207 protein-coding genes, 4 tRNA genes, 12 pseudogenes and 2 riboswitches (2 of these 225 running past the window's edge) are annotated in these 230,686 nt (G+C 59.4%); of the genes and pseudogenes, 98 read left to right on the top strand and 125 right to left on the bottom strand.

Translation table 11 applies throughout. The features are described from left to right. From GKZ67_RS19930 to GKZ67_RS19910, 5 genes are all read left to right on the top strand, one after another. A protein-coding gene (locus tag GKZ67_RS19930) for a PQQ-dependent sugar dehydrogenase (RefSeq protein WP_173246017.1) crosses the window boundary here: on the top strand, positions 1 to 742 show its 3' portion. Its footprint begins 545 nt before the window's first position; the window shows 742 of its 1,287 coding nt (coding positions 546-1,287); the start codon falls outside the window, past its left edge; it ends in the stop codon at positions 740 to 742. Then, positions 742 to 1,194: a c-type cytochrome gene (locus GKZ67_RS19925; RefSeq protein ID WP_173246014.1), complete on the top strand. Its 453-nt coding sequence runs from the start codon at positions 742 to 744 to the stop codon at positions 1,192 to 1,194. The genes GKZ67_RS19930 and GKZ67_RS19925 overlap by 1 nt, the downstream gene beginning before the upstream one ends. Before the next feature lie 83 nt (positions 1,195 to 1,277). Next, a complete protein-coding gene (locus tag GKZ67_RS19920) occupies positions 1,278 to 2,471 on the top strand; it encodes an AAA family ATPase (protein WP_173247047.1) in 1,194 nt (397 codons plus the stop codon). Beyond that, entirely contained in the window at positions 2,471 to 3,019 is a 549-nt protein-coding gene (locus GKZ67_RS19915) for a hypothetical protein (protein WP_173246011.1), read from the top strand. The genes GKZ67_RS19920 and GKZ67_RS19915 overlap by 1 nt, the downstream gene beginning before the upstream one ends. A 65-nt stretch (positions 3,020 to 3,084) precedes the next feature. Continuing rightward, positions 3,085 to 3,966: a pirin family protein gene (locus GKZ67_RS19910; RefSeq protein ID WP_173246006.1), complete on the top strand. Its 882-nt coding sequence runs from the start codon at positions 3,085 to 3,087 to the stop codon at positions 3,964 to 3,966. A gap of 491 nt (positions 3,967 to 4,457) precedes the next feature. Here GKZ67_RS19910 and GKZ67_RS19905 read toward each other — a convergent pair whose 3' ends face one another. From GKZ67_RS19905 to dxs, 6 genes and pseudogenes are all read right to left on the bottom strand, one after another. Continuing rightward, positions 4,458 to 5,021, bottom strand: coding sequence for a DUF4136 domain-containing protein (locus GKZ67_RS19905; protein WP_173246004.1), 564 nt, complete (start codon positions 5,019 to 5,021; stop codon positions 4,458 to 4,460). 129 nt (positions 5,022 to 5,150) lie between these two features. Then, positions 5,151 to 6,011 carry an aldo/keto reductase gene (locus GKZ67_RS19900; RefSeq protein ID WP_173246001.1) on the bottom strand — a complete coding sequence of 287 codons (861 nt, stop codon included), beginning with the start codon at positions 6,009 to 6,011 and terminating at the stop codon, positions 5,151 to 5,153. Positions 6,012 to 6,134: 123 nt separating this feature from the next. Continuing rightward, positions 6,135 to 7,289, bottom strand: coding sequence for a T9SS type A sorting domain-containing protein (locus GKZ67_RS19895; protein WP_173245998.1), 1,155 nt, complete (start codon positions 7,287 to 7,289; stop codon positions 6,135 to 6,137). Between the two features lie 112 nt (positions 7,290 to 7,401). Then, positions 7,402 to 7,791: a delta-60 repeat domain-containing protein gene (locus GKZ67_RS19890; RefSeq protein WP_173245995.1), complete on the bottom strand. Its 390-nt coding sequence runs from the start codon at positions 7,789 to 7,791 to the stop codon at positions 7,402 to 7,404. Positions 7,792 to 8,042: 251 nt separating this feature from the next. Next, positions 8,043 to 8,699 (bottom strand): annotated as a pseudogene (locus GKZ67_RS19885) (delta-60 repeat domain-containing protein); the annotation flags it as partial. A gap of 201 nt (positions 8,700 to 8,900) precedes the next feature. Next, positions 8,901 to 10,845: pseudogene (gene dxs / locus GKZ67_RS19880) on the bottom strand (1-deoxy-D-xylulose-5-phosphate synthase). Positions 10,846 to 11,129: 284 nt separating this feature from the next. On the opposite strand from dxs, the gene GKZ67_RS19875 reads away from it, so the two are divergent. From GKZ67_RS19875 to GKZ67_RS19850, 6 genes are all read left to right on the top strand, one after another. After that, positions 11,130 to 11,441 (top strand): carboxypeptidase regulatory-like domain-containing protein, encoded by a 312-nt coding sequence (locus GKZ67_RS19875; protein ID WP_173245989.1) that lies wholly within the window; start codon positions 11,130 to 11,132, stop codon positions 11,439 to 11,441. Next, a complete protein-coding gene (locus tag GKZ67_RS19870) occupies positions 11,423 to 13,237 on the top strand; it encodes a TonB-dependent receptor domain-containing protein (RefSeq protein WP_173245986.1) in 1,815 nt (604 codons plus the stop codon). Before GKZ67_RS19875 ends, GKZ67_RS19870 begins: the two co-directional genes overlap by 19 nt. Then, a complete protein-coding gene (locus GKZ67_RS19865) occupies positions 13,180 to 13,995 on the top strand; it encodes an outer membrane beta-barrel protein (RefSeq protein ID WP_173245983.1) in 816 nt (271 codons plus the stop codon). The genes GKZ67_RS19870 and GKZ67_RS19865 overlap by 58 nt, the downstream gene beginning before the upstream one ends. Continuing rightward, entirely contained in the window at positions 13,956 to 14,111 is a 156-nt protein-coding gene (locus tag GKZ67_RS19860) for a hypothetical protein (RefSeq protein ID WP_173245980.1), read from the top strand. The genes GKZ67_RS19865 and GKZ67_RS19860 overlap by 40 nt, the downstream gene beginning before the upstream one ends. A gap of 250 nt (positions 14,112 to 14,361) precedes the next feature. Then, positions 14,362 to 15,198, top strand: a complete 837-nt coding sequence (locus GKZ67_RS19855; protein WP_173245977.1) for a lysylphosphatidylglycerol synthase domain-containing protein — start codon at positions 14,362 to 14,364, stop codon at positions 15,196 to 15,198. Beyond that, positions 15,180 to 15,332: a hypothetical protein gene (locus GKZ67_RS19850; RefSeq protein WP_173245974.1), complete on the top strand. Its 153-nt coding sequence runs from the start codon at positions 15,180 to 15,182 to the stop codon at positions 15,330 to 15,332. The genes GKZ67_RS19855 and GKZ67_RS19850 overlap by 19 nt, the downstream gene beginning before the upstream one ends. Positions 15,333 to 15,373: 41 nt before the next feature. Here GKZ67_RS19850 and GKZ67_RS19845 read toward each other — a convergent pair whose 3' ends face one another. Beyond that, the gene (locus tag GKZ67_RS19845; protein WP_173245971.1) at positions 15,374 to 15,784 is read right to left on the bottom strand and encodes a hypothetical protein; all 411 of its coding nucleotides are present in this window, start codon (positions 15,782 to 15,784) and stop codon (positions 15,374 to 15,376) included. Positions 15,785 to 15,961: 177 nt separating this feature from the next. Here GKZ67_RS19845 and GKZ67_RS19840 point away from each other — a divergent pair, with 177 nt between their 5' ends. The 3 genes and pseudogenes from GKZ67_RS19840 (at position 15,962) to metX (ending at position 19,463) form a co-directional block, all read left to right on the top strand. Next, positions 15,962 to 16,261, top strand: coding sequence for a LysM peptidoglycan-binding domain-containing protein (locus tag GKZ67_RS19840; RefSeq protein WP_173245968.1), 300 nt, complete (start codon positions 15,962 to 15,964; stop codon positions 16,259 to 16,261). A gap of 221 nt (positions 16,262 to 16,482) precedes the next feature. After that, a riboswitch (SAM riboswitch) is annotated at positions 16,483 to 16,597 on the top strand. Positions 16,598 to 16,959: 362 nt separating this feature from the next. After that, positions 16,960 to 18,342: pseudogene (locus tag GKZ67_RS25370) on the top strand (O-acetylhomoserine aminocarboxypropyltransferase/cysteine synthase family protein). A gap of 251 nt (positions 18,343 to 18,593) precedes the next feature. Next, positions 18,594 to 19,463 (top strand): alpha/beta fold hydrolase, encoded by an 870-nt coding sequence (metX, locus tag GKZ67_RS19830; RefSeq protein ID WP_317172195.1) that lies wholly within the window; start codon positions 18,594 to 18,596, stop codon positions 19,461 to 19,463. A 72-nt stretch (positions 19,464 to 19,535) separates the two neighbouring features. Here metX and GKZ67_RS19825 read toward each other — a convergent pair whose 3' ends face one another. Next, positions 19,536 to 20,573 carry an alpha/beta hydrolase gene (locus GKZ67_RS19825; protein WP_173245965.1) on the bottom strand — a complete coding sequence of 346 codons (1,038 nt, stop codon included), beginning with the start codon at positions 20,571 to 20,573 and terminating at the stop codon, positions 19,536 to 19,538. A 65-nt stretch (positions 20,574 to 20,638) separates the two neighbouring features. Then, positions 20,639 to 20,764 carry a hypothetical protein gene (locus GKZ67_RS24160; RefSeq protein WP_262889617.1) on the bottom strand — a complete coding sequence of 42 codons (126 nt, stop codon included), beginning with the start codon at positions 20,762 to 20,764 and terminating at the stop codon, positions 20,639 to 20,641. Positions 20,765 to 20,913: 149 nt separating this feature from the next. On the opposite strand from GKZ67_RS24160, the gene GKZ67_RS19820 reads away from it, so the two are divergent. Further along, positions 20,914 to 21,816: an LD-carboxypeptidase gene (locus GKZ67_RS19820; RefSeq protein WP_173245962.1), complete on the top strand. Its 903-nt coding sequence runs from the start codon at positions 20,914 to 20,916 to the stop codon at positions 21,814 to 21,816. Positions 21,817 to 21,829: 13 nt separating this feature from the next. On the opposite strand, the gene GKZ67_RS19815 is transcribed toward GKZ67_RS19820, so the two are convergent. After that, complete coding sequence (locus GKZ67_RS19815; RefSeq protein WP_317172194.1) at positions 21,830 to 22,267, bottom strand: hypothetical protein; 438 nt, start codon at positions 22,265 to 22,267, stop codon at positions 21,830 to 21,832. 143 nt (positions 22,268 to 22,410) lie between these two features. On the opposite strand from GKZ67_RS19815, the gene GKZ67_RS19810 reads away from it, so the two are divergent. Continuing rightward, a tRNA-Thr gene (locus GKZ67_RS19810) sits at positions 22,411 to 22,483 on the top strand. Positions 22,484 to 23,646: 1,163 nt separating this feature from the next. Further along, positions 23,647 to 25,194, top strand: a complete 1,548-nt coding sequence (locus GKZ67_RS19805; protein ID WP_173245956.1) for a family 43 glycosylhydrolase — start codon at positions 23,647 to 23,649, stop codon at positions 25,192 to 25,194. Between the two features lie 24 nt (positions 25,195 to 25,218). Here the strand turns inward: GKZ67_RS19805 and uxuA are convergent, their stop codons facing one another. The 6 genes from uxuA to GKZ67_RS19780 form a co-directional block, all read right to left on the bottom strand. Continuing rightward, positions 25,219 to 26,385 carry a mannonate dehydratase gene (gene uxuA / locus GKZ67_RS19800; protein ID WP_173245953.1) on the bottom strand — a complete coding sequence of 389 codons (1,167 nt, stop codon included), beginning with the start codon at positions 26,383 to 26,385 and terminating at the stop codon, positions 25,219 to 25,221. An 81-nt stretch (positions 26,386 to 26,466) separates the two neighbouring features. Continuing rightward, positions 26,467 to 27,222 (bottom strand): SDR family oxidoreductase, encoded by a 756-nt coding sequence (locus GKZ67_RS19795; protein ID WP_254244959.1) that lies wholly within the window; start codon positions 27,220 to 27,222, stop codon positions 26,467 to 26,469. Positions 27,223 to 27,424: 202 nt separating this feature from the next. Then, on the bottom strand, positions 27,425 to 29,287 hold the full coding sequence (locus GKZ67_RS19790; protein ID WP_173245947.1) for a glycoside hydrolase family 2 protein: 1,863 nt from the start codon (positions 29,285 to 29,287) through the stop codon (positions 27,425 to 27,427). Between the two features lie 150 nt (positions 29,288 to 29,437). After that, complete coding sequence (locus tag GKZ67_RS23970; RefSeq protein ID WP_254244958.1) at positions 29,438 to 30,037, bottom strand: RagB/SusD family nutrient uptake outer membrane protein; 600 nt, start codon at positions 30,035 to 30,037, stop codon at positions 29,438 to 29,440. Beyond that, on the bottom strand, positions 30,028 to 31,026 hold the full coding sequence (locus GKZ67_RS23965; RefSeq protein ID WP_254244957.1) for a RagB/SusD family nutrient uptake outer membrane protein: 999 nt from the start codon (positions 31,024 to 31,026) through the stop codon (positions 30,028 to 30,030). Before GKZ67_RS23965 ends, GKZ67_RS23970 begins: the two co-directional genes overlap by 10 nt. Before the next feature lie 24 nt (positions 31,027 to 31,050). Beyond that, positions 31,051 to 34,092 (bottom strand): SusC/RagA family TonB-linked outer membrane protein, encoded by a 3,042-nt coding sequence (locus GKZ67_RS19780; protein WP_173245944.1) that lies wholly within the window; start codon positions 34,090 to 34,092, stop codon positions 31,051 to 31,053. Between the two features lie 393 nt (positions 34,093 to 34,485). Here GKZ67_RS19780 and GKZ67_RS19775 point away from each other — a divergent pair, with 393 nt between their 5' ends. The 7 genes from GKZ67_RS19775 to GKZ67_RS19745 all read left to right on the top strand — a co-directional run bounded on the left by GKZ67_RS19775 (position 34,486) and on the right by GKZ67_RS19745 (position 45,279). Next, entirely contained in the window at positions 34,486 to 37,185 is a 2,700-nt protein-coding gene (locus GKZ67_RS19775) for a glycoside hydrolase family 2 TIM barrel-domain containing protein (protein ID WP_173245941.1), read from the top strand. Positions 37,186 to 37,268: 83 nt separating this feature from the next. Next, complete coding sequence (locus tag GKZ67_RS19770) at positions 37,269 to 38,579, top strand: glycoside hydrolase family 2 TIM barrel-domain containing protein (protein ID WP_173245938.1); 1,311 nt, start codon at positions 37,269 to 37,271, stop codon at positions 38,577 to 38,579. 317 nt (positions 38,580 to 38,896) lie between these two features. Further along, the gene (locus GKZ67_RS19765; protein WP_173245935.1) at positions 38,897 to 39,913 is read left to right on the top strand and encodes a LacI family DNA-binding transcriptional regulator; all 1,017 of its coding nucleotides are present in this window, start codon (positions 38,897 to 38,899) and stop codon (positions 39,911 to 39,913) included. A 383-nt stretch (positions 39,914 to 40,296) separates the two neighbouring features. Continuing rightward, positions 40,297 to 41,133 (top strand): cation diffusion facilitator family transporter, encoded by an 837-nt coding sequence (locus GKZ67_RS19760; protein WP_217278640.1) that lies wholly within the window; start codon positions 40,297 to 40,299, stop codon positions 41,131 to 41,133. A 130-nt stretch (positions 41,134 to 41,263) separates the two neighbouring features. Continuing rightward, complete coding sequence (locus tag GKZ67_RS19755; protein WP_173245932.1) at positions 41,264 to 42,463, top strand: amine oxidase; 1,200 nt, start codon at positions 41,264 to 41,266, stop codon at positions 42,461 to 42,463. A gap of 110 nt (positions 42,464 to 42,573) precedes the next feature. Further along, positions 42,574 to 43,065 (top strand): methylated-DNA--[protein]-cysteine S-methyltransferase, encoded by a 492-nt coding sequence (locus GKZ67_RS24825; RefSeq protein ID WP_173245929.1) that lies wholly within the window; start codon positions 42,574 to 42,576, stop codon positions 43,063 to 43,065. 81 nt (positions 43,066 to 43,146) lie between these two features. After that, entirely contained in the window at positions 43,147 to 45,279 is a 2,133-nt protein-coding gene (locus tag GKZ67_RS19745; protein WP_173245926.1) for a prolyl oligopeptidase family serine peptidase, read from the top strand. A 74-nt stretch (positions 45,280 to 45,353) separates the two neighbouring features. Here GKZ67_RS19745 and GKZ67_RS23955 read toward each other — a convergent pair whose 3' ends face one another. Continuing rightward, on the bottom strand, positions 45,354 to 45,704 hold the full coding sequence (locus GKZ67_RS23955; protein WP_254245307.1) for a hypothetical protein: 351 nt from the start codon (positions 45,702 to 45,704) through the stop codon (positions 45,354 to 45,356). Between the two features lie 137 nt (positions 45,705 to 45,841). Then, positions 45,842 to 46,246: pseudogene (locus GKZ67_RS23950) on the bottom strand (alpha/beta hydrolase); the annotation flags it as partial. Between the two features lie 125 nt (positions 46,247 to 46,371). On the opposite strand from GKZ67_RS23950, the gene GKZ67_RS19735 reads away from it, so the two are divergent. Beyond that, positions 46,372 to 46,707: an ASCH/PUA domain-containing protein gene (locus GKZ67_RS19735; RefSeq protein WP_173245923.1), complete on the top strand. Its 336-nt coding sequence runs from the start codon at positions 46,372 to 46,374 to the stop codon at positions 46,705 to 46,707. A gap of 277 nt (positions 46,708 to 46,984) precedes the next feature. Then, positions 46,985 to 47,590, top strand: coding sequence for a tetratricopeptide repeat protein (locus tag GKZ67_RS19730; protein WP_173245920.1), 606 nt, complete (start codon positions 46,985 to 46,987; stop codon positions 47,588 to 47,590). Between the two features lie 91 nt (positions 47,591 to 47,681). Here the strand turns inward: GKZ67_RS19730 and metF are convergent, their stop codons facing one another. From metF to GKZ67_RS19710, 4 genes and pseudogenes are all read right to left on the bottom strand, one after another. Further along, a complete protein-coding gene (metF, locus tag GKZ67_RS19725; protein ID WP_173245917.1) occupies positions 47,682 to 48,659 on the bottom strand; it encodes a methylenetetrahydrofolate reductase [NAD(P)H] in 978 nt (325 codons plus the stop codon). A gap of 81 nt (positions 48,660 to 48,740) precedes the next feature. Then, positions 48,741 to 52,471: pseudogene (gene metH / locus GKZ67_RS19720) on the bottom strand (methionine synthase). Between the two features lie 136 nt (positions 52,472 to 52,607). Then, a riboswitch (SAM riboswitch) is annotated at positions 52,608 to 52,716 on the bottom strand. 88 nt (positions 52,717 to 52,804) lie between these two features. Continuing rightward, positions 52,805 to 54,196, bottom strand: coding sequence for an SGNH/GDSL hydrolase family protein (locus GKZ67_RS19715; protein ID WP_254244956.1), 1,392 nt, complete (start codon positions 54,194 to 54,196; stop codon positions 52,805 to 52,807). A gap of 109 nt (positions 54,197 to 54,305) precedes the next feature. Continuing rightward, entirely contained in the window at positions 54,306 to 55,535 is a 1,230-nt protein-coding gene (locus GKZ67_RS19710; protein ID WP_410505094.1) for an OmpP1/FadL family transporter, read from the bottom strand. A gap of 289 nt (positions 55,536 to 55,824) precedes the next feature. Between GKZ67_RS19710 and GKZ67_RS19705 the strand changes: the two genes are divergently transcribed. The 7 genes from GKZ67_RS19705 to GKZ67_RS19680 all read left to right on the top strand — a co-directional run bounded on the left by GKZ67_RS19705 (position 55,825) and on the right by GKZ67_RS19680 (position 62,438). Beyond that, positions 55,825 to 57,180 carry a hypothetical protein gene (locus GKZ67_RS19705; protein WP_173245911.1) on the top strand — a complete coding sequence of 452 codons (1,356 nt, stop codon included), beginning with the start codon at positions 55,825 to 55,827 and terminating at the stop codon, positions 57,178 to 57,180. Then, entirely contained in the window at positions 57,090 to 57,728 is a 639-nt protein-coding gene (locus GKZ67_RS19700) for a choice-of-anchor J domain-containing protein (protein WP_173247040.1), read from the top strand. Before GKZ67_RS19705 ends, GKZ67_RS19700 begins: the two co-directional genes overlap by 91 nt. Positions 57,729 to 57,784: 56 nt before the next feature. Further along, on the top strand, positions 57,785 to 58,384 hold the full coding sequence (locus tag GKZ67_RS19695) for an endonuclease/exonuclease/phosphatase family protein (protein WP_173245908.1): 600 nt from the start codon (positions 57,785 to 57,787) through the stop codon (positions 58,382 to 58,384). Positions 58,385 to 58,413: 29 nt separating this feature from the next. Further along, positions 58,414 to 58,920, top strand: coding sequence for a T9SS type A sorting domain-containing protein (locus GKZ67_RS19690; RefSeq protein ID WP_173245905.1), 507 nt, complete (start codon positions 58,414 to 58,416; stop codon positions 58,918 to 58,920). A 224-nt stretch (positions 58,921 to 59,144) separates the two neighbouring features. Next, positions 59,145 to 59,954 (top strand): hypothetical protein, encoded by an 810-nt coding sequence (locus GKZ67_RS23945; protein ID WP_254244954.1) that lies wholly within the window; start codon positions 59,145 to 59,147, stop codon positions 59,952 to 59,954. Beyond that, positions 59,845 to 60,840, top strand: a complete 996-nt coding sequence (locus tag GKZ67_RS23940; RefSeq protein ID WP_254245287.1) for an LpqB family beta-propeller domain-containing protein — start codon at positions 59,845 to 59,847, stop codon at positions 60,838 to 60,840. Before GKZ67_RS23945 ends, GKZ67_RS23940 begins: the two co-directional genes overlap by 110 nt. Before the next feature lie 146 nt (positions 60,841 to 60,986). After that, entirely contained in the window at positions 60,987 to 62,438 is a 1,452-nt protein-coding gene (locus tag GKZ67_RS19680; RefSeq protein ID WP_254244953.1) for a S41 family peptidase, read from the top strand. A 248-nt stretch (positions 62,439 to 62,686) separates the two neighbouring features. Here GKZ67_RS19680 and GKZ67_RS19675 read toward each other — a convergent pair whose 3' ends face one another. Beyond that, the gene (locus GKZ67_RS19675) at positions 62,687 to 63,109 is read right to left on the bottom strand and encodes a hypothetical protein (RefSeq protein ID WP_173245902.1); all 423 of its coding nucleotides are present in this window, start codon (positions 63,107 to 63,109) and stop codon (positions 62,687 to 62,689) included. Positions 63,110 to 63,397: 288 nt separating this feature from the next. Between GKZ67_RS19675 and GKZ67_RS19670 the strand changes: the two are divergent. The 6 genes and pseudogenes from GKZ67_RS19670 to GKZ67_RS19645 all read left to right on the top strand — a co-directional run bounded on the left by GKZ67_RS19670 (position 63,398) and on the right by GKZ67_RS19645 (position 72,120). Continuing rightward, positions 63,398 to 65,049: pseudogene (locus GKZ67_RS19670) on the top strand (TldD/PmbA family protein). 203 nt (positions 65,050 to 65,252) lie between these two features. Continuing rightward, positions 65,253 to 66,905, top strand: coding sequence for a TldD/PmbA family protein (locus GKZ67_RS19665; protein ID WP_173245899.1), 1,653 nt, complete (start codon positions 65,253 to 65,255; stop codon positions 66,903 to 66,905). A gap of 17 nt (positions 66,906 to 66,922) precedes the next feature. Further along, positions 66,923 to 67,375 (top strand): four helix bundle protein, encoded by a 453-nt coding sequence (locus GKZ67_RS19660; protein ID WP_254244952.1) that lies wholly within the window; start codon positions 66,923 to 66,925, stop codon positions 67,373 to 67,375. Positions 67,376 to 67,423: 48 nt separating this feature from the next. After that, positions 67,424 to 68,756, top strand: a pseudogene (locus GKZ67_RS19655) (TldD/PmbA family protein). Positions 68,757 to 68,972: 216 nt separating this feature from the next. Continuing rightward, positions 68,973 to 70,622 (top strand): TldD/PmbA family protein, encoded by a 1,650-nt coding sequence (locus GKZ67_RS19650; protein ID WP_173245896.1) that lies wholly within the window; start codon positions 68,973 to 68,975, stop codon positions 70,620 to 70,622. A 176-nt stretch (positions 70,623 to 70,798) separates the two neighbouring features. Then, positions 70,799 to 72,120 (top strand): annotated as a pseudogene (locus tag GKZ67_RS19645) (TldD/PmbA family protein). 165 nt (positions 72,121 to 72,285) lie between these two features. Here GKZ67_RS19645 and GKZ67_RS19640 read toward each other — a convergent pair. After that, positions 72,286 to 72,924, bottom strand: coding sequence for a porin family protein (locus tag GKZ67_RS19640; RefSeq protein ID WP_173245893.1), 639 nt, complete (start codon positions 72,922 to 72,924; stop codon positions 72,286 to 72,288). A 187-nt stretch (positions 72,925 to 73,111) separates the two neighbouring features. On the opposite strand from GKZ67_RS19640, the gene GKZ67_RS19635 reads away from it, so the two are divergent. The 9 genes from GKZ67_RS19635 to GKZ67_RS19595 all read left to right on the top strand — a co-directional run bounded on the left by GKZ67_RS19635 (position 73,112) and on the right by GKZ67_RS19595 (position 84,179). Beyond that, positions 73,112 to 73,732 carry a DUF4159 domain-containing protein gene (locus GKZ67_RS19635; protein WP_173245889.1) on the top strand — a complete coding sequence of 207 codons (621 nt, stop codon included), beginning with the start codon at positions 73,112 to 73,114 and terminating at the stop codon, positions 73,730 to 73,732. Between the two features lie 143 nt (positions 73,733 to 73,875). Further along, positions 73,876 to 74,853 carry an AAA family ATPase gene (locus tag GKZ67_RS19630; RefSeq protein WP_173245886.1) on the top strand — a complete coding sequence of 326 codons (978 nt, stop codon included), beginning with the start codon at positions 73,876 to 73,878 and terminating at the stop codon, positions 74,851 to 74,853. Between the two features lie 76 nt (positions 74,854 to 74,929). Continuing rightward, on the top strand, positions 74,930 to 75,805 hold the full coding sequence (locus tag GKZ67_RS19625; protein WP_173245883.1) for a DUF58 domain-containing protein: 876 nt from the start codon (positions 74,930 to 74,932) through the stop codon (positions 75,803 to 75,805). 122 nt (positions 75,806 to 75,927) lie between these two features. Further along, the gene (locus GKZ67_RS19620; protein ID WP_173245880.1) at positions 75,928 to 76,626 is read left to right on the top strand and encodes a BatA domain-containing protein; all 699 of its coding nucleotides are present in this window, start codon (positions 75,928 to 75,930) and stop codon (positions 76,624 to 76,626) included. 907 nt (positions 76,627 to 77,533) lie between these two features. Further along, a complete protein-coding gene (locus GKZ67_RS19615) occupies positions 77,534 to 79,813 on the top strand; it encodes a hypothetical protein (RefSeq protein WP_173245877.1) in 2,280 nt (759 codons plus the stop codon). Positions 79,814 to 79,874: 61 nt separating this feature from the next. Continuing rightward, positions 79,875 to 81,671: a hypothetical protein gene (locus GKZ67_RS19610; protein WP_173245874.1), complete on the top strand. Its 1,797-nt coding sequence runs from the start codon at positions 79,875 to 79,877 to the stop codon at positions 81,669 to 81,671. A 140-nt stretch (positions 81,672 to 81,811) separates the two neighbouring features. After that, positions 81,812 to 82,390, top strand: a complete 579-nt coding sequence (locus GKZ67_RS19605; RefSeq protein WP_173245872.1) for an RNA polymerase sigma factor — start codon at positions 81,812 to 81,814, stop codon at positions 82,388 to 82,390. Beyond that, positions 82,387 to 82,563 (top strand): hypothetical protein, encoded by a 177-nt coding sequence (locus GKZ67_RS19600; RefSeq protein ID WP_173245869.1) that lies wholly within the window; start codon positions 82,387 to 82,389, stop codon positions 82,561 to 82,563. The genes GKZ67_RS19605 and GKZ67_RS19600 overlap by 4 nt, the downstream gene beginning before the upstream one ends. A gap of 749 nt (positions 82,564 to 83,312) precedes the next feature. Beyond that, positions 83,313 to 84,179, top strand: a complete 867-nt coding sequence (locus GKZ67_RS19595) for a hypothetical protein (RefSeq protein ID WP_173245866.1) — start codon at positions 83,313 to 83,315, stop codon at positions 84,177 to 84,179. Between the two features lie 99 nt (positions 84,180 to 84,278). On the opposite strand, the gene tnpA is transcribed toward GKZ67_RS19595, so the two are convergent. Beyond that, entirely contained in the window at positions 84,279 to 84,707 is a 429-nt protein-coding gene (gene tnpA, locus GKZ67_RS19590; RefSeq protein ID WP_173241239.1) for an IS200/IS605 family transposase, read from the bottom strand. Positions 84,708 to 84,843: 136 nt separating this feature from the next. On the opposite strand from tnpA, the gene GKZ67_RS19585 reads away from it, so the two are divergent. The 4 genes from GKZ67_RS19585 (at position 84,844) to GKZ67_RS19570 (ending at position 88,653) form a co-directional block, all read left to right on the top strand. After that, positions 84,844 to 85,800: a hypothetical protein gene (locus tag GKZ67_RS19585; protein WP_173245863.1), complete on the top strand. Its 957-nt coding sequence runs from the start codon at positions 84,844 to 84,846 to the stop codon at positions 85,798 to 85,800. Between the two features lie 76 nt (positions 85,801 to 85,876). Next, complete coding sequence (locus GKZ67_RS19580; protein WP_173245860.1) at positions 85,877 to 87,319, top strand: T9SS type A sorting domain-containing protein; 1,443 nt, start codon at positions 85,877 to 85,879, stop codon at positions 87,317 to 87,319. A 117-nt stretch (positions 87,320 to 87,436) separates the two neighbouring features. After that, on the top strand, positions 87,437 to 87,850 hold the full coding sequence (locus GKZ67_RS25365; protein ID WP_410505033.1) for a DUF4394 domain-containing protein: 414 nt from the start codon (positions 87,437 to 87,439) through the stop codon (positions 87,848 to 87,850). Positions 87,851 to 87,879: 29 nt separating this feature from the next. Next, a complete protein-coding gene (locus GKZ67_RS19570; protein ID WP_317172193.1) occupies positions 87,880 to 88,653 on the top strand; it encodes a DUF4394 domain-containing protein in 774 nt (257 codons plus the stop codon). 104 nt (positions 88,654 to 88,757) lie between these two features. Here GKZ67_RS19570 and proS read toward each other — a convergent pair whose 3' ends face one another. After that, positions 88,758 to 90,233 carry a proline--tRNA ligase gene (gene proS, locus GKZ67_RS19565; RefSeq protein WP_173245851.1) on the bottom strand — a complete coding sequence of 492 codons (1,476 nt, stop codon included), beginning with the start codon at positions 90,231 to 90,233 and terminating at the stop codon, positions 88,758 to 88,760. 261 nt (positions 90,234 to 90,494) lie between these two features. Here proS and GKZ67_RS22765 point away from each other — a divergent pair, with 261 nt between their 5' ends. From GKZ67_RS22765 to GKZ67_RS19540, 5 genes are all read left to right on the top strand, one after another. Further along, the gene (locus GKZ67_RS22765; RefSeq protein WP_217278639.1) at positions 90,495 to 91,307 is read left to right on the top strand and encodes a hypothetical protein; all 813 of its coding nucleotides are present in this window, start codon (positions 90,495 to 90,497) and stop codon (positions 91,305 to 91,307) included. Between the two features lie 44 nt (positions 91,308 to 91,351). After that, positions 91,352 to 91,750 (top strand): hypothetical protein, encoded by a 399-nt coding sequence (locus GKZ67_RS19555; protein WP_173245848.1) that lies wholly within the window; start codon positions 91,352 to 91,354, stop codon positions 91,748 to 91,750. A 98-nt stretch (positions 91,751 to 91,848) separates the two neighbouring features. Continuing rightward, the gene (locus tag GKZ67_RS19550; protein WP_173245845.1) at positions 91,849 to 92,037 is read left to right on the top strand and encodes a hypothetical protein; all 189 of its coding nucleotides are present in this window, start codon (positions 91,849 to 91,851) and stop codon (positions 92,035 to 92,037) included. Positions 92,038 to 92,305: 268 nt separating this feature from the next. After that, on the top strand, positions 92,306 to 92,680 hold the full coding sequence (locus GKZ67_RS19545; RefSeq protein ID WP_173245842.1) for a hypothetical protein: 375 nt from the start codon (positions 92,306 to 92,308) through the stop codon (positions 92,678 to 92,680). Next, positions 92,677 to 93,627: an OmpP1/FadL family transporter gene (locus tag GKZ67_RS19540; protein ID WP_173245839.1), complete on the top strand. Its 951-nt coding sequence runs from the start codon at positions 92,677 to 92,679 to the stop codon at positions 93,625 to 93,627. Before GKZ67_RS19545 ends, GKZ67_RS19540 begins: the two co-directional genes overlap by 4 nt. Here the strand turns inward: GKZ67_RS19540 and GKZ67_RS19535 are convergent. Together GKZ67_RS19535 and GKZ67_RS19530 are read right to left on the bottom strand one after the other, a co-directional pair. Beyond that, a complete protein-coding gene (locus GKZ67_RS19535; protein WP_173245836.1) occupies positions 93,534 to 93,896 on the bottom strand; it encodes a hypothetical protein in 363 nt (120 codons plus the stop codon). The genes GKZ67_RS19540 and GKZ67_RS19535 overlap by 94 nt on opposite strands. Continuing rightward, entirely contained in the window at positions 93,818 to 94,522 is a 705-nt protein-coding gene (locus GKZ67_RS19530; RefSeq protein ID WP_173245833.1) for a hypothetical protein, read from the bottom strand. The genes GKZ67_RS19535 and GKZ67_RS19530 overlap by 79 nt, the downstream gene beginning before the upstream one ends. Positions 94,523 to 94,790: 268 nt before the next feature. Between GKZ67_RS19530 and GKZ67_RS19525 the strand changes: the two genes are divergently transcribed. Next, positions 94,791 to 95,210 (top strand): hypothetical protein, encoded by a 420-nt coding sequence (locus GKZ67_RS19525; protein ID WP_173245830.1) that lies wholly within the window; start codon positions 94,791 to 94,793, stop codon positions 95,208 to 95,210. 113 nt (positions 95,211 to 95,323) lie between these two features. On the opposite strand, the gene GKZ67_RS19520 is transcribed toward GKZ67_RS19525, so the two are convergent. The 3 genes from GKZ67_RS19520 to GKZ67_RS19510 all read right to left on the bottom strand — a co-directional run bounded on the left by GKZ67_RS19520 (position 95,324) and on the right by GKZ67_RS19510 (position 97,396). Continuing rightward, entirely contained in the window at positions 95,324 to 96,412 is a 1,089-nt protein-coding gene (locus tag GKZ67_RS19520; protein WP_410505032.1) for an alkene reductase, read from the bottom strand. Between the two features lie 83 nt (positions 96,413 to 96,495). Beyond that, the gene (locus tag GKZ67_RS19515; protein ID WP_173245827.1) at positions 96,496 to 96,774 is read right to left on the bottom strand and encodes a hypothetical protein; all 279 of its coding nucleotides are present in this window, start codon (positions 96,772 to 96,774) and stop codon (positions 96,496 to 96,498) included. A gap of 13 nt (positions 96,775 to 96,787) precedes the next feature. Beyond that, entirely contained in the window at positions 96,788 to 97,396 is a 609-nt protein-coding gene (locus GKZ67_RS19510) for a N5-glutamine methyltransferase family protein (RefSeq protein WP_173245824.1), read from the bottom strand. 177 nt (positions 97,397 to 97,573) lie between these two features. Between GKZ67_RS19510 and ribD the strand changes: the two are divergent. Further along, positions 97,574 to 98,634, top strand: a pseudogene (gene ribD / locus GKZ67_RS19505) (bifunctional diaminohydroxyphosphoribosylaminopyrimidine deaminase/5-amino-6-(5-phosphoribosylamino)uracil reductase RibD). A gap of 154 nt (positions 98,635 to 98,788) precedes the next feature. Here the strand turns inward: ribD and GKZ67_RS19500 are convergent. After that, entirely contained in the window at positions 98,789 to 99,619 is an 831-nt protein-coding gene (locus GKZ67_RS19500; protein ID WP_173245821.1) for a TerB family tellurite resistance protein, read from the bottom strand. 262 nt (positions 99,620 to 99,881) lie between these two features. Here GKZ67_RS19500 and GKZ67_RS19495 point away from each other — a divergent pair. From GKZ67_RS19495 to GKZ67_RS19485, 3 genes are all read left to right on the top strand, one after another. Next, positions 99,882 to 99,956: transfer RNA gene (locus GKZ67_RS19495), tRNA-Val, on the top strand. Positions 99,957 to 100,307: 351 nt separating this feature from the next. Next, positions 100,308 to 101,261, top strand: coding sequence for a hypothetical protein (locus tag GKZ67_RS19490; RefSeq protein WP_173245818.1), 954 nt, complete (start codon positions 100,308 to 100,310; stop codon positions 101,259 to 101,261). A 116-nt stretch (positions 101,262 to 101,377) separates the two neighbouring features. Then, complete coding sequence (locus tag GKZ67_RS19485) at positions 101,378 to 101,962, top strand: hypothetical protein (RefSeq protein ID WP_173245815.1); 585 nt, start codon at positions 101,378 to 101,380, stop codon at positions 101,960 to 101,962. Positions 101,963 to 102,270: 308 nt separating this feature from the next. Here GKZ67_RS19485 and GKZ67_RS19480 read toward each other — a convergent pair whose 3' ends face one another. After that, positions 102,271 to 102,813: a LexA family protein gene (locus GKZ67_RS19480; RefSeq protein ID WP_173245813.1), complete on the bottom strand. Its 543-nt coding sequence runs from the start codon at positions 102,811 to 102,813 to the stop codon at positions 102,271 to 102,273. Between the two features lie 289 nt (positions 102,814 to 103,102). Here GKZ67_RS19480 and GKZ67_RS19475 point away from each other — a divergent pair, with 289 nt between their 5' ends. Beyond that, on the top strand, positions 103,103 to 103,840 hold the full coding sequence (locus tag GKZ67_RS19475; protein ID WP_173245810.1) for a hypothetical protein: 738 nt from the start codon (positions 103,103 to 103,105) through the stop codon (positions 103,838 to 103,840). A 111-nt stretch (positions 103,841 to 103,951) separates the two neighbouring features. Here the strand turns inward: GKZ67_RS19475 and GKZ67_RS19470 are convergent, their stop codons facing one another. The 12 genes from GKZ67_RS19470 to GKZ67_RS19415 all read right to left on the bottom strand — a co-directional run bounded on the left by GKZ67_RS19470 (position 103,952) and on the right by GKZ67_RS19415 (position 114,577). Then, positions 103,952 to 104,398, bottom strand: coding sequence for a hypothetical protein (locus GKZ67_RS19470; RefSeq protein ID WP_173245807.1), 447 nt, complete (start codon positions 104,396 to 104,398; stop codon positions 103,952 to 103,954). 363 nt (positions 104,399 to 104,761) lie between these two features. Then, positions 104,762 to 105,172, bottom strand: coding sequence for a hypothetical protein (locus GKZ67_RS19465; protein WP_173245804.1), 411 nt, complete (start codon positions 105,170 to 105,172; stop codon positions 104,762 to 104,764). A 141-nt stretch (positions 105,173 to 105,313) separates the two neighbouring features. Next, positions 105,314 to 105,661 carry a hypothetical protein gene (locus GKZ67_RS19460; protein WP_173245801.1) on the bottom strand — a complete coding sequence of 116 codons (348 nt, stop codon included), beginning with the start codon at positions 105,659 to 105,661 and terminating at the stop codon, positions 105,314 to 105,316. Between the two features lie 2,153 nt (positions 105,662 to 107,814). After that, the gene (locus GKZ67_RS19455) at positions 107,815 to 108,354 is read right to left on the bottom strand and encodes a hypothetical protein (RefSeq protein ID WP_173245798.1); all 540 of its coding nucleotides are present in this window, start codon (positions 108,352 to 108,354) and stop codon (positions 107,815 to 107,817) included. A gap of 157 nt (positions 108,355 to 108,511) precedes the next feature. Next, positions 108,512 to 108,727 carry a hypothetical protein gene (locus GKZ67_RS19450; RefSeq protein ID WP_173245795.1) on the bottom strand — a complete coding sequence of 72 codons (216 nt, stop codon included), beginning with the start codon at positions 108,725 to 108,727 and terminating at the stop codon, positions 108,512 to 108,514. Between the two features lie 17 nt (positions 108,728 to 108,744). Next, a complete protein-coding gene (locus GKZ67_RS19445) occupies positions 108,745 to 109,422 on the bottom strand; it encodes a DUF3987 domain-containing protein (RefSeq protein WP_173245792.1) in 678 nt (225 codons plus the stop codon). After that, positions 109,371 to 109,712 (bottom strand): DUF3987 domain-containing protein, encoded by a 342-nt coding sequence (locus GKZ67_RS25360; protein WP_410505093.1) that lies wholly within the window; start codon positions 109,710 to 109,712, stop codon positions 109,371 to 109,373. Before GKZ67_RS25360 ends, GKZ67_RS19445 begins: the two co-directional genes overlap by 52 nt. Before the next feature lie 470 nt (positions 109,713 to 110,182). Beyond that, the gene (locus GKZ67_RS23935) at positions 110,183 to 110,824 is read right to left on the bottom strand and encodes a BT4734/BF3469 family protein (protein WP_254244951.1); all 642 of its coding nucleotides are present in this window, start codon (positions 110,822 to 110,824) and stop codon (positions 110,183 to 110,185) included. A gap of 564 nt (positions 110,825 to 111,388) precedes the next feature. Continuing rightward, a complete protein-coding gene (locus GKZ67_RS25355) occupies positions 111,389 to 111,562 on the bottom strand; it encodes a helix-turn-helix domain-containing protein (protein WP_410505092.1) in 174 nt (57 codons plus the stop codon). Positions 111,563 to 111,922: 360 nt separating this feature from the next. Beyond that, positions 111,923 to 112,633: a hypothetical protein gene (locus GKZ67_RS19425; protein ID WP_173245780.1), complete on the bottom strand. Its 711-nt coding sequence runs from the start codon at positions 112,631 to 112,633 to the stop codon at positions 111,923 to 111,925. Positions 112,634 to 112,794: 161 nt separating this feature from the next. Further along, positions 112,795 to 114,165, bottom strand: a complete 1,371-nt coding sequence (locus GKZ67_RS19420; RefSeq protein ID WP_173245777.1) for a site-specific integrase — start codon at positions 114,163 to 114,165, stop codon at positions 112,795 to 112,797. 253 nt (positions 114,166 to 114,418) lie between these two features. Further along, complete coding sequence (locus GKZ67_RS19415; protein ID WP_173245774.1) at positions 114,419 to 114,577, bottom strand: hypothetical protein; 159 nt, start codon at positions 114,575 to 114,577, stop codon at positions 114,419 to 114,421. A 498-nt stretch (positions 114,578 to 115,075) separates the two neighbouring features. Here GKZ67_RS19415 and GKZ67_RS19410 point away from each other — a divergent pair, with 498 nt between their 5' ends. Further along, positions 115,076 to 115,840, top strand: a complete 765-nt coding sequence (locus GKZ67_RS19410; RefSeq protein WP_173245771.1) for a hypothetical protein — start codon at positions 115,076 to 115,078, stop codon at positions 115,838 to 115,840. Positions 115,841 to 115,921: 81 nt separating this feature from the next. On the opposite strand, the gene coaE is transcribed toward GKZ67_RS19410, so the two are convergent. The 9 genes and pseudogenes from coaE to GKZ67_RS19370 all read right to left on the bottom strand — a co-directional run bounded on the left by coaE (position 115,922) and on the right by GKZ67_RS19370 (position 122,122). Continuing rightward, positions 115,922 to 116,518, bottom strand: a complete 597-nt coding sequence (gene coaE, locus GKZ67_RS19405; RefSeq protein ID WP_173245768.1) for a dephospho-CoA kinase — start codon at positions 116,516 to 116,518, stop codon at positions 115,922 to 115,924. A 72-nt stretch (positions 116,519 to 116,590) separates the two neighbouring features. Further along, positions 116,591 to 117,007 (bottom strand): hypothetical protein, encoded by a 417-nt coding sequence (locus GKZ67_RS19400; protein WP_173245765.1) that lies wholly within the window; start codon positions 117,005 to 117,007, stop codon positions 116,591 to 116,593. Between the two features lie 45 nt (positions 117,008 to 117,052). After that, positions 117,053 to 117,175 (bottom strand): hypothetical protein, encoded by a 123-nt coding sequence (locus tag GKZ67_RS24815; protein WP_317172190.1) that lies wholly within the window; start codon positions 117,173 to 117,175, stop codon positions 117,053 to 117,055. Positions 117,176 to 117,177: 2 nt separating this feature from the next. Beyond that, entirely contained in the window at positions 117,178 to 117,381 is a 204-nt protein-coding gene (locus GKZ67_RS24810) for a preprotein translocase subunit YajC (RefSeq protein ID WP_317172189.1), read from the bottom strand. Between the two features lie 156 nt (positions 117,382 to 117,537). After that, positions 117,538 to 118,044, bottom strand: a complete 507-nt coding sequence (locus GKZ67_RS19390; RefSeq protein WP_217278638.1) for a DUF1573 domain-containing protein — start codon at positions 118,042 to 118,044, stop codon at positions 117,538 to 117,540. 81 nt (positions 118,045 to 118,125) lie between these two features. Further along, positions 118,126 to 119,127, bottom strand: a complete 1,002-nt coding sequence (locus GKZ67_RS19385) for an isocitrate/isopropylmalate dehydrogenase family protein (protein WP_173245762.1) — start codon at positions 119,125 to 119,127, stop codon at positions 118,126 to 118,128. Between the two features lie 94 nt (positions 119,128 to 119,221). Then, positions 119,222 to 119,530 carry a YtxH domain-containing protein gene (locus GKZ67_RS19380; protein WP_151087014.1) on the bottom strand — a complete coding sequence of 103 codons (309 nt, stop codon included), beginning with the start codon at positions 119,528 to 119,530 and terminating at the stop codon, positions 119,222 to 119,224. A gap of 175 nt (positions 119,531 to 119,705) precedes the next feature. Continuing rightward, positions 119,706 to 120,875 carry a transcription antitermination factor NusB gene (gene nusB / locus GKZ67_RS19375; protein ID WP_254244950.1) on the bottom strand — a complete coding sequence of 390 codons (1,170 nt, stop codon included), beginning with the start codon at positions 120,873 to 120,875 and terminating at the stop codon, positions 119,706 to 119,708. 154 nt (positions 120,876 to 121,029) lie between these two features. Then, positions 121,030 to 122,122 (bottom strand): annotated as a pseudogene (locus GKZ67_RS19370) (Glu/Leu/Phe/Val dehydrogenase dimerization domain-containing protein). Positions 122,123 to 122,279: 157 nt separating this feature from the next. Here GKZ67_RS19370 and GKZ67_RS19365 point away from each other — a divergent pair. Continuing rightward, the gene (locus tag GKZ67_RS19365; protein ID WP_173245756.1) at positions 122,280 to 124,076 is read left to right on the top strand and encodes an ABC transporter ATP-binding protein; all 1,797 of its coding nucleotides are present in this window, start codon (positions 122,280 to 122,282) and stop codon (positions 124,074 to 124,076) included. Between the two features lie 92 nt (positions 124,077 to 124,168). Here GKZ67_RS19365 and GKZ67_RS19360 read toward each other — a convergent pair whose 3' ends face one another. Beyond that, positions 124,169 to 124,603 (bottom strand): hypothetical protein, encoded by a 435-nt coding sequence (locus tag GKZ67_RS19360; protein WP_173245753.1) that lies wholly within the window; start codon positions 124,601 to 124,603, stop codon positions 124,169 to 124,171. Positions 124,604 to 124,778: 175 nt separating this feature from the next. Between GKZ67_RS19360 and GKZ67_RS19355 the strand changes: the two genes are divergently transcribed. The 3 genes from GKZ67_RS19355 to GKZ67_RS19345 all read left to right on the top strand — a co-directional run bounded on the left by GKZ67_RS19355 (position 124,779) and on the right by GKZ67_RS19345 (position 125,636). Next, positions 124,779 to 124,853, top strand: a tRNA-Pro gene (locus GKZ67_RS19355). Between the two features lie 119 nt (positions 124,854 to 124,972). After that, a tRNA-Pro gene (locus GKZ67_RS19350) sits at positions 124,973 to 125,046 on the top strand. A gap of 116 nt (positions 125,047 to 125,162) precedes the next feature. Continuing rightward, entirely contained in the window at positions 125,163 to 125,636 is a 474-nt protein-coding gene (locus tag GKZ67_RS19345; protein ID WP_173245750.1) for a hypothetical protein, read from the top strand. 309 nt (positions 125,637 to 125,945) lie between these two features. Here the strand turns inward: GKZ67_RS19345 and GKZ67_RS19340 are convergent, their stop codons facing one another. The 25 genes and pseudogenes from GKZ67_RS19340 to GKZ67_RS19225 form a co-directional block, all read right to left on the bottom strand. Then, entirely contained in the window at positions 125,946 to 126,335 is a 390-nt protein-coding gene (locus GKZ67_RS19340; RefSeq protein ID WP_317172188.1) for a hypothetical protein, read from the bottom strand. Positions 126,336 to 126,469: 134 nt separating this feature from the next. Further along, positions 126,470 to 126,742 carry an oxidoreductase gene (locus GKZ67_RS25350; RefSeq protein WP_410505031.1) on the bottom strand — a complete coding sequence of 91 codons (273 nt, stop codon included), beginning with the start codon at positions 126,740 to 126,742 and terminating at the stop codon, positions 126,470 to 126,472. Beyond that, positions 126,682 to 127,569: an alcohol dehydrogenase catalytic domain-containing protein gene (locus GKZ67_RS19335; RefSeq protein WP_410505030.1), complete on the bottom strand. Its 888-nt coding sequence runs from the start codon at positions 127,567 to 127,569 to the stop codon at positions 126,682 to 126,684. The genes GKZ67_RS25350 and GKZ67_RS19335 overlap by 61 nt, the downstream gene beginning before the upstream one ends. Before the next feature lie 266 nt (positions 127,570 to 127,835). Continuing rightward, positions 127,836 to 128,354 (bottom strand): hypothetical protein, encoded by a 519-nt coding sequence (locus tag GKZ67_RS19330; protein ID WP_173245747.1) that lies wholly within the window; start codon positions 128,352 to 128,354, stop codon positions 127,836 to 127,838. Positions 128,355 to 128,420: 66 nt separating this feature from the next. Next, positions 128,421 to 130,217: an ABC transporter ATP-binding protein gene (locus GKZ67_RS19325; RefSeq protein WP_173245744.1), complete on the bottom strand. Its 1,797-nt coding sequence runs from the start codon at positions 130,215 to 130,217 to the stop codon at positions 128,421 to 128,423. Positions 130,218 to 130,387: 170 nt separating this feature from the next. Further along, on the bottom strand, positions 130,388 to 131,164 hold the full coding sequence (gene truA / locus GKZ67_RS19320) for a tRNA pseudouridine(38-40) synthase TruA (protein ID WP_173245741.1): 777 nt from the start codon (positions 131,162 to 131,164) through the stop codon (positions 130,388 to 130,390). A gap of 88 nt (positions 131,165 to 131,252) precedes the next feature. Then, positions 131,253 to 131,414: a PID-CTERM protein-sorting domain-containing protein gene (locus GKZ67_RS19315; protein ID WP_173245738.1), complete on the bottom strand. Its 162-nt coding sequence runs from the start codon at positions 131,412 to 131,414 to the stop codon at positions 131,253 to 131,255. A gap of 84 nt (positions 131,415 to 131,498) precedes the next feature. Beyond that, positions 131,499 to 132,578, bottom strand: a complete 1,080-nt coding sequence (locus tag GKZ67_RS19310) for a T9SS type A sorting domain-containing protein (protein WP_173245735.1) — start codon at positions 132,576 to 132,578, stop codon at positions 131,499 to 131,501. Positions 132,579 to 132,580: 2 nt separating this feature from the next. Next, on the bottom strand, positions 132,581 to 134,350 hold the full coding sequence (locus GKZ67_RS19305; protein ID WP_173245732.1) for a LamG domain-containing protein: 1,770 nt from the start codon (positions 134,348 to 134,350) through the stop codon (positions 132,581 to 132,583). Then, the gene (locus tag GKZ67_RS19300; RefSeq protein WP_410505029.1) at positions 134,316 to 134,696 is read right to left on the bottom strand and encodes a hypothetical protein; all 381 of its coding nucleotides are present in this window, start codon (positions 134,694 to 134,696) and stop codon (positions 134,316 to 134,318) included. Before GKZ67_RS19300 ends, GKZ67_RS19305 begins: the two co-directional genes overlap by 35 nt. Before the next feature lie 115 nt (positions 134,697 to 134,811). Continuing rightward, the gene (locus GKZ67_RS19295; RefSeq protein WP_173245729.1) at positions 134,812 to 135,165 is read right to left on the bottom strand and encodes a hypothetical protein; all 354 of its coding nucleotides are present in this window, start codon (positions 135,163 to 135,165) and stop codon (positions 134,812 to 134,814) included. Positions 135,166 to 135,467: 302 nt separating this feature from the next. Continuing rightward, on the bottom strand, positions 135,468 to 135,656 hold the full coding sequence (locus GKZ67_RS19290) for a PID-CTERM protein-sorting domain-containing protein (protein ID WP_173245726.1): 189 nt from the start codon (positions 135,654 to 135,656) through the stop codon (positions 135,468 to 135,470). 57 nt (positions 135,657 to 135,713) lie between these two features. Further along, complete coding sequence (locus tag GKZ67_RS19285; RefSeq protein ID WP_173245724.1) at positions 135,714 to 137,078, bottom strand: T9SS type A sorting domain-containing protein; 1,365 nt, start codon at positions 137,076 to 137,078, stop codon at positions 135,714 to 135,716. Then, on the bottom strand, positions 137,075 to 139,531 hold the full coding sequence (locus tag GKZ67_RS19280; RefSeq protein ID WP_173245721.1) for a LamG-like jellyroll fold domain-containing protein: 2,457 nt from the start codon (positions 139,529 to 139,531) through the stop codon (positions 137,075 to 137,077). Before GKZ67_RS19280 ends, GKZ67_RS19285 begins: the two co-directional genes overlap by 4 nt. A gap of 614 nt (positions 139,532 to 140,145) precedes the next feature. Then, positions 140,146 to 141,834, bottom strand: a complete 1,689-nt coding sequence (locus GKZ67_RS19275) for a T9SS type A sorting domain-containing protein (protein WP_173245717.1) — start codon at positions 141,832 to 141,834, stop codon at positions 140,146 to 140,148. Then, positions 141,825 to 142,295: a hypothetical protein gene (locus GKZ67_RS19270; protein WP_173245714.1), complete on the bottom strand. Its 471-nt coding sequence runs from the start codon at positions 142,293 to 142,295 to the stop codon at positions 141,825 to 141,827. Before GKZ67_RS19270 ends, GKZ67_RS19275 begins: the two co-directional genes overlap by 10 nt. Beyond that, positions 142,283 to 143,212, bottom strand: a complete 930-nt coding sequence (locus GKZ67_RS19265; protein WP_173245711.1) for an SBBP repeat-containing protein — start codon at positions 143,210 to 143,212, stop codon at positions 142,283 to 142,285. The genes GKZ67_RS19270 and GKZ67_RS19265 overlap by 13 nt, the downstream gene beginning before the upstream one ends. A 551-nt stretch (positions 143,213 to 143,763) precedes the next feature. Then, the gene (gene atpG / locus GKZ67_RS19260) at positions 143,764 to 144,666 is read right to left on the bottom strand and encodes an ATP synthase F1 subunit gamma (protein WP_173245708.1); all 903 of its coding nucleotides are present in this window, start codon (positions 144,664 to 144,666) and stop codon (positions 143,764 to 143,766) included. A 115-nt stretch (positions 144,667 to 144,781) separates the two neighbouring features. After that, positions 144,782 to 146,361, bottom strand: a pseudogene (gene atpA / locus GKZ67_RS19255) (F0F1 ATP synthase subunit alpha). Positions 146,362 to 146,369: 8 nt separating this feature from the next. Beyond that, positions 146,370 to 146,933: an ATP synthase F1 subunit delta gene (gene atpH, locus GKZ67_RS19250; RefSeq protein WP_173245705.1), complete on the bottom strand. Its 564-nt coding sequence runs from the start codon at positions 146,931 to 146,933 to the stop codon at positions 146,370 to 146,372. A gap of 90 nt (positions 146,934 to 147,023) precedes the next feature. Continuing rightward, complete coding sequence (locus GKZ67_RS19245) at positions 147,024 to 147,572, bottom strand: F0F1 ATP synthase subunit B (protein ID WP_173245702.1); 549 nt, start codon at positions 147,570 to 147,572, stop codon at positions 147,024 to 147,026. 137 nt (positions 147,573 to 147,709) lie between these two features. Then, positions 147,710 to 147,970 (bottom strand): ATP synthase F0 subunit C, encoded by a 261-nt coding sequence (gene atpE, locus GKZ67_RS19240; protein WP_151086975.1) that lies wholly within the window; start codon positions 147,968 to 147,970, stop codon positions 147,710 to 147,712. Positions 147,971 to 148,050: 80 nt separating this feature from the next. Continuing rightward, positions 148,051 to 149,112, bottom strand: a complete 1,062-nt coding sequence (atpB, locus tag GKZ67_RS19235) for a F0F1 ATP synthase subunit A (RefSeq protein ID WP_254244949.1) — start codon at positions 149,110 to 149,112, stop codon at positions 148,051 to 148,053. Between the two features lie 63 nt (positions 149,113 to 149,175). Further along, a complete protein-coding gene (locus tag GKZ67_RS19230; protein WP_173245695.1) occupies positions 149,176 to 149,589 on the bottom strand; it encodes a hypothetical protein in 414 nt (137 codons plus the stop codon). Positions 149,590 to 149,667: 78 nt separating this feature from the next. Continuing rightward, a complete protein-coding gene (locus GKZ67_RS19225) occupies positions 149,668 to 149,820 on the bottom strand; it encodes an AtpZ/AtpI family protein (RefSeq protein ID WP_173245692.1) in 153 nt (50 codons plus the stop codon). Positions 149,821 to 150,058: 238 nt separating this feature from the next. On the opposite strand from GKZ67_RS19225, the gene GKZ67_RS19220 reads away from it, so the two are divergent. The 3 genes from GKZ67_RS19220 to uvrC all read left to right on the top strand — a co-directional run bounded on the left by GKZ67_RS19220 (position 150,059) and on the right by uvrC (position 157,521). Then, positions 150,059 to 153,037, top strand: coding sequence for a hypothetical protein (locus tag GKZ67_RS19220; protein WP_173245689.1), 2,979 nt, complete (start codon positions 150,059 to 150,061; stop codon positions 153,035 to 153,037). A gap of 169 nt (positions 153,038 to 153,206) precedes the next feature. Further along, complete coding sequence (locus tag GKZ67_RS19215; protein ID WP_254244948.1) at positions 153,207 to 155,564, top strand: transglycosylase domain-containing protein; 2,358 nt, start codon at positions 153,207 to 153,209, stop codon at positions 155,562 to 155,564. Between the two features lie 133 nt (positions 155,565 to 155,697). Then, a complete protein-coding gene (gene uvrC, locus GKZ67_RS19210; RefSeq protein WP_173245686.1) occupies positions 155,698 to 157,521 on the top strand; it encodes an excinuclease ABC subunit UvrC in 1,824 nt (607 codons plus the stop codon). Between the two features lie 84 nt (positions 157,522 to 157,605). Here uvrC and gldN read toward each other — a convergent pair whose 3' ends face one another. The 11 genes from gldN to lipB form a co-directional block, all read right to left on the bottom strand. Continuing rightward, on the bottom strand, positions 157,606 to 158,487 hold the full coding sequence (gene gldN, locus GKZ67_RS19205) for a gliding motility protein GldN (protein WP_173245684.1): 882 nt from the start codon (positions 158,485 to 158,487) through the stop codon (positions 157,606 to 157,608). 178 nt (positions 158,488 to 158,665) lie between these two features. After that, complete coding sequence (locus GKZ67_RS23930) at positions 158,666 to 159,112, bottom strand: GldM family protein (protein ID WP_254244947.1); 447 nt, start codon at positions 159,110 to 159,112, stop codon at positions 158,666 to 158,668. A 10-nt stretch (positions 159,113 to 159,122) separates the two neighbouring features. Beyond that, entirely contained in the window at positions 159,123 to 160,265 is a 1,143-nt protein-coding gene (gldM, locus tag GKZ67_RS19200) for a gliding motility protein GldM (protein WP_254244946.1), read from the bottom strand. Positions 160,266 to 160,322: 57 nt separating this feature from the next. Further along, complete coding sequence (gene gldL / locus GKZ67_RS19195; RefSeq protein ID WP_173245681.1) at positions 160,323 to 161,135, bottom strand: gliding motility protein GldL; 813 nt, start codon at positions 161,133 to 161,135, stop codon at positions 160,323 to 160,325. Positions 161,136 to 161,204: 69 nt separating this feature from the next. Beyond that, positions 161,205 to 162,221 carry an SUMF1/EgtB/PvdO family nonheme iron enzyme gene (locus GKZ67_RS19190; RefSeq protein WP_173245678.1) on the bottom strand — a complete coding sequence of 339 codons (1,017 nt, stop codon included), beginning with the start codon at positions 162,219 to 162,221 and terminating at the stop codon, positions 161,205 to 161,207. Positions 162,222 to 162,456: 235 nt separating this feature from the next. Then, complete coding sequence (locus tag GKZ67_RS19185; protein WP_254244945.1) at positions 162,457 to 163,455, bottom strand: PorP/SprF family type IX secretion system membrane protein; 999 nt, start codon at positions 163,453 to 163,455, stop codon at positions 162,457 to 162,459. Positions 163,456 to 163,638: 183 nt separating this feature from the next. Beyond that, on the bottom strand, positions 163,639 to 164,463 hold the full coding sequence (locus tag GKZ67_RS19180; RefSeq protein ID WP_151086950.1) for a uroporphyrinogen-III synthase: 825 nt from the start codon (positions 164,461 to 164,463) through the stop codon (positions 163,639 to 163,641). A gap of 65 nt (positions 164,464 to 164,528) precedes the next feature. Continuing rightward, entirely contained in the window at positions 164,529 to 165,683 is a 1,155-nt protein-coding gene (locus GKZ67_RS19175) for a DUF4271 domain-containing protein (RefSeq protein ID WP_173245671.1), read from the bottom strand. 63 nt (positions 165,684 to 165,746) lie between these two features. Further along, positions 165,747 to 166,817 carry an MraY family glycosyltransferase gene (locus GKZ67_RS19170; protein WP_254244944.1) on the bottom strand — a complete coding sequence of 357 codons (1,071 nt, stop codon included), beginning with the start codon at positions 166,815 to 166,817 and terminating at the stop codon, positions 165,747 to 165,749. Between the two features lie 43 nt (positions 166,818 to 166,860). After that, positions 166,861 to 167,283, bottom strand: a complete 423-nt coding sequence (locus tag GKZ67_RS19165) for a hypothetical protein (RefSeq protein WP_173245668.1) — start codon at positions 167,281 to 167,283, stop codon at positions 166,861 to 166,863. Positions 167,284 to 167,319: 36 nt separating this feature from the next. Further along, positions 167,320 to 168,123, bottom strand: coding sequence for a lipoyl(octanoyl) transferase LipB (lipB, locus tag GKZ67_RS19160; protein ID WP_410505091.1), 804 nt, complete (start codon positions 168,121 to 168,123; stop codon positions 167,320 to 167,322). Between the two features lie 143 nt (positions 168,124 to 168,266). On the opposite strand from lipB, the gene GKZ67_RS19155 reads away from it, so the two are divergent. Continuing rightward, positions 168,267 to 168,626 (top strand): YraN family protein, encoded by a 360-nt coding sequence (locus GKZ67_RS19155; protein ID WP_173245663.1) that lies wholly within the window; start codon positions 168,267 to 168,269, stop codon positions 168,624 to 168,626. Between the two features lie 16 nt (positions 168,627 to 168,642). On the opposite strand, the gene GKZ67_RS19150 is transcribed toward GKZ67_RS19155, so the two are convergent. From GKZ67_RS19150 to GKZ67_RS19140, 3 genes are all read right to left on the bottom strand, one after another. Then, positions 168,643 to 169,569 (bottom strand): toxin-antitoxin system YwqK family antitoxin, encoded by a 927-nt coding sequence (locus tag GKZ67_RS19150; protein ID WP_173245658.1) that lies wholly within the window; start codon positions 169,567 to 169,569, stop codon positions 168,643 to 168,645. A 20-nt stretch (positions 169,570 to 169,589) separates the two neighbouring features. Beyond that, positions 169,590 to 169,763 (bottom strand): hypothetical protein, encoded by a 174-nt coding sequence (locus GKZ67_RS19145; protein ID WP_173245656.1) that lies wholly within the window; start codon positions 169,761 to 169,763, stop codon positions 169,590 to 169,592. A 153-nt stretch (positions 169,764 to 169,916) separates the two neighbouring features. Beyond that, entirely contained in the window at positions 169,917 to 170,717 is an 801-nt protein-coding gene (locus tag GKZ67_RS19140; RefSeq protein WP_173245652.1) for a cyanophycinase, read from the bottom strand. 177 nt (positions 170,718 to 170,894) lie between these two features. Between GKZ67_RS19140 and mgtE the strand changes: the two are divergent. The 6 genes and pseudogenes from mgtE (at position 170,895) to GKZ67_RS19110 (ending at position 175,418) form a co-directional block, all read left to right on the top strand. Next, positions 170,895 to 172,276: pseudogene (gene mgtE / locus GKZ67_RS19135) on the top strand (magnesium transporter). A gap of 257 nt (positions 172,277 to 172,533) precedes the next feature. Beyond that, entirely contained in the window at positions 172,534 to 173,232 is a 699-nt protein-coding gene (locus tag GKZ67_RS19130) for a hypothetical protein (protein WP_173245649.1), read from the top strand. 42 nt (positions 173,233 to 173,274) lie between these two features. Further along, entirely contained in the window at positions 173,275 to 173,937 is a 663-nt protein-coding gene (locus tag GKZ67_RS19125; RefSeq protein WP_173245646.1) for a hypothetical protein, read from the top strand. Beyond that, complete coding sequence (locus GKZ67_RS19120) at positions 173,916 to 174,230, top strand: hypothetical protein (RefSeq protein ID WP_173245643.1); 315 nt, start codon at positions 173,916 to 173,918, stop codon at positions 174,228 to 174,230. The genes GKZ67_RS19125 and GKZ67_RS19120 overlap by 22 nt, the downstream gene beginning before the upstream one ends. Next, positions 174,125 to 174,727: a sensor histidine kinase gene (locus tag GKZ67_RS19115; RefSeq protein WP_317172317.1), complete on the top strand. Its 603-nt coding sequence runs from the start codon at positions 174,125 to 174,127 to the stop codon at positions 174,725 to 174,727. The genes GKZ67_RS19120 and GKZ67_RS19115 overlap by 106 nt, the downstream gene beginning before the upstream one ends. Positions 174,728 to 174,749: 22 nt before the next feature. Further along, on the top strand, positions 174,750 to 175,418 hold the full coding sequence (locus tag GKZ67_RS19110) for a response regulator transcription factor (RefSeq protein WP_173245637.1): 669 nt from the start codon (positions 174,750 to 174,752) through the stop codon (positions 175,416 to 175,418). 284 nt (positions 175,419 to 175,702) lie between these two features. Here the strand turns inward: GKZ67_RS19110 and arfB are convergent, their stop codons facing one another. Then, positions 175,703 to 176,107, bottom strand: coding sequence for an alternative ribosome rescue aminoacyl-tRNA hydrolase ArfB (arfB, locus tag GKZ67_RS19105; RefSeq protein WP_173245634.1), 405 nt, complete (start codon positions 176,105 to 176,107; stop codon positions 175,703 to 175,705). Between the two features lie 41 nt (positions 176,108 to 176,148). Then, a complete protein-coding gene (locus GKZ67_RS19100) occupies positions 176,149 to 177,108 on the bottom strand; it encodes a 3-oxoacyl-ACP synthase III family protein (RefSeq protein WP_173245631.1) in 960 nt (319 codons plus the stop codon). 206 nt (positions 177,109 to 177,314) lie between these two features. On the opposite strand from GKZ67_RS19100, the gene GKZ67_RS19095 reads away from it, so the two are divergent. Further along, the gene (locus GKZ67_RS19095; RefSeq protein WP_217278637.1) at positions 177,315 to 177,800 is read left to right on the top strand and encodes a hypothetical protein; all 486 of its coding nucleotides are present in this window, start codon (positions 177,315 to 177,317) and stop codon (positions 177,798 to 177,800) included. A 52-nt stretch (positions 177,801 to 177,852) separates the two neighbouring features. On the opposite strand, the gene msrA is transcribed toward GKZ67_RS19095, so the two are convergent. Further along, positions 177,853 to 178,536: a peptide-methionine (S)-S-oxide reductase MsrA gene (msrA, locus tag GKZ67_RS19090; protein WP_173245629.1), complete on the bottom strand. Its 684-nt coding sequence runs from the start codon at positions 178,534 to 178,536 to the stop codon at positions 177,853 to 177,855. A 221-nt stretch (positions 178,537 to 178,757) separates the two neighbouring features. On the opposite strand from msrA, the gene GKZ67_RS19085 reads away from it, so the two are divergent. Continuing rightward, positions 178,758 to 181,262, top strand: coding sequence for a TonB-dependent receptor plug domain-containing protein (locus GKZ67_RS19085; protein WP_173245626.1), 2,505 nt, complete (start codon positions 178,758 to 178,760; stop codon positions 181,260 to 181,262). Between the two features lie 64 nt (positions 181,263 to 181,326). Here GKZ67_RS19085 and mutS read toward each other — a convergent pair whose 3' ends face one another. Beyond that, a complete protein-coding gene (gene mutS, locus GKZ67_RS19080) occupies positions 181,327 to 183,990 on the bottom strand; it encodes a DNA mismatch repair protein MutS (RefSeq protein ID WP_173247022.1) in 2,664 nt (887 codons plus the stop codon). 209 nt (positions 183,991 to 184,199) lie between these two features. Between mutS and GKZ67_RS19075 the strand changes: the two genes are divergently transcribed. From GKZ67_RS19075 to GKZ67_RS19065, 3 genes are all read left to right on the top strand, one after another. Continuing rightward, positions 184,200 to 184,751 (top strand): RNA methyltransferase, encoded by a 552-nt coding sequence (locus tag GKZ67_RS19075; protein ID WP_173245623.1) that lies wholly within the window; start codon positions 184,200 to 184,202, stop codon positions 184,749 to 184,751. Between the two features lie 124 nt (positions 184,752 to 184,875). Next, positions 184,876 to 187,707 carry a M36 family metallopeptidase gene (locus tag GKZ67_RS19070; protein ID WP_173245620.1) on the top strand — a complete coding sequence of 944 codons (2,832 nt, stop codon included), beginning with the start codon at positions 184,876 to 184,878 and terminating at the stop codon, positions 187,705 to 187,707. Positions 187,708 to 187,778: 71 nt separating this feature from the next. Beyond that, positions 187,779 to 188,207 (top strand): hypothetical protein, encoded by a 429-nt coding sequence (locus GKZ67_RS19065; RefSeq protein ID WP_173245617.1) that lies wholly within the window; start codon positions 187,779 to 187,781, stop codon positions 188,205 to 188,207. 10 nt (positions 188,208 to 188,217) lie between these two features. On the opposite strand, the gene GKZ67_RS19060 is transcribed toward GKZ67_RS19065, so the two are convergent. Both GKZ67_RS19060 and GKZ67_RS19055 read right to left on the bottom strand, forming a co-directional pair. Further along, positions 188,218 to 188,922, bottom strand: coding sequence for a TerC family protein (locus GKZ67_RS19060; RefSeq protein WP_173247019.1), 705 nt, complete (start codon positions 188,920 to 188,922; stop codon positions 188,218 to 188,220). Positions 188,923 to 189,143: 221 nt separating this feature from the next. After that, on the bottom strand, positions 189,144 to 189,635 hold the full coding sequence (locus GKZ67_RS19055) for a YajQ family cyclic di-GMP-binding protein (RefSeq protein ID WP_173245614.1): 492 nt from the start codon (positions 189,633 to 189,635) through the stop codon (positions 189,144 to 189,146). Between the two features lie 198 nt (positions 189,636 to 189,833). On the opposite strand from GKZ67_RS19055, the gene GKZ67_RS19050 reads away from it, so the two are divergent. After that, positions 189,834 to 190,292: a PaaI family thioesterase gene (locus tag GKZ67_RS19050; RefSeq protein ID WP_173245611.1), complete on the top strand. Its 459-nt coding sequence runs from the start codon at positions 189,834 to 189,836 to the stop codon at positions 190,290 to 190,292. An 81-nt stretch (positions 190,293 to 190,373) separates the two neighbouring features. On the opposite strand, the gene GKZ67_RS19045 is transcribed toward GKZ67_RS19050, so the two are convergent. The 3 genes from GKZ67_RS19045 to GKZ67_RS19035 form a co-directional block, all read right to left on the bottom strand. After that, a complete protein-coding gene (locus tag GKZ67_RS19045) occupies positions 190,374 to 191,453 on the bottom strand; it encodes an NYN domain-containing protein (protein ID WP_173245607.1) in 1,080 nt (359 codons plus the stop codon). A 230-nt stretch (positions 191,454 to 191,683) separates the two neighbouring features. Further along, positions 191,684 to 192,424 (bottom strand): metal-dependent hydrolase, encoded by a 741-nt coding sequence (locus tag GKZ67_RS19040; protein WP_173245604.1) that lies wholly within the window; start codon positions 192,422 to 192,424, stop codon positions 191,684 to 191,686. A 4-nt stretch (positions 192,425 to 192,428) separates the two neighbouring features. After that, positions 192,429 to 192,743: a hypothetical protein gene (locus tag GKZ67_RS19035; protein ID WP_173245601.1), complete on the bottom strand. Its 315-nt coding sequence runs from the start codon at positions 192,741 to 192,743 to the stop codon at positions 192,429 to 192,431. A 232-nt stretch (positions 192,744 to 192,975) separates the two neighbouring features. Between GKZ67_RS19035 and mfd the strand changes: the two genes are divergently transcribed. Further along, positions 192,976 to 196,452 (top strand): transcription-repair coupling factor, encoded by a 3,477-nt coding sequence (gene mfd, locus GKZ67_RS19030; RefSeq protein ID WP_173245598.1) that lies wholly within the window; start codon positions 192,976 to 192,978, stop codon positions 196,450 to 196,452. A gap of 31 nt (positions 196,453 to 196,483) precedes the next feature. Beyond that, positions 196,484 to 197,014 carry a hypothetical protein gene (locus tag GKZ67_RS19025; protein WP_173245595.1) on the top strand — a complete coding sequence of 177 codons (531 nt, stop codon included), beginning with the start codon at positions 196,484 to 196,486 and terminating at the stop codon, positions 197,012 to 197,014. A 90-nt stretch (positions 197,015 to 197,104) separates the two neighbouring features. Here GKZ67_RS19025 and GKZ67_RS19020 read toward each other — a convergent pair whose 3' ends face one another. From GKZ67_RS19020 to GKZ67_RS19005, 4 genes are all read right to left on the bottom strand, one after another. Beyond that, on the bottom strand, positions 197,105 to 197,560 hold the full coding sequence (locus GKZ67_RS19020) for a hypothetical protein (protein WP_173245592.1): 456 nt from the start codon (positions 197,558 to 197,560) through the stop codon (positions 197,105 to 197,107). After that, entirely contained in the window at positions 197,557 to 199,140 is a 1,584-nt protein-coding gene (locus GKZ67_RS19015) for a hypothetical protein (RefSeq protein ID WP_173245589.1), read from the bottom strand. The genes GKZ67_RS19020 and GKZ67_RS19015 overlap by 4 nt, the downstream gene beginning before the upstream one ends. Further along, a complete protein-coding gene (locus tag GKZ67_RS19010) occupies positions 199,050 to 199,601 on the bottom strand; it encodes a hypothetical protein (protein WP_173245585.1) in 552 nt (183 codons plus the stop codon). The genes GKZ67_RS19015 and GKZ67_RS19010 overlap by 91 nt, the downstream gene beginning before the upstream one ends. Positions 199,602 to 199,816: 215 nt before the next feature. Further along, a complete protein-coding gene (locus GKZ67_RS19005) occupies positions 199,817 to 200,536 on the bottom strand; it encodes a DsbA family oxidoreductase (protein WP_173245582.1) in 720 nt (239 codons plus the stop codon). A 186-nt stretch (positions 200,537 to 200,722) separates the two neighbouring features. Here GKZ67_RS19005 and GKZ67_RS19000 point away from each other — a divergent pair, with 186 nt between their 5' ends. Beyond that, positions 200,723 to 201,715, top strand: coding sequence for an aldo/keto reductase (locus GKZ67_RS19000; RefSeq protein WP_173245579.1), 993 nt, complete (start codon positions 200,723 to 200,725; stop codon positions 201,713 to 201,715). A 191-nt stretch (positions 201,716 to 201,906) separates the two neighbouring features. After that, positions 201,907 to 202,392, top strand: coding sequence for a YdeI/OmpD-associated family protein (locus tag GKZ67_RS18995; protein WP_173245576.1), 486 nt, complete (start codon positions 201,907 to 201,909; stop codon positions 202,390 to 202,392). Here the strand turns inward: GKZ67_RS18995 and GKZ67_RS18990 are convergent. Together GKZ67_RS18990 and GKZ67_RS18985 are read right to left on the bottom strand one after the other, a co-directional pair. Continuing rightward, on the bottom strand, positions 202,389 to 203,417 hold the full coding sequence (locus GKZ67_RS18990; protein WP_173245573.1) for a T9SS type A sorting domain-containing protein: 1,029 nt from the start codon (positions 203,415 to 203,417) through the stop codon (positions 202,389 to 202,391). The genes GKZ67_RS18995 and GKZ67_RS18990 overlap by 4 nt on opposite strands. A 115-nt stretch (positions 203,418 to 203,532) precedes the next feature. Further along, positions 203,533 to 203,961, bottom strand: coding sequence for a hypothetical protein (locus GKZ67_RS18985; protein ID WP_173245570.1), 429 nt, complete (start codon positions 203,959 to 203,961; stop codon positions 203,533 to 203,535). Between the two features lie 592 nt (positions 203,962 to 204,553). Here GKZ67_RS18985 and GKZ67_RS18980 point away from each other — a divergent pair. The 3 genes from GKZ67_RS18980 to GKZ67_RS18970 all read left to right on the top strand — a co-directional run bounded on the left by GKZ67_RS18980 (position 204,554) and on the right by GKZ67_RS18970 (position 208,708). Then, entirely contained in the window at positions 204,554 to 206,164 is a 1,611-nt protein-coding gene (locus GKZ67_RS18980) for an acyl-CoA synthetase (RefSeq protein WP_217278636.1), read from the top strand. A gap of 190 nt (positions 206,165 to 206,354) precedes the next feature. After that, positions 206,355 to 208,157 (top strand): hypothetical protein, encoded by a 1,803-nt coding sequence (locus tag GKZ67_RS18975; RefSeq protein WP_173245567.1) that lies wholly within the window; start codon positions 206,355 to 206,357, stop codon positions 208,155 to 208,157. 26 nt (positions 208,158 to 208,183) lie between these two features. Further along, positions 208,184 to 208,708 carry a mechanosensitive ion channel family protein gene (locus GKZ67_RS18970; RefSeq protein WP_254244941.1) on the top strand — a complete coding sequence of 175 codons (525 nt, stop codon included), beginning with the start codon at positions 208,184 to 208,186 and terminating at the stop codon, positions 208,706 to 208,708. Between the two features lie 88 nt (positions 208,709 to 208,796). Here the strand turns inward: GKZ67_RS18970 and GKZ67_RS18965 are convergent, their stop codons facing one another. Then, a complete protein-coding gene (locus GKZ67_RS18965) occupies positions 208,797 to 209,399 on the bottom strand; it encodes a DUF4136 domain-containing protein (RefSeq protein ID WP_173245561.1) in 603 nt (200 codons plus the stop codon). A gap of 167 nt (positions 209,400 to 209,566) precedes the next feature. Between GKZ67_RS18965 and GKZ67_RS18960 the strand changes: the two genes are divergently transcribed. Both GKZ67_RS18960 and GKZ67_RS18955 read left to right on the top strand, forming a co-directional pair. After that, on the top strand, positions 209,567 to 210,898 hold the full coding sequence (locus GKZ67_RS18960) for an NAD(P)/FAD-dependent oxidoreductase (RefSeq protein ID WP_173245558.1): 1,332 nt from the start codon (positions 209,567 to 209,569) through the stop codon (positions 210,896 to 210,898). A gap of 51 nt (positions 210,899 to 210,949) precedes the next feature. Next, positions 210,950 to 211,435 (top strand): DUF2721 domain-containing protein, encoded by a 486-nt coding sequence (locus GKZ67_RS18955; protein ID WP_173245555.1) that lies wholly within the window; start codon positions 210,950 to 210,952, stop codon positions 211,433 to 211,435. A gap of 7 nt (positions 211,436 to 211,442) precedes the next feature. Here GKZ67_RS18955 and GKZ67_RS23920 read toward each other — a convergent pair whose 3' ends face one another. Genes GKZ67_RS23920 through GKZ67_RS23910 form a run of 3 tightly spaced genes read right to left on the bottom strand, consistent with a single transcriptional unit; the run spans position 211,443 to position 214,353 of the window. Continuing rightward, entirely contained in the window at positions 211,443 to 212,783 is a 1,341-nt protein-coding gene (locus GKZ67_RS23920; protein ID WP_254244940.1) for a hypothetical protein, read from the bottom strand. A 14-nt stretch (positions 212,784 to 212,797) separates the two neighbouring features. Then, positions 212,798 to 213,241, bottom strand: a complete 444-nt coding sequence (locus GKZ67_RS23915; protein ID WP_254244939.1) for a WD40 repeat domain-containing protein — start codon at positions 213,239 to 213,241, stop codon at positions 212,798 to 212,800. Beyond that, positions 213,187 to 214,353 carry a hypothetical protein gene (locus GKZ67_RS23910; protein ID WP_254244938.1) on the bottom strand — a complete coding sequence of 389 codons (1,167 nt, stop codon included), beginning with the start codon at positions 214,351 to 214,353 and terminating at the stop codon, positions 213,187 to 213,189. The genes GKZ67_RS23915 and GKZ67_RS23910 overlap by 55 nt, the downstream gene beginning before the upstream one ends. A gap of 108 nt (positions 214,354 to 214,461) precedes the next feature. Here GKZ67_RS23910 and GKZ67_RS18945 point away from each other — a divergent pair, with 108 nt between their 5' ends. Next, positions 214,462 to 215,001, top strand: coding sequence for a YceI family protein (locus GKZ67_RS18945; RefSeq protein WP_173245552.1), 540 nt, complete (start codon positions 214,462 to 214,464; stop codon positions 214,999 to 215,001). Positions 215,002 to 215,097: 96 nt separating this feature from the next. On the opposite strand, the gene GKZ67_RS18940 is transcribed toward GKZ67_RS18945, so the two are convergent. The 12 genes from GKZ67_RS18940 to GKZ67_RS18885 all read right to left on the bottom strand — a co-directional run bounded on the left by GKZ67_RS18940 (position 215,098) and on the right by GKZ67_RS18885 (position 224,961). Further along, the gene (locus GKZ67_RS18940; RefSeq protein WP_173245549.1) at positions 215,098 to 215,379 is read right to left on the bottom strand and encodes a hypothetical protein; all 282 of its coding nucleotides are present in this window, start codon (positions 215,377 to 215,379) and stop codon (positions 215,098 to 215,100) included. Next, positions 215,334 to 215,525: a hypothetical protein gene (locus tag GKZ67_RS18935; RefSeq protein ID WP_173245546.1), complete on the bottom strand. Its 192-nt coding sequence runs from the start codon at positions 215,523 to 215,525 to the stop codon at positions 215,334 to 215,336. The genes GKZ67_RS18940 and GKZ67_RS18935 overlap by 46 nt, the downstream gene beginning before the upstream one ends. A gap of 69 nt (positions 215,526 to 215,594) precedes the next feature. After that, entirely contained in the window at positions 215,595 to 215,978 is a 384-nt protein-coding gene (locus tag GKZ67_RS18930; RefSeq protein WP_151086885.1) for a DMT family transporter, read from the bottom strand. Further along, positions 215,975 to 217,018 carry a sterol desaturase family protein gene (locus GKZ67_RS18925; RefSeq protein ID WP_173245543.1) on the bottom strand — a complete coding sequence of 348 codons (1,044 nt, stop codon included), beginning with the start codon at positions 217,016 to 217,018 and terminating at the stop codon, positions 215,975 to 215,977. The genes GKZ67_RS18930 and GKZ67_RS18925 overlap by 4 nt, the downstream gene beginning before the upstream one ends. A 235-nt stretch (positions 217,019 to 217,253) precedes the next feature. Next, positions 217,254 to 218,138 carry an N-acetylneuraminate synthase family protein gene (locus GKZ67_RS18920; protein ID WP_173245540.1) on the bottom strand — a complete coding sequence of 295 codons (885 nt, stop codon included), beginning with the start codon at positions 218,136 to 218,138 and terminating at the stop codon, positions 217,254 to 217,256. Between the two features lie 58 nt (positions 218,139 to 218,196). Next, on the bottom strand, positions 218,197 to 218,730 hold the full coding sequence (locus tag GKZ67_RS18915) for a KdsC family phosphatase (protein ID WP_173245537.1): 534 nt from the start codon (positions 218,728 to 218,730) through the stop codon (positions 218,197 to 218,199). Positions 218,731 to 218,766: 36 nt separating this feature from the next. Then, on the bottom strand, positions 218,767 to 219,573 hold the full coding sequence (locus tag GKZ67_RS18910; protein ID WP_173245534.1) for an SDR family oxidoreductase: 807 nt from the start codon (positions 219,571 to 219,573) through the stop codon (positions 218,767 to 218,769). 15 nt (positions 219,574 to 219,588) lie between these two features. Beyond that, entirely contained in the window at positions 219,589 to 220,890 is a 1,302-nt protein-coding gene (locus GKZ67_RS18905; RefSeq protein ID WP_173245531.1) for an aminotransferase class III-fold pyridoxal phosphate-dependent enzyme, read from the bottom strand. 126 nt (positions 220,891 to 221,016) lie between these two features. Further along, entirely contained in the window at positions 221,017 to 221,970 is a 954-nt protein-coding gene (locus tag GKZ67_RS18900; protein WP_173245527.1) for a transketolase family protein, read from the bottom strand. Between the two features lie 124 nt (positions 221,971 to 222,094). After that, positions 222,095 to 222,952, bottom strand: a complete 858-nt coding sequence (locus GKZ67_RS18895; RefSeq protein ID WP_173245524.1) for a transketolase — start codon at positions 222,950 to 222,952, stop codon at positions 222,095 to 222,097. A gap of 127 nt (positions 222,953 to 223,079) precedes the next feature. Further along, positions 223,080 to 223,874 carry a cytidylyltransferase domain-containing protein gene (locus GKZ67_RS18890; protein ID WP_173245521.1) on the bottom strand — a complete coding sequence of 265 codons (795 nt, stop codon included), beginning with the start codon at positions 223,872 to 223,874 and terminating at the stop codon, positions 223,080 to 223,082. Positions 223,875 to 223,887: 13 nt separating this feature from the next. Beyond that, complete coding sequence (locus GKZ67_RS18885) at positions 223,888 to 224,961, bottom strand: hypothetical protein (protein ID WP_254244937.1); 1,074 nt, start codon at positions 224,959 to 224,961, stop codon at positions 223,888 to 223,890. A 136-nt stretch (positions 224,962 to 225,097) separates the two neighbouring features. On the opposite strand from GKZ67_RS18885, the gene GKZ67_RS18880 reads away from it, so the two are divergent. The 4 genes from GKZ67_RS18880 to GKZ67_RS18865 all read left to right on the top strand — a co-directional run. Continuing rightward, positions 225,098 to 226,729, top strand: a complete 1,632-nt coding sequence (locus tag GKZ67_RS18880) for a glycoside hydrolase 43 family protein (RefSeq protein ID WP_173245518.1) — start codon at positions 225,098 to 225,100, stop codon at positions 226,727 to 226,729. Positions 226,730 to 226,819: 90 nt separating this feature from the next. After that, complete coding sequence (locus tag GKZ67_RS18875; RefSeq protein WP_173245514.1) at positions 226,820 to 228,499, top strand: sodium/sugar symporter; 1,680 nt, start codon at positions 226,820 to 226,822, stop codon at positions 228,497 to 228,499. A gap of 290 nt (positions 228,500 to 228,789) precedes the next feature. Beyond that, positions 228,790 to 230,649, top strand: a complete 1,860-nt coding sequence (locus GKZ67_RS18870) for a PAS domain-containing sensor histidine kinase (protein WP_173245511.1) — start codon at positions 228,790 to 228,792, stop codon at positions 230,647 to 230,649. 7 nt (positions 230,650 to 230,656) lie between these two features. Further along, a protein-coding gene (locus GKZ67_RS18865; RefSeq protein ID WP_173245508.1) for a hypothetical protein crosses the window boundary here: on the top strand, positions 230,657 to 230,686 show its start. The gene runs 144 nt beyond the window's last position; 30 of the gene's 174 nt are visible here — the first part of the coding sequence; it begins with the start codon at positions 230,657 to 230,659; the stop codon falls past the right edge of the window.

Genomic DNA, 230,686 nt, shown 5'->3' with positions numbered 1-230,686 from the left:
GCGGGGCTCGAAGGGCATCCCCAACTGCCCCATTCTGGACTCGGCCGGGGGCATCTGGCAGTTCAAAGCCGATAAGCTCAACCAGCGCTACCCCGATGGCATCCGCTACGCCACCGGCCTGCGCAACGTGGTGGGCCTCGACTGGAATCCGCAGGATAACCAGCTTTTCGTGATGCAGCACGGCCGCGACCAGCTTTCCGACAACTGGCCCCAGTTTTACACCGAAAAGCAATCGGCCCAGCTGCCCGCCGAGTGCCTGTACGCTCTCAAGAAAGGCGATAATGCCGGCTGGCCCTACCTCTACTACGACCAGCTGCAACACAAGAAGATGCAGGGCCCTGAGTACGGCGGCGATGGCAAGAAGGAAGCCACCGGCAACTATATCGACCCCGCCGCCGCCTACCCTGGCCACATGGCGCCCGACGGCCTGCTCTTCTACACCGGCACGATGTTCCCGGCCCGGTACCGCAACGGGGCCTTCATTGCCTTCCACGGCTCCTGGAACCGCGCGCCCGAGCCGCAGGCCGGCTACTACGTAGTGTTCCAGCCGTTTAAGGATGGCAAGCCCAGCGGCCAGTGGGAAGTATTTGCCGACAACTTCTCGGGCTCGGTGGAGAAAACTGCCAGTGGCCGCGCCGACCACCGCCCCTGCGGCCTCGCTCAGGGCCCCGACGGCTCACTCTACGTGAGCGACGACCAGAAAGGCACCATCTACCGCATCGTGTATAACGCTAAGAAATAATGACTTTCAAGCAAGCTTTCCTGGCGCTAGCCTTGGCCGGCGGCGTGCTCTCGCTGCAAGCCCAGCACCGCCCGGCCCCGAAGAAAACCAGCACCAAAGCCAATCCGGCAATGGCCGCGTCTCTCACACGCGGCGCGGTGGTGTACAAGAACGTGTGCATTACCTGCCACATGGCCGACGGCGGCGGGGTACCCAACATGAACCCGCCGCTCAGCAAAACCAGCTACGTGCTCGGCGACAAGGCCAAGCTGGCCCACATCGTGCTCGCCGGCCTGGCCGAGCCCATCGAAATCGACGGCAACGACTACAAGCAGCACATGCCCGCCCAGAACTACCTCACCGACCAGCAGATAGCCGACGTGCTCACCTACGTGCGCAATAACTTCGGCAACAAAGCCAGCGCCGTGCAGGTAGCTGAGGTGAAAGCCGTGCGCGCCACGCTGCCCAAATAAGTTATTTTTTGAATATTTACGCGGCGGTTCCGGCAACGGGGCCGCCGCGTTGTAGTTTTATCCCCCTTCTATTTTCTACCGCCATGAACGAGCAGCTGATTGTCAAGAACTTCGGACCAATTAAAGACGCCACGGTGGACTTTAAGCGGGTCACGGTTTTTATCGGTCCGACGGGTGGGGGAAAAAGCACGCTGGCGAAGCTGGCGGCGGTGTTTCGGGAACCTCGACTCTACACAAGTGGGCGTAATGGAGTTGAAAGCACCCTTCGTGGATATGGAATTGATTTTGTAGCAAACTCTACTTTAATAAACTGGCAGGTTAGGCACTTAGGTATCGGGTTTTTAGATGGTAAATGGGAGCTAGGATTTCAAGATGAGATAAGAGCAGAAATTTTAGAATTAGCGCGTAAAGCAACTGAATTTCAAAAACAAGCCCAAGCATTAGCTGAGGCACAGAAGAGCGGACTTTATGAAAGCGCTTATTATTCTCAGGAGAAGAATGCTATTCAAACAAAATTTCAAGAAGTCGATAATTTTTTTTCACAAAATGCTGCTTCAAGTAAGCCTCGTTACATCCCAACTGAACGTATCCTTTTGTCGATTTTAGAAGAAGGGTGGCCAATTTTAATTAAAGACAAAATTGGCCTACCTATCCCCCTGCTATTTTTCGCGCAGGGGTTTTTAGAAGCCAGATTAATGGTAGGTATACTAGCACTTACCATTTTGGACGAAGCGTTTGCCTATGAGCATTCAAATGGGAAGGATTCTATCCGATTACCTTCGGGCGAGTTAATATCCCTTACTAAAGCTGCCAGTGGCATCCAATCCGTTACGCCGCTATTAGTGTTGCTAGAGAACCTGAGCCGCAACACCGAGCAGGCGCAAAGCTTTATCATCGAAGAGCCGGAGTTGAACCTCTACCCCACCGCCCAGCAAGGGCTGCTGAACTGGCTGGTGGAGAAATGCACGAAGGGCGAAAACGACCTGACGATAACCACGCACAGCCCCTACATTTTATCCAGCTGCAACCTGCTGCTGGAGGCGTATAAAGTGGCCCAGCTGCGCCCCGACCTGGAAGACGAGATAGCCGCCATCGTACCTAAAGCCTGCTGGCTGAACCCCGACGAGTTTGCCGCTTACTACGTGGCCGATGGCACGGTGAAACCCATCACCGACGAGCGCACGCACCTTATTGGTGGCAATGAGCTGGATAGCGTATCGGGCGATATTTCGGATAGCTTCCGCAAGCTGTTGCGGCTGAAGAAACAGGTGGCGTAATGCGGGAGGCACTAGAAAAGCACTTCGACCATTGCCGCCAGAAAGGCTGTATTACGGTCCATCCCGAAGCCGTTTCTTACTTCGAAGACCCACCCGGCGAAGGCTTTGTGCGTCGGGTAGCGGAGGCGGCTTTTGACCCGGAGCGACATTTTACGGTGCACAATGCGGCCGGGCGACCCGTGCATCTGGTGGCCATCGACAAGTGCCTTATCATGCAAGGCACCAAGCGTTGCGACTGCGTTTTCTACGAAAGCCATGACGTCTATTTTGTGGAGTTCAAACTGCGTGCGGAAGACCGGGAAGCTGCTGATGACCGCCGCATTGAGGCCCGCCTGACAGAAGCCTGGGAGCAGTTGCTGACTACCGTTTTGCTATTCGAGGAGCAAGGATTTCTGACGCGCGACCACCGGGTAAGCGCGTATGCCTATGTGGGCTACGGACCTATCATTCCGGCTCCTACCACCACGATTCTAAACCTGGCTGAGGAATTTGATAACCTCATTCGGTATAGTGCTGATTTCGACGTGAAAGACAGTGCCTTGTTTTAAAGTCCATAACCTTTCGCCCCGCCCCGGCTTATAAAACCTGCACTTACCCCGCAGTTTTATCCGCTATGGCCGCTCCCTCCTTCCGCCGCGTTTTCCAGGTTATTGATGGCAACAAAAAAGCCGTTGGCGACGGCTTCGACGTGACCAGTCCCATGCCGGGGCCGCGCATCCGGCAGCTGAGCCCCTACCTGCTCATCGACCACATCGGGCCGATGCAGATTGCGCCCACCGATACGCCACTGGGCTCGCCGCCCCATCCGCATCGGGGGTTTGAGACGGTGACGGTCGTGTACGACGGCCACCTCGCCCACCGCGACACGGCTGGCCACGATGGCATCATCGGCCCCGGCGACGTGCAGTGGATGACCGCCGGCGTCGGCCTGCGCCACGCCGAAATGTACGACCGCGACTTTGCCCGGCGCGGCGGCACCCTCGAATTATTGCAGCTGTGGGTCAATATGCCCAAGGCCGATAAGCTGGTGCCGCCCAAGTACCAGGAGTTGCGCGCGGCCAGCATCCCAAGCGTGCCGGTGCCGGGCGGCCAGGGCAGCATCCGCGTCATTGCGGGCAGCTACGGCGGGGCGACGGGGCCAGCCAGTACGTTTTCGCCCCTCACGCTGCTCGATTTGCAGTTGGCGAAAGCCGATGACTTTGTGCTGACCCTGCCCGCCGCCTACAACGTGGGCCTCTACGTGGTGCGCGGCGCGGTACTCGTAAACGGCGACCGGCCCGCCCACACCCAGCAGCTCGTAGTGCTGGGCTGGAACTCGCCCGATGTGCAGCTCACGGCCACTGAAGACAGCCTTGTGCTGGTGCTGGCCGGCGCGCCCATCGAAGAGCCGCTGGCTACCTACGGGCCGTTCGTGATGAACACCAACGAGGAGCTGATGCAGGCCATTGCTGACTTTGAGAGCGGCAACATGGGCAAGTTTCCGGAGGACGAGTAAAGGCGTTTTCGCTCGGAATACGCGTAATCAATAATGAAAAAAGAACGTCATGCTGAGCTTGTCGAAGCATGACGTTCTTTTTAATAGCTGATACTTATCGCAACCCGCCCAACTAAGCCCGGCATAACCTGCTCACCAAGCTAGCGGTATGCTGAAACACTCCTTTCCTTTTCCGCATGACTACTGACCTGATGAGTAGGCTCTCGCTCGGCGCGGGCTCTTCAGCGCTGGCTGGAACCCGCTTTTGGCTACAGCAGACTGGCCGTCCGCACCAGCAAAAATGTTGGGCTGCTCAACCTGCCCAACATCAACCAGCAGGCCGCTCAGCTCGACCATTTTGCCCGGTGCGTACTCTCGAACAAGCCCACCCGCGTCGGTGAAAGGGGCCTGCGCGACGTGTAGCCGCTCGAAGCTATTTGCCGCGCCTCCGAAACCGGCCAGTCGTTTTCAACCAACGACGTCCTGCGGCTCATCGGCCGCACCGACACCCACTAGCGTGTCGGTACTGGAAACTTCCTGAACACCTCGGCCACGCCCTCGTCAATCTGTCGCGCCGACTTGCTGGTGTTGCGCGAGAGCACGCGGGTGGTAGTGCCCTGCCACACCTGCTCTTTGCGGGCGGCATCTACCAGCTCAATGGTGGCGGTGCCTTCCTGATACTGGCCCGTGACAACTTCCTGCGCCTGCCAGTGGTAGTTGCGCTGGCCAATGTACTGCGGAGCGCCATCGGTGCGGAAGTCGGTTTCCCGCGTCTGGTCTTTTTGCTGAGTTACAATGCCAATGTTCACCCACAGGTCGGGCTGGGCAGCCCGCCGAAAGCCCCTGCTTTCCAGCTCGTGCGCCACGGCCCGCTTCAAATCAAAAATACCCGAGCCCGAATGCTGAAAAGCGGAGTCGTTGCGGGCCGTTTCGTCCATAAAATTGTACGTCTTATAGCTCGCCAGATTGACGCCTGTCTTCTGGTCCGTCTGCGTCAGCTGCTCGGCCGAGCAGGCGCTCATCCCCAGTGCCAGCGTCATCAGGGGCATTTTAAGAAACTTTGGGAGCGTACGCATAGTAGCTTGCCTAAAAGAAATGACAGAAGCCGGGCAACATAGTTTTTATTGAATATTTGGCCAACGCCTCATCTATTCAACAAACCCTATGTTACCCGGCTTTCTCTAACGCGCCTGGGCGCATTGGCGTTACGCCGCCTTTATCTTATCGAGGGCCGCCATGTCTTCGGCCGACAGGTGAATATCAGCGGTTTTCATATTCTCTTCCAGGTGTTTCACCTTTGAGGTGCCGGGAATGAGCAGGATATTGGGCGAGTGGTGCAAGAGCCAGCTCAGAGCAATCTGCTGCTGAGTAGCGCCGTGCTTTTGGGCTACGTGGTCGAGGGCAGCCAGGGCCTCGGCGTTGCCGCCCGCCAGCGGAAACCACGGAATGAAGGCCATATGCTGCTCGCGGGTGTAGTCAAGCACGGCTTCCCACTTGCGGTTGTCGACGCTGTACATATTCTGCACCGACACGATTTCGACGAACTCCTGTGCCTTCTTAATCTGGTCCACATCGACCTCCGAGAGGCCAATGTGTTTAATCAAGCCGTCTTTTTGAGCCTTTTGCAGGAAGCGCAAGGTATCCTCAAACGGCACCTTGGGGTCGACGCGGTGCAGCTGGTACAAGTCAATCTGGTCGAGCTTTAGGCGCTTGAGGCTGCCGTGCAGCACTTCTTCAAGGTGTCTGGGGCTGGCATCGACGGGCCACTGGTTGGGGCCGGTGCGCAGCAAGCCACCCTTGGTGGCAATCACGAGGCCCTTTTGGTAGGGGTGCAACGCTTCGGCAATCAGCTCTTCCGAAACGTTGGGCCCGTAGCTGTCGGCGGTGTCGATAAAATCGACGCCCAGCTCCACGGCCCGCTTAAGGACGCGGATAGATTCGGCGTGGTCCTGGGGCGGCCCCCAGATGCCGTCGCCGGTGATACGCATGGCCCCGTAGCCGAGGCGCTTTACGGTGAGGTCGCCGCCGATGGTGAACGTGGCGGGGTAAGAAGTGGTAGTAGCCATTGGTGGAAAAGGAGTTAAGCATGAACGCCACCGGGCCGCGCTGGCCCGGTGGCGTTCACTAAGACAATCCGAATCCGGCGATTGTTTAGCCGCAGCCATTCAGTGGTTCGCCGCTCGCCTGGGCTACGGTTCTACCACTACCTTTTGCTGATACATACCCATCGGGCCGGGGATGCGCAGCACGTAGATACCCGCTGCCACGGTGCTGAGGTCCAGCGAGGCTTCGGCCTGCCGGGCGGGCAGCGCCCACTGGCGCAGCACCTGGCCGGTGAGACTGAGCAGCGTAGCCTGCGTGGGCTGGGTGAGGGCAGGCAGCACCACGGTCAGCTGCTGGCGGGCGGGGTTGGGGTATACCACCAGGGCTTGGGCGGCAGTAGCTGACAGCGTAGCCGTGACGGTACCCGGAATGAGGCGCACGATACCCCCACGCACCTGCCCCAGCACTGAGGTGAAGGAGCCGTAGGCGATAATCTTGCCATCGGCCGGCTGGTAGAGGTAGCCATTAAAGGCATTGTCGCCCGTGAAAATATTGGCCGGTGTGCTAATGGGCGCAAACGTACCGTCCAGGCCGCCGTTGCTGTTCAGGCGCACCAGCTTGGCATCCCCGTAGACACCCGTCGTGCCTCCGTAGACGTTCGTGTTGGCCAGGATGTAGCCATCGGGCTGCACCAGCACTATGCTATACCTGGTGGCCAGTTGATTGAAGGTATTATCCACGGCCCCGTCGGCGGTCAGGCGCAGGATGCTGTAGGGGGCAGCCTGGCCGTTAAAGCTGCTTACCCCGTTGATTAGCAACCGGCCATCGGGCTGGGCCAGCACTGTGAAATAATCTCCCGCGTTGGGGCCCGTGCCAGTGGCAAAGGTATTGTCGAGGCTCCCGTCGGTGTTGAGGCGCGCGAGCACCGTCCCCGCCCCGGTGGTGGCGAAGAGGCTGCCGGCTACCAGCTCATCGTAGGTGATAACCAGCTTGCCTGAGGCCTGCAGCGCCACGCTGCTGACCCGCCGCGGCAAGGTGCCCACTGGAGGCACAAACGAGTTGTCGACCGTACCATCGGCCTTGAAGCGGACCAGCCCATTGCGGGCAGCCCCGCCAAAGCTTGTAAATGCGCCATAGACCAGGATTTTGCCGTCGGGCTGTACTAGCAAGCCCTGCGGGTAAGGATACGCTGTAGGAGTGCTGCTGTTCTGGACGACAGGGTTAGCAAACGCGTTGTCAAACGTGCCCGAGGGTAGCACTCGCAGCAAGGCATACTGACTGCCCGTACCAATGAAACCCATGGTAAAGAAAGTACCGTCGGGCTGCGCCCCAGAATAGAGCTGGCCGTACTGCTGTAGGTACCATCCAGCGTGCCGTTGGCGTTCAGGCGGCGCACCGACGCGCTGGCGCTCGTCAGGGTCGTGCCATTGAAAGACGTGAAATTGCCCTGCACCAGCAGCTGGCCGCTGGCCAGCTGCGCGGCCTGGCTGATGCCCCCCGGGTTTCGAGCAGCGGCGGGGTAAAGGCAGCATCCTCGGCCCCGGCGGCCGTGAGGCGTACCAGGCCGGTGCGGGCACTGCCACTGTCGTACTGGGTCAGGTTGCCTACGGCGAGCACCTGGCCGCCGGTAGTGGTAGCCAGGGCAGTTACCGCATTGTTGGCACCCGCTCCGGTGGCAAAGCCGGTATCGACCGCGCCGGTGGGCAGCAGCCGCACCACCCGGCCCCGCGCTACGCCGTTATACTGCGTGAAGCTCCCGCCCACCAGCACGTTGCCGCCGGGCAGCAGCACCAGCGTGCGCACGGCTGTTGGCGCACCGGTACTCGTAGCCGAGCCGCTGCCCGTAGCAAAGGTGTTGTCGAATTGTCCATTCGTTTGCAAACGCACAACGCCGGGGTTGGCGGTGCCACTCGGGCCAGGCTGCCGCCTACCAGCAGCTTACCATCGGGCTGCTGCGCCAAGGCGTAGGTGACGAGGTAGGTACTGGATGCAAACGGCGAGCTGAACCCGCTATCGATGCTACCGTCGGCATTGAGACGCTGCAATCCGGCGCTTAGCGCCGAACTGATATTGCCGCCACTGCCGCCCAGCAGGATTTTGCCATCGGCCTGCACCAGGATGGTTCGCACGAAGTCGCCTACCGTGCTAGCTGGCGGGGTAAAAGAAGCATCGGGGGTACCATTGGCATTGAGGCGTTGCACGGTCGGCAGCGGGGTGACGCTAAAGCCGGCGGTGCTCCCTACCAGGATTTTACCATCAGGCTGCACGGCCACGGACCCTAGCTGGCGCAGCCCCGTCAATGGCAATCCCGCAAAGCTCGCATCGAGGGTGCCGTTGGCATTGAGGCGCGCCTGAGCCAGTATCGACGTGCCGTTGTAGGTTGTAAAGCCTCCCACGATAATAATCTTGCCATCGGGCTGCAAGGCCATACCCACAATAAAGCCGTTGGCCCCCGTGCCACCAGGGTTGAATGTGCCATCTACGCTGCCGTCAGCGTTCAGGCGCATTATCTTGCTGGCCAGGGTACCGTTGGCAAAGTCGAAACCGCCCGCTATCAGCACCTTGCCGTCGGGCTGCACCAGGGTTAGTTGCACGCTGGTCTGCAAGCCGCCCGTATAGGGCACCTTTAGCGTGGTAGCCTGAAAGGTTGGATCCAGCGTCTGGGCCCGGAGCGGGGTGAGCTTACCCAGCGCCAGCGCAACCAGTAGCATAAATAAAGAAGTAAAAAAATGCTTCATGTGTAAAAAAACAGAAAATGAGATGATTTTAGTGAACAGCCTACTCTCTAAACCTCAAAAATATATTGTCGCAATCTATTCTAATACCTTTCTACTGAGAGCTAGCTCGAGACAACCAAAAAAAGCCCCATAGCGGGCGCTACGGGGCTTTTTCAGCAGAATATTTTTCTACTTTCAGCGGCGCTGGGGCTCACGAACCGGAGCCACCACCTGGGCGCCCAGCTCGCGCACGGCCTGGGCAATACCACTGACATCGAACCCGCACTCTTTATAAAGCTGGTCCTGGGTGCCATGCTCTACCACGCGGTCGGGAATACCGAGGCGGCGGACGGGCAGGTGCTGGCCGTGGTCGGCCAGAAACTCCAGCACCGCCGAGCCGAAGCCGCCTTGCAGGCAGCCATCTTCCACCGTTACAATGGCGCGGTAGCGGCGAGCCACGGCCAGCAGCATTTCCTCATCGAGCGGCTTGCAGAAGCGCAAGTCGTAGTGGCCCACGCTAAGGCCTTCGGCGGCCAGCGCCTCGGTGGCCTTCACGGCATAGTTGCCGATGTGGCCGATGCTGAGGATGGCCACGCCGCCCGCCTCGCCTTCGCGCACTACGCGGCCCGTGCCGATTGCCACCCGCTGCAAGGGCGTGCGCCACTCGGGCATTACGCCCTCACCGCGCGGGTAGCGAATGCTGAACGGCCCGGCATTTTCGGGCAGCTGGGCCGTGTACATCAGGTTGCGCAGTTCCTGCTCATTCATGGGGGCCGACACCACGATGTTAGGGATGCAGCGCATGTAGGCCAGGTCGTAGCAGCCGTGGTGGGTCGGGCCATCGGCCCGGCAAAGCCGGCGCGGTCGAGGCAGAACACTACGTGCAGGTTTTGCAAAGCCACGTCGTGGACCACCTGGTCGTAGCCGCGCTGCATAAACGACGAGTAGATGTTGCAAAACGGCACCATGCCCTGCGTGGCCAGGCCAGCCGAGAACGTAACGGCGTGCTGCTCGGCAATACCCACATCGAAGGCGCGCTCGGGCATAGCCGCCATCATAATGTTCAGCGAAGAGCCGCTGGGCATGGCCGGCGTCACGCCCATTAGCTTATCGTTGGCCTGGGCCAGCTCGACGAGGGTATGACCGAACACGTCCTGGTACTTCGGCGGCTGCGGCTTATCAGGTATTTTACTATATATTTCGCCCGTAATTTTATCAAACAAGCCCGGCGCGTGCCACAGCGTCTGGTCTTTCTCGGCCAGCTCGTAGCCTTTGCCCTTCACCGTGACGCAGTGCAGCAGCTTGGGCCGGGAATACTCTTGAGGTCGTTGAGTACGGCTACCAGGTGCTGCACATCGTGCCCGTCGACGGGCCCGAAGTAGCGGAAGTTCAGCGCCTCAAACAGGTTGCTCTGCTTCATGAGGGTTGCCTTCATGGCAGCCTCCACCTTGCGGGCAATCTGCTGCGGGTTGGGGCCAAACTTGCTGAGCTTGCCCAGTACGTTCCAGAGCTCGTCGCGCACCTTGTTGTATGTGCGCGAGGTCGTGATGTCAGTGAGGTATTCCTTGAGCGCGCCCACGTTGGGGTCGATGCTCATGCAGTTGTCGTTGAGCACGACAATCATGTTATTGCGGATAGCGCCGGCCTGGTTGAGCGCCTCAAAGCTCATGCCGGCCGTCATGGCACCATCGCCAATCACGGCAATGTGCTGGCGGTCAAACTCCTTTTTATAATCCGAAGCCACGGCCATGCCCAGCGCCGCCCCAATGCTGGTGCTGCTATGGCCCACGCCGAAGGCGTCGTACGGGCTTTCCGACATCTTTGGAAAGCCCGACATGCCGCCGTAGCGACGGTTGGTAGGAAAGCGGTCGCGCCGGCCGGTCAGGATTTTGTGGCCGTAGGCCTGGTGGCCCACGTCCCACACCAGCTGGTCGTGGGGTGTGTTAAAAACATAGTGCAGGGCCACCGTCAGCTCGACCACGCCGAGCGAGGCGCCGAAGTGCCCGCCGTAGATGCTCACCGTGTCGATGATAAAGTCGCGCAGCTCGGTACTTACCTGCACTAACTGCTCGGGCGCGAGCTTTTTAAGGTCGTCGGGCGAGGATATCGCCGCCAGGAGCGGGCCGGGTTCAATTATCATCGGGGCAGGCAGAAGAGAGAGCGCAGTAGCTAACCGCTAAGCAGGCTAAAAGATTGGCCCGCCGACCCCAAAGGTACGACAAGGGTACGCGGGCGGTTCTTACTGACCGACCTTTGCGCCAGCGTTTGGTCGGATAATACTCGTTCTCGTCGGCGAATCAGCAAAAACCTGCTGCCGGGTGCAACCATTTCTGGTTAATTACGCACTTTGGCCGTTATGAATTTTATGAGCAAGACTACACTACCCACAGCTGGGCTCCTTACCGCTGTTTTATTAGCCAGCCCTTGCTGAGTTACAGCCAGGCCGGCGGCCGGCCGGCCACAACGGCTGCGCCGCGCAGCACAGCGGGCCGCCTCTCGGGCACCGTCACCGATGCTGCCACGGGCAAGCCGGTATCGTACGCCACCGTGAATGTAATCAACCCCACCACCAACAGCCCCGTGAACGGTGGCGTGGCGGGCGACGATGGCAAGTTTGTGCTGCCCGTGCCGGCCGGCACCTACCGCGTGGAGGTAAGCTTTATCGGCTACCAGACGCAGGTTCGCAACAACATAGTGGTTCCGGCCGGTGGGGGAACGTGGCCCTGGGCACGGTAGCGATGGCCGCCGCGGCCCAAAAGCTCGGCGAGGTAGTCGTAACCGGCAAAAAGCCGCTTATTGAGGAGCGGGTGGACCGTACCATCTACAACGCCGATGTGGACAAAACCACCGCCGGCGGCGATGCCACCGATGTGCTCAAGCGCGTGCCGCTGCTGAGCGTCGACCTGGATGGCAACGTGAGCCTGCGCGGCTCAAGCAATATTCGGGTACTGATTAATAACAAGCCCTCGACCATTGCGGCCAGCAGCGTGGCCGACGCGCTGAAGCAGATTCCGGCTGACCAGATTCAGACCGTGGAGGTTATCACCTCGCCCTCGGCCAAGTACGATGCCGAAGGCTCGGGCGGCATTATCAACATCGTTACGAAGAGTGACAACCTGCGGGGCGGCTCGCTGGGCATCAATACCAGCGCGGGCATGCGGGCCAGCAACCTGGGCCTGAACGGCAACTACCGCAACGGCAAGTTTGGCGTCTCGCTGGGCGGCTTTGGGCGCACCAGCTACAACCAGCCGGGCAGCTTCGAGAACACTCAGAATAGCATCAGCCTGACCAATGGCGACCGCACCACGGTGGAGCAGTCGGCTGATACCCGGCGCCGCGATGCCTTCGGGCGCTACACGCTGGGGCTGACCTACGACTTCGATAAGCACAACTCGCTGGCCGGCTCGCTGGCCTATGGCGTACGCAACTCCGACAACTACCAGGATGGGTTGTTGAGTCGCATTGGCACCAACGGCGGCTCGCTGACCGCCAACTCGCTGCGCGACGTGGTTTCGACCAATCAGTCGAACACCATTGATGCCAGCCTCAACTTTACCCACACCTACCAAACCGAGCAGCGCGAGCTGAGTATACTGACACTGTTTAGCCGCAACAACCAGACGAACAACTTCACCAACAGCGTATTTGACCCCAGCGACCTGTCGAAAGGCAAGTATCTCGGCCAGCTGGGCAACGACAACAACAGCTACAACCAGGAATCCACCGCCCAGCTCGACTACCAGACGCCCACCGTCAAAAATCAGCTGCTGGAGCTCGGAGCCAAGGATATAGTTCGGCGCGTGAGCAGCGACTACAGCTACTTCTACGACCCGTCGCTGCAGCCACCTGCCGGCAGTGCCTCGCTCAACAACTCGTTTCTCTACCGTCAGAACATAACGGCCGCCTACGCCACCTATACCATCGGGCTGCCCAAAGGCTTTACCCTGAAACCGGGCGCACGCTTCGAGTACACGACTATTTCGGCCGACTTTACCAATAATAAAGGCGTACTCACCAACACCGCTATTCCCAACTACGGGGTGCTGGTGCCGAGTGTGAACTTCTCGCGCAAGCTGCAAAATGGCAACGTGCTGAAGCTGTCGTATAACCGCCGTATTCAGCGGCCATCGCTGCAGTTCCTCAACCCCAACGTGCAGGCCAGCAACCCACTCAACGCCTCGGCCGGTAACCCCACGCTGCGGCCCGAATACACCAACAACTACGAGCTGGGCTACAGCACCACCGTAAAGCAGAAGGTAAACCTGAACCTGACGGCCTTCATGCGCAATACCACCGGCGCTATCCAAACCGTGCGGGTACCCCTGCCCGACTCGCTCAACCCCAACCACATCCAGGGCGCGCTGTTAAGCACCTTCCGCAACGCGGGCACCGAGAATGCTTACGGCGGCAGCTTCTTCGCGGGGCCAACTCGGGTAAGCTCTCGCTCAATGCCAGCACCGATGTATACTATGCCGTGCTGCGCAACAACGATGAAAGCAAGCTCTATAACTCCAGCAACCAGGGCTTTGTGATAAATGCCCGGGCCTTCGGCTCCTACGACCTGGGTAATAGCTATTCGCTGCAGCTCTTCGGCTTTTACCGGGGCCAGCAGGTGCAGCTGCAGGGCTACCAGAGCGGCTTCGGCATCTATAGCCTGAGCTTGCAGAAAAGCTTTGCCGAGAAGCGGGGCAGTATCGGCTTCGGGGCCGAGAACTTCTTTACCGGCCAGATTCGCATTAATACCAATGTTTCGACGCCTTATGTCGACAGCTACGAGTACAATGGCACGAACGTGCCCATCAACGGCCCGGTGCTGACCCAGAACAGCACCAACGTTATTCATAACCTGAACTTTAAAATCAACTTCAGCTACCGCATTGGCAAGCTGACGGCCGGCGACACCGGGCGCCGCGGCAAGGGTGTCAACAACGACGACCTGAAAGAAGGCGGCGATACGGGTGGTGGCCTGGGCGGCGACCTGGGCGGCGCTGGCGGTGGTGGTGCCGGTGGTGCCGGCGGCCAGGGAAGCGGCCGTCCCGGCGGCCAGGGGGCGGCCGCCCCGGTGCTTATCCGGGCGCAGGGCAGCGGCCCGGCGGCGGGGGTCGTCCGGCCAGCGCTACCGACTCCACGCGCCGCACTATTCCGGCCGACTCGCTCCAGCAGCTGCGCAACCAGGCGGCCTACCCGGCGGGCACTACCGGCCGCCCGGCTTCCGCCGCGCCCGGCGCTACAGCTCCGGCCAGCCCTGGCTTGCCCGCTACCCAGCAGCCCGCCGACAGCTCGGCCGTAAAGCCCCGCACGCCGGCCGCCGCGCCCGTCAACAGCACGCCGGCCAACGCGCCCTCACCGGGCACTACCTCGCCGGGCGGCATCACCCCGGCGGGTAGCCCGGGCGGACGCCCGTAGCTAGCCACCTGCGTTAACGCCCTGAGTTAAAAAGCCCTGCCGCAGTACTTGCGGCAGGGCTTTTTCAGGGCCGGCAGCCCGGCCGGGCAAGCGGCAGTATTTTTGCCCGACCTTTCCCTGCCTATGCTGCCAGCCTCTCCTACTCCGCCCCAGCCCATGCCCGCCAGGAAGCCGACTTAATGCGGCAGCTTCGGCCGTCGCGCATTGTGCTGCCGGCGCTGATTGGGCTGAGCGTAGTAGCCTTTCTGTTTTGGCGCTCCTACAAGCCCGGCGACCTTGCCCGCTGCTTCATGCCAAATGGCAATGGCTCTTCATCACGCTGCTGGTACTCTGGGCACGCGACCTGGGGTATATATATAGAATACGCAGTATTTCGGAGCGCGAGCTGAGCTGGCGGCAGGCCTTTTCGGTAATTGTAGTCTGGGAATTTGCCTCCTGCGTGCTGCCTTCGGCAGCGGGCGGCACGGCGGCCGCGCCGGTCATTCTCACCCGCGAAGGCATACCGCTGGGCAAAGCACTGGCCTACACCATCGTAACGGCTTTCCTCGATAACCTCTACTACGTCCTGATGGTGCCACTGGTGGTGTGGCTCGCCGCCGATGGCCTGTACCCGCACGGCCTGCAGTCGGCGTTTGTGCAAACATTGCGCGTACTATTCATTTTTAGCTATGTAGCCGTGTCGGCCTATGCGGCCCTGCTTCTCTACGCCTTGTTTGTGAATCCGCATTCGGTGCGGCGGTTGCTGGTGCGGCTTACCTCCCTGCGGTTCATCCGGCGGTTTCGGCGGCTGGCCTACCGCCAGGGGCAGGAAATGGTCAATGCCTCGGCCCAGCTGCGCGATGCGGGCGCGGCGTACTGGTGGCGGGCCTGCCTGAGCACAGCTTTTGTGTGGACGGCCCGCTACGCCGTTATCGGCTGCCTCATCGCCGCCTTTGCCCCTATGACTACCGGCACCTTTCTGTTCATCTTCGCCCGCAACATCACCTACAAAGTTATTCTGCTGCTGGCCATCACGCCGGGGGCGCGGGCATTGCCGAAGGCGCATTTCCGACGTTCTTCGGCCGCTTTATGGGCACGGCCGCCATGACCAGCTTCCTGGTGCTGCTCTACCGCATCGTTACGTACTACTTCTACCTGGCGCTGGGCGTGGCCTACCTGCCCCGCTGGCTCGCTGGCCGGGCCATAAAAAAGGCCCGCCCGATAACGGAGCGAGGCCAATAAGCGGGCATAAGCCCTTCGTAATCAACTATACGCAGCTTCTGCTATTTTGCTTTCAGCATCAGCTTGGCGCCGCTGGTGCCTACCAGCGTCAGCTTGCTGTCAGTCAGGGTTTCTACGTTAAACGTGTTGCTGGTAGTGCTGCCCTCAGGGGTGAGGGTAATGGTTTTGGCGGCCTGGTCGAATGTGTACTTGCCGCTTTGCGTGCCGGCATAGGTGCCATTCGAGGCAAAGCTTATCTCCATATCCTGGGCGGCGGCATCCTGCTTCACTTTGTCGCCGGCGGCATCGGTCTGCTTGTCAGTTACCCACACTTTGCTGCTTGAGCCGTAGAGCATGCTCACGCCCTCCACTTTGCCTTTATCGCTGCCACAAGACGAAACCATGACTAGCAAAGCCAGCACACTCAGCAGCGAAGCAAAATAAGACCGGAGAGAAACGAGTGAAAGATTCATGAGAAAGGGGAAAAAGGTGTGAAGAAAAGCGGCGTTGGTATGGCTGTGCTTACGCAGCCTTATTTTTTTGGTTATCTGTAGTAACCCTATCGGTCCGCCGCCGTAAAAAGCCTACCAAGACGCCCTGCCCGGTTGGGCATTCTTTCTCTTTCACACTCACTTAACTGCACTTGTCACATGGGCTTGCTCGATTTTTTAAATAACGAGGGTGACAAAAAGCCCGCTGACCCCGCGCAGCCGGCTGCTGGCACTGGCGCTGGCACCGACTTTTTCGGCAACAACGCGGCTGGTGCTACCCCTGCCGCCGCTGGCACTACCTACACGGTTGTGAGCGGCGACTCGCTCTCCAAGATTGCTAAAAACCACTATGGCGATGCCGCCAAGTGGCACCAGATATACGAGGCCAATCAGGCCATCATCGGCAGTAACCCCGACCACATTGAAGTGGGCCAGGAGTTAACCCTACCTAGTATCTAGGTACTTTTTGCAGAAAAAAGGTGAGAAAAGCCACTCCAGCATTGGGGTGGCCTTTTTGTTTATAATCGACCCGGTCTTCCTGACCCGGCAGCAGGCGTTCGGCCCGTTTTTGGGAATTAGTAAGCAGCTTTCAGTAAAAAAATTTGCGCAACTGGTCGTCGCACCTATCTTTGCGCCTACCAAACCGGTACTCCCCGCAGCAGGCGGGGCAGTTATTATAAGTTTTATACAGAAGCGGCGAGAGATTAGGCTCCCTGACCCGCTGGCAACCTTCACTAGCTGAAAGGTGCCAATTCCTACCCCGGCAGCTGCCACGCAGCCCGGGGGCTATAAATCGAGTACCATGCTACACGCATTCTCCTCCGCTGTCTTCCCCGCTTCCGGCACTTTTGTGCGCGGCCGGGGTCACTGTTCGCCTTCTGCTTTGGCCGGCTTTGGCAGCCCCGCCCGGCGAATGCGAATGTGCTGTTGTTGCCAAGGCTAAGCCTTTCGGCCCGGCACTTCCTTTTCTTCTTCGCGGGTACTAACTATTGCGGGCCGTGCGCGAGCAGCCCGGCAACGAGGCGCACTGCGCCACACACCGTTGGTTATGCGCCTCATAATCAGTTTATTGATTATGCAAGAAGTTTTCCGAAAGTAGTAGCCGGGCTTTCTCTACCTGATTTCCAGCTTACTCACTTTTTAATTTCTTCCCCAACATGGCTACGCAGAAACTGCATTTCGACACCCTTCAGCTACACGCCGGGCAGCAGCCCGACCCCACCACCGGCTCGCGGGCAGTGCCCCTGTACCAGACTACCAGCTACGTGTTCAAGAACGCCGAGCACGGCGCCAACCTGTTTGCCCTGAAGGAGTTTGGCAACATCTATACCCGCTTGATGAACCCTACTACCGACGTATTCGAGCAGCGCATTGCGGCGCTCGAAGGCGGCGTGGCGGCGCTGGCCGTGGGCTCGGGGCAGGCAGCGCAGTTTATTGCCCTCAACAATATTCTCCAGGCCGGCGACAACCTGGTTTCCAGCTCCTTCCTCTACGGGGCAGCTACAACCAGTTTAAGGTGGCTTTCAAGCGCCTGGGCATTGAAGCGCGCTTTGCCGACGGCGACGACGCCGACAGCCTGGAGGCGCTCATTGATGAGAAAACGCGCGTTATCTATGTCGAAACCATTGGCAACCCCAGCTTTAGCGTACCTGATTTTGAGCGCATTGCGGCCGTAGCCAAAAAACACGACCTGCCGCTGGTAGTTGATAATACCTTTGGGGCGGGCGGCTACCTGTTCCGGCCCTTGAGCACGGCGCCCACATCGTGGTAGAGTCGGCCACGAAGTGGATTGGCGGGCACGGTACCAGCATCGGGGCGTGATTGTGGACGGCGGCACCTACGACTTCGGCAACGGCAAGTACCCGCAGTTTACCGAGCCCAGCGAAGGCTACCACGGCCTGGTTTTCAACGATGTGTTCGGTAAAAACGGACCGTTTGGCAATATCGCCTTCATCATTCGCGCCCGCGTGGAAGGCTTGCGCGACTTCGGGCCGGCCATCAGTCCGTTCAACTCCTTTTTGCTGCTGCAAGGCGTCGAAACCCTGAGCCTGCGCGTGGAGCGCACCGTAGAAAATGCCCTGAAAGTGGCGCAGTGGCTGGAGCAGCACCCACAGGTGGCCAGCGTCAACTACCCTGGCTTGCCCAGCAGCCCGCACCATAAGAACGCGGCCAAATACCTGAAGCGGGGCTTCGGCGGCGTGCTGTCGTTTGCGCTGCACGGCAGCAAGGAAACCGCCTCTTCTCTTATCGACAACCTGAAGATTATCAGCCACCTGGCCAACGTTGGCGATGCCAAGACGCTCATCATTCAGCCTTCGGCTACCACCCACCAGCAGCTAAGCGAGCAGGAGCAGCTGGCCTCGGGCGTAACGCCGACGCTGCTGCGCCTATCGGTCGGCATCGAGCACTTCGAGGATATTCGGGCCGACCTGGAGCAGGCGATTGCCGCTGCTACCAAGGCTGCCCCGCAGGGCGAGGCCGACGAAGCCGCCGCTGTTCCGGAAGCGGTAGCCGAGCACGCCCAGCCGCTGGAGGTGTAGCCCGGAGTTGCTGGCCCGCAGTGGGCACGGAGGCTTTTGCAAAAGTCGCCGTGCCCACTGCGGGCTACGTTATTTTATTAATATATGAAAAATAATATATTGTTTCTGCCTGACCCTTTGTCCCTGGAAAGCGGCGCGACGCTGGCCGGCGCTCGGGTAGCCTACCGCACCTGGGGCCAGCTCAACGCAGCCCGCGACAACGTGGTGTGGGTGTGCCACGCCCTCACAGCCAACGCCGACGTGCTGGACTGGTGGGCCGGACTATTCGGGCGGGCTGCTTTTTTGACCCGGCCAACTGGTTTATCGTGTGTGCCAACGTGCTGGGCTCATGCTATGGTAGCACCGGACCCCTCAGCCCCGACCCCGCTACCGGTGCCCCGCGCTACGAGGAGTTTCCATTGCTCACCATCCGCGACCTGGCCGCCGCGCATGAGGCGCTGCGCCAATACCTGGGGCTGGCCCGGATTCATACGCTCATCGGCGGCTCGCTGGGCGGGCAGCAGGCGCTGGAATGGGCCGTTGCGCAGCCCGAGGTGATGCAGCACCTGGCCGTTATCGCTACCAATGCCCGGCATTCGGCCTGGGGCATTGCCTTCAACGAAGCGCAGCGGCTGGCCATCGAGGCCGACCCTACGTACCTGGCGCACGCTGAGCAGGGCGGTAGCGCGGGCCTGCGCGCGGCCCGCGCTACCGCCCTGCTCAGCTACCGCGGCTACGAGGCATACAGGGCCACCCAAACCGATGAGGCCGACGACCCTCGCCTGCGCGACTACCGCGCCAGCAGCTACCAGCGCTACCAGGGCGATAAACTCGTGGCCCGCTTCGATGCGTACAGCTACGTCGCACTTAGCCGGGCCATGGATACGCACCACCTGGGTCGCCAGCGCGGTGGCGTGGCCGCCGCGCTGGCCCGCGTCCGGGCGCGCACGCTGGTTTTAGGTATTACATCCGATGTGCTATTTCCGCTTAGTGAGCAGCGCGAACTGGCAGCCGGTATTGCCGGGGCCACCTATGGCGAGTTGGACTCCAGCTATGGGCACGATGGCTTTTTGCTGGAAGTCAACCAGATAGCCCAGCATCTGGAGCACTTCTATGCGGCGCAGCTCGCGGCGGCTGAGTAAGCTGCACCGGAAATCCAACGGGACTCGTGCGGAGAAAAGCACGAGGCTTTGTTTGCCGCAGCTACTCAAATACTACCCGCGTGGGAGTTTGCCCGGCAAACCGCAGCGAGTAGATACCGGGGCCAGGCTGCCGCGCAGCAGCTGCAGTTGCTGGGCCTGGGGCTTCAGCTGCTGCACTACGCGGCCGGTCAGGTCAATTAGCTGCGCCTCGCCGAGGTCGCGCCAGTTTTCGGGCAGGGCAAGCTGCACCGCATCGCGGGCGGGCGTGGGGTAGGCAAAGGCGATGGGCACCGCCGGACTGGCCGTACGCGCTGCCAAAGCCGTACCGGGCAGCCGCAGCAGCGGCCGCAAAAAGTCGCGCACGGTCCAGAAAACCGTGTCGGCGTAAGCGGCATTGGTTTCAAAAGGAACGTGGTCGGCCCCTTTTAGCGGTCGCAGGGTGTTGCGGATGCCCAATGCCGTAGCGCGGGGGTTGAGGCGACCGCTGCCATACACATACTTAGGTGGCAGCAGCGAGCCAATGCGGCCCTGCAAATACGGAACCGTCGCATCGCGGGTGCCGTGTACGCTGCACAGCGGCGCGTTACCGGGCTCTATAATATTCGGGCTTTCGGTAGCGCCGCTTAAGCTGAGCACGGCGGCCACGGCATTGCTGTAGCCGGGGTTGCCGCTGGTGCCGTCAACGCCACCCAGCGCCGTGAGGTCGAGGTAGCTGGGCACTTCGCTGGCTTTATCGAGATAGCCGGTTTCGAGGGCCGCAAAGGCCCCGGCCGACGAACCGCTCACGATAATGTAATTACTGAATATTCGATACATACGCGCCGTGGCGGCATCCTTGCGAAAAAACCGCACGGCGGCTTTCATATCTTGGGCTCCCCGCAGGGCGGCCTGCGCAATCTTGGGCGTATCGGCCGGCGCGGCAAAGCCCGTGAAGGCGAAACCAAGTCGGTATTCGATGCTCGCCGTCACGTACCCCAGCTTGGCCAGGCGGGTGCAAAAAGCTACCGGGTAGCTATCCGTTTTGCTGCCCGCAACAAAGCCGCCGCCGTGAGCAAAGATGATAAGCGGCCGGCGCTTTACGGTATCGCCGGCGGGCTCATAGATGTCCATCGTCAGCTGCTGGGTGGTGCCATCATACTTGGTAGCCGAGCCGTAGGCGACGTTGCTGGTGACGGTTACATTCGAAAAAACTGGCCGGTAGTAGCGCCCGCCGGTGGTGTCGATGGGTGCCAGCTGGGCCGAAGCCAGGCGCGGGCCTGCCCCAGCAGAAAAGTCAGTAAAAAGTAGAGTAGTCGTTTCATAGAGATAAATGTCGCCGCTGCGCGACCAGCCTGAGCGTGAGAAGGGTAAAAAGGTTCGTAGCTGCCAACGGACGTTTTGTACGCAAGGTTGGCCTGCTGGCTAGGGTTTGTGTGTGAACTTTGGTCCCTCAGCTTCCCAGGCGTGTTTCATGACTTTAATTGCTCCTCCTTTTTTGCAAGCCGGCCAGCGCGTGGCCATCGTGGCCACGGCCCGCAAAATCAGCACGGCCGAGGTCAGCTTTGCCCGCCAGCTACTCACCAGCTGGGGCCTGGAGGTAATATTGGGCGAGAGTATTGGGGCGGCCCACTACCAGTTTGCTGGTGAGGATGCGCTGCGCCGCCGCGACTTGCAGCGCCAGCTCGACGACCCCGGTATTCGGGCCATACTGTGCGCCAAAGGCGGCTACGGCACGGCCCGGCTGGTTGATGAGCTGGATTTCAGCCGCTTTGCCGAAAGCCCCAAATGGCTGGCCGGCTTTTCGGACATTACCGTGCTGCACAGCCATTTGCTGCGCCTGGGCTACCAGAGTATTCACAGCGTGATGCCGGGGCTGTTTGGCAAGGTCGGTGGTGAGGAGGCCGTGCAAAGCCTGCGCCGTGCGCTGTTTGGCGAGCCGCTTCGCTACGACGCTCCGGCGCATCCGCTCAACCGGCCCGGCACGGCTCAGGGCGAGCTGGTAGGCGGCAACCTCAGCCTGCTGCATACGCTCACGGGCACTTCTTCGCAGGCCAGCTTCGCGGGGCGCATCTTATTTCTCGAAGACCTGGATGAGTACCTCTACCACATCGACCGCATGCTGCTGCACCTGCACCGCAGCGGGCAGCTGACGGGCCTGGCCGGGCTGGTAGTCGGCCATTTTTCGCAGATGCGTGACAATGCTATTCCTTTCGGCCAGACGGCCTATGAGATTATCGACCACTACGCTCAGCGCTATAGTTTCCCGGTAGGTTACGGCTTCCCCACCGGCCACGAAGCTGATAACCAGGCCCTGATAATAGGCCGGGGCGCCACCCTCACGGTAGGCCCCACGGGCAGCCACCTGCTTCAATAGGCTTTTGCCTATATTACTTACGCGTCTTACGCAGGGCCTGGGCCACGGCGCCGGCCACCAGCCCACCAAATGTGTACCAGGCTACGGTCATGGCCTGGGTTTGGGACGTACGGTTGCTGGGGGCCTCGCCCAGGCCCAATGGGCCGGGCAGCAGCACACCTCCCACCCCGGCCGCTGCGCCCAACAGCAGCCCGCGCCGCAGGCTATGCTTACCGCCACCAACTACACTGTAATACAGGCCGTTGGTCAATACATCGCCGAGCATAGTGGCTGTGTAGAGCGTACCGCCGTCGGGCTGCGGCAGGTCGGCCAGGCCCAACACCTTGCGCAGGCCTCGCTCGCCGAGCACATCCATGCGCGGCGCATCCTGGGGGCGCAGGCGGCGGGCGGTTTCGTGCAGCAGCGTAAGCGCGGCGGCCCCGGCAAAGCCGGCCGCCAGAGAAGGCAGCATTTTCATAGAGGTTATGTAAGGGGTTCCCAGTGTCAGACGTACCACAGGCAGCGGGGTTGCGTAAAATTTCGGCAAGGGTTGCGCCGCGACCAGCCGGCACCCTATATTTGCAGCCCCAACGGCGCAGGCCGGCCCAGGGAAACGCCGATTTAGCTCAGCTGGTAGAGCAGCTCATTCGTAATGAGCAGGTCGTTGGTTCGAGTCCAATAATCGGCTCATACATCCGTACCCGGAGCACCCGGAAAACTGCTTCTCACGTCGTGAAGGCAGTTTTCCGGGTTTTTTGCGTCTGGGGAATCGGTACTCCTGGGGCGTAAAGGGGGCGTGAGCCGCGCCCCCCTTTACGCCCCCTATTTATGGTTACCCAATAGCTAAAGGCGAAGCGCTACAAAATGCGCAACTTGCACGTACCGTAAGGTTTGTACACAATAAGCTTAGCCAGGCAGCAATTTATTGCGGCGCTAGCGGGCGATTTTTGACGTATCAGAATAACGAAACCCAGGTTTCTTGAAAAGAGCTTCAGTATGCTGTGGCCTAATAAATTATAGTTGCCCAGGTATTCCGACTGAAAGTCGGGTTGAAACCCACAAACTCCGTTAGCCGAGCCAGCAGAAATAACCTGCTCATGAGCTATGCCGACTGAAAGTCGGAGATTGAAACTGGCTTAGAGCCTGTTGTAAACTCGTGGTGTGCCAAAAGCCCTACCACCTGGCGGCGGGGCCGCAGCAGTATGCTGGCCTGGACTTCAGGCTATGTCCGTTATTGCTGCCCTGCCAACTCAACTTCCCGACCTGCGCCCGCGCCTGTTCGTTGGCCGGAGATTACTCTCAACAGCTGGCCCAGCACAAGCGCACAAACCTGGTTTGTGGAGGCTGCTCCAAAAGGGAACAGGAAAAATATAACGCACTTTCCAACTTGGTGTACCGGGCGGGCTGCCGGCTGTTCTCGGGCCTGGCATTCGCGCTAGTAGCTGCTTGACGGGCTTGTAGATTGATGCTCGTTAAGCAAGCGTAACAGCGGACACGGAAAGCAGCATCTTTTTCTGCTATACTTTTAGTGAATCGGTGTTCACGAAATAATTCAATTTTTATCGAACTGAATGCTACTTTTGCAAGCAGCTTCTTTGCACGGTATCCATTTTTATCAATAAGTAGCGCCAGCTAAAATTTCACGGAAAAATGGGCCCTCAAACGCTTGTTGGCTAATCTTTAGGCGATTATTCAACTCGTAAAAGTATTATTTCAACGATAATACAGAAGGCTTGGGCGAGAAACAGCAACGGGCTCGCCTGGCGTTTGCGGCTTGGGTGTATGTTTGTAACCTGAAAAGGTGTTCCCACCCCATCCTGTTTTCTTTCTATTCTTTTTTGCACTCCTCCCGTGTCAATCGAACTAGAACTCGCCTCTGCCCTGGCGGCTCCCGGCTTCTCGCCCGCCAGCCGGCCCGCTCCCACCCGCCCCAGCTACGACCACGTGGTGCTGCCCGGCGATCACCCCGACCCAACCGTTTTTAAGGTGGGCGATACCTACTGGGCCAGCGCTACTACGGCCGAGTGGGGTGCCATCTTCCCCCTGTTTACTTCTAAAAACCTACTGGACTGGGAACTAGTTGGCCACGTTTTTCCCGATAAGCTTCCCGACTGGGCGGGCTCCAACTTCTGGGCCCCTGAGTTTTACCAGGAAAACGGCCGCTTTTACGTGTACTACACCGCCCGCAAGAAAGGCGGGATGCTTTGCGTGGCCGTGGCCAGCGCTGACCGCCCCGAAGGGCCTTACCACGACCACGGCCCGCTGGTGGGCCAGGAAGCCGGCTCCATCGATGGCTTTGCCATGCCCGACGAGCACGGCGACCTCTACCTCATCTGGAAGGAGGATGGCAACTCCTGCCAGCAGGATACGCCCATCTGGGCGCAGCGCCTCAACGACGAGCGCACCGCCCTTATCGGCGAAGCCACCGAGCTGTTTGGCAACGACGCCAAGTGGGAAGGCCCACTGGTAGAAGGCTCGGCGCTGGTGCGCCACAATGGCTGGTTCTACATGTTTTACGCCGGCAACAGCTGCTGCGGCAAGGGCTGCAACTACGCTACCGGCGTGGCCCGCTCGCGCCACCTGCTGGGGCCCTGGGAAAAATATTCACAAAACCCTATACTAGACAGCAACGCCACCTGGAAATGCCCCGGCCACGGCACGGTGGCCGAGCTGGATGGCCGCTGGTTTTTGCTGCACCACGCCTACTTCGCCCAAAGTCACGAGTTTGTGGGTCGGCAGGGCCTGCTTAGCGAGTTTACCTGGAATGCCGACGGCTGGCCCGAGTTTGTGCGCCGCAGCCCGCAGGCCCTGCCCATTACCGATATGGGCCGCCTGCATATTGCTGAAGAATTTGCCGGCGCAGAGCTGGGCCCCGAGTGGCAGTGGCCGCTGGGGGTGGCGCGCCCGCGCACTGCCGTGCACCAGGGCCAGCTACAGCTGGGGGCGAGCCCGGTACGACTGGGGGCGGTGGTGGCGCGGCGCACGCACGTAGCCTCTTATAAAGCTGCTACCACACTCAATTTTGCCGATTTGCCGGCTGATACCTTCGCGGGCCTGGCTGCGGTTGGCGACCCCTACAACGCTCTGGCCCTGATGGCCGGCAACGGGCAGCTGCAGATATGGCACCTCAAAAGCGGCAAGCAGCACTGCCTGGTGCAGGAATTTGTGGCGCCCTGCGCCACCATTACCCTGCGCCTCGAAGTGTGGGGTGGGCAGCGCTACCGCTTCGCTTACAGCACCGACGGGGCCACCTGGCAAGCCCTACCAACCGAAAATTTTACGGTTAATGGCACCTACCTGCCGCCCTGGGACCGGGGCGTGCGCGTAGCGCTGGTAGCCCAGGGCGCCGAGGATAGCACGGCAGTGTTCAACAACTTTATCATGCGTAGCCAGCGATAGGCTGGCTACGCATGAGCTTGCCTTTTAGAATGCGGCGCGCGTAATGCCGAGCTCTAGGCCCCGCAGCTCGGCCAGCCCACGCAGGCGGCCGATGGCCGAGTAGCCAGGGTTGGTTTGTTTGTGCAGGTCGTCGAGCATCTGGTGGCCGTGGTCGGGGCGCATGGGCAGGCGTACCTGGCGCTGCTGCATCACGGCAATCAGCTCGCGCATGACGGCGTACATGTCTACATCACCTTCCAGGTGGTTGGCCTCGTAGAAATTACCCTCCGCATCGCGCTGGGTGCTGCGCAGGTGAATAAAGTGAATGCGGCCGGCAAACTGGCGCACCATGGCGGGCAGGTCGTTGTCGGGCCGCACGCCAAACGAGCCGGTGCAGAAGCACAGCCCACTGCGGACCGAGGGCACCGCGTCGAGCAGGGCCTGCACGTCGGGGGCGGTGCTTACCACCCGCGGCAGCCCCAGAATGGGGTAAGGCGGGTCGTCGGGGTGAAGGGCGAGGTTCACGCCCACCTCCTCGGCCACCGGCACGATAGCCTGCAAAAACAGTAGCAGATGCTGGCGCAGCCGGGCCGCATCCATGCCCTGATAGGTATCGAGCGCCGCCTGAAACTGCGCGAGCGTAAAGCTTTCCTCGCTGCCCGGCAGGCCGGCAATCACGTTGCGCTCCAGCTGCTGGCGCTCGGGCGCGCTCATGGCTGCCAGGCGCGACTCGGCGCGGGCCAGCTCTTCGGCGGAATAGTCGTGCGCGGCGCCCGGCCGCCGAAGCAGCAGCGCATCGAAGGCGACGAAGGCGGCCTTTTCAAAGCGCAGCGCCCGCGAGCCGTCGGCCACCGGAAAAGCCAGGTCGGTGCGCGTCCAGTCGAGCACCGGCATAAAATTATAGGTAACCGTGTAGATGCCGCAAGCCGCCAGGTTACGAATAGACTGCTGGTAATTAGCAATATACTGCTCATAGTTGCCGGTGCGGGTCTTGATGTTTTCGTGCACCGGCACGCTTTCGACCACGCTCCACGTCAGCCCGGCCTGGCGAATAATTTCCTGGCGCTCACGGATATCGGCCACCGGCCATACTTCGCCATTCGAGATATAGTGCAAAGCAGATACTACGTCGGTTGCGCCGGCCTGCCGGATATCGGCCAGGCTTACCAGGTCGTTGGGGCCAAACCAGCGCCAGCTTTGAAGAAGAGGCATAAATGGTGTCGTTAGGGGTAGCCGAACGTCGGGCTTTCTTTGTTAGCGCGACGGTCTTTCTCATTCAAAATCAAGCAAAAACTACACGCCGCTGTAGGCATTGAATCCGCCATCGACCAGCACGGTTTCGCCGGTCACGAATTTTGAGGCGTCGCTGAGCAGATAAATTAGCGTGCCGGTCAGTTCCCCGGCTTCGCCAAAACGCTGGAAGGGCGTGTGCGTAATGAATTTACGGGCACGGTCGGTAAGCGAGCCATCAGCCTCCAGCATGAGGTGGCGGTTTTGCTCGGTGAGAAACACGCCGGGCGCAATGGCATTAATGCGCAGGCCGCCACCGTAGCGCAGGCCCAACTCCACTGCCATCCACTGGGTGTAAGCTTCCACCGCTGATTTGGCCAGCGTATAGCCCAGCACCCGCGTAAGGGGGCGCTGGGCCGTAAGCGACGAGATAGTGACGATAGCGCCCGTACCCTGCGCCGCCATTACGCGCCCAAAGACGGTGGTCGGCAACACGGTGCCAAACAGATTGAGGTCGACGGCCCGACGGGTATCGGCAATGCTTACGTCGAATAAATCCTGGGTCGGGCCTACGGTGGCGCCGGGCATATTACCACCAGCGGCATTCACAAGACCGTCGATACGGCCCCAGGTGACGAGTATCTGGTCGCGGGCTGCTTCGAGCTGGGCCGTATCGAGCACATCGGCCAGAATAACGAGCGCCTCGCCACCTACTGCCCGGATGGCGGCGGCCCGCGCTTCGGCCCGCGCCGCGTCGCGGCCCATCACTACCACCCTGGCCCCGGCCTCTGCTACGGCCAGCGAAAGCGCCGAACCCAAAACACCAGTAGCGCCGGTAATAACAACAACTTTATCATGTAAGGAAAATTGCCTGAGTGCTGACATAGAATCGCTGCCTACTATAATAAGCTTTTATATAAAACTTTTCTTACGGCGACCCCGCCCCTCTCCGGTGAGTCGGTAGCGGCAGGAACGCGGCCTAGCGGGAGTTAAAGCTCACCCGGCGGTCATGGCAGACCTTTTATTTGGTGTCGTATTTCAGGGCTTGCTGGCGGTAATACTCCTGCAAGACAAAAAACGCTTTCTTCTTCTTGCCATCGCTGGAAATCAATCCCTTTCGATTGAAGCCCTGTTGAAATACCGGGTGCTGCCGCCGGGTGGCCCGGAAGTCGGCCAGAATCCAGGGCGTCATGCCGCGCAGGCCGCTGATGCCACTCAGCATTTTAAGCTGATTTACATAGAGCGCTTCCTGGTATTCCTCACTCCAGCGGGTGTCGGCATCGCCGTGGTAGCCAGCCAGCGCATCGCCCCCAAACTCGCTGATGATGACGGGCTTGTTGTACTTGATAGCGAACTTAAACTGGGTAATCTCGCTGGGCTTGCCGCCCCAGTACCAGCCAGCGTACTCGTTGAAGCTGGTGAGGTCGAGCTCGGCGCCGAGGGGGTCGTCCACGGTCACGGCGTAGCCATCGCGGCGTAGCTCCAGGGCCGCCGATACCAGGCGGGTATCGTCGAGGCTGCGCGCTTTGTGGACCAGGCTGGTCATAAATTTGAGGCGCGGCGCGCTGGGCGGCGTTTCATTGCCCACCGACCATACCACAATGCTAGCACGGTTTTTTCCCATCGAGATGAGGTCGGTGAGCTGGGCTTCGGCATTCTGGTAGGTAGCCGGGTTTTCCCAGGCAATGGTCCAGTACACCGGCACTTCGGCCCACACCAGCAGGCCCATCTCGTCGGCCAGGCGCAGCATGATTTCGTTGTGGGGGTAGTGGGCCAGGCGCACGTAGTTGCAGCCCAGCTCCTTGGCCCAGGTCAGGAGCATACGCAGGTCGCCCTCGCCCCGGGCCCGGCCCGGAATGAGCGGGTTTTCGTCATGCATCGAAATACCGCGCAGGAATATAGGCTTGCCATTAAGCAGAATATCCTGGCCCCGCGTCTGGATGGTGCGGAAGCCGATGCGGTCCTGCACCACGTCGGGGCCGCTGCTCAGGCTCACAGCATAGAGCTTTGGGCGCTGGGGCGACCACAGCTGGAGCTTTTTGACCGGCACGCGAAACGTGGCGCGGCCGTCGGCGTCAGTTTTGAGAGTTTGCCGGAGGCCCGCTTCGGCAATGGTGAGCGTAACTGCCTGGCCGGCCCGGCCGTCGCCGCCGAGCTGCACGTAGCCGGCCAGCGTGGTGGGGTCGTTTTTCGCCAGCTGCACCTGGTAGTCGGCAATGAACGTGGCCGGCGTCTCGGCAATGAACACCTCGCGGGTGATGCCGCCGTAGTTCCACCAGTCGGTGTTGATGGTCGGCACGGCGTCGGCGTGGCGGGTATTATCGGCCTTGACAATGACAAAATTCTCGCCGGTCGGGCTCAGCTTATCAGTGATATCGTATTGAATGGGCGTGAAGCCGCCCCGGTGCATACCCAGCTTTTTGCCATTCAGGTAGATATGCGCCTCGTAGTTGATGGCTCCAAAATATAGAAAATATCTTTTATTTGCCTTAGGAGCCAGCGTAAAGCTTTTCTTGTACCAGATAGTACCTTCGTAGTACAGTAGCTTGGAGTCCTGCGAGTTCCAGTCGCCGGGTACCTGGAGCGTGGCCGCCTGGTCGAAATCATACTCAATCAGCTCGGGCTGCTGCTTCGAGCTGGGCTTCTGGTTGTCGTAGTAGCCGCCCTTACCCGAGGGCGACTGGTCGAACGCCTCGCGGCGGTAGTCATAAAACCCTGTCTCGTACGGGTCAATGATGTAGTTCCAGCGCCCGTCGAGGCTGAGCACGCTCCGGCCGGGCGCATTCTGGAGCAGCGTAGTTTGGGCCAGCACACGGCGGCCCGTCAAGGTGCTGGCAAGCAGCAGTACTGCTGTCAGCGTTCTTAGCAGGAAGGAGTAAGTCATGGAAAAAAAGCGGGGCTGGCCCCAGAGCAGTACGGTAAAAGGCGGACATCGACGGGCTATCGAAATGGCCCATCAGCGCCCGCCCTTCAACTGCTTGTTCAACAAATCAATAAAATCGGCGGCCTGCTGCCAGGCAGCCAACAGCTTATGCTAGTAGCCAGGATTCTGGGTCAGGCCACCCGATACGTTCTTGTCAATCTCCGACTGCGGAATGGGCAGCAGCAGATTTTTGGTAGTCAGACCGGTTACGTACAGGGGGTTGCCGTTTAGCCGCAGGGTGCGCTCCACGAGCGTGCCAGTACGCACCAGTGTAATGCGGCGTTGCTCTTCCCCAATCAGCTCGCGAACGCGCTCGTCGAGAATAAAGTTGAGGTCGATATCACTGGCTTGCACTTGGTTGGCTTTGGCACGGGTACGCAGCACGTTGATGCTGGTGGCCGCCCCGCCCGGGTTACCCTGCTTGTACTGGGCCTCGGCCAGTAGCAGGTAGGTTTCGCCCAGGCGCATCATGGGCAGGTCTTTCACCGTGGCCAGACCAAAGGCATCGGAGGGGTCATACATGTTCCACTTCGTGATATAGGGCGTGATGCGCACACTGGTATCGGAGCCGATAATGCCGGTCACGCGCTTTCCGTAGAGGGTCGGCTGGGACGGGTCGTTGTAGTAAAACTTGCGCTTGAGATTGTACTTCGAGTTACGCATGTCATTGGCCGCGTAGAGGCGGTAGTCGACCCACTGGCTCAAGCGCATCCGGCCAATGCCTCGCCCCCGAGCGAGTCGGCGATAGCCATCCCCTTTATGGCATAGTAGCCCGGCACCCACATGCGCCGCTGCTGGCCGCCGTTGCCAGTCTGTCCGCCGGGGATAAGCAGCTGCTGCTCAATGCCCCAAATTATTTCCGTATTGCCCTGGCTGCGGCGCTGGTTACCCACTATAAACATATCGGAGTAGTAGTCGCCGGGCGAGCTGGACCGTACGCCATAGCGGGCCATGATAAGCTTATACTGGTTGCTGCTAAGAATGGCTTGGCACTGCTGCTCGGCCAGAGCCGGCTTGCCGGCCCGCAGGTATACTTCGGCTAGCAGTTGCTGGGCTGCACCCCGTGTAATGCGCCCCGAGCCGGCATTGTTGGCTAGAAACAGACTAGGAATGGCCGTAGTCAGGTCATTGATGATGAACGTATTCAGGTCATCAACCGAGTTGCGGGTGAAGTCGGTGCGGGGCGTAGTTACTGGCTGGTCGATAAGCGGCACCGGGCCCCAGAGTGTAGTCAGGAAGTTGTAGGCATAAGCCCGGTAGAAGCGGGCTTCGGCGCTGATACGGTTTTTGTACCCCTGGCGCAGTGTAGCCGGCGCCGCCGCGGCCGCCTGTATCAGGATGTTAGCGTTGTTGATGATTCGGTAGGCCGAGCTCCAGTAAAAAGCAGCGCCCTGGTCCTGCGACTGGAGCTTCTCGTAGTTGAAATACGGCACCTCCACGCCCTGGGGCATGGCCGGACTAACTGCATCAGTACCGACCTGCAACACGCCCAGCGTACCCTGAGGCTCGGTAGTGGTGTATTGCTCACGCATTACCTCCATCAACCCTGCCATGCCCGCCTCAAAGCCCAGCGAGTCGACCAGCGAGGTCTGGGGGGTGTAAAGCGATTGCGGGTTTTCGTCGAGAAAGGTCTTCTTACAGGAGCTAACTACCTGAGCCAGGCCCAGCAAAGCCACCGCACTAATAATAAATCGTTTCATGGGAATTCTAGCGAAGAATAAGAATTAACGCAGCGTCAGGTTAACACCAAACACGTAAGTTGCCACGTTGGGGAAGTTAGGATTGGGAAAGGCCCCCTCCGTATTGCCGGCACCGTAACCCTGGGCGTAGTTCTGCTCGGGGTCCCAGCCTATCCACTTGGTCCAGGTGTAGAGGTTACGCCCGCTTACGTACACCGACAGGCCGCCGAGCCCGGCCCAGTCCAGGGCCGCCGCCGGCAACGCATAGCTTAGGGTAACATCTTTGAGACGGGTGTAGCTGGCGTTGGATGGGTAGCCGTAGCCGCGCTGGTTGAGGTATACCAGCGACGGCCGGTCCTGGCTCATATTATCGGCCGTCCAGTAGCCGATAACGGCCGGCTGGTTGATGCGGCCCGCATAGTCGGCGCGGTTGAGCAGGTCGTTATTTTTAAGTACGCCCTGCGCAGTTTGCAGGAACACCCGCAGACTCAAGCCTTTGTAAGTAAACGTATTAGTGAGACCCGCCGTGTAGTCGGGTAGCGTCGAGCCCAAGTACTGTCGGTCACTAGCGTCGATTTTACCGTCGCCGTTCACGTCCTTAAACTTCAGGTCGCCGGGCTTAGCGCCGGGGTCCTGGGTCGAGGGGTCTTCGCCCACCTGCCACACACCGGTTTTCACGTAGTCGTAGATGGCCCCCAGCGGCTTACCAATAAAGCGCTTGTTACCAATGTCGTCGGCCCCGTTGCCGAGCAGCTCTATTACCCGGTTGCGGTTGGCAGAGATATTGAAGTTCGTGCCCCAAGTAAAGTCATTATGCTGCACATTCACGGTGCTCAGCGTTACTTCTATCCCCTTGTTATTCACCGAGCCAATGTTGTCGAGAATACTGTTGTAGCCCGATACGGTAGGAATCTGCCGCGCCAGCAGCAGGTCCTTGGTCGTGGCATCGTACAGCTCAACCGTGCCGGTAATTCGGTTCTTAAACAAGCCAAAGTCGAGGGCAACGTTGCTGCTGGTCGTGCTCTCCCACTTCAGATTGGGGTTGCCCAGGATATTGGCCCGCAGGCCGGTAGCCGTTACGCCGCCGTACACATACTGCACCTGGCTCTCGCCGGTCAGCGTCTGGTAAGGATTAATACCCTCGTTGCCGGTAACGCCATATGAGAAGCGTAGCTTGAGCTGGTTAAGGATGCTATTATCCTTCAAAAATGCCTCATTGGTAATATTCCAGCCCACAGCCACTGAAGGAAAGGTGGCGTACTTGCTGGCGTTGGCGCCGAATACCGACGAGCCATCGCGCCGGGCCGTGGCGGTGAAAAGGTAGCGGCTATCGTAGTTATAGTTAAGGCGCCCCATCTGCGAGACCAGTTCGCGCCGCTCGTCGTAGGAACCGATAGTAGGCGGTATGCTGCCCGAACCGATGTTGTTGAACGCCGTGACGTCGTTGATAAAGCCGCTGGCCCGCTCGTTAGTGGTGATATACGTATTTTCCTGCGCGCTGTAGAGGGCCGTCAGGTCGAAGTGGTGCTTGCCAAAGTTCTTGTTATACGTCAGGATATTCTCAACGGTGTAGTTGGTACGCAGGTCGTTGAGGATGGTAGCCGTGCCGCGCAGGTCGTTGGCGGCCCGCCCGGTATAGGTGGCTGTATAGAAGGGCCGGTACGAGTAGCTGGCGTTGAGGCGGTAGGTAAGCCCATCGATAAACGTAGGCTTCACCTCGGCGTAGCCGGTGCCGGTGAGCTGGTTTACCCGGTTGAGGCGGGTAGTGGTGAGGCCTAGCAGCGGGTTAACGTAGAGGAGCTCCGGAAACATCGGGTAGATGTTGTAGGTGCCGTCGGGGTTGAAGGGTACCCCATACGGGCTCATGGCCTGCGCCAGCGACAAGCTGGCCTGCCCACCGTCGTTGTTGGAGTTGGCATAAAACGCCGAGGTACCAATGCGCAGCCAGGGCGTCAGGTTGGCATCGAGGTTCGAGCGCAGGCTGATGCGCCGAAACTGAAAGCCTTGGATAGTGCCCCGCTGATTGAAGTAGTCGCCCGACAGATAGTACTTCACGTCGGGCGTACCGCCCGACACCGACAGGTTATGATCTTGTATAAAGCCTTGCTGCCCAATAAGCTTCATCCAGTCGGTAGTGCTGCCGGCGTTGTAGTTGGCCAGTTCGCCCGAGTTGGGTACGGGGGTTGGGTTTATTTTAGCCTGCGTGGTGTAGGCCTTATACTTGGCCACGTACTCATCGCCGCTCATAGGCCTGAGATTGTTGTTGATATACTCGGGACCCGCGTAGCCGTTGTAGCGAATCTGGGGCTTGCCGTTTTTACCGTGCTTGGTGGTAATAAGAATAACCCCGTTGGAGCCGCGCGTGCCGTAGATAGCAGTAGCGCTGGCATCTTTCAGAATCTCTATATTGGCAATGTCGCTGGGGCTGATGTCATTGAAATTACCCGGAAAAGGCACGCCGTCCAGAATAACATACGGGTCGGTGTTGGCCGTAATGGAGCGGACTCCCCGAATCTGAATGCTGGACTGAGCCCCCGGCACGCTGGAGCCAGTCGTGACCGTGACGCCTGCCACGGCACCCTGAATGGCCTGCGCCACGTTGGAAACGGGTAGCCGCTCCAGCCGGTCCTGCGGCACCGAGGCCACCGAGCCGGTTACGTCGGCCCGCTTCTGGGTGCCATAGCCCACTACTACTACCTCGTTGAGGTCCTGAGAATTAGGCGCCAGGTTTACGGTGAAGGTGGAGCGCCCACCCATTACAATTTCCTGGCGTACGTAACCAATAGACGAAATAACCAGCGTAGGCGTAGGCGTACCGTCGGGTATGCTCAGCGTAAAACGCCCTTCGGCATCGGTGCTCGTGCCAAGCGAGGTGCCTTTCAATACCACCGTAGCACCAGGCATTCCCATGCCTTTCTCATCGAGTACGGTACCCGAGACAGTTGTGGGAGCTACCACCCGCCATAGCTCGGCGCGGGCCGGCAGCGACCGGGCCAGCGCCGGCCCCGTCAGGCCCAAACTCAGCAGCGGTAGCCATAATGGCTGAAATACCCTGCGCGTCGGTGAAGAAAGTAAAAAGAGCGGCATAAACTGGGTGGGAACTTGGTGATAAATAAGAGCAGACTCTACTTATAAACGGTTTATTTTCAAAGAATTATATCAACTACCATCAGGAAGCAAGAAGAATTCAACCGCTTATTAGTGGTGCTAAGTACCGAGAGCTTCACCAAGATTTAATACTGGCCCACAGGGTTTATTTACGTAAACGTTTGCGGGATTCCGTAGCGGGACTAACCCGGCCCGGGACTGATGGAGGCCTTTTGCAGACAGCTAAACCCGCTACGGAATCCCGTAAACGTTTGCGTGAATAAATACCGCGCTTGCACCCCAGTAGGGGGTTGGGCTGCCTAAACTTGCGCCTCGCCAGTAGAGGGAGCGAGCAGCTGTCTCGCCATTCTCCGGGCCCGACTCCTCAACCTAATGCTCAAAACACTTTCTTTTTTCCTGGTAGTACTGGCGCTGGCCCGCCCCGCGCTGGCCCAGCGGGTGGTTCAGTCTATTAACTCCAATTGGCAGTTTTGCAAGGGCAATGGCCAGGATTTTGCCCAGTTGCCCCCGCCGCCCGCGGCCTGGGAGCGCGTATCGATACCCCATACCTGGAACATCACCGATGTTCTCGACGACCAGCCGGGTTATTACCGGGGCGTGGGCTGGTACCGCAAAACTGTTTTTGTGCCGGCGACCTGGCAGGGGCAGCGCATCTACCTGCACTTTGAGGGCGCCAATCAGCAAACCGAGGTGTACGTGAACGGGCAGCTGGCCGGCCGGCATGCGGGCGGCTACACGGCGTTTCGCTTTGAGATAACTAGCCTCGTAAAATTTGGTAACAAAGCCCCAGCAGCCAACGAGGTGCTGGTGAAGGTTGACAACAGCTATAACCCGGCCATTCCACCGCTCACCGCCGACTTTACTTTCTACGGCGGCCTCTACCGCGACGTATACCTGCTGGCCGCCGCGCCCGTTCATTTTGCTCTCGACAACTACGCCTCCAGCGGCTTGTTCGTCACTACCCCGGCCGTGTCGGCAACGGCGGCCCAGGTGGAAGTGCGCGGTGTAGTTGCCAACGAAACGGCCACGGCCCGGCCCCTGACGCTGCGCACGCGCCTGCTCGACCGTCAGGGACGCGTAGTGGCGGAGCAGCGTGCCTCGCTGCGCCTGCGAGCCGGGCAGCGGCAGGAGTTTAAGCTGGCTTTCAATCCCGTGACGCAGCCGCACCTGTGGTCGCCCGACGACCCGTATCTGTACCGCGTGGTTTCGTCGGTTGAAGAAAAAGGCAAGCCGCTCGATGAGGTAAGCAGCCCACTGGGGCTGCGCTGGTATCGGTTCGATGCGGCCGAAGGCTTCTTTCTGAACGGCAAGCCACTCAAGCTCATCGGCACCAACCGGCACCAGGACTATCCCGGCCAGGGCAATGCGCTGCCCGATGCGCTGCACGAGCGCGATATTCTACTGCTCAAGCAGATGGGCGGCAATTTTTTGCGCATCTCACACTATCCGCAAGACCCGGCCCTGCTGGCGGCCTGCGACCGGCTGGGCATTCTGGCCTCTATGGAAATCCCGATTGTGAATGAGATAACCGACTCGCCGGAATTCTTCCAGACCTGCCGCACTATGCAGACCGAGATGATTCGGCAGAATTTTAACCATCCGAGTATCATCATCTGGGCTTACATGAACGAGATACTGCTACGGATGCCGGAAAACACCCGCAAGGACGACAGCCAGCGGCAGGCGTACTTCGGACGGGTTACGACCCTGGCCAAGCAGCTCGACAGCCTGACCCGGCGCGAAGACCCAGCCCGCTACACCATGATTGTGAATAACGGCGTGTTTGAGCTGTATCATCGCGCCGGCCTGACAACCATTTCGCAGCTGGTGGGCTGGAATATTTACGCCGGCTGGTATGGCAACAATACCAAGCTAGAAGACCTGCCCAAGCTGCTTGACCGCCACCATAGGGAGTTGCCTACAGTGCCGCTGCTCGTGACCGAATACGGGGCCGATGCTGACCCGCGCCTGCACGCGGCCCAGCCCGTGCGCTTCGATAAAACCCAGGAATACGCCAACCTTTACCACCAGTACTACTTGAAGGAATTTCTGGCCCGGCCCTACGTGGTGGGCAGCACTGCCTGGAACTTGGCCGACTTCAACTCCGAAGGCCGGCAGGAAGCCAATCCCCATATCAACACCAAAAGCCTGCTCACGGCTGACCGCCAGCCCAAAGACACGTACCTGTTTTACCAGGCGCACCTGCTGAAAACTCCCTTTACCAAAATTGGCTCGCGGGCTTGGACACTGCGTAGCGGCATCGCTGCTGGCCCCGACTCGCTCTTCTGCCCGCAGGCGGTGGAGGTATATACCAATCAGCCCCGCGTGCGCCTGACCCTGAATGGACACGACTTGGGCACCCGGACGGCCGACTTTGGGGTGGCCCGGTTCCGCGTGCCGTTTGTGGACGGGATAAACCTGCTCACGGCCCAGGCACCCGGCCAGGAGGTAGGCGATGAGGTCAGCATCACCTTTCAACTGCTGCCCACCAACCTGGCGTCGGCGCAGCTGCCTTTCCGCGAGCTGAACGTGAGCCTGGGCGACCAGCGGTTTTTTACCGATGCGCTCCTGGGGCAGGTCTGGGTGCCCGAGCAGGCCTATACCCCCGGCGGCTGGGGCTATGTGGGCGGGCGAGCCCTGGTGCAGCCCGGCAGCCTGCCCTACGGCTCGGGACGCAATATACTGGGAACTGAATATGATGCCCTCTACGAAACGCAGCGGGTAGGCCTGTCCGAGTTTCGGCTGGATGTACCCGATGGGCAGTATGAGGTAGTGCTGCATTTTGCCGAACTGGAAACCGTACCCACGGCCGAGCAGCTGATTTATAACCTGGAGAAACCTACTACCGGGCCAGCCGGGCCGGTGAGCCAGACGGGACGGGCATTCGATGTGCTACTTAATGGCCTGCCCGTGCTTACCGACCTAGGCACGACTACGTATCTGGCTCCGCTGCAAGCCACGAGCTTTAAGTTTCCGATAGAGGTCGTGGGCGGGCAGGGTATTCGCGTAGCTTTCAGGGCCCGGGCTGGGGAAGCCATTCTCAATGCTATTCAGGTGAAGCGCAGCTACTAAACAAGCCGCTGACCAGGCAGCCGCGCACCGCTCAAAGCCTACTTATCGTTAACTACCACGCCATTTTATTTACCCCCTAACCTATGCCTCTACCTACACCTCCCGCTGGCTTCGGCCGGATACCGGGCTTACTTGCTCTCGCCGGACTTTACCTGGCTATTACCACCGTTCGGGCCTTGCCGCCGGGGGCCGTAAAGGTCGAAATCAGCCAGACTAATGGTCGCTACCAGCTGCTGCGCGCGGGCAAGCCTTACTTTGTGCGCGGAGCGGGCGGCAGCCAATACCCCGAGCGCATTGCCGCCTACGGCGGCAACTCCATCCGGACCTGGGGCACCGCCGATGCTCCTAAGGTATTGCAGGCCGCTCATGCCAATGGCCTGACCGTGATGATGGGCCTGGACGTGGCCCGCGAGCGCCACGGCTTCAACTACGACGACCCCCAGGCCGTGGCGGCGCAGCTCCAGAAGATTAAGGCCGAAGTGCTCAAGTATAAAGATGACCCGGCCGTGCTGCTGTGGGGCATTGGCAACGAGCTGAACCTGGAATATACCAACCCCAAGGTGTGGGACGCCGTGAACGACATCGCCCGTATGATTCATGAAGTCGACCCCAACCACCCGACTTCGACCGTTCTGGCCGGCCTGAATGCCCGCGAGGTAACCCGCATTAAAGCCCAGTGCCCGGCGGTTGATATTTTGTCTATCAACACGTATGCGGGCCTGGCCGCTATTCCAAAACAGGTGCGCGCTACTGGCTGGACCGGCCCCTACCTCGTAACCGAGTGGGGCCCCACCGGCCACTGGGAAAGCCAGCAGATGCCCTGGAAAGCGGCCGTGGAAGAAACCAGCAGCCAGAAAGCAGCCGTGTACAAAAGCCGTTACGAGGCTTCTGTAGAGCAGGACAAAACCCAGTGCCTGGGTACTTATGTGTTTTTGTGGGGCCAGAAACAGGAGCGCACGCCCACCTGGTACGGCATCTTTACCGAAGACGGGCAGGAGACGGAGGTGGTCGACGTGATGCAGTATCTATGGAGCGGCCACTGGCCCACCAACCGTGCCCCGCACCTAGCCTCCCTGCGCCTCAACGGCCGCCAGGCCGCCGATACGGTATACCTGAAAGCCAGCCAGCGCTATCCCGCCACGGCCGTCGTGACCGACCCCGATAACGATAAGCTGACGTATCGCTGGGAGCTGCTGCCCGAAAGCACCGACCTCAAAAACGGCGGTGACCGCGAAAGTCGCCCCGCTCCTATCACCGGCTTACTGTCGGCCGAAAGCGCCGGCCAGGCGCAGCTGCAAGCACCGGCAAAAATCGGCGCCTACCGCCTGTTTCTATACGCAGCTGATGGCCACGGCAACGTTGCAACCGGCAACGTCCCCTTTTATGTAAAATAGCAGTAAAACCACCCAAGCGTAAGCGGCCATATTTACCAGCTCGGCTCTTCGGAGGGACCAAGTACTGAGCTATTCCGCTCGGAAAAATTTCATAGCCGGCGAAAAGCCCCTTACATGCGCTCAGTATTCGGCGCATGTAAGGGGCTTTTTCCTTTTCTATTGAAGCTGTGCAGCAAGTCTGCATAATAATACTTACGTCGGCACGTGGCCTTCATGGAAGAATCATGCTTGCTGGCAGCTTATATTGCCAGGTACTTAGCAACAGCCAAAAAATAACGGCTCCTCTGCTATGACTTTCGCCACTCAGCAATATCTCTATGAAACCCGTGAACCTCAAGCAGCTGGCTGAGGAGCTCAACCTATCTATCGCCACGGTTTCGCGTGCGCTGCAAGACAGCCACGAAGTCTCGGCGGCTACCAAAAACCGGGTGCGAGCTCTTGCTACCGCCCGCCATTACGAACCCAATGCCTACGCCAGCAGCCTGCGTCGTAACCAGAGCAAAACGATTGGGGTAGTCATTCCAAAGGTAACAAACCACTTTTTTGCGTTGGCAATCAATGGCATAGAAGAGGCGGCTCGCCAGTGTGGCTACCACGTTCTCATCTACCTTACTCACGACGACTATGCCCGCGAAGTTTCTATCATCCAGCACCTCAAGGGTGGACGCGTTGATGGCATTTTGATGTCGGTAGCCAGCGGCACCGAGGATATTGCCCACCTCAAGAGCCTGAAGGAAACTACTATTCCCCTCGTGTTCTTCGACCGGGTGTGCGCTGATATTCATACGGCCAAGGTCACCACCAACGACTACGAGAGCAGCTACCAGGCCACTGAGCACTTGCTAGCTGCTGGCTGCCAGCACATTGCGCACTTACTGATTTCCAATAATTTATCTATCGGCCGCAACCGTTTACAGGGGTATCTGGATGCGTTGCAGGCGCACAGCTGCGAGCAAGACCCCAGCCTCATCCTGCACGGCACCATGGACAACCAGCACAACTTGGCTCTGATTGAGGAGCTGATGCAGCGCCGGCCCGATATCGACGGCATTTTTGCCTCAGTCGAGCGCCTGGCCGTAAGTGCCTACCACGTCTGCCGAAAGCTGGGCCGGGCCATTCCCCAAGACGTAAAAATTGTTGGCTTCTCCAACCTGGAGAGTGTTTCGCTCTTCGACCCACCCCTGACGACTATTACTCAGCCCGCGCACGACATTGGCCGTGAGGCGGCCAAAATCCTCTTGCGGGCCGTAGAGAAAAAGCGGGCCGTGCTGTCCAGTCAAAGTCTGGTGCTAAACTCCGAGCTAGTGCGCCGTCGGTCTACGGAATCAGTATAAGCAACGGCTTACCGTAACTCTCAGGTGGCTTGTTGCGGGTTATGGGTAGCTACGCCTACACTAGCTGACGAGCAGCTAGAGCGGCTTTAGGGTCAGGGCACACTTTCTCCTAGACTGGCTCCCCTCAGTTGAGGAGAGGGGCCGGCCCAAAGAGGGCTCGTGAGGCCACTGCCAGAACGACCCTGTAACCTGGGTAACTGCACTAACTTCTACCAGCCTGCTTATTTCTGGCCAAGTGCTTGAAAGGTCATTGGCTTCGGCACGCAAAGGGTAGTCTACCAGCTGGTTGCCCGCCCAACCGTTATACCGGCACCGGTAACAGTCTATAAGGCGGTTGGCCAGACCCAACCTCGCCCCACCCGGCGCGTACATAGGGGCTTCCTATGTCAGCATCTTCTTCTTCCAAGCTCTCCCTTTATGGCGGTATTGCCGCCAACGTAGCCATTGCCGTCAGCAAATTTGTAGCGGCCTACCTCACCGGCTCGTCGGCAATGCTGTCCGAAGGCATTCACTCACTGGTCGATACCGGCAACGGCGGCCTGCTATTGTATGGCCTGAGCCGCAGCCAGCGCCCGCCCGATGCACAGCACCCGTTTGGCCACGGCAAAGAGCTGTATTTCTGGGCGCTGATTGTGGCCGTACTCATTTTTTCCATTGGCGGCGGCATGTCTTTTTACGAGGGCATCCAGCATCTGCGGCATCCCGAGCCGCTCGAAAACCCACTGTGGAACTATATAGTACTGGGGTTATCTATTTTTTTTGAGGGCGCCGCGGCGTGGCTGGCCATTCGGGCGCTGCTGGAAAAGCGGCCGGCCGGCAGCAGCTTCTGGCACACCCTGCGCACGAGCCGCGACCCGGCCGTGTTTGCCTCGGTACTCGAAAACGTGGCGGCCGTAGCCGGCCTGCTCGTTGCCTTGCTGGGCGTATATCTGGGGCACTTGCTCCGTAACCCCGCGCTCGACGGGGCAGCTTCCCTGGTCATCGGCCTGCTGCTGATGGTGGTGGCCGGGCTGCTGGTGTCGCGCTCCAAAGCGCTGCTGGTGGGCGAGGGTATCACTGCAGAAGCCGCGCAGCAGGTGCTGGCGCTGACCCGCCAAACGCCCGGCGTAACGCTGGTGCGCGCGCCCCTGACGATGTACCTCGCCCCCGACGATGTGGTGCTGGCGCTCGACGTGGAGTTTGACGACCACCTCACGGCTACCCAGGTTGAGGGGCCGTAGTAGCCGTGCAGGATGCCCTCCGGACTGAGTTTCCGGAGTTTAAGCGCATTTTTATTGAAGCCAAGTCGCTGGCCGGGCGCGTGTAGCCCGGGTTTTTCCAGCCCCCTGGCTTCTACCTATCCTTTTGTATATGAAACCATTACGAACAGAGACACCCTTTAAATCTTTTTGGTGGGGCGGCTACGAGTGCACCGACCAGCTGAATGCCTTTGGCAACCGGGTCGACTTCCTGCCCCTCACCGGCCACCTACCCTTGCTCGATGAAGACTATGCCGACCTGGCGCAGTTCAATGTCAAGACCGTGCGCGAGGGTATTCGCTGGGCAATGATTGAGAAAACGCCCTACCAGTACGACTGGAGCACGGTAAAAGTCATGCTCGACGCGGGGCAGCGCCACGGCATTCAGCAGGTGTGGGACTTGTGCCATTTCGGCTACCCCGACGACCTGACGCCGCTGCACCCCATGTTTGCCCGGCGCTTTGCCGCGCTCTGCCGGGCATTCGTAGACTTTTACCGCTCGGAGCGGCCCGAGGGTACGCTCATCGTGACGCCGATTAACGAAGTAAGCTTTATGTCGTGGCTCGGCGGCGACGCCAGGGGCACCTCGCCCTACTGCGTGGGCCAGGGCTGGGAAGTAAAGTATGGCCTGATGCGTGCCTACATCGAAGGCAGCTGGGCCCTGCGCGAGGCCGACCCCGGCATTCGCTTTCTCAGCACGGAGCCCCTCATCAACATCGTGCCGCCGCCCAACCCCTGGCTGAGCCACCAGCGCGAAGCCAGGCGCATGCACCGCGACCAGTTTCAGGCTACCGACATCCTGGCGGGCCGCATGTGCCCCGAGCTGGGCGGCCACGAAAGCCTGCTCGACATCGTAGGCTTCAACTACTACTACGACAACCAGTGGCAGCTGCACCCGCACCGACACCTGGGCTGGAACGACCCCGTAATGGACCCCCGCTGGGTACCGCTGAGCGAGCTGCTGGCCCAGGCCTACAAGCGCTACAAGCGCCCTTTTGTGGTAACCGAAACCAGCCACCCGGGCATAGACCGGCCCCTGTGGTGGCAGATGATAGGCCGCGAGTGCGCCAAGACCCTGAGCAAGGGCCTGCCGCTGCTCGGGGCTTGTATTTACCCCATAATAGACCGGCCCGACTGGGATTTCCTGGACAACTGGCACCGCTCGGGCCTCTGGGATGCTGAGCTGCGCCCCGATGGCCCGCCCCGCCGCGTGCTGCACGAGCCCAGCGCCGAGGCACTGCGCGCCGCCCAGGCGATGGTGCAGCAGGCCCAGCCCACTAGGGTGAAAGCCGCCCAGCTCGTGCTGGAATAAAGGGCCAAAGCACTCTTTTTCAGGACTTACATAAGATTACCTGCTGGGCGGGCTATTTTGTGTAAGTCCTGTTTATTTCTACGCCTCCTCTTGCCTTACCTTGCGGCCTTATGGACGCGCTCGCCTATCTGCACTCTCCCATTGGCACGCTGGCCCTGGGTGCTTCCGACGCGGGGCTGCACGCCGTGCAGTTTCTTGACCAGGACGCTCACGCCCCAACGGCCGCCGCCAACCTGGCGGCATGCCTGCAAGAGCCCTGCCGCCAGCTGCAAGCGTATTTTGGCAGGGAGCTCCGCGAATTTGACCTGACTTGTGCCCCGCGCACCGGCACCGATTTTCAGCGGCAGGTGTGGGCTGCGCTGGGTAGCATTGCGCACGGCCGCACGGCCTCGTATCTTGACATAGCCAGGCTACTAAATAACCCCAAATCGGTGCGGGCCGTGGGTGCGGCCAATGGCCAGAACCCGCTGGCTATCGTGTGGCCCTGTCACCGCATTATTGGGGCCGATGGTTCGCTTACCGGCTACGCGGGTGGCCTGCCCCGCAAGCGCTGGCTGCTGGCCTTCGAGCAACCTCAGCGCCAAGGCGCACTCTTTGGTTGACAATTTGTTTTCGGGCTTTTTTTGTGACTGCCTTTACGAGTACAGCGCGGCAATTGCGTTTCCTCTTTCTCCCTTTTTTCTATGAAATACCTTTTCCCGATTTCCGCGCTTGCGCTGCTGGCCGCCGGGCCGGCCGCCGCGCAAACGGTAGCGACCATCAAGCCCCTGCCTTACCCGCAAACGCGCAAGGTGGATACCGTCACGACGTACTTCGGCACCAAGGTGGCCGACCCCTACCGCTGGCTCGAAAACGACCAGGCGGCCGATACCAAAGCCTGGGTGCAGGCCGAAAACCGGGTGACGCAGGATTATTTGGGTAAAATCCCTTACCGCGAGGCCATTCGTGAGCGGCTTACCAAGCTCTGGAACTACGAAAAATATACCGCTCCGCAAAAAGAGGGTAAGTACACCTACTTCTCCAAAAACACGGGTCTGCAAAGCCAGTATGTTATGTACCGCCAGTTGGGCGCGGGCGCGCCCGAAATGTTTCTCGACCCCAATACGTTTTCCAAAGACGGCACGACTTCGCTGGCGGGCATTACCTTTACCCACGATGGCAGCCTGGCAGCTTACCAGATTTCAGAGGGCGGCTCCGACTGGCGCAAGGTCATTGTGCTGAGGACCGACGATAAATCCATTGTGGGCGATACCCTGAAAGACGTGAAGTTTTCGGGACTGGCCTGGAAGGGCAACGCGGGCTTTTATTACAGCAGCTACGACAAGCCCAAGGCGGGCAGCCAACTTGCCGGCAAAACCCAGGTGCACAAGCTCTACTATCACCAGCTGGGCAAACCGCAGCGCACCGACAAACTGATTTTTGGCGGCGATAAAAGCCCGCACCGCTACATCGGGGCGCACCTGACCGAGGATGAGCGCTTCCTCGTCATCACCGGCGCGAATACAACCAATGGCAACGAGCTGTACGTGCAGGACCTTAGCAAGCCTGGCAGCGCCATTGTGAACGTAGTGCCCGACGAGCAGAGCATTTCGCACGTGGTGGAGAACGTGGGCAGCAAGCTCTATATCTACACCAATTATAAAGCGCCCAACTTCCGGCTCGTAACGGTAGAGGCCGCTGCGCCGAAGCAGGCTAATTGGCACGACCTCATTCCGGAAACCAAGAACGTGCTGGAAGTTTCGACCGTGGGCGGCAAAATTTTCGCCACTTACCTGAAGGATGCCACTTCGCTGGTTGAGCAGTATAGCATGAGAGGCCAGAAAGAGCACGCCATTCAGCTGCCCGGCCTGGGCTCGGCCAGCGGCTTCGGGGGCAAGAAAGCTGAAAAAGAAACGTACTACACCTTTACCTCTTACATCTACCCGCCCACGATTTTCAAGTACGACATTGCCAGCGGCAAATCCAGCGTGTACAAAAAGGCCGGCGTGCAGTTCGACCCCAGCAAGTTTGAGTCGAAGCAGGTGTTTTACACCTCCAAGGACGGCACGCGCCTCCCCATGCTCATCACGTACAAGAAAGGGCTGGTGCTGAACGGCAAGAATCCCACGCTGCTCTACGCTTACGGCGGCTTCAACATCAGCGTGACGCCCAGCTTCAGCACTTCCAACATTATTCTGCTCGAAAATGGCGGCGTGTACGCCGTGCCCAATCTGCGTGGCGGTGGCGAGTACGGCGAAACCTGGCACACGTCGGGCACCAAGCTCAAGAAGCAGAACGTATTCGACGATTATATAGCAGCTGCCGAATATCTTATCAAGAATAACTACACCTCGAAGGAGTACCTGGCTATTTCGGGCGCCTCCAACGGGGGCCTGCTCGTGGGCGCTACCATGAGCCAGCGGCCCGAGCTGTTTAAGGTGGCTTTCCCGGCCGTGGGGGTAATGGACATGCTGCGCTACAACCAGTTTACGGCCGGCGCGGGCTGGGCCTACGACTACGGCACGGCTCAGGACTCGCCCGAGATGTTCCAGTACCTCTACAAGTACTCGCCCTACCACGCCCTCAAGCCGGCCGTGTACCCGGCCACGCTCATCACCACCGCCGACCACGACGACCGCGTGGTGCCGGCGCACTCGTTTAAGTTTGCCTCGCGCCTGCAGGAAGACCAGCAGGGCCCGGCCCCGGTGCTCATTCGCATCGAAACCAAAGCCGGCCACGGCGCGGGCCGCTCCACGGCCCAGGTTATCGGCGAGCAGACCGACAAGTGGGCTTTCCTGTTCGAGAATATGGGCCTGAAGTACCCGATGGCCCAGTAGCGCAAGGCTGCGAAAGCGTCTCCTTCTTGAACGTCATGCTGTGCAGTGCGCAGCATGACGTTCTTTTTTGGGCCTTACTGAGCCAACCTTTCCAGCTCGGCATACAGCTGGTTTTTCTCAAACAAGAGCTGCGTCACCATCCCGATATGCTTCTTGCCGGGCAGCACGGTGTAGCGGGGCGCTTCGCCCAGCTGCGCCAGCCGCTGCCGGAACTTCTCGCCGCTGCTGCTAATACTTGGGTACGTGTCGCCGCCGATATATATACTAAATGCCGGGGCACCGGCCCGCATATGGTAGAGCGCCGAGGCCTGCCGCCACACCGCCGGGTCTTTGCTGAAGGGCACCAGGTACTGTGCATCATTAGGATACTGCATCTTGGTAAGGTAGTCGAGCATGTCGAGGCCGGCCGGGTCGTCGAGCAGCACCGCATGCGCGGCGCGGGCGGGCAGGCCATGCCGGGCCAGTAGCGTATCGGAGCCCGTGGCCAGCAGCGCGGCCAGCCCGCCCCGGCCGAGTGACCCATGAGGACGATGCGGGCCGGGTCGCCGCCGTACGCGCTGATGTGCGCCACCGTCCAGGCCAGGGCGCGGGCACAGTCATCGGCCTGCTGCGGCACCAGCACCTGCGGCGCCAGCCGGTAGCTGATAACCACGCCCACAAAGCCCCGACGGGCCAACCGCCGGCCAATAGCCTTGTACAGAATATCGTCTTTGCTGCCGCTGTTCCAGCTCCCGCCATGAATGAAAAGCACCACCGGCCGGGCCGCCGCGGCTTTTTCGGTAGGCTGGTAAATATCGAGGCGGTGGCGCCTGGCGTCGAAATCGGGCGCGGAGGCCGCTACGTAGGGCACATCGGCAATGCGGTGGCTGCTGCGAGCCACGGCCCACTCGTTGGCCAGCAGCAAGGCTGCGGTAGCCAGCAGCAGGCCCAGCGGGGGCAAGGCCAGCCGGCGAAAAGAAAGCTTCATAAAGGGCTGATAAGCCGGCACGGCCGGGAGGTAACCGGGCACTCTTAACACGCCGGTAATAGTAATTGTCAGGCGTTCTACGTAAATTACATAATTCGGCCCTTTTTTACCAGCCCTTCTCTCCTATGCGACCCTATACCTCCTCCCCTACGTCGACTGTTACCACTGCCCGCACCCGCACCCACGAGCTTCAGCTCTGGACGCCCTGCTTCACGGCCGTAGCAGCCGGAACCAAGCCTTTCGACGTGCGCGAAAACGACTGCGACTTTCAGGTCGGCGATGCCTTGTTAATCAGGGAATACGACCCCGATACCCACATTTACAGCGGCCAGACGCTCCTGCGCTGGGTTAGCTACGTAATGCCCGGCGGCGCTTTTGGCGTGGAAGAAGGCTGGTGCGTGCTGGGCCTGGGCAGCATAGCGCCGCTGCCGCCCGGCATCACCGACACCCGGTTGTGGTAGGGCAAAGGCGCAAGCTGCAAGCGCATTATTACCTCCCAGCCAGCGTTCCCAGCTTCCCTTTTCCTACTTGCTCCGCTTCGCCTTATTTTTGTCCGGCTCCGACGTAGCCGGATTTTTTTTACCAGACTTTCTAACTAGTTATCTGCGTGTTTTTTTGGCTAACTCCCGGTGCCCGGCGCGGCGCGGCTCTCCTAGTATTATCGGTGGCGCTTGGCCTGCCGGCCCATGCCCAGAAGGGTAGCAAAAACGCCCCGCTCCCCCAACGGGCCCGCAGCGCTTGCAGCCGCTGTTTGGGGGTATCACGCTGGCCCAGGCGCAGCAGCTGGTGGGACCCGCCGTGCTGGCCGATGTGGACCGTAGCTTTCCTTCGCGGCCCGAAGCCAGTAAGTTTTTCAGCCAGAAGGGCTATGAATATCTACAGGAAAACCAGCCCGATACAGCAGTAGTGCGCTTTAACCTGGCCTGGGTGCTCGACCCCAAAAACCCCGAGCCCTACCGGGGCCTGGCCGTGGTGCTAAGCCAGCGGCCCAATACCCCTACCGAAGCCATTCAGGCGCTGGTGCTGCAAGGCCTGGCCGTAGCACCCACCAATCCGCTGCTGCTTACTGATGCGGCGAACACCGCGCTGGGCCGCTACGAGCAAACCAAGAAAAAGAAAGAGCTGACCCAGGCCAGCGACTACGCCCAGCGGGCCCTACTGGCCGATTCTTCCAATGCCAACGCCTGGCAAACGCAGGCCCGCGTGCGCTACTACCAGGAAAACTACGCCGGGGCCTGGAAAGCCCTGCACAAAGGGCAGAATCTCAGCCTCTCCAGCCTCGATTTTCAGTTCCTAACCGAGCTCATGGCCAAGCAGCCCGACCCGGAAGGGAAGTTTAAATAATGGTTAATGCCGTAATGGTCAATGGTTAATGTTGTGCTGTAATCCCTAGGCCCAGCACAACACTAGCAATTGGCCATTACGGCATTAACCATTAAAAAAGTCCGGCCGCTACGCGGCGAATAGACTCCGCTTTGCCCATTGAGTAGTAGTGCAGGCAGGGCACGCCGTGGGCCATCAGCTCGCGGCTCTGGTTGAGGCACCACTCGATGCCGACCTCGCGGGCGGCGGCGTTGTCTTTGGCCTGGTGAATAGCCTCAGCCAACGCCTCCGGAATGCTGAGGAAGAACGCGCGCGGCAACCCAATAAGCTGGCTTTTAGTGGTTAACGGCTTAAGGCCCGGAATGATAGGTACCGTGATACCCGCCGTCCGGCAGCGCTTCTCAAACTTGAAGAATTCCTCGTTGTCGAAAAACATCTGGGTCACGATATAGTCGGCGCCCCGGTCTATTTTCTCCTTCAGAAAGCGGATGTCCGAGCCCATATTGGGTGCCTCAAAGTGCTTTTCGGGATAGCCGGCCGTGCCAATGCAGAAATCGGTGCACAAAATCGGTTCCGAGCCTTCGGGCTGGTACTGCTCGTCGTGGTCGTGGTAGCGGCCGTGGTTGAGGGCCGAAATCTGGCTGATGAGGTCGCAGGCGTAGGTGTGGCCGTCGGGGTGCGGCTGAAAGTGCCCCTCGCTTTTAATGGGGTCGCCGCGCAGCGCCAGCACGTTGTCGATGCCCAGAAAGTGCAGGTCAATCAGGGCATTCTCGGTTTCTTCCTTGGCAAAGCCGCCGCAGATGAGGTGCGGCACGGTATCCACATCGAAGCGATTTTTGATGGCCGCGCAAATGCCCACCGTGCCCGGCCGCTTGCGCACGGCCTTGCGCTGCAAAAGTCCGCCCGGCCGCTCGCGCAGCACAAACTCCTCGCGGTGATACGTGACGTCGATAAACGGCGGCTTAAACTCCATCAGCGGCTCAATATTGGCAAACAGGCTGTGGATATTCTCGCCCTTGCGCGGGGGCAGCACCTCAAACGAGAAGAGGGTTTTGCCATTGGCACGGCGCAGGTGTTCAGTTACTTTCATGGAAGTAGCGCGGACTCTGCGAGTCCGCGCGTAATAACGTTCGGGTGTTGACACGCGCGGACTCGCAGAGTCCACGCTACATTAGGCCGGGTCGTAGTTCAAATTCGGCATCAGCCAGCGCTCCAGCTCGGCTAGGGGCATACCCTTGCGCTCGGCTATATCGGCCACCTGGTCTTTCCCGATTTTGCCCAGGCCAAAATACCGGGCGGCCGGGTGGGCATAGTACAGGCCGCTCACGGCCGCCGTGGGGTACATGGCCAGGTTTTCGGTGAGCGTGATACCCGTCTGCTTCCCGGCATCGAGCAGCCGGAAAAGCGTAATTTTCTCGGTGTGGTCGGGGCAGCCGGGGTAGCCGGGGCGGGCCGGATGCCCCGGTATTCCTCCTTAATCAGCGCCTCGCCGCTCAGGTTTTCGTTGGGCGAATAGCCCCAGAACTCTTCCCGCACGCGCTGGTGCAGGCGCTCGGCAAAGGCTTCGGCCAGGCGGTCGGCCAGGGCCTTTATCATGATGCTGGAATAGTCGTCGTGGTCGGCCTCGTACTGCTCAATCAGCTTTTCAATGCCCAGGCCGGCCGTTACGGCAAAGCCGCCGAGGTAGTCGGCGCGGCCGGTTTCTTTCGGGGCCAAATAATCAGAAAATGCTATATTATGCACGCCCGGCGCCTTCTCGCTCTGCTGGCGCAGGGTGAAGAACTCGTCGCGCACCTGCTGGCGGCTATCGTCCTCATACACCTCAATGGTATCGTGGCCGACCGTATTGGCGGGCCAGAAGCCCAGCACGGCGCGGGCCGTCAGGCTCTTGTTGGCAATAACTTCGGCTAGCATCTTCTGGGCATCGTCGAAGAGACGGCGGGCGGCTTCGCCCAGGTTCTCATCGTCCAGAATGCGCGGGTAGCGGCCCTTCAGCTCCCAGGTATGGAAGAAGGGCGTCCAGTCGATGTACTGCGCCAGCTCGTCGAGCGGGTAGTTATCCAGCACCTGCGTACCCAGAAAGCTGGGCTTGGTAATGGGCGTGGTTTCCCAGTCGGCCCGGAAGCCGTTTTGGCGGGCGGCTTCGATGGGCAGATAGCTTTTCTCGCGCTGGCGGCTGGCGTGGTCTTCACGCAGGGCCTGGTACTCGTCGCGGATGGTTTGGGTGTACGCCGCTTTGCCCGAGCCGAGCAGGCTGGCCGCCACGCCCACCGAGCGCGAGGCATCATTCACGTAAACCGCTGAGCCCGAGTAAGCCGGCGCAATTTTTACGGCCGTGTGCAGGCGCGAGGTGGTGGCGCCGCCGATAAGCAGCGGCGTGGTCAGCCGGCGCTTTTCCATCTCGCGGGCCACGTACACCATCTCATCGAGCGAGGGCGTGATGAGGCCGCTGAGACCGATAATATCGGCCCCCTGCTTCTGGGCTTCGTCCAGAATGCGCTCCAGCGGCACCATCACGCCGAGGTCCACAATCTCGAAGTTGTTGCAGGCCAGCACCACGCCCACGATGTTCTTGCCGATGTCGTGCACGTCGCCTTTCACGGTAGCCAGCAGAATTTTACCGGCCGTCTGGCGGGCCGCGCCTTCCTTCTCCGCTTCCAGAAAAGGCTGCAGATACGCCACCGCTTTTTTCATTACGCGGGCCGATTTTACCACCTGCGGCAAAAACATCTTGCCGGCCCCAAACAGGTCACCGACCACGTTCATACCGGCCATCAGCGGGCCCTCAATCACGTCGAGGGGCCGGTCTACCTGCTGGCGCACTTCCTCGGTATCCTGGTCGATAAACTCGGTGATGCCGCGCACCAGGGCGTGCTGCAGGCGCTCGGCCACGGGCAAACTGCGCCAGACGTCGGCCACCACTTCGACCTTGCCTTTCTGCTTCACCGTTTCGGCAAAGTCCACGAGGCGCTCGGTGGCATCGGGCCGACGGTTGAGCAGCACGTCTTCGCACAGCTCGAGCAAATCTTTCGGAATCTCGTCGTACACCGCCAGCTGGCCGGCGTTCACGATGCCCATATCGAGCCCCGCCCGAATGGCGTGGTAAAGGAAGGCCGCGTGCATGGCCTCGCGCACCACGTCGTTGCCGCGGTACGAGAAGGAGATATTGCTTACGCCGCCGCTGGTGCGCACGCCGGGCAGGTTCGCCTTTATCCACTTCACCGCCGCAATAAAGTCGAGCGCGTAGTTGCGGTGCTCCTCAAGGCCCGTGCCCACGGTCAGGATGTTCGGGTCGAAGATGATATCCTCGGCCGGGAAGCCTACTTCCTGGGTCAGAATATCATACGAGCGCTGGCAGATTTCAATGCGCCGCTCGTAGCTGTCGGCCTGGCCGTTTTCGTCGAAGGCCATCACCACCACGGCCGCGCCGTACTGGCGCACCAGCCGGGCGTGGTGCCGGAAGCGCTCCTCACCCTCTTTCAAAGATATGGAATTTACTATACTCTTGCCCTGCACGCACTTCAGCCCGGCCTCAATCACGCTCCACTTCGAGGAGTCAATCATGATGGGCAAGCGGGCAATGTCGGGCTCCGAGGCGATGAGGTGCAGGAAGGTCGTCATCACGGCCTCCGAGTCGAGCATGCCCTCGTCCATGTTGATGTCGAGCACCTGCGCACCGTTTTCTACCTGGTCGCGGGCCACGGCCAGCGCCGCCTCGTAGTCGCCCGCCCGAATGAGCCGCGCAAACGTCCGCGAGCCCGTCACGTTGCAGCGCTCGCCGATGTTGACAAACAGGCTGTCGGGCCTGATATTGAACGGCTCCAGGCCCGCGAGACTTAGGGAATTAGCAGTTAAAAGTGAAGCGTTAATATGCAAAGCGCTTGCACTACCTTCTTCCGCGCTTTTTAACTCTTCACTTTTAACTTTTAGCTTTTTTACCTCCCGCGTCGGATACTTCCCCGCTAGCTTCTTGAGCTCCGCAATATGCTGGGGCGTGGTGCCGCAGCAGCCGCCCACTACGTTGAGCAAGCCTTCTTTAAGGTAATCCTCGACCAGCGCGGCAAACTCCTGGGCGCTCTCATCGTAGCCGCCGAAAGCGTTGGGCAGGCCCGCGTTGGGGTAGGCCGATACGGGCACGTCGGCCAGGCGCGCCAGCTCGCGCACGTAGGTGCGGAGCTGGTCGGCCCCGAGCGCGCAGTTGAGGCCCACACTCAGCAAAGGCAAGTGCTTGATGCTGTGCCAGAAGGCCTCGACCGTCTGCCCGCTCAGCGTGCGGCCCGAAGCATCCGTAATGGTACCCGAAATCATAACCGGCACTACCCGGCCACCTTCGTTAAAGAACTGCTGCACCGCGAAAAGCGCGGCTTTGGCGTTGAGCGTATCAAAGATGGTTTCGATGAGCAGCGCATCTACGCCACCGTCGACGAGGCCGCGCGTTTGCTCCAGGTAAGCGGTGGCCAGCTCGTCAAACGTCACGGCCCGGAAGCCGGGGCGGTTCACATCGGGCGAGAGCGAGGCGGTGCGGTTGGTGGGCCCGATGGCGCCGGCCACGAAGCGCGGCTGCCCGGGCGTGCGGCCCGTAAACTCGTCGGCTACCTCGCGGGCCAGGCGCGCCGACTCGTAGTTCAGCTCATATACTATGTGCTCCAGGCCGTAGTCGGCCTGGGCAATGGTAGTGCCCGAGAAGGTATTGGTTTCGACCATGTCGGCCCCGGCCGCAAAGTACTCGGCATGAATAGCCCGGATAATATCGGGCCGCGTGAGGCTCAGCAGGTCGTTATTGCCGCGCAGCGGGCGCGGGTGGTCGGCAAAGCGGGTACCCTGAAAGTCTTCCTCTTCGAGCGGGTAGCGCTGAATCATGGTGCCCATGGCACCATCGAGGATAAGCAGGCGCTGGCGCATAAGCGCAGGCAGCGGAGAAACAGCGGTAGAGTAGGGGGCAACAGCGGCAGCGGCGGACATATCCTTTCTAAAAGCAAAACAGGTGCAAGCAGCTCCTATCCAGAAAGAAAGCCGCGCCAGGCGGCGCAGGTTCCGGCTGATATCTTCTTCGACCTACTTGGCTGGTCGAACAGGAGTTGGCACCTACTCGGGGTAGGTTGCCAAGACGTCATCGGGCCTGGTCCCTCGGTCTTTCTGGATAGCAGCGACTACGAAGATAGTACAGCCTAGCTATAAAAAAAGTACCTCCCCGCTTGGGAAGGCACTTTCCGGTAATATAACGGTTTATACACTTTACGGAAATAGCACTCCGCGGTAGTTATTAGCATTCACCTGCGGGATGGTAGCTCCATACTGGGTGTTAATAACCTGAATAATTTGATTGGCCACTAGAGCGTAGCCGCGTGGCGTAGGATGCACACCGTCGAGCGAGAACAGGTTGCCCGCGATATAGCTAGCTGAGTTGCTCACAGCGTTGGTGACTACTCCGTTGTTAGCAATACCCCGGAAGTACGCATTTGCATCAAAGTAAGCTAGACCTTTTGCGTTGGCTGCGTTTTGCAGCGACGCGTTGAAGGCCGTCGTAGCCGTAGATACTGCCGTTTGCTCCGTAGCATCCAGCACAAGCGTGCTGGGGAAGGGATTGCCGGTGCTAGCGCCGAATGCTTTAGTCGTGTCAACACCCAACGTGAGGAGAAACACGCCCAGATTTGGAATAGTAGCGGGCAGCACAGGCCTTGCCTGGGCGTAGAAGTCGCGCCAGTATTTACCAGTGGGCTGGCCATAGAGGCCTATGTAGGGAGCAGCGGTGAGGGTGAGCAGCAGGTTACCGTTGCCACTGGCATCGCGGATGCTGGAAAGCGTTGTTGCAACGCGGGTGTTCGGCTGCAGCGGCGCGAGCGTGCCAGTCGTGTACACAAACGGGGCTAGACTTACCGGCACATTATTGGCCGCGAACTTAGCACGGGCTGACGCGCCAACCGTCGTGAAAAACGGAATTCCTGTCACATCCGGAATATTACTTACTACTCCCTTTGCATTATTTGCCGTTAGGGCGTTGATAACACGCTGAGCCTTCAGATTGAACGTATCGGGGCGAGTGATAGCATAAGTAGGAGACAATGCGCCCAGCGCTCCCCCGCTGGTCGCGTAGCCTAATACGTCATTGTTGCCCAGCCAACAGGTGAAGAATGTGGCAGTAGCCACTTCGGCTTTTACCCGTTGCAAATAAGTCTGGTAGGGATTTGCGTCGGGAGTAATGCGTTCAAAATACGGATTGCCAAGCTGGCTGCCATAGCCCGGCGTCTGAATATCTGACATACGGATGCCAGGCACACCGAGGTTGTTGATGGCATCGGTATACTTGGTGTATAGAACCTGCGGCGAGGCAGACCGCACGGCGAGGTTCGTGGTCACGTTAGTCGTGATGGGGGTGCCATCCGCCATAAAACCCGTAAGTTTCAAGTAGCCCGAGCCGTTGGACTGCGCCGTCGTGAACAGTGGCTGCGTAAAAGCGCCACCACCTGCCAGTGCAAACTGCCCAGCCAGGATACTGGGATACGAGTTATTCTGCCCATCGAGGTAGAGGCCGCCATCCTCGTATCCAGCCGTGAGCGAGTTGCCCACCGCAATGTAGCGGCTGAAATTAGCTGTACCCGCCGAAGCGGCCGGGGTAGTTGCGTCCAAGTTCGATTGGCAGCCGGCTAGACCAAGGCCCAGGCCTAGTAGCGCTAACGCCGGCCGGGCAGTTTTATGCAGAGAGAATAAAGTCGTCATGGGTAGGAAAATGACAGGATTAGAATTTCATGTACAGCCCTACGCCGGGCACGCTGATGGTCGTTTTGTAGGTGCCGGCCACGCGGTCGGTCGTACCATTGCTGATGAGGTCACCCTGCGTCTGGCTGCGCTTCATGAAGTCTTCGAACAGGAAGGAGGCATCGAGGCCAAAGCGCTGCCCGAAGGCGTACGTGAAGCTGGCAGTCAGGCCCAGGCGGTCGGCATCGGGCGTTTCGGGCGTTACGAAGCCATCACGCACGCAGCTCATGTCGTAGAAAGTGCCGGCCCGCAGTGTAAAGTTGTCCGTAACCTTGTACTGCGCTCCCACCCGGAAAGCCAGGGCGTCCTGATACTCGCGTTTGGAAGAAGAAGTAGCGGCTCCTCCCAGCACCCCGCCGGCGTACGTAAAGTCGAGCGACTGGTAGCGGCTCCAGCCCACGAGGTTGGCGTCGAAAGCCAGCGTCAGCTTATCGTTGGGGCGGATACCCAGGCCTACGCTATATACATCGGGCAGGGGCAGCGTCACGTCGAAGCTGGTTGCCGAGAAGTTGCTGCGGGCCGAGGCCGGCAGGTTGGTCAGCGTAATATCGCCGCTGCCGACGTGCGCATCAATTGCCGAGCGGTAGCTGATGCCCAGGCTTAGCTTTTCCGAAGGCTTGAATAGAATGCCGGCATTATAGCCCAGCTTGTGGTCGGCATTCCCGGTGAGCTGCGCGTGCGCCGGCGTCGTGCTGCCCTGCGCCTGCAGGGGTATATCGCGCTGTAGGTCCACGCTGCCCATGGCCAGCATTACCAGGCCCGCACCCACGCTCACCTGGGGCGTAATAGCATAGGCCGCCGTAGCCTGCACAAATACCGAGCGCAGGTTGATGTCGGTGAGCGCGTAGCGCCCTTCCCAGCCCGGCTGGTAGTGCACCTCGCTGCCAAAAGGCGTGTACACGCCGGCTCCAAGGCGCCATTTGCCTTCCTTCGGACCAAATCCTATAAAGCCGCTGAAGGGAAATACATTGGTATTCTGCAAATTACGCTGCCCCTGGTCGGCCGCATCGGGCCGGAAGGAGATACGCGGAATAGCCATATTGCCGCCCACCTGAAAGCCGGTAGGCGCAAACGCAAACGCGCCGGGGTTGTAAAACTGCGAAGCCTGGTCGAGGTACAAGCCAGTACCGGTGCCGCCCATGCCCACGTTCTTCTGGCCGGTGAGGCCTACCTGGAAGCCGCTGGCCTGGGCTCCCGATGAGGCTGCCAGCAGCGCCCCCCTGCGAGGAGTATAGATTTGACTTGCATAGAATGCAAAAAGTTAGGTGGGGAAGAATGAGGTGCTAAATGTAATGCAGTTTTTTAAATAAATAGTAGGCGCGCCTACTATTTATGCTTAATCCAGCACGAATCTACACGCTTTGCCTTAATTCACCCGAACCAGCTGAGCAAAAGCAATTCATTTAGAAACATTAAGACAACATGAATTTTTGACTGCAAATACTACTTTTGCCTGACGCTTTTTCATCATCTGCTCACCTTATTACTTCTGTTTCCACATGACGAAATGTTTCCGCTCTTTTGGCCTTGCCGGCAGCCTGCTGCTGGCCGTGCTTGGGGCCAAGGCCCAGGCTACGCTGAGCACCAGCCCCTACGTCGAGAATTTCGACAATTTATCGCGTGGCTTACCGGCGGGCTTCAGCGTGTATACCAATGCGTCGGCCACCAGCCTGGGCACGGCGCCCACTGCGGCCCAGCTTATCCTCACACCGGGCACCACCACGGCCTGGACGGCCACCGGCGCCGGCTTCAAGAACTTTGCCTCGGCTACGGGCCTGGGCAGCGCCGCCACCATTACGGCTCAGACGGCCGCGCCCAACCGCGCCCTGGGCGTGCGCCAGACGGGCTCTTTTGGTGATGGCAGCAGCACTGCCACCCCGCCTACGGGCGCCGGCCCGGCCTTTGTGTTTCAGGCTACCAACACAACCGGCAAAACTGACTTCTCGCTGACTTTTAAGCTGCAATCGCTGGATAGCACGTCAACCCGCACGGCTACCTGGCAGGTTGACTATGGCCTGGGCAGCGCCCCAACCTCCTTTACCAAGGTAGGCTCTAGTGCGATTACCGGCAATGCGACCTTCTCCAACAACACCGTAACCGTCAGCTTCGACACTGCGCTCGATGACCAGAGCGGGCCGGTAACTATTCGCATTATCGCCCCCAACTCTACCATAGGCTCGCTCAACCGCCCCAGCTCGGCTATCGACGACTTTTCGCTGAGCTGGAACACGCCCACGGCAACTACGCCCACTCTCAAGGCTACGCCCAACACACTGGCCTTCGGCAGCCAGAACATTATTACCTCGTCGGCGACCCAGACCTATCAGCTCACCGGCAGCAACCTGACGACGGCCACCACCCTGACGGCTACCGGGCCGTTTACGCTTTCCAAAAACAACACTACCTACAGCGCTTCGCTGAGCTATGCCCCCGCCGAGCTGGCTACTGCCCAAACGGTATACGTGAAGTTTTCGCCTACTGCCGTGGGTACCACCACGGGCAGCATTACCCACACCAGCACGGGTGCCGTTACGCGCACCGTTACGCTGACCGGTGTCGGGGCCGACCCCAACCAGACGCTGTTTGAGTTCAGTACCTGCGCCACTACGCTCACCGATGGCTGGAGCCAGTACAGCGTAACCGGAGCCCAAACCTGGAGCTGCACCAGCTACGGCCGCGACCCACAGGCCCCGGCCGGCGCCGCACCGGCACCCTACGGCGTGCAGATGAACGGCTACGCTTCGGGCAATGTTGAGAACGAAGACTGGTTTATCTCGCCGGCTTTCGACCTTACCAGCTACCCTACCCGCTGCTCTCATTCTGGAGCCGCACCGCCTTCAACGGCCCCAGCCTGAAGCTGCGCGTATCGACCAACTACAGCGGCACGGGCGCGCCCAGCGCCGCCACCTGGACCGACCTCAACGTGCCGTTCCCGGCCATGGGCTCCGATATCTGGACGCAGACCGCCAACATCAATCTGGCAGCCTTTAAAGGGGCCAAAGTGTATGTAGCGTTCGTGTATGCTTCGACTACGTCGGCCGCCGCCCGCTGGACGCTCGACGATATCTCCCTGACCAAATCGGCCACGCCGCCCGTCCCCACCGTGCTCACCGACGTGAACCGGCTGGCCTTCGGCTACCAGGCCGTGAGCACCAGCAGCACCCAGCCGATGAATGTATCGGCCAACGACCTTACCAGCGACGTAACCCTCACCTCATCGAACGCCAGCTTTACCCTATCCAAAGACGGCACCACCTTCGCCAGCACCCTCACCCTGACCAAAGCCGAGGTAAATGCTACCAGCAAGCCCGTTACGGTGCGCTTTCTGCCCACTACGGCCCAAACCACCTACAGCGCCACCCTTACAGTGACCACGGCCGGGCCGCCGCGCCAGCCACCGTAGCCCTGAGCGGCGATACGTATGACCTGAACAAGACCCTGGAGCTGGTAAACTGGAACGTGGAATGGTTTGGCTCAGTCGTAGCAGGCCACGGCCCCACCGATAAAACCTTGCAGCAAACCAACATTGCGAAGGTGCTGACCACGCTCAACGCCGACGTGTATGCGCTGGCCGAAGTAGTAGACACCGTGCGCCTGCAAAATGTGGTAACCCAGCTCTCGACGGCCACCGGCCATCCGTACAGCTTCCAGGTATCGCGCTACGGCTCGTACGGCGACAGCCCCTCCGACCCCGACTACGTGGACGACCAGAAGCTGGCTTTCGTGTACCGTACCGATGTAGTGAGCAACCCCACTTTTATGGGCCTGCTGCGCTGCACTGAGGTGCAGGCCTGCCCGGCCTACAATGCCTGGGCCGGCGGCCGCTTCCCGTACAAGATGACGGCCAACGTTACACTCGATGGCGTAACCAAGAAAGTAAATTTCATCGTGATTCATGCCAAGGCCAATGCCGCCAGCACCTCGCCCAACGACTACGCCCGCCGCAAGCTGGCCTCGGAGCTGCTGAAAGCAGAGCTCGATACCAACCACGCGAATGAGAATACCCTTATCGTGGGCGACTACAACGACGTGCTCAACGGCACCATTGCCACGGGGTAACGCCGGCCGTTTCGTCGTATAACAATTTCATGGTCGATGCCAGCTACCTGCCCATCACGCTGCCGCTGGCCCAGGCCGGCCTGCAGTCGACGGCCAGCTTCAAAACAGTGATTGACAACGTTATCGCCAACAAAAACATGGCCCCGTACTACCTCAATGGCACGGCAGCCGTGCGCACCGACGTAGCGGCCCAGATTGCCAGCTACAGCACCACTACCTCTGACCACTACCCGGTTTTCTCGCGCTACACCTTCACCGGCAACGCGCTGGCCACCCAGGCCGCGCGCGCAGTCTCACTGGGCCTGTACCCCAACCCCGTAACCAACGCTGTGCGCCTGGAGATACCCGAAACCGGTACCAGCCTGAGCCTGAGCGTGTATACCACCACAGGCAGCCTCGTACTGAAAGGCACCGGCTCGGTCGAGCAGCTCAGCCAGCAGCTCAGCCAGCGCGTGGGCAGCCTGGCCGCCGGCCTCTACGTGGTGCGCGTCATTGGCACGCAGCAAACCTATACCAGCCGCTTCCAGAAGCAATAGCAGCTGTATCCGCTGTATTTTCAGCTAGCTGCCTCTAAAAAGGGTCCCGACCGATTGGTTGGGACCCTTTTTTATGTTTTTACCCAAGCTTACAGGCACTTGCAAGCCAGCCATGCAACGGTTGCGAGCTGGTGCTCTACCTTGCAGCCTCCACGCTTACTACCGCCGCTATGCCATTGCCAAACATATTGAAAAACATATACCCTTCCCACTTTCGCCCGTCTTTGCTGGCGCTGTTGCCGGCCGTTGCGCTGGCGGCGCCCCCTACGGCGCTGCCGTCGTTTTCGGAGCCGGGTATCTCGCCCGACCGCCAGGAAATAGCCTTCGTGTCGGGCGGGGATATCTGGACGGTGCCGGTGGCCGGCGGTGAGGCGCGCCTGCTGGTGGCCCACCCGGCCACTGAGAGCCGCCCCCTCTACGCGCCCGACGGCAAGTCGCTGGCCTTCATCTCCACGCGCAGCGGCAACGGCGACATCTACCTGCTCACCTTTGCCTCTGGCGAGCTCAAGCGCCTGACCTTCGACGACGGGCTGGACCAGCTCGACGGATGGTCGGCCGATGGCAAGTACCTGTACTACTCCTCGACCAGCCGTGATATATCAGGAATGAACGATATTTACCGCGTGCCGGTAGGCGGCGGCACGCCAACGGCCGTATCGGCCGACCGCTACGCCAACGAGTTTTTTGGCGCGCCTGGTCCCGATGGCAAAACGCTGGCCTTTGCGGCGCGGGGGTGGCCTCGGGCCAGTGGTGGCGGCACGGCCACAGCCACCTCGACGAGTCGGAAATCTGGCTGCGGCAGGAAGGCAAAAGTGGCCCCACCTACACCGGCCTCACCCACGGGGGCTTTAAGGCGCTGTGGCCCATGTGGGGCCCGGCCGGCCAGAAGCTGTTTTTTACCTCCGACCAAGGGGGCCGGAAAACATCTGGACGGTAGGGCTGGACAAAGCCGCCCCGCAGCAGGTTACCAATTTCAAGGATGGCCGGGTGCTGTGGCCCAGCATTTCGGCCGATGGCAAGCTCGTGGTATTTGAGCGCGACTTCGCCATCTGGACCCTGAACACCGAGAATGGCCAGGCGCAGCCGGTGGCGATTCGGCAGCGGGGCGCGCCGGCCAGTCCCAGCGTGGAGCGCCAGCGCTTCACCGACCGCCTGCAGGAGCTGGCGCTTTCGCCCGATGGCAAGAAAGTGGCCTTTGTTGTGCATGGTGAGGTGTTTGCGGCCTCAGCCGCCGATGGCGGCGAGGCCACCCGCCTCACCACTACCGTGACGGCCGAAACCGACCTGGCCTGGACGCCCGACAGCCGCCGCCTGGTATATGCCTCGGCCCGCGACGGAGCCCGGCATTTGTACAGCTACACCTTCGCCACCGGCCAGGAAGCCCGCCTCACCAATGGCACCCAAAATGATGCCCAGCCCCGCTTTTCGCCCGATGGCAAGCTCCTGGCCTTCGAGCGGGACGCTAAGGAATTGCGGGTGCTGGACCTGGCCAGCAAGCAGGAGCGGGTGGTGGGCACCGGCCGCTTTGGCCGCCCGCCGCTGAACGCCGAGCGCTCGTTTGTGTGGTCGCCCGATGGCCGGTGGCTGGCTTTTGCGCCGGCCGGGGCGCGGGGCTTCACCAACGTAGAAGTGGTGCCCGCGGCGGGCGGCGCAGCCCGCTCAGTTAGCTTTTTAGCGAATACCAACAGCAACTCGCTCTCATGGAGCCCCGACGGCAAGTACCTGCTGTTTGATACCGGCCAGCGTACTGAGGATGCCCAGATAGCGCGCATCGACTTGCAGCTGCGCACGCCGCGCTTCCGCGAAGACCAGTTCCGCGACCTGTTTAAGGAGCCGGTACCCGGCCCCATTTCACCCGATAAAAACCAGAACCCGCCCCCAAGCCGGCCGGGCCCGCTACCCCGGCACCGCTGCCAGTAGCGGCGGCCGACTCTGCCAGGCCGAAAAGCCGCTCGGGCGCCAGGGCCGGCAAAGGCCGGAAAGGTGCGCTGGCTACCGCCAGCGCTACGCCGGCCAAGCCGCCCGTTACTATCAATTTCGACGATATTCGGCGCCGGCTGAGCCTCGTGCCGGTGGGGGTAGATGTGCGCTCGCAGCGCATCAGTCCCGACGGCAAGTGGCTGCTGCTCACGGCCACGGTTTCGAACCAGACCAATCTTTACGTTTACCCGCTCGATGAGCTGAGCAAGGAGCCCGCCACGGCCCGCCAGATTACCTCCACGGCCGGACCCAAGCGCGAGGCCCAGTTTTCGCCCGACAGCAAGGAGGTGTATTACCTCGACCAGGGCCGCATCCAGGTGGTGCCGGTGGAGGCTGGTAAGGGTACGCCCCGCGCCGTGGCCGTGGCGGCCGAGCTGGACGTGGACTTTGAGCAGGAGAAAAACGTGGTATTTGACGAAGCCTGGACGTACCTGCGCGACTTCTTCAACGATGCCACTTTCAACGGGGCCGACTGGCCGGCCCAGCACGCAAAATTTGCGCCCTACATCGCCGGGGCCCGCACCCCCGATGAGGTGCGCCGCCTGGTAAACCTGATGATTGGCGAGCTCAATGCCTCACACTCGGGCATGGGTCCGGCCGCGCCGCCCACCGGCACCGTAGCCCCGGCCACGGGCCGCCTGGGGGTGCGCTTCGATGCCACCGAATACGAGCAAAACGGCCGCCTGCGCCTCACTACCGTGCTGCCGCTGGGCGCGGCGGCGCTGGCTGGCCTCAAGCCCGGCGACGTGCTGCTGGCGGTGGATGGCCACCCCCTTACGGGTACTACCAACCTCGACGAGCTGCTGCAATACAAGGTGGGCCGCCGCACCACGCTGCGCGTTTCGGCGGCTGATGGCAAGGAGCGGGAGGTAGTAGTACGCCCACTCAGCCGCGAGACGGAGAAGGCGCTCGATTACCGGCAGTGGGTGGAGGAGCGCCGCGCCTACGTGGCCCAGGCCAGCGGCGGCCGGCTCGGCTACGTGCACATGTTCGATATGTCGGCGGCCTCGCTCTCGCAGCTCTACCTCGACCTTGATGCAGAAAACATGACCCGCGACGGCGTAGTGGTAGACGTGCGCAACAATAACGGCGGCTTCGTGAACGTGTACGCCATTGATGTGCTGGCCCGGCGCAGCTACCTCAGCATGGCCAACCGCGACATGGCCGCACCCGTGCCCGCCCGCAGCGCCCTTGGCCAGCGAAGCTTGGAGCTGCCTACGGTGCTCGTCACCAACCAGCACTCCCTGTCGGATGCCGAGGATTTCAGCGAAGGCTACCGGGCGTCGAAGCTGGGCAAAATCGTGGGCGAGCCCACCGGCGGCTGGATTATTTTCACCTCCGGCACCACCCTGCTCGATGGCTCCTCGCTGCGCCTGCCCACCAGCACCGTGCGCTCGACCCGCGACGGCAAAGTGATGGAAATGAACCCCCGCCCCGTCGACGTGCCCGTAACCCGTCCCATCGGCGAAAGCTACACCAGCCACGACTCCCAGCTCGATACGGCCGTGAAAGAGCTGCTGAGCCAGCTTGGCAAGTAGATTACATAGTTAATTTTTAATATTAATTAGATTAACAAGAGCGTTCTGCTGAGCTTGTCGAAGCATCTTTACGGCATCGTTAGATGAAGCGGTAGAGATGCTTCGACAAGCTCAGCAGGACGCTCTTTTTTAATCTATTAGTCCTAAACAGCTTCTATTAACTAAAAATCACTTCACAACATCAACCGCCGACGCCCCACTGCTGGCCGCTACCGGCGGCAGCTGCACATCGAACGCCACCTTTGCCGCTAGCGGCAGCTTGGGCAGCAGCACGTAATACACAACATTGGTAGCGGTGCTGCCCCGTCGGAGGCCAGCTTGACGGTGTAGACGTAGCCGGTACAGGTCTGGGTTACCTGCTGCGCCAGCAGGTGGCAGCCGGCGGGCGTCCGGGTTTTGCCGGCCAGCAGGGTATGGGTCGTAAAATCTATCGCGGGCAGCTTTTTGCAGGCAAAAAGCGCCTGATATTCAGCTTTGGAGTTAATAATGTACTCGTTGGTTTGCCCCACGTTGGGTACGGGCTCGATAATGTTGAGTTGGAGGCCCGCCACCTGGGCAGTCGTCACATCGGCCGAGGCATTGCAAGGCACCACATCGTCCTCTTTTTTGCAGCTGTTGCTCATCGTCAGCAGGCTAAGGCTGGTGAGCGCAAGGAGTTGACGTACTTTCATAAACGGGCAACCTCGGGTGGAAAAGGGAGAGCGGCCAAGAAATATAGCAGCCCGCGTGCGAAAGTCAATGGCAGGCAGAGCAACCCTTGGGACAGAAACACCGCACCGCCATTGCGCGGCAGGCTTTTGCAAGAGTGACCGGCCGCCGGCCGCGAAGAATTTTTAAGCCAATCGGCAGCAGGAGCGGGCCGGGGCTGCAACGTGCCAGCAGGCAGCCTGTCTTTTTCGTGAAAAAAATGCCATCTTGCCGGCCGGTTTTTGCCCGCTGCCTTTAATTTATTTTCCGCTTTGAAACGACGCGATTTTGTGGGCCTTACCGGCCTCGCCACCAGCGCCCTCCTACTGCCCAACTTTCCCGGCTTTGGCGGCACGCTGGTTGACCCCGCCCGCCTGCTGGAGCCCGGCCTCGACGTGGCCCAGAAAAAGCGCTTGGCCGACGCGGCCCTGAACGCCGCCAAGAGCGCCGGGGCCAGCTACGCCGACGTGCGCATCGGCCGCTACCTCAACCAGAGCATCTTTACCCGCGAGAAGCAGGTGCAGAATATTGCCAGTGGCGAGAGCTTCGGGGCCGGTGTGCGCGTAATTGCCAGCGGCAGCTGGGGCTTCGCCGCTACCAACAACGTGAGCGACGCTGGCCTGGCTCAGGCCGCCCGGCTGGCCGTAGCCATGGCCAAAGCCAACGCCAAAACCCAGAAAGAGCCGGTAAACCTGGCTCCGCAAAAGGGGTACGGGGAGGTAAGCTGGAAAACGCCCATCAAGCAGAATGCCTTTGAGGTGCCGGTAGCCCAGAAGGCCGACCTGCTGCTGGCCGCCAACGCGGCTGCCCTCACCAACGGCGCCAACTTCGTCAATTCCAGCCTGTTTCAGATAAACGAGCAAAAGTATTTTGCCAGTACCGACGGCTCATACATCGACCAGGACGTGCACCGCATCTGGCCCACGTTCTCGGTCACGGCCATCGACCGGGCCAGCGGCAAGTTCAAGACCCGCGACGCGCTGAGCTCGCCGATGGGCCTGGGCTACGAGTACCTCGCGCCCCAGGCCGCCGACAAGGTGGCCGGCCCCGCTGGCACCGGGCTGGTGGGCTACCGCAACAGCTACGATATCCTGGAAGATGCCGCCCTGGCCGCCCGCCAGGCCAAGGCCAAGCTTACGGCCACCTCGGTGCTGGCCGGCAAGTACGACCTCGTACTAGACCCCAACCACCTGGGCCTTACTATTCACGAGAGCATCGGCCACCCGCTGGAGCTCGACCGCGTGCTGGGCTACGAGGCCAACTACGCGGGCACCAGCTTCGCTACGCTCGACTGGAAAAAGAAGAATATCCCTACGGCTCCAAAAACGTGACCATCGTGGCCGACAAGCTGCAAGCCGGCTCGCTGGGTGCGGTAGGCTACGACGACGAGGGCGTAAAAACCAAGGAGTGGACGCTCATCGACCAGGGCAAGCTGGTGGATTATGAGAAAATCCGCGACCAGGCCCATATCGTGGGCCAAACCGCCTCCGACGGCTGCTGCTACGCCGACTCGTGGGGCACGGTGCAGTTCCAGCGCATGCCCAACGTGAGCCTGCGCCCCGGCGCGGCCAAGCTGAGCGTGGATGAGTTAATCAGCAAAGTAGATAAGGGCATCTATATTGCCGGTCGCGGTTCTTATTCCATTGACCAGCAGCGCTATAACTTTCAGTTTGGCGGCCAGGTGTTCTACGCCATTGAGAAAGGCAAGATTGCCGGCATGCTCGACGACGTGGCCTACCAGGCCAACACCCAGGAGTTCTGGAACTCGTGCGCCGCCGTGTGCGACCAGAGCGACTACCGCCTGTTCGGCTCTTTCTTCGACGGCAAGGGCCAGCCTTCGCAGGTGTCAGCCGTGAGCCACGGCTCGGCCTCGTCGCGGTTTAATGCGGTCAATGTTATCAATACGGGGCGCAAGATTGGCTAGGCTCTAAACGGCACTAATGAGGCGCCTCACCCCTAGCCCCTCTCCGAAAAGGAGAGGGGACTAGTTTCTAATTCTAGCTAGTGCTAAAAGCTAATGCTAGTTTCCCCTCTCCTTTTCGGAGAGGGGGCTAGGGGGTGAGGCGACCACCAGCACGACTCATCTTCAACACTTTCTATTTCTCAAACCTTTACCAGCCTTCTCCCTTGAACAGACGCGACTTTACCGCCCTCACCGGCCTCGCCGCCGGAGCCCTGTGGCTCCCCGGTTTTCCGAGCCTGGCCGGCAACCACGTAGACCCGGCGCAGCTGCTGGAGCCGGGCCTCGATGTGGCCGCCAAAAAGCGAATGGCCGATGTAGCCCTGAACGCCGCCAGGGCGGCCGGCGCTACCTACGCCGACATCCGCATTCAGCGCACGCTCAACCAGAGCATTTTCACCCGCGAAAAGCAGGTGCAGAATATCGCCAATATAGAGAGCCTGGGAGTGGGCATCCGGGTGATTGCAAACGGCACCTGGGGCTTTGCCTCGACCAATAACATGACCGACGCGGGCATCGCCAAAACGGCCCAGCAGGCCGTGGCCATCGCCAAGGCCAACTCGAAGGTGCAGAAGGAGCCGGTGAAGCTGGCTCCCCAAAAGGGCTACGGCGACGTGGCCTGGAAAACGCCGATTGAGAAAAACGCCTTCGAGGTACCCATCAAGGAAAAGGCCGATTTGCTGCTGGCCGCCAACGCGGCCGCTACCGACAACGGCGCCTCATTTGTAAACTCGGCCTTGTTTCAGGTAAATGAGCAGAAGTACTTTGCCAGCACCGACGGCTCGTACATCGACCAGGATATTCACCGCATCTGGCCCACGTTTGGGGTGACGGTGGTAGACCGAGCCAGCGGCAAGTTTCGCTCGCGCCAGAGCCTGAGCGTGCCGATGGGCATGGGCTACGAGTACCTCACGCCCAAAGCGGCCGACAAGATTGCCGGTCCCGCCGGCTCGGACGTAATCGGCTACAAAAACAGCTACGATATCCTGGAAGACGCCACCCGCGCCGCCAAGCAAACTAAGCAGAAGCTGACCTGCAAGAGCGTGGTGCCGGGCAAGTACGACCTCATTCTGGACCCGCACCACCTGGGCCTGACCATCCACGAATCGGTGGGCCACCCCACCGAACTCGACCGCGTGCTGGGCTACGAGGCCAACTTTGCGGGCACCTCGTTTGCCACCCTGGAGTGGCGCAAGAAAGGAATTCCCTACGGCTCGAAAAACGTGACCATCGTGGCCGATAAGCTTCAGCACAACTCGCTGGGCGCGGTGGGCTACGACGACGAGGGCGTGAAAACCAAGGAGTGGACGCTCATCGACCAGGGCAAGCTCATCGACTACCAGAAAATCCGCGACCAGGCGGCTATCGTGGGCCAGAACGCCTCGGATGGCTGCTGCTACTCGCAGTCGTGGCGCGATGTGCAGTTTCAGCGCATGGCCAACGTGAGCCTGCGCCCCAGCGCTACCAAGCGCAGCGTGGACGAGCTGGTGAGCAGCGTCGACAAGGGCATCTACATTGCCGGCAACGGCTCGTTCAGCATCGACCAGCAGCGCTACAATTCGCAGTTTGGCGGCCAGGTATTCTACGCCATCGAGAAAGGTAAAATCACCGAAATGCTCGAAGACGTGGCTTACCAGACCAACACGCTTGAATTCTGGGGCGCCTGCGCCGGCTCGTGCGACCAGAGCGACTACCGCTTCGCGGGCTTTTTCAACGACGGCAAGGGCCAGCCCTCGCAAAGCTCAGCCGTGAGCCACGGCTCGGCCACCTCGCGCTTTAATGGCGTGAACGTGATTAATACGGCGCGCAAAATCGGCTAAATTTTAAATGTAAAAATGTGGAAGATGTGAAAAATGTGGGTGTTGACTCAGCTATGCTGGAAGGCGAATGGCTAGCGGCCGAAACGAACCTGCCCGTTTATGGCAGCGACAACGCGGTAGTCCGTCTTTCTTTTCAGCTGGCGCTAACGGTACTGGCTTATGTAAGCGAACTGGAAGGCGCTCGCCACTACGTGGTAGCCCGACAATTAGTACGCTGTGGCACCTCGGTAGGCGCTAACGTGCGCGAAGCGCAGCACGCGGAGAGCCGAGCAGATTTTATCCATAAGTGTAAAATCGCCGCTAAGGAAGCCGAGGAAACGGACTATTGGCTGCAGCTCTGTACCCACGCGCCCAACTACCCCACGCCGCCCGTCTCACTCACCGATACTCTGCTGAGTGTGCGCCGCCTGCTAGCGCGTATCATCATTTCCAGCAAGGCGAAGGCCAGCAATGCCACCGCAGGCAGCTGACCAGAAGCATTTTCACATCTGCACATTTTCAAATCCCCATTAAATAGTATGGCAATCCTCTCCCAAACCGAAGCCCAGGACATTCTCAAGAAGGTCATCGGCTTCAGCACCGCTGATGAGTGCGACGCGACGCTCAACGGCAGCCTCGAAGGCAACGTGCGCTCGGCGCGCAACTCCATCAGCACGGCCGGCGCCGTCGATAACGTGTCGCTGGCCGTAACCTCGTACTTCGGCAAGCGCTCGGGCACCGCTACTTGCAACCAGTTTGACGAGGCTACCCTGCGCCGCTGCGTGCAGCGCGCCGAAGAAATAGCCCGCCTCGCGCCCGAAAGCCCCGAATACATGCCGCTGCTGGGGCCGCAGACGTATCTGTCGTCGCCGCTGTCGTTTGCGGCCAGCACGGCGGGCATTACCCCCGACTACCGCGCCAGCCAGATGGCGGCCAGCATGCAGTACTGCGACAGCAAAAAGCTGTCGTCGGCCGGCTTTTTGAACGACCAGGCCGGCTTCGTAGCCAAGCGCAACTCCAAGGGCCTCGAAGCCTACCAGCGCACCACCAACCTCGATTTCAGCATCACCGTGCGCACGCTTGACGGCATGGGCTCGGGCTACGCGGCTACCGACTTCACGGATATCAAGAATTTCGATGCGGCGCGCCTCACGGCGGTGGCGGCCAGCAAAGCTTCATCGTCGGTGGGCGCCAAGGCGATTGAACCGGGCAAGTACACCGTCATTCTGGAGCCCAACGCGCTGGTATCGGGCTCCGATGCCTCGCTGCTGGCCGCGCTCATGCGCTCGTTCGACGCCCGCGCCGCCGACGAAGGCCGCAGCTTCCTGAGCAAGAAGGGCGGCGGCAATCGCAAGGGCGAAAAGCTGTTTGATGAGCGCGTTACGATTTATTCGGACCCCACCAACGCCGAGGTGCCTGACCTGACTTTTTCGGGCGATGGCCGCCCGCAGCAGCGCACCACCTGGATTGAGAAGGGCGTCGTAAAAAACCTGTACAGCTCGCGCTACTGGGCGCAGAAATCGGGCATTCCGGACCTGCCCAGCCCGGCGGCTTCATCATGGAAGGCGGCACGCAAAGCACCGCCGACCTCATCAAGAGCACGGCCAAGGGCATTCTGGTTACGCGCCTGTGGTATATCCGCCCGTCGACCCGCAAACGCTCCTGTTTACGGGCCTGACGCGCGACGGTACGTTCTACATCGAGAACGGCGCTATCAAGTTTCCGGTCAAGAACTTCCGCTTCAACGAGAGCCCGATTATCATGCTCAACAACCTAGAGGCCATCGGCCGCCCGGTGCGGCTGGCCGGCAACCTGGTGCCGCCGCTCAAGATTCGCGACTTCACGTTTACCAGCTTGTCGGACGCGGTGTAGAAAATTTAAATAATATCATATTTTATATATTTAAAAACCTCTTCACCTCCCCGGTGCGGAGGTTTTTGCTTTCTGAGCGCACTAATTGAGCAACGCTTTGTGCCCGACTTCTATCTGTCAGCAGCGGTACCCGGCTTTTGAAGGCTTAACTCTGCCAAGTTTTGCCTAACTAGCAGTGGATTCCACTGCTTCTTTCATTTTCTCCTTTTCTCTGCCATGAACCGACGTGACTTTGTGGGCCTTACCGGCCTGGGCGCCACGGCCCTGCTGCTGCCCGGCCTGCCCGGCTTCGGCGCCCAGCGCGTAGACCCCAGCCGCCTGCTGGAGCCCGGCGCCGATACCATCCTGAAAAAGCGCCTGGCCGACGCCGCCCTGAACGCTGCCAAAAGCGCCGGCGCCAGCTACGCCGACGTGCGCATCGGCCGCTCGCTCAACCAGTACGTATTTGCCCGCGAAAAGCAGATTCAGAACATCGTGAGCACCGAGAGCTACGGCGTGGGCATTCGGGTGCTGGTGAACGGCTGCTGGGGCTTCGCCTCCACGAGTGTGGTAACCGAGGCCAGCCTGGCCGCCACTGCCCGCCTGGCCGCCGATATTGCCAAAGCTGACCGCCTCGTGATGAAGGAGCCCGTGCAGCTGGCCCCGCAGCAGGGCTACGGCGAGGTAAGCTGGAAAACGCCCATCCAGCAGAGCGCCTTCGAAGTGCCGGTGAAGCAGAAGGCCGACCTGCTGCTGGCCGCCAACGCGGCGGCGCTCGACGCGGGCGCCAACTACATCAACTCGGCGCTTTTTCAGGTGAATGAGCAGAAGTACTTTGCCAGCACCGATGGCTCTTACATCGACCAGGATGTGCACCGCCTCTGGCCCACCTTCAGCGCCACGGCGGTCGACACCAAAACGGGCAAGTTTCGCTCTCGCGAGGCCCTGAGTGCGCCCGTCGGGCTGGGCTACGAATACCTCACGCCCAGCGCCAGCGAGCAGGTACGCGGCCCACAGGGCACCGATACTGTCGGCTACAAGCTGCGCTACGACATCCTGGCCGATGCGGCGCTGGCCGGCAAGCAGGCCAAGGCCAAGCTGGGCATGAAGTCGGTGACGCCCGGCAAGTACGACCTTGTGCTCGACCCCGGCCACCTGGGCCTCACCATTCACGAATCGGTGGGCCACCCCACCGAGCTCGACCGTGTGCTGGGCTACGAGGCCAACTACGCCGGCACCAGCTTCGCCACCCTGGAGTGGAAAGCCAAAAACCTGCCCTACGGCTCCAAGGAAGTCAATATCGTAGCCGATAAAACCCAGCCCGGCTCGGTCGGCAATGTGGGCTACGACGATGAGGGCGTGAAAACCAAGCAGTGGGACATCATCAAGGCCGGCAAGCTGGTAGACTACCAGAAAATCCGCGACCAGGCGCACATTGTGGGTCAAAAGTCGTCGGATGGCTGCTGTTACGCGCAATCATGGCAGGATGTGCAGTTTCAGCGCATGGCCAATATCAGCCTCAAGCCCGGCACCGCCAAAATGAGCCCCGACGAACTGGTAAGCAAAGTAGATAAAGGCATCTACATCGCCGGCGCTGGCTCCTTCAGCATTGACCAGCAGCGATTTAACTTCCAGTTTGGCGGGCAGCTGTTCTTTGCCATCGAGAAAGGCAAAATTACGGAGCCGCTCGAAGACGTGGCCTATCAAGCGAACACCCAGGAGTTTTGGGGCGCCTGCGCCGGCTCGTGCGACCAAAGCGACTACCGCCTCTTTGGCACCTTCTTCGACGGCAAAGGCCAGCCGGCGCAGGTATCGTCGGTGAGCCACGGCTCGGCCACTACGCGCTTCAACGGCGTGAATGTGATTAACACGGCCCGCAAAGTGTAGGAAATGTGTGCAATATGATTGCTGTACTGGCTGTGAGAATGATTTGTTGAAGACGAAGGAAGGCGGCTGTCAGCGCGCCAGCTACGCCACTTTCACATCTTCTGCATTTCCCACGGCCGGCTTATGCTTTCAACACACATTCTCTCATGCTACACATTTCCACATTATAAAAATCAATGGCCATTCTCTCCAAAGACGAAGCCCAGGCTTTACTGCAGAAAGTTCTCACGTACAGCACCGCCGATGAATGCGCGGTATCGCTCAACGGGCGCACCACCGGCAATATCCGCTACGCCCGCAACAGTGTGAGCACGGCCGGCGCCCAGGACACTATTTCGCTGGCCGTGGAGTCGCGGTTTGGCAAGCGCGCGGGCATTGCCACGTGCAACGAGTTTGACGAGGCCACGCTGCGCCGCTGCGTGCAGCGCGCCGAAGAAATAGCGCGCCTCGCCCCGAAAGTCCGGAATACGTGCCGCTGCTCGGCCCCAAACGTATTTGAGCCCGCCTTCGGCCGCCACTACCTTGCTCACGCCCGCCACCCGCGCCCAGGCCGCGGCCGACAGCATGACGCTGTGCGCGGCCAAAAATCTGGCGTCGGCCGGCTTTCTGGATGGTGGGGTGCAGTTTAAGGCGCTGCGCAATTCGAAAGGGCTGGAGGCGTATCAGCAATCGACCAATACCGACTTTTCGGTGACGGTGCGCACGGCCGACGGCCGCGGCTCGGGCTATGCCATTGCCGACGTAACCGACCCGGCAAAGCTGAATACCAAGGCTTTGACGCAGCGCGCCGCCGATAAAGCTATCGGCTCGGTGAATGCCAAAGCTATTGAGCCCGGTAAGTACACGGTGATACTGGAGCCGGCTGCTCTTATGGCCGGCGACGACCTTTCACTGCTGGGCGGCCTGCTCAGCGGCCTCGACGCCCGCTCGGCCGACGAGGGCCGCAGCTTTATGACCAAAAAGGGCGGAGGCAACCGCAAGGGCGAAAAGCTGTTTGACGAGCGCGTAAACATCTACTCCGACCCGCTCAATGCCGAGGTTCCCGGCAATGCCTTCGACGACGAGGGCCTGCCCACGCAGCGCATGAGCTGGGTGGAGAAAGGTATAGTAAAAAACCTATATTATTCGCGCTTCTGGGCCGAGAAGAACAAGGTGGCCCCACGGCCTACCCCAGCGGCTTCGTGATGAGCGGCGGCACCCAAAGCACCGCCGAGCTTATCAAGAGTACGGCCAAGGGCATTCTGGTAACGCGCCTGTGGTACATCCGCGAGGTTGACCCCCAAACGCTGCTCTACACGGGCCTCACGCGCGACGGCACGTTCTACATCGAGAACGGCGCCATCAAGTTTCCCATTAAAAACATGCGCTTTAACGAGAGCCCGATTATCATGCTCAACAACGTGGAAGCCATCGGTCGCCCCGTGCGCCTGGCCGGCTGCCTGGTGCCGCCCTGAAAATCCGGGACTTCACCTTTACCAGCCTTTCCGACGCTATTTAGCGTTTAGCTGAAAAATACGTTCTTGCTAAAAAGGCCGCCATGCTGAGCATGACGGCCTTTTTAGTTTTTCGGATAGTTTCTTAGCAGGCGCTAAAAATCGGTTGTCAGTGCTCTACTGTGCTCGCAACGACAACCGATTTAGGTGTAAGCCCTTAAACGGCTGCTTTACAGCTTAATCTTAGGCAGTTGGAAAGCGGCGTAGAGCTGAAACACTTGGTTTTGCTGGCGCAAATCGGTTACACCCTGCAAAAACTGGATATTGTTGATATCGTTGAGGCCAGCTACGAAGCGCACGCCTACCCGTGCCGAAGGCGCGAGTTTGAGGCCAACTCCGGCACAAAGCGAATAGTCGTAGGGCTTGTAGTTGTCGGTCGATTTCTGGTTTACTTCGCCAAACAGTACGGTGCCGCTCGAGCTGCGCGTTTGCACGCGGCCATTTTCGTTGGCATATATTAACCGGCCAAATTGTGGGCCAACCTCTACGAACACTGGCCCGAAGGTCGCCTTAATCAAAATGGGTACGGTGATGTATTGAAGCTGGGTGGTGTAGTCCGTATTTGTCGCGGCCGACGTGCCCTTCATCGCTGCGCCTTGCATGGAGTACAGCACCTCGGGCTGTATCGAAATTGGCCCGAATATTTTGTATTCATAAAAAACGCCCGCGTGAAAATAAGTTTTGTACGAAGCGTTTTCCCCGGCGCGACCGGTGAGGACAGATTCATTAACGCCCGCTTTTACGCCAAATTGGGCATGGGCCTGTGAGGCCAGCAGCAGTAGCATAACCGCCAGTGCAAAATTTTTCATGGTAACTGATAGTGAGTAAATTAACGTAAGGAACTGCTGCCCAATCGGCCGGTAGCGAGTACCCCACGCCTGGTAAGGTGCTTTTAGGGGGGCAAAGGTTGCAGCCGCAAGGTCGCCACAGCCCGGTGAAAGCGCTGTGAACCGTTTGGGTGCAACCTTGCGACTTCGTTTGCCGCCTTTTTTGCCTATGCCTGCCCCGTTTACGTTTGTGCGCCTCAGCTACCACTCCGGCGACTGGGATGCCGTGGATGAGCGCATGCCCGCCAACCTGCTGCACTCGCTGGTGCAATACACCACGGTGCCGGTCGAACCCAAGGAAAAAGTGGTGGCCCTCGATAGCCCCGACTTGTTCAACTACCCGTTCTGCTACCTTTCGGGCCATCGGCTGGTGCAGTTTTCGGCCCAGGAGAAAAAGAACTTCACGCAGTACGTGCGCAACGGCGGCTTCGTGTTTGTCGACGACTGCAACCACGACATCGACGGGCTGTTTGCGCGCTCGTTTGAGGAGCAGATGCGGGTGTGCTTCGGCACCAACGCGCTGCAGAAAATTCCGAAGACCCACCCTATCTACAACCAGTTCTTTGCCTTTAAAGACGGCCCGCCCAATACCGGCTTCGAGCTCAATGGCTGGGGCGACGACCTGGTGCACGACTACCTCAAGGCCGTGGAGATTAAGGGCCGCATCGGCGTGCTGTATTCGAATAAAGACTACGGCTGCGAGTGGGACTACGACTTTCGCAACAAGCGCTTTCTGGCCGAAGACAACACCAAGTTTGGCGTTAATATCCTGCTGTATGCGCTGAGCTAGCCATTGCCTAAGCCCTAAAAAGCGCCCGTCATGCTGAGCTTACCGAAGCATCTTGTGGGCACCGGGCACCACTACCCTAATCGTTCAACGATGCGAGCAAGATGCTTCGGCAAGCTCAGCATGACTGCCTTTTTTATTTCCTAATGACTGAACAAGACGTTAAAACCCTCCTCGCCAAGCTGCCGGCCCTGAAGGCAGAAATCGGCAAGGTCATCGTGGGCCAGTCGGCCGTGCTCGACGAGGTGCTGGTGGCGCTGCTGGCCGGTGGCCACGCCCTGCTCGAAGGCGTGCCGGGCCTGGCCAAAACCCTGCTGGTGCGCACGCTGGCCCAGGCCACCGATTTGCCCTTTCGCCGCATCCAGTTTACGCCCGACCTCATGCCGACCGACATCCTTGGCACCGAGGTGCTGGAGGAAGACCACGGCACCGGCCACCGCTCGTTTAAGTTCAACCCCGGCCCCATTTTCGCCAGCCTGGTTTTGGCCGATGAGATAAACCGTACGCCGCCCAAAACCCAGGCCGCCCTGCTAGAAGCCATGCAGGAAGGCCACGTAACCTACGCCGGCCAGGAACACGTGCTGCCTAAGCCATTTTTTCTGTTGGCCACCCAGAATCCGATTGAGCAGAGCGGCACCTACCCGCTGCCTGAGGCCCAGCTCGACCGCTTTTTGCTGTACGTGCGCATCGGCTACCCCACCGAGCAGGAGGAGATGGCCGTGCTCAGCGGCACCACCGGCACGGCGCGCGCCGAGGTGCAGTCTATAGTAGGCGGCGACGATATTCGCCAGCTTCAGCAGCTAGTGCGCCAGGTGAGCCTCAGCCCCGAGCTGCTGAGCTTCGTCAACCGGCTGGTGCGCGCCACGCGGCCGGCCACCTCGGAGGTTAAATTCATTAAAGACTACGGCCGCTGGGGCGCGGGCCCACGCGCCGGCCAGGCCTTGATTCTGTGCGCCAAGGCGCGGGCGCTGCTGCAAGGCCGCTTCGCCGCTACGCTCGATGATATCAAGGCGCTGGCGCCGCCGGTACTGCGCCACCGTGTGCTGCTGAATTTCAATGCCGAAGCCGAAAACCTGACGCCCGATGATGCAGTGCGCGAGCTGCTGAAGGCCGTGGCGGTGTAGCGCGGACTTTCAGTCCGCGAGTATGTAATCTACTTGTAAACTATTGACCTCGCGGACTGAAAGTCCGCGCTACTGTATGCTAAGCCCCGAACTCCTTTACGCCCTGCGCAACCTGCCGCTGGCGGCCCGCCAGGCGGCCGAGGGCTTCCTGGCGGGCGCGCACGCCAGCCGGCGCCACGGCGCGGGCATGGAGTTCAGTCAGTACCGGCCTTATCAGCCCGGCGACGACCTGCGTCGCCTCGACTGGCGCCTGGCCGCCCGCTCGGACAGGTACTACCTGCGCGAGTCGGAAGTCGATACCAGCCTGACGGTGAGCCTTGTATTGGATGCCAGCGCCAGCATGAACCACCGCGACGACAACGGCCTCACCAAGCTCGACTACGCTCGGCTGCTGCTGGCGGCACTGGCTTACCTGGCTCAAAAGCAGGGTGATGCCGTAGGCCTTACCATTCTGGGGCCGGGCGGCTTGCAGCACTTTCCGGCCCGCGCCGACACGGGCCAGCTGCCGCGCCTCTACCATGCCCTGGAGCAGGCCCAGGCCACCGGCACTTTTCCGGATACGGCCACGCTGGCTCCGCTTACGGCCCGGCGCCAGCGCGCGCTTACGGTGTGCGTGAGCGACTTATACGAAGCTGATGGCGAAATAAACCGCCTGCTGGCCCGCCTGCGGGCCGTGAGCGGCGACGTGCTCCTGCTGCACCTGGTGGCCGGCAACGAGCTGAATTTTAGCTACAAAGGCTCCATTACCTTTCGCGACCTCGAAACCGGCCAGACCATCCAGCTCAATGCCGACGAGCAGCGCCCCGCCTACCAGCAGCAGCAGCGGCAGTGGCTGCGCGACACCGCGCAGCAAGCCCGGCAGCAGGGCCTCGACTACCATCAGCTCAGCACGGCCGAGCCGCTGGACGCAGCGCTACGCGAGTTTTTGAAACGCCGGCAACTGATGAGTTAATCTTCTTAAAAATTGTTGTCAGTGCCTGCTGCGCGACTTGTTCGGGCATCATTCTGGTGCGGTTGCCGCGCGACGCTCCTCAATAGTAAACGTAAATTTCTGTAGTTAAACACACTACCTGTTTGCTCACCCTCACCACTCCTTCTGCGCTACTAGCCTTGCTTGGCCTCCTCGTGCCGCTGGCCATCCATCTCTGGAACCGCCGGCCGGGCCGCGAGGTGGCGGTGGGCAGCCTGCGCTGGCTGGCCGCCGGTGCCAACCGCCGCCTGCGCAACCTGCGCCTGGAGCAGGTGTGGCTGCTGCTGCTGCGCGCCGCCCTGCTGGCCGGGCTGGCCCTGGCCCTGGCGGGCCCCAGGTGGCGGCAGGCGCAGCCACCCGGCCGCGGCCAGGTGCTGGTGAGCCCCGAGCTAGCGGGCCGGGGCACCCTGGCTGCGGTGCGCCCCACTATCGACTCGCTGCGGCGGCGCGGCTATACGCTGCGCTGGCTGGCCGCCGGGCTACCCGCCATCACGGCCGCCGAGTGGCGGGCCGACTCGCTGGGGCAAGGCAAACGGGCTGATTTTGAATATTCAATAAATACTATGTATTGGATGCGCTTGCGCCAGGCAGCAGACGCATTTCCAGGACAGCCGCTTTATGCCCTCACGCCCACAGCGCTGCGAGGCTTTGGGGCCCGCACCCGGCCTTGCCCGCTACCCTTAGCTGGCAAACTATCCCGACCCGGCCGGCAACTACCTGGCTGCAAGCCGCGGCGGCCACCGCCGATAGCCTGCGCCTGCTGCTGGGCCACAGCGCCGAAACCCAAACGACATTCTGGGTAGTGCGCGTAGCGCGGCCCCAGCCGGGTGCTTTACTGACGGTGACGGGCTTGCCGGCCCTGCGCTACGAGGTGAGAGGGAGCCACGGCTTACTGCGCCCGCAGCCCAGTGCCCCCGATTCGAGCCGCCAGCCGGCCGTGCCGGTGCGTACCGGCCCAGTGCGGGCCTGGCTGTACACTACGGCCGGCTACAGCGAAGAAGCCCGCTATCTGCGGGCGGCTCTGCGGGCCGGCTCGGTGGGCCTGCCGGCCCCGCTCGCCCTCACAGTCAGCCCCAGCTTACCAGATACCGCCCAGGCGCCCGACTGGCTTTTCTGGCTGAGCGATAGCCAGGTGCCGACGGCCTGGCGCCGCCAGGTGCCGCGGGGCCTACAGCTGTGGCAGGAAGCAGCAGGCCCAGGCACGGCAGATTCGGCCACGCTGGCTACCACCGAACCTGGTGCCTCCATTCGCCTTGTGCGCCGCGGCCGGCAGCCGTTGGCCGCCCACAGCCTGAGCCGCTGGGCCGATGGCCAGGGCCGGGCCGTGCTGGCGGCCAGCCCCCAGGGGCAAGGCTGTTTTTACCAGCTAGCTACCCGGCTCGGTCCCGGTTGGAGTACCTTATCGGAAAGCCCGGCACTGCCGGCGCTCCTGCTGGATGTGCTGGCAGCCGGGCCGCTGCTGGGCGTCGATTCGGCGCTCACGGCCCACGACCAGCGTCGGCTCGACCCGGCTCAGCTGCCCGCCCGCCCGGCCCGGCTGGCCACGGGCACCGCGCAGCCAGTAGCTGCTTATCGCTTCACCGACCTTCGCCCCTGGCTTATTGGAGTAGTAATTCTGCTTTTTGGCTTGGAGCGCTGGCTAGCGCAGCGGCGGCCTAACGCTACTTTACCAGCCTAAGCCTTGCACCCAGCCCCGAAACCCCACGATTTATGACCCAGGTAGCTTTTCGCGCAGCAACGGACTTGTGGTCCGCCCGGCAACAGCTGCGGGCGGCGGGGCGCAGCTACCTGAGGCGGCGGCTGACCACCGTAGTAGTGCCAGCTATGCTGGGCTTGCTGCTGCTAGGTCTGCTGGCTATCCGTTGGCCTGCCGAGCGCCCGGCGCTGCTAGCTGGCATGGGAATGCTGCTGGCCATAGCTGCCTGGCAGCTATGGCAGCGGCGGTGGGCCGGGCTGGCCGACGTAGCCCGGCAGCTCGACCGGCTTTTTCCGGAGCTGGAAGATAGTAGCGGCTTATTACTACAAGAGCCTGAGCAGCTGCCTTTTCTGGGACAGCTGCAGCAACAGCGCATAAGTCAGCGCCTCGCCGGGCTGGCAGCCCCGCCAAGCCGGCTGCTACCAGTTTCCTTTAAAAACAGCTTAGTCGTCAGCGGCCTGCTAGCTATTGGCTGCGCCCTGGCTTGGTGGCTGCCCACGCCGCGGGCCAGCGCACTGGCTCCGGCAGCCGTAGCCATGCATTTTTCTTCCGATGGAACCGGGCCCCTGCCGGCCGCCGCGCCGCGCATCACGAAGGTCGACCTACTGGTGACGCCGCCGGCCTACACGCGGCTCGCGGCTTTTGTGCCCGCTGCCGCCACTTTCCAATGCCCGCAGGGGTCACAGGTGCGCTGGCAGGTGCGCGTTAGTCGCACCACGGGGGCCGCGCCGGTACTTGAAATCGGTGGTCAAAAATTACCCTTAACGCCGACAAAGGGGGTAAATAAGCAGTTTGAGCTGGTGCAGACAATTGCCGTTTCCACGCTCTACCGCCTGCGCTACGCCGGGCAAACCTCCGACGACTACGCCCTTGATGTGCGGCCCGACCAGGCACCCATCGTTCGCATTCAAACCCCTAAGCCTTATACGCTTATTGCCGCAGTGGGCACCCGGCCCGAGGTAGCTGTTAAGGCCAGTCTGCACGACGACTATGGCCTGACCCACGCCGAGCTGGTCATCACCGTGGCGCAGGGCCAGGGCGAGGCGGTGAAGTTTCACGAAGTGCGCCGCGACCTCAGCACCGGGCTGGGCGGGCAGCCGGCCGAAGCCACGGTAACCAGCCAGCTGAATTTGCCCAAGCTGGGCCTGACTTACGGCGACGAGCTGTATTTCTACGTGCAGGCCCGCGACAACAACGGCCACGCGGCCCGCTCCGACGCTTTTTTGGTGCAGTGGCAGGACACGGCCGCCGCCAGCAGCGCCCTCGATATGGGCATGGGGGTGAATACCGCGCCGGCTTACTTTCGCAGTGAGCGCCAGATAATTATCGACACCGAAAAGCTATTGGCCGAGAAGAGCAAGCTCACGGCCGCCGAGTTTAGCAATCGGGCCAATGCCCTGGGCTTCGACCAGCAGGCGCTACGCCTGCGCTACGGTAAGTTTTTGGGTGAGGAAGCCGAGAAAGGCCTGGGCGTGACCGCCGGGCCGCCCACCGCCGACGAGCCCGCTTCGCCCACCGCCGACGCGCCGACGGCCGACCCCAAACCAGCTGCGCCTACCGCCGAGGCCGACGACCACGACCACCACCCGGAGGCGCCCACTGGCCGCAATGCCTCGCCCACCGCCGCCACCGATGCGCTGATGGACCCCTACATGCACAAGCACGACGACGCCGAAACCGCCGACTTCCTGGAGCCCGCCGTGAAGGCCAAGCTGCACGCCGTGCTCGACGAGATGTGGGCCGCCGAGCTACGCCTGCGCACCGGCCAGCCCGCCGCCGCCCGGCCCTACGAGTACCGCGCCCTGCGCCTGCTCAAGCAGGTACAGCAGCAAACCCGCGCCTACGTGAAAAAGGCCGGCTTCACACCCCCGCCCCTGCCCGAATCCTCGCTGCGCCTCACCGGCGAGCTGAAGGGCGCCGCCGCCCCGCGCCTGCAAGCTACAGTGCCCGCCCCGGCCACGCAGCCCACCGTGCGCGCTGCGCTGCGTTGGCTGGCCCTTGCCCAAAGCCGGCCCACGCACCCGGCTCGCCCCGCCGATGCGACCCCGTTGGAGCAGGCCGGCACGGCACTGGCCCAGGCTGCTTTGCAAAAACCCGGCTTGTATCTGCCAGCCCTGCGCGGCCTGCGCCAGCTTGCGGCCGATGCGCGGGCCAGCCGCATTCCCTGCGTTTCCTGCCTGGCATTGGCCCAGCGTGCCCTCACCGACCTGCTGCCGGCACCTGTACCCACAGCTGCCCCCGCCACTACCCCCGACCGACTAAGCCAGCGCTACTTCCGGGAGCTAGGTCAGTAATTAAAAATTATCTACTTATTTGTAAATACAATCTTTTAGCGCATCACCTGGCTTATCCACCGTGTTACCTGCTTCCTACTCACTGCTTATCGCGCTGGCCTGCGGGCTGCTAGCGCTGGGGCTGGCCTGGGCTGCCTGGCATCGCTCCGACCGCCGTCGGCTGGCGGGGCGGCTGGCCGCCAGCCTGGCGGCCCCGTTGGCCTTTTGGCTGATGGCCTACCCGCCGCTGCGCGCCGTACCCGCCGCCAGGGCCGAGGCCATTGTGCTTACCTCTGGCTACCAGCCTGATACCTTAAAACAGCTGCTGCGACGCCTGGGAGCCGGCACGGCAGTTTGGACCTACGGCACCAAGCCGGTGGCTCACTCCAAAGCGCTGGGCAGTCTGCTTACACTCGCTGAGCAGCAGCCCGCCCTGCACCGGCTGCATTTGCTAGGCGAAGGCCTACCGGCAGCCGAGCTTCCCCTGCTGGGCCGGCTACCCGTAGTGTACTACGCGGGGCCGGCCTTCGAGGGTTTTCGGGCAGCTGCCTGGAGCCGGCAGCTTAGCCTGGGCCAGTATGTGGAGGCCGAGGGCAGCGTAGCCGCCACCCAGGCCGGGCCGGCCTGGGTGAGTCTCTGGGCCGAAGGCGCGGGACGCGACTCCGTACGGCTGCCAGCTGGCGCGGGCAGCTTTCACCTCCGCTACCAACCCAAAACAGCCGGACTGGCGCGCTACGAGCTACGATTGCGCCGCAGCGGTCACCTGCAGGCCAGCGAGCCGCTGCCCCTGGAAATAGGCACTACGCCGCTTCCGCCCGTGCTGCTGCTGGCGGCCGTGCCGGGCTTCGAGTTTAAGTTTCTGAAAAATACCCTTGCGGCCGCTGGGCGGGCCGTGGCCCTGCGTACCACCGTTAGCCGGGGGCTGGTGCAAACCGAGGTTCTCAACCAGGCCGCTCAGTCGCTCGACCATCTTACGCCTGCCCTACTTAGCCGCTACGCCGTGGTAGTAGCCGACGCCGCCCCCCTGGCAACGCTCCCTGGTGCCGAAAGCCAGGCCCTGCACGGCGCCATCCGGGAAGGCAGGCTGGGCCTGGTGGTGCTGGCCGATGCTGCGCCCCTGCCAGCAGCTATGCCCGCCCGCGCCGACTTCGTAGTGCAGCCGCTACCCGTAGCCGGGGCTACTTCGCAGCTTCTTAGCTGGCCCGATTCCCCAACCCCGGTACGGGCCATGCAGCCGGCCCAGCTGCGGGCCGGCGCCGCCCGCCCGCTGGTGCTGGCGCACGGCTCGGCACCAGTGGTAGCTGCCCGGCGCTTCGGGCTGGGTGCAGTAGTGGTATCGGTAGTACCCGAAACTTTTCACTGGGCTTTGCAGGGGCAGCAGGCGGCGTATGACTCGTTCTGGAGCCAGCTGCTTACATCCGCCACTCCGCCACCAGCCCCGGCTGCCAGCTGGCAGGTGCTCGACCAGTGGCCCCGGCCGGACCAACCGCTTACCCTACGACTGGCGGGTACGCGGCCGGCTACGTTACCGACCGTGCAGCCACTGGCCGGCGCAGTCCCGGCCGTACAGCTGGCCCTGGTTCAGGATACCCGCTTGCCCGAATGGAGCACCGCCCAATACTGGCCGGGCACGTCTGGTTGGCACCAGGTGCAAGGGCCCCGTGGCACCACGCACAGCTTTTACGTGTACGACCCGGCCGCCTGGCGCGGCCCCGAGCTAACCGCCCGGCAGCAGGCGCTGGCTGCCCGCACTACGCAATTGGGCTTGCCGCAGGTAGCCTCCACGGTTACCACGGTGCGGCAGCCGTGGCCGGCAGGTTGGTTTTTCGGGCTTTTCCTGCTGGCCGCGGGCTTTTTATGGCTGGAGGAGAAATTATAAATTTTTAGCTGATAAGTTATTTTTATATCGACGACTTAAAATAAGCCATCTTTTTTACGCGCCACGCAACCGCTGTAGCTCGCCACCGGTCATGCCCTAAACGCTGCCACTATAGGGTCAGCCGTCGATTAGTATTGGGTATGGCTGCTGCTACTGCTGTTATTTCTGAAGCCTTGCTGGTGGCGTGCCGCCGGGGCGATGAAGCGGCCCAGCTGCGGCTCTACAACCAGCTGGCCTATGGGCTGATGGGCGTATGCCTGCGCTACTGCCCCAATCGGGCAGAGGCAGAGGATGCCCTGCAAAATACATTTGTCAAACTCTTTACCCGGCTCGACCAATACCGGGGAGAAGGACCTTTTGAAGCTTGGGCGCGACGTATTGCCGTGCACACTTCTCTGCACGCCATGGAGCAGCATCGCCTGCGCCACCCGGCCAGCCCCAGCGCCGCCGACCTAGAGGAGCATGCTGCTGCCTTACCCAGCCCCGACCCTTCGGCTCTTGACCAGCTAGCTGCTGCCGACTTGCTCCAGCACTTGGCCTCCCTCCCTCCCGGCTACCGAGCCGTGCTCAATCTCTATGCCATTGAAGGTTACTCTCACGCCGAAATAGCGCAGCTACTAGGCATAGCGGAAGGCACGAGCAAGTCGCAGCTGGCCCGCTCCCGCCAGCTACTGGCGCAACGCCTGCACCTGGCCAAACCTAAGCTCTGTCAATCATGAAGGATACGCCTACTCCACCTCCCGACGAGGCTAACGACCCGTTACTAATTGCGCTGCGGCAGCGCCTGGAGGCCTACGGCGCCCCCCACCACCTGGTGCGTGGGCAAGCATCCGGCAGCGTCTGCCGGGGAGGCCCTGGTGGCGCCGGCCGAGTCACCTGCTACCACTACTAGCGCTGCTGGGCATTGTGCTGACGGGCACCTTATACAGCACTTGGCGTGCAGCATCTAAACTCCACCCACACGCTGTTTCAGCAATCGGCCCGGCGGTTTCGCTCCCCAGCCCGGCAACTATGACCGGCGAGGCAACGGTGCGCCCTGACCGTCCGGCGCTGCCTCTTATGGGGACTATAAGCGCAGCCAATCGGCTGGCCCAGCCAGTTGATGTAAGTTCTCAGGTACTTGGGACACCTCATTCGTCCCAAATTTTAGTTCACTCAGGCGGCCCTGCCATCTTCAATCATCCAGCAGCCCTCACTGCTACCGACCAAGTAGGAAAACAGGTGGCCGCCCTTGTAGCCGCATCTAGGCACCGCCCTCCGCCCCGCTCAGACTTCGCAACGGCTGCCCAACATACTGCCCTAAAAGGCCGGGAGCCGAGCAGGCTTACCCAACAACAGTCGCTTAGACGAAAAAAGATACACCAGGTAGCGCTGGTTACCGGCGTGAACCGGCAGCCTACGGCGCGGGGTGCCGGTGCGCTGACCGCCGACGACTTAGCCCGGCAAGGTGGGGCTCTATCGCTATCCCCTTCTCAGCCGCAACGCCAAAACAGACGGGCAACTACCAACCTAGCGCGAGCCCGACCAACTCCCAGGAAACTGCTGAAACCCGCCTTATTAATTGCTGATAACGAGCATTCTGCATCAGCAAAATATATTGCCAGCCGCTCCCGTTCGCACGGCCCGGCAACATCGACTACTGTGCATCGGCGCAGCGGCTTTTCGGAGTCTCAGGGCCAAGACCAGATAGCTGGCCAGCATCCCGTTGCTTACTCCAACCAGATAAAACCGGTAGCTGCCCCGCGCAGTGAGAGCATAGCCACGCTAAATGCGCGGGCCACGCTTATCACTTTAACGGCGCTGGCACCCCTACCCACCGCGCCGACTGCCCGGCCCGATTCAACACCGGCGCTGTACCCGCTGGCCCGGCGCTGGGCGCTCCTGGCCTTGGCGGGGCCCACGCTCAGCTACCGCACCATCGGCCCGGCCCCACACCCTACCACAGGCTATCCCGATTTTGCGCATTTGGAGCGACCCTCCGTGGGCTTGGGAGCCCAAGTGCAGGTACGACGCGTATTATCAGGCCGCTGGGCACTGGCTGTGGGCATGGGCTATCACGAATACGCCACTCACCTGGCCCTGCAGCAAGGCGACTCGGTGGGTGCCACTCACCTTAGTCTACGCGATACCTACCGCCTGCTGACATTGCCCGTGCAGCTGAGCTATGCGCTGGGTGCGCCGCGTGGCCGCCTAGCCAAGGCCCTACTCTTCGGGGCCGAAGTAGGCTGGTACCGCGGGGGCCGCAGCACCGAGGGTAGCAGCTGCGGCTGCCAGCAGCAGACCTATTCTGCTACCGATAGCCTCTATGCAGCTTACAGCCTGGCCTTGAGCCTGGGATTGGACTTGCGCTACCGCATCGGCGGCCGGGCTTCGCGCTGGCAGTGGGTGGTGCAGCCCACCGGGCGCTACATCCTTACGCCCTTTGTAAAGCCCAATTCGTCGGGATTTTCTCAACGACAGCCTTTCAGCCTAGGTATTCTGACAGGCCTTTCCTGGGATATCCGCTAAGACTAAACGACTATGGACTGTAAGTCCATAGGTTTGGTTTGCGAATGAAATTCGCTGGTTTCGGCTAAAGCCGACTGAAAGCCCCCCACTACAAGTGGGCTATTCCAGAATAAAATTCTCGTCCCCATTGGGCTGGTCTTTGTGATGGTTCAAGTACGCTTCCAATAGCTCGTCCGTGATGTTCCCCACGCTCCAGGCACCATAGCCAATGCCCCAGAAATGACCGCCCCAGTACCGGCGCTTCAACTCGGGAAACTCTTGCAGCAACAACTTAGCACTGCGCCCTTTCAGCCGGCGCATCAACTCGCTCAGCGCTAGCGAAGGCGGATACGAGACATGCAAATGAATATGGTCCTTGCTTACTACCCCTTTCAAAATGCGTACATCCAACGCATTACACGTTTGACGCAACAGGTCTCGGCAGCGCAGTTGTACATCACCCGTCAGCACCTGATAGCGGTATTTGGTGCTCCACACCAGATGCACTTCCAGCTTGTGAACCGAATGGCTGCCTGTTCGCTGCTTCATCTTACAAAGCTACCAAGCGCCTAGAAGTGAGTAGCAACTAAAGTCTTGCCCTAAAGGGCATAGCTTTAACTAGCGTGCTTGAAAAGTAAAGTGTATACACTGCTCGCCTCCTTTTCACATTAATCATCTACTTACTATGAACCGATACCTGGCTTTATTCAATGTAGCTGGCCTGTTATTAATGCTCGGCTGCCGCAAAGATGATATAGTGAACTGCCCAACTAAAGTGCTGCCCACCCCACCGCCAACCAGCAATCTTTCGCTGGCCGAATTTACGCGGCGCAATAGCGTGCCGGTGCAGACTTTTTCGCTACTGCTTGACCGTGCCCAAATACTTACAACCAGTGGCGGTGCCAGCATCAGCTTTCCGGGCCGCAGCTTCAAGGTGTATTATAAAGACTCTCTGGCCCTGGGCAATGGCCAAGTCCGGTTACGCGAAATCTATTCAGTAGCCGATATGCTGCTAACAAATATGCCTACCACCCTGCCACATCAGGGCGATATGCTGGTATCAGGAGGTGAGTTTAACATTCAGGTGCGTAGCAATGGCATTCGCCTACGGCTGCTGGCAGATAGTTCTGTGAAGGTAAAAGCACCGATGCCTACGGGCCAGGACACCACTCGGCAATATGTATGGAAGCAGCTGGCTACCAAGGCACCAAGTGATACTGTGGGCTGGCAACTGGCGAGCCCGCAACGGGTACAAAGCCTACCTGGCCTCTACCGGGCCTTGGTGCCGCTGGATTCCATTAGCTGGTGGAATATCGACCAGATTTGGCACGCTTACCGCGTGGCCAGCTCTGTACCTGTTACGGTCGTTACGCCGCTGAATCCGCTTACCGAAACCCGCGTGTTTTTGCGGCCGGTGGGCTTCAACGGTCTGTTGCGCATGGCCCCCGCCGATGCCACCGGCACTCGCTGGACGCGCAATATTCCTACCGGCGCTGATATGATAGTCGCAGTTCTTCAGTCAGCTGGCGGCCAATTGTACTATGGCACCCAGCGCATCACCATCGGGCCTGGGCTGGTCATAACTCCCACTCTCACAGCTGTGTCAGAACAAGAAGCCGTGCGGCTTATCCGGCAACTATAACTTCAATGTAGTTATTATTTAATATTATAAATAATAATATTTTTTTATTTCAAATCTCATATTCAATCACGTTCCCATGAGAATAACTCCTTTTCTGTACGCCGCTAAGTATTGGGCTTTACTCGCAATGCTTACCCTAGTCACAGGCCCAGCACAGGCCCAATATGCGAGTGTTGATACTTACATTATAGGTGCCACCGTCAGTAATGTAGCCGTAGGCGACTTAAATGGCGATGGCAACCTCGATATTGTCACAACCAGTCGTGGCATTCAGGTACTATTTGGGCAAGCCAACGGCAAATTTGATGCTCCCCGCACCTACGATGCTACCCTAGGTGGCAGAATAGCCTTAGGCGATGTAAATGGCGACGGCCGCCTTGATATTGTAACTTGCCAATATGGTAGTATGGCCGGCGGGATGGTTAGCATATTACTTGGGCAGGGCGGCGACAATTTCAGCTCCACTACTTCCTACCTAATTGGTGCTTTAAACCACCCCGTATGGATAGCGCTGGGCGATGTAAATGGCGACGGGCACCTTGATATCGTAACTGCTAATTATGAAAATGATACGGTTAGCGTATTAGCAGGGCAAGCGGGCGGTGGTTTCGCTACTGCCAGCTATTACGTTGGAGTAAGTGGAGGTAAGCCTTATTGTGTCGCCTTGGGCGATATGAACGGCGATGGGCTTCTCGACATCGTAACAACCAATGAGTTGGCCAATACAGTCAGCGTTCTGCTGGCAAGTGGCGGCTCAGGCTTTGCTCCGGCCAAAATCTACCCTACTGGTGCAGCAAGCAATCCTTACGGAAACGCTCAGCAATTAGCATTAGGCGACGTGAACAAGGATGGTCGCCTGGACATTGTTATAAATAATAGTTATAATGTTAGTGTTTTAATCGGAGAAGCTAATGGAAATTTAGCACCCTTTATTCCCTACTCCATTGGCAATCACAGCAATACTTCGTATGCAGTGCAATTAGGCGATATGAATGGCGATGGGTACCTGGATATCGTAACGAGCAGCGATACCAATGTGGATATCCTGCTGGGCCAAGCCGGGGGAGGTTTTGCAGCCGTTCAAAATTTTTCTCGCGGCAACTTCTTAAGCGATGATTGCGAAACCCTGGCGCTGGGCGACCTGAACGGGGATGGCCAACTCGACATTGTGACAGCCAATGGGATGGGAAACACTATCAGCGTACTGCTGAGTACGAAAGCTGTACTGGCGACTACCCAACCTGGCTCAGCTTTAGTGGAGGCCCAGGCAGTACTCTTCCCAAACCCAGTAGCTGGCAGCACAAACCTGGCTTTCACCCTGGGCAAAGCCGCTCATGTCGAGTTGATTATAACCGACGCCCTTGGTCGCACCATCGATACCATTAAAGCTGGGCTACTGCCGGCTGGCCAGCAAAACATCCGTTGGAATCGGCAGCGCCAGGCAGCGGGTATTTATTTCTTCAGCCTTCGCTTTGATGGCCAGCCGGCCGGCACTCGCAGGGGTGTGCTAGCAGAATAAAAAGTTGACCAAGCGTTGTAAGCCCCTATTTGTAGGGGGCGCACCGGATGCAGTGGCCGTGTAGCCCATTCAGAATTTTTAAGTTTTTAAATTCTATTACCTCCCATTCTTAGCCATATGCTACCACTTTTAGCTCGCTTAACCCGCACTTGCAAAAGCCTCGTAACAGGTATTTTACTTGCGGTCACTTTGGTTATGCCCGCAGCAGCCCAAACTATTTATGGGCTTGAATTCAGCTACGGCACTGCTATAAGTAGTCTGCTGTATTTCACTGCTGCCGACCCAGGCACCATTCGGGCCCGAACGGCTATTACGGGGCTCACCAGTGGCGAACTGCCGGTTGGGCTTGATTTTCGGCCTGCCACTGGCGAACTGTATTGCCTCGGCTACAATTTTACGACGCAAATGGGACAGCTATACGTGCTGAACCTGACTACCGCCGTGGCTACGCCCGTGGGACTGGCAGCGGTTTCTCTTCCCCTGGGCACAGGCAACCCACCATTTAGTACTTTCCACACGCCTCCCCCCTAGGCTTCGATTTCGACCCTGTTACTGACCGCGTGCGCGTGTGCAGCGCTCTTACCCAAGCTAATATTTGTCTGAACCCCGCCACAAGTCGCGTAGTGGCTACCGATGCCACCCTGGCATACGCCGCCACCGACGCTTATGCCGGCACCCTGCCGGGGGTAGGTACCCTTGCCTATACCGGTAGTACTACTAGCATCTTATATGCGATAGATGAGAATAGTAACCACTTGCTTACCCTCGACGCCCCTAGCAATGGTATAGTGCGCTCTTTATCAGCTACCCCTACATTCAGCAACGATTTTCCTTCCAGCCGCAACACAGACCTCGACTTCTACTATGACCCCGTTACCCAGACCAACATCGGCTATTTCACCAAGTCAGCCGCTGACCCAGCCAGTGGCTTTGCCACCTTATCCGTACTAAATCCTGCTACGGGTATAGTCCAAAACACTAACTGGATAGGTCCCAACGGCGGCGATTATGAAGTGCGCGATATTGCGGTGCAACCCGCAGCCACGGCCTTGGCTACGCATCCTGCCACGCTGACTATTGCCCTGACTCTCGCGCCTAACCCATTGACCTCCAATGCTCAGCTCCGCTTCACCCTGCTTCACGCCACCCACGTTGACCTAGTCGTGACCGATGCCTTAGGACGCCTTGCCGGTCGGGTTGATGCAGGCCTGCAGCCCGCAGGCACTCAAGTTATTAGCTGGCACCGCCAAGACCAGGCTGGTGGCGTTTACTTCTTTACTCTGCGCTTTGACGGCCATACAGCCGGCACCGTTAAAGCAGTGCTTATGGAGTAAGCCTTAGCAGTAGCTAACCAATTGTATACCAGAAGGGCCCAAAGCCAAACGGCACCCGCGATGCGCGGGTGCCGTTTGGCTTGTTAAATAAGGTAAAAGCGTTACTAATACGCCCGGGCAAACCACGCCCGGCGCGGGCTGGGCCGGCCGGTCACGATGCACACGCCTTCCTCATCGGGCTCGTTGAGGGGCAGGCAGCGCACGGTGGCCTTGGTTTCTTCCTTGATGCGCTCTTCGGTTTCGGACGTGCCGTCGTAGTGGGCTACTACAAAGCCGCCTTCGCCATCAAGCACGGCCTTAAACTCGTCGTAGGTTTCGACACGGGTGGTGTGCCGGGCGCGATACTGCTGCGCCCTAGAATATATGTTAAGCTGAATATCATTCAGCAGGCGGTCCACACTGTCCACTACGTCGGCCAAAGGCAGCTGGAGCTTTTCTTTCGTGTCGCGGCGGGCGGCTTCTACGGTGCCGGCGTCGAGGTCGCGCGCGCCGATGGCCAGGCGCACGGGTACGCCCTTCATCTCCCACTCGGCAAACTTGAAGCCGGGGCGCTCGGTGTCGCGGCCATCTACTTTTACCGAGATGCCGCGCTGGGCCAGCCCCTGCTGAATGGGCCGGATGCGCTCGAGGAGCGCGTCCAATTCGCCGGTCTTATAAATCGGAATAATAACCACCTGAATTGGGGCCAGCCTGGGCGGCAGCACCAGGCCCTCGTCGTCGGAGTGGGCCATCACGAGCGCGCCCATCAGGCGGGTGCTTACGCCCCAGCTGGTGCCCCACACGTGCTCACGCACGCCCTCCTTGTTGGCAAACTGCACGTCGAAGGCCTTGGCGAAGTTCTGGCCCAGAAAGTGGCTGGTGCCGGCCTGCAGCGCCTTGCCATCCTGCATCAGCGCCTCAATGCAATAGGTGTCTTCGGCGCCGGCAAAGCGCTCGTTGGGCGTTTTTACGCCCTTCACCACGGGCAGGGCCATGTGCTCCTCGGCAAACTCGGCGTACACGTCGAGCATCTGGCGCGTTTCGGCCACGGCTTCGGTGGCGGTGGCGTGGGCGGTGTGGCCCTCCTGCCACAAAAACTCGGCCGTGCGCAGAAACAGCCGCGTGCGCATCTCCCAGCGCACCACGTTGGCCCACTGGTTGATGAGCAGCGGCAGGTCGCGGTAGCTCTGAATCCAGTTTTTATACGTGCTCCAGATAATAGCCTCCGAAGTGGGGCGCACAATCAGCTCTTCTTCGAGCTTGGCGTTGGGGTCGACGCGCAGCTTGCCCGGCCGGTCGGGGTCGGTCTGGAGGCGGTAGTGCGTCACCACGGCGCACTCCTTGGCGAAGCCCTCCGCATTTTTTTCTTCGGCCTCGAATAAGCTCTTGGGTACGAACAGCGGGAAGTAAGCGTTCTCGTGCCCGGTGCGCTTAAACATGTCGTCGAGCTGGCGCTGCATCTTCTCCCAAATGGCGTAGCCATAGGGCTTAATGACCATGCAGCCGCGCACGGCGGAATTTTCGGCCAGGCCGGCGCGCTTCACCAGTTCGTTGTACCAGGCCGAATAATCTTCCTGGCGGGTAGGCAACTTTTTACTCATATGACAGTCTAAAAACCAGTTTTCGGCTCCGGCTACAAGCCAGACGATTCTGGTATAGGTTTTGTGACAGTAACTTTAACTTAAACGGCACCGTTTTGGGGCGAAATTACGTTATAGTAGTGCGCGCCGACGCGAATGTTGTAGCTTTAAGCACTTGTTTTCAGACCAGGCCATCCGGCTGGTCTTCACTTAGCTTCCATTCGCGAGGACTTTATTTTACTAACTCATTCAGCAGCTCGCTGATTTCTCATTTTTTCAGTCATGAAAAACCTGCTCACCGCTACTTTGCCGGCTTTGGCGCTGCTCGCTTTGGGCGGGTGCGCCACGTCCGGGGCGCTGACGAACTCCACCGAGAACGACGGCGTCTATTATTCTTCTAAAGACCGCACGACGCCCGTAAGCTCGTCGAATTCGGTCTATAGTGGCAATGGCACTACGCCGGCTACCGCTACCCAGGCGCCCGCTAATGTAGCCACCACGGAAGATGCCAACCCGGACTACCAGGGCGGCACCCAGCAAAGCGCCAGTACCGCTGGCACTGACTACTATAGCAACAACTACTCGTCGTACAACGCCAGCGGCTTTGGCCAGCCTTATACCGGACCGGGCGTAAGCTCCTACAACTACACGCCGAGCTGGTCGGTGTCGCCCTCGTTCTACGGCTCGCCCTTCGGCTACGGCATGGGGCTGAGCATCGGCTACGGCTCGCCCTTCGGCTACGGGTATTCGCCCTTCGGCTTTGGGGGTTATCCCTACGGCGGGTTCTACGACCCGTTTTACTCGCCGTTTGGCTACGGGATAGGCATGGGCTTTGGGTTTGGTTACGGCTACCCCTTTGGCTATGGCTATCCGTATGGCTACGGCCGGTATGGCTACAGTGACTTCGGCTACGGCTATAGCCGGGCAGCAGTTTACCCAGGTGCCGTGGGTGTCAACTCTGGCTTGGTAGGGCACCGCAGCATGCGGGGCGGCTCGGTCCTGAACGGGGTGGCCCTACCTCTACTACGGTTAACGGTGCTACCGGCGGGGGCGGCTGGCGCAATGCCGGCGTTTACTCCACGGGTGGCGCGGTAGGGCCGGGCACTACGGTTAATGGCGCTACTGGCCAGCCGGCCGGCATGACTATGCCCACGCGCCGCGATGGCGGCGGAGGCGGCAACGTAGTAGGTCAGCCTACCTACTCGACGCCGGGCGCCACGGCCAGCCGGCCGAATGCAGTTGCTCCGCAGGGGCAGAGCACGGCGCGACGCGGCTTTTTCAGCGGCTTCTTTGGGAACAACAGTGCCGCAACGGCGGGCAGCGTTCGGCCGGCTGCAACTCCCAGCACGGGCCAGCCAGCCATGCAGGGCCGCGGCTTTGGTGGTCAGCCGCAATACAATACCGGTGGCCAGCCGAGTCGCAGCTACAGCCAGCCTAGCTACAGCCCCAGCCGCAGCTTCGGTGGTGGCGGGTATGGCGGCGGTGGCGGTCGCAGTTTTGGGGGCGGTGGAGGCGGCGGTCGCCGGGGTGGCCGCTAGGGCCATTCGCTTACTCAGACATAGTATTATATAGTCACAGCTTGATTTATCCGAGCCGGTCCCTCGGACCGGCTCTTTTTTGCCCCAATTTTTTCTGTATGAAGCACGTATTTAGGAGCCTGGCTACGGTGCTGGGCAGTTTTCTGGGTCTAGCCTATTCGGCGCAGGCACAAGGCAGCTACGTAGACGACGCGCTTTTATACTCGCGCCAGGGGCCCGCCGGTACTGCCAGGGTGCTGGGCTGGGAGGGGCCAATGTCTCGCTGGGAAGTGACTTCAGCAACCTGAGCAGCAACCCGGCAGGCCTCGGCTTTTTCACGAAGTCGGAGGTGAGCTTTACACCCGGCGTGGGCTTTGGCAGCGCCAACTCGGCCCCATTGCCAATGCCGCCAACACGGGCAACCTGGCCGCGCTCAACCAGACGGCCAATAGCTTCCACGTAGCCAGCCTGGGCGTAGTATTCGCCAACCGGCGGTCCGACACTGACAATAGCAGTGACTGGCGCGGTGGCTCATTTGCCCTGGGCTTTACCCGGCTGGCCGATTTCAACCAGGCGTTGAGCTACCAGAACCAGACCGACGAGCAGCACTCGTTTATGCAGTATCTGCGCGAGCCGGGTGGCTTTAGCGACTACACGTCGGCGGGCTATCAGAATGCAGTACAGGATATTGCTAACCAGTTTAACAGCGGCAACTACACCGATATAGACGGCCTGGCAGCCGCCGGCTCCCTGACGAGCACCAACACCATCAAAAACCCGGCCGACCCTACTAATCCTTTTTACCAGGTTGTAACGCCCGTGCGCACTGGCCCCGTAACTCAGCGCGAGCAGGTACTCAGCAAAGGCTCCCTTTCGCAGTTCGACCTCGGCTACGGGGCCAACTACCGCGACAAGCTTTACATTGGCGGGGCATCGGCATTGTGTCAATGAACCGTACGCGCACCAGCACCTTCAGTGAGAGCACGAACGGAGGTGAAGACTTCAACTTCGTAGAAACACTGAAAACTACCGGCACGGGCATTAATGCGCGCCTGGGTCTTATTTACCGGGTGGTAGATGCCGTACGCCTCGGAGCCTCGGTACAAACGCCCACGTATATCCACCTCACTGATACATACGGCACTACGCTTACCTCACAGTACTCGCCGCCAAATCAGCCGAACGTATTTTCTACTTCCATCCCAGGCTACGACTACAGCATTACCACGCCCTTCCGGGCCAATGGCGGGGTGACGGTGCTGCTGTCGAAATACGGCTTCCTGACCGGCGATGTGGAGTACCTCAACTACGGCGCCTCGCACTTTAATACCACCGATGGCTCGACCGACCCCTACCTGGATAATAGCAACGCAGTCATTGCCAGCGGCTACCGCAGCGTAGTAAACCTGCGCGTAGGGGCCGAAGGCCGCCTCGATATCTTCCGGGTGCGGGCCGGGTATGCCCGCTATGCCAGCCCCTATGCGGGAACAGCCTCGTACAACCGCGACCAGAATTACTTTACCGGCGGCCTGGGCATTCGCAGCAAAAGTTTCTTTGTGGATGTGGCCGGGGTTTACCTGGCCTACAAAGACCGCTACTCACCCTACACGCTGGTTAGCAATGAGGTAGTGCAGCCTACCCCGGCCCCCGCAACACCGGTCGTACGCGCGGCCCCAGTTATTGCCAGCGACTACAGTCGCTTCACAGTGAGCGTGACGGGGGCCTTACTTTCTAGTCTTTCTTGCCGCCGACCACTAAAAGAGCCCCGACCTAAGCAGGCCGGGGCTCTTTTAGTGGTCGGCGGCTACTGCCCCAGCGCATGCTTGGCTACCCGCACGCGCAGCTGCAAGCCGGCCGTGGTGCCGCTGGGCAGGCTGTATACGTGCAGCAGGCCGTAATAAGGCTTTGCATCAGCAGTGCGAAAGGCATATACCTGGTTGAGTGCCAGGCCCGATACCAACGACAGCGTGCCGCCGGCAAACTGCTGCCGGATGGCAATGGTATCCTGGGTGTTGTCGAAGCCAGTCTTGTCCAGGGCAGTGAGGCGAAAGCGGGTGGCCCGCCGGGCTACGGACCACTTACTCATGCTTAGCTTGAGGGAGGTCTCGTCGGGCGAGGCGAGGCGCTGGCCGTCGGCCAGCAGAATGACATCAATCTGACTCTGCACGGCGGGTTGGGTACGCTGCCCACTACCGAGTAGGCTGGGTACGCAATGCCCGATTTCAGCTCGATAAAACGGCGGGCTCCCGGAGTGTAGGAGGTCGATGGCAGGTTGAGCTGGTAGTCGTGATAAACAGCCGTAGAGTCGCTCCGGCGCACCGACAGCGTAAAGGTGCGCGATGAGGTATTGCCATCTTTATCGGTAGCCGTAAATAGCCAGCGCTCGGTGCCCGAGGTGGTACGCGCCCCGAAAACGGTAGTATACAAGAACTCGGTTGGCGCGCCGGCCGCGGAAGTCAGCGTAGAGTCGAGGTAGGTAATCAGTGAATCTTTGGGCAGGGCGCTGTAGTTGAAACCCAGCACCGTAGAAGGGTAGGCAAAAGGCACCCGGCTTGGCGAATACGCCACCGTAACCTGAAATCTTTTCAGAGTATTGCCGGTGGCAGCCGTGGCGTAGAGGCGCGTGGCCAAGGTATCGCCCGGCACTACCACAGAGCGATTGCCCGATGTAAAGCGATTGGCGCTGATAAAATAGAGCTTGAGCGGGCCGCTGGATTTGGCGCAGCCCACCAGCGCACCACCACTCCCCAGCACCAGCAACAGCCGCCTAAGCAGGCTACGAAAAACTACCATAACAACAAAGGTCGGCAAGCGGGCGCAGTCGTGCCAGCCGCCGGTAGCTGCCCCAACGCTCGGAGGCCGATGCTTATTCCCTGACTGCTGCCAGGCTGGTCAGTTTTTCGGCCCAACCTGCCCTGTTAGTAGTGGCGCGGCCAGCCGTAGCCACCAGGCCGCCGCAGGCGAAAGCCCGGTCGTAATATGCTGCCTGCAACTAGTTTTATTGAAGCTGACCGGCAAGTTCAGCAAGCTATCACCTGGCTTCGGCTACCTTTGGCCCGCAATGGCGCCCGTGTTTTCCCCCACTGTTGTTTTTGAGAATGCTGCCGGCCGGATACTCACCGACCCCGACAAATTTCTGCGCCTGTACTGGAAGCCCAATACCCGCACCCTGGCCGACACCCAGGCCCTGCTGCAGCACCTGACCCGGGCCATGCAGCAATACGGCTGGGGCAAGGTGCTCGGCAATCAGGTTGAGATTCTTCCCTACTCGCCCGAGGAGCAAGCCTGGATTACCACTACCTGGCTGCCGCACGCCGTGCAGCACGCCGGCTACCGCGTGGGTGCCATTCTGGTATCTGCCAATCTGTATGCCCGCCTGGCCACGGCCTACATCACGACCAATGTGCAGGGCCTGGCCATTCGCTTCCGCTCCTTCGATAAGGAAGCCGAGGCCGAAGCCTGGCTCCGGCGCCAGGAATAGCACCGGGCATCAAATATTAAACCTTTCATATATAAACCCCACCTTCCCCACCCAGCTAAGCCAGTTGGGGAAGGTGGGGTTAGTAGACAAACCCCAGCTTTACGAAGCCTGAGTCAGGGCCGGGTAGTCGGTATAGCCCTTGGCGCCGGGCACGTAGAAGGTATCCTTGTCGGCCGGGCGAGGGGCGCGTGCTGCGCAAAGCGCTCCACCAGGTCGGGGTTCGAGATGTAGAGCGTGCCGAAGGCTACGAGGTCGGCGTCGCCATCGGCCAGCACCTTGTTGCCTTTATCCTGGGTCATGCCCGCGTTGATTATTAGCGTTCCACTATATAAGGGGCGGTAGCGCTTGGCGATATGCTGCTCGGCGTACGGAATAGCGCTTACATCGGTAAACGGCTCCGTGAGGTGCAGATACGCCAGACCATAGTCGTTGAGGCGCTTGACGATATAGTCAAACGTTGGGATAGTTTCGGCGTCGAGTGTCATGCCAAACAGGCCGTTGAGCGAGGGGTTGAGGCGAACGCCTACCTGGCCCAGGTCAATACCGGCTACCTTCAGCGCATCGAGCACTTCGAAGAAGAAGCGCGCGCGGTTTTCTATCGTGCCGCCGTACTCGTCAGTGCGGTGGTTGGCAGTGCCGTTGAAAAACTGATGAAACAGGTAGCCGTTGGCCGAGTGAATCTCCATCCCGTCGAAACCCGCCGCCAGCGCATTTTTCGCGGCCTGCACGAAGTCGGCCACGGTTTGCTTGATTTGGGCTACCGTCATGGCCTGGGCTGCCACCGTTTCCTTAAAGCCGGTGGGCGTATATACCTGGCTGTGAGGGTTGAGAGCCGAGGCCGAAAGCGGCAGGCGGCCGTCGAGCAGGTCGGGATGCGAGATGCGCCCCACGTGCCAGAGCTGCACGAATATCTTGCCGCCGTGTGCGTGTACGGCGCTGGTCACCTTCTGCCAGCCCGCCACCTGCTCGGGCGTATAGATGCCGGGCACGTTGATGTAGCCCACGGCGTCGCGACTCACGTAGGTGCCTTCCGACACGATGAGGCCGGCCGAGGCGCGCTGGGTATAATAGTCGACCATCAGGTCGTTGGGCACGTTGCCGGGGTTGTCGGCGCGGCTGCGCGTCATGGGCGCCATCACGACGCGGTTTTTCAAGCTCAGCTTATCGGAGTGGAAAGCCGTCAGGAGCGGTTGCTCAGTCATTGTCGAGGAGAGATAAAAGGTAGAAAAGCTGCCCGTAGGCAAGCGACTACAAACCCTGTAGCTACACGATTTGTTTGCTGCCCCTAGCGCCGCACGGCCCGCACAAAGCGTGGCCGGCCCAGAAAGTCGGCCAGCACGGCCACCTGCTCAAAGGCCGTCGCCGAAAAAAGCGCGGCGGTTTCCGGCCCCAGCCGCTCGTTAATTTCCAGCCAGATACTACCGCCCGGTCGCACCAGTACTGCGGCCAGCCCGGCCAGCCGACGGTAAAAAACCAGTGGGTCGCGGTCGGGCACAAACAAGGCCGTGGCCGGCTCCCAGGCCAGCACGTTTTCGCGCATCAGGGCCCGCTCGCTCTCGCACACGTAGGGGGGTTGCTCACCAGCACATCAAGGCTACCGGGGCCAATGCAGCCGGACTACCATGCAGAATATCAAGCTGCTCGAACTCTACACCGGGGGCGTAGCGGGCGGCATTCTGCCCGGCCACTGCCAGGGCATCGGCCGAGATATCCACGGCCAGCACCTGGGCACCGGGCAGCGCACGGGCCAGCGCGATGGCCAGGCAGCCGCTGCCGGTGCCCACATCGAGCAGGCGCAAGCCCGGCCGGCCGGCATGGGCACGGGCTATCAGCTGCACCAGCTCTTCGGTTTCGGGGCGCGGAATAAGCGTGGCGGGTGTCACGGCCAGCTCCAGGCCCGCGAAGTACGCCGTACCCAGCACGTACTGCACCGGCTCGTGGGCCAGCAGCCGCGCCTGCAGCGCCGGCAGCTGAGCCAGCACCTCGGGCGGCACGGACGCGGCGGCCTGCATGCGGCGCTGCAAGGGCGAATAGCCCAGCAGGTGCTCGGCTACTAGCGCCGCCAGCGCCTGGGCCTCGGGCTCGGGATAAATGGCCCGCAAGGCGGTGGCAAGGCTAGTGGTAAGCTGCTGGGTCGTTGTCATGGCAGCTGCAAAGATGGCGGCCCGGTAGCGAGAGACTGCCAAGCCGCCGACGCTGCTCGTTAGTAGTTGCTCATCGCCAGCTGCTTACTGTGCGCTGGCTAGTTTTCTTTGTTAGTCAGCTTCTTATCTACCCCGAGCCACGAATAACAACCGCCGAATAGCGAACAACAGGCGGCCGGCGAATAGCTTTACGCCAGCAACCCGCGCTGCCCCTGCCCTATGCCTGTGCCCGATGACTCGCTTTTTATGCGCCGCGCCCTCGACCTGGCGGCGCTTGGCCTGGGCTACACGCGCCCCAACCCGATGGTAGGCTGCGTAGTAGTAGGCCCGGATAATACTATTCTGGGCGAAGGCTTTCACCAGCAGTACGGCGGCCCCCATGCCGAGGTAAATGCGCTGGCCAGCGTGGGCGACCAGGCGCTGCTGCGCCAAAGCCGGGTATTTGTGACCCTGGAGCCCTGCGCGCATCACGGCAAAACGCCCCCCTGTGCCGACCTGCTCATCGCCAAAGGCGTACCCGAGGTTATTGTCTGCAACGACGACCCCAACCCCCTGGTGGCCGGCCGGGGCCTCGATAAGCTTCGCGCCGCCGGTGTGCGCGTGAGCACCGGCCTGCTGGCCGAGGCCGGCCGCCAGCTCAATCGGCGCTTCTTTACGTTCCAGGAGAAAAAGCGCCCCTACCTGGTGCTGAAATGGGCCGAGTCGGCCGATGGCTTTTTGGCAGGGCCCCACTTCCAGCAAGTGCAGATAAGCGGCCCCCAGGCCCAGCTGCTGACGCATAAATGGCGCACCGACGAGGCCGCTATTCTGGTGGGCACCCGTACCGCCCTGCACGACAACCCCCACCTGAGCGCCCGCGATTGGCCCGGCCCCCAGCCCACGCGCATTGTACTTGACAAAAACCTGGCGCTGCCCCCACCCACCATGTGCTCGACGGCTCTCAGCCTACCCTCATCTACACGCATCGCACCCGCTCCGGCACGCCCAACCTCGACTACGTAACGCTACCCTTTACCGCTGCCGGCGAGGCGCCCTCGCCCGACCTGCTGCCCGCCGTGCTGGCCGACCTGCACGCCCGTGGTATTCAGTCGGTGCTGGTCGAAGGCGGCCCGACTGTGCTTACGGCCCTGCTCAACAGTAACGTGTGGGACGAAATCCGCATCTTCCGCAGCCCGAAGCGGCTGGAGCGCGGGGTAGCTGCCCCGCGTATGGGCCTACGCGGCTGGCACAGCCGCGAGAAAGTAGGTCCCGATGACTTGTTTACCTACGTAAATAACTAAAGAATAATCATTTGCACTGGGCTGCCTCAAATTACCAGCCACAATCAAGAAGCCACGTAAAATATAGTTTTAAATATATATTTTGTGTGGCTTCTTGATTGTCGTTAGGCCAGTTTAGCGGCCAAACAGGCCGCCGAGCAGCCCACCGAGGCCACTACCCATGATGCCGCCGCCCCCGCGCTGGCGGGCTGCGAGTTTGGCTGCCCGCCCAGGCCGCCCAGCACCGACATAATGGAGCCGAGGCCGCTGCCGCCCATCGAGCCCTGCTGCGGGTATTGGCTGGCCTGGCTGTTGCCGCCGCCAAACAGGCCGCCCAGCATCCCGCCGCCGAGCAGGCCGCCCAACATACCGCCCAGCGAGCCTTGTCCCCCAGGTTGCCCATTGCACCGCCCAGCAGGCCGCCCAGGGTGCCGCTCGGCTGGCCCTGGCTGGTGCCCCCGCCGCCAATTACCCGCGAAATGACCATAGGGGCCACCACGCCGAGCAAGCCAGCCATCAGGGCGTTTTTGGGAATACCTACGCTGCTCAGCTTGTCGCCTAGGCCGCTTAGGAAGCCCTGCTTACTGGGGTCCTGAGGGTCGTGCGGCACACTTGCGGCCTGGTCCACTACGTTTTCGAGGGCCTGCTTCTGGTCAGGATTTACGCCCAGGTAAGCCGCCATTTTGCCCACCATCTCTTCTTCACCGGGCGAGTACGTGCCATCGACGCGGGCAAAGCTGATAAGGTCGGTCACGAGGGAGTAGCGCAGGTCGCTGCTCTTAAGCTGGTCGAGGCTCTGCTGCACCGTCTGGTTATTTGGGTCTTGTGCGGCCTGAAGCACCTGCTGAGCCGAGCCGGCCGATAAGCCGGCCTGCTGGGTCAGATGCTGCAAAAACTCTATTTGGGTTGGGGTTGCCTGGCGGTCGGCCGTGGCCAGCGAAGCAATAGCCGAGAGATAAGCCGTTTTTTCAGGCTCCGAATAGTTTTGAAGCAGCTGCGTTTCCATGAAAGAAAAGAATTTGAGAGGTAAAAGAAGAAAGAAAGCTTCTGCCTATCGGCAGAAGCCCGGCCATGCTAACGGCTACGCGCCCGTAGCGTTGCCGAATACCGACTGCTGGGCCATACCAGTACATTTTTTATTTTTTTATGGCTGATTGCTAATTTTTTACCCCTGCCAGCTAGCCTGACTGCCCACTTTTTTTAGCGCCGGGTTTGGTCAATCCAAAAAAGTCCCCCATCTTTGTACTCCCAAACGGGCACAACCACTCGGGAGATTAGCTCAGCTGGTTCAGAGCATCTGCCTTACAAGCAGAGGGTCACTGGTTCGAACCCAGTATCTCCCACATTGATTAACAGCCACTTAGTAGCAATACTAGGTGGCTGTTTTGCTTTTGGTTTAAACGCTGGTTTAAACAAGTACTTGCGAAGTATAGTCGGGCAGCCTACGCCATGTGTGTCACGCTACATAACGGGCCTTATTTCGTATCTTCGCCTATCAGGGATTTAGTTGCCAGCTTGCCCCGGTGTACGGGTCGGTCTGCCTACGGGTGGGCCGACCCTTTTTATTTTAGGTGTGCCAAAAGTGAGGTGTGCCAAAAATGGCACAGTGGCACAGTGGCACACTTGAACAGGGGTAAGCGGGAGTTTAGCCGTAACTTGTAGGGAGAGGCAACTGCTACCTAAACCCCTACCCAATGGCCGAAATATCGGGCGAAAATCTAGTCCCAGGCATCCACCAAGGCGCGGCTTACGTGCTCGGCAACCATGCCCCTAATGCCTTGGCGCTGTTGGCCCAGGGGCAGCGGGTGCGGGAGTTGGCCGCCCAAAAGACCGCCCACCTCAAACAGCAGCAGGCCGAAAAGATTGGCAAAGACTTGCGCGAGGATTTGCAGTACAAGACCACAACCGGCCAGCCCTTTCAGGAGCGCTTTGACGAAGAAACAAAGGGTCTTATTAACCAGCTAGCCGATAGCTACAAACTGGAAAAGGCTGGCACGCTCGACCGTGTTGAGGGTGCTCGTCAGCGGGCCACCCTGCTCAACAATACGGAGAAGCTGCGCATTCACGGCGTAGAGAAAACCAAGCTGTTGAGCGAGCGCCTGGCTCAGATTCACGCTGACCCCACGCGTGATTACACCAATTACAGCACGGCGCTTGGGCACTCGCTCATTGGCGCTGACGGGAAAAAGGTACTGGCTACCGACTACGACCCAAATGTTGCGTTGCCTGCCCTTGACAATGACCCCACTACCTACAAGGAGGACAAGGTAGTGGCCAAAGCCCTGCACGACGTAGTTCCCAAGATTACACAACGGGTAGCGCAGGCGGGCGGGCTCGGTGGGGTACATAACACCGACCAGGTAAGCGGGCAGCTCATCCGTATGAAGGACGGGAAACCTGTTTACAATGCTGATGGATCCCCGCAGCTCAATTTAGACGGGGGCGCGGCCCAACTACTCGACCAGGGCCCGGTAAAGGTGCTGGCTGATGCGCGGGAGGCCGCTTACAATAAGCAGCGCGAAGAGCGCGAAGCGGCCCGGCTCACGGACCCCAGCCTGCCCGCCCTCCCCAAGATTAGCCGCAACGGGCACCTCTCGATGATGTTTGGCCCCAGGCCGCCTATTCGCAAAGCCACGAGGAAGCCCTAAACCCACGCCCCCCGCAACCTCACGCTGTAAAAGCCAACCCGAACGAGGTACTAGCTACGCCCGCCGTTGGCTCGCAGCTCTCGCACTATGAGCAACCCGGCCAGCAGCCTAACCTAATGGCCCGCACGTTCGGCGCTAAGCCAGGACTGCCCACGCTTGTACCTAACCACTACCCCACCGTAGGGGAATCCTTTGGCAGCGCCCGTCAGCCCTACGCGCAGGTAATGGTAGACAACCACCTGGCCGAAGTAGTAGGGCAGGATGGCAAACCTACCCACATTTCGACGGCCGCTCCTAATGGCAAGGTGCCAATGCAACTCACCAGCCGGGATTACTCGCTGTATGTGAACGGCAAGCGTCTTGGCCGCGAGCAGCCCTATACAACCGACCGCGAAGCTTACCAGGACTTACTGCGCAATATTGCGGAGCTGACTCCGGAGCAAGCCAGGAAGGCCGAACTACGGGCCGAATACCGTGGGGCGGTAGTAGATAAGGTGAAAACGGCCGGGGACGGGGTAAGCGGTAAACCCACTCCTGTCGGTGTTGACTTTAACGGCCGGCCCACTTATGACAACGGCATTACGGAGAAGCGCTACAGCGTCATTGTTCCGGCCAGCCAATACGCCGACCAGCAGCTAGTACGGGCAGCCGGAGGAAGTACAACCCACGCAAGCCCACGGCCGACCAGCAGGCGGCTATAGAGGCCCTGACCCGCAAAGGGGCCGGGTAATTAATCCCTACGCCCAGCCTAGCCCACCGCCAGCAGCCCATAAACCTAAAGCTATCGGGGTAGACTTCGGCACTCACAAGGCCCCGGCTCGCCGTGGTATAGCTACCGGTATAGATTGGGGCAGCAAACGATAGCGGCTCACTAATTATGTCAAAGAGTTGTAAGACGCTCTAACGATGCACTAAAGCCAGTGTTGACCGGCAGGTAGCCGTGTCGCGGTGTGTGAGACGCTCCCGAGATTAGTTAGCTTTGAGCAGTTTCTATCAGGAAGACTGCTAACTAATGACAACTGAAACCCGCACCTTCGTCGGTCAAACCGGCACGATGGCTTTTGATGGCTATGCCGGCTTCCGCCTTGGCCAAAACTACCAGCTCCGCTTTACCGATGTAGCCGGCGGGCAAATAAGTATCGAGTTGGACCACGCCCCAGATGCGCACGTCGTCGCCGTCGTGAATCCGGTAGGGCTTATAGGCGGGGTTAGCCGGCATTAGCCACCAATGGCCCTCATGTAGCTCTAACTTCTTTACCGTGCAGTCGCCGCCCACCACGGCTACTACGACGTGGCCGCTGTCGGCTTCCCGGTGCTTATCCACGGCCAGTAGGTCACCATTATGTATCTCGGTCCCAGCCATACTCTCTCCCGTTACACGCACCAGGTAGGTCGCCTCGGGGTGACGAAAGAGCAGTTTGTTTAAGTCGAACAGCTCATCGACGTAGTCATCGGCCGGGGATGGGAAGCCGGCCGGCACCAGGCAGGAGAAAACGGGCAAAAGCGAGGGCCCAAGAGGCTCGGGCACGGGGATAAGTTCGACGTCGTACATAAGCGCGGGACAGAGGCGTAAAGCGCAAAAGTAAACGGCTACTAACTTAATTAGTCCAGCTATTGGCTAATTGAGTTAGCAAAATGCTATGAGTGTCAGCCTTAAAATCTTTTTAGTGTTCTGTTTAGCAGCAGTGCTAGACGCTGCTGCCTGCTAACCCGACGCGACTTAACCAAAAATGGTACAGTGGCACGCTTGAACAGGTGGGTTTGCCCCCTATGCCGTAACTTGTGGCTACTACTCTACCTCCCCAACCAGTCAGCTTTTACCCACTTTTTCCTGACTGCCCATGCCCTTCGGAGGCTCACTTTTACTCGGTGCTGTAGCCGCTGCCCCTAAACTCTACGCGGCCTACAAGCAGAACCGCGCCGCAGCTAATCTCAAACTTCAGGACACGACCCCGGCCGCGTTCCGCGAAAAGGCCGCCCTCGACCGGCAGGCAGCCGCCAGTGGCGTGATGCCCGGCCAGAACGCGGCCCAAACGCGCCTCGCGGGCGTGCAGGCCGGGGCATTGCAGGCCGCCCGCCTCGGGGCTGCTTCGAGCGGCGACCTGCTGGCAGCCGCCGGAGCCGCCGATGCCCGCCGCCAGGCCGGGGAGCAGCAGCTTAGCACCCAGGCAGCCCAATACGGCATCCAGGCGCAGCACGTCGTGGGGGCTGACCTGACGCAGCAGGCCGCCTACCAGAAGAACGACCTCGATACCTACAACCGCACCAAGGCTGCCCTTACGCAAGGCAGCGCGGAGAACCTGAACAACGCCGTGGAAGGCGCGGCCAGCTACGCCGCCTACGGCATGAACAACGCGGCAGGCCAAGGTGTAGGTGTGGCACAGCAGCAGGCACAAGATGCCGAAATGGGCAGTGAAGAACTTACCCCTCGTGTAATAGGTATTGATACTAACAACCTTCCAGCTGTTGGCGTTCGGGGTTATATCCCTCCCGCCCCGACCTCTCCCCACAGACAGGTAGCACCTACCAGCCCGGTCAGGTTCAGGGGTTACGGCGGCCTCGTTATAGTGTGGGACTAGGCAGCTATACGGGCGGCCGCATTGGATTGTAGTAAATCAGACAGGCTTGTACTAACACCATATTCCAACTAGCTGTAAAAAGCCCTAGCGCGTGCTGCGCTAGGGCTTTTTTCATTGGCCCTGGGGCTCAGGGTAATATCTATTGCTTCCCATTAAGCTGTAAAAGCTATATACAACATCTGCGACCACTGAAGGATAAAGTCTGAACTTCTCACCTTGTTTCGAGAAAAAAAGCACATCATTCCTTATCGGCTGGGCATCCTCTTCATAGTTTCTTCCCACCGAAAATGGAAAGCTGTTTAAACGTCCATCAGTTATATGCTTATAAGAAAAACGCTTGTCAAAAGCGCTAATAATTTGGGCTGCGGTATCTACTCCAACTTTGTACTTTACGGCTACTAACAAAAGCATTAGATATGTGTCGAGCCGTCGTGGGTCGGATGGCTGCAATAAGCGCTTCCCAAAATTTGGGTCTTTCTTTTCGGCTACCTCGGCAGCACGTCTTTGCTTGCACGCTGTTAGTAAAAGCAACAAAGCGAGTAGTGTTAGCTTCAACATGTCCTAACCTAGTAACATTTCATGCACTCGCGGTGCCCCATTGCCTTAGCCTCATTAACCGACACGGCCCGCACCTCGTGGGTACAGCGCCGCATAGCTGGGCAGTCGCGGCTACTGTGATACACTACGGACTTCCCGTTCTCGCACAGGTACACGGTCTGAGCGGCAGGCGCTACCGTTCGGGTGGCGTGGTGGTGTGGGTGGGGTATAGCGGCTAGACTGCTCGCCATAGGCGCTAGCATTGCCAGGGCAAAAAGCAACCGTTTCATAGGTGGTGTAGCAGATATAACCACTACGGCGCGAATATATGCGATTACTAGGTGAGCGCAAGAGCCTTAGCCAAGATGCCGGGCAGTTCTTGCGTCACATCATCCAGTATCCAGCGCTGTATTTCCTGCTCCCCTGGGTAAGCGTCAGGATGGGTTGCCCGGCTTCGTTCTGAAATAGATTAAGCTGCCGCCCCAGGTTACGACTAAGCGCTTTGATAAAGTCACCCGAAGATGGGTTGAATGCAAAGCCCAGGCGCTCTAATACGACCTCGCGCTCTTGCAGCTCGGCTTGCTCGTCTTGGAGCACCTCCCACGCCTCGCCGGCTACATCGAGAATAACGCGCACCTTTTTATTGTAGGCCTTTAGACCCGAACGGGCATTTTTAACAGCCACCTTATGGTCCAGCAGCGGCCCTCGCTTCACTAGCTTCTCAACCAACTCTTCTGTCAGGCTCTGCGATAGGTGGGAGCTGATGAGTAGAGGGGCTTTTAGTGGTTTTTTCATGGCTAACAGTCTTCTTTCCTTCGCCTTAATGTGGCTAATGGGTTGGAGGTTCGCAGCTTCCGCGTAGGGGCGGTAAGCTGCCAGCTTTGTTTTCATAGGGAGAATAAAGCCCACCCGGCAATACCGGATGGGTAGTCCTGTTTATGCCTGGCGGGCGGCCTCGATGTAACGCCACACCAGCCACAACTCGTGAGCCTCAGGGCCTTCTAAGCACTCAGGGGTAGCCTTTTCTTCCCTGGGGGTATAGTTAGCATACAGCAAGGCGCGCCGCTCATCGTACACTAGAAGGGTCGCTTCGCAGGTGGTAAGGGCGGCCTCCTTGTTATCGCCAGCGGACTGTAGGGCGGCGTAAAGAATTTGTGCGCCCGGCTCCAGGTGCTCCCACTCGTCGCGGGGTATTAGCTCACACACAGCATAGCGGCCGGGTGAGGTTTGGAATATACGGCAGGCGGCCTTTTCCTCCTCATCCAAGCCCAGCAGGCTATGCACGTCGGGGAGAGCGGTAGCAGGTAATTTGTTCTGTCCACGTCAGGCAGGCTAACAGGCCTCACCGACTTGATAAAGTTAATTAGCGCCTCGTCCTGTGTGGGGGCGGATACTTCCGTCTGTGGACCGCTTTTAAGCGTGTAGGTGACACGATAAACGCCGCCTAGGTGCTGGCCTTCAGCTGAGGCAATGACGGGGTACTGCGCAGCGATAGCGAGTACTGCGGCAGCGAATTGACGGGCAATGTGTGAGGGATTCATAAGTTGAATTATTAGGCAGGCTGAACGAGGGGAAAGTGATTTTCTTGAATGATTTCTGCTAGACGGCAAATGGCGTCGGTGGCAGTGCGCGCCCGATAGCTGAAGCAGGTATCGGCGGAAGCCGCAAAGTGAACTTCATAGCAGCCGGAACTCCCCGCAACACGGGCATAGAGCAGGCCAGCTGCCCGAGCGAGGGCACTTAAGGCTGTTGGGAGTATACTGTCACGCGGGGGGCAAACGGGATGTATCACCTAGTTGGAGAGTAAACGCCGCCGCTTCATTGCGGCGACGAGGCAAAGGTGCAGAAATGAATTTATTATGCAACCATTTGGGCGCGTAAATAAGCAAAAAAAGAGCATCTATTACATAAGATGCTCATAATCAAAATGATTATTTTTAAGCCTTAATTAAGTTCGGATTATATCCGTATGGTTTTAGCACTTGGTAGATTGCATCTAGTGCAGGTGCTTGCGGGCTGCGGTATTCGCGCAAGATTTGGCCAAGGGCAGCTCGATGTAAGCCCGCCGCCACTGATATACTACCAGGCTTGTGCAATGAGTGGGTCTGTAGCCATGCCCGCAAATGTGATACCTCAGCGGCTAGGTTGCGGTCGGCAGGCGCAGGCACTGCTGGGCGGCCGCGGGGCGGCGTAGAATAGGGGCGGCGTCTTGTGCCATTCAACAAAAGTAATCAAAGCATGAGTGCACACCTAAATGCTAGTTATGCAGGCAACTAATAGAGGGCATGGCCTTCATCTATATCAGTTAATGCAAGCGGCTTTTCGTTTTTGCCCACTAGCCGGGGCGGGCCTGCAAACCAAGGCACCGGGTTAACAGGTTTCACTTGCCCATCGGTAGTGCGACTGGGGAATTAGCCCGGTAGGCCAATCTTCACGGGCACAGCGTATTTTTTTGCTAGGGGGTGGGCTTCCTATCGAGGGGTGCCGGGTTAGCAGAGCGACCCTACCCGGCTGTTTGTTACAGGTGGGGCCGCTCTGCCAAGTACCCGCTTCTTTAGGTGTGTACACGGCTATCACTAAAGCGATAGGGTCACGGCCGGCGCGTGGTGGTCTGTAATAGTCCCTAACTCATCCCAAAGGCTTTTGCTTTCGGCAATCGCCGTACGCATCTTAACCAATAGCTCAAAAGCCTCAGCGGCTTCTAAGAGGGCTAGTAGCTGCCCGCAAAACTGCCGGCCATACACAGATACTAGGACGCCACAGTAGCCGGCCGACAGGATGACTCCGGTACCTGTGGTGCTTTCCTCGGTAGCGCCTATTGCGGGAGGCAACAGGTCGGAATGAAGGATATATGCTTGGCGCATAATAGCGCAGGCTTCGTCCTCAGACAAAAAGGGATTTTGAGATGTAGGCATTAGAAAATGAATGGTGAAAAGTAGTCTTGTAAAAAAGTGTGGCGGGCGCTTCGTAGCTCCCGGTAGTAGCGGGCAGCGAGTGCCAGGCCAGCAAGCGACGGGCGTAGGTACCGGCAGCCACGTCGCCGCTCCAACAGCAGCAGCTCCTTTCCTAGTAGCGTGCGGATATAGCCTCGGACGAGCTTTTCATTCGCAATAGCAGCCCGGTAAACGTCCTTGGGACGGGTTGCAAGCCCTAAATTCGTCCGCACGGCCACGCTCAGGAGCACCGGCACGGCACCGGATGAGATACAGACTGACTTGGCAACAATGCGGCGCGCCTGGGGCTCGCATACGCTGAATAAGAGCGCATTATCAGCAGCGGTTAGCTTGGCTTTAGTCGGCAGCAAGTCGGGGCGGGGTAAAAGGTGGTGATGGGTGGATAAGCGAGAAGGGCGAAAAGGGCTAGTAGGTATGCGTACACACAGCGCTCGTAGCCGCTTTTGTAGCCCCACCGTGTCGAGTGGTGGGGCTACGCATGGGCTAGGCTTTTTGAAAGCAGCTCAAAGCCAGAACGCCTTGCAGTAATTCCAGCAGGTCAGCCCTTCCGGCTTCGTCGTCAGCCTTTAGGAAGTGGTAGTCCTGCTCTGCCTCAGTGGTCGCATCGAATACAGCCAAAAACAGCCCACACATGCGTTCTAGCGGCGGGTGCTCGGCAGCCTGAATGGCTAGCTTGGTGCGGTGCTCAGCGCTGTAGCGCATAACCCGCTTACACTCGGCACGGCTCGTAATGCTGCTTTGAAGCGCTACGTAGCTCAGTAATTCAGCTAGTTCGGGAGGACACGAGCCTATGCCTGCCCGATTGCTGCCCGCCTGCCGGAATAAGGAAGCCAGCTTAGTTAGGGGCTGCCCTTGACCAAGCAGGACAATGGCTTTGCTCAACGAGTGGTGTAGGTGATGCAGGGTTGTGGTAGCGGTTAGAAGCAGCGAGCGCATCTGCTCGCTTTCCGCATCGAGCCGGCCAACGGGACGGGTAAACAGCTCCACGGGGGCCAGGCTGTTTAGCCAGTCGTTGAATAACACTGCCAGCGGGTCAGTGCTAGCGCGGGGTTGGAGGGCACGTGGGTGCGTTTTGGGGTAGGCATGGGGGTATTAAAATGAATAGAAAAAGGGAGTAGCGGGTTAGCAGGTGTGCCATGTGTCACTGTGCCATTTTTGACACACCTACTAAATGGCACACCTACTCGCCGGCCCAGCGGCGGGCTGTGGCTTGGGGGACCCCAAGCTGGGCTTCAATGTCGCGCCAGCTTACCGGAGGTGTTTGTGCACGTAGCGCACGGATACGGGCGGCCTTGTCGGCATTATCTTCAAACCGGGTTTGTTTGGGCGAGCGCACAGTGGAGGCAGCCGGCAAAGTAGAGAGGACGTGTAAGGCATGGGCGCGGGCCGTATCCATAATACAGATTGCCGTGGTCACGTCCCTGGAGTCGGCCTCCAGCTCTGGGCCTGGGCTTCGCCATTCTCAAAGCAGCGCAAAACAGTCAGAATTCCCGCAATGCGCCAAGTAATCAAGCCTAGGCGAAAGGCGGTACTAGCACCAGCCGCACCAGCCTCGGTAACGGCTTGCGCTAATCCCCGCTCCCCAGCCGCATTGATTTTATCCCACTCGGCCACAGGAAGCACAATTTTAACTGGATAAGGGGTAGCGTCGTCGGGGAGCGGCATGGCCCTAATCATGCGCATCAACTCGTCGGCGAGCGGAGTAAAATAGCTACCCAGCGGCTTGCCGGCGCGGGGACTCACATCTCGCCATACAGGGGGCTGACTGAATGAGTAGAATAGAAACCGGCTTACTAACCCGTCTTCGGCTGTAGGCATCAAGCGTGAGAGCTGGCCAGGAGTCCCGGTAATAGCGATGCTCAGTGCGGGCCGTTCGATATCCAAGTGTTGCCGGTCAGCTTTTCGCAACACGGACAAGGGCTCGTGCTGGAAGATTTTCCGCAACCCGTCCCCGAACTTCCCGTGTTCACCCCCTAGGGCAGTACTCAGCGTATCCGCCTCGGTTTCAAACATAATTCCTCCCAGACTGCCGTTTTCGGCTAACTGGGACAGTATTGCCGCTCCTGAGGTATTGCCGGGGATGTAAAGCATTTGCCGGCGCGGGGGGGTGGCGGCGTATAGGAATTGCTTCCTTTTCCTTTGTTAACGCCTTTCTGAGCCGCTACTTCCGCCTCGTATTCAGCCTCGGCGCCGGCACTCTCAGCGGTCAAGTGTTTATGCCACCCTCGGGCCAGTTGGTACGCATAAGCGGCGGAGCCCTTGCCACTAGCTGCCTGGGCTAGAATGAACAAGAAAAGATTTAATCCGAACTCACGCTGGGCATAAGTACCACCAACCCCTGGAAAGCAGCCCGATAGAACCGTAAGCGCGGACAGTAACATAACTGCCTTCTCGTGGCCCTCGAATGGCTCGCAGCAGCGCCGCAAATAGTCGGGTAGCACGTCGTATAAGTCGGCTGGTATAGGCGCGTCCGGCGCGGATTCCTTGGCCCGGGTAGTCGTATAGGGCTTGCTGCCGTGCTTTGCCGCATCGCGAGTATAGATGCCACGCACGGTTGTTTCTATTTCCTTCGCATCGAAGCCTGGCTCCGCGTAGTAGCCCAGGCAGTGACTAAGCAGGTCAGGTAGTGGCACCCCACGTTCATTGCAGAAGAGAGCAAACGTCGCTAGCCAAGTGTTTCGGCCGCCAGGTGGAGGAAACGGCCCACCGCTGAAAATATTAAGGCACCAGGTAAGCGCTCCATGTGGGTCAGGCTGTCCCTGATGGCTAGATTCTCTAGGCTGCTGCGCCTCGGGCGACGATTCAGCTACTGGCTCGTCGTCCAGCAGGTCAGTTAGTTTAAAGAAATGATTCAAGCTGCCAGCTTTTTAGGGTGTCGGTAATAGGAACTTAGGTAAGCGTCAGGGTCGTGTGCCAGGAAGCAGGCGCGTGAGATGTCTTTGCCGGATTCATCAGGCACGAGGCCCAGCGCCGCGTACTTGCGACTCAGATAGCGGCTAACCCCTTTGAAGTTGTCGAGGTAGGTGGCTGTAGTGTCGGTTGGGAGGAAGCACTTCAGGCCGTCTCCGCTAGGACTAGTAAATAGCAGCACCACAGCGGGCCCTAGCTTCGGGTCAGCCAGCAGGGCGGAACGGGCAGCAGCAAGGTCGACTAGCTTATCAAAGTCTAGCACCATGAGCCCAGAAGGGGCCACCAGTCCGCGCTCATTACGTTGCGTGAATACCCCTCCTGGCGTCACATAGTCGAGGCTGCTCTTGAGCAGGTTGTAATCTGGGGCCCCCCGACCTGCCGCCCGTAGGCGTTCTGTATGGAGACGGTAGCGCCCACTAGTGAGGTCTGCGTACAACTCTGCTGGCGTCTTAGTAGCCGTAGGCCTGACGCACTTAATGCCACCTTGAAATAGACTAATACGAGGGCCAGGACTACCTTCTGCTGTACCCAAGCCACTTGCAAACAGGATGGCCTCGGACTTATCCCATTGAATGACAGGCATGTCAGTTGTCAGGCGAAAGCGTGTGCGGTCGCTGGGTGTAGTAGCTATCCAGTCCGACGAAACTAACGCAGCCCATAGTGCGGGCACTTGGCCGGCCGGCCAGCCGGCGCGTAGGTTATCTTCTATCTCTGCCTGCGTGAGAGTGGGCTTAGTAAAAAGGCAGTAGATGGAATCGGGGCCGTGTTCCGCAAAAGCGGGAGGAACAATTAGCATTTGCTACCCCCTTCCTTGGCTCTGTGCCGTGCTGGCTTGTGCTTCACCTTAGGCGCTACAGCCTCGCTAATGACGCTAAGCAGGTGGGCTAGGTCGGCGGCACTTCGCTCGGATTCCGTAGGCTCGCCAAGACGCTCATAAGCGACTAGAACGGCCTCAAGCTCTTTATCGGTAATGCTGTGCCGTTGGCACACGTTACGGCGTCCAACCTCACTAAAAGAGTGGAATGGGTACGCATCAAGTGCGAGAAATAAACGCGGTTTTGTTTCGCGATTTATTACCGATTTCGTTGTACTTTTGCAGAGGCTACCAACCACTGTAAGTACTTTCGTATGAGCGCTATCCATCAGGTTAGCGCTCATTTTGTTTACGTACTGCCCGATTGCCTTCCGCAATCCAAGCTAACAGTTCCTCTCGGTCAAAGAATAGGCGATTACCGCGTTTCTTGTGCGGTATGCCACGCTCTGAAACAAGTGCGTAGAGGCGGGGCTTGCTTAGCCCAGTAACCTCCTGTGCTAGTTTCATGCCGCCCACTTTGTCAGGTGATGTGGCGGCATGGGGAGCGCTCCGGCTATTGCTCAGGGCTTCCTCAACTGCCTTTCGAATAAACAGGTCTAAGCAGTCGAGGAAGTAACTTACTATTTCCGCTCCGGCTGCTGGATTAGGGCGCGGGCGGGCACCTATATGAGTGAGGGATGGGGCGGCTTGCGCCTGGTAGGGTGTAAGCATTGAACTTGGGTTAAGGCTGCTGAATTGCAGGTAACACAAGTTCGGGATAGGGATAAGGGGTAGCAATAAAGCACCTAACCAAAAAGCCCGTTTTGACTAGAAATGTCGCTTATCTTGACTTCCCCAGAAGGTAAAAGTCCGTTTTTATCTTTCGCGTCAAGCGTGCTTGTAGTATACAGCATATCCCGTCGGCCAAAGATTAAGCCGAACAAGAGCGTCGTTGGTTGCCTCTATAGCAAGGGAGTAATCAACTACAGCATTATTTATTTCATCAAATTCTTTGTAACGATGCTTTGACCTGTCCGGGCGGTAGTTTTTTTTTATTTCAACCCCGTGCCGCTTGCCTAAGACTCTAGCAATGAGCAGCCGCTTGCGCTTGGGCACAAACCCAAAATGCTCTAACGTTTCAACTATGGCATATAGGTGAACAGGGCGTATCTTTTTAGCGAGCAAACGTTTAACAACTTCAATAACTCTGTCGCACAGGTCAGTATTTAAGTCAGCCAGGCTTTCACTTTCTTCTAAGCTAATAGCGCTTGGCCCGAAATCGCTGGTTACAAATGCCTCTAAAAGCGTCTTATAGCGCGAATTAATCAATACTTTTTGTGTTGTGGGCTGCTTATTCCATGATGGGATTAGCATACTTCTCCACCTCCATTCAATTGCATCTAATAGCCGCTCCTTTCTTGCTTCGAGAGCTCTATCTAGGTAGGTTATCCGCGAATTACTTATTAGGTCGTGCAAGTAGCGCCAAGCCGCAAAATGGCACCCAAGCCGGGGCAACCTAAAGAGTGTATCAATCAAGCTTTCTACCTCTGTTTGGATGTCAAAAGCAACCGTTATCACCTTATCTGCAAACTCAGGCAAAAACCATTGCGGCCAGTCTCCACTTGCTTCATTTAGAACTGGGTGCTGGGCAGCCTTCTTTTCAAGCTCAACCGCTAGCGCGTGATTCCATGCCGCCCAGCTACCCGAATAGCAAGCTTTGAACTCTCGGTTATTCTTTTCATTTGGGTGCTACGAATATGTTACAGTAAGCCATCAAAGGCGTTGTCTATCAACTCCGAAGCGAAGGAGTCCAGATACACGGCAGTAGTAGCTTCGGAGCGGTGGCCCATTGCTTGCGAGATTACAGCCGTACTAGCCCCGCTTATGCGCAAAGTGGTTGCCATAGAGTGCCTCGCCACATACGTTGTAAGAGGCGTAGCAATGCCCGCCAATCTGCCTAGCTCTTTCAAGTCTTCATTAACCATACCCAGCACCTTGTGTAGCCGGTTCTTTACTTGGGTGGGACTGGCGTGCTTGACGGGGTCAAGAATTGGAAACACATAACTATCGGGCGCGGCGCAAGTGAAGGGCCGGTAGGCAGCCACAATAGCAGCAGCGGGAGCAAGCAGTTTGAGCGCGAACTTGCCGCCCGTCTTCTGTCGCACATAGTTCAGGCGCTCGGGGTAGCCAGTGCTAGGCGCTTCGCCGCTCAGGTCGCGCCAACGGAGTTGGGCTAGGTCAACCCAATTGATACCCCCGCCATAAAAGGAGAACAGAAACACCTCCTTCGCTAACCGTTGCCGGGCGGTGGTGGGCTGCAATGCCTCAAGGCGGCGAAGGTCGGCGCGGCTTATCGCTCGCTTCGCTGTGCTGACGTCGAACTTGCCCACGCTGAATTTGTGCTTCTCGGCTACGCTGCGGGCAAAGGGGTAGCTTTCGGGCTTAGCTACTCCGTTGGCAATGGCTTTGTTCAGCACAGCTCGCAGGGTTCGGAAGCGGTTACTCAGGGTGGTATCCTCGGCACCCGTAGCACGTAACGTGGCCTCCCATTCATTACAGAACGCCACTGTAACCCGGTCAAAGGGTATATCGTGAGCCGCTACCCAGGCAGTTTTTACAGCCTCTTGGCCTTTGCCTAGCGGTGGCTCAGGTAGCCCCGTCTCGGCCGCTATAAACTTCGCTAGTTGGCTAGCTAGGTCACGGTAGATAATGGAGTTTCCCACCTGCCCGGCCCTCACCATACCGGCCGCCAGTTCTTCAATGTAGGCCAGCAGTTGTACGCGGCGAGTGGCCTTGCGCTTCTCGGCTCCTTTGGCAGCCACGGCAGGCGCGTCGTGGGCACTATCGGCGTTGGCCAGGTCGCGGGCTGCATCAGTGTACTTGGTTTCCCACTTCTGTAAGTCAATAAGCAAGTTCTCCCGGTCTGGCTCGGGATAGCTCTTGCGAATTTCCTTCTTCTTCTCGTTCCAGTGCTTAGGGTGCAGGCTCAAGCCCGTAGCCAGATACTTTAGCTTGCGGTCCTTGGTAATACGCACCATGAATGGGTGCGAACCATCTGCAAGGGTTTTGTAGGTGTAATAGACAACCTTAACCGTTGCCCGCCCCTCCTTATGCTCCGTAGTCTTCGCCATACTGTTTAAACCAACGGTGGTTTAAACGCTGGTTTAAACAAATGTAATAGAAAAGGTGATAGCGCCCGTTAGGCATAACAAGTAAAATAGCCTTCAAAGGCATTACAAGCACCTTTTTAGTGGGTGGTAATTACTAACAATCACCACCTACCCCATGCCTTACAAGCAGAGGGTCACTGGTTCGAACCCAGTATCTCCCACATTGAGTAACACCCACTTAGCTGCAAAGCTGAGTGGGTGTTTTGCTTTTGGTTTAATGTGCTACAGCCGCCGCGTGGGCAGGCAGCGGGCTTTCGCGGCCCGCCAGGTACTGATGCCGCCACAGCACCCAGGCCAGGCCAATGGCAGCTGTTACGAGTAGCAAGGTGTATACAATCCGGTTTTGACGCGTCAGGATGTCGGAACGTCTCATGCTAATTTCAGTAAGGAGAAGGCATTCCCTCAACGCAGCCGCCCGGCGCAGGGTTTTGCCAGCAGTGCAGGGCCGCTACCTTTGCCCGATGCCTTTGCTTGAAGTCCACTCAGCTACCCGGCAGCGGCAGTTTTGCGCGCTGCCGCACCGCTTGCACCGCCACGAGCCCGCCTACATCGGCCCGCTCGATAATGAAGTAGAGGCCGTATTCGACCCGGCCAAAAATCAGCTTTTCGCGGCGGGTGGCCAGGCGCAGCGCTGGCTGCTCACCAATGGGCAGGGCGAGGTTATCGGGCGCATCGCGGCCTTTGTTAATGCCCTTACCGCCACTGCTACCGATGCTACCCTGCCCACCGGAGGTATAGGTTTTTTTGAATGTATTGACGACCAGGCCGCAGCCAATCAGCTCTTTGAGGTAGCGTGCGCGTGGCTGCGCGCCCAGGGCATGCTGGCCGTGGATGGGCCCATCAATTTTGGCGACCGCGACCGGTTCTGGGCGTGCTCATCGAGGGTTTCGACCGTGAGCCCAACTACGGGATGTTCTGGCACCCGGCTTACTACCAGAAGCTGTTTGAGAACTACGGGTTTCAGCTCTACTTTAAGCAGTACACCTGCCACCGGCCGGTAGAAATGCCGCTGCACCCGAGCTTTCAGCAGAAGCTGGCTGGGTTTGAGGCTACTGGCGAGTACCGCTTTACCCACGCCCGCCAGGCCGAGCCCGAAAAGCTGGCCCAGGATTTTCACCACGTGTATAACCTGGCCTGGGGCCGCCACGCCGGCGTAAAGCCCATGACGATGGCGCAGGCCCGCAACCTCGTGCGCGAGATGAAGCCCGTGCTTGATGAGCGCCTGCTGGCCTTCGCCTACCACCACGACCAGCCAGTGGCATTCTTCCTGAGCCTGCCCGAGCTAAACCAGATTTTTAAGCACATCGGCCACCACCTCAACCTACCCGGCAAGCTGCGCTTTCTGTGGCAGCGCTGGCGCTACATGCAGCGGCGCGACAAGAAGCTGCTCGGCATTATCTACGGCGTAATACCTGATTACCAGGGCAAAGGCGTAGACCAGGCATTGCTCACCTGGGAGCAGCAGCGGTTCATCGAAGCCGGTTACCAGACTATCGAAATGAACTGGATTGGTGATTTTAACCCTCGTATGCTCGTTACCACGCGCAGCATCGGGGCCAAAATCGTGAAGACCCACGCCACCTACCGCAAGCTGTTTGTAGACCGCCCCTTTGAGCGCTACCCGATTATTCGATGACTTGGCAATACGTAATGGGTAATAGGTACTATCGTTCAAGAATGCAGAACGCCAGTACTTACTACCCGTTGCTGTTGCCTATTATTCCGCTTTAAAGCCCGCATCCAGGGCCAGCACCTGGGGCAGCACCAGATGCGAGTCGTCGTTATAGACTACGTAATCGGCTCGGGCCAGCTTTTCCTCTTCGCTGAGCTGCTTGCCCATGATGGCCTGTACGTCGGCGGCGGTGCGGTGGGCATCGCGGCGCAAAACCCGGGCGGCGCGCACGTCGGCCGGCGCAAACACCGTGATGATGCCGTCGAGGGTGCGGTAGGCGCCCGATTCGTAGAGCAGGGCGGCTTCTTTCAGAATATATGCATAGCCCGCCGCTTGCTGCGCGGCCGTCCAGGCCGCAAAGTCCTCGCCCACCCGCGGGTGCACCAGTGCATTAAGCCGCGCCAGCTGCGCGGCATCGTTGAAAGCCACCTGGGCCAGATAAGGACGGTTGAGCTGCCCGGCAGCATCATACGCTTCCACTCCGAAGGCGGCCTGCAGCTGCTCGCGCAGCACCAGGTCGGTGGCCATTACCCACTTGGCCCGGCTGTCAGAGTCGTACACCGGCACGCCCAGCGTGGCAAACAGCCGCGCTACTACGCTCTTACCCGAGCCTATTCCGCCGGTGATGCCGATTCGTAGCAATTTTTTTAAGTTAAAGGGTAAGACTTACGGAGTTAGCGAAGGCTTCAGAATCAATTTGCAACTCTTACACCCTTATAAAGAGTCGCCACCCGGCACCAGGTAGTAAGTGGCCGAGTCATTAGGCAGATTTAACAGCCGTACGGTGCCCAGGGCGCGGCGCAGCGGGGGGCGCAGCGGCGAGCGAAAGGGTGGCGTACCGGGCAAGCGCAGGCGCACATCAGCCGGCTGCATATGCAGGCCCATTGCCCGGCTCAGCAGGCGCCAACCATTGCCCCGCACTTCGATGGGTACGGTGGCAGGCAGGGGCCGGGCCGGGTGATACCGCTGCGGGTTATAGTGCCAGCTCACCGGATAGTTGATGGGAGCCGTGTAGCTGTTGCTGAGCGCCCGCAGCATCCACAGGGTGCTGGCTATCACAAAGCAGGCGATTACCGCCCGGTAAAAGCTGGGCTGTTTGCCAGCCAGCGGCCGCAGCAGGCGGCGCAGCACCTGGCTGGCCCGGCCGCCAGGTGCGGGGGCAGCGCCGGCCTCATGCTAGCTGATGGCCGCCGTGGTGCTCTCCGCAGCCGGCGAGCCCGCTACCCGCGCCACGGCGCTACGGTCGAAGCGCAGGCGCTGGCCGCGCTCTACTTCGAGCAGCACGGTTTCGGGGCCCACTTCTACCAGCAGGCCGTGCAGGCCCCGATAGTGACCACGCGCGTTCCTTTTACCAGCGACTCACGGAAGGCTTTGGCATCGGCCGTTTTGCGCTGCTGCGGCCGAATCATAAAAAAGTATAGCACCAGACCAATAGCAACCGGAAAAACGAGCTGCATAATGCCGCTACTGGCGGGCGCCTGAAGCAAAAGAGTAAGAAAAGCCATAGTCTAAAGATTTGAAAATGTGTTGAATATGAAAATATGGAAAAGATGGAATATGCAAAAAAGTGTTTTCAATGGGAACAGGTTTTTTTACATCTGCGTCCTGTTCTATTGCCAACCCATTTTTTACATTTTCACATCTTTCACATTTTCAATTCATTAGTTCGTCAGCACGTTGCCTTTTATATATAAGGTAGTCATGTTGGGCTGCGTATTGGCCCGCACATTTACCTGCTTGCTGATAAGCCCTTGCTTACCACGGCTATCGAATTGCACCTGCAGCTCGCCGGTAGCGCCGGGGGCAATGGCTTCCTTGGTCCAGCTGGGGGTAGTGCAGCCGCAGCTGGCCGTCGCATCGGCAATAAGCAGCGGCGTTTTGCCGGTGTTGGTAAACTTAAAGGTATGCTGCACCTTGCTATCGGGCCGGATATCGCCAAAATCAAACTGCTTTTCAGCAAAGGTCAGTACCGGCGCATCGGGGTTGGGGGCCTCCACGTCGCTGGCTACGTTGGGGTTGTCGATGGTCGGGTTGGCTTTGGCATCGGTGGCAGCCTCTTCGGCAGCGGCATTCATGCCCTGGGTACCAGCCTCGGAGGCTTTGTCGCGATTGCAGCCCACTAACAGGGCGGCGGCAAGCAGAAAAGGGTAAGCAGCGTGGCGTAGCATAAAAAATAAGGGCAGGTAGAGCCGGCAGTCAGGCTTTCTATGCTGGCGAAAGCGCGGTGCCGGCTCTACCTGCCCGTAAACTTACAGTTTTTCAATAACGAAGCGGGCAAACTCCTGGGTGGAAGCCCGGCCGCCCAGGTCGCCGGTGCACTGCTCTTTTAGCTTGAGCGTTTCATTCAGCGCCTGCTCGATGCGGGCAGCGTGCTCCTTTTCGCCGAGGTGCTCCAGCATGAGCAGCGCCGAGCGCAGCAGGGCAGTGGGGTTGGCCTTGCCCTGGCCGGCAATGTCGGGGGCCGAGCCGTGCACGGCCTCAAAAATGGCCATATCGTCGCCGATATTGGCGCCGGCTACCACGCCCAGGCCGCCCACCAGCCCGGCACAGAGGTCGGAGAGAATATCGCCAAACAGGTTGGTAGTTACAATCACGTCGAACTGCTGCGGCTTGTTTACCAGCTGCATACACATGTTGTCGATGATGCGGTCGTCGTAGAATGTTACCGCCGGAAACTCGGCGGCGGCTTCCTTGCAGGCATCGAGCATCAGCTTGCCAGCCATTTTCAGGATATTGCCCTTGTGGGCCAGCGTTACGTGCTTGCGCCCGTGCTTGGCCGCGTAGGCAAAGGCCGCACGACAGATTTTGCGGCAGCCCACTACCGTATTCCGGCTTACGGAGTCGGCAATGCCCAGGCGCTCGTCCCACATTTCCAGGCCCGAATAGAGCCCTTCGGTATTTTCCCGAAACAGCACCAAATCAATTCCTTTGAAAGGGGTATTAATGCCTTCCGTCGTCTTGGCCGGGCGCAGGTTCTGGTAGAGGTCGTACTTCTGGCGCAGCGTGATGTTTACGCTGCGGAAGCCCTTGCCCACCGGCGTCGTGATGGGGCCCTTCAGGCCCACGCGGGTACGCTCCAGTGAGTCGAACAGCGCCTGGGGCAGCAGGGCGCCCTCGCTTTCGAGCGTAGTAATGCCGGCGTTGTGCTCTTCCCACTGAACCGGCACCTTGGCGGCGGCAAAAATATCGAGGACGGCCCGGGTTATCTCCGGCCCAATACCGTCGCCAGGTGTTAACGTTACAAGATGCATAGTGCAGAAAAAAAGTAATAAGCGCGAACCGGCTCCGGGCGGGGGCCCTTTTGTTGCTGCGCGCACAGCGACCCCCGCCTTAAAAAGCCGACAATCAGAGCGCGCGCCGCGAGTTAATCTGATTGATGAGCTGGTCTACATCGCCGAGCAGCTGCTCCGCTTTGCTTTTGGCATCCTGAATCACGCGCTGGCCCTCGCTCTTGGCCGATGACGGAGCATTGTCGCGGCTCGTCACCAGGCTTTCGGTGAGGTCGGCCAGCACCGAGCGGTACTTCTCCAGCTGGTAGCTGAGCCAGGAGCGGGTTTCGCGCCCGGTTTCGGGCGCGTAGAGAAGGCCGATGGCGGCCCCTGCCAGAGCGCCGCCCGTGAAGCACAACAATCCGGTGGTGGTTTTGCTAGCCATGTTTTCTTGAATGGTTAATTGATTGATGGTTAATGGTTAATTCGATAATGACTAATTTAGTAATAGTTAAGGATTGATAAACAGCAGTATCGGGTCGCGCTTTAGTGGCGCTCCATCTTCAGTTTGCTACTCGTTAACTATTTACTATTAATCATTAATAAATTAATCATTAAAACTACTGGTTATCCAGCAGGCCCCGGCCCGACTTGCGGATTTCGCCGCTGGCGGCTAAATCCTGGGCCAGCTTATCCAAAATGCCGTTTACGAATTGTTTGCTCTTTGGGGTGCTATAAATCTTGCTAATCTCGATGTACTCGTTGATGGTCACCTTGACGGGAATGCCGCGAAAAAGCTGCATCTCGCACAGGGCCATCTTCAGAATGATTTTGTCGAGCAAAGCTACCCGCTCCACGTCCCAGTTCTGCGTCGATTCGGCAATGAGCTTTTCCGACTTGGCATCGTCGGCCAGGGTCTGGTTATAAAGCGTTTCGGCAAAGTCGCGGTCGTCCTGCCAGTTGGCGCTCAGGTTCATCAGCTCCTGCTTCACATCGGCGCCGTAGGGCAGCATTTTCAGGGTTTTGAGCACCAGGTTGCGCACGATGGGCCGGTTTTCCTCCCAGTTCAGGTCGTTGCTTTCGAGGTAGCGCGGCAGCTCTTCGCCCTTGAATACGAAGTCTTTGTAGAGATGCCGTAGCAGCTCCATATCGGTTTCGTAGTCGGCTTCGGCCAGGCCGGTATTCTTGCCGGCGAGGTACGCCTGCACTGCCTCGTCGGGCTTCATCTCCCGCTGCCAGGCCGCGCGCAGCGCTTCCAGCTCGTCGCTGTCGGTCCATTGCAGCTTACGCTTAATGGTAGCTTGCACCAGCTGCTCGTTTTCGCGCAGCTTGGCAAAGGCCGCATTCTCAAACAGCCGCGCCGTACCCTGGGCCTCGAAGCGCGGGCCGGTAAAGCGCCGGGCCTCGCGCTCGTTGTCTTCGGTAATCACCTGGAGCAGCGCCTGCGGCATATTCAGCAAGTGCAGGTATTGGTCGTGAATGCTCTCGGCCCCGTGCAGCAGCTGCCCGCCATAAAACGCGCCTTCCTTCTGCACCAGCTTCTGGTAATAGTCGATGGCGGCCTTCACGGCGGCGGCTACTTCCTTATCATCGGAGCCCGACTCGGGCACGTCGCCGGTGCGGTGCCAATCGCGGAGCTGCGCTTCGCCCAGCTTGCGCTGGCCTTCGAGCAGGCGGCGGTCGGGCGCTTCAGCAGCACTCAGGTCGGGCTCAAAAGCCGCCGCAATGCGGTCCTGGGCCAGCAGCAAATCGGCAGCAACCGCTTGCTGGTAGGCATAAAGGGCCTGCATGACTTTGATGCGGAGAAGACGGCGGTTTAGCATTACTTGTTAGTTAGGAGTTAGGAGTTAAAAGTCAGGAGTTAAAAAGCACGAGTTGGGCCGTTGGTCCACTGTTAAGTCAGAGCCGACTACCCAACTCCTCACTCCTCACTTTTAACTCTTTTTAGTACGTCGATTTCACCCGGCCCACGCTTTCGATGCGCTCCTGGGCCTGGCGGATGGCCGCCGCCTGGGGGTGGCTGTTTTCCTGCTCGGCTTTGTCAAGCACTTGCAGCGTGTAGTCGTAGATTCTTTCGGTCTGGGCCAGCGCGCCCTGGTGGCTGCTGCCGCTTACTTCGGAATACACATTTATAAGGCCGCCGGCATTTATCAGAAAATCGGGGCATAAACGATGCCGCGGCGCACCAGCTCGGGGCCGTGCTCGTTTTCCTTTTCCAGCTGGTTATTAGCCGAGCCGGCAATAACGCGGCACTTCAGGTGGCCAATGGTATCGTCGTTGATGGTAGCTCCGAGCGCGCAGGGCGAGTAGATATCCACGTCCTGGTCATAAATCTCGTCGAGCCCCACGGCCCGCGCCCCGAAGCGGCTGGCAGCCTCGTAGGCCCGCTCCTCGTAATAGTCAGTAAGCACTATGCTTGCCCTTCCTTCTGCAGATGCTCCAGCAGGTAAGTACCCACATGGCCCACGCCCTGCACCGCTATGCGCTTGCCAGCGAGGCTGTCCGAGCCTAAGGCTTTCTTGGCGGCGGCTTTCATGCCCATGTACACGCCGTAGGCCGTAACGGGCGAGGGGTCGCCCGAGCCGCCCATGCTCTCAGGCAGGCCAGCTACGTGCTTGGTTTCCATGCGGATGTACTCCATGTCCTTGGTGGTCATGTTCACATCCTCGGCTGTGATATACTTACCGTTCAGGTTATTTACGAAGCGGCCAAACTTGCGCAGCAGCGCCTCGTTTTTCAGCTTCTTGGCATCGCCGATAATCACGGCTTTGCCGCCGCCCAGGTTCAGGCCCGAGATGGCGGCCTTGTAGGTCATGCCCCGGCTCAGGCGCAGCACGTCGTGCAGGGCTTCGGCCTCGGTGGCGTAGTGCCACATGCGGGTGCCGCCCAATGCCGGCCCAAGGACGGTATTGTGGATGCCGATAATGGCCTTGAGGCCGGTTTCGTGGTCGTGGCAGTATACCACTTGCTCGTGCTGAAATTCGGCTACCTGCTCAAAAATAGGAGCGGGCACCTGGGTTGGCGCGTCGAGTACCATAGGGTTAAAAAGGAAAAATGGGTGGGATGGGGAGGGAAGAGTGGGGCGTAACTTTGTTTAGGCAGCTGTAGCTGGCCCAAATGCCGTTGCGGCCACAAAAGTACCCGTTTTTTTTCGGTTGAAGCCCGGTTTTCCGGCCCCGGCCCCTCTCCTACCCATGCCCACCCGCGCTCTTGCCGCCGTTAATCCGCATATTTTTCGCTATAAATGGCATTTCCTCGGCGGGGTGCTATTTGTAATCTTGAGTACGCTGCTGACCATTTTTCCGGCCCAGCTCGTGCGCTACTCCTTCGATTTGGTAAACGAGGGCATCGACCTCTACCACCTCTACGCCGGCACGCAGGCGCAGGCCGGCGTGTACCAGCTGTTTGGGCGCAACGTGCTGTTTTATGGCATGGTCATTATCGCGCTGGCGCTGCTGCGCGGCATCTTTTTGTTTTTCATGCGCCAGACACTTATTGTGATGTCGCGGCGCATTGAAAACGACCAGAAAAACCAGATTTTCCAGCACTACCAGTCGCTGCCGCTGGCTTTTTACCGCCGCCACAGCACCGGCGACCTCATGTCGCGCATTTCTGAAGATGTGGGCCGCGTGCGCATGTACCTCGGGCCGGGCATCATGTACTTTTTGCAGCTCGTGCTGCTGTTTGTGCTCGTGGTGCCGCTCATGCTGCTCGTCAACGTGAAGCTAACGGTGCTCACGCTGCTGCCACTGCCCATTCTGTCGGTCAGCATCTTTTACGTTAACAACCTGATTGAGAAGAAGTCGGACGACATTCAAAAAGCGCTGGCGGCCATGACCACCTTCACCCAGGAAGCCTTTTCGGGTATCCGGGTGCTCAAGTCGTTTGTGCGCCAGCAAGACTCGTACGAGCAGTTTCAGGTATCGACCAACGAGTACAAAGACAAGTCCTTGAGCCTGAACTTCGTCAACTCGCTGTTCTTTCCGCTGATTATGTTTCTGGTGGGCATCAGCACCATTGTCACGGTCTGGATTGGCGGCCAGGAAGTTATTCGCGGCACCATCACCACCGGCAGCATCGCCGAGTTTATCATCTATGTGAATCTGCTGACGTGGCCCGTCACGGCGCTGGGCTGGACGTCGTCGCTGGTGCAGCGCGCCGAGGCGTCACAGGCCCGCATCAACGAGTTTCTGGATGAGAAAACGGACATTATCTCGCGCCGGAGCCTGGTGCGCGAGATAGCCGGCGACATTGTGTTTGACCATGTTACCTTCACGTATCCCGACACCGGCATCCGGGCGCTGCGCGACGTGAGCTTCCGCATCCGGCCGGGCCAGACGCTGGCCGTGATTGGCAACACGGGCTCGGGCAAAAGCACCATCGCGGCCCTGCTCTGCCGGCTGTATGACGTGACAAGCGGCGATATTCAGGTCGATGGCGTGGATGTGCGCGACTACGCGCTGACCTCGCTGCGCGAGCAAATTGGCTACGTGCCGCAGGACGTGCTTCTGTTTTCGGACAGCATTCGCAATAACATCAACTTCGGCCTCGACCAGCCCGACGAGGTACGCATGGCCCAGGCCGCCCGCGATGCCGACGTGTACGAAAACATCATTCGCTTTCCCGAGGGCTTCGATACCAAAGTAGGCGAGCGCGGCATTACGCTCTCGGGCGGCCAGAAGCAGCGCGTAAGTATGGCCCGCGCCCTGGTAAAGGAGCCCAAAATTCTGATTCTGGACGACTCGCTCTCGGCCGTCGATACCAAGACCGAGAACGCCATTCTCGATAGCCTCCAGCGGGTGATGAAGAACCGCACCAGTCTCATCATCTCGCACCGCGTAAGCTCGGTGAAGCTGGCCGACGAGATTCTGGTGCTCGACGACGGGCAGATAGTGCAGCACGGCACCCACGCTGCCCTCATGGCCGATGCCGCCGGCCTCTACCGCGCCCTCTACGAGCGCCAGCTCCAGACAGAGGCAGCAACAACGTAGCATATTTATCATATAGTAAAAATAAAATACCCGGCCCCGATGCGAATGATTTCGCATCGGGCCGGGTATTGTCAGCTTTGGCGGGCGGCTGGTTAGTTACCGAGTTGCACCAGGCGGGTGCCTTTTTTCTCGCCGGCCGTGCACCGCACCACGTAGGGCCCGGCCGGCAGCGACGCTACATTTAGTACGACCGGCGTAGTGCCAACCATCACCGTTTTGGTGAGCACCGGGTGCCCTTCCTTGTCATTTATTTCGAATCGTGTGGGGCCGGGCGCGTCGCAGCGCACGGTGAGCGTGTGGGAAATAGGGTTTTGCTCCGCTTTGATTTTAAGCGCGTTGGGGTCGGGAGCCGGTGTTACCGGAGCCAGCGCAATGGGGGCCGGCGCAGCTGCCGCCGTGGCGCCAGTGGCCGCCGGTGGCGTGGTTTGGGCCAGTAAGCTGAAAGGGCCAGCAACAAGCTTCCCGCTAAAGTGGAGAGTGATTTCATAAAGCCAGACAAAGTAAAGCGAATGAGCTGATTCTGTCAATTTGCTCGGGTAAAGATAGTGCGGCGGGCAGCTTACTACTCCATTCCGCCAGTTAACGATTTTTAGCCCTTGCCAATGATACAGTTAGCTATTTTTCTCAGATTAACGAGCAAAAATAGCCGCCTGGTATTGCGGAAACGAATTTTGTTTGCCTACCTTTGCAGCTCCAATTCCCTCGGGTGTAGCGTAGCCTGGTATCGCGCCAGCATGGGGTGCTGGAGGTCGTAGGTTCGAATCCTGCCACTCCGACCGAGGGACAAGTTGCCCCCGAAAAAACCCCCGGCCTTCGGGCTGGGGGTTTTTTTAGGCATTCTTGACTCAGAATTGGAATTCCCGACGCGGAGCCGCCCCATCGGCCCGCTAAGTTTTCGGGGTGTAGCGCAGCCCGGTAGCGCGCGTCGTTCGGGACGACGAGGTCGTAGGTTCGAATCCTGCCACCCCGACTTTACAAAAAAGCCCGGTCCTTCTTGAAGAAGGGCCGGGCTTTTTTGCATCTTTAATAGAGAAATTAAAGAAGGGAAGCATATATTTGCTTGACCTTTTATTCCTCCTTCATTGTATGCAAAAGCATTTCCTGTTGCTTATTATCTGCTGTGCCCTGGTGCAAGCAGGCCATGCCCAAAATGCACTTAAAGCTGGTACCGTGGCCTTGAGTGGCAGTATTAATTTCACTCAAAATAAGGAGGATACAAATAGCCCTTATTATAACGGCAGCAATAGTTATACTTATACCGATAAAATTTTCAACTTCAACCCCGGCATTAGCTACTTTGTGGCAGACAACTTAGCTATTGGTGCCGACGCTACCTGGAGTATTGAGGAGATTTCTGATAAGTCGAATAGCAACTCGTCAACCCCATATTACCGCACTACTACTAGCCTGCGCGTGGGGCCTTTTGCACGGCGCTACTATATGCTGACTGACCAGTTTGGCTTTACAGGCACCCTGGGGCCGGCTATGAGCACGATTCTCAGCCCGCTGGCAATAATGGCTCGTCGAACCAGACAGCGAGCGGATTTTATGCGGGCCTGACACCAGGCATTATTTTTATGCCGATTCCGCGCATAGGCTTAGGAGCTTCGATTGGAGGACTGACCTATAACCGGCTTAGTGTGAAGCCTGACAACAGCGGTTCCAGCGTCTCCGACGATACAGTGTCGACTCTTGGCGCAAGCTTTGGCCTGGCCCAACTCACGTTCAGCGGCACGTATTTCTTTGGGCGATAAGTAAACTAAAGCAGAAAGCCCGGCCCACCTAATGTAAGGTAAGACGGGCTTTCTGCTTTAGGGTCATTGTGCTTGGAGCTTCGCTTTCTATTAGAGGAAGCTATTGCTCATCAAGCTACCTAGCCGAACGGATGTGCTTCTTTGGAGCGCTTTTGCGGGAGAGCACGAACACGGCCGCCGTGGTGACGAGCGCCGCGGCGGCGATTTTCTCCAGCATGCCGACGCGGTCGTATTTCCATTGGGCTTTGTAGCCTTTCTCGGCCCAGATGTTGGGCACCTTGCCGTGCGCCAGGTCTTCCACAATGCCTTCGACTACGTTGACGCGGTCGGCGACGAGCAGGGGCAGCCAGTGCAGGTAGCTGTTTTCGCTATACTTGAAAGCGAAGCGCCGAATCATACCGCTGAGGCCGCTGGGAGGCGAAGAAATGCCGAATACCGCCGATACGTTGGGCCGTTCGTTGGAGTGCAGCACCTCAATATTGATGGGCTGCTGGGTGGGGCGCACCCAGCTATACCCGTCGTGGTCTTCGGGGTACGATGCCGCATGGGATACGTCGGGTCGTTGTCGGGGTCGGCATCGATGCCCCAGCCGGGCAGCAGGTTCGGGTCTTTGGTTATCGTTTGCATGGTCGTGGGGCGTTAGATACCGGCGGAAGGCGAAATGAGAACCGGCTTGATACAATTGTCCAGCTTCGCAGAGAAAATACGGTAGCCATCGGCTACTTCTTCGAGCGGGATGCGGTGCGTAATCAACCCCTTCGGGTTAAGCACGCCGTTCTGCACATGCTCGATAAGGCGGGGAAGCAGACGCTTTACCGAAGCCTGGTTGGCCCGAATGGTCAGGCCTTTGTTCAGCACATTGCCGATGGGCACGAGGTTGTCGGTAGGGCCATACACGCCCACGATGGACACGACCCCGCCCTTGCGCACGGCATTAATGGCCCAGTGCACGGCCGTGGCCGAGCCGGCCTGCAAGAGCAGCTTACGGCCGGTGATGGTTTGCATGGCATTACCGGCGGCTTCGGCCCTACGGCGTCGATGCACACGTCGGCCCCTATCCAGTCGGTAGTTTTCTTGATAAAGAGCACCGGGTCTTCCAGCTCGCGGAAGTTGTAGGCCTCGCAATTGGCGTAGTTGCGCGCAAACTCCAGGCGGTAATCGATGTGGTCGATGATGATGACGCGGCCGGCCCCGAACAGCCAGGCGCAGCGGGCAGCCATGATACCCACCGGGCCGGCCCCGAATACCACTACCGTATCGCCTTTTTGAATACCGGCCATTTCGGCGGCCTGGTAGCCGGTGGGCACTACGTCGGTGAGCAGCACGGCATCGTCGGGGTCCATACCGGGCGGAATAACCGTGGGGCCCACGTTGGCATAGGGGACACGGGCGTATTCGGCCTGGCCACCGTTGTGGCCGCCGGCGGTATGCGAATAGCCAAAAATGCCGCCCACCGCCGTGGCTTCGGGGTTCGACTCGTGGCAATTGCCAAACAGGCCCTGCTTGCAGAAGATGCACTTGCCGCAGGCAATATTAAACGGCACCAACACATGGTCGCCGACTTTCAGCTTGGTCACCTCCGAGCCGATTTCCTCCACGATACCCGTAAACTCGTGGCCGAAGGTCATGCCCACGCGGGTATCGGGCACGTTGCCGTTGTAGAGGTGCAGGTCGGACCCGCAGATGCAGGTACGCGTGACCCGTACAATCGCATCCTCCGGATGCTTGATTTCGGGCATTGGCTTTTGGCTGGCGCGAACTCTTTTCGGCCCCGGAAATCCATAGCTAGCATAAGAATCCTCCTTTACAGTTAGCGTGAAACAGCAGCGGCACCACCAGGCAGCGCCCCGCTAGGCTGTACTCGCTCTTTCTGCTGAAGGTTAACGAATGCCGATTTAAAAGAATAAATTACGTGCTAATCACCAGGTAGCGGGGTGCTCCCTACGTATAAACACTTACCTCCCAGGCTTAGCTGAAAGGGGACTGGGCCGGCGCTCGGGGCGGGCTACTTCACTCCCACCCGCAGCTCGTCGGTTTCATCGGGTCCAAACTGCTCGAGGTAAAAGGGCTGCTTCGTGAGCTGTCGATCCTTAATGAACTCTTCGGCCGCGGCGTAGAGCTTGCCCGGTGCCAGCAGGAAGCTCACCCCGCGCACGCGGGCTGCTACCACCCGCTGCCCGGCCGGCACTACGCGGTAGCGCCAGCCGGCCGGCAGCCGGGCGGCGGTGTCGGGCACCAGCACGCCGATAAAAGCGCGCACCGAGTCGTGGGCCGACTCCGGGTTATTATAGTAAAGGTTGGCCAGGGGGAGCGCCGGACTGGCATCCTGGCGCGATTTGGCGGCGCGAAACAGCTCTCCGAAACGCTCGTCCTGCACTTTGCCGTGGAAGGGCTGCCCGGCCAGCAGCACCGGCGCGGCCGTGGTTTCGAGGGCTACGGCGGGCGGGCGCAGTCCGCCCAGATAGGCATAGATACCCAGGCCGATGGCCGTAAAAAGCAGGACGAGGGGAAAGAAGAAACGCATTAGGTAGTGACTACTGATTAGTGGCTAATGATTAAGCAAGCTAAGAAACCGCCTGGCTGCTAGCCATTAACCATTGACCTCCGCGCCTTTATACTGCATGCGGTAGAGCTGGGCGTAGTAGCCGCCGAGGCGCAGCAGCTCGTCGTGGGTGCCGGTTTCCTTGATTTCACCGCGGTCGAGCACGATGATGCGGTCGGCCTTCTGGATGGTGCTGAGGCGGTGGGCAATAACGAGCGAGGTGCGGCCTTCCATGAGCTTGTCGATGGCGTGCTGAATGAGCTCTTCCGTCTCCGAATCGACGGAGGAAGTGGCCTCGTCGAGCACAATCACGCGGGGCTGGTACACCAGCGCCCGCACGAAGCTGATGAGCTGGCGCTGGCCCACCGAGAGCGTAGCGCCGCGCTCCATCACGGGGTAGTTGAGGCCGCCGGGCAGGCGGCCGATAAAGCGCTCGGCCCCGACCAGCGCGGCGGCTTCCCAAATCTGCGTGTCGCTTATCTGGCGGTTGCCCAGGGTAATATTGTCGCGGATAGAGCCGGCAAACAGAAAGACATCCTGCAACACCACGCCAATCTGGCGGCGCAGCTGGCTAAGGTCGTACTCGCGCAGGTCGTGGCCATCAACCCGAATGTGGCCCTGTTGAATATCGTAAAAACGCGATAAAAGATTGATGATGCTGGTTTTGCCCGCGCCGGTAGCGCCCACGAAGGCCACCGTTTGGCCGGGCTTTACGTGGAAGCTGATATCCTTGAGCACCCATTCGGGCTCATCAGCTTCGCCTTCCTGCTGGTTGTAGGCAAACCAGACGTGGTCGAACTCCACTTCGCCTTGCAGCTGGGGCACCGGCGCGGTACCGGAAGTAGCTACCAGGTCTTTGCTGTCGAGCAGCTTGAGCAGGCGCTCGGTGCTCACCAGGCCCAGCTGGAGGGTATTGAAGCGGTCGGCAATCTGGCGGATGGGCCGGAAAAACAGCGCATTATACATGATAAAAGCGATGAGTGCACCCTTTGAGATGCTCCCCTCAATCTGGCCCTGGGCCGCGTACCACACCAGCAGGCCCACGCCAATAGCGCCTAACACCTCAGCCACCGGGAAGTAGATGCTATAATATAGAACAGATTTAATATTTGCCCGCGTGTGCTCCTGGTTTATTGCCTCAAACTTGCGGTACTCGCGGTCTTCATTGTTGAAGATTTGGACCACGTTCATGCCCGTAAGATGCTCCTGCACAAACGAGTTGAGCTTGGCCACGGCGTTGCGCACCTCCTGGAAGCTGCCTTTGACTTTCTCCTTAAAAACGTAGGTGCTAAAAAGGAGCGGGGGAATAACCGAGAGGCTGATGAGCGCCAGCTGCCAGTTGGTCCAGAACATGAAAATCATTAGAAAGACAATCTGGAGCAGGTCGCCCATCATAGCGGCCAGGCCCTCGCTGAACACGTCGGCCAGGGTTTCGACATCGGAGATATTACGGGTCACGAGCACGCCGATGGGCGTGCGGTCGAAGAAGCTGAGCTTGAGGCTGAGTAGGTGGCGGTAGAGGTCGGCCCGGATATCGCGCACAATGTACTGGCCCAGCCAGCCGCCGTAGTAGGTCTGGAGGTAGCTCACCAGCGTATGCACCAGCAGCAGCCCGAGCAGCCACAGCGTGGAGCGGTTGAGGCCGGCCCAGTCGTTGTTGGTAATGTCCACATCGACCATGCGCTGGATGAGGGCGGGGCGCACCGTGCCCAGCACGGCCGTGGCCACGGTGAGGATAATAAGACTGATAAATGTGCCCCGGTAAGGCATCACGTAGGCCAGCAGGCGGCGCAGCACCTGCCAGTCGAATACCTGGCCGGTTTTGGTAGCAGAGGTAGGGTCCATAGAAGTAGCTTGCTAACAAAGGTCGGTCAGGTTCGTTGCGTGGCGGCAAAAAAGCCGCTTGGCTTCGGCTTTCACCTGCTTGAGCTGACCCGGCCGACAGCGTTTGGTTTAGACTATTTTGTACTGTCTCTTCAGCGACTGGAACCTAACAAGCTATTTTGTGCCCGCAATCAGGCCTGGTCTTGCACATCTACGGCGGGCACTACTCCGGCTGGATACTCTACTTTGCTCAGATACAACCCTTTAGCCGGCGCGGCCCCGCTGGCGGCTATGCGCTGCTGCCGGTGCAGCACCTGCTGAAACTCCGGCGGCGTGAGCTTGCCCCGGCCCACGTCGAGCAGCGTACCTACCACGAGCCGCACCATGCCCCGCACAAAGCGGTTGGCCCGGATGCGAAACACCAGACCTTCAGGCGTTTCGTGCCAGCCAGCCTCGTAGAGGCAGCAGATATAGTGGGTTTCGGCCCCCTTTACTTTGGAGAAAGCCGTGAAGTCAAACTGGCCTACCATGAATGCGGCAGCCGCGTTCATGGCGGCCACGTCGGGCCGGCCCCGGTCGAGGTACAGCGCCTGGTCGCGCCGGAAGGGGTCGGGGCGCAGGCGCACGAAGTACTCGTAAGTACGGGCTTCCGCCGAGAAACGGGCGTTGGCCCGCTCGTCGACCTCATGAATGCGAAACACCTGCACATCGGGCGGCAGGGCGCGGTTGAGGCGGTAGCGCAGCAGGTCGAGCGTCATCTCGGGCGGAAAGTCGGCCTCGAAATGAGCTACCTGGTGGCTGGCGTGCACCCCGGCATCGGTGCGCCCGCTGCCCTGCGTGCGCACGGGCTGGCGCAGCACGTTGCTTAAAGCGGTGTTGATGGCTTCCTGCACGGTGGGTACGCCGGGCTGCACCTGCCAGCCGCTGTAGGCCGTGCCGTCGTAGGCCAGATGAATGAAATAACGCATGAGTGCCTCAAAAGTACCGCCGCTGGCACACAAAAGCCCCGCTGCCAGGTGGCAGCGGGGGCTTGACAGGCGGAGCACTTGGCTTGCCTTAGCGCTGGCGGCGCTGGCGCAGGCGCTTGAGGCCGTAGGCCACGCCTGAGGCCAGCAGCAAAGACGCGCCCCCATCCAGGGGCACAGCGGTGGGGTCCTGAGGCGCCGGGCCACCCGAGCCCGGCGCCTGGGCCTGGGCCAGGCCTGCGGCCAGGCCCACAGGGCTACTAGCAGCCCAGCTTGTTTCATCAACTGTTTCATTAGAAAATATAGTTACTTAGTTAATAGTAAGAACAGACACTTGCTAGTTAAGCACCACGCGCTTGGTCGTCGTGGTGGCCCCAGCCGTGAGGCGCAGCGTGTACACCCCGGCGGCTAGCTCAGCCGCGTCCACCGTGAGCGTGGTGCCGGCCGCCGGCAGCGCGGCCGACTGCCGGCGCACCACCTGGCCCAACGTATTGAGCAGCTCGACCTGCACCGAAGCAGCCTGCGCCACGCCCGGCACCAGCACGGCAAATGAGCCGTGCGCCGGGTTGGGGTACACGCTCACCAGCTCGGCCGTGAGCACCGGCACCGTAGCCAGGGCCGTCTGCGGGCTGAAGCGCAGGCTGAAGCGCCCCACCAGCAAGCTGGTGGCCTGGGCGGCTGTCACGCTAAAGCTGTAGCTCCCGCCCGGGCTTAGCTGGGTGGTCTGCCCCGTCTGGGCATCGGTGAGGTAGGCCGTCAGCCCAGCGGGCAGGTTGCTTAGCGAAGTAGCCATGAGCGTGTAGGTGCCGGCCGCCGGCACCCCCACGTTCAGCGCCAGCACCGTGGCTGCCGTGAAGGCCCCCCGCCCGTCGATGGCCAGGCTTTCGCCCGAGGCCGCCACGCTAGCCAGGTTCAGGCCCGTCGGGTTAGGCAGCTTGGCCGCGTCGTACTTACTGTCGAAGCCCGAAGTGGCGCCAACTTCAGCATACGTGCTGAACGTGTCGGCTGCGCCGTTGCCAGTCAGGTCGAGCTGCACCTGCGGGCGCGCATCGGCCGTGGTGCGGTACAGCTTCGTGTTGTCGCTGAGCACGGTGCTGCTGCTGTTCATGGTGAGCGTAGCCGTGCTGCTACCTGCCGATACCCGCGTGAAGAAGCCCTGGCCCAGGGCCACGAGCTTGTTGCCGACGCCATTGACGTAGCTGCGGTAGCTGCCGGTGTAGGGGCCGCTGCTTTGCTCTACGTACTTGGCATCATCTACGCCCGTGGTGCCGGCCAGCGAGGACAGGTCGAAGCTGGCCACGAAGGGGTTACCTACCAGCGCCCAGCCGGCACCGGCATCGGTGCCCCGTGTGAGAGCCACGGATACGGCGCCCGAGCGGACGGTACCCGTGAAGGTAAATGTTTGGCTGGCGGGCATCTCTACGGTGTAGCCCGGCCGTCGGCCAAGACCGTGCTGAGGGCAGCGGGCGAGAAGAAACCCTTATCAAACGCACTCAGGTTGTTGGTTGTCGTGGCCAGGCGGGTTTCGTCATAGCCGTATACCGTGGGGAAAGGCGTAGTGGTGCCCGGCGTGGCCGAGGTGTTGTAAGCCGGGTTCACTACCGGCGTAAAGGCTGCAGTGGCCAAGTCGCTCACCATAGGGCCGGCCACCGGGGCGCTCACCTGGCGGTAGCCCGCGCCGGGGTTGAGGTCGCCGCTCACGTAGCGCTGCACGATGTACGAGCCGGGGTAGGCCGTGCCCGCATACTGAATGCTGGCCGTGCTGTCCTGGTCCGAGAGCAGGGTCAATGTGATACCGGCCGGCCGCGTGGGCGGCGTGCCATTGTAGTAGACAAGCACGTTGCGGATAGCCAGCGAATTAGTAAATGTTACCGAGTTCTGGTTGTAGTTGCGAAACGTATTTACGCGGGCGGGCAGGCCAGAGCCCGTTATCTGGGCCGAGCTGTTGTAGCTTGAGTAGTTGTAGGTCGCATCGGGCGAGAAGTAGCGCGTGCCCGTTACCTGAATATCGCCCGTGGGCCCGCTGGTGCTGAGGCCGGTGGCTGTTGTCACATTCATCTCAGCCCGGCGGCTGAGCGCAAACGAGCCGGGACCAGTCACGAGGGTACCATTACCGCTGAAGAAGCCACCTGGCTGCACCACCATCTTGCCCATAACCTGAAACAACTGGCCGGCGGCGCTAAAGTAGCCGCCCCCGCCGTTGGTGATAGTTACATTGTTGTAGATACCCGGCGTGAGCTGCATGAAAGTGCTTACTACCAGGTCGGGATACGTCACGGTGAAAGTGGGGCCGTTATACTTCGCTAGCGTGGCTGAGGCCACGCTTACCGGCCCGGTTGTCGCGCCCGTGGGCACGGTCACCGTGGCCGTCAGGTCGCTGGTGGGCGTAGCAAAGCCCGTGGTGCTGGTGCCGTTGAAGGCAAAGCCTGCAGCATCGGTCAGGTTGGTGCCCGTGAGGGCCACGCTCGTGCCAATGCCGCCCGTGGCGGGTGCGATGCCGGTGATAGTGGGGAAGCTGCGCACGAAGTTGCTGGTGGTACCGGTAAGGGCAAAGTTATTCAGCGTACCCGTGTTGCCGTTGCCGCTCTGGTCGGTCAGGCTCGTAATGCCCGCGTTGTTGCCGCCGGCCGCGCCCTGGTCGAAGTTGGCGTAATATTTCTGGCTGGCTGGCACGGCTGCGGTTGTGCTGAACTGGTCGGCCTGCACTTGTGCCTGGGTGAGGGCCACGTTATAGATGCGCAACTCGTCGAGCTGGCCACCTAGCGGCTGGTTGTAGTTGACCGAGCGGCCCAACTGGAGCTGGCTGCTGGCTGTTACCGGCGAGGCCGCTTGCGTGCCAGACACGTCTACCCCGTCCAGGTACAGGCGCAGGGTGGTGCCGTTCCAGGTGGCGGCCAGGTGTTGCCAGCGGCCGGCCGTTAGGTTGGTGGTGCCCGACACATAGGTGCGGGCCGAGCTGCCGGTGCCTTGGTTCCAGACCTCCACGTACGGCGTGCCGTTGAGGACGGCCAGCGTGTAGTCGCCGTCTTTGCGAATCAGCGAGTTCACGACGCCGGTCGAGTTGAGGTTGACCCACGTTTCCAGCGTGCAGCCGCTCACCCCCAGGTTGCTGAGGCTGGCCGGGCTGCCCAGGGCCACATAATCGTCGTTGCCATCAAAAGCCAGGGCGTTGTTGGTGGGTGGGGGCACGGTCGTAATGGCCAGCGCCCGTTGGCCAGGCCCCCGGCCAGGGTGTAGGTAACGTTGCTGCTACCCGTGGGCAGCACGTACGACGAGCCGCCGCCCCGCCGTTGAGACCGGGGTTAAAATTGCCGCCCCGCCGCCGCCGTAGTAGCCGCCGCCACCCGCCGCGTTGAAGTTGCTGGGGTTGCCGTTGCCCCCGTGCCGTTCGAGCCGGGGTAGCCGCCCCGAGGGCGGTGGTGGTGGCACCCAGGCCGGCCCCGCCGCCCTGCCCGCTCACGCCGTTACCGCCGGTGGGCGTGCCGCCGGCCCCACCGGCGGGGCCGGCGTCTCCAGCGCCGCCGCCGCCCGCCACCAGCAGCGCGTTGCGGCTAGTGAGGTAGTCGCCGGTGTTGCCGTTGGCAGCCAGCCGGCGCAGGTCAGTGGCCCCGCCGCCGCCGCCGCCGGTGTAGGCACCATTGCCGCCGCCGTTATAGCCACCCGCCCGCCCACGGAGCTGCTGCCGTTGTTGTTGCTATCGGCCCCCGGCCGCCCACTACCACGGTGAGCACCTCGCCGGGCACTACAGTCACGGTGGCCTGCACAATGGCGCCCAGTCCGCCCTTGTTGTTGCCGCGGTTACCACCGCCACCGCCGCCAGTGGCGACTACGTTGAGCTTAGTAATGCCCGTCGGCACGGTGTAGGTCTGGGTGCCACCGGTATAGGCAAAGTTGGTGGTAGTTTGGGCCTGGGCCGCGCCGGCCGTGGCCAGCAGCAGTCCCAGTGCTGCCAGGGGGAGGGCGGCCCACCTCGTGTAATGAGCCAGTGAGAAGATGTTCGTCATACTGAATGAGAAAAGTGGAAAGTGAGAAAGCAATAAAACTGATAGACAGCCATTTTAGCAATCTATCTGCAAAGTACGACGCTAGCTACACACAACAGCAGGTATCGCATAAAAATGCGAGAATGAGCCGTGCTGGCAATGCGGTTTGGCTTACTTACAAACCAGCTGCAACGAGCGAATGGCGCACCAAAGCGGTAACGGGCGCGCGATGCCTTTAGGGGCGCGCTGCCATGAAAAAGCCTCCGCTGTCGGGTGGCAGCGGAGGCTTTAAACATAGCGCTTAATTTATATTATGCCGGTTCTTAGCGCTGGCGGCGCTGGCGCAGGCGCTTGAGACCGTAGGCCACGCCTGAGGCCAGCAGCAGCGAGGCGCCGCCATCCAGGGGTACGGACGTCACGGCCTGCGGCGTGGGCCCGGTCGAGCCCGGCGCCTGCGCCTGAGCCAGGCCCGTGAGCGCGAGCAGCAGGGCCATTGTTAGCAGTAGTTTCATAAAAGAGAAGATTAGGGCCGGCCCCACGCACAGGGCCGGCCTGCGAGGAAAGAAAAGCTATTGAATAACTACACGCTTGGCCAGTGTGCTGGTGCCGGCTTGCAGACGCAGGGTGTACACCCCGGCCGCCAAGCCGGTCGTCTCCACGGTGAGCGTGGTGCCGGCCGCCGGTAGCGCGGCCGTCTGGCGTCCGACTACCTGGCCCAGCGTATTGAGCAGCTCGACCTGCACCGAGGCAGCCTGCGCTATGCCCGGCACTTCCACCGAAAAGCGGCCATGGGCCGGGTTTGGATACACCGCTACAGAGGTAGCCGTGAGCTCCGGCAGCGTGGCCAGGGCCGTCTGCGGACCGAAGCGCAGGCTAAAGCGGCCGGTCAGCAAGCTCGTAGCCTGAGTCGCCGAAACGGCGAAGTTATAGCTAGTACCTACGCTCAGCTTCAGCGTCTGGCCGTTTTGGCTATCGGTCAGGTACGCATCGAGCCCGGCAGGCAGGTTGCTGAAAGCAGCGGCTGTGAGGGTGTAGCTACCGGCTGCCGGCACGCCAACCGCCAGCGGCAGCACCAGGCCCGACGTAAAGGCGGGGCGTCCGTCGATGGCCAGGCGTTCGCCGCTGGTCGTGGTGCTGCTCAGGTTCAGCCCCGTCGAGTTAGCCAGCTTGGCCGCGTCGTACTGGCTATCAAAGCTTGGCGTGGCGCCGGCCTCGACATAGGCCACCCAGGCATCGGCCAGGCCAGCGCCGGCCAGCTCCAGGCGCAGGGCCGGGCGGGTATCGGCCGCGGTGCGCTGAAAGGCCGCCTGACTAGCGTAGCTCGTCACGCGCTGGGCGTTGCGGAAGGTGAGCGAGCCCGTAGTCTGGCCCGTACTCACCCGCACCCAGAAGCCCTGGCTACTGCCAATCAGCGGGTTATTAGTAGTCGAGGTGCTCTGCCCGTTCACATACGTGCGATAGCCGCCGGCATAAGGGCCGGTGCTCTGCACTACGTACATGGCCGCGTCCAGCCCTGAGCGGTCGGCGGGCGCTACCAGCGAGTAATCGAGCGGAGCGGGGTACGGGTTACCTACCAGCTGCCAGCCCGCGTCGGTAGCGTTGGCCGAGCCCGTGGCATTGCGGCTCAGGGCCAGCGGGCTTTGGTCGCCCGTAGTGGGGGTACCCACGAAGTCCACGAGCTGCGCGGCGCCAATCTGCGCCACGTAGCCTTTGCCTACGCTCATAGGGGCGCTCAGGCTGGTGGGCACCACGAAGCCTTTATCAAAGGCCGAGTAGTTGTTGGTAACGCTCGCCAGCCGGCTTTGGTCGTAGCTAAACAAGGTGGGGAAGGGCGTAGTCGTGCCCGGCGTGGCCGAGCTGTTATACACGCTAGCCTGGCTGATTTCCGGGGTGTAGCCCGCAGTGGTCAGGTCGGCCAGCGTCGTGTTGCTCACCGGGGCGCTGTAGTGGCGGTAGCCGGCCCGGCATTCAGGCTGGGGTCGATGTAGCGCTGCATCGTGAAGCCCCCGCCCGTTACCGCGCCTGTGCCCGAGTTTACTACCAGGGCCGTACCACTAGCAGTGCTCAGCAGGGTCAGCGGCACAGCACTACCGAAGAAGCCCGAGTTGGTGTCCAGGTTGCCGCTGCCGCCTACCGTTAGCGCCTGCGCTACGCTGGTGGCGCTGGTCAGGCTAACGGTGTTGGCATTGGTCGTCGTCAGGTTGCGCACCTGGTTGGGCAGGCCGTTGCCGGTGCTTTGGGCGGCCGTGCCGTTGTACACGTAGCTGGCATCGGTCGAGAACGAGCGGGCCCCCGTGTTCTGGATAGAACCGGTACCGCCGCTGCTGCTGATACCCTGGGCCGAGCAGATGCCAAGCGTACCGCCGGCTGCCAGCGTAAAGGTGCCGGCTCCACTCAGTACGGCGCAGCCGTCGTTGAGCGTACCGCCCGTGTTTACCGTGGTGCTGCCGCTGACCGTTACATTGCCGGCCAGCGTACCTACGCCGGGGCTGTTTACCGTGATGGAGGTGTAGCTGCCCGCCGCAATGGGCATGGTAGTAGTCACCACCAGGTCGCCGGTGAAGGTGAAGGTCGGGCCGTTGTATCTGGTCAGCGTAGCCGAGCTAACGCTCACCGGGCCGGTGCTGGCCGTAGCAGGCACCGTGATGGTGGCCGAATAATCGCTGCCGGGCGTAGTGAAGGGAGCTACCGCCCCGCCGTTGAAGGCAAAGCCCGTGGCATCGGTCAGGTTGGTGCCCGTCACGGCTACGCTCGTACCCTGCACACCGGTGGTGGGCGTGATGCCCGTGATGGTCGGGAAGCTGCGTACCCAGTTAGAAGTAGTGCCGGTGAGACTGAAGTTGTTCATCAGCGTGCCGGTATTCCCATGGCCGCTCTGGTCGCTGAGGGTAGTTACGCCCGCGTTGTTGCCGCCGGCTACGCCCTGGTCGAAGTTGGCGTAGTAAACCTGGCTGTTAGGCAGTGCCGAGCTGGTACTGAACATATCGCTCTGCACCTGCGCTTGCGTCAGGCCCACGCTGTAAATGCGCACTTCATCAATACCGCCAGGGAAGTATTCGCCGAAATTAGTGGACCCAATACGCAAGTTGTTATTATTAGGCACGTTGTGGCCGGTGGGTGTATCGCTGGCCTTGAGTACTCCATCCAAATAGATGCGCCGCGTGGTACCATCGAAAGTAGCCGCTACGTGGTGCCACTTGCCGCTAATGTCGCCCACGTTAGCAGCCAGGTCGTTATTCCACCAGTAATTATATATCACGCCCGACGGGTCCAGTCGCAAAGCGTTGACTTGACTTTGCGAGCCATAGTTCCCCCACCCCGCAATGCCATAAACTCCCATGCTGGTAGGCTTTATCCACGCCTCAATGGTGTAAGCGCTGTTGCCCACGGGCACTTGGGTAGTGCTGGGCAGGCTCACATAGTTACCTGCCAAGTTGTTAAAAGCCAGCGCATTATTGGTCGTCACGGTAAAAGCCGTGCTCACCGACTGCCCGCAGGGCAGCGTCACCACCGCGCTGCCCGAAGGCGTAGCGCCGGCCGGCACCTGAAACGTAAGAGCCGAGGCCGTAGCGCTGGTGATGGTAGTAGCCGCCCCGTTGATAGTGAGGCCGGTAGCACCGTTCAGGTTACTACCGGTTAGCGTGGCCGTCTGGCCCGCCATGCCCGCTCCCGAGCCGGTAAGCGTTGCCGTAGGTGGGGCCAGCACGGTCACCTGGGCGGTGGCGGTACTGGTGTTACCGTTCCCATCCTTAGCCGTCAGCAACACGTAGTTGGGGCCTGCCACGTCGGCGCAGGTATAGGGTTGCGTAGCAGCATCGGCTGAGTAGGCCGCCTGCACTGCCAGGTTTTTGGGGGTGCCGTAGCAGGGGTCGCCAAACGTAGTATTATTGGCCGGGATACTACCCGTATTGTTGTTGAGCAGGGCGCCGCTCACTACCGAATTGCTGGTGGCTGCATTGCAAGTATTGGTGTAGTTACCGTTGTTACCCGACGAGTTACCATAGCTGGCATAGGGTATCGCCGTAAAAAGCGCTCCGGTGGGCGTAGTAAGTGTAAGGGTACCGCCCTCCGCTACTTGGCCATATACAATTTTCTGAATACTGTAGGTGAGCGTACCGCTGCCCCCGCTGCTGCCATTATTGACGCTGGTGGCGGCCAGCGTGGCCGTGCCGTTAGCCGCTAGCTGCACCGTCACGTTTTGGGCGTTGGCTGTCAGCACACTAGTCAGGGGGCTCGGGACTAGCTTAATTCGCGATGCCCGCGTGGGGCGAGCAGCTTGGTCGTGGGCCCAGGTAGGGCTGGCCAGGGGCAGAGTGGCCAGTACGCCTGCCACTAAGGGCAGCCAGCCTCGCCCCTGCCGCAGTACAGAGTGAAGAAGTTTAGTCATACAATATGGAATAAGGTAAGTAACACGGAATCAGCGGGCCGTCTCCGTGTTGGTGTTCACCGCAAAGAAAGGCGCATGCGTAATACAACGGTATAGCATAAAGATGCTAGAGACCTTTGGCTAGCTGAGTGGCAGGTTTTTCTTAGCCACTGGCTTATTCATGGCAAAACCTCACCAACTGTCCTGCCTGACAGCTCTTTTAGGCACTACAAATAATAATTTCTAACATTATTTTTTTCATATTCAGGAAACTATTTAGGAAGTCTGCAAAATCACGCTATCCGTCCTGCTGAGCTGAATACTACCAACGGTATGAGTACCATTTGCCAAACTTTCCGTCTATTTCATATAGCACCATCGCTACTATTTCAGGAGTTGTCTTAATATATTAAATTTTATATATTTACTGCCCAATCGGCGCTTTATGGGACGTTTACCCCACTGCCAGCTACGGGCAGCGAGGATCCCCACCCGAGCAACAGGCACGATGGAAAGGCAGTGGGCATGAGGCTACCGTAAGCCTGGGACTGCCTACCTTATAGCGCTACTACCCTGCCATCAACTTTGCGGGCTACTGTATCGCAACAAGTGCAAAGTGCAGACAAGCAACAGACTTAGTATATGACTACCCGCTTGGCTAGTATGACAGGTCCAGTTGTCAGGCGCAGCGTGTACACGCCTGCGGGCAAACTCCCCGTTTCCAGCGTGAGTTGGGTGCCGGCAGCAGGCAGGGAGGCGGCCTGGCGTAGTACTACCTGGCCCAGCGTGTTCAGCAGGTCGGCCTGTACTACGCCGGCCGGCGCTGCGCCCGGCAACGTTACCGTAAAGCGGCCGTGGGCAGGGTTGGGGTAAATGCCTACCAACTCGGCCGTCAGGACGGGCACCGTAGCCAGCACCGCCTGCGGGCTGAACTGGAGCGTGAAGCGCCCGGTCAGCAAGGAGGTGGCCTGGGCCTCCGTCACCCGAAAGGCGTAGCTGGTGCCAGCACTCAATTTCAAAGTCTGGCCAGCCTGGGCGTCGGTGAGGTAAGCATCGAGGCCGACAGGCAGGTTACTCAGGGCAGCGGCTGTAAGCGTATAGATGCCGGCGGCCGGAACGCCGACTGCAAGCGGTAGCGACGTAGCGGCGCCAAAGGCCGGGCGGCCATCAATGGCCAGGTGCTCGCCCAAGGCAGTTACACTGCTCAGGTTCAGGCCGGTAGAGTTGGGCAGCTTTATGGCATCATATTGGGCGTCGGTGGCAGCGGTTGCACCAGCTTCGGCGTAGGCGTAAAACACATCGGCCGGGCCCGTAGCCCCGGCCAACATGAGCTGCACGAGGGGACGCGGGTCGGCCGTAGTACGCTGGAAGGAGGTAGCATCCGGCAGCGTCATACGCTGGCTGTTGCGAAAGGTCAGTGCCCCATCTGTCTGGCCCGTGCTCACGCGCACAAAGAAGCCCTGGGCCACCGGTAGCACAGGGTTACCGCCGATGCCATTGGTATAGGCACGGTACTGGCCTGCATACTGACTCGTGCTACTGAAGACGTAGATAGCGGCATCTAAGCCTACACGGTCGGCCGCCGCCACCAGCGAGTAGTCGAGCGGGGCAGGATAGGGATTGCTTACCAGCGCCCAGCCAGCGGCGGCGGGCAGGGCATTACTGCTACGATGTAGTGTCAGGCTTTGGGTGCCGGTAGTGAGCGTGCCCGTAAAGTCCACGAGTTGGGCTGCCCCAATGTTTACCGTGTAGCCAATGCCCGGCGTCAATGCATCAGCCAGGCTGGCGGGCGAGTACCAGCCCCTATCGAAGTCTGAGAGGGTTGTAGTAGTTGTGGCCCTGCTCTCACTGTAGCCAAAGACTGTAGGAAAGGGCAACGTCGTGCCCGGCGCGCTGCTGCTGTTATACAGGGAGTTGACAATGGGCATGAAGCCGGCAGTAGATAAGTCAGCCACTGTTGAGCCGCTGACCGGCGCACCATAGTGGCGGTAGCCCAGACCAGCGTTGAGGCTGGGGTCGATGTAGCGCTGCACCACGGCCGTGCTGCCGCTTACTACGCCCGAACTGCTGTTTATTGCCAGGGCTGTGCCAACGCTACCGGAGAGCAGCGTAAGCGCATTGCCATTGAGCACCAGATTGCCCGTGTTCCCCACGGCCACTACCTGCATAATACTTACCGGAGCTGTCAGCGTTACATCGTTGGCATTAGTGGTGCGCAGGTTACGGACCTGGCCAGGCAGGGCATTGCCCGTCACCTGAGCGGCCGTACCGTTGTAGACGTAGCTGGCATCCGAGGCAAACGAGCGCGGGCCCGTTACTTGCACTGCGCCGCTGGCCCGGTACTCGCAATACCCTGCGCATGGCAAATGCCCAGCGTGCCGCCCGCCGCCAGCACAAAGCTGCCGGCGCCCGTAATAGGCTGGCAGTTGCTGTTCAGGGTGCCGCCGCTCTGCACGGTCAATACGCCATTGGCCACCAGAAAGCTGCTAAGCGTGGTACTGCCCGTACTGGTTATGGTAACGTTATTGTACACGCCGGTACTCATCTGGCTGCCGGTATTCACCACAAGGTCGGCCAGGCTGCGTGCCAAAAAACTGGTAGTATAGCCGGGGCTGCCGGGGTTGGAGAGGCCAATAGAGCCGAACGCCGCGCTGGCGCTGCTGTAGCTGCCCGTGGCGTAGAGGTTACCCGTAATGTCGCTGCCCACGCCATACCCATTGTCATCAAGTGACCCGCCAGCCCGCACTGCACTCAGCCAAGCACCGCTGGTAGTCAGCTTAGCCACATACACATCGGAGCCGCCCGCACTGGCGAGGGTTGTACTACCGAATGTTGCTGCCGAGCCACTAAAGTCGCCCGTGGTATAGAGATTGCCCTTCCCATCGAGGGCCACTGCCTCGCCCCTTGCCTGGGTATCGCCCCCGGCACGTAGCGCCCAGCTAAATGCCCGATGCTGGTTAGCCGGGCCAGGTACACGGAGCCATTAGTATTGGGGTTGAGGAGCATCGTGGAGCCAAATACCACCGAGGTGCTGTACGAGCGGCCAGTGATGTAAGCATTGCCGGTGGCATCCACTACAATGGCCGACCCAGCCGGCGCAAAGTCGTCGTTGACTCCACCTGCCCGGCTAGCCCACTGAAATGCCCCGGTGCTGGCGCTGAGCTTGGTTACAAACGTATCCTGCCCGCCCGCGCTGGTGAGCGTGGTGCTGCCCAGCGTCATCGTGCCCGAAAAGTCGCCAAGCAGGTAGGGATTACCGCTGGTATCCAACGCCACGGCATTGGCGTAGGCCGAGTTGCTGCCGCTAACCAGGGTGGCCCACTGCGCTGTGCCCGTAGTAGAATAGCGGGCCACCAAGCCGCTTTCCGGCGACGTACTGTAAAGCGTGCTTGCTCCTACCGCCAGGCTTGAACTGTTGAAGTAAGCGGCCACGTAGGCATTGCCGCTGGCGTCAACAGCAATACTCTGGCCGAAGTCGTCGCCGCTGCCGCCCACCCGGCTGGCCCACTGCCAGCTGCCGGCGGTGCTAAGCTTGGCCACTACCACGTCACGCCCGCCGCCATTGGCCAGCGTAGTGGTGCCAAAGGTGGCCGAGGCACCCGAGTAGCTGCCCGCCAGGTAAGCATTGCCCCCACCATCCACTGCAATACCGACGGCCGTATCATCGCCGGCGCCGCCGGCGCGGGTGGCCCATTGCAGCACGCCGGCCCATCGTATTTCGCCACGAAAATATCGCTGCCGCCCGCGCTGGTGAGGGTGCTTCCGCCAAACTGTACTGTGCCGCTGAAATAACCGGTGAGGTAGCTGTTACCACCGGCATCGGTCGCTAGTTCGAGGGCCGTACTGCCGCCGGTATTGCTGCCACTGCCGGGGGCCACCGCCTGCGCATGGGTAAAGCTTTGGGCCGGGGCGGCCAGTGGGGCTGCGGTCAATATAGCCAGCACGATGGTTAGCGCCCGGTTCCAGCGCATTGCTTGGTAGAGATGAGTCACGCCTATACTTGTAAAAATGGAAGAAGGAAAGGTACTACCTGCCAGCCTACTTCAGGTAGAAGCTACGCAAATAAAGCTCTAAATCAGTATATTTTACTAAAGCGGACTTAGCTCTTACGTTATTTAATTTATATTAATAAGCATTCTATTTAATTTAGCTCATCAGCCCGAATCACACCTCCGGGCCAGCGACTCGGTAACAACCAAAAAAAACCCGGCCGCCAGGAGCGACCGAGTCTTTTTATGAAAAAGGAACATAAGCTAGCGGCTCGCCGCCAACGCCTCGGCCCCACCCACGATTTCGAGAATCTCGGTGGTAATGGCGGCCTGGCGGGTGCGGTTATAGGTCAGCTTCAAGGCTTTCAGCAGCTCGCCGGCGTTATCAGTAGCTTTATCCATCGCCGTCATCCGCGCGCCGTGCTCTGAGGCATTGCTTTCCAGCACAGCCTTGTAAAGCTGGATTTTCAAGCTCTGCGGAATCAGCGTCTGAATAATATCTTCTTTGCTGGGCTCGAAAATATAGTCGATGCTATTTTCCAGAGCGCTGGTGCCGGGCGTGCCAGCAGGCACTTCGGCCGGTAGCAATGGCAGCAGCTGCTCGGTCTGAATAACCTGGGTAGCAACGTTTTTGAACTCGTTGTATACCATTACTACCTGGTCGTAGCTGCCTTCGGCAAAGCCGCGCATAGCCGCTTCGGCCGCCGCCCGCACCGTATCGAACGAGAGCTGGGCAAAGACGTGGGTATAGTCGCCCACCCGGGCAAAGCTGCGCCGGCCATAGTAGTCGTGCGCCTTCTTGCCGATAGCCATCACGGAGATGCTGCTTTGCGGCAGGCTGGCATAACGCTCCGCAATCAGGGCATTCACTCCCTTAAATACGTTGGCGTTAAACGCCCCCGCCAGGCCCCGGTCAGAGGTAATGGCGATAATGAGTACCCGGCGCACGTCGCGCACCTGGCCGTACTCGCTCACTACCTCATCGGTCGTCGTGCGGGTCAGGTTGGCCAGAATGCTGGTAAGCCGCTGGGCGTAGGGACGCATGCGAATGATGTTGTCCTGGGCCCGGCGCAGCTTAGCCGCCGCCACCATCTTCATGGCTTTGGTAATTTGCTGCGTGCTCGAAACCGACTGAATGCGCGAGCGAACTTCTTTTAAAGAGGCCATAACTTATACGAAAGGCTAAAGAATCATTTATTATAGTGAGCGCAACGAGGTGATGCGCAGCAATCGCACCACCTCGTTGCGCTCACTATGACAAACGGCGCTTGTTATTTACTGCTTAAGCGGCGTAGCCGGCGGCCACATCTTTGGCCGTCTGGCGCAGGGCGCCCGTTACGGAATCATCGAGCTTACCGGCTTTCAGTGCCTTGAGGGCGTCGGGGTGGCGGGCATTCATTACCTGCGTAAACTCCTTCTCGAACTCGCGTACGCGGTTGACCGGGACGGTATCGAGCAAGCCATTGGTAGCGGCATAGATGATGGCCACCTGGTCTTCCACCTTCACGGGCGAGAACTGGGGCTGCTTCAGAATCTCCAGGTTGCGGCGGCCGCGCTCGATGGTGAGCTTGGTGGAGGCGTCGAGGTCGGAGCCGAACTTAGCGAAGGCTTCCAGCTCGCGGAACTGCGCCTGGTCGAGCTTCAGCGTGCCGGCTACCTTCTTCATCGACTTAATCTGGGCGTTGCCACCTACGCGGCTTACCGAGATACCTACGTTGATAGCCGGACGTACGCCCGAGTTGAAGAGGTTGGTTTCGAGGAAAATCTGGCCATCCGTAATCGAGATTACGTTGGTCGGGATGTACGCCGATACGTCACCTGCCTGGGTTTCGATGAGCGGCAAAGCCGTCAGCGAGCCGCCGCCTTTCACCAGCGGCTTCAGGCTTTCGGGCAGGTCGTTCATGTTGCGCGCAATCTCGTCCGAGGCGTTGATTTTAGCGGCGCGCTCCAGCAGGCGGCTGTGCAGATAGAAGACGTCGCCGGGGTAGGCCTCGCGGCCCGGAGGACGACGCAGCAGCAGCGACACCTCGCGGTAGGCTACGGCCTGCTTCGACAAGTCGTCGTACACTACCAGCGCCGGACGGCCCGTATCGCGGAAGTATTCGCCGATAGCGGCACCCGTAAAGGGGGCGTAGAACTGCATCGGCGCGGGGTCCGAGGCCGAAGCCGATACCACCACGGTATAGTCCATAGCCCCGCCCTTGGTCAGGGCCTGCACCACCTGCGCTACCGTCGAAGCCTTCTGGCCGATGGCCACGTAGATGCAGAATACGGGCTCGCCGCGGTCAAAAAACTCGCGCTGGTTCAGGATAGCATCAAGAGCTACGGTCGATTTACCGGTCTGGCGGTCGCCGATAATCAGCTCGCGCTGGCCACGGCCAATCGGAATCATAGCGTCGATAGCCTTGATGCCGGTTTGCAGCGGCTCCGTTACCGGCTGACGGAAAATTACGCCCGGCGCCTTACGCTCCAGGGGCATCTCATAGGTCTGGCCCTGAATGGGGCCCCGACCGTCGATGGGCTGGCCCAGCGTGTTTACCACGCGGCCCACAATCCCTCGCCTACCTGAATAGCGGCAATCTTGTTGGTACGGCGTACGGTAGCACCCTCTTTGATATCGCCGTAGTCACCGAGCATTACGGCCCCTACGTTGTCTTCTTCGAGGTTAAGCACCAACGCTTGCAGGCCATTTTCGAACTCAATCAACTCGCCCGACTGGGCGTGCGAGAGGCCGTAGATGCGCGCCACGCCGTCGCCGACCTGGAGCACGGTGCCGACTTCTTCCAGCTCGGCAGCCGATTTAAAATTGGACAGCTGCTGCCGCAGGATGGCGGATACTTCGTCCGGGCGTACTTCAGCCATGATAATAGTTAGTTTAAGCTATGTTGATAAGTATTGTCGGTCAGGGAAGTACGCAGGCGGCGCAGATTACCTTTCACCGAGTCGTCAATCTGCCGGTCGCCGACGCGCAGCACGAAGCCGCCAATCAGCGAGGGGTCCACCTTCTCGGTGAGCGAAACATCGGGCAGGCCCGTCTGCTGCTTCACCAGCTTCTCTACTTCGGCGCGGGTGGCTGGCGTAAGCGGTGAGGCCGACGTTACCTCCGCCACCTGGACGCCCAGCAGGGCGTTGTACTGCGAGCGGAACTCGGTGCCGATGTGCTCCAGCGCAGCCTCGCGGTTTTTACTGGTCAGAATCTGAAAAAAGCGCATCAGCATATCCGACACCTTGCCCTGAAAAATGGCGGTGAGGATACTGAGCTTTTTGTCGTGCTTTACAATCGGGTTGCGCAGCAGCAGGCGCAGGTCACGGCTGCCGGCCATGGTGTTGGCCAGCAAGTCCATATCCTGCTTCATTGTTGCCAGGGTGCCCATTTCCTGTGCCAAATCAAGTAAGGACTTGGCATAGCGGGCAGCTACTCGTTGGTCGGCCATTGGTAGGTTAGTTGTCGGTCGTTGGCTATCAGTTGTTAGACGATGCGGCCCCTTGCGAAAGCCTGACAACTAACAACTGATAGCTAACGCCTAGTTAAGCTTTACGTCTTTCAGGTACTCATCTACCAGCTTTTGCTGGGCGGCGGGGTCAGCCAGCTCGCGGCGCAATACGCGCTCGGCGATATCGACGCTCAGCTGAGCAGCCGTATTCTTTACTTCGGCCAGGGCCTGGTTTTTTTCCTGCTGAATAGCCTCACGGGCTTGCTGCGAAATCCGATTGGCTTCTTCAACAGCCGTGGTTTTTGCCTGCTCGATGAGCTTGTTGGCAATAGTCTGGCCTTCTTTCAGCATCTGGTCGCGCTCGTGGCGGGCATCGGCCAGCAGCTTCTCGTTGCCGGCTTTCAGGCTCTGCATTTCCAGCTTTGCCTGCTGGGCCATTTTCAGGGCCTCGTCGATACTGTCTTCGCGCTCCTTGAGCGAGCCCAGAATGGGCTTCCAGGCAAACTTGGCCAGCAAAGCCAGCAGGATAAGGAAAATCAGGGTTTGCCAGAAAAGCAAACCAAACTCGGGGTGATAAGCGACATAAGGACAGCAAGTATCGGGGTGGCGGTGAGCCAGCTGAGGCGCACCAGTAAACATCCGGCAGCGGCAGGTAAGTTGCCAAAACCATGGGCTTAGCCTGCTTTACAGCGCAAAGCCGGGTTTCAGCCGAACGAAAACCCGGCACGGCCGGCCTCCGCAACAGGAAGCCAGCCGGCCGGGCTATACCGACGCGATTACTGCAATTTCAGGGCGATGAGCAGGCAGACTACAACTGCGAACAAAGCTGCACCTTCAACCAGCGCCGCTACGATAAGCATAGCCGTCTGGATTTTGCCCGAAGCCTCCGGCTGACGGCCGATGGCTTCCATAGCGCTACCGCCGATGCGGCCAATGCCCAGGCCAGCGCCCAGGATAGCCAGACCAGCGCCGATGCCGGCACCCATTACAGCCAGACCAACCGAATTAACAACTTGCAGCAACAACGAAAGAAGCATGGTAAAAAGAAAAATGTGTGTAGGGAAAAAACTTGGAGGAAATACGACCCGGCCGCCCGCCAGCAGGCAGCCCGGCTAACTTAGTGGGCCGCTACGTCGGGCCTGGTGAGGTGAGCAATGTTAGAGCCACCGTCACGCTCATCGGCGGCACCAAAATTTTCATCGTGCCCGTGGCTTTCATCATGGTGGTGCTCCTCCAGCGCTCCGCCGATGTACATAGCGGTAAGCAGGGTGAAGATATAGGCTTGCAGTACCGATACCAATAGCTCCAGCACACTGATAAATAGACCGAAGGGAACCGACAGGAAGCCGGTAAGCGCCGAGCGGAAAATGAAAATGAGGCTGATGAAACTCAGAATAATGATGTGGCCGGCCGTGATGTTGGCAAACAGACGCACCATGAGCGAGAAAGGTTTGGTAATCACTCCAATCAGCTCGACCGGAATCATGATAAGACGCAGCGGCAGCGGCACACCCGGCGTCCAGAATATATGCTCCCAGTAGTATTTGTTGCTGCTGAACAGGGTGACAATCAGCGTCAGCACGGCCAGCATCATGGTCACGGCAATGTTGCCGGTGAGGTTGGCGGCACCGGGCGTGAGGCCCAGCAGGTTATTAAACCAGATAAAGAAAAACACCGTGAGCAGGTAGGGCATGTAGCGCTCGTATTTGGGGCCGATGCTTTTTTTGGCTACCTCATCGCGGATGAAAATCACAAACGGCTCCAGAAAGCCTTGCAGACCCGCCGGGGCCTGGCCAACCCGCTGCCGGTAGGACCTGGCTACCGACGTAAATACCAGGAGCAGGAGCAGGCTGCTTACGGCCAGGGCAGCCACGTTTTTAGTGATGGAGAAGTCGTAGACCTTGCTGCCATCGAGGGTAATCAGCTTTTCTTCTTCCAGCTTGAAGTTCCCGTAGGTTTTGCCTTCAGCTACTTTCTCCGAGGAGAATACCGATAGTCCCTTACTTGGTTGATAAGCAATGACAGGAAAATAGCTGACAAAATTACCGTTATCGGTGCTGAACCAATGCCACTCGTGCGAGTCGGCCACGTGGTGCAAAATAACTTCGCCGGGGTTGAAGGCATCCCCCTTTTTGCCCGTTTCGGTAGGTTCGGCCGCGAAGCCGGCGAACGTGCACAAGCAAAGAAAGAGAGTGAGTAACCGCTTCATTAATATTGAGTAAAATCCGGACCCGAAGGTAAATTATTCGCTTTTCGGGAGTTGCTTCGCTGAAAACGGGCGCAAGTTACTAAAAATAGCCCATATTTCAAACCCGGCACACAGAAAATAGCCTGTAAAGAAGGCTCCGAGGAAGGTCAGCAAGCCGTGGTCGTCGTTGATTCCACCCCTATAAAAATAGGCTAGTACCATCCCGATTCCGAGCACCAGGCGCAGGCCTACCCCGCCGAAATAAGCCGCCAGAAAATTGTCGGGCGAGCGACGGGTAGCGCGCGCCGTAAACCAATAAGTAAGTAGGGTAAGGGCTAGCAACACGCCCAGCACGTAGGGCGCCAGCGGATGAATAACCGCCGCGCTAAACCCTGCCCGCAGACCAAACAGCACGGCGAAGCTGGCCAGGGTAAAAGCACCAAAATGGGTTAGAAAACGAGTGCTCATAAATCAACCAGCCGAAGCCGGAGGACAAAGGTCGGCACAGACGGGCCAATATCCACGCTTTCTTCACTCCCAAGGGTACTAGTCAGGCTGGGTTGCGGAGCGAATAACCTGGAACAGCGCCAGGAATATACCACTGAGGGTGAGCCCAATAGTATACCACGGAGTTTTTGTCTGAAAATGGCCGTCGAGCCATACGCCGGCCCAGGTGCTAAGGCCGATAATGGCTACCATCTGCACGGCAATGCCGGAATATTTGGCCAGGGCAGAACTATTACGGGCCGATTCGTCGGTTTCGGGGTGGGTGGCAGAGAACTCATAGGCGGGCAGGCATCGGAATGCTAAGGGTTAGATGAATGTTTCGGGTGGGTTAGGCGTAATTTTACGGGTTGCCGGCCGTTAGCACCTACGGCGCCGAACATTTTGGCCGGTGCCGGGCGTTGCGACTTACCTACCCGACCAGCTTTTAACGTTGAAAATCGCTATTTCCTTGAAATACTATCGGTTTTGGCTGCTGGCCTTGCTGGGCTTGGGCGTGGCAGCCTGCGCCTCGGATAAGTCGCTCGTGAGCCATGCGCTCAATAACGTGGCGGCTCGTGATAACGGCTTCTTTCTGGCGCGCGAAAAGCTGTGGGCCACCGAGGCTACCCTGTATAAAGGCCGCGGCGACGACTACAACCGGGTACTGCCCCTCTACCCTACCCTCGACAGCACGACGGTGCGGGCCACCCGGCCCGACCTCAACGATATTATTAAAAAGGCCTCACTGCCTATTCAGCACCGCGCCGGCTCCGACTGGACCGATGATGCTTACCTGCTCGTGGGCTGGGCGCGGTTTTATAAAATGGAGTTTGACGATGCTGCCCTGACGTTTAAGTACGTCAACAGCACCAGCCACGACCCGTTTGCCAAGCACGAGGCCCTGATTGGGTTGATGCGCACCTTCTTGATAACCAAACAGCTCGACAATGCCAAAGCGGTATCGGACCTGCTCGACAAGGAAGTAGGCCTGCCTAAGGATGCGCGCGAGCTGTTTTTGGCCCGTGCCGATTATTATTTGCAAAGCGATGAGCCCCGGCAGGCCATCGCACAGCTGGAGCGGACCGTGCCTTTCATTCCGGCCAAGAATGAGCGCTCACGCACGCGCTTTATACTGGCGCAGCTCTACCAGGCACAGGGTCAGAATAAGGAAGCCACGGCACAGCTCAACAACATTCTGAAGCATAACCCGCCCTACGAGCTCGATTTTCAGGCCAAGCTGCTGCTGGGCCAGGTTTCTGACCTCGACAAGCAAAGCAAGGAGCGGCTCGATAAATACTTTGCGCAGCTGCTGAAAGACCCCAAGAACAAGGAATACCGCGACAAGATTTATTACGAGATGGCCCGGCTGGCTTATCGGCAGCAGAAGTACGGCGATGCGCTGGCCTTGCTGCGCACGGCGGCCAAGGTGCCTTCGCCCAGTAAATCGCAAAAAGGCTATACTTATCTGCTGGCCGGGCGTATCTATTACGAAAACCTGCAGAAGTATCGCTTGGCTGCTGCCTACTACGACAGCACGGTGCAGGTAATGCCTAAAACTAACCCGTTATATGCAGCCACGGAAGAACGGGCAGGTATTTTAAAAGAATTTGCCAAGCAGTACACCATTATTGAAACGCAGGACAGCCTGCAGGCGCTGGCTAAGCTGCCTGCCGCCGACCTCGACCAGCGCCTGAATACCTACGCTGCCGCCGAGCTGGAAGCCCGCCGCAAAGCCGAGGCGAAGGCGCTGGCGGCCCAGAAAGCCCTGGCTCAGAAGCAACAGGCCGATGCCAGCCGCATTACCTCCTCGCCCAGCGCCCTGAGCGGCAGCCAGCGCGACATCAGCAACCCCAACGCGTTTGACCCCACCGCTACGGCGGCTACGGGCGCCCAGTGGTATTTCGATAACCCCAGCACCCTGGGAACGGCCCGGGGCGACTTTATTCGCAGCTGGGGCGACCGCAAGCTGCAAGACAACTGGCGTACCACCAACACGCCGAGTAACTCGCCCAATACTCCACAGAATGGCGGCACTCCGGTGAGCCTCACCGGCAATGACCAGACGCGCGTAAACGGCGGCGCGACGGGCAGCGCCCCGGCTGCCAAGCCTGTTGTTGACCCGCAGGCCGAGCAGAGCGCGCTTGTAGCTAAGTATCGGCAAAGTATTCCGAGCACCCCGGCCATGCTACAGGCTTCCGACAAGCAGATAGAAGGGGCTATGTATGAGCTGGGTGGTATCTATAAGGAGCTACTGAAGGAAAAGCAGCGCGGCTACGAAACCTACGCCGGTGAAGTAGCCCGCTACCCGCGCGGCGAGCACGCGCCCGATGCCGACTACCTGCTCTATCTCTATTACAAAGACCTGCCCGACCCGGTTAAGGCTGCGCAGTACGCCGCTGCCCTGCAGCGCGAGTTTCCCAATTCAACATACGCGAAGCTTATCGCTGACCCGCTGTACCGCGAGCACGAGCGCGCCCTGCACAATGCCGTGGCGACGCGCCTGGACTCGGCCTTCTCGCTCTATAAGGACCAGTATTTTACCAGGGCGAAAGCCGCCGTTGCCCGGCTCGAGCAGCAGTATCCGAAGAGTGACCTGACCGACCACGTGGCTTACCTGAAGCTGCTGCTGGCTATCCGGACGCAGCCGCCGGCGGCGGTGCGGGCTTCGGTGGCCCAATTCGCCAAGGATTATCCCGATAGCAAGCTGGTGCCCCAGGCCCAGGCCCTGGCGGGCGCGTTTCAGAAAGCAGAGGCCGGGCAGCTGACCGGAGCGCTGGCCTCGACCGAGAAGCCGGTTATCTCCCAGTTCAGGCCGGGGGAGGTTGAAAACCGGATGCGTATTCTGTACGGCGAGGATGAGTCGCCCGCTGCGCCAGCACCGGCCGAGGCTGTTCCGGTTACTCCGCCAACGCCTTTAAAAGCCTCCGCTCTGCAGTTGGCCACTCCGGCTGCTAATCCCGATAAAGACTTACCTGTTAAAGCCGCATTAACCAGTACACCCAACGCTAAAGAAGCGCCGGGGCTGAAACCCGCGCCAGCCCCTACTCAACCGGCCGCAGCGCCGGGGCAGCCAGCTACCGCACCACCAGTAGCACCTACACCAGCACCAGCGGCACCGGTGGCAGCGCCCGCCGTGGCGTATGCCACTCAGCTCAGCGCGGCTCATGCGATAGTGCTGGTGTACCCCAAGGGCAGTGCACCCACCGCCGACCTGGCCGCGCAGCTTACCGCGTACAATGGCAAGTTTTTCCGGGCCAACAACCTCACGGTGCTGCCGGCCCAACCCCTGGGTACCGACCAGGAGATGGTAGTGGTCCGGTCTTTGCCGGGCTCCAAAGTGGCCCAGAGCTACGCCACCAAGCTGCGGGGGCCGCAATCACCGCTGTCGCGCCTGCGGGGCAGGGCTACCAGGCCATTGTCATTAGCCTGACTAACCTGACGCTGCTGCAGGAGGCCGGTGGCGACCTGGCCGGCTACCAGCAGTTTTACCAGAAAGTTTACCAATAGGACGAATAAGGAATCAAGCAGGAAGAACCAGGACATGCTACGTGCTTCCGGGTTGCTTTACCTTCATTATTCCGCCTGCCCAACTCAACAAAATGCCTACATCTTACCCTTCCCCGGCTCGTCCTACCCCTCCAGTTCGCCGGGGTTCACCGCCGCCGGCCCGTAAGGGGCGCTTTCAGGCGTTTATACGCACGATGTGGGTGCTGTTTGCCGGAGGTGTGTTGGGCGCGCTGCTCTATGTAGGGGCAGTCAGCATCAACTTCATGAACCTGTTTGGGCGCATGCCCAACCTGCGCACGCTCGAAAACCCCAAAAGCGAGCTGGCATCGGAGATATACTCGGCCGATGGCGTGCTGCTGGGCAAGTACTTCCGCGAAAATCGTACGCCCGTTGAGTATAAAGACCTACCCCAGAATGTTATCGACGCGCTCATCGCCACCGAGGACGTGCGCTTCGAGCAGCATTCGGGTATCGATTTTAAGAGCATTATGCGAGCCGTGGCGGGGCTGGGCCGCAGCGGGGGAGGCTCTACCCTTAGCCAGCAGGTAGCCAAGGTGCTGTTTAAAACGCGCCCTGGTGAGGAAAGCAACCTCAACAATGGCACCCTTAATGGGCCCGGCAAGCTGGGGCTGCTCATCACCAAAACCAAGGAATGGCTGCTGGCCATCCGCCTGGAGCGCAACTACACGAAGCGCGAAATAATCCGGATGTACCTCAACACCGTTGATTACGGCTCCAATGCCTTCGGCATCAACACCGCCGCCAAAACGTTTTTCAACAAGCGACCCAAGGAGCTTACCACGCCGGAAGCGGCTACGCTGGTGGGCATCGTTAATGCGCCCTCGCGCTTTAGCCCGGCGCTGCACCCGGTGCGCTCCAAGCGCCGCCGCAACTGGGTGCTTCAGCAGATGGTAAAGGCCAACTACCTCACGGCCGCCGAGATGATGCAGGATACGGCCAAGGCCATCAAGCTGCACTACAGTGTCGAAAGCGCAGTGCAGGGCCTGGCTCCTTACTTCCGCACCGAAGTAGCCAAGTACCTGCAGGCCTGGGCCAAGGAAACCGACCACGACCTGTACGCCGATGGCCTGAAAATCTATACCACCCTTGACTCACGCATGCAGACCTACGCCGAGAAGGCCGTGGCCGAGCACCTGGCGCTGCAGCAAAAGTGGTTTTCGGCGCACTGGCAGGGCCAGCTGCCCTGGCGCGACGAGAACGGCCAGGTAATTCCGCATTTTCTCGAAACGGCCATGCGCCGCACCCAGCGCTACAAATCGCTCATGGAGCGCTACGACGGCAACAAGGACTCGGTCAACTACTACCTCAACCACAAGTACCACATGACGGTATTCAGCTGGCAGGGCGAGAAGGATATGCTGCTGTCGCCGATGGATTCGCTGGCCTACTACAAGCGCTACCTGCAAGCAGGCTTTATGGCCGTAAACCCGCTTAATGGCTACGTCAAGGCCTGGGTGGGTGGCCCCAACTACAAGTTCTTTAAGTTTGACCACGTGCGACAGGGCAAGCGCCAGCCCGGCTCCACCTTCAAGCCCATCGTGTACACGGCGGCCATCGACCAGGGCTACTCGCCGTGCTTCCCCCGGCCCGACGTAGCTACTACTTTCCCCGGCGCGGCCGGCCGCCCGCCCTACACGCCCAAAAACTTTGAGGGCGGCTACTCGGGCCGCACCTTTACGTTGCGTCAGGCGCTGGCGCGCTCCATGAACTCCATCACCGCCTGGCTGGTGTACAAGCTCGGCCCCGAAACGGTGGTGGCCTACGCCAAGCGCCTGGGTATTACGTCGCCCATCGACGCGGTGCCGGCCGTGGGCTTCGGGGCTTCCGATTGCAGCATCTACGAGCTGTGCGGGGCTTACGGTACGTTTGTCAACAAAGGCGTCTGGACCGGCCCCATCATGGTGACGCGTATAGAGGACAAGAACGGCAACGAGCTGCGCCGCTTCGTGGCTCCTACCAAGGAAGCCCTGAGCGAGGAAACGGCCTACGTGATGACCAATATGCTGCAAGCCAGCACGACCGAGCCCGGCGGCACCAGCACCATCCTGCACACGGGCTTCAACTTTCCGTACCAGATGGGGGCCAAAACGGGCACCACCTCCAACTATTCTGATGCCTGGTTTATGGGCATCACGCCCAATCTGGTGTGCGGCATGTGGGTGGGCGGCGAAGACCGCAGCATTCACTTCCGCACCGGGGCCTACGGCCAGGGCGCCCGCCTGGCGCTGCCGCTCTACGGCATTTTTATGAAGAAAGTGTACGCCGATAAGTCGCTCGATGTAGACCGGGGGCCCTTCCCGCAGCCCGCCGCCCCGCTCACTATTGAGCTGGACTGCTCCAAATACTACGGTGGCCAGCGCGATACCATCCCGAGCGACCAGAAACTGGCCCCTCCCGTCCTTGACCCACTCGACAAGAAGGACATTTAGCCGGGGCTAGCTACCAGATTATAGAAATGGCCGGCGCTTTTCGTCGGCCATTTCTGTTAGGATAACTCCTTCACGTACCTCCGCGTTTTCACTGCGTACCCCTGCGGCAACCTCCCGCCCAACCCGCCCGACTATGGCAGCCAAACCCGAACTGCAAGAACAAATCAATCACCTGCCGCACCAGCCCGGCGTGTACCGCTACTACGACGACGAGGGGATTATTTACGTGGGCAAGGCCGTAGACCTGCGCAAGCGCGTGAGCAGCTACTTCACCAAGCAGGACCATAACAAGAAAACCCAGCAGCTCGTCAAGAATATCAAGCGCATTGAATTTACGATAGTTAACTCCGAGTCGGATGCGTTTTTGCTGGAGAACAACCTCATCAAGCAGCACCAGCCCAAGTACAATATCCTGCTCAAGGATGGCAAAACGTACCCTTACCTGCTGCTAACCAACGAGCGCTTCCCGCGCCTCCTTCCTACGCGCAATAAGCAGCCCGGCGACGGCCAGTACTTCGGTCCCTACGCCAACCAAGGCGGCCTCAACGTGCTGCTCGAGCTTATCCGGGCGCTGTACCCGCTGCGCACCTGTACCTACAACCTAAGCCCCGAAAACGTGGCGGCCGGTAAGTTTAAGGTGTGCCTCGAATACCATATCGGCAACTGCAAAGGGCCCTGTGAGGCGAAGGAAGACGAAATAGCTTATAATTTATATATAAATCAGATACGCCAGATTCTCAACGGAGACCTTCGCCTGCCCAAGCAGTACTTCCGCGAGAAGATGGCCGCCGCGGCCCAGGAAATGCAGTATGAGCTGGCGCATCAGTTTAAGCAGAAGCTCGACAAGCTTGACGAGTTTCAGGCCAAAAGCACCATTGTCAACGCTTCCCTCACCAATATCGACGTCTTTAGCATCGCCTCCAATGAGAAGGCGGCATTCGTCAACTATTTCAAGGTGATGAATGGCAGTATCATTCTGACCCAAAACCTGGAACTGACCAAGAAGCTCGACGAGACAGATGCCGAAATCCTGGCCCCGCTCATCATGCAGCTGCGCCAGGAATACGAGAGTGAGGCCAAGGAAATTCTTACCAATGTGCCCGTTGGCGAGCTGCCGCTGCCCGGCGTAGCCGTAGCACAGCCCCAGATAGGTGACAAGCGCAAGCTGCTGGAGCTAAGCATTAAGAATGTGCTATATCTCCGCAAGGAGAAGGAAAGCATGAACGAGAAGAGTAAGGATGTGAACGAGGTGCGCATTATGGAGCAAATCAAAAAAGACCTGCGCCTGACGGAGCTGCCCAAACACATCGAGTGCTTCGACAACTCTAACTTTCAGGGCGACAACCCGGTGTCGGCCATGGTATGCTTCCGCAATGCCCGGCCCAGCAAGAAAGACTACCGCCACTACCACGTTAAAACGGTTGTGGGTCCCAACGACTTCGATACCATGTACGAAGTCATTACGCGCCGCTACCGCCGCCTGGTTGATGAAGGGGCCAGCCTGCCTCAGCTCGTGATAGTAGACGGCGGCAAGGGCCAGCTGAGCATGGCTGTGAAGGCCTTGAAAGACCTCAATCTGTGGGGGCAAATCCCGGTTATCGGCATCGCCAAGCGCCTCGAAGAAATTTACGTTCCCAACGACCCGTTACCGCTCTATATCGATAAAAAGAGCGAGAGTCTGCGCCTATTCCAGCGCATGCGCGACGAAGTGCACCGCTTCGGCATCACCTTCCACCGCGCCACCCGCGACGCGGCCACGCTCAAAACGGAGCTGACCGACGTCAAAGGCCTCGGCCCCGTTACGGCCGATAAGCTGCTCAGCAAATTCAAATCAGTTAAGAAAATCAAAGAGTTGACCGAAGCCGAACTGGTAGCCGAAGTCGGTAAAGCCAAGGCAAAGGTGTTGCTCAACTACTTTGAGCAATCGGAAAAGCTTACCCCGCTTACTGAACAATAAAAACCCGAACACAAAAAAGGCCCGTGCTGATAGCACGAGCCTTTTTTGTAGCATTCTTGGGAATAATCAGCGCAGGCTAAGATTTTAGAAGCTCCACAGGCTGTACTCGTACTCTACGAGGTCGGCAGCCGTCTGCTGAGATGCCAGCAAGCCTTCACGCTCGCTGCCGTACTGCGTAGCCAGGTCGTCGCCCGAAGGATTCGATACTTTTACGATGTACGAGTTGAACAGCCACAGCTCAAACGCATCGGCCAGGTTCTTGTGCTGCGCATCGTTTTGCGAGTTGAACCAGATGGCGCTCTGCGGATTGTTACGAAATACCTTAACGAGGTCGGAATACTTAAACGTAGCGATGTTTTTCTCCAAGCCAGCCGCGTTGCCGGGCAGCGTAGAAGGCAGCTTCAGCGACACCGTCTTAATCTGGTGGTACATCCGCGAGCGCTTTTTATCGAATATCATCTCCTCGGTCAGCTCCATCTGGTAGAGGTCCTTGTAGCGATACTCAGCGGTGGTAGCGGGCGGCGGGGGCGGCGGAGCAGCCGCTACGGTCGAAGTTTTTACGGTTTTGTACACGTACTTGCCGTTCTTCTTCACTGGCTTGCCTTTGCTATCCAGCACCTTTACCTTTTTAGTGGTAGAAGCCGGCGTAGAAGAGGCTACCGGGGCTCCCCAGCCATCATTGGCCGGGGCAGCTGCTTTCTTAGCACCTTTGCCCTTGGCTGCCGGGGTACCCCAGTCGCCGCCATCCGCATCGGGGCTGATGGGAGCTTCCAGCGCATACGACATGTTGCCTTTTACCTCGGCGGGCGAGAACGTCGACGTTACCGAGTCATTCTTATAGGCTTGCAGCTCGCCGCGCTTTACGGCCTCCATGATGACCTTGCTGATTTCCTTGCCATCCGAAAACATCGGGCGGTTTTGCTTCTCGCGCAGGTCGATAGCCCGCCAGATGGTTTTGCGGAACATCTGGTCGGAAACCGGAATCTGCCGGATGGCCCCGTCGTAGCGGTCGAGGTGGCCTGCTCCTGCGCCCGGCCCACCAGCGCGACCAGCAGGGCCGCAGCGGTGAAAGGCAATACTTTGAAATAGCGGGTCATAATAGAATTTTTAAAGCTAACGAATTACCTGATTATCTTATTGCAGCTTATTGCAGCGGGATGTTGAACGTGCGGGTCATGTTCACATCTTCCGTCTGGTTCTGGAAGTTCATGCGCTGCACGCCCTGAACCTCGATAAACAGACGGTCGCCTTCTTTATAGGCGTTTACCATGTCGCTGAAATCGCCCTGCGGACCGTTGATGGTCTTGGGGCCGATTACGGGGCGCTTGCCCCGGGCCAGCACAGCCTGGAAGCGCGATACCCGGTAGCGCGCATCTTCCGGCAGGAAGGTGGCAAAGCCAGGGTCGGGAATCGCCCGCAGGGTTACCGACCGAATAGCGGTGCCTGCAGTTCCCTGCTTTTCGTTGGCTTCACTGCCGCCGGTGTAGCACTTGATGGTGGGGTTCGGAATTGGACGAACCTTGAAAGTTTGCGAGCCGATGGCGTTGCCACCGCTACTCACGTTCAGCGTTACCTCGCGAGCGTTGGGCACCAGCGTCACGTCACCTTTCTGACCCGTGATAACCGAAGCCCCGAAGCCGAGAAGCTAGGCTGATACTGCGCCCCAGGGCCGGTACCTGCACACTCAGCTTATTGCCGCACTTGTAATACAGCGCCTGCACCGAAGCCGACTGAATCTGCATCACCGGCTTGGTAATGGTATAAGGCACAGTAACGGCAAACGTGGTATCGCGGCCATTCTGGTTGATGCGAACCGTACCCTTCCAGGAGGCTTTAGCATTGCCATCCTTGTCGAAGTTGCCGGGGCGGGCCGTAAACTCTACTTTGCCATGCTTGGTGGTAGGGTCCAAGGGGAGGGGGCTACCGTTCAAGGTCATGGTCGGCGTCAGGTTGCTGGCCGAGGCGGTCAGGAAAAGCTCAGCCTTGTACTTGGTGCCGGCAGCTACTGTGTTCGACTCGGCCGAAGCGAAAGCACCTAGCTTATCGAATACTATCGTTTTGGCACCTACTTTCTCAGCCTGTGCCCGCAGAGCATCAGCTTCGTACTTCAATACTTCGGTCTCCTTCTGGCTAAGAACTGCCAGGGCAGCCACTAGGGGAGTATTTTCAAAGTTTAGCTCGGCGAAGTCTTTGTTGCGCTGGTCGTGCGTGGTCGTTTCCTTGGAAGACGTAATACGGGTATCTTCTTTACCATCGAGTGCCAACGGGGTAACGCCGGGCACATAGGTGCGGATAAAGTCGGCATACTTGTTCAGCTCAGCCTTCATCGGGTATGCCAACCCGTTCTTCTTGCCGCCAATCATAACCGGCATCACCTTGTTGTTGGCATCCGGGTCTTTGTAATCAGTAGCCCCCTGCGGGTTGCCCGTAGCTACTACCAGCTTCTCACGCACATTGCGGAGATAGTCGACCATTGCCTTACTCCGGTTACGAATCTCTTCGCTTTCCTTCAGCACGGCCAAATCCTTGGCTTGATTACGGTTCTTCTCAACTGCCGCCTGAATACCCTTCACGGTATTGTCAGCTGCTACGCTCGACTTGTTGTTAACATCAAGCAAGCTGTCATCAATAAACTTAAATTTCAGCAGAATTGCTGAGTTAACCTGAAGCGCCAGCAGAGCGGTCAGCACGAGATACATCATGCCAATCATCTTCTGCCGCGGTGTTTCTTTTCCGCCTGCCATCTGCTAGAGATATTACGTAATTGTGGTAGAATAAGCGAATAGGATACTATAGCTCGCTTAGCTAGCGGCACCAGCCCGCATGGCGTTCAGCATATTGCCGTACACGCGGTTGAGCGACGACAGGTTGCCGGTCAGGTCGGCTACCTGGTGCTGGAGGCTTTCAGTGTCTTTGCCAGCCTGCATCATGTTCTCCATGGCTTTGCCCAGCGTACCGTAGAACTGGTTCATCGACTTGAGGTGGGTGTTGGCATCCTGAAGCTCCATCTCATACACTGCGTTCAGCGCGCCCAGGTTTTTGGTTACGTTCTGCACTTGCAGGTGGTACTCTTTGGCGTCGCCGGTAGCGTTGGCCAGCGAAGTAATGGCATCTACCGTGTTGGAGTAAGCTTTGTTGATACCGTCGAGCGACTGGGCCGCGGTGCGCACCTTCTGGGTGTACTCATCGGTAGCGTTGGTAGCCTCGCCGAGCTGGCTCATCTGAGCAGTCGTAGCGCTGAGGCGGTTCAGGCCCTGGCCCAGGTTGGTAAGCGCCTCGGGCGTAACGTTTGCGTTCTTCAGCATATCGTCCAGTTTGCCGGTCAGGCCATTGGGCTGTAGCTGCTTGTTGCGGAAACCGTTCTCGTTGGTCGAGGGGTCGTAGCCCTCGCTTAGCTCAGGGTATACCAACGACCAGTCGGTTTCAGCCTGGTGCGGCTGGAAGGCGCTTAAGAAGAAGATGAGTGCTTCAGTACCGAGTCCTAACATAAGCATTAGGTCAGCTCCCTGCCAGTGCTCAATCTTAAATAGTGCTCCGACAATTACAACTGCTGCACCAATGCCGTAGATTTTCGGCATTACATCATCGTAGAGAAAGTTTTTCTTAACAGCCATTTTGAGTTAAAGCTAAGTAAGCTCAGTTTTAGAGAAGGAGAAAGGATGATTTGGACTACAAAAGAAAGATTAGTTCAGGCCACGGTTGGTACCCATGCCAATCTGAATCATGGAGCAGCGGAAGCCGATGTAAGAGCGAGCCGAATCCTGGTACTCGAAGTTACGAGTGCCGGTTTCGAGGAAGTACTGAATGTCTTTCCACGAGCCGCCTCGCACTACTTTACGGGGCTCGTTATCATCGGGGTTGGTAGGGTTAAGGTCCCACACCACCGGCACTGAGGCTTCCATATACGCATCATCGCACCACTCCGAAACGTTGCCGGCCATATCGTACAGGCCGAAATCGTTGGGGAAGTAGGAGCCTACCTCTGAAGTATAGGCATAGCCATCGGAAGCATAGTCGCCCCGGCCCGGCTTAAAGTTGGCTAGCATGCAGCCCTTGGTATTGCGAATGTAAGGACCGCCCCAGGGGAAGGTAGCCCCTTCGCGGCCACCACGGGCCGCGTACTCCCACTCGGCCTCGGAAGGCAGACGGAAGTTCGGGTACGGCGCGTCGCCACGCTCCTCGTTGGTAGAATTTTTATACTTGGTGCGCCAGTTGCAGAAATAGCGGGCCGCAAACCAGTCAACACCTACTACCGGATAGTCATCGAAGGCAGGGTGCGAGTAGTAGTACTCCAGCAGGGGGTCACCCATATGGTAGGTAAAGTCACGCACCCATACAGTAGTATCGGGATATAGTTCAGTTTTGATATAATCCTCACCTAGCGCTTCTACCGAGTCCTGCATAATAGCATTCACGAACTGCCGGTATTCATTGTTCGTGATTTCGGTTTCGTCCATGTAGAAGCCGGCGATAGTCACCTGCTTATTCATGTTTACCATCGAAGCCGAGATATCCTGGTCGGTCTGGCCCATGTGAAAAGTTCCACCTGGGCAGGGTACCATTCCGAAGGGCACTTCCTGCGGGTTAAAGATGGGCCGGTCGTCAGTGCCCACCAAGTCGCCCTGGTAGTTCTTCGTAAAACAGCCACCTAGAAATACCCCCGATAAGGCTAATAGGGGTAATACCAGAAATTTTTTCATAATAGAGAGAAAGAACTAATTTATAATCAGGCTGCGATTGTGGCAAGTTGTGTAATTACTGGCAAATCTACGTTATTCCAAGTGGTTGCGCAATACGGCACAGACGCGTTCGCGCTGTTATTCGTTCAGCGACGTGAAAAAGGCGCTTAACGACCCTAAAATACAATTTAACTACCCCAAATTTTTCTACTTATTACCGCCAGCTGCTAGCCGGTATCGCTTCTGACAAGCCTGACTAGAAGCTATAGCGCGGGGTTCGGATGGCAGGACGGGTAAAGAGCACGGCTTTGGGCAAACGAAGCGAAAGTAGTATTTCGTGTGAGCTGAAAGCGCGGGCCGCCTGGTTGAAGGCGATGAAGTCGAAAGCATAGCCGATGCGGTAGCGGTTATCGGCGCCAAAAGCGTAGCCCAGCAGCCCCGATATTGACTCCTGCTGGCGGTAGTTAAGACCAGCCCAGAACTGGTCGTTGAGCGTAGCCCGCACCCCCGCTTCCACGGAGTAATTGTGCTGGTTGTCGTACTTGGTGGCAGCATCGTAGTTGCCTGGCAATACGGCTTTTACTAATACCGTAGGTGTCACCGTAACGCTGGAGGAGGCCTCGATATTGTATCCGGCCGTCAGGTATGCATGATTCTCGCCGAGCACCTGAGAGGTATTTTGGTACCCAATAATTTTACCGCTGGCATCGCGAATAGCACTTTGCAGGGTATACGTCTGCCGGAACAGGTTATTGGCGCTGAGACCCGCGTAAAATTTGGGCGACTCATACCAAAGCCCGGCCCCCGCATCAAACTTATGGTCGGAGCCGCTTTCCGGCACGAAGGGGTCGGTCGGGTCATTTGGGCGGTAGCTGCCCTTGCTTAAAAACGTAAATATTCCCTGCACGCCAATACCCAGCTGCCCGGCTCCCAGCTTTACGTGCTGCGAGTAGGAAAGCGTAGCATTCGTCATCTTCGTAACGGCTATCTGGTCGTAGTACACTACCAGGCCCACGCCGCCGTTAAGCGCAAGCACCGGCACCGAAGCCGATACCATGCCCGTGCGCGGCGAGCCGTTTTCGTCGTTAAACGAGTTGCCCAAGTTGAGGTATTGGTAGCGTCCGATAACGTTTACTTCCGTCTGCCCTTTGATGCCGGCGTAAGCCGGATTGAGGTACATGCCATTGAGGCCGTAGTGCGTAAACTGTGGCTGTTGCTGAGCCAGGGCGGGCACAGCCGCTGCGCTTAACAGCACAGCAAGTAAGTATCCTTTCATGGGGCTACGAAGAAAGGGAGCTGGAAGGGAGATACAGGGGGCAACAGGCATAACAACCTACGTTCAAATGTAACTACTAATTTAGCCCCTTACGCTACCTTCCGGCAAAAGAAATGACCGGCCGCGGCGGACAGTCACTCCTTGCCAAACCGGCCTCCGGCGCTAGCTACCCGACCGGTCTGTGCCGGCAGTTATGCCGGCCTCAACGGCGTGCTTTCGAATGTACGCCTCAATGGCGCCCGTCATGGACGGGGCATTGGGCATAGGAGCCTCAATATCAAGGATAAGGTTGGCATCGCGCACTGCTTTGGCCGTAGTAGGGCCAAAGGCAGCAATACGGGTACCGCCCTGCACAAAGTCGGGAAAGTTTACAAACAGCGAGCTGATGCCGGAAGGACTAAAAAATGCCAGGCAATCGTACTTCACGTCCGACAAGTCGGATAAATCGCTGGCTACCGTGCGGTAGATAACAGCCTCCGTAAACTTGAGGTTGTTGGCGCGCATGAACTCGGGCAGGTCGTCCTTGCGAATGTCGGAGCAGGGGTAGAGGAATTTCTCCCCCTTATGCTTTTTAATGACTTCGAAGAGGTCGGCGGCGGTGCGTAGGCCCACAAACAGCTTACGCTTACGCAGCACAATGTATTTCTGCAGGTAGTTGGCCGTCTGGTCTGAAATACAGAAATATTTCATTTCAGCCGGCATTTCCAGCTTAGCCTCCTGGCAGATGCGGAAGAAATGGTCTACTGCATTCCGGCTGGTAAAGATGACCGCCGTGTGCTCAGCGATGTTGACTTTATCCTTACGAAACTCTTTGTAAGGAACGCCCTGCACATCAATAAACTCCCGAAAATCGACGCGAATACCGTATCGCTCGGCCAGCAAGGAATAGGGAGAAACGTCGTTGGCCGGTTTGGGCTGGGTAACCAGAATGCTGCGAATGGGCTGGGCGTGCCGGTCCAGACCCGGCTGTACTGCGCTCTCGGCCATAGAAAGAAGAAAAGGTAACGCTAGAACTATAGAAAAAAGCGGGCCTGGCCAGTACGGGACGCCGGTCAGGTAGGATACGTAAACACAATGACTTTCAATAGTACTACCAGGGGCAGTACTTCGGTAGCACAAAGGTACGCGAACAAATGAAGATTAAGCAGCGAGGTATGCTGGTGCAGCGTACGCCCCACCCGCAGCACGGTTGCGCTGAGCAGGAGCAGCACGCAGCCATTGGCTACCCAAACAATAGCGGGCCAGCGGACGTTCAGTGCCAGGTACAGAAGAAGAACAAAAGGCACCAGCAGGCCCAGCAGCAGGGTTGTGCGCAAAAATTCGCGGTAGTGCAGCGTTACCAGGCCCCGCAGGTCAAAAATATAGCTAAGCAGCTCTACCAGAACATATTTACCTAGCACAAAGGCTAGTATCAGGCCGGTGTAGAGTGAGATGCGGGCCGCCAGTGCCGACTCTGGTACCTTGAGTACCTGCTGAAGCAGGGGCAGGCTGGTAAGGTCGGTATGCAGGGCCGTAAGGAGCAGCGAGAGGGAAAGCGCAAAGAGAAAAATCAGCCCCAGATTGAGCCAGGTAAAGGCTGGTCTTACCAGAAAGCTCTGCGAATCAATCGTGCTACTAAAGAAATCTTCTACCTGCAGCAGCCTGGCCAGGCCGGCCGGATACGTGGCCCGCACGATTCCGTAGAGCAGCGCCACGGCCATTAATAGCAAAACCAGGATATTCTGGCCGGCCACCAGCGGCAGGCGTAGCAGCACCTGGCCGGGGGCTGCTACCAGCGCGGCAACCGGGGCGGCCGCGGGCGGGGCCAGGTCGGCCGTAAAAGTGCCCAGGGCCGGATAACCTTCGGGCTGCCATACGGCAAGTAGGTGCGGGCCGGGCCAGGCGGCTCGCGGCGCCTGCGCCAAATCAATGGTATAGCGCCCGGCGGAGGGCGCCATAAAAATCAGCTGGTTATCGAGAAACAGGCTAAGGCCGGGCGCGGCGGCAAAAGACAGCGGGAAAGGCCGCCGGGGAGACAGCCGCAGCCACTGGTAGTAGGCATGAGCCGGCGCATGGTAGCCGGGCAGGTACAGGATGAGCCGGTTGCCAGCCGCATCATAGAGCAGCCAGCTATCGGCGGCTAAGCTGGTGGGGGCAGCCGGAGGCAAGGGCCGGTACTCGGCGGCCGCCAGGGGCCGCAGGAAGTAGCCGACGAGCAGGAAGCTCATCAGTAACAAGCCGGCACGGTACCGGCAGCGGATAGAGAAGCCAGCAGCCACGGTAAAAGACGGTCAGGTAGAGGCTACCTGCCGGCGGGCGGCCCGGCTTTGATATACGCCCAGAAAGACGCTCAGCGCTACGGAAAAGGCTACCAGAATGCCAATAAGCGGCAAGTTGCCGAGGGTATAAAAATTAATTACAAATAGTATAACTATTATATTAAGCAATCCAAGCAGAAGCACCGTGCTAATCTGCGAAAAGCCCATTGCCAGGATGCGGTGATGGATGTGGTTTTTATCGGGCGCAAAAGGGGAGCGGCCTGCGGCCATGCGCAGAATAAAGACGCGCAGGGTATCGAAAAGCGGCACAAACAGCACACCAAACGTGACAGCCGGCGCTACATTGTCGAACGGCTGCCCGGTATGGCTGCCCAGCTCGATAAACTGAATGGCCAGAATGGAAACAATAAAGCCGCAGACCAGCGAGCCCGTATCGCCCATGAAAATACTGGCCTTATGAAAGTTATACCGCAAAAAGCCCAGCATTCCACCAATAAGGCAAATCGATACAAAGGCGTAGTTGCTAAAGGCCGGGCCACCGTAGCGGTAGAAGTAGTACCCAAAGGTGCCGCTGAGAATGAGCACAATAGTGCCCGCCAGGCCATCAAGGCCATCGATAAGGTTGATGGCGTTGGTGATACCCACAATCATGACGAAGGTGAAGGCATAGCTAACGCCCACCGGTAGCGCATAGATGCCCAGAATACCCTGAAAGCTGGTTACGCGCACATCGGCCATTATCATCACGACCCCCGTAGCCAGGAGTTGGCCCACAAATTTTTTCGCCACCGAGATGGTAACCAGGTCGTCTTTCAGGCCAACAAAGAAGAGAATGACGCAGCCGGCCAGCAGCTCCTTCACCCCATTGGCGAGCGGCGCAAAAATGGTGAGGGCCGACATAAAGCCGGCAAACACCGCTACTCCGCCAAGGCGCGGGGTCAGGGATTGATGCACGGTACGGCCATTGGGCGTATCGAGCAGGTTTTTGAGGTGGGCAATGTGCACGATGGAAGGCACCGCAAACATGGCAACCAACAAGGCCCACAGGCCGGCCAGCCCCAGGTAAATACTGAAATGATTCATTGAGCGGATAAAGCGCAGCGTAAGCCGCCTGAGCGAGATAGAGTTAGCCGTGCAGCACCCCGGTGCGGCCGGCCAGCAGGTCGAGCCGGCTCAGGTTAGCTGCCACGATAGAATCGGGAACGAAGACAAATTTCTTATCAAAAATCCGGCTGCCCTGGTAATAGCTCAGCCAATACTGGTTGGTGAGGTGAAATACAGCGGGGTCAATCAGCTCGACCGGGGTAGCTGAATGGGCACCAACTGAAGCAAAATGGTAGCGCAGGGTAGACGTGCGCACGGCCTCGCCGGTGGGCTGGGTGCCGTAGCCATCCGAGCTGATGAGGACGTTTTCGAGCGCAAAGCTATTGTTATTAAGCAGGTAGACCGTCCAGGTTGGCTCACCAGCCGTACCAAAGGCGGCCTCATCGTCGGGCACAATGGCAATGGACACGCCTTCTACGGGGTCAAAAGGAATATCTTGTTTCATAAGCTAAAGACGAGTAAGTAGATAGGCGGATAGGTACTAAAGCGCTTCTACGGCGGCAAACTGCTGCAACAATCCGGCCAGCAGGCGCTCCTGCACCTCTGCCAGCGGCACGGCATAGCCCAGCTCCGCCTGCAGCGAAGTAACGGCCTTGTCGGCAATGCCGCAGGGCACAATGTAGCCGAAGTAGCGCAGGTCAGTGTTGACATTAAGGGCCAGGCCGTGGAGCGTAACCCAGCGGCTGCACCGCACGCCCATGGCGCAGATTTTGCGCGGGTTGGCGGCTCCCGCCTCCCAGTCGAGCCACACGCCCGTGAGCCCGGCAATACGGCCGGCACGCAACCCATAGGTTGCCAGCGTGTGGATTACGGCTTCTTCCAGCGCCCGCAGATACCAGTGGATATCGGGTCGGAAGTTTTCGAGGTCGAGCACAGGGTAGGCAACCAGCTGGCCCGGCCCATGAAAGGTAATGTCGCCCCCCCGGTTGATGCGGTGAAACGAGGCTCCGTGGGCTAGCAGGGCCGCCTCATCAAGCAGCAGATGCTCGGGCTTGCCGCTTTTACCCAGCGTATAAGTGGGCGGATGCTGGCAGAACAGCAGGTGATTTGGCGTAGGCTGAAGCAACTCGCCGCGCGCCTCGGCCTGGCGATTGGCTGCTTTAATGGCGAGAGTATCGGCCAGCAGCTGCTCCTGCAGCTCCCAGGTGGGCACGTAGGGCACCAGGCCCAGGCGCTGCACCCGAATGAGGCGCTGCTCGCCCGGCGCCGGGCTGGGCGGGGCAGCGGCCGGCGGAGGCGAGCTGATTGTCGCAGTATTTATACAATCCGAATATATATTCATAATTCAACGACGAATAAGCATCATTCAGCAAGGCAAAGTTACTTCGCGCCAACTAGTTTAACTTACGCACCAGATTGAACCCGGACCGTACTTAGCACCTGCACTCGCGCCCATGACGCCTTCACTATATAGCTAATCAAGTGCTTATGTCGACTGCTGCGCAGGTGCTGGGGCAGGCCGGGGAAGCTGCGGCGGCCGAGTTTTACCGGGGTTCCGGCTACGAAGTAGTTGCGCAAGGCTACCGGCATGGCCGGGCCGAAGTAGACCTGATAGTACGTCAGGGCGCGGCGCTCCTGGTATTTGTAGAAGTAAAAACCCGTTCGGGCGGACAGTACGGCTCACCCGAAACCTTTGTATCGGCGCGCAAGAAAGAGCTATTCCGGCTGGCGGCCACGCACTTGCAGGAAGAGCTGAACTGGCCCGGAGATATTCGCTTCGACATTCTGGCCCTTACGCAGCTGCGCAGCGGCTTCCGAATCGAGCTGTTCGAGGACGCTTTCTACTAGCTTTCCCAGGTGCACATCAGGGCGTGGTGGTGCCGGCTGGGGCAGGCGCACCGGTCGGCGTGGGCGATACGGACGGCGGAGTAGCCGCCGGGTGGTAGCCGGGGCGGCGGTCCTGGGTTTTACGCACGGGAGGGCGGGGCGCTGGCACCCCGCGGCTGCCGGGGCGGCGCGGGTCCTTGGTGGGCGTAGCATCGGGGTCGGCGTCGTTGCGCTTATCGATGTTTTTTTCCTTGTCGTAGATAACGGAGCCCCCGTGGCTGTATTCCCGAATCAGCTCGGGCTCTTCTACTTCGGGCTCGTAGCCCGAATCCCCGTACTGGTACACGTAGTGCCGGTAGTTCTTGTAGTCCCAGTAATTGGTCCACTCCCCTACCCGGCGGCCATTCTCAAACTGGCCGGTCCACTCGCGCTGACCATCGTTGCGATACTTTACGTAATCGCCTTCCAGCTTGCCATTTACGTAGGGCACTACTTCCTTGAGCATGGTATTGCCGGCGTCGTAGTAGCTGATGTTGGCATCGCGCGGAAAGCCCATCTCGTAGTGGGTTTTGGCCAGCAGGTTACCTTTGCTATCAAACTTTTCCCAGCGCAGGTGGCGGGTGCCGTTGGCAAAGTAGCCGGTTTCGAGCACCTTGTTGTTCTGCATTTTCTTGTACGGGCCGTGCAGCACTTTGTCGGTGGCGGGGTTTAGTTCGCCAACTGCTTTAAAGATGCGGTGCTTTTTGGCGCTGTAGTAGTAGCGCGCCGGCGCCATCGGGTCGGGCTGCTTGAAGGTTTTGAGAAAGTAGAAAATCTCGATAATCTGGTTGCGCCCCTTTGGGCCAGACTTCACATACGCTTTCTTGATACGCTCGCCCAGAAATATTTTCTTCTTGATGGGCTTTTTGCGCTGAGTTGCCTTTTCGGCATCCTTGGCCGCTTTCTCTTCGGCTTTGGTCAGCACGGCTTTCTTGCCCGCAATGCTCAGCTTGGGCGCTCCTTGCGGGCGGTAGTAGTGAGGGTATCGCCGGGTGCGGTGAGCGCTCTCACGCTGTCATCGCCGGGCCGCGAGTTGAACGACACCGTTTTGCGGGTGCAGGCCACCACGAGCAGGCCCAGCAGGCCCAGCATCCAGAAGCGAGAAAAAAGCAAATACATGGAATACAAGTTTATCCGGCAGCCCAACGCAAAAGTATTGGTTTTTGGTGCCCTGGGGCGGCGCGCAACCCGAGCGCGAATGTATTCACCCGGCGGGGTCAGGGCCGGCGGGCAGGGCGGCCGAGCAGCCACGACAAGGCAGCGGCTTACTCTTCAGTGTCCACTATGCAGCGCAATAGTGTCGCCGGCCACCAGCAGACTAACCTGAAAACCCTGGCCGCTAATGGGCTGGCCCGGTGGGCGCCCGTGGTAGTTGGTGGCCGTTAGATGCCGCCCATCGACGAACACTACCACCTCATCACCAAATACTTCGGGTGGCTGGCCGGGCCGGAAGATTATGCCGGTCTCTTCGCTCAGGCCCAGGCCCAGCAGCTGCGGGTGGGCCAGCACGGCGTGCAGCAGCCGCGGGTAGCGGGCCCGCTCAACAAAGTGCTGGTCAATCAGCAAACCAGGCAGAATGTCCAGGGCCGGAATCACTTCTATGCCGCCCGCTAGCAGACTACGCCAGCCCCGGCCACCTACAATCATGTGCGCACCCAGCGCGGAGGCGCCCGCGCTGGTACCCGCCAGAATGAAGCCCGCCTCGTGCTGGCAGCGCTGGCGCAGCACCGCTAAAAACTCGGTGCCGAGCAGCAGCTCCGTCAGACGCTCCTGGTCGCCGCCCGTCACAAATACCAGCGCCGCGGCGCGCAGACGAGCCAGGGTAGCCGGCGCATCGGCGGGATGGTCTTCGTCGACCTGCAGGTGGCCTACCTGGGGGCAGCCCAGCTCGGCCAGCACCCGGGCATAGGCCGCGTACGTGCGAGCCGGCTTTTCTACGGTAGCGGTGGTAAGAATTTCGATAGCTGCCGTGCGGGCGGGCAGCAGCCCGGCCAGCATAGCCAGCGTGGGGTCGTCGTAGCCGCCGCCCAGCACAACAATAGTGCCCTGGGACGTAGTAGCAGAGGCAGGCAAGGGAGCAGCGGGAGTCAAAACAGCAAACAAAAGCAGATACAGCAGCGAAGTACGCCAAAAATGCCGGTCGGGCTGCCAGCACAGCGCTGGTTCGGGCGTAATTTTGCCCTGCCACCCCCTCTTGCCTAGCGAAACAACGACCCGCGCCCCCTTTTATTCGATTTTTCAGCCCTGCCTATGACTGCGCCCGAAACCGTGGACCACATCACGACACTGATTCAGGAGGGCGAGTTTTTTAAGCTGAAAAAGCTTTTACGCGACTTTCAGCCCAACGAGCTGGTCGAGCTGATTGAGAATGAGAAAGAACGGGAGCAGCTCATTATCTTCCGGCTGCTGCCTTTGGGGCTTGCCACTGAAGTATTTGAATATCTTGATTTAGAAGTACAGCGCCACTTTCTCGAAAACCTGGCCCAGGATAAGGTAACCGATATTCTCAATGAGATGTCGCCGGATGACCGCACGGCCCTGCTGGAATTTTTGCCCGCCAACTTTGTGGCCGAGCTGGTGCAGAACCTTTCGGAGCCCGAGCGCCGCGTTACGCTGCAGCTGCTGGGCTACCCCGAGTACTCGGTGGGCCGCCTGATGACGCCCGACTACATTGCCATTCGCGAAAACTGGACCGTGCAGCAGGTGCTCGACTTTGTGCGTCAGCACGGCGGGCAGTCCGAGACGCTGAACATGCTTTACGTAACCGATGCGCGCGGCAAGCTCATCGACGATATTCGCATTCGGGAGGTGCTGCTGGCCGCGCCCACCACGCGGGTGCGCGATATTATGGACCACCGCTTCGTGCAGCTTACGGCGGCCCAGGACCAGGAGGAAGCCATTGACATTTTCCGGCGCAACGACCGCGTGGCCCTGCCCGTGGTGAGCCCCGACCAGGGCATTCTGCTCGGCATCGTAACGCTGGACGATATTCTCAATATTCGGGAAGAAGAAGACACGGAGGATATTCAGAAATTTGGCGGCTCGGAGGCGCTCGATGAGCCCTACCTTACCATTCCGCTGCTGCGCCTGGTGCAGAAGCGGGCGGGCTGGCTGGTAGTGTTGTTTTTGGGCGAGCTGCTGACCGCTTCGGCAATGCAGTACTTTGAGGGTGAGCTGCAGAAAGCGATTGTACTGGTCCAGTTCATCCCCTTGATTATCAGCTCGGGCGGCAACTCGGGCTCGCAGGCTACCTCGCTTATCATCCGGGCTATGGCGCTGGGCGAGTTTACCCTGGGCGAATGGTGGCGGGTGCTGCGCCGCGAGCTGGTATCGGGCCTGCTGCTGGGCGTGATACTAGGTATTGTGGGCTTTAGCCGCATCGCCATCTGGCAGAGCATTACCCCTATCTATGGCGAACACTGGCTGATTGTGGCCTGCACCGTGGGCGTGGCGCTGGTAGGTATCGTGCTGTGGGCAGCATTGCGGGGTCTATGCTGCCGCTCATTTTGCGGCGGCTGGGCCTGGACCCGGCCACGTCGTCGGCGCCTTTCGTAGCTACGCTCGTGGACGTAACCGGGCTGATTATCTACTTTACCGTGGCGCTGGTGATGCTGCGCGGCACGCTGCTGTAGAGCAGCAAGCAGCCACGTAAAAATACCTGTTTTAAAAACCGCGTACTTATACGCTAAAGGACGCGCCGTACAGGTAGTCTCTTTGTGGTTACAAACTGCGGCTTTTATTGGTAGAAGGCTATATGGAAAGCCCCTATGCAGCATGCGTAGGGGCTTTTTTAGCCTGCCAGCACCAAGCCAGCAGGAGCTTATGTACATTTCCGGCTGGTAGCTGGCGGCTTTTCTATTCTTTTCCTGTTCCCTTTTAGCTTTTTTCCATGAGCCCGCAAACCCCGCCACCCGGCACTTTCATCACCCAGCAGGAATTCAATACTTATTCGGCCGCCTGGAGTGAAGCCATCAGCAGTGGGCATAACCTACCCGAAATATTCCAGCGCACCGGCCAGGCTCGCCTGACCTACGTTAAATTTTCGCTCCAAACTATTGTGTGGCTGCTGTCAACGGTCGGGGCGCGGAGTGTAAAAGCGCAGTTCCTGCTCAAGCCCGACGCAGACCTGAAGCAGAGTCATTTTACCCTGGCCCTTTATGCCACCGATGCCCTGAATGGCCGTATTTCGGCTTATTATCTGGCTGATAACCAGACCAGCAGTGACCAGCCCCCTTTCAACGACCAGATTCCGCACGACCTGGTGAAGGCCTGGCTGCAGAACTGGACGGCTGCCAAGCAGGTAACGCCCGCCATGTTTGCCAGCAGCTACGGACCTATGGAAGGGTACAGCTTCGACATTGCCGACTTCATGGACCCGCTGTTTGCGGCACGCACCTATGACAACAAGGAAATGCACATCGGCTTTGGCCTGCACGAGCACTACCCGGCTTCAGGCACCGAGCTCAAGCAAACGTTTGGACTGGTAATCCGCATTTACAAAACCACGCAGACTGCGGCGCGGGTGCAGGACGACCCCAGCGACGAGCCTTTCTTTGACTTATCGCATCCATTTCCGCCCGGCGGCTAAGCAGTTACCGAAGGCAGGCATCCAGCAGCCCCACTGATTTTTATGGCTGATATTCTAAGCGCCATTTCCTTATCTCCGCTTTCCTCCGTGTCGATAGTAGCCATTCTGGTGGCCGGATTTAGTGGAATTGTGCGCTTTCAGCAGTTGCCAAGTAGCCTGCGCTATCTGGCAGCGCTCACCATCTTCGAGCTGCCATTGGAGCTACTGGGCTTTTGGCTGATGCTGGTGCAGCACAACAACCTGTTTCTGATGCCCATCTATACGGTGGGTGAGCTGGTACTGCTGGCCTTGCTCTATAAGCGCACAATACGGTCGGCTACTTTTTCGCGGGTTATGCCGGGGATAGTAGGCGCGTTTATCGTGTACGTTGGCTTCGACAGCCTGCTGGGGCCCAGCCTGCATTGGTTTCGGCCAGGGCAGCAGGTAGTGCAATCGCTGCTGGTGCTGGGCATGGTGGGGTGGTATTTCTGGAAGCTAATGAGCGAGCTGCGCGTGCGACACCTGGAGCAGGAGCCCATGTTCTGGGTGTCGACCGGGCTGGTAATCTATTTTCTGGGCTACCTGCAAATCGCCTTGTTCAGCAACTACTTACTACGTCATTACTCGGCAGCGTTTAACCGAAACGTGTGGGCAGTAGAAATTTTGCTCACCATCGTACTCCACTCCTGCTACAGCCTGGCTCTATGGATACGCCCCCGGAAGTGAGCTTTGCTTCCCTGCTTTTTATCGGCATTGGGTTTATGTTGCTGGCGGGGGTGACGCTGGTAGTATTTCTGGTGGTTTATCAAAAGCGCCTGCTGCAACAGCAGCTGCGCCTGCAACAGGCTGAAGCGGACTATCAGCAGGAGCTGCTCGGGCCGTTATTGCGGCGCAGGAACACGAGCGGGAGCGCATTGGCCGCGACCTGCACGATGGCATTGGCTCTACACTGGCCACTGCCAAGCTGCTGCTGGGCCGGCTCGAAAGCACCCTGGCGGCCGAGGAGGCGGCGAACCTGACAGGCATGGTGAAGGACATACTGGCCAACGCGGTACACGATGTGCGCGGCCTTTCGCACAGTCTTTATCCGGCCGTGCTCGACCGCTTTGGCTTGGCCGAGGCGTTGCAGCACCTGGCCGACGTGTGCAACGAAACCAGCACCCTGGAGGTGGCACTGGTCATCGACTACCAGCAGCCCCTGGCGCTGGCGCAGGAGCTGGCCCTGTACCGCATTTGCCAGGAGCTGCTCCACAATGCCCAGAAGCATGCCCAGGGCGCTACCCTGGTCCGGGTGCAGCTGCAGCAATGCGGCACTCGGGTTGCGCTTACGGTAGAAGACGATGGCTGTGGCTTCGATATAGGGGCGCTGGAAGCCAGCCGCCCGGCTTCGGGCGGAGCCGGCCTGCGCAGTATCGAAGTGCGGGTGCAGATGCTGCACGCCCGCTTAAAGCAGCATTCGGCCCCCGGCGAGGGTACCCGTACGCTGGTTGAAATAGAAAACACTTCCTTTGCCTGAACTATCCTTTTCCAGCCCTGCTATGCCAACACCTAGTTCTCCCGTCCACATTGCCCTACTCGACGACCACCAGCTTTTTCGGCAGGGTATGCGCTATATTTTGCAGGCCTTGCCCTACGTAGCGTCGGTTACGGAGGCTTCGGAGCTTTCGGAGTTGCTGGCCACCTGCCGCCAGCGGCTGCCCGATGTGCTGCTGCTCGACCTGCAGATGCCCAACATTGATGGCCCCGAAGCGGCCCGCCAGCTACTGCAGGAGTTTCCCGACCTGAAAATAATCGTGCTGTCGATGTTTTCGGCCGATAAATACATTACCCAGATGATGAAGGTAGGAGCCCGCAGCTACCTGCCCAAAGACGTAGACCAGGAGCAGCTACGGCTTACTATTGAGGAAGTGCTTACTACAGGCTTCCACTTTACGCCGCGCATCTCACGCGCGCTTATTCGGGGCGTGCAGCACCCCGAGCGCACCCCAACTCCCAGGCTGCCTGACCTGGTGCAGCTTACCACCCGTGAGCACGAGGTGCTCCGCCTTATCTGCCAGGGCTGCACGGCCGCCGATATTGCCGAGCAGCTCTTTATCAGCCGGCGCACCGTGGAGGGCCACCGTCAGAAGCTGCTGGAGAAAACCAGCGCACCTAATTCGGCGGGACTGGTAGTGTACGCCGCCCGCCACGGCCTGCTCGACTCGTAGCTACCGGCCAGCACGTATAAATACGTGTTTTTCACAATTGAGTATTTCTACGTTTAAATTACACCTAATCGAGGGCGACATTTGTAATCAAAAGTCCTGGCTGGTTTCCGGCCCGGGCAACCCGCTCTCTTTCTGACTGTGAAAACAACTTGCTGCCACTCTGTAATCTTAGCTACTCTTTAAAATTACGCCCATAAAATCGACTACCCATAATCCTTGCCCTATCCTTGTATAGAGCAGGGATTATTTATATAAAATTCAGCATATCCAGCGATGGGGCACGGCTAATCCAGCCGGCGCCGATTGGCTTTCTTTTCGCTTTGCGCTTTTTTGCCTTCCAGGCGCCGGCGCACGGCCCCGGCACTGGGCCGGGTGGCCCGCCGGGGCTTGGGCCGGTGCAGGCTTTTTTCGAGCAGCTGGTGAAAGCGGGTCAGTACAATTTCCTTGTTGCGCAGCTGGCTCCGGTCGTCCTGAGCAGCCAGCAGCAGGTGGCCATCGGCAGTCAGCTGCGAAGCCAGCTTTTCCAGGATGAGCTGTTTCTGAGCCTCGGTGAGCACCTGCGAGGCTTGGAGCTGCCAACGCAGCTCTACGCGGCTCTCTACCTTATTCACATTCTGCCCGCCCGGCCCGCTGGCGCGACTGGTCTGAAACGTAATTTCTGGTAAGAAAGCAGCGGCAGGAGGAAGCATCAGGCACAAGTTTACGGCTATAAAAAGCAACCCTACATGCCTTATGCAGTGGCGTGCTTTTCCAGCAGCATGGCCCCGTAAGAATAACCACCACCGAAAACGGTGATGATAAGCTTATTACCTTCCTGAATCTGGTTCCATATCTCGGCCAGGCCGATGGCGGCCCCGGCGCAGCCGGTATTGCCCAGGCGCTCGATATTATTAACTGCCCGGGCCGGGTCCAGGCCAAGCTGCTTTACCACGTTGGCCGAGATTCGCAAATTGGCCTGGTGCGGAATCAGGTAGTCCAGCTCCTTCACAGTAAGGCCATTGGCATCCAGCAGCTGCTGGGTGATTCGGGCCATATAGGTACAGGCCTGTTGAAACACGTCGCGGCCGTAGGGCATTACAATGCCTTTATCAATGGGCTTGAGGGTCACGGCTTCGTCGGCCTTGCCCATGGGCGCGGCCCCGCCGGTCACGACCTGCACCACGCGTAAATCGGTAGCTGCCAGCCGCTCCTTGCTGAAAAGCAGCGCCGCCGAGCCATCGCCCCAGAGGTGACCGGCCATCGTATCTTCCTCATTGTTGTAAGCCGTATTGTGCTCACTCACTACTACCAGCGCCCGGCTGGCCTTGCCAAGCGCAAAATAGCCTTCTACTATCTCAACGGCGTTGAGCAGCGAAGAGCAGGCCGATGAAATACTAACTACGGGTATCTCATTGATATTCAGGGCGCGCTGCACGGCATGAGCAGCCGTATAAATGGTATCGTGGGGCGTATAGGTGCCCACCACAATAAGGTCGATGCTGTCGGCCGCAAAGGTCGGGACTTCCGCCAGCAGGGCCTGAGTGGCGGCAATAGCCATTGTATTGGCATTTTCGCCGGGCGCTGCTTTACGCCGCTCCCGAATGCCTGTGCGCTCAATTATCCAGTCCGAAGCTAAGCCATTTAGCTTGGTGAAATGTTCGTTTGTAACGACAGCTGCCGGCAAGTAGGCCGCTACGTGGTGTAAATACACAGAGGGTAGGATGTGGGGGATGATTGAGAATCTACGGGCAAAGGTCCGGCTAACAGACGTTAGGGCCCGGGAAAAGGGTGCAAAAACCGGAATCTTGTACGCTCAAAAACGGCTTGCGGCTGCTTAGCGTAAGCACTATCTGCCGGGCAAAGGCGTTGAACAGACGGTTTTGCTGCTTTTGGCAGGGTCGTTGTTTAGGCGCTCGCATGTCAACTCGATTTTCATTTGGCAGCCTGTTGCTGCTCAGCTTTTTTGCCCGGCCGGCAGCCGCTCAGAAATACATTACGGCGGCGGGCCTGCGCCTGGGCGGTGGCAACTATGGCATTACGGTGCAGCAGCTGGTGGCCCCACGCGTTACGCTGGAAGGCATTGCCGGCCTGGGTTCGCGGGAGGCAAGCGGCACGGTACTGGGCGAATACCACTTTGGCATCCTGGGTCCTAGCCTCAACTACTATTTTGGCGCAGGCGGGCACGTGGGCCACAACAAAGACTCGGGCAATTTCGGCGGCCTCGACGGCCTGGTAGGCCTGGAGTACAAGGTAGCGTTTTTACCACTGGTGCTCAGCTTCGACTTTAAGCCAACTGTGGAGTTTAACAGCGACGATTACGCTCGCTTTCCTACCGCATTTTCTATTCGCTACGTGCTGATTAAGCGTAAAACCAACCTGCTTGACCAAATCAGAGGGCGATAAATAGTGTATTCACTATTTATCGCCCTCTCTTGCTGCCTTACCGCTTAACCGCTTATAGACTAGGCAGGTCGGGCTTCAAATCGAGGGGAAAGAGCTTGCGCACCCTGGCCACTTTGTGCTCGGATACCGTGGCAATGTAGGGGTTGTCGGGATGCAGGCGATAATAGCCCTGGTGGTACTCTTCGGCGGGCCAGAACTGCTTAAACGGCACTAACTGGGTCACGATTTTGCTATCGTACTCCTTGGAGGCGTTTACCTGAGCCACCACGTCGTCGATGATTTTCTTTTCTTCCGGCGTGCGGTAAAATACGGCCGAGCGATACTCGGGGCCGGTATCAGGACCCTGCCGATTAAGCTGCGTGGGGTCGTGGCTGGCCTGGAAGAAAATCTGGGCCAGGGTTTTATAGCTTACTTCTTTGGGGTCGTAGTAAATATTCACGGTTTCGGTGTGGCCGGTTGCCTGGCCGGCCACTTGCTCGTAGCTGGGGTGGGGCACTGTGCCGCCGGCATAGCCGCTCACCACCTGCTTCACGCCTTTTATTTCTTCAAAAGCCTCTTCCTGCGCCCAAAAGCAGCCGCCCGCAAACGTTGCCTGCGCCAGACCGGTCAGGTCTTTGGGGGCGAAGCCCGCCGTAGAGGCGGCGGGCTGGGACTGCGCCTGCGCCGGCTGCTGAGCACCGCAGGCTACCAGCGCCAGCAGCCCGGCGCCGGAAATAATTTTCAGAAATACTTGCATAAGGAAAATAAAAAAGAAGATACGTAGTGCCCTGCTTACCGGATGCCAGGGCTACTGGCCAGCCCATGCGAAGCGAAAGGTTTCACCCGAGCCTCACAGGTATATGGTTAGTATTGAAACAGTGAACTGCCCGGTTTAGCTTCAGGTGGCGCGCATTTTTGGGAGCTAAAACTATACATAGCTACTTCATTGAGTATGTTCGCATTTCTAAATTAACCAGCATGAAATTGCGTCGATATCTGCCTGCTTTTGGAAGTACCACCCGGATTTGGCTGCTGGCAGGCCTCGTACTTAGCCTGGCTGGCTTTCGCCTGCTGCCGCCCGACGACCTGGCGGTGCTTCGGCACATTGTGCTGAGCGTGCAGCAGTTTTATGACAAGGCCCGCCCCGAAACTGTTTACCTGCACCTCGACAAGGATACCTACACGGCCGGCGAAACCATTTGGCTGCGCGCCTACGTGGCCGACGCCGGGCAGCATCGCCTCGATACGCTGAGCAAGGTGTTGCACATAGACCTCATCTCGGCCCGGCAGCAGCTGGTGAGCCGGCGCACGCTGGAGCTGGCCGGGGGGCTCGGCCAGGGCGATTTGACTCTGCCCGATACGCTGGCGCCCGGCACCTACCTACTACGGGCTTACACCGGCTGGATGCGCAATGCCGGTCCTGATTTTTTTTATACCCGTCGCCTGCAAGTGTGGCCGGTAGCCGAGGCAGAGGCAGCGCCCGGCAGCTCGAAATCGGAGCGCCGCCCGGCCAGGCAGGCCCAGCACTCCCCCGCCCCGAAGAGCCTGCCGCCCGATGTGCAGTTTTTTCCGGAAGGCGGCAATCTGGTAGCCGGCATTGGTAACGTTGTAGCTTTTAAGGCAGTAGACTATACCGGCCGGGGCCTGGCGGTGGCCGGCCAGGTACTTGATAGCGACAACCACCCCGTGGCCACCTTCCAGAGCCGCCACGGCGGCATGGGAACGCTACGATTTACGCCGGCCGAAGGGCAGCGCTACCGGGCCACCTTTAGCACGCCGGCGCTGGCCGGGCTTAGCGTACCGCTGCCGGCGGCGCAGGCCAAAGGCTACGTGCTGCAGGTAGTGCCTACCGCCGATGCGTTTGAGATAACTATCCGGCAGCATGGCAGCGGTGGTGGTCCTATTCTGCTGCTGGGGCAGGTAGGCAGCAACATAGGCTACATCGGCCGCGGGCAGGTGCAGGGCCCGGAAGCCTTTATGGCACGGGTGCCAAAGAGCAAGTTTGCCAGCGGCGTGGTACACTTTACGCTGTTCGACGGGCAGGGCCATCCGCTGGCCGAGCGGCTGGCTTTTGCCGGCAATGAGGCGGCGCTGCATATCACCCTTACGCCCGACCGGGCAGTTTATAAGGCGCACGAGCCTGTGCGCGTGGTTGTGGCCGTAACGGATGCCACTGGTCGGCCCGCCGCCGCTCAGCTGTCGCTGGCGGTAGCCGATGCTAATGCTACCATTCCCGCTGCCGACAATATCGCGGCCCGGCTGTTGCTGACGGCCGACCTGGCCGGCTATGTAGAAGACCCTGGCTATTATTTTCAGAACCCTTCGCCCGAAACCGACCAGGCGCTCGACGACCTGCTGCTTACCCAGGGCTGGCGGCGCTTTGCCTGGGAGCCGGTATTGGCCGGGCAGGCCCCCAGCCCCGACTTTGGCGTAGAGCGCAGCCTGGGTATTATGGGCCAGCTAACCCAGCCCAGCGGCACGCCTTCGCCCCATAGCGTCCTGACTTACCTGCAAGCCAAACCCACCAAGCAGATTATATCAGTTGAGACCGACGACGAGGGCCGGTTTTTACTTAATGGCCTGGGTGGCTGCGACACCCTGCGGGCCACCCTCCAGGCGCGGACAGCCAAAGGCCGTCGCAACTTGGCTTTTCACCTCGATAACGGCCCGGCACTGCCCACGCAGCCGCTGCCACCGCTGCCCACCACTCCCGAGCCACCGCTGGCCGCTGCTATTCAGCGCAGCCAGGCCCAGCAGGCCGACGAGCAGCGCTACCGCACTTCCACTACCATTGCCCTGGGAACAGTACGCGTGCAAGGCACGCGCGAAGTAGTTGCCGACACCCGTCGACTTTACTCGCCTGGCAATGCCACCGTCGTCGATTTTACGAAGATACCGGCGGCCGCTAGCAGCACGGTGCTTCAACTGCTGCAGGGGCGGGTAGCCGGCCTCACCATTACGGGGTCTGAGCCCAATATTCAGGTGCAGATACGGGGCAATACTTCTTTTTCAGGCAGCTCCCCGCTGGTGCTGCTCGATGGCGTGCCCGTTACGATAGATGCACTGGCTTTCTACCCTGCATTCGATATAGAGCGGGTGGAGGTGCTGAAAGGCGGACAGGCCGCCATTTTCGGCAGCCGGGGCTCGGGGGGCGTACTGGCGGTGTATACACGCCGGGGCAACCCCACCTACGACCACCGCCAGGACCAGTTACCCGGCGTATTTGCGCTGCGGCAGGCCGCTTTTAATTGTCCCCGGCAGTTTTATGCGCCCCGCTACGGGGCCGGTGCCCCACCCCTTACCCGGCCCGACAATCGCCGCTCCACCTTGTACTGGAACCCGACTATCAGCATTGATGCCAGCGGTCAGGCCCAGCTTACCTTCTATACTTCCGAAGCTACGGGCAGCTTTCGCCTCTCGGCCGAAGGTATTTCGCCCGCCGGCCAGCCCGCCTTGGGCAGCAATGCCCTGGAAGTTCAGTAGACAAGCGGGCCGAGCAAACATATTAAATTTAATATGTTTGCTCGGCCCGCTTGTTTGCTTCTGCCTACGCGCTGGCTACTACTTTCAGCTCCTGAAGCTTAAGCAGGGCCTCAATGGGCGTAAGGGTATTGATATCGAGGCTTTTTAGTAATTCCCGCAGGTGCTCCAGGGCCGGGTCGCCGGGCTCAAACATGCTAAGCTGCACCGTGGGCCGGGTGGCCATGGCAGTAGTGGCGCGGGGACGGGGCTGCGCCGGCTGGGGCTGGTCGGCAAGGCCAGCCAGCACATCGTCAAACTCGGTGGGTCCGGCGGTGTCGACAGCGTCGGGCTGGCCGGTTTGGGTGCGCTCCTGTTCCAGGTGGTGCATAATCTCGTTGGCGCGCAGCACCACGGCAGGCGGCATGCCGGCCATGCGGGCCACATGAATGCCGAAGCTGTGCTCGGAGCCGCCCGGCCGCAGCTTGCGCAAAAACAGCACCCGGCCATCGGCTTCCTGCACGGCCACGTGGTAGTTGCGCACCCGCGGGCAGTCGTCGGCTAGCTGGTTGAGTTCGTGGTAGTGGGTGGCAAATAGCGTTTTGGCGCGCGCTTTGGGGTTGTTGTGCAGGTGCTCCACAATAGCCCAGGCAATGCTGATGCCGTCGTAGGTACTGGTGCCGCGCCCAATTTCGTCCATCAGCACGAGGCTGCGATTGGAGAGATTATTCAGGATGGAAGCTGTTTCGGTCATCTCGACCATAAAAGTGCTTTCGCCCTTGCTCAGGTTATCAGACGCGCCGACGCGGGTAAAAATCTTGTCGATAATACCAATCGTGGCCGCGTCGGCGGGCACAAACGAGCCAATCTGGGCCAGCAGCACGATGAGGGCCGTCTGGCGCAACAGGGCCGACTTACCAGCCATGTTCGGGCCGGTTATCACCACTATCTGCTGGTCGTCCTGGCTCAGGCATATATCATTCGGGATATAGCTCTCGCCCGGCGGCAGCCCGCGCTCGATAACCGGATGCCGCCCGCCTTTGATGTCGAGCGTCGGCCCGTCGTTTACCACCGGCTGCACGTAGCGGTGCTGCCGTGCCGTGGCCGCAAAGGAGGTGAGGCAGTCGAGCACGCCGATGGCGCGGGCATTCTGCTGCACCTGGCTCACGAAATCGAGCGCCGCCAGCACTACCTCCTGGTAAATGCGACTTTCGATAACAAACAGCTGCTCCTCGGCATTGAGAATCTTCTCCTCATAGGTTTTCAGCTCCTCAGTGACGTAGCGCTCGGCGTTTACCAAAGTCTGCTTACGAATCCATTCGCCGGGCACTTTGGCTTTGTGAGCGTTGCTAACTTCCAGATAATAGCCAAACACCTTATTATAAGCCACTTTCAGCGACGAAATGCCCGTAGCGGCCTGCTCGCGCTGCTGCAGTTTCAAGAGGTAGTCTTTCCCCGAAAAAGCCAGCGCCCGCAGCTCGTCGAGCTCCGCGTCTACGCCATCCAGGATGACGTGGCCCTGGTTGGTGAGCAGCGGCGCATCGGGCCTGATTTTGGTCTGGATTTCCTGGCGCAGCGTAGTGCAGGGGTTGAGCTGGTCGGCCAGCTTTTCGAGGGCCCGCACGCCCGAAGCGGCCAGCTTTTCGCGCAGCGGGGCCATGCTTTCGAGCGCCCGCGCGAGCTGCAGCAGCTCGCGCGGATTTACGCGGCGCACCGCCACCTTCGAGATAAGCCGCTCCAGGTCGTTGATGGGCCGTAGATGGGTTTGCACCTCCTCCAGCAGCTCGGGGGCCGCCACCAGGGCGGCTACCGTATCGAGGCGGCGCTGAATCTGGCTTACCTCCTTGAGCGGCAGCACCACCCACTTGCGCAGCAGGCGCGCCCCCATGGGCGTAATGGTCTGGTCCAGGATATCAATCAGCGGTACGCCGCCGGGGTGCTGAGCCTGCACCAGCTCAAGGTTGCGCACCGTGAAGCGGTCGAGCCACACGTACTTGTCTTCCTCAAGGCGGCCCAGGCTTGCTACGTGCTGAATATCAGTATGCTTGGTTTCGGCCAGGTAGTGCAGAATGCAGCCAGCCGCAATCACGCCTTCTTTCAGGTTATCGACCCCAAAGCCCTTGAGCGAGGTGGTGCGGAAGTGCCGCGTGAGTGTGTCGTGGGCGTAGTCGGTGCCAAATACCCACTCATCGAGCGCGTAGGTGCAGAAATCGGGGCCAAAATTGCCCTCAAACTCGGCGCGGCTGCGCTTGCAGAATAATACCTCGGCAGGACGAAAATTCTGCAGCAGCTTGCCCAGGTACTCGAGCGTGCCCTGGGCGGCCAGAAACTCGCCGGTGCTGATATCCAGAAAGGAGATGCCGGCTTCGCTTTTGCCAAAGTGCACGGCAGCCAGGTAGTTGTTCTGACGGCGCTCCAGGGTATTGTCGTGCAGGCTCACGCCGGGGGTCACCAGCTCGGTTATTCCTCTCTTTACCAATCCCTTGGCCTGCTTGGGGTCTTCGAGCTGGTCGCAGATGGCTACGCGCTGGCCGGCGCGCACCAGCTTGGGCAGGTAAGTATCGAGGGCATGGTGCGGAAAGCCGGCCAGCGCCACCTCACTGGCCGTGCCCGCCCCGCGCTTGGTGAGCGTGATGTCGAGAATACGGGCCGCCGTAACGGCGTCTTCACCAAAGGTTTCGTAAAAATCGCCCACCCGGAACAAGAGCACCGCGCCGGGGTGCTGCTGCTTGAGCTGGTAGTACTGCCGCATAAGCGGCGTATCGGCTACCGACTCGGGCTTGATGTGGTCGGGCCCCAGCGACTTGATGGCAAACTTGACGGGGGTGGTGGGAGCAGGCGTGGTAGACAAGGCAGAAGCACGAACTTTGAGGCTCGCGTTAGAAAGCAGAAAAGGTAAGCAGCGCGGCTAGTACAGCTTTTTAAACCAACACCGCGAACTACAAAGTTCGCGCTTCTTCTATGCGCAAACTCACCATGCAGGAGCTGAATCGCCTGCCCGTGGCCGATTTCAAAGCCACTCCCAAAAGCCCGGTCGTACTGGTGCTCGACAACGTGCGCTCGCTGCACAACGTGGGGGCCGTTTTTCGGACGGCCGATGCCTTCGCCCTCGAAAAAATTTACCTCTGTGGCGTTACGGGCCAGCCCCCGCACCGCGAAATCACCAAAACTGCCCTGGGCAGCACCGAGTCGGTAGCCTGGGAGCATACGGCTACTACTCTAGAAGCCGTGCAGCGGCTGAAGGCCGCTGGCTACCAGCTGGTAGCCGTAGAGCAAACCACCGGCTCCGTATTGCTGCCGCAGTTTCAGCCGCGGCCGGGCCATCCACTGGCCCTGGTACTGGGAAATGAAGTTTTCGGAGTAGCTGATGAAATATTAGAATTGTGCAATGTTTCAATAGAAATACCTCAGCTGGGTACCAAGCATTCGCTTAATGTAAGCGTAGCAGCGGGCGTAGTACTCTGGGATATATTAACCAAGCTAGACGTATTCGACCCACACGGGCAGGAATAAAAGATGCGTTTTTGAATAATTTGTGAACATTCTAGTTTTTTCCTCTATCATTGGGGCTGAAAATTACGATTGCTTGGTTATTTTTGGCAAGTTGCATTGCTTTCTTTTCCCTTTTCCTCCCTTTATGACATTGTTCTCTACTCCTTCCGGGCGCCGGGCACTGGTTCTGGCAACGGCATTGGCCCTGCCGGGCCTGGCCGCTGCCCAGCAGCCGGCACCGACCGCCGCGCTATCGGCTTTTGCCGCCAAAGGCAAAGCGCAGGGCCTGACCGCTGCTGATGTAGCCAACCCCATCATCACCAGCTCGTACTTTGATGCCAGCACCGGCCTTACCCATACCTACCTGCAGCAGCAAGTGAATGGACTGGCCGTGTTTGGTGCCACGGGCGCCGTACATACCGACAATACGGGAAAGGTTGTGTTCTCGACGCAGGACTTTGTAAAGGGTGCGGCGGCAATTGCCCCATCGGCCACGCCGGCGCTTTCTCCCGACCAGGCGGTAGCTGCGGCAGCCTTGGGCCTGGGCCTGCCCCGGCCGGTAGCCCTGCGCACCGTAACGGATGCCCGCGCCGCCGACGGAGTAGTATTTAATAATGGAGGTATTTCAGAGAATGATATTCCGGTGCGCCTGATGTACACGCGGGTCGACGACAAGCTCGTGCTTGTGTGGAATGTAACTATTGCGCAGCTCGACCAGCAACACCACTGGAATGCCCGCGTAGACGCCCAGACCGGCCGCCTGGTGGAGCAGAACGACTACACCGTAAGCGAGCAGACCTCCTTTAATCAGTTTCGGCTGAATGCCCAACGCAAGCAGGAAAAGGCCCTCGCCTACAGCCAGGCTGCAACCCCGGCTGCCCCGCTGAGTGTAACCGGCACCACGGCTGCCGGCAGCCTCACCGTTATTCCGCTGCCACTGGAGAGCCCCAGCCAGGGCTCCCGCACTGCGGTGCCGCTGGCGCCGGTTGGGGCGCCCTATTCGCCCTACGGCTGGCACGTAGCGCAAGCCCCGGCCGGTACCTACGCCGACTCGTACTCTTTCCTGAGTACTGGTAAGTACATTACCCGCGGCAACAACGTGGCGGCGTATGATGATAACAGCAACACAGTCAGCGGCCCCGGCGCAACCAACTACGCCACGGCCGCAAGCGCCCCGGATGGCGGCTCTACGCTGAATTTCGACTTTCCGTTTGTGCAGAGCACCGGCGCACGCACCAACCTGAATGCCGCTACCACCAATCTGTTCTACGTGAACAACATGATGCACGACGTCATGATGGCGCACGGCTTTGATGAGGCATCAGGCAACTTCCAGTACAAAAATGCCACCGGGCAGGGCGTGGGCGGCGACCCCGTGCGGGCCGAATCGCAGGATGGCAGTGGGCGCAACAACGCCAACTTCTCGACGCCTAACGACGGCACCAGCGGCACGATGCAGATGTATCTCTGGGACAACCAGAGCAACAACCTGACGATTACGGGCACCGGTACCGGCGCGGCGGCCGTAGCCGGCGTTTATCGGTTCTCTACCGTGGCCTTTGGCCCCAGCCTGAGCAAAAAGCCGCTCAACGGCAAGCTGGTGCTCGTCAACGACGGCGTATCGGCTGACGGCGGCGACCACGGCTGCAAAACGTACGTAAACGCAGCGGACGTCCAGGGTAATATTGCCTTTATTCAGCGGGGCGGCTGCCCGCAATTGCAGCTCACGCCCAAAATGACCAACGCCTTCGCCACGAAAGTGAAGCTGGCGCAGGCCAATGGGGCTACCGGAGTTATCGTATTCGACTCGCTGGCCACCACTAACCAGGTGAATTTTGGCGGCACCGATACGGTGGGCATTCGCATCCCGGCCATCTTCATAAGCGGGGCCGATGGCTTTAAGCTGCGCGCAGCTATGCTGAACGGAGCTACGCTCAATGGCTCAGCCCAAACCGTAGTAAATGCAGACTGGGATGGCTCTTTCGACAACGGCATTATGTCGCACGAGTACGGCCACGGTATCAGCAACCGCCTCACCGGCGGGCCAAACAACTCGAGCTGCGTGCTTCAGAATGTCGGCACCAGCACTGCCCCCATATATACGCAATGCATGGGCGAAGGCTGGAGCGATTTCTTTGCCCTCTGGATGACCACCAAGCCCGGCGAGGATGGCAGCGCCAACCGCTACGTAGGCACTTATGTAGAAGGGCAGACCAGCGCTACCGGCCCCGGCATCCGTACTAAGCCTTACTCGACCAAGTTTAGCAGCAACAACCTGACCTACGGGGCCATTTCAAGCACCTCACAGTATGGCACCGGCTACCAAGAGTCGCATTCCCTTGGTGAAATCTGGACGTCAACACTGTGGGACCTGAACTGGCAGTTCATTTACAAGTATGGCTACAATACTGACATCTACGGCTCGACGGGAGGCAACAACAAATTGCTGAAACTCGTTCTCGACGCCTGCAAAATCCAGGTCTGCAACCCCGGCTTTCTGGATGGCCGCGATGCTATTCTGCGCGCCGACTCCCTGACCAACCGCGCGGCCAACTCGGCCCTCATCTGGAACGTGTTTGCCCGCCGCGGCATGGGATATAGCGCCCTGCCCGGCGACCGCATCAATGGCACGCCCCGGGCTTCCAACATCAAAGAAGCGTTCGACCTGCCGCCTACGGTGAAGCTGGTAGCCCTGGCCAGCAAGAACACTACGGGGGTAGGCCCGGCGCTGGAAGCCTATCCGAACCCGGCCCAGGACCGCCTCACCGTGCGTACGCAGCTCAACAGCGCTGCCCCAATTCAGGTAGCAGTAATTGACCTGCTCGGCAAAACGGTGCTGCAGGCCTCGGTAGCAGCGGCGCAGATGCAGCAGAGCGGCGTAGAGCTGAATACCAGCCGCCTGGCCACCGGCCTGTACGTAATTCGCGTTACGACCACCGAAGGCAACTTCACCACCAAAGTGACTATTCAGCACTAAGCGGCCCGAACAGTTACAAAAAAAGCCCGGCTTCGGCCGGGCTTTTTTTGTGCACGTAAACTACTTCTCCCATGTCTGCTCCTACTCCCTTTACGCGGCCCGACGCGGCGCTGCTGGCCCTGCGCCCCGCCATTACCGGCCAGCCGGCCGCTATTCCTACCCCGGCCACGGTGGCCGATTTTCAGCAGCAGGTGCTGCGGCCCCTCCTAAAGCTTCAGCAGCCGGTGCTGCTGGCCGCCGTGGCCGATGTAGCCCTCGACTACCGCCTGCCCCTGGCTACGGCCAATGCCACCGAGGCCAGCCGCCTGCTCGGCGAGCTATTGGCTAGGCACACGCGCCTGCGGGCCGGTATCATTGGTTTGGTAACGGGCCAGCTAACGCTGGCCGAGCTGGCGTTTTATCGCCGGCACCGCAACGAGCTAAACCGCCGGCTGCTCGACCTCGCCCAGCAGCGCGTGCTCAGCAGCGTGCCCGAGCTGCTGCGCTGCCTTTCCGAATAAGGCAGCCGCCCTAGTCGTAGGGTGAATCGCGGAGCGATACCGGCTTGGCTTTACGGCGCAGCCGCATATTCAGCAGCTCTACCACGAAGGAAAAGGCCATAGCAAAATAGAGATAGCCTTTCTCCACTTCTTTGTGGGCCGCCTCCATTACCAGCATAAAGCCAATCATAATGAGAAAGGACAGCGCCAGCATCTTGATGGTCGGGTTGCGGTTGACAAAGTTGGCCACTGCCCCGCTAAAGGCCAGCATAATACCCATGGCGCAGATAACGGCGGCTATCATCACCAGCACATTATCTACCAGCCCCACGGCCGTCAGGATAGAGTCGAAGCTGAATACGATATCAATAATGATGATTTGCAGGATGATGGCCGGTAGCCTGGCGTGTGCAGCACTCGCATGCGCCTCCTCTTCCTCGCCCTGAAGCTTGGTGTGTATCTCGGTGGTGCTTTTGTACATCAGAAATAAGCCTCCGGCTAGCAAAATCAGGTCGCGGCCGCTCACGCCAAAGTTCTCAACCAGCGGCGGCAGGTTGAGGGTGAATAGCGCCGAGCGCAGGCTCACAATCCAGGAGATACTCATTAGCAGCCCGATGCGGAACACCAGCGCCAGCAGCAAGCCAATGGTGCGGCCCCGCTCCTGCTCACCCGGTGCCAGGCGATTAACAGTAATGGATATAAAGATAATATTATCTATACCCAATACAATCTCCATTAGCGTGAGCGTGAGCAGGCTAACCCAGGTTTGAAGCTGTGAGAAGGCGGCAAAGTGCTCGGAGGAAAAGGCAGCGAAAGGTGACAAATTTTCTAACCAGGGAAAATAGGACGGATGTGAGCTACATAAAAAGATAACAAGACGAAAATCACCTGCCCGGCTCAACTGCCAACGCCTGTTTTTCGGTTGTTTACCGCATCTGATTCAACGCGGCAGCACGGCTACGACTTCATATTAACAAACTGCAGCGGCTGGCCATTGTCGGTGCGGCGCAGCAGGGCAATAACGGCCTGCAAGTCATCTATCTTCTTGGCCGTTACGCGAATCTGGTCGTCCTGCATCTGAGCTTCTACCTTTATTTTGCTATCCTTGATAGTTTTAATAATCTTGCGGCCGGCATCTTTATCGACCCCGGCGCGCACCTTAATGGTTTTCTTGATGAGGGCGCCGCTGGGTTGCTCTTCGGCCGTGAAATCGAGCGCCGTGCCGTCGATACCCTGCTTCACGATGCGGGTAAGCAGAATATCCTCCAGGGCCTTGATACGCATGGAGTTTTCGGAGCTGAGCTGAATGGTACTCCCTTTTTTGTCGAGCTCCATGCCACCCTTGGTATCGCGCAGGTCGTAACGGGTAGCCAGCTCCTTTTTAGCGGTATTTACCGCGTTTTCCAGCGTTTGCGAATCTACTTTGCTGACGATGTCGAAGGAAGGCATGATTATCTGAAATAGAAGGTGAAAACAGCCGCTCAGGAGGCTGGCAAACCAGGTAATACCAGCTACTGCCCGCCAATTTAAGCCAGGCAAAGGTAGCGGCCGACCAGCGGCGGCGTTAGCTTGCAGGCAGGCGGCCGTTTAAGTAAGGTCTAATCCTGCCCTTTACTGGCTGTTTCGTATACTCTTTACCTCCCACCAATGCCTTCCCAACCCACCGACTGGCCTGACCTAGTAGCCCATTACAATCGAATCAACCTATATGGCCAGGCCAATGGCATGGAGCTTACCGTGCCGGCACCTGGCCAGGCCGAGTACCGCATGCGCATTCAGGAGGCGCATTTATCATCGCCGGGCACGGCGCACGGCGGCGTCCTGGCCGGGCTTATGGATGCGGTGCTGGGCGCGGCAGCGCTTACGCAGGCCTTTACTGCCGGCGACCTCGTATCGACGGTGGAGTTTAAAATCAACTACCTGCGCCCGGTACACCTCGGCGACGAGCTGCGGGCCGTGGCGCAGGTGCAGCACGCCGGCAAGTCTATTGTGGTAGTAAGCGGCACCATTTATCGCCAAGCCGACCCTGCCGACACCCGCCCCCTCGCCGTGGCGCAGGGCATGGGCACCTTCAACCGCTACCCCGCCACCAAGCGGCAGCTCTAACCGGGCGCTCACCAAAAGCAGCAAGGGAAATGGCCGCCGGACGGCGGCCATTTCCCTTGCTGCTTTTGTGCGTGGGTAGTCTTACAGCTCCGCGCCTACCGACTGCGGTACGGCGGTGGTCTCGTAGTCACCCTCCTCGTCGCCGACCATGTTGGGAGCGGCAACTTTGCGTACGTTGCGGGCGCAATCTTCATCACGGTGGTTGCGACCCACGGTAAACTCTACCCAATCGCCTTCGCGCAGGTCGTTGAAGTCGCCTTCTGATAAATCTGCGTAGCTGAAAAACAAGTTGTTAGGGGGCATTACGACGAATCCGAAGCCATTTTTCAGATTCTTAATAGTGCTGATGCCGATGGTGCCGACCGGGCCGGCCGCCGTGGGGCCGGTGGGGCGCACGGCCCGGCTTGCAGCAGCGGCGGCTGCCGTGGTTGCGGCCGCCGCAAACCCATTGGTGCTGCCATTGGTGGCTGCGGGGGTCGGCAGGGTAGCAAACGCGGCCGGCTCGCTCTGCGTCACAAACATATTCTCCACTACTTCATCCTGCTCCTGCAAGCCGCGGTCGATAACGGCGTGCATGGCTACCGGGTAGGTGGCCTGCTCAAGCAGGTGCTGCGAGGCGCGGGTTACGCGGGTTTCCCCCTTGAAATCCTCATACTTGAAATCCCAGTTGAGCAGCATCACGCGGGTACCCACCGTGTTGAGCTTACGAATCAGGGGTACGTAATCGGAGTCGCCGGCAATGAGCACGACCACATCGAGGGTCTTGTGCAGCGCCATTTCAAGAGCTTCGAGGCTGAGCCACACGTCGATGCCCTTTTCCTGCAGGCGGCCGTCGCGGGTTTTGAGGGGCATGTAGTGCGTGCACACGCCCAGGTTCATCAGAATATCGTCGAGCAGGCGGTCGTGAAAGAGCCGGTCTTTATCGCGCGCCTCAGTAGCCGATAGCCGGCCCCGGAAAAAATGGGAAGTGGTAATCTGAGCCAGGCGTACATCAACATCTTCTTCCTCAGCTACCTGATGCCGGATAAACTCGTGCAGGCCTTCGAGGCTGATACGGGCCTTGCGCTCGTGCTGAAAATAATAATAATCGCTTATTTTAAGGAAATAATTGCCGTCGTAGAAAACGCCGACCCGGATGAGCGGACTATTCATCTGGTTCATAAAAACTGGTAAGTTGGTGGGGGTAAAATTTTGAGAATGGGTAGCAGTTGGAATAAAGCCTGCCGAATAACAGCCCGGCAGGCTAACACATTAAAAAACAATGAATAACGGGGGGCACAGCGATAAATTACCGCCCTAGTATGGCTTAGGCAGGATACTTTTTCCGCCACCATGCCATTCGCTCCGACGCGAAGCTAAGGCACAACAGCAACATACACAAGTTATTCATTTCAAAACCCTACCCGCCCAATCACGAGGCCCAGCACCAGCAGTCCGTAGCCCAGGCAGATGGCCGCTTCCAACACATTGCCGGTCTTGGTGCCGGTGCTGAGCACGGGTATTTTGAAGCTGAAATCGGTCAGCGGCATCAGCCAGCGCACCCCCGATTTGGTAAGTGAGTCGGCCAGCAGGTGCGAGGCGTAGCCCGCCCCGGCGTAGTAGGCCACGCCATGCCAGCCCAGCGCCTGGTTGGCCAGGTAGCCGATATACGTCCAGAATGCGGTGGCCCAGAGGGTGTGCGTCCAAGTGCGGTGCGAGGTGAAAGGAGCCAGCGAGATAAACGTACCCAGCAGACTCAGCCACAGAAACTGCGCGTAGAGGCCCGCCAGCACCGTACCCAGGCCCGTAAACAGCAGCGCCAGCTTACGGGCCGAGCCGCCCTGCAGGCCAATGCCCAGCAGCCCGAAGGCCAGCGCGGCCACGTAGCTCAGGCGCTGGTCGGGACCCGGCCGCAGCATAAAGTAGGCATAGGCGGCTAGGCCCAGCGCTGCCGCGCCAAAGGCCCAGCGCACGTAGCCGTGCACAAAGCCCAGGCGTTGGCTCAACCGGCTTTCGGGGTGGTCGAGGTCGGGGGCGAGAGCCGAGAAGCCGGCCAGCGCGATGCCGGGCAGCGAAAACGGAATGCCGCGCACAAGGCCGGCTACCGCCACGCCCGTGATGAGGCCAATGGCCAGGTGAGCAGAACCGCGCAAGGAATTAAATGGAAGGGTTTTCGAGCGTACTCAACCGACCTTCGTGGCTTTTGATTTTGTCATCTTGCTCAAGCAAGCGATTAAGAAAAGGCTCCAATGCCCGCATTACCGACATGCCAATCTGCTCCGGCATTGCCCGCATGTCCTCGCGCATGCCGCTCATTTCGGTACGCATGCCTTCGCGCATGCCACCTATTTCGGTACGCATGTCCTTGCGCATGCCCGCCATTTCAGCTCGCATATCTCTAAGCTCCGAGCGTACTTCGTGCATCTCAATAATCAATTCAGCTACTACTTCGGGCAGGTCGCGCGGATTCATAAAATAACTTACTAAAATTATTGGGCTAAGTTACGGCGGAAACTTTCGGAGCTTTGCAGCGGTATTGTCTGAGCGCTTAGCCCGACCGGAATCACTCCCGGCCGGGCTGACCGTTTTTAATAAATATGCAAATTTAAAAAGGTGAAAAATGTGGATATTCTGGGGAATGAGCAAGGCTACAGTAGCCATTTACTCATGTCCGCATTCGCCACGTTGTACACATTAAATTCCTGTGCAAGTAGCTGATTTTCTTCGTCTTTATCGCCTCGATGCCGAGCTGCAAACCCTGAGTGCCCGCCTGCACGGCGCGGCTAAGCCTGCCGACCCCATGCGCCCGGCCGATGATGCGGCGCGGGGCGGGGAGCTGCGGGTGCAGCTGCGCGGCCTGGTAGGCTCGCTGGATGCCGTAGTAGCGGCAGCCAGCGCCCATTATGCGCACCCCAATATATTCATTCTGCACGATAAAGACGAGGCGGCGCTCTTCATGGCCGACCTGCGCCACCTGCTGCCCGACGGGCCGGAGGCACTGCTTTTTCCCAGCTCGTATAAGCGGCCGTATGAGTTTGACGAGACGGAGAATGCCAATGTATTGATGCGCGCTGAGGTGCTTAACCAGCTCAATGCCAGCCGGCAGGCCAGCGTAGCAACCCTGGGGACGGCTCCGCTCATCGTTACGTATCCCGAGGCGCTGAGCGAGAAGGTGATTAACCGCCAGAGCCTGGTGCAGAACACGTTTTCGGCCAAAGTAGGCGACAAGCTCGACGTGAATTTTCTGGGCGAATTGCTGGGGCAGTACGACTTCGAGAAGAGTGATTTTGTGTACGAGGCCGGGCAATACGCCGTGCGCGGCGGTATCGTGGATGTATTCAGCTACGCCAATGAGCTGCCGTACCGCTTAGAGCTGTTTGGCGATGAGATTGAGAGCATTCGAACCTTCAATCCGGAAACGCAGCTTTCGGTAGAGCCGCGCCCCAGCGTCAGCATTATCCCGAACGTGCAAACCAAGCTGCTGCAGGAGCGGCGCGAGTCGTTTCTGGAGTTTTTGCCACGCACCAGCTGCCTGTGGGTGAAGGACCTGCGCCAGACGCTGGACGTGGTAACGGAGCTGTATGACAAGGCCGAAAGCAACTTTAAAAAAGTGCTGGACGAGGCCGGCGGCATGCAGATTGTATCCAAGCCGGCCGACTTATTTGAGAACGGCAAGAGCCTGAAAAAATGCCTCGATGAGTTTGCCATTGTGGAGTTTGGCAAGCGGTTTTACTTCAAAAACAGTCAGGAATTTCAGTTTACGGCCAAGCCGCAGCCAAGCTTTCACAAGGATTTTGACCGCCTGCTGAAGAACATTCGGGAGAATAAGGTGCGGTACTTTACCACCATCATCGCCGCCGACTCGGTGCGGCAGGCCGACCGGCTCCGCACGATTTTCGACGAGCTGGACCCCAACGTGCAGTTTCAGCATCTGCTCATTGCCCTGCGCGAAGGCTATATTGACGAACAGCTCGGGCTGGCCGTATATACTGACCACCAGCTATTTGAGCGCTACTACCGGGCGCAGGAAACGCGCAAGTTTTCGAAGAAGAAGGCCCTGACGCTGCGCGAGCTAAAGACCTTGCAGCCCGGCGACTACGTGACGCACCAGGACTACGGCATTGCCCGCTTTGCGGGGCTGACGCAGGTTGAGATAAACGGGCACGTGCAGGAGGCCATCCGACTGGTGTACCGCGACGATGACGTGCTGACGGTGAGCATTCACGCCCTGCACAAGATTGCGAAGTACAGTGGCGCGGAAGGCTCGCCGCCCACCATGAGCAAGCTCGGCTCGGCGGAGTGGGAGAACAAGAAAAAATCGGTCAAGAAGAAAGTAAAGGATATCGCGGCCGACCTTATCCGGCTGTATGCCAAGCGCAAGAGTGCGCCGGGCTTTGCCTTTTCCAAGGATGGCTTTATGCAGGCCGAACTGGAATCGTCGTTCATCTACGAAGACACGCCTGACCAGGCCAAGGCCACGGAGGACGTGAAGAACGACATGCAGCAGCCCCACCCCATGGACCGGCTGGTGTGCGGCGACGTGGGCTTTGGCAAGACGGAAGTGGCCATTCGGGCGGCCTTCAAGGCGGCAGCCGATGGCAAGCAGGTGGCGGTGCTGGTGCCAACTACTATCCTGGCCATGCAGCACTACAAAACCTTTCGGGACCGGCTGGCCAACCTGCCGGTGACGGTGGAGTACATCAACCGGTTTAAATCGCCGAAGCAGGTGAAGGAAACGATGGAGCGCGTGGCGGCCGGCCGCACCGATATTCTTATTGGCACGCATGCACTCACCAATAAGAAGCTTCAATTCAAGGATTTAGGCCTGCTTATCATTGACGAGGAGCAAAAATTCGGGGTCAAGACCAAAGACAAGCTCAAGGAGATAAAGGTGAACGTGGACACCCTCACGCTATCGGCCACGCCGATACCTCGCACTTTGCACTTTTCGTTGATGGGTGCCCGCGACCTGAGTGTAATTGCCACCCCGCCGCCCAACCGCCAGCCGGTGCAGACCGAGCTGCACGTATTTGACGAAACCATTATCCGCGACGCCATTGCGCGGGAGCTGAAACGCGGCGGGCAGGCATTTTTTGTACACAACCGGGTGAGCGATATTGAGGAGATGGCGGCCATGATACTGCGCCTCGTGCCCAATGCCCACGTCACGTTTGCCCACGGGCAGATGGACGGCGACCAGCTCGAAAAGCGTATGATGAAGTTTGTGGAGGGCGAGTACGATGTATTGGTTTCGACGAATATTATTGAGAGCGGGCTGGACATTCCGAACGCTAACACCATCATTATCAACCGGGCGCATCTCACCGGGCTGAGCGACCTGCACCAGATGCGCGGCCGGGTGGGCCGCTCGAACCGCAAGGCATATTGCTACCTCCTGACGCCGCCAGTGGCCAACCTGCCGGCTGATGCCCGCAAGCGCCTGAACACGCTGGAAGAGTTTTCGGACCTCGGCGCGGGCTTCAACGTGGCCATGCGCGACCTCGACATTCGGGGGGCGGGCAACCTGCTGGGCGGCGAGCAGTCGGGCTTCATCAACGACCTGGGCTACGAGGCCTACCACCAGGTACTCGACGAAGCAGTGCAGGAATTGAAGGAAACCGAGTTTAAAGACCTGTTTCTGGGCGAAGGCAGCACCAGCCAGCAGCGCCTGCAAATGGCCGCCGGGGCGCTGAATGGCCCCAGCGGCCCGCGCGATACCCAAATTGAAACCGACTTGCCGGTACTTATCCCCGACACCTACGTGAACAACGTATCGGAGCGCCTCCAGCTGTATGCCAAGCTCGACCGGGCCCAAAAGCCCGAGGAGCTGGCTAAGCTGGTGAGCAGCATGACCGACCGCTTTGGACCGCTGCCTGAACAGGTGCAGCAGCTTGTCGATATTGTGAAGCTGCGCTGGCAGGCAGGCAAGCTGGGCTTTGAGAAGCTGACGTTGAAGCGCGAAACCCTGCGTGCCTACCTGCCCGCCGGGCCGGGACACGAGGCTTACTTTCAGGGGGAAGGCTTTGGACGCCTGCTCAACTTTGTGCAGACTCACCCACGCACGGCCCGCATGAAAGACCAGAAAGACAAGCTCCAGCTAACCATCGATGGCATCCGCAACGTGGGCATGGCCCACCAGCTGTTGGTAGAGCTGGGAGCCGATGAAGCTGTACTGGCTTAACAGCTATATATTCGCAAAAAACTTTGCCCCCATGGACGTCAACAAACGCTTCGACCAATTAGAAAGCTTCCTCGTGGACTTAGCCCGCAAGCAAGACCAGCTGCTTACTATAGTCAGTCAGCAGGGCGAGGTTATCCGTCAGCAGAGTGAAGCTATCCGTAAGCAGAGCGAGGCTATCGGTCAGCAGGGCGAGGCTATCGGTCAGCAAGGTGTGGTTATCGGCCGCATTGAGCGGCGGCTGGATAACATTGATGAGCAGATTGGTGATATCATCAACATCTTTAAAATTTCGGAGGCCCGCCATACGCAGACCGAGCAGCGGCAAGAAGCCATGCTAACCGAAATAAGGGAGCACGGCCGAGCCATTATTGAGCAGGGTGTGGCTCTGAAAGAACACGGGCGCCGGCTGGATGATACCCTGAATGTACAGCTGCAAATGCTTCAGCTCATGCGTGCCGGCAATGACAAAGCCGATGACCTGGCCCGTCGCCTGGCTCCTTTGGAAGACCAGGAGCCGCGCCTCAAGCGTTTGGAAGACGAGGTTTTTCGAGCCGCCAGCTAGCGGCTGCATTGCGCTCGGTAAATGCGAGGCCGGCTACTATACTCCCCCTGCGAGTATAGTAGCCGGCCTTTTTCGCTGATTTGAACTCTCTTACCTGCCTTTGGGAGCAACGTAGATAGTGCTGGAGCCCCGGCTGGGGTCGCCATTCAGGCTGATGCCTTCGACGCTGATTTGGTAGTTGCCGCTGCCATCGGCAGTGAAGAACGTAAACTCAGTCTTACCCAGGATGCTGGTCGTCATCTGCGGGTCCCAGTACAGGGTGAGGTGGCGCGGGTCGGAAGCAGGGGCATTCAGTACGGGCGCACCGTAGCGCGGCTGATAGAACTCCCTGGCCTGATAAAAACCAGGAAGGCGCACCGTGATAATGCCGGGACTAGGGGTATTTGCGTCGTCCCCTTTGTAATTTTTGTCACCGCGCTTGGTGTATACCGCAATTACGCCGCCCGAGCCACCTCCAAAAATGGCCGCCTCGGGGCCTTTAAACACCTCTACCGCCTCTACCTGGTTAGAGGGAATAGTGTTGATTACATCATCGTCTACCTTCATGCCATCGAGCAAAAACAGGGGCGTGCCGCTGCCCGAATCTGAACGGTTACATCGGGCGGATTACCCGTGACTGTAAGGCCGGCCACCCGGCCCTGGAGCAGCTGAAAAATAGACAAGCCTGATTGCGCGGCGGGCATACTAGCAAAGTCTATTATCGTATTGGCCACAACGCCGGGGTAGAGGCGGCGGGGGTCGTCGGGCGGCACCAGGGCTTTTTTGCCGGTTACGGCTACGTTGCCCAGCTGCACATTGCGAATGTCGCCTTCGGGGCGGCCCTGGCGCTCCTGCACCTGCTGCTGGCGGCTACGGTGCAGGTAGTCGGCCACACCCGGCGGAGCTGCCGACACGGGTGGCAGCGGCGGCAAGGGCGCCCCAAAAGTAGGAGGACCCAGGTCGGGACGAATGATTACATTGCTGCCGCCGCCGATGCGCCGTGCCTGCAACGTCACCACCGAAGTGTCTTTACCCGAAAAGCCCGTGAAACGAAAGCGGCCATCGGCATCGGTGCTGGCCGTAAGGACGCTACGAGTAGGCCGTGCCTGAATAAAGGTGAGCTGACTATTTGCAATGCCTTTCTGGCCCATACCGGTAACCTGCCCGGCCAGGGTCAGACTCTGCTCTACTCCGTACGGCAGAGCGGGCGGGGTGCCACTCAGTACTTCCTTCCACACGTAGCGCCGCCAGCCCTGAGTAAGCAGCAGGTCGTCGAGGGCACGGGTAACCTCGGGCGTAGCAGTCTGAAAGTAATAGCCAGGGTTTTCGACGTAGCCGGCCAGGTCGGAGGTCAGCAGCAGGTTGGTGGCTACCGTACCGGCGTCGGGGTCGAGGCCGGCCGCGCCGGCCTCCGCTACCGTCACCGACAAGTTGGTAGCTATCGGCTGGCCCGCGGCATCACTCACCTGCACTTTCACGTGCACGGGGTCGTGCGGAGCATACGAAGCCTTATCGGGCGTAAGCACTACGCGCAGCGCCGGCGGCCCGTTCAGGATAAACGCCAGCCGCTCGGCCTGCGCGGTGCGCTGGGCATCAAACAGGGTAATATGCAGAATGCCATTTGGGTAGCGCGCCTTGGCCAGCTTCCAGCTTACGGGCGTACCGTCATCGGTAATGGGCCGGGGCACCAGCCCTACCAGGTAGCCCCGCACTTCGGTAAGCAGCATCACCGGGCCGGGCACCGGGGCACCGGGCACTCCGCGGTAGCGGGCCTCCACGGTATAGCTATCGCCGGCGTCGAGCACGCGCAGGCTATAGCCGGTGGCCTGCACGGCAGGCAGCGGGTAATCGGCGCTGCTGCCATCGGCCAGCTTTACGCGGGCATGGTAATGCTGGCCAGCCGCGGGCGTAAAGCTCAGGCGCCCCATGCCCGCGTGCTGGCTGCTGAAGGCAGCCAGCACCGGCTTGTTCTGCTCATCGAGCACCTGGCCGCTGATGACCGCGCCCCGGCCGCTGGGTGCCTGCGCCTTAAAGCCCACCGTAGCCGGCAGGCCGGCTACCAGGCTCCCGCCTTCCGGGAAAAACTGCACATCGACCTTACCAGCGGCGGTAGCGGCGTGAGTGGAAGACTTGGCCGAGTTGGCCACGCCCCGGTTTCTTCGGGCTGATTGGGGGCAGCCGGCCACACCTGCAGGCGACGCTCGTAGATATACTCCGAGTGCCCGACATTGCGCATCCAGTTGGTGTAAGCCCGCAGCAGGTAGGTACCGGCTTGCAGCGTGTCGCTGATATCGAGGTCGCCATAGGCGCGCCCACCCGCCAGCCGCAGGGTGCGGCGCACTACCACCCGGCGCTCGGGCGAGAGCAGGTCTACGTGCAGCACCCGGCTCAGGGTATCGGGGTGGTGGCGGAGGGCATCTACTACATAGGCACTAAACCAGATGGTTTCGCCGGTGCCATAGGCCGGGCGGTCGAGGTGCAGGTATACCTTTTCGGGCCGCGTGAGGGCATAATACTCACTTAGCTTTTCTGCAATTACCTGAATAGGGTTACCATCAGCGGGGCTGCGAAAGGCCGCTAATGCCAGCAGGCCGGCCACGGCGGGCAAGGCCAAAACACCTAACGCTTTACTGGTGTAATAGTTACCTTTCAAGTTATTCATCTGTTCGCAAGAGCCCTTGGCATACTTTAGTAATTTGGCCGGCCTCCTCTTCACAAGCCTACGCCCGGCCGGGTGGCGAAAGTATGAAGAGAAAAAGCATGAATCCGGAAAGCGCAGAGTGGAGCTAACGGCTGGTTAGCTCTACTCTGCGCTTTCCGGATTCATGGTCTTCGTCGCCCTCGGCTAGTCGCAGCCTTCGGGCCACAGGCAGGGCCATTGGCCAGTACCACGGGCTGGGCTTTGGGGTGCGCTTCCTGCCACACGGTGTCCAGCACCTGGGCAAATACCTCGCTGGGCTGCGCGCCCGATACGGCGTACTTATCCTCAAATACAAAGAATGGCACACCGCGCACCTGAATCTGCTGGGCTTCGTACTCGTCGCGGCGTACGGCCTCGGCATAGGTACCGGCTAGTAACGCCTGGCGCACCGCCTCGGCATCGAGGCCGATTTCAGCCGCCAGGTTCGTGAGCGTATCTACCGAGTTCAGGTCACGGCCTTCGAGGTAATAAGCGGCAAACAAGCGCTCCTTGGTAGCATCCTGGCGGCCGTGCTGCGCCCCGAAGTGAATGAGCTGGTGGGCCAGAAACGTGTTGGCCGGAATGGCTTTATCGAATTGATAGTCAAGGCCTACCTCTTTGGCAGTCTGCGTCATATAGTTGTTCATACGGCGGCCTTCGGCCTCGGGCACGCCCTTCTTCTTGGCCAGCGAGGCGTGGATGCTTTCGCCGGGCACGGGCACAAAGTCGGGCGTCAGCTCGAAGCTTTTCCACTCAATTTGCACCTCGGCGCGGTGCGCAAACTCGCCCAGCGCCTTCTCAAACTTACGCTTGCCAATATAGCAAAATGGGCATACTACATCGGACCAGATTTCAACTTTCATAGAATTAAAAAGCAAAGGCAATGGATAGGCACGAAGCCGCAAGCCCGACAAAATGTTTGTTTTCCTGTCTGGCTAACGCGTGGGAGGCGGCCCTCGTTCAACCAGCCCCAGCCGGCCAAAGCGTAACCTTCGGCCAGGCAGCGGGGTTAAGGGTAGACGTTTTACGGCATTTAGTTTACGTAACTTATGGAATATCAGAAAGTAGGTAGCTCCGAGGTGCGCGTATCGCGCATCACCTTCGGCAGTTGGGCGGCGGGCGGCTGGATGTGGGGCGGCACCGAGCAAAACGACGCGGTAGGAGCTATTCATGCGGCCTACGACCTGGGCGTCACCAGCATCGACACAGCGCCCGTGTACGGCATGGGCCTGAGCGAGCAGATTGTGGGAGAGGCCATTAAGAGCCTGCCCCGCGACAAAGTGCAGGTGCTCAGCAAGTTTGGCATGCGCTGGGATTTGGCAAAAGGCGACTTCGCCATGAAAACCAAGGATAACAGCGGCCACGACCTCGACGTGTATAAGTATGCCAGCCGCGATAGCATCATCAAGGAATGTGAGGACAGCCTCCGCCGCCTGGGCACCGATTATATCGACCTTTACCAGCAGCACTGGCCCGACGTGACCACCCCTATCGCCGAAACGATGGAAGCCGTGCAGCGCCTTATCGAGCAGGGCAAGGTGCGGGCTGCGGGCGTCAGCAACTATTCGGTAGCTCAGATGCAGGAAGCCGAGCAGACGCTGGCGCTGGCTTCCAACCAAGTGCCTTATAGCATGTTGCGGCGCGATATCGAAAAAGACATCGTGCCTTACTGCCAGGAGCACAACAAAGCGATTTTGGTATATAGTCCGCTCCAGCTTGGTTTGCTGACGGGCAAAATCAAGCCTGGCCAGCATTTTGATGCCAGCGACCTGCGCAGCACCAACCGCCTTTTTAAGCCCGAAGCGGTAACGAAAGTCAACGGGTTTCTGCACAAAATCCGGCCCCTGGCCGAAACCAAAAACGCGACCCTGGGCCAGCTTGTGCTGCGCTGGACGCTGGCCCAGCCCGGCATAACGGTGGCACTGGTAGGCGCTCGCAACCCCGAGCAGGCTGTGCAAAATGCCAAGGCAATCGACGTGCATCTGAGCTTCGAGGAAATTGACTTTATCAACAAGCAGCTGGCGCAAGTGCAGCTGAGCTAAGCCGCGGCGGCTGATTACTAAGCTACTTTTGCCGGGATACCCATATTAGTTAGCTAGCGTGGTTTCGGAGTCGCTGCAAGGTAGCGCGGAGTTTTAGTTGGCGAGTTGCTATGCGGAGCACTCGCGGACTAATAACTCCGCGCTACCTGGCAGCCTTATACCGGTTCCGAAGCCGCTTTAACAGTCAGCTTATGCAGCCACTCGTTCGCTTTAGCGCCGTGCTCGAAGCTGGTGGGCCCAGCTTTATGCCAACGCAGCTGGTAGTGGTGCCGAAGGAAGCCTGGCAAGCCCTGGGTGGCAAGGCTGTTAAGCGAGTTATTGCTACCCTCAACGGCCATACCGAGCGGCTGGGCTTACTGCCGCTGGAAGGCGGCGGCCGCTACCTGCTGCTGCGCAAAGCGTTGTGCCAGCGGCTCGGGCTGCAGCTTGGCCAGCACATAGACTTAACACTATATCCTGACCCCAACCCCGACTATGTTGACCTGCCCGATGAGCTGGCCGAAGCCCTTGCTGCCTGGCCCGAGGCCGAGCTGGCGTTTTTGGCGCATACCGGCGCGATGCGCCGCGCCATGGCCCGCAAAGTAGCGGATGCCCGGCGCCCCGAAACCCGCGCCCGCTACGCCGTAGAGCTGGCCGGGCGGCTGGCCCGCGGGGGGCACCCGTTTCGGACGAGCTAATACTTTACCACACGCTGCACGCTGCAACCGGGTGCGGCAGCATTTATTTCGAGCAGGTAGCTACCCGCCGGCACCGCGCGCAGACTAAGCGGCTGCAGCTGGCCGCCCAGCAGGGTTTGGGCGAGCTGCACCTGGCCGGCCAGGCTCAGCAGGCGCACCGGGCAGGCAGCAGCAGGCAGCGAGCGCAGGTCGAGCGTCAGCAGCCCATCGGTAGGGTTAGGATACAGCTGCACGGGGGCCTGCTCGCGGCTCACGCTTACCACGGGCGAAAGCGTACTGTTGCCATCAAGGTCGAGCTGACGCAGGCGGTAGTAGCTGCGGCCGGGCAGCGGCTGCGCATCGAGGAAGGCGTAGCTGCTGGCAGTAGGCACCGTGCCCTGGCCGGCCACCTCACCAATGGCGGCAAAGCCTGCGCCGGTGGCGCTGCGCTCCAGCACAAACTTCTCATTGCCCAGCTCCGAGGCCGTAGTCCAGCGCAGCTGCACCTGGCCCTGGCGCAACTGCGCCGTAAAGCTGGTAAGCGTAACTGGCAGAGGTGCAGCACCGCAAAAGGTTACGTTGCTGCCGATAGTGCCCCCGCGCGAATCGAAGCCAGTGCTGGGCGCACCCGCATCGCAAAAGTTGAGGTAGCTGCCATCGGCCCCGAAGTTGCCGCTATTAACCGTGTAGTTCCCGGCACGGATAGTACTGCGGGGTAGCGCTGGCGGCCCGGTAATAGTGCCGCTGTTGGTAAAATTATTCGAAATAGTAAGCGCGCCCTGCTGCATTACCGTGCCTTGGTTTACAAAGTCGCCCGTGAGGTCGAACGTGCTGCCCGCCCCATTTTGCAGGGTCGAGCCAGCTGCGATGGCGCTCATGCCGCTACCCAGGCTCATGGTGCCATTGTTGACGAGCATCACTTTGCCGGCCAGGCCCAGGTAGCCAGCGAACGTGGTCGAAGCACCTGCCGCATTGGTAAAGGAGTTGGCCGAGCCGCCCGGAAAATTGAAGCCCTGCGTCCAGGTAGTGCTATTGCTGATAATCAAGGAGCCGGAGCCGCCGCCTACGCCACCGTTCCAGATGCCGGTGTTGTTGATGGTAATGGTAGGGCTGTTGCCCCCTCCTGCACCTGCGTGCTCCAGGTGCCGGCGTTGTTGACGGTCAGGTTGGCATTCGTGTTGAGGTAGCTATTCCAGGTAGCCCCCCCTTATTATTGATAGTGCCGCCCGGAATGGGCTGTAGCCCTGCCTGCCAGGTAGCGTAGTTGTTGATGACCGGTGCCACGGTTATTCCCGCGCCAATGTAGCCCGCCCAGGTAGCAGCGGCTACCACCGTGGCGCCACCATCGCTGCTCCCGTTATTGAGGGTAGCAGCGGCGCCCAGGCTGATGTTATTGGTTGATATAGTGCCCAGGTTGTTGATGATGACGCCCGCGCCGCCATTATTAACCTTGATGGTGCCGGTGATAGTCCCGCTGTTACAGATTACAATGCCACTCTTATTAATAGTGAGCTGCCCCGTATAGCTGGTGCCTGCCGCAATGCACACCGTTGCATTGGCGCTAGGGGTAAGGTTGGTTCCGTTGCTCACCGTAGTACTACAGGCGCACTGAGCCCAAACGCTTCTGTTTCCCACGCTTAGCCATACCAAGAGTAGCAGCCCAGTGCCTTGGGCCAGGCTTTTTTTCGTAAAAATTTTCATGCAGAAAAATAGAAAAAAATAAAGCCGGACACTAAACAAGCTAACCAGGTAGTTGCCAGCGAAAAACCCCTGTCTTAAAAATACTAAAGGTCTCTTGCTGCAGCAAGTACGCCCCCTGCCAAAGCACAGCTAATTGGCTACTAAAGAAGTTCTTTCTGTCTCAAAAAGCAGCCCTACTCATTGCGGAGGGCGTTTTTAACTTTAATAATTTTTTTTATCATTTATCTTATAAAGCCGCTCTTTTTCCCCAACTAATGACGCCAGGCTCTCTACCTCAGCAGTAAGGCGGGAAACCAAATGGGCAACATAATTTTGCACTTTACCAAATTTGGCCTGGTCATAAACTTAGCGAAAATATGAGCTGCAACGAGGCCTGGCAGTATCCTTGTCTGCGTGTTAGCCTCTCTGAATGGCCGCACCGGTAGTGGTAGCGCAGCCTCCTTTACCTTCACGGCGCTTAGCCTTTTACCTGCTGTCACTTATGCAAGCTTATTTCCGGCATTTCCAGCGCATAGCCGAAGCCGGCACGTACCACGAGCTGGATACGCTGCCCATTCCGCAGCCAGCTTTTTTCAACTGGACCGCCGACATCTTCGAAGGCCTGCACGTGGCCGCTCATCCCGACAAGCCCGCCCTGGTACTCGCCGATGATGCTGGCCACCAGGAAATAACGTACGCCGAGCTGGCCGCTCGTGCCAACCGCCTACTCAATTTCTGGCGCGCCGCCGGTGTCCAGGCCACGCAGGCCGTGCTGATGATGATGCCCGTGTGTGCCGAGCTGTGGGATACCTACGTAGCCGGTATCAAAGGCGGGCAGCTCCTGATTCCGGCCGCCAGCGTGCTCACGGCCAAGGATTTGGAATATAGGTTTAGCAAGCTATTGCCCGCAGTGGTGGTGGCCGACCCCGAGAATGCCGCTAAAATTGACGCGGCCGAGCAGGCGCTGGGCCAGCCCATCCGGCTGAAGATGCTGGTGGGCGGCCCGGACCGGCCGGGCTGGGTAGGCTTTGCGGGTACGGCCGCCCGGCCCGCTGTTGCCCAGGCAGCCCCTACCCGGCCCGACGACCCGCTGTTTCTATTCTTCACCTCGGGCACTACAGGCTTACCCAAAGTAGTGACGCACACGCATTTTTCGTATCCGGTGGGCCACCTCAGCACGGCTGCCTGGATTGGCCTGCGCCCCTCCGACCGGCACTGCAACATCTCGCAGTCGGGCTGGGCAAAGTTTGCCTGGAGCAGCTTTTTTGCGCCGCTCAGCGTGGGCGCGACGCTGGTTGCCTACCAGGGCAGCGGGCGCTTTGCGGCAGCTCCGCTGCTGGCCGCGCTGGCCCGTGAGCAGGTAACTACGTTTTGCGCGCCGCCTACCGTTCTCCGGTTGCTTATTCTGGAAGACCTGGCCGCCTATAAGTTTACCTTTCGCGAGTGCGTGAGTGCGGGCGAGCCGCTGAACCCCGAGGTGATTGAGGCCTGGCAGCGGGGCACGGGCAGGTTGCTGCGCGACGGCTACGGCCAGACCGAAAGCACGGCCATGATTTATAACCTGCCCGGCAGCGCCGTGCGCCTGGGCAGCATGGGCAAGCCGTCGTTTATGTACCGCATTGCCATTGCCGACGAGGAGGGCACCCTTCAACCCGACCTGGCCGAAGGTCATATCGTGGTGCATACCAACACGGACCAGCCGAATGGCTTATTTAAGGAGTATTATGGTGAGCCCGAGCGCCGGGCCAGCGTATTTCGGCACGACCTGTACTATACCGGCGACAAGGCCTACCGAGATGCCGACGGCTACCTCTGGTTTGTGGGCCGCGACGATGATGTGATAAAGTCGAGCGATTACCGTGTGGGGCCGTTTGAGGTCGAGAGTGCGCTTATCGAGCACCCGGCCGTAATAGAAGCCGCCGTGGTGGGCGTGCCGCACCCCATCAAAGGACACGAAATCAAAGCTTTTGTACTGCTCAGGCCGGGTATCGACGGCACTGCTGAGCTGGCGCAGGAGCTATTTGCGTTCAGCCGCGAGCAGCTCTCGCCCTACAAGATGCCCGCGTGCTGGAGTTTGTGGCCGAGCTGCCCAAGACCATCAGCGGTAAAATAAGGCGGGTGGAGCTGCGGGCTCGGGCCGCCGAGCCCCGGCACGAGGCCGCCGGAGCAACAGAGTTTTTTTACGTACCTGACCAAGCGCGCTAACTACGGAAGCGGCGCCAGTCGGTGCCTGTATAAGTTTGCTTCGACCTTCTCTCCATGTTTTTTTCGGAATACTTTCTGGCAGCCTGCCGGCCAGGCTTATGCCTGCCGCCTGGCTGCTGCGCTGGCGCGTTAGTTTTGGCATCGTGCTGGTAAGCCTGCTAAGCGTAGGCGACGGGGCCGCCCAGGCGCACCGCCCGGCACAGCCCGCCGACTCAACCAAAGCCGGTGTTGACCTGGATGGCTCAGAACGGCTGGAATCGGCGTACCTCACCCTCGATGCGCTCACAAGCCAGACCTACAACTTATTTGATACCAAGCCCATCGCCACCGAATTGCCCGAGCTGGCCGAAAACCTGCACGCAATCCGGCACAGCGTGGCCGAAACCGGCCGGGTGTTCGATGTGAAGCAGGTGCAGATGTGCCAGCTGATGCTCGACAATATTCAGCAACAGCTTACTGCCTGGCGGACTGAGCTTAGCCTGGCGCGGCAGCAGTACAGCGCCGTGCAAAGCCGCCTGAAGGCGCTGACGCTGCTACCAGTACTATCTTCTGCTGCTACCGACTCCAGCGCCACCCAAACGCTGGCCGAAGCCGATGCGGCGCTAAGCGCTAAAAAACAGCGCACAACCCGCGTGTTGGCGCAGCGCCTGCAAGCAGTGGCCCGGCTCCAGTCGCAGGTATCGACCAGCTATATCCAAACGCTGGAATTGCAGGACCAGGTAAGCGGGCAGCTGCGCGGGTTTGGGCGGCGCACCTTTGCCGGCCAATACCCCTATTTGTGGACGCGGGCGGCCCGCGAGGTGGTAGTGCCGCCCGTATCGCCGCACCTGCAGGAAGCCCGCCAGCGCATCATTGCCTTTTATTTTGGCACAAACTGGGACAACTGGGTTTACATGGCCCTGATGGGGCTGGTATTTTTTGGCTGGGTCACTTACAACTACCGCCGGGTACCGGCCCATGGCGAGCACTTGGCCTTGGCGCAGCCCTTGCGCTACCTACAGCCCTGGCCGCTGGCCGCCACCGGAGTCGTGATGTTTAGCCTGGCACCGGCCCTGGAGCTGCGCCCGCCGCCGGTGTATCTCGATGTGCTGCAGGGGCTGCTGCTGCTGGCCCTTACGGGCGTCTTTTGGCGCTCGTGGCCCCGCTCATCTTTTTGGTCTTGGCTGGCTTTGGTAGGCTTTTTCGCGGTACTGGCCGTTTCCAATGCCGGCGACGGGGCCAGCCTCGGTACCCGTGGCGGCTTACTGCTGCTCAATGGATTAGCGCCTTTCATCGGGGCCTATTTTTTACTCCGCATCCGACGGCGGGTGCAGCTGCCGCATTTTGTCGTTCCCATTACCTTCCTCTTCATTGGGCTGAATGTGGTAGCGGGCGGAGCCAATATCCTGGGCCGCTTAAGCCTAGCTAAGCTGCTGAGCACGGCCGCTATTTTTGGCCTCACCCAGGGCATTGGGCTGGCGGTGCTTATTCAGCTGCTTACCGAAGCCTTCCACCTGCAAATGCTGGCCAGCCGCAGCGTGGCCAATGGCCCCGGCTTCGACTACGATAAAATCGGGGCCAGCCTGATGCGCCTGCTCTCCGTAGTGGTGGGAGGCATGTGGCTGCTGGTTTTTACGGCCAACCTCGCGCTGCAAGGCGTGCTTTATAAGGCCATTAGCAACCTGCTCACGGCCCCACGGGTGCTAGGCAGCACGCAGTTTACGCTGGGCAACGTGGCACTGTTCTTTTTTATTCTCTACGTTTCGGCGCGGCTCCAGCAGTACATCGGCTACTTTTTTGGCGAAATCGGCGAAGAGGCTGATACCAACGCGCGCCACCGGGGCTCGTGGCTGGTAGCCCTGCGGCTGTTTCTGGTGCTGGTTGGAGTCGGCCTGGCCGTCACGGCTTCGGGCTACCCCTGAGCAAGATTGCCATTGTATTCGGGGCCTTGAGCGTCGGCATCGGCCTGGGCTTGCAAAGCATTGTCAACAATCTGGTATCGGGCATTATCCTCATTTTTGAGCGTCCCTTTCACGTAGGCGACTTTATCGAGGTGGCCGGCAAGTCGGGTCGGGTGCAGGATATCGGTATCCGCTCCAGCAAGCTCACTTCGCCCACGGGCTCCGAGATTATTGTGCCCAACGGCGACCTGCTGTCGAGCCACGTCATCAACTGGACCCGTACCAACGACCATATTCGCGTAGACCTGGCGCTGAAGCTGGCCCCCGGCACCGACCTCGAAACCGACCTGCAAACCGCCCGCGAGCAGATTCAGGAAGAAATCAAAAGCAGCCCCTACACCATGCCCAACCTGCCGCCCGAGATTTTGCTCAACGACATCAACGGCAAAGACTATGAGCTGAAAGTGCTGTTCTGGGTGATGAACATCCGGCAGGAGCAGCTCACCAAGAGCGAGATTCTGGCCGGCATCTACCGGCGCTTTATGGCCCACGGCCTGCAGCTGAGCAGCTGAGCAGTTGAGCGAGCACCGGCAGGCCTAAACGCAAACGTACCGCTGACCCTGAGGCCAGCGGTACGTTTTATATTAATTATTTACTATATTAAGACTTCTTATCGCCAGCCGGAAACTTATCCAGAATCTCCTTGGCGGCTTTGCTGAAGTCGCTGCCCAGCCGGGCAGGGTCATCGACCGGGTCGGTCATGGAGCCGCGCCACACGAGGTTATTGGTGCGGGCATCGATGAAGTCGAGCACCAGCGTGCCTTCGCGGTACTGCTCGGTGTGGGCCGTCTGGTAGTAGGCCGGCGTATACCAGGCGCCGTAGTTGATGGGTAAAAACCGGCCCCGGTACGACATGGCATACGGATAAGCATAGCCGGCCGGCGGCAGGTTGTCGGTCACGGTGCGCTCGGCCTCCTCTACGTAGGTATGGGTTGTGATGAGAAAGTCGGGGTTGCTGTCGACCTGCCGCAGCCCGCGCTTGGCCAGCTCGCCGGCAATAGCCTGCTTGATGTGGTCTTGGGCGATAGGGCTGCGCAGCAGCGGGTTGCGGTCGCCGTTGGTTTTCACTTCCGTATCGGCAAAGTCAAAGGTGCGGTACTTGCTGAAGTTAACATCGGCACGCTGCTCCACGTTGACGGCAGACGTGCAGGCGCTTAGCCCGGCTCCGCAGGCCAGGGCCAGGCCCAGCAGTAGGTTTTTCATAAGAAACAGGAAAAGGAAGAGAGGGTGAGCTAGCTACTACCGTATCCGGCGGGCCCGAGTTATGTCGAGCTTATCGGGGTGGGGCGGTCCAACGCGAAGCCGGGGCTGCCCGTATTGGCTGGCAATTGCCGGGCGGTGAGCCGCCGCGCCCGCATCTTTGCTTAATCATGGAAGGACTCACCAAAATTGAAGACCTGGGTAAGCCCCGCGTTGTTATCGTGGGCGGCGGCTTTGGCGGACTAGCGCTGGCCAAGGCCCTGGCCGATGCGCCGGTACAGGTAGTGCTCATCGATAAGCAGAACTATCACGCCTTCCAGCCGCTTCTCTACCAAGTGGCTACGGCCGGGCTCGATGCCGACAGCATTGTGTCGCCGTTTCGCAAGATTTTGAGTGAGCAGGAGAACTTTTACTTCCGGCTGGCCGAAGTGAAGTCGATAGACGCTACGGCGCAGGTAGTCGAAACCACCATCGGGCTACTGCGCTTCGACTACCTGGTGCTGGCTACCGGCGCCACGTCCAACTACTTTGGCGACAAGGAGATGGAGCGCAACTCTATCAGCCTCAAGAGCGTCAGCGATGCCATTGAGCTGCGCAACACACTGCTTTCCAACTTCGAGCAGGCGCTGCAAATTGGCGATGTGGAGCAGCTCAACAGCCTGCTCGACTTTGTGATTGTGGGTGGCGGGCCCACGGGCGTCGAAATGGCCGGCGCGCTGAGCGAGCTGCGGGCCCACGTATTTCCGCGCGATTACCGCGAGCTGGATTTCAAGGAGATGGACATCCATCTTATCCAGAGCGGGCCGGTGCTGCTGAAAGGCATGTCGGCCGAAGCCTCGGCCAAATCGCTCGAATACCTGAAGGATTTGGGAGTGCAGGTGTGGCTCGATAACCGGGTGACGTCGTACGACGGCTACACCGTGACGCTCAAAAGCGGCGACAAGCTCATCACGCGCACCCTCATCTGGGCGGCGGGCGTTACGGGCGCTCCGGTGGCGGGCCTCGACCCGGCGGCGCTGCTGCGCTCCAACCGCTACCAGGTAGATGAGTTTAACCGGGTGGCGGGCTACACCAGTATATTCGCCATTGGCGATATTGCCCAGATGGCCACGCCCGCCTATCCTGAAGGCCACCCGCAAGTGGCGCAGCCCGCTATTCAGCAAGGCGTGGCGCTGGGGGCAAATATCAAGCGGGCCATTGCCGGGCAGCCGATGCAGCCCTTCGTTTACGACGACAAGGGGGCAATGGCCACCATCGGCCGGCACCGTGCGGTGGCCGACATTCAGCTGTTTGGCAAGCAATATCACCTCACGGGCTGGCTTGGCTGGCTCACCTGGAGCTTTATTCACGTGCTGGCCCTGGTGAGCTTCCGCAACCGCCTAGCCGTATTCCTGACCTGGGCCTGGAACTACGTAACCCAGGACAAAGGCATGCGCTACATCATCGGCAAAACGAAGTCGCGGCTCAAAGAGCGGGAAGTAGAGGAAAAAGCGATTGTGTAGGCCCGCTGGCGCGGGCTGCCCCACCACTCAACGTATCTCTGCTCTGCTGCTATGGCCAATCTTTCCGGCACGCTCTCGATTCTCTCGGCCATGTTTACGCCGGCCATTCTGGTGTCGGCGTGCGGCTCGCTTATTCTTACTACCTCGCAGCGCCTGAGCCGTAGCCTCGACCGGCAGCGCGAAGTGGCCCAGCAGCTGCGCCAGAACCAGCAGCTGGCGGCTACGTCAACGCCCGACCCGGCCGAGCGCGCGCACCTCGCCCAGCAGCTTGTATTTGCCGCCCGGCGCGCCCGGCTGCTTCAGCAAGCCATGACCGGCCTGCACCTGACGCTCAGCATATTCATTGCCAGCATTTTCAGCATCGGGGTCTTTGAGCTGGTCAACAGCTCGGCTACCTGGATAATCGCGCTGCTGAGCGTGCTCGGAGCCACACTGCTCCTGTTTTCGAGCGTGCTGCTGATAAAGGAGTCGGCCCTGGCCCGAGCCGACGTAGCCGAGGAAACCGCCTACCTCATCCGGCTTGCGCCCCCGGCGTAGCCCGGCCTCACAGCCGCACATTAAACGCCAGCGGCTGCACTACCCAGCCCTGCAAAAAGCTGCTGTACGCCACCCTTACCCCGGCCTCAATGGGCGTGCGCAGGTGAAAGACATTGAACAGAGCCATCAAATCGGCGCCGCTATTGCAGTAGTTTATGGTGGCCTGCTGCCGCAGCAGCTGGCCCTGCGCCACATCCACAAACGCCGTAGCCCGTAGGCGCTGCACGTACAGCACCCGCCCCACCGACCAGTGCACAAAGGCCAGCGGCAGGTAATAATCGGCACTGCCCACGGCCAGGCGGTCGAAGCTGACGTAGCTGGTTTCGGCCCGCGGAAAAGAGATAGCTGCCGCAAAACTGTACTGGTTCTGCTGCTGGTACTGGTAGCCGCCGCGCAGCCGCAGCGCCTGGTGCGCGGCCAGGCCCGGCAGGTACACTGCCGCCTGCACGCCTACCTGCGTCGCCTGTAGGTTGGTAGTGAAAGGCGTGGTGCGATACGTAGCCAGCAGCGTAGCCCCGCCACGCGGAGCCACGTCGCGGGCACTCTGCTTGAGCTGACTGGCATAGCTCAGACTGGCTTGAATGGCGTGCAGCGGCGTAGTCGGGCCGGTTTCGCTGATACTGCGAAAGGTCGGCTCGTAGTTATACACCTGCTCGTGCAGGTAATACGCGCCCAGCGTAAGCGCCTGCAAATATTTGGAGCGCGTGAGCACCAGCGGAATACGCACCCCGGCCAGCAGGCGGGCATACTGCCACCGGGTAGTGCGCAGGCTATCGAGCGGATTGCTGCGGCTCTGGTTGCGGTCGAAGTAGCGCGCCGCGTTACGCCCGCCGTAAGTCGCCTCTACATCCAGCACCGGAAAGCGCCCCTGATAGCTGAGGGCAGTGGTCGCGGCCAGTGTGCGCTCGGTCTGGTCAAAGCTCAGCCCGGCAAATAGCTGGGTGGTGCTTAAAAAATCCTGCGAGCGCAGCCCTGCGCTCACCGTGCTGCCGGCCGGGCTCTGCACCACCCCGTAGCTAAACACCCGGAAGGCGTGCGCCAGCGGATGGTAGCGCCGCACCCCGTAGCGCGGTCCCGCCGAGTCGGGCGAAGCCAGCAGCTTGCGCATACGCGCCGCGCCGGGCTCGCCGGCCGTCAGGGCATCGGCGTAGGGCTCGGGCTCATCGGTGCGGGCCGGCGCAGCAAGGGCCGTCCAGGTAGCCGGGTCAAGGGGCATTTCGACCACGCGGGCTCCGGTGGCGCGGTAGTCGTGCAGCGCCAGGTGGCGGCCATCGGGAGCCACTGCGGCGTGGTAGGCGCCCACCGGCCGGCTGGTTACCTGGTAGGTTTGGCCGGTATTGAGGCGCACGGCATAGATATTATCTACCCCGACTGGGGCGAATTGTACAGCACGTAGTCGCCCCAGGGCTGCGGATTAGCCAGGTTGACATTGGCCACCGGCAGCAGGTTGGCCGACTGCCCGGTGGTAGTGTCGAGCAGCTTCAGGGTTTTGCCGGCGGCGCTGAGCGCCACCACTACCACGCGGCGGCCATCGGGCGTGAAGCGCGGCTGCTGGTAAAAATCATTGTGCGGGTTGGGCAGCGTAGTGATAACAGCGCCGTTCGTGGCATCCAGAATTACCAGCGCGTGGTGATAGGCCTCGTCGGTGCGCACGGCCACCAGGCGTGCCCCATCAGGTGAGAGGGCGGCCGCTGCGTAGCGCTGGCCCTTGCCCAGGCGCCTGAGGCGGCCGGCAGCAAGGTCAAGTATCTTTAATTCTGAATATATTTGCTGCCCCAGCGGGGATTTTGCCGAAATTCGGGCCACACGGCCCTGCCGCCACCCACCGACAGCATCTCCGGAATATTGAGCGAGCCCACCGTAAACACCCGGCGCTCACGCCCGTGGCGGCCCAGCAGCACCAGGCGCTGAATGTCGCCGAGGCCGCTTTTCAGGGCCAGCACCGTGCTGTCATTCACGTACTGCGGGTATTGATACTGCGTAAATACCCGCGTTACGGCCTGGCCGGCCAGCTCGTGCACCGGCGGGAAAGCCGGCTCCCTGGCAAGGCGCGCAGCCTGGGCCCCGCGCCAGGTCGAGTCCAGCTCGTGCATAGTGCGGGCGTAGAGGTCCTCGACGCGCAGGCCGGTGGTTCGCCGCAGGCTGTTGGAAAAGGAAAAGGGATAAAACGGAAACCGGTAGTACTGGTCCAGCACTCGGCTCCATACATCGGGGCCGTAGTGTGCTTTGGCATAAGAAGTTAAATAATAGCCCAACACGTACCAGTCGGGCACGTTGTCGCGCAGCGAGCCATTTACCGCCTTTTGATAAGAATACAGCCGCCCATCGAGCAGATTGGCCCGTAAGCCCACGCCAAAATACGGAATACGCCCGCGCCCGCTGCGCGTCAGCGCCGTTTCGGAGCCCACCGCGTCGCCCTCAAAAAACCACTGCGGCACGCCCACCGCCGCCACGCCCAGCCCGCCATTGCCCAGCAGCGGCACCACCACCCGCCCAAAGCCCTGTCGCGCCTTGTCGAACTGGTTGACGTGCCGAAACTCGTGCACCACCAGCCCATCGAGCCAGTCGACGGTGCCCAGGCCCTGGCCCTGGTCGGGGGTAGTAAAAAACTCGGCGTGGCGCGGCAAAAACGTCACGAACGCGTTGCTGACCGTTGTCTGGTTTTGCATCACCACCGCAATGGGCCGGGCCTGCACGCCCAGCGTGCTGCCCTCGGGACTCTGCACAGCCTCCAGCCGCCCGGCCGTGCGCTGGGCCGCCGAATCTAGCCCCGCCGGGTACAACACCCGAAAGTGCGGGCTGCGAAGCTCCTGCCAACGCAGCGCCGGCGGGTTTTGGCTGATGATGGGCAAACTCTGGGCAAAAGCCCCACTACTGGTAAACAGTCCTAAAAATAGCCCCGCAAGCAATTTTCGCATGGGGGCAAGTTACAGTAGGCAAGTGAAATGAAATAATTGATGTTGGTACATGATTTAGGAAAAAGGGTGTATATTTGTCAAACGTTTCACCCTTTTCTCCTTTTCAGCATGGCTACTACCAAATGGGTCCTGGACCCGATGCACTCCGAAGTGCAGTTTAAAATCAAGCACCTGGTGATTTCTACCGTTACCGGCTCGTTCAAAACGTTCCAGGGTACGGCTCAGACCGAGGGCGACGATTTCTCAAACGCGCAGATTGAGTTTTCGCTTGATGTGAACAGCGTTGACACGAATCAGGAGCAGCGCGACCAGCACCTGAAAGGCGAAGACTTCTTCAACGCCGCGCAGTATCCGCAGATTAAGTTTGAGTCGACTTCGTTTACCAAAACGAGCGGTAATGAGTACAAGCTTGTGGGCAACCTCACCATGAAGGACGTCACCAAGCCCGTCACGCTCGACGTGGAATATGGCGGCACGGCCGTCGATTTCTACGGCAATACCAAGGCCGGCTTCGAAATCACAGGTAAAGTAAACCGTAAGGAATACGGCCTGACCTGGGGCGGCATCACCGAAGCCGGCGCCATTGTGCTCGGCGACGACGTGAAGCTGACCATCAACGTGCAGTTTGCCAAGCAGGCCGCGGCTTAATTTGCCCGCCTGCGCCCTATATAACAAAAGGCTGCCTCTTACGGGGCAGCCTTTTGTTATATAGTATTTTTATTATACAATAACTTCTTCCTTACGCTAAGCCAATACCTTGGCGGCCTGCTGCGCATCGCGCAGCCAGTGGCGGGCCTCGGTGCGGCTGCCGAAGATGCGCATCTGAAAGCTGGTGCCAATGCTGGTATACATGGCTTCGGCCGAAAGAGCAGCAAACGACTCGGAGCTGACGACGTGCGCGAAGTGCGTGAGGCCCAGGGCAATGGCGCGGGGCGTCCAGTCTTCGGAAATCCAGGCCACAGCGTGGTCCCAGGGCCCCATCAGGTTGGTATTGTCGTTGAGCAGGTAGGGACACTTGTAGCGCACCAGCTCATCGAGGTAGGCGTTGGCCCGAGCATGATGCTTTCGAGCGTTTGGTACCCCTGCCAATCATTGTAAATGAGGTGGTTGGCGCGGTCATACTCAATAGACAGCGATACCTTGCCAAATATGTTGTGCAGGTCCTTTTTCATAGCGGCGCGGTTATCCATCGCCAAAGGTAGCAGATGCAGCAGGCATTAACTACACATTAAATGAACTTATTATGAAGTTCGTTTCAGCCCGATGATGCCAACCAGAATGCACCCGATGTAGAAAACGTGCGCCCACTGGAAAGCCTCTTTGAGCACCAGCGTGTCCACGATTTTGATGCCTACCAGGGCGATGCCCATCCAGATAGCGAAGGCCGTGGAGGCGGGTATTACGTTGAGGGCCTTGGAGAAAAAGAATACGTTGGCCACACCGAAGCCCACGTAGCCGATAGCCGGCAGCAAGGTAGTAATACCAGCCGGAGCGGCGAAGAAATGCGACCAGTCGATGGCCTTAATCTTGGCCACACTCGTGTATTTGAGGCTGTAGTTCCAGCACACTTCCATTACGGAAGCCAGCAGCAGGTAAAGCCAGGCGGGGTTGAAGCTGAAAGTCAAGAGGCGGCAGTGGCAACGGGGCGAGAAGAATCGGCAGAAGCAGAAGCAACGGGTGCAGCCCCGGAAGGGTTGCCACCGGGGCGCGGGGCCGGCACAGTAGTATGCACCTGCTCGGGCACCTCCCAGCCCTGCAATACTTTGGCGGCCGGCATTCGGCTGCCAAGCCAGCCCAGTACGCGCCAGCGCAGGCCGTGGTAATAGCGAAACAGCTTTGATTTTTCGGCTAGCGCTGCCTCATCGAAGCGAACTACCGAAAAGGCATGCTGGGCAAAATAGTCTTTCGGAAAGGCATAGGGCAGGCCCCAACGCTCGGGCTTGCGGTTATGGGGCAAAAAAGCGGTGCCAAACAGCCAGTCCCAGACCGCGAACTTGGTCGAGAAGTTGGCATAGTACACCTCCTCGTGGTCGGCGTGGTGCCAGAGGTGCATCTCGGGACCATTGATAACATACTGGAGCTTACCCGATTTCACGTCGATGTTGGCATGAATGTACATGCCCCAAACTGCATCAATCAGCGCCTTAATGGGCACCACTATCGGGTTGGCACCCAGTAAAATAATGGGCGCAAACTCAATGGTCTGATTGATGACAATCTCCATGATGTGCGAGCGCGAGCCGGCCAGCCAGTCTACCTGCTTGCCCGAGTGGTGCGCCTCGTGGGTGCGCCAAAAAAACGCGCTGCTGTGCTGAAAGCGGTGAAACCAATAGATGTAAAAGTCGTGGGTTATTACAAAAAAGCCTACTTGCGCCGCCACCGGCCAGCTACTCACCAGGTGAAACCGCGCCCCAAAGTGCGCGGCCAGCGGCGCAATGATGAATCCGAAAATCAGGATTTGCAGAAAATAGCTCTGCACCAGCGTGTACCAGAACAAGTCGACGAACAAGCCCTCGCGGAAAAATGGCAGGCCCTTGCGGTACGGAAACCGGCGCTCCAGCACCAGCAGCACTACCACGGCCAGCAGCAGTATCGGCGTAGTAATGAAGGTAGTGCGCCCTACGGCGTTGAGGCTGTGATAAAACTCGCTTATCGACGCTAACATAGCAACTAAACTACGTGATAACTATGGGCCTAACTGCCGGGCGCACTGGAATGTTCGCCTGGTGGCCAGGGAATAGGCTTTGCTGTAAAAATAAGAACGCTCTAAATAAGAACGCCATGCTGAGCTTGCCGAAGCATCTCGCTCGCGCCGTATAGAGTAGTAATTCTAACGGCGCGGTAGAGATGCTTCGGCAAGCTCAGCATGACGTTCTTTTTAACCTCAGGATTAAAGCGCTCTACGCGGCCGACACCTCGCGGCGCAGGCGACGCAGGGGCTCTTTCTCGCTTTCGTACACCACCTTCACCCCGTCGCCGAGGCCGGCTTCGGTGTCGCGGATGTCGCGCACGAGTTTGGCCATGCCGCCGGGCTCTACGCTGGCCGCGTGGTCGGAACCCCACATGGCGCGGTCGAGGGTAAAGTGGCGCTCCACAAACGTGGCACCCAGCGCCACGGCCGTGACGGTAGTGCTCAGGCCGGTTTCGTGGCCCGAGTAGCCGATGGGCGTACCCGGAAACTGGGCCATCAGGGTCTGCACCATGCGCAGGTTCAGCTCCTGAGGCGGGCAGGGGTAAGCCGAGGTGGAGTGCGCAATCATCAGGTTATCAAGCCCCACGTAGGCTACAGCGTCGGTGATTTCCTGCTGGGTGCTCATGCCGGTGCTCAGCATCAGCGGGCGGCCGGTGGCGCGCACGCGGTCGAGCAGGGGCTTGTCGGTGAGCGAAGCGGAGGCCATTTTGTAGAGCACCGGCTGAAACTGCTCCATGAAATCGACCGACGGCTCATCCCAGCACGAGGCAAACCAATCGATGCCGCGGGCCTTGCAGTAGTCGTCGATGGCCGTGTATTCTTCCTGGCCAAACTCCGTTTTGCGCTTGTAGTCGATGTAGCTCATGCGGCCCCAGGGGGTATCGCGCATTTTCTCCCACTGGTCTTTGGGTACGCACAGCTCGGGGGTGCGCTTCTGAAACTTCACGGCGTCGCAGCCGGCGGTTACGGCCGCGTCAATCAGCTGCTTGGCAATATCGAGCGAGCCGTTGTGGTTGATGCCGATTTCGGCAATGATGTAGCACGGCTGGCCGGGGCCGATAGCGCGGTTTTTCTTGATTTGAACGATACTCATTGGGTAGAATGAAGAGAAAATGAGTGGAAGAAATAGTCGGCGCGCCCACCGGTTAAAGTTATTCGGAATGTTCGTCGTGGGTGGCAGGCAGCCCGCCGGTCTGGCAGCTGATAATCAGCTCGGCCAGCTCGCGGAAAGCGCCGTGCCCGCCGTGCGCCTGGCAGCGGTAGTCGGCGGCGCGGCGGGCAAAAACCGTGGCATCGCCGGGGCAGGCCGCCAGACCTACCAGACCCAGGATTTCCACGTCGTTGGTATCATCGCCCAGAAAAGCGACCTGCTCGGCCGTGAGGCTGAGGCGAGTCAAAATCTCACTGAGCAAGGTAGCCTTGTCCTTGATGCCTAGGTGCAATTCGCTGATTTTCAGCTTATCGGCCCGCTTCTGCACCGAAGGTGAGCGCTCGCCGGTCACGATACCCGTTTCGACGCCCACGGCCCGCAGGCGCTCCACGCCCATGCCGTCGCGAATATTAAATCTTTTTAATACTTCACCACTTTCGCCGTAATATACGCCTCCATCGGTCAGCACGCCGTCGCAATCAGTAAGTAGCAGCTTGATGCGGCGGGCTTTGGCAGCCAGGTCAGCGTGCTTCATATAAAATTCTGGTGAAATAATAGTCGAAATTAATACCTAAATGGCGGTCCAGCCGCCATCTACTACCAGGTTGGCCCCGGTCATGTAGGCCGAGGCGTCGGACGCGAGAAATACCACCGCGCCCTGGTAGTCGGTGGGCAGGGCCATACGGCCCAGGGGCGTTTTGGCGCTGTACTGCTTCACGAAGAAGGCGTCCTGGCTGTTTTCGACGCCGCCCGGCGAGAGTGTGTTCACGCGCACTCCCTTGGCTCCCCAGTAGGCGGCCAGGTAGCGGGTGAAGTTCACCACCGCGCCCTTGGTCATGGGATAAGACGGTGACTTATAAAAGGTTTGCTCGCCGGCCTCGTTACGGTAAATGCTCTGGTCGGGCCCCACGATACCATAAGTGCTGGCCACGTTGATGATGGAGCCGCTGCCCTGCTCGGCCATCGGCGTACCGAATACCTGGGCGGCCAGGAAGATACCCGTCACGTTCACCTCCAGCACTTTCGTGAAGGTAGCCAGCGGAAAATTCTCAAACTTGCTGAGGTCGGCGGCCAGCGCCGGGTTCTCAAACATGTCGTTGATGGCGGCATTGTTCACCAGCACATCGATGTGGCCGAAGTGCTCGATAATGGTATCGCGCGCGGCAGCCAGCGACTCAGGCGACGTCACGTCTACGGCCAGTGGCAGGTGAATCCCGCCGGGCAGGCTGGCGGCTACTTCGCGGGCTTTGTCGAGGTGGAGGTCGGCCACGACCACGTTGGCGCCGGCCAGGGCCAGGGCTTCGCAGTGCTTCTGGCCAATGAGGCCGCATGCGCCGGTGACAATGGCCGTTTTGTTGGTTAAATCGAAGAAATTCATATGCTTGTCGCGCAACTACTTCGCCTTCACCGGCGCGGCGTTGGTCACCTTGCGGAATACGGCCTCTACCGGCTCGCCTTCGAGGCGGCTGGCTACGTCGCCCTTCTCGATGGCCTCCTTCAGCAGGGGCAGCACGGCTTCGTAGGCCGCCAGGGTCTTGGCCACGTCTTCGTCGGTGTGCGAGAAGCTCATGTTGTGGAAGCCGCCCCACAGAATGCCCTGCTTGAACAGCTCCTGCTGCACGAAAGCTTTTACTTCCAGCGGGTTGCCGGCGCTGGCGTCGAACGTGACGATGCTGCGGCAGTCATAGCCGTAGCACTTGGTGTATTGGCTCAGGCCGAGGTCGGCGGCGATTTTGTTGTAGCCTTCCTTGAGCTTGTTGCCCTGGCTGGCCAGGAACGCGGGCACGTTCTTCTCGCGCATCTCGCTGATGGTGGCGATGGTAGCCGCCAGGCTCAGGGCTTCGCCGCCGAAGGTGGTGAAGAAAAATACGTCCTGCTCAAACAGCTGCATAACGTCCTTACGGCCGGTCAGCAGCGCGATGGGCATGCCGTTGGCGCACGCTTTAGAGTAAACTGCGAGGTCGGGCGTGATACCGAAATACTCCTGCGCGCCGCCGATGGCGATGCGGAAGCCGGTCCACATCTCGTCGAAAATCAGCAGCGTGCCGTTCTCCTTGCAGAGGCGGGCTACTTCGTGCAGGAAGTTGTCCTTGGGCGCGTCGAAAATGAACGGCTCCAGGATGACGCAGGCCACGTCCGGGGTCAGCAACTCTTTGAACGAGTCGAGGTTGTTGTACTCAAACGCGCTCACCAGGTCCTTGCTTTCCTGCGGGATACCCTTGTCGCGGCTCGTGGTGCCGATGTACCAGTCGTGCCAGCCGTGGTAGCCGCAGCACAGCACGTCCTTACGGCCGGTGAAGGCCCGGCTCACGCGCACCGCCGCCGAGCACACGTCGGCGCCGGTTTTGGAGATGCGGATACTTTCGGCATTAGGAATAATCTCGTGAATCAGCTCCGCCACCTCTACTTCCAGCTCGTGCATCATCGAGAAGGTGATGCCGTCTTCGAGCTGCGCCTTGATGGCCTCATCGACGCGCGGGTAGGCATAGCCCAGCGAAAGCGGACCAATACCCATCTGATAGTCAATATATTCATTGCCATCGACATCCCACACGTGCGAGCCCTTGCCGCGCTTCACGTACTTGGGCGAAGCGCCTTTGGTGTACTGGCCCGGCCCCTTGGCGAGGGTCTGGGTAACGGGGGTCATTATTTTCTGCGCCCGGGCGTAGAGGTCGTCGGATTTTGGGAAATTCATCTTTTGAATGTGGAAATGTGCTGAATGTGGGAAATGTGAAAATGAATTAGCTGGTTATCGCTACCTGTTTCCTGTTAAAGAATATTTTCACATTCCCACATTCCACACATCTTCACATTTAAAAAATTACTCGGCAAATTCGTTTTCAACCACTTTGGTTTTGGCGCCAAAGGTATGCGCGCCGTCGCCCAGGCGCTCGCCGATGCGGCGGGCAATGTGCTGGCCGGTAAAGCCTTCGTATTCGAGCACTTCGCTCAGCAGGCCGGGCTTGTACCAGCGCTCTTTGAGCGCCAGCGGCAGCACCTTGGCAGTCAGCTCGTGGGCGAGCAGCAACTCGGCCAGAATGGAGTAGAGGCCGCCGGTCTGGAAGTGGTCTTCCAGGGTCACGACCAGGCTGCCGCCACGCACCACCTTGAGCACCGCCGCTTCATCCAGCGGCTTGAGGCTGCGCAGGTTAACGAGGCCCACCGAGTAGCCGGCCTGGGTTAGTAAGTCTTTGGCTATGAGCGCCTGCTCAAACAGCATCCCGTAGGTGAGGATGGTGATGTCCTTGCCTTCGCTCACAATCTCAGCCTTGCCAATTTCAAACGGGGTGTGCTGGTAAGTAGCGGGCCGGGTATTGACGCGCAGATAAGCGGGGTCGGGCGAGGCCCAGATGGCGGGCAGCATGGCCAGCATATCCTGCTCGTCGGCGGGGGCGAAAACCGTCATGCCCGGAATGCCGCGCATGAGCGAAACGTCTTCGATGGCCTGGTGGGTCGGGCCGTTGCCGTCCGACAAAAAGCCGGGTACGAAGGCGCTGATTTTCACCGGCAAATGCGGAATACCCACGTCGGTGCGAATAAACTCAAACGCCCGCAGCGTAAGGAACGTCGCCAGGGCGTGCACTACCGGCACGCGCCCGCGCAGGGCCAGGCCGGCCGCCGCGCCAATCATGGTTTGCTCCGTGATGCCGGTGTCGATGAAGCGGGCACCCAGCGGCCCGGGCAGGTTGCGGATAAGGGCGCGGTTTTCGGCCGTCATCACCAGCAGGCGCTCGTCGGCCAGGGCAGTTTCGTGGATAAGTTGTTCGTAATTCATTTTTGATGTCATGCTGAGCCTGCGAAGCATCCTATCACGTTCGCGGCGCTCGGGTAGGTAAGAGGGATTCTGGCGAAGGCAGCCGTGATAAGATGCTTCCTTCGTCAGCATGACAAACTGATTTTTAGCGTACCGTCAACGTTTCGCTCGTCAGCTTGGTGGCCTCCTGGCTGTGCAGCTCTTTCAGCAGTGAGGTAATCTCCTCACTCGAGAAATTACAGAACCAGCGGTCGGCGCGGCGCTCGATGCTGGGCAGGCCCCGGCCGCGCACCGTGTCGCAGATGATAACCGAAGGCTTGTCGGAACTGAACGGCAGGGCCGTAAAAGCTTCTTCCAGGGCCGTAAAATCGTGCCCGTCGATGCGCTTTACCACGGCGCCAAACGCCTCGAACTTGGGGGCCAGCGGCTCCAGCGGAATGAGGTCTTCGGTGGCGATATTGGCCTGAAAATGATTGCGGTCTACCACGATGGTCAGGTTGTTGACCTTGTGGGCGCTGGCTACGAGTAGGGCCTCCCAGCAGGTGCCCTCGTTCAGCTCGCCGTCGCCGGTGATAACGATAACGTGCTGCTGCTGGCCGCGCATGCGCGCATCGAGGGCCACACCCAGCGCTACGCTCGGCAGGTGGCCCAGCGAGCCCGAGTGAAACTCGACGCCCGGCACGCTGCGGTTAGGGTGCCAGTAGATGGAGTCGTTCGACTTCAGGTGATTGCTGAGCCGCTCCTTGGGCATGAAGCCCAGCTCGGCAAAGGTACCGTAGAGGGCCGGCACGTCGTGGCCCTTGCTCAGGAAGAGGTAGTCGCGCTCGGGGTCCTGGAGGTTGCCGGGGTGCACGTTGAGGAAGTCGGCGTAGAGGTACACCAGCAGGTCGGCGCAGCTCAGCGAAGCCCCGGTAAAGCAGCCGCCATCGGTGCTGAGGCGGACGATGTGCTCACGCACGCGCAGGGCGAGCTCGGAGAGCGCTTGTTTTTTTTCAGAAGTCATAGAAATGTCAAATCAAAATCGTTGTCATGCTGAGCGCAGTGAAGCATCTCGCTCGAATCATTGCGCTACTACCCTAGCGGTGCGAGCAAGATGCTTTACTGTGCTCAGCGTGACGTTATATAGTGAATTATACTTGCTTTGTCTTACCCGCATCCACGGTTTTCAATTCGTCGAGGTGATTGCGGTACCAGTTTACACCGGCCAGGTCGGCGTTTAAGGCGTAAATGTCTGGCCTTTGTTTTAATAAAGTCAGAATATCTTCCAGCCCAAAATGAGGGTTTGCTGGATAAAGTGCTTCGTATACCGCTTTTATGAACTCATAGTCAGCCGGATAGTCGATGGTAAACCGGTGCGACATGGAATAATCCAGACCCGTCTCCCACGTCACGTTGGCGAGTCGAAAGCGGTCGGGATTCTCCCAGAAAAACGGCGTGGTATGCTCGCGCTCCAGCGGGCGGCGCGCCTCGCGCCAGGCTGTTTCGAGAGCGGCGAAGGTCATTACCTCTACATCGTTGCCATCGGGGTAGGTGGCGGGATGCAGATTGCTCACGAAATCATACTGCCCGATAGTTTTCATATATATTGACAGCACTTTGTCAATAATAGCCGGGTCGATGAGCGGGCAGTCGCTCGGTATTTTTACTATCGCCTCGGTTTCGCCGAAGTGCCGGGCGGCCTGGTAGTGGCGGTCGAGCAGGTCGAGGGCATTGCCGCGAAAAACATTAATATCGTACTTATTGCATATTTCAACAAGCGCGTCATCGCCGGGCTCGTCGGTGGTGATGACGGCCACTCGGCCCGCCAGCCGGGCCCGCTGCACGCGCTCGACCTGGCGCACCAGCAGCGGCCGGCCGCAGAGGTCAAGGCTGACTTTATCGGGGAGGCGCGAAGAGCCGCGCCGGGCCTGAATGAGCGTAAGCATAAAACACTAGATACTATCGGGAATGCCGGGCTTCGGTAAGCTCCGCCTGGCGCTCAGGTGCGGGCTGGGGTTTGTACTGCTTTAAAAACTGGGGCCCGGACCCCTCAAACCGCCCAAACTGCCGGCAGATGTCGGCAATGCGCCGGGCGCTGGTGCCGCCGTTCTGAATGGGCAGCTTGCGCTTGAGGTCTTCCACATCGAAGTAGGAATGCACCGGAATCCCCAGCGCCAGCCCAACGTAGGCCACGGTACTGTATTGCGTTATGAGCTCTACGGAGTTAGCAATCATCTCCTCGGTGTTGCCTTCGGTAAAGATGAGCGTGCCGGGCGGTGCGTACTGGCGCACCTCGGCCGTGGCGCGGGCCATGTCTTCGTTGGGGTGAAACTTAAAAATCATGGGCCGCCCGGCGGCAATGCGCGTGGCGTGGCGGATAAACTGCTTGCGGTTGTCGCGCCGAAAGGTTTCGCGCATGTCGGTGGTAGCCACCAGCACGTAGCCGTGGTGCGGAAACGTATTGTTGCGCAGCTTTTCTACGTCGTCGAAGTTGGGGATGCCGGTTACCACAAGCTTATCCTTATCGACCCCGATTTTCTCGAAATGCTCGGCGTAGCCGGGCGAGGCCACGCAATAAATGTCGCAGCAGTTGTTCATGCCATTGAGCGCGGTGCCGATGGCCAGAATGGGAAAATTGGTGAAGCGCTTCACGAGCCGCGCCCACAGGTTGAGCGGGTCGGTCATGCCTTCCTGCACAAACACCGACTTGGTTTTCTTCAGCAGCGGCCAGGGCACCACAATGTCGGAGCAGCACACGATGAGGTCGTAGGCATACCCCAGCTCGCGGTTTTCGAAGTCACGGCGCAGCTGGTGCTGGGCCACGTAGCGGTCGGCTTTCTCCTTTACCAGGCCCTGCACAATGGTCTTATCCAGGATGTTATTGCGCAGCAGCCACTCGTAGAAGCCGCGCATCCAGCCATCGTAGTACAGCTGGCTGAAGTAAGGCTCGTACTCATCTTCCAGCAGCTGCGCCACGCGGTGCATCTGCGTGGTTTGGTTGGGCGAGCCGATGAGGTACAACGCTTTTTTCACGAGCACAAAAATTAGGTATGCCTACAAAATTACAACGCCAGGCCAATGCGTAGTCCTGCGCTCCTACTGAGCTACTGGCAGCTTATGCAGTGGCTTTTCTACCTTGAGCCGTTATTCTGGCAATTCCTGGTTCTTTATGCGCTTTTTTTCGCTGCTTTTTACGCTGGCTGCTGCGAGCCTGGCGCTACCTGCATCTGCCCAAACCCCTGCCAGCCCCGGACCCTGGGTGCCCGACCTGGGCAACGGCCAGTATAAAAACCCGGTGCTGTACGCCGATTATTCTGACCCCGACGTAGTGCGGGTGGGCGATGATTATTACCTCACCTCGTCGAGCTTCAGCTCGGTGCCGGGCCTGCAGATTCTGCACTCCAAAGACCTGGTTAACTGGACCATTATCGGTACTGCGCTGCCGGTGCAGCTGCCGCGCTCGCGCTACGACCAGGTGCAGCCCGGCAACGGCGTGTGGGCTCCGGCGCTGCGCTACCACAACAAAGAGTTTTATCTCTATTACCCCGACCCCGACCTTGGCATTTTTGTGACGCGGGCCCGCAACCCGGCCGGCCCGTGGTCGGCGCCGGTGTGCGTAAAAGCCGCCAAAGGCTGGATTGACCCCTGCCCGCTCTGGGACGAGGACGGCCGCGCCTACCTCGTGCACGCCTTTGCGGGCAGCCGCGCGGGCATCAAGAGTGTTATTAACGTTAGTGAGATGGCCCCCGACGGGCTGAGCCTCATGGGCGACGACAAGCTGGTATTCGACGGGCACCAGCACCACCCGACCATCGAGGGGCCCAAGTTTTACAAGCGCCACGGCTACTACTACATCTTTGCGCCGGGCGGCGGCGTGCCCACCGGCTGGCAGGTGGCGCTGCGCAGCAAGAGCGTGTTCGGGCCTTATGAGGATAAAATCGTGATGGCGCAGGGCAAAAGCGCAATTAACGGCCCGCACCAGGGCGCGTGGGTCGATACGCCCGATGGCAAGGAAGACTGGTTTCTGCACTTCCAGGACCAGGATGCCTACGGCCGGGTGGTGCACCTGCAGCCCATGACCTGGAAAAATGACTGGCCCGTTATCGGCCTCGACCCCGACGGCGACGGCACCGGCGAGCCCGTGCTCACGTACCGCAAGCCCGCCGTGCAGGCTAAGGTAGCGGTGGCCGTGCCCGCCACTTCCGATGAGTTTGCCGGCAAAACCCTGGGCCTGCAATGGCAGTGGCAGGCCGACCCGCAGCCGGGCTGGCTCGCCCTCCCCTCCCCTACCGCCGGCTCGCTGACACTCAACGCGGTGCCCACCCCCGCCGAGGCCAAAAACCTGTGGCTAGTGCCCAACCTGCTGATGCAAAAGCTGCCGGCTCCGCAGTTTACGGCAACGGCCAAACTCACCTTTCAGCCCCGAAACGAGGGCGAGCAGGCGGGCCTCGTTGTGCTCGGCATGGACTACGCCAGCCTGGTGCTTACCCGCCAGGGCGACCGGCTTCAGCTAAGTCAGCGCACCTGCCTCCAGGCCGACAAAGGCAGCCCCGAAGCCAGCACAGCGCCCGTAACAGTACCCGCCGGCCAGCCCCTGTACCTGCGGGTTGCGGTGCAGCCGGGGGCCAGGTGCCAGTTCAGCTACAGCCTCGATGGCAACCGATTTCAGCCGCTGGGCACCGAGTTTACTGCCCACAAGGGCAAGTGGGTGGGTGCCAAGGTGGGCCTGTTTTGCCTGGGCACGGCGGGTGCGGCCAGCCCAGGGGCCGCGCTGGTCGACTGGTGGCATCTGGAGCCTTAAAACCCCGTTTTATTCGGTTGCAATCGATTGCATAGCCCGGCCCGCCAAAATTTCCCCTACTTTCGTTTTCCATTCGTTTTTTCCCGCCCTATGCACCAGCTGGCTACGTTAGACTACATAGTCTTTTTCGTTTATTTTCTGATAGTTGCCGGCTACGGCATTTGGATTTACAACCGCAAGACCGGCCACGACGGCACTATCGAAGGCGATTCTAAGGATTATTTTCTGGCGGAAGGCTCGCTGACGTGGTGGGCCATCGGCTCGTCGCTCATCGCCTCCAACATCTCGGCCGAGCAGTTTGTGGGCATGTCGGGCTCGGGCTTCAAGATGGGCCTGGCCATTGCCACCTACGAGTGGATGGCCTCCATCACGCTCATTATCGTGGCGGTATTCTTCATTCCGGTATATCTTAAAAACCGGATATTCACCATGCCGCAGTTTCTGCACCAGCGCTACAACGGCACGGTGGCCATGATTATGGCTATTTTCTGGCTGCTGCTTTATGTAGTAGTCAATCTGACCTCGATTCTTTACCTCGGGGCCATTGCCGTGAGCAGCATCGCGGGCCTGAACCTGAATTTCTGCATGTACGCGCTGGCTATTTTCGCCGTCATCATCACGCTGGGCGGCATGAAAGTGATTGGCTTCACCGACGTTATCCAGGTATTCTTCCTCATTCTGGGCGGCCTGGCTACTACCTATCTGGCCCTGAATCTGGTGGCGGAGCACAACGGCACTACCGGCGTACTGAATGGCTTTCACCTGCTCACCACGCAGGCCAACGACCACTTCCACATGATTTTCAAGCGGGATAACCCCAACTACATCGACCTACCGGGCCTCACGGTGCTGCTCGGCGGCATGTGGATTGTGAACCTCAACTACTGGGGCTGCAACCAGTACATCACGCAGCGGGCCCTCGGGGCCGACCTGCCCACGGCCCGCGGCGGCTTGCTGTTCGCAGCTTTTCTTAAGCTGCTGATGCCCGTTATCGTGGTGCTGCCGGGCATTGCGGCCTACGTGCTGTACAAGCAAAACGTATTTGGCTCGGAGATGATGCAGGGCGGCGAGCTAAACCCCGACCGCGCTTACCCCGTGCTGCTCAACATTTTGCCCGTGGGCTTGAAAGGCCTTTCGTTCGCTGCGCTCACGGCGGCCGTGGTAGCCTCGCTGGCCGGCAAAGCCAACTCCATCGCCACCATCTTCACCCTCGACGTGTACAAGAAGGTCCTCAACGTGGATGCCTCAGAGAAGCGCATGGTGGCTGTGGGCAAAATCGCGGTGGTGGTGGCTATGATTCTGGGCGTGCTCATCGCGCCCAACCTGGGCATCGACAAAAAAGGCGGCTTCCAGTACATTCAGGAATACACGGGCTTCGTGTCGCCGGGTATTTTTGCCATGTTCATCCTGGGCTTTTTCTGGAAGAAAGCCACATCGAGCGCCGCGCTGTTTGCCACCATCGGCGGCTTTCTGCTGTCGGTGCTGCTCAAGTTTTTGCCGGGCATGATGGACCTCTCGTTTCTGGCGCCGTTCGGCTTTTCGGTGCCGGTGGCCGGCCGCTACGAGATTCCCTTCCTCGACCGCATGGGCTTTGTGTTCGTGTTCTGCATTATCGGCATGGTCCTTATCAGCCTGCTTGAAAACAGCCGCGGCGTAAAAACCAACGGCCTCGAAATCGAGCGCAGCATGTTCCGTCCCAACCCCACGTTCACGGCCGGCGCCACCCTGGTGGTAGGCCTCATTGTAGCGCTGTACTCGGTATTCTGGTAAGCCATGCGCATGGCCTTTTAGCAGGAACCCGTCTGCGCTGCGTTGCCGCAGCCCGGCCGGGTTCTTTGTTTCTCGACAAAACAGGCTGCTGAGCACAAGCCGGCCGGGGTAGCACTTACGTTATGCCCAGCGACGCGCCCCAACCTGCTTGTCTTCCTTTATTCATAAATTAACTTTGATAAGTCGTTCATGCTGCAACACTGGCCGGCTACCCTGTAGTTTGCGGGGAAATTTAAAATTTTCTGCATTTCCGGCGCAGCTTCGTCTATCACGCAGTTTTTTGAAGAGGTATGAGCCTTGACGCAACACCTTCAGATACCCAGCCGAGGCTCTACTCGGAAGCCGCCTTTTGGCTGAATAGGCAGGGCGAGTTCACGGTGCTAAACGAGGCCTTTACGCACCTTACCGGCTATACCACGGAGGCACTTCGGGGGCAGGCATTTACCGGGCTGCTCAGCCCTGCCGAGCGTACGTCGGCCGAAGCATGGCTTGAAAAAGCGCAGCAGGGCACTGCGCTCACCCTGGAAGTAGACTGGCCGGGCCCTGGCAGCCGGGCACATGCCGTGCTGCTTACGTCATTTCCGGTGCTCGGCCATGCGCATGAGCTTACCGGCATCGGGGTGCAGGCCCGGCCCGCGCCAACGACGTCCCCAGCAGCTCTGGCGCTTAAAGAGCCGGAGCAATCACAGCTGGCCGTCATCTTTCAGAGTGTCTCCGACGTGCTTTTTGTACTGGACGTAGCGCCCCGGCAGCAGTACCGGTTTTTAGTTGTTAACCAGGCTTTTCAGAAGGCAACCGGCTTGCCCGTTGCCCAGGTTGTTGGCCGACTGGTGCAGGAAATTATCCCTGAGCCGTCGCTGAGCGTGGTGCTACGCTATTATCACCAGGCCATCACGACCCGGCAGCGGGTGACCTGGCAGGAAACGACCGAGTATCCTACCGGCCGCCGGATAGGCGAAGTGTCGGTGACGCCGGTTTTTGACGAGGCCGGTGTCTGCAATCAGCTGGTTGGCAATGTGCACGACCTGACGGCGCAGAAAAAGATAGAAGAGGACCTGCGGGACAGCAACGAGCGGTTTATGTATGTGCTGAAAGCTACGACCGATGCCATTTACGATTGGAATGTAACCGCCAACACTTTGCTTTGGGGCGAAGGCTTCGAAGCCCTGTTTGGCCATCACCTGGTCCGCAACCCCACCGAGTTTCGGCAATGGTCCGACTTTGTGCACCCCGACGATGTCGCCCACTCCGTTCATGACCTGCTGCGCATAGTCCATGAAACGCGCCGCACGCACTGGCAGCAGGAATACCGCTTTCAGCGGGCCAACGGCTCCTGGGCCAATGTATTTGACCGGGGCCATATTATCCGCGATGCAGCGGGCCAGGCCGTGCGCATGATTGGCTCTATGCAGGATATTACCGAGCGCAAGGAAGCGGAAGAAAAACAACGCCAGATGGCGCAGGAGCTGTCTGAGCAAAATTCTGATTTGCAGCAATTTGGCTATATTGTCTCGCACAACCTGCGGGCTCCGCTGGCCAATGCCCGGGGCTTTGCCAACCTGCTTACCCACGAAAGGAAAAGCTCCGCGGCCTTTGATACTTCCCTGCGGCATCTGCAAACCAGCTTGCATCAGCTCGACACCATTATTGCCGATGTTAATACCATTCTCTCCATTCGCAGCAAGGCGCGGATAAGTCGCTCCGAGCCTGTGCACCTGGCCGCTGTGTGCGAGCAAGTGCGCCAGGCGCTGTCCCAGGCCCTGCTCGACTGCGGCGGCAGCATCACCTGCGCAATTTCCGATGAGCTGCGACTGCCCGGCAACCGGGCTTATTTTCACAGCATTTTTTATAATCTATTGGCTAACTCCATCAAGTACCGCTCCGAGCAGCGTCCGCTACGCATAGAGGTAGCAGCTACCCGCACGCCCGGCCAGGGCACCCAGGTAACGGTGACTGACAACGGCTTAGGGTTCGACCTCGAAAAAGCCGGCAATAGTGTATTTGAGCTATATAAGCGCTTTCACACTACTTCCGAAGGCCGGGGTATCGGCTTATTTCTGGTTAAAGCGCACGTCGAAGCCATGGGTGGCTACGTAAAAGTGGATAGTCGAGTCGAGGAGGGAACGTGCTTTACCCTGAGCTTTGGCTGAGCTACGTATGAAAACGTTCCTGATTGACGACGACCCG

Source organism: Hymenobacter sp. BRD67 (assembly GCF_013256425.1).
GTDB lineage: Bacteria > Bacteroidota > Bacteroidia > Cytophagales > Hymenobacteraceae > Hymenobacter.
The sequence above is the reverse complement of the archived record's forward strand: the minus strand, read 5'-3'. Positions and strand labels throughout refer to the sequence as shown.

Bases quoted from the DNA above. Each gene is read 5' to 3' on its own strand.
- GKZ67_RS19900 (WP_173246001.1), bottom strand. From the start codon at position 6,011: ATGGCTACTACCACTTCTTACCCCGCCACGTTCACCATCGGCGGCGAC.
- GKZ67_RS19465 (WP_173245804.1), bottom strand. From the start codon at position 105,172: ATGAAAAAACCACTAAAAGCCCCTCTACTCATCAGCTCCCACCTATCG.
- GKZ67_RS19625 (WP_173245883.1), top strand. From the start codon at position 74,930: ATGCTAAGCCCCGAACTCCTTTACGCCCTGCGCAACCTGCCGCTGGCG.
- GKZ67_RS18880 (WP_173245518.1), top strand. From the start codon at position 225,098: ATGCGCTTTTTTTCGCTGCTTTTTACGCTGGCTGCTGCGAGCCTGGCG.
- GKZ67_RS19640 (WP_173245893.1), bottom strand. From the start codon at position 72,924: ATGAAAAATTTTGCACTGGCGGTTATGCTACTGCTGCTGGCCTCACAG.
- GKZ67_RS19450 (WP_173245795.1), bottom strand. From the start codon at position 108,727: ATGGATACGGCCCGCGCCCATGCCTTACACGTCCTCTCTACTTTGCCG.
- GKZ67_RS19765 (WP_173245935.1), top strand. From the start codon at position 38,897: ATGAAACCCGTGAACCTCAAGCAGCTGGCTGAGGAGCTCAACCTATCT.
- GKZ67_RS18965 (WP_173245561.1), bottom strand. From the start codon at position 209,399: ATGAAAAACCTACTGCTGGGCCTGGCCCTGGCCTGCGGAGCCGGGCTA.
- GKZ67_RS25360 (WP_410505093.1), bottom strand. From the start codon at position 109,712: ATGTTACTGTCCGCGCTTACGGTTCTATCGGGCTGCTTTCCAGGGGTT.
- GKZ67_RS19295 (WP_173245729.1), bottom strand. From the start codon at position 135,165: ATGACGAACATCTTCTCACTGGCTCATTACACGAGGTGGGCCGCCCTC.
- GKZ67_RS22765 (WP_217278639.1), top strand. From the start codon at position 90,495: ATGAAAAACCTGCTCACCGCTACTTTGCCGGCTTTGGCGCTGCTCGCT.
- GKZ67_RS19675 (WP_173245902.1), bottom strand. From the start codon at position 63,109: ATGAAAGTACGTCAACTCCTTGCGCTCACCAGCCTTAGCCTGCTGACG.
- GKZ67_RS19850 (WP_173245974.1), top strand. From the start codon at position 15,180: ATGGGCACGGCCGCCATGACCAGCTTCCTGGTGCTGCTCTACCGCATC.
- GKZ67_RS18925 (WP_173245543.1), bottom strand. From the start codon at position 217,018: ATGTTAGCGTCGATAAGCGAGTTTTATCACAGCCTCAACGCCGTAGGG.
- GKZ67_RS19580 (WP_173245860.1), top strand. From the start codon at position 85,877: ATGAGAATAACTCCTTTTCTGTACGCCGCTAAGTATTGGGCTTTACTC.
- GKZ67_RS19085 (WP_173245626.1), top strand. From the start codon at position 178,758: ATGAAATTGCGTCGATATCTGCCTGCTTTTGGAAGTACCACCCGGATT.
- GKZ67_RS24810 (WP_317172189.1), bottom strand. From the start codon at position 117,381: ATGGCTTTTCTTACTCTTTTGCTTCAGGCGCCCGCCAGTAGCGGCATT.
- atpE (WP_151086975.1), bottom strand. From the start codon at position 147,970: ATGCTTCTTTCGTTGTTGCTGCAAGTTGTTAATTCGGTTGGTCTGGCT.
- GKZ67_RS18870 (WP_173245511.1), top strand. From the start codon at position 228,790: ATGAGCCTTGACGCAACACCTTCAGATACCCAGCCGAGGCTCTACTCG.
- GKZ67_RS19365 (WP_173245756.1), top strand. From the start codon at position 122,280: ATGCCCACCCGCGCTCTTGCCGCCGTTAATCCGCATATTTTTCGCTAT.
- GKZ67_RS19600 (WP_173245869.1), top strand. From the start codon at position 82,387: ATGAAGGATACGCCTACTCCACCTCCCGACGAGGCTAACGACCCGTTA.
- gldM (WP_254244946.1), bottom strand. From the start codon at position 160,265: ATGGCAGGCGGAAAAGAAACACCGCGGCAGAAGATGATTGGCATGATG.
- GKZ67_RS19190 (WP_173245678.1), bottom strand. From the start codon at position 162,221: ATGAAAAAATTTCTGGTATTACCCCTATTAGCCTTATCGGGGGTATTT.
- GKZ67_RS19180 (WP_151086950.1), bottom strand. From the start codon at position 164,463: ATGGCCGAGAGCGCAGTACAGCCGGGTCTGGACCGGCACGCCCAGCCC.
- GKZ67_RS19780 (WP_173245944.1), bottom strand. From the start codon at position 34,092: ATGCCGCTCTTTTTACTTTCTTCACCGACGCGCAGGGTATTTCAGCCA.
- GKZ67_RS19755 (WP_173245932.1), top strand. From the start codon at position 41,264: ATGAAACCATTACGAACAGAGACACCCTTTAAATCTTTTTGGTGGGGC.
- GKZ67_RS18910 (WP_173245534.1), bottom strand. From the start codon at position 219,573: ATGAATTTCTTCGATTTAACCAACAAAACGGCCATTGTCACCGGCGCA.
- GKZ67_RS18935 (WP_173245546.1), bottom strand. From the start codon at position 215,525: ATGAAAAAGGACCTGCACAACATATTTGGCAAGGTATCGCTGTCTATT.
- GKZ67_RS19915 (WP_173246011.1), top strand. From the start codon at position 2,471: ATGCGGGAGGCACTAGAAAAGCACTTCGACCATTGCCGCCAGAAAGGC.
- GKZ67_RS19485 (WP_173245815.1), top strand. From the start codon at position 101,378: ATGGCCCGCACGTTCGGCGCTAAGCCAGGACTGCCCACGCTTGTACCT.
- GKZ67_RS19390 (WP_217278638.1), bottom strand. From the start codon at position 118,044: ATGCTACGCCACGCTGCTTACCCTTTTCTGCTTGCCGCCGCCCTGTTA.
- GKZ67_RS19770 (WP_173245938.1), top strand. From the start codon at position 37,269: ATGCCTCTACCTACACCTCCCGCTGGCTTCGGCCGGATACCGGGCTTA.
- GKZ67_RS23935 (WP_254244951.1), bottom strand. From the start codon at position 110,824: ATGCCTGTCATTCAATGGGATAAGTCCGAGGCCATCCTGTTTGCAAGT.
- GKZ67_RS25355 (WP_410505092.1), bottom strand. From the start codon at position 111,562: ATGAAACTAGCACAGGAGGTTACTGGGCTAAGCAAGCCCCGCCTCTAC.
- GKZ67_RS19165 (WP_173245668.1), bottom strand. From the start codon at position 167,283: ATGAAACAAGATATTCCTTTTGACCCCGTAGAAGGCGTGTCCATTGCC.
- GKZ67_RS19280 (WP_173245721.1), bottom strand. From the start codon at position 139,531: ATGACTAAACTTCTTCACTCTGTACTGCGGCAGGGGCGAGGCTGGCTG.
- GKZ67_RS19020 (WP_173245592.1), bottom strand. From the start codon at position 197,560: ATGAAGGTAGACGATGATGTAATCAACACTATTCCCTCTAACCAGGTA.
- GKZ67_RS18995 (WP_173245576.1), top strand. From the start codon at position 201,907: ATGCAGCCACTCGTTCGCTTTAGCGCCGTGCTCGAAGCTGGTGGGCCC.
- GKZ67_RS19635 (WP_173245889.1), top strand. From the start codon at position 73,112: ATGCCTGCCCCGTTTACGTTTGTGCGCCTCAGCTACCACTCCGGCGAC.
- GKZ67_RS19060 (WP_173247019.1), bottom strand. From the start codon at position 188,922: ATGGAGATTGTATTGGGTATAGATAATATTATCTTTATATCCATTACT.
- GKZ67_RS19905 (WP_173246004.1), bottom strand. From the start codon at position 5,021: ATGCGTACGCTCCCAAAGTTTCTTAAAATGCCCCTGATGACGCTGGCA.
- GKZ67_RS19925 (WP_173246014.1), top strand. From the start codon at position 742: ATGACTTTCAAGCAAGCTTTCCTGGCGCTAGCCTTGGCCGGCGGCGTG.
- gldL (WP_173245681.1), bottom strand. From the start codon at position 161,135: ATGGCTGTTAAGAAAAACTTTCTCTACGATGATGTAATGCCGAAAATC.
- GKZ67_RS23965 (WP_254244957.1), bottom strand. From the start codon at position 31,026: ATGAAACGATTTATTATTAGTGCGGTGGCTTTGCTGGGCCTGGCTCAG.
- GKZ67_RS25365 (WP_410505033.1), top strand. From the start codon at position 87,437: ATGCTACCACTTTTAGCTCGCTTAACCCGCACTTGCAAAAGCCTCGTA.
- GKZ67_RS19070 (WP_173245620.1), top strand. From the start codon at position 184,876: ATGACATTGTTCTCTACTCCTTCCGGGCGCCGGGCACTGGTTCTGGCA.
- uvrC (WP_173245686.1), top strand. From the start codon at position 155,698: ATGGCAGCCAAACCCGAACTGCAAGAACAAATCAATCACCTGCCGCAC.
- GKZ67_RS19110 (WP_173245637.1), top strand. From the start codon at position 174,750: ATGCCAACACCTAGTTCTCCCGTCCACATTGCCCTACTCGACGACCAC.
- GKZ67_RS19705 (WP_173245911.1), top strand. From the start codon at position 55,825: ATGACGAAATGTTTCCGCTCTTTTGGCCTTGCCGGCAGCCTGCTGCTG.
- GKZ67_RS19310 (WP_173245735.1), bottom strand. From the start codon at position 132,578: ATGCCCGCCAGCCAAACATTTACCTTCACGGGTACCGTCCGCTCGGGC.
- GKZ67_RS19735 (WP_173245923.1), top strand. From the start codon at position 46,372: ATGCGACCCTATACCTCCTCCCCTACGTCGACTGTTACCACTGCCCGC.
- GKZ67_RS19825 (WP_173245965.1), bottom strand. From the start codon at position 20,573: ATGGACATCTATGAGCCCGCCGGCGATACCGTAAAGCGCCGGCCGCTT.
- GKZ67_RS19245 (WP_173245702.1), bottom strand. From the start codon at position 147,572: ATGTTTACTGGTGCGCCTCAGCTGGCTCACCGCCACCCCGATACTTGC.
- GKZ67_RS18875 (WP_173245514.1), top strand. From the start codon at position 226,820: ATGCACCAGCTGGCTACGTTAGACTACATAGTCTTTTTCGTTTATTTT.
- GKZ67_RS19130 (WP_173245649.1), top strand. From the start codon at position 172,534: ATGAGCCCGCAAACCCCGCCACCCGGCACTTTCATCACCCAGCAGGAA.
- GKZ67_RS19035 (WP_173245601.1), bottom strand. From the start codon at position 192,743: ATGAATCCGCGCGACCTGCCCGAAGTAGTAGCTGAATTGATTATTGAG.
- GKZ67_RS19615 (WP_173245877.1), top strand. From the start codon at position 77,534: ATGACCCAGGTAGCTTTTCGCGCAGCAACGGACTTGTGGTCCGCCCGG.
- GKZ67_RS19775 (WP_173245941.1), top strand. From the start codon at position 34,486: ATGCTCAAAACACTTTCTTTTTTCCTGGTAGTACTGGCGCTGGCCCGC.
- GKZ67_RS18905 (WP_173245531.1), bottom strand. From the start codon at position 220,890: ATGAATTTCCCAAAATCCGACGACCTCTACGCCCGGGCGCAGAAAATA.
- msrA (WP_173245629.1), bottom strand. From the start codon at position 178,536: ATGCAAGTATTTCTGAAAATTATTTCCGGCGCCGGGCTGCTGGCGCTG.
- GKZ67_RS19475 (WP_173245810.1), top strand. From the start codon at position 103,103: ATGCCCTTCGGAGGCTCACTTTTACTCGGTGCTGTAGCCGCTGCCCCT.
- GKZ67_RS18915 (WP_173245537.1), bottom strand. From the start codon at position 218,730: ATGAAGCACGCTGACCTGGCTGCCAAAGCCCGCCGCATCAAGCTGCTA.
- GKZ67_RS19525 (WP_173245830.1), top strand. From the start codon at position 94,791: ATGGCGCCCGTGTTTTCCCCCACTGTTGTTTTTGAGAATGCTGCCGGC.
- GKZ67_RS19075 (WP_173245623.1), top strand. From the start codon at position 184,200: ATGCGCAAACTCACCATGCAGGAGCTGAATCGCCTGCCCGTGGCCGAT.
- GKZ67_RS19415 (WP_173245774.1), bottom strand. From the start codon at position 114,577: ATGAGACGTTCCGACATCCTGACGCGTCAAAACCGGATTGTATACACC.
- GKZ67_RS19630 (WP_173245886.1), top strand. From the start codon at position 73,876: ATGACTGAACAAGACGTTAAAACCCTCCTCGCCAAGCTGCCGGCCCTG.
- GKZ67_RS23910 (WP_254244938.1), bottom strand. From the start codon at position 214,353: ATGCGAAAATTGCTTGCGGGGCTATTTTTAGGACTGTTTACCAGTAGT.
- GKZ67_RS18960 (WP_173245558.1), top strand. From the start codon at position 209,567: ATGGAAGGACTCACCAAAATTGAAGACCTGGGTAAGCCCCGCGTTGTT.
- GKZ67_RS19820 (WP_173245962.1), top strand. From the start codon at position 20,914: ATGACTTTAATTGCTCCTCCTTTTTTGCAAGCCGGCCAGCGCGTGGCC.
- GKZ67_RS19790 (WP_173245947.1), bottom strand. From the start codon at position 29,287: ATGACTTACTCCTTCCTGCTAAGAACGCTGACAGCAGTACTGCTGCTT.
- GKZ67_RS19385 (WP_173245762.1), bottom strand. From the start codon at position 119,127: ATGCATCTTGTAACGTTAACACCTGGCGACGGTATTGGGCCGGAGATA.
- GKZ67_RS18980 (WP_217278636.1), top strand. From the start codon at position 204,554: ATGCAAGCTTATTTCCGGCATTTCCAGCGCATAGCCGAAGCCGGCACG.
- proS (WP_173245851.1), bottom strand. From the start codon at position 90,233: ATGAGTAAAAAGTTGCCTACCCGCCAGGAAGATTATTCGGCCTGGTAC.
- GKZ67_RS19840 (WP_173245968.1), top strand. From the start codon at position 15,962: ATGGGCTTGCTCGATTTTTTAAATAACGAGGGTGACAAAAAGCCCGCT.
- GKZ67_RS19550 (WP_173245845.1), top strand. From the start codon at position 91,849: ATGAAGCACGTATTTAGGAGCCTGGCTACGGTGCTGGGCAGTTTTCTG.
- GKZ67_RS19215 (WP_254244948.1), top strand. From the start codon at position 153,207: ATGCCTACATCTTACCCTTCCCCGGCTCGTCCTACCCCTCCAGTTCGC.
- GKZ67_RS18945 (WP_173245552.1), top strand. From the start codon at position 214,462: ATGGCTACTACCAAATGGGTCCTGGACCCGATGCACTCCGAAGTGCAG.
- GKZ67_RS19480 (WP_173245813.1), bottom strand. From the start codon at position 102,813: ATGTACGACGTCGAACTTATCCCCGTGCCCGAGCCTCTTGGGCCCTCG.
- GKZ67_RS19125 (WP_173245646.1), top strand. From the start codon at position 173,275: ATGGCTGATATTCTAAGCGCCATTTCCTTATCTCCGCTTTCCTCCGTG.
- GKZ67_RS19050 (WP_173245611.1), top strand. From the start codon at position 189,834: ATGCCTTCCCAACCCACCGACTGGCCTGACCTAGTAGCCCATTACAAT.
- GKZ67_RS19175 (WP_173245671.1), bottom strand. From the start codon at position 165,683: ATGAGCTTCCTGCTCGTCGGCTACTTCCTGCGGCCCCTGGCGGCCGCC.
- GKZ67_RS19445 (WP_173245792.1), bottom strand. From the start codon at position 109,422: ATGCTTTACATCCCCGGCAATACCTCAGGAGCGGCAATACTGTCCCAG.
- GKZ67_RS19170 (WP_254244944.1), bottom strand. From the start codon at position 166,817: ATGAATCATTTCAGTATTTACCTGGGGCTGGCCGGCCTGTGGGCCTTG.
- GKZ67_RS24160 (WP_262889617.1), bottom strand. From the start codon at position 20,764: ATGAAACGACTACTCTACTTTTTACTGACTTTTCTGCTGGGGCAGGCC.
- GKZ67_RS19650 (WP_173245896.1), top strand. From the start codon at position 68,973: ATGAACCGACGTGACTTTGTGGGCCTTACCGGCCTGGGCGCCACGGCC.
- GKZ67_RS19920 (WP_173247047.1), top strand. From the start codon at position 1,278: ATGAACGAGCAGCTGATTGTCAAGAACTTCGGACCAATTAAAGACGCC.
- GKZ67_RS19530 (WP_173245833.1), bottom strand. From the start codon at position 94,522: ATGGTAGTTTTTCGTAGCCTGCTTAGGCGGCTGTTGCTGGTGCTGGGG.
- GKZ67_RS24825 (WP_173245929.1), top strand. From the start codon at position 42,574: ATGGACGCGCTCGCCTATCTGCACTCTCCCATTGGCACGCTGGCCCTG.
- GKZ67_RS18900 (WP_173245527.1), bottom strand. From the start codon at position 221,970: ATGAATTACGAACAACTTATCCACGAAACTGCCCTGGCCGACGAGCGC.
- GKZ67_RS19155 (WP_173245663.1), top strand. From the start codon at position 168,267: ATGTCGACTGCTGCGCAGGTGCTGGGGCAGGCCGGGGAAGCTGCGGCG.
- GKZ67_RS19325 (WP_173245744.1), bottom strand. From the start codon at position 130,217: ATGGACCCTACCTCTGCTACCAAAACCGGCCAGGTATTCGACTGGCAG.
- GKZ67_RS19585 (WP_173245863.1), top strand. From the start codon at position 84,844: ATGAACCGATACCTGGCTTTATTCAATGTAGCTGGCCTGTTATTAATG.
- GKZ67_RS19520 (WP_410505032.1), bottom strand. From the start codon at position 96,412: ATGACTGAGCAACCGCTCCTGACGGCTTTCCACTCCGATAAGCTGAGC.
- GKZ67_RS19145 (WP_173245656.1), bottom strand. From the start codon at position 169,763: ATGTATTTGCTTTTTTCTCGCTTCTGGATGCTGGGCCTGCTGGGCCTG.
- GKZ67_RS19845 (WP_173245971.1), bottom strand. From the start codon at position 15,784: ATGAATCTTTCACTCGTTTCTCTCCGGTCTTATTTTGCTTCGCTGCTG.
- GKZ67_RS19290 (WP_173245726.1), bottom strand. From the start codon at position 135,656: ATGAAACTACTGCTAACAATGGCCCTGCTGCTCGCGCTCACGGGCCTG.
- GKZ67_RS19120 (WP_173245643.1), top strand. From the start codon at position 173,916: ATGGATACGCCCCCGGAAGTGAGCTTTGCTTCCCTGCTTTTTATCGGC.
- GKZ67_RS19910 (WP_173246006.1), top strand. From the start codon at position 3,085: ATGGCCGCTCCCTCCTTCCGCCGCGTTTTCCAGGTTATTGATGGCAAC.
- GKZ67_RS19895 (WP_173245998.1), bottom strand. From the start codon at position 7,289: ATGGGTTTCATTGGTACGGGCAGTCAGTATGCCTTGCTGCGAGTGCTA.
- GKZ67_RS19690 (WP_173245905.1), top strand. From the start codon at position 58,414: ATGGTCGATGCCAGCTACCTGCCCATCACGCTGCCGCTGGCCCAGGCC.
- GKZ67_RS19345 (WP_173245750.1), top strand. From the start codon at position 125,163: ATGCAAAAGCATTTCCTGTTGCTTATTATCTGCTGTGCCCTGGTGCAA.
- GKZ67_RS19055 (WP_173245614.1), bottom strand. From the start codon at position 189,635: ATGCCTTCCTTCGACATCGTCAGCAAAGTAGATTCGCAAACGCTGGAA.
- GKZ67_RS18920 (WP_173245540.1), bottom strand. From the start codon at position 218,138: ATGAGTATCGTTCAAATCAAGAAAAACCGCGCTATCGGCCCCGGCCAG.
- GKZ67_RS19330 (WP_173245747.1), bottom strand. From the start codon at position 128,354: ATGCGTTTCTTCTTTCCCCTCGTCCTGCTTTTTACGGCCATCGGCCTG.
- GKZ67_RS19025 (WP_173245595.1), top strand. From the start codon at position 196,484: ATGGACGTCAACAAACGCTTCGACCAATTAGAAAGCTTCCTCGTGGAC.
- GKZ67_RS19095 (WP_217278637.1), top strand. From the start codon at position 177,315: ATGTCAACTCGATTTTCATTTGGCAGCCTGTTGCTGCTCAGCTTTTTT.
- GKZ67_RS19005 (WP_173245582.1), bottom strand. From the start codon at position 200,536: ATGAAAGTTGAAATCTGGTCCGATGTAGTATGCCCATTTTGCTATATT.
- GKZ67_RS19760 (WP_217278640.1), top strand. From the start codon at position 40,297: ATGTCAGCATCTTCTTCTTCCAAGCTCTCCCTTTATGGCGGTATTGCC.
- mutS (WP_173247022.1), bottom strand. From the start codon at position 183,990: ATGCGGCAGTACTACCAGCTCAAGCAGCAGCACCCCGGCGCGGTGCTC.
- GKZ67_RS19335 (WP_410505030.1), bottom strand. From the start codon at position 127,569: ATGCCCGAAATCAAGCATCCGGAGGATGCGATTGTACGGGTCACGCGT.
- GKZ67_RS19380 (WP_151087014.1), bottom strand. From the start codon at position 119,530: ATGGCTAGCAAAACCACCACCGGATTGTTGTGCTTCACGGGCGGCGCT.
- atpG (WP_173245708.1), bottom strand. From the start codon at position 144,666: ATGGCCTCTTTAAAAGAAGTTCGCTCGCGCATTCAGTCGGTTTCGAGC.
- GKZ67_RS19000 (WP_173245579.1), top strand. From the start codon at position 200,723: ATGGAATATCAGAAAGTAGGTAGCTCCGAGGTGCGCGTATCGCGCATC.
- GKZ67_RS19420 (WP_173245777.1), bottom strand. From the start codon at position 114,165: ATGGCGAAGACTACGGAGCATAAGGAGGGGCGGGCAACGGTTAAGGTT.
- uxuA (WP_173245953.1), bottom strand. From the start codon at position 26,385: ATGCCTCTTCTTCAAAGCTGGCGCTGGTTTGGCCCCAACGACCTGGTA.
- GKZ67_RS18895 (WP_173245524.1), bottom strand. From the start codon at position 222,952: ATGACTTCTGAAAAAAAACAAGCGCTCTCCGAGCTCGCCCTGCGCGTG.
- GKZ67_RS19745 (WP_173245926.1), top strand. From the start codon at position 43,147: ATGAAATACCTTTTCCCGATTTCCGCGCTTGCGCTGCTGGCCGCCGGG.
- GKZ67_RS19065 (WP_173245617.1), top strand. From the start codon at position 187,779: ATGTCTGCTCCTACTCCCTTTACGCGGCCCGACGCGGCGCTGCTGGCC.
- GKZ67_RS18975 (WP_173245567.1), top strand. From the start codon at position 206,355: ATGCCTGCCGCCTGGCTGCTGCGCTGGCGCGTTAGTTTTGGCATCGTG.
- truA (WP_173245741.1), bottom strand. From the start codon at position 131,164: ATGCGTTATTTCATTCATCTGGCCTACGACGGCACGGCCTACAGCGGC.
- tnpA (WP_173241239.1), bottom strand. From the start codon at position 84,707: ATGAAGCAGCGAACAGGCAGCCATTCGGTTCACAAGCTGGAAGTGCAT.
- arfB (WP_173245634.1), bottom strand. From the start codon at position 176,107: ATGCTTCCTCCTGCCGCTGCTTTCTTACCAGAAATTACGTTTCAGACC.
- GKZ67_RS19555 (WP_173245848.1), top strand. From the start codon at position 91,352: ATGACTATGCCCACGCGCCGCGATGGCGGCGGAGGCGGCAACGTAGTA.
- GKZ67_RS23970 (WP_254244958.1), bottom strand. From the start codon at position 30,037: ATGCGCTTGAGCCAGTGGGTCGACTACCGCCTCTACGCGGCCAATGAC.
- gldN (WP_173245684.1), bottom strand. From the start codon at position 158,487: ATGTTCCGCAAAACCATCTGGCGGGCTATCGACCTGCGCGAGAAGCAA.
- GKZ67_RS19490 (WP_173245818.1), top strand. From the start codon at position 100,308: ATGGCCGAAATATCGGGCGAAAATCTAGTCCCAGGCATCCACCAAGGC.
- nusB (WP_254244950.1), bottom strand. From the start codon at position 120,875: ATGCAGGCCCTTTATGCCTACCAGCAAGCGGTTGCTGCCGATTTGCTG.
- metF (WP_173245917.1), bottom strand. From the start codon at position 48,659: ATGAAAGTAACTGAACACCTGCGCCGTGCCAATGGCAAAACCCTCTTC.
- GKZ67_RS19540 (WP_173245839.1), top strand. From the start codon at position 92,677: ATGAACCGTACGCGCACCAGCACCTTCAGTGAGAGCACGAACGGAGGT.
- GKZ67_RS19230 (WP_173245695.1), bottom strand. From the start codon at position 149,589: ATGAGCACTCGTTTTCTAACCCATTTTGGTGCTTTTACCCTGGCCAGC.
- GKZ67_RS19045 (WP_173245607.1), bottom strand. From the start codon at position 191,453: ATGAACCAGATGAATAGTCCGCTCATCCGGGTCGGCGTTTTCTACGAC.
- GKZ67_RS19225 (WP_173245692.1), bottom strand. From the start codon at position 149,820: ATGGTAGCCATTATCGGCCTTAGCACCTGGGCCGGCGTATGGCTCGAC.
- GKZ67_RS19815 (WP_317172194.1), bottom strand. From the start codon at position 22,267: ATGCTGCCTTCTCTGGCGGCCGGCTTTGCCGGGGCCGCCGCGCTTACG.
- GKZ67_RS19470 (WP_173245807.1), bottom strand. From the start codon at position 104,398: ATGTTGAAGCTAACACTACTCGCTTTGTTGCTTTTACTAACAGCGTGC.
- GKZ67_RS19500 (WP_173245821.1), bottom strand. From the start codon at position 99,619: ATGGAAACGCAGCTGCTTCAAAACTATTCGGAGCCTGAAAAAACGGCT.
- atpH (WP_173245705.1), bottom strand. From the start codon at position 146,933: ATGGCCGACCAACGAGTAGCTGCCCGCTATGCCAAGTCCTTACTTGAT.
- GKZ67_RS19605 (WP_173245872.1), top strand. From the start codon at position 81,812: ATGGCTGCTGCTACTGCTGTTATTTCTGAAGCCTTGCTGGTGGCGTGC.
- GKZ67_RS18890 (WP_173245521.1), bottom strand. From the start codon at position 223,874: ATGCTTACGCTCATTCAGGCCCGGCGCGGCTCTTCGCGCCTCCCCGAT.
- GKZ67_RS18955 (WP_173245555.1), top strand. From the start codon at position 210,950: ATGGCCAATCTTTCCGGCACGCTCTCGATTCTCTCGGCCATGTTTACG.